This window comes from Celeribacter baekdonensis (genome assembly GCF_003047105.1).
In the GTDB taxonomy this organism is placed as follows: Bacteria; Pseudomonadota; Alphaproteobacteria; order Rhodobacterales; family Rhodobacteraceae; genus Celeribacter; species Celeribacter baekdonensis_B.
In genome coordinates this window covers 1-230,686 of sequence record NZ_CP028472.1, presented here as the reverse complement: position 1 = coordinate 230,686, position 230,686 = coordinate 1, and the positions used below count along the sequence as shown (strand labels likewise).

At 57.7% G+C, this 230,686-nt stretch carries 204 protein-coding genes, 17 pseudogenes and 1 riboswitch (1 of these 222 cut by a window edge); of the genes and pseudogenes, 101 read left to right on the top strand and 120 right to left on the bottom strand.

The features are described from left to right. The 4 genes and pseudogenes from DA792_RS01100 to DA792_RS01085 form a co-directional block, all read right to left on the bottom strand. A pseudogene (locus DA792_RS01100) lies at nt 1–1,376 on the bottom strand (hydantoinase B/oxoprolinase family protein) (it extends 894 nt beyond the left edge of the window). A 61-nt stretch (nt 1,377–1,437) separates the two neighbouring features. Further along, nucleotides 1,438–3,594: a hydantoinase/oxoprolinase family protein gene (locus DA792_RS01095; protein ID WP_107717626.1), complete on the bottom strand. Its 2,157-nt coding sequence runs from the start codon at nt 3,592–3,594 to the stop codon at nt 1,438–1,440. A gap of 115 nt (nt 3,595–3,709) precedes the next feature. Beyond that, nucleotides 3,710–4,108, bottom strand: coding sequence for an acetone carboxylase subunit gamma (locus DA792_RS01090; protein ID WP_199908047.1), 399 nt, complete (start codon nt 4,106–4,108; stop codon nt 3,710–3,712). 3 nt (nt 4,109–4,111) lie between these two features. Then, nucleotides 4,112–6,046, bottom strand: coding sequence for a hydantoinase/oxoprolinase family protein (locus DA792_RS01085; RefSeq protein WP_107717624.1), 1,935 nt, complete (start codon nt 6,044–6,046; stop codon nt 4,112–4,114). 463 nt (nt 6,047–6,509) lie between these two features. On the opposite strand from DA792_RS01085, the gene DA792_RS01080 reads away from it, so the two are divergent. Next, on the top strand, nt 6,510–7,358 hold the full coding sequence (locus tag DA792_RS01080; RefSeq protein ID WP_107717958.1) for a LysR substrate-binding domain-containing protein: 849 nt from the start codon (nt 6,510–6,512) through the stop codon (nt 7,356–7,358). A 19-nt stretch (nt 7,359–7,377) separates the two neighbouring features. On the opposite strand, the gene DA792_RS01075 is transcribed toward DA792_RS01080, so the two are convergent. Further along, nucleotides 7,378–8,340 carry a helix-turn-helix domain-containing protein gene (locus DA792_RS01075; RefSeq protein WP_107717622.1) on the bottom strand — a complete coding sequence of 321 codons (963 nt, stop codon included), beginning with the start codon at nt 8,338–8,340 and terminating at the stop codon, nt 7,378–7,380. A 269-nt stretch (nt 8,341–8,609) separates the two neighbouring features. On the opposite strand from DA792_RS01075, the pseudogene capB reads away from it, so the two are divergent. The 10 genes and pseudogenes from capB (at nt 8,610) to nadC (ending at nt 21,096) form a co-directional block, all read left to right on the top strand. Next, nucleotides 8,610–10,360, top strand: a pseudogene (gene capB, locus DA792_RS01070) (caprolactamase subunit beta). Between the two features lie 27 nt (nt 10,361–10,387). Further along, on the top strand, nt 10,388–12,508 hold the full coding sequence (gene capA, locus DA792_RS01065) for a caprolactamase subunit alpha (protein WP_107717620.1): 2,121 nt from the start codon (nt 10,388–10,390) through the stop codon (nt 12,506–12,508). 12 nt (nt 12,509–12,520) lie between these two features. Next, nucleotides 12,521–13,264, top strand: a complete 744-nt coding sequence (locus tag DA792_RS01060; protein WP_107717956.1) for an ABC transporter ATP-binding protein — start codon at nt 12,521–12,523, stop codon at nt 13,262–13,264. After that, nucleotides 13,264–14,004, top strand: coding sequence for an ABC transporter ATP-binding protein (locus tag DA792_RS01055; protein WP_107717618.1), 741 nt, complete (start codon nt 13,264–13,266; stop codon nt 14,002–14,004). The genes DA792_RS01060 and DA792_RS01055 overlap by 1 nt, the downstream gene beginning before the upstream one ends. Continuing rightward, nucleotides 14,001–14,915 carry a branched-chain amino acid ABC transporter permease gene (locus DA792_RS01050; RefSeq protein ID WP_107717616.1) on the top strand — a complete coding sequence of 305 codons (915 nt, stop codon included), beginning with the start codon at nt 14,001–14,003 and terminating at the stop codon, nt 14,913–14,915. The genes DA792_RS01055 and DA792_RS01050 overlap by 4 nt, the downstream gene beginning before the upstream one ends. 1 nt (nt 14,916) lies before the next feature. Next, a complete protein-coding gene (locus DA792_RS01045) occupies nt 14,917–15,996 on the top strand; it encodes a branched-chain amino acid ABC transporter permease (RefSeq protein WP_107717615.1) in 1,080 nt (359 codons plus the stop codon). Next, nucleotides 15,993–17,162 carry an ABC transporter substrate-binding protein gene (locus DA792_RS01040; RefSeq protein ID WP_254679185.1) on the top strand — a complete coding sequence of 390 codons (1,170 nt, stop codon included), beginning with the start codon at nt 15,993–15,995 and terminating at the stop codon, nt 17,160–17,162. The genes DA792_RS01045 and DA792_RS01040 overlap by 4 nt, the downstream gene beginning before the upstream one ends. A gap of 441 nt (nt 17,163–17,603) precedes the next feature. Then, nucleotides 17,604–18,638 (top strand): quinolinate synthase NadA, encoded by a 1,035-nt coding sequence (nadA, locus tag DA792_RS01035; RefSeq protein WP_107717952.1) that lies wholly within the window; start codon nt 17,604–17,606, stop codon nt 18,636–18,638. A 5-nt stretch (nt 18,639–18,643) separates the two neighbouring features. Beyond that, entirely contained in the window at nt 18,644–20,248 is a 1,605-nt protein-coding gene (locus DA792_RS01030; RefSeq protein ID WP_107717613.1) for an L-aspartate oxidase, read from the top strand. Further along, nucleotides 20,245–21,096, top strand: a complete 852-nt coding sequence (gene nadC, locus DA792_RS01025; RefSeq protein ID WP_107717611.1) for a carboxylating nicotinate-nucleotide diphosphorylase — start codon at nt 20,245–20,247, stop codon at nt 21,094–21,096. Before DA792_RS01030 ends, nadC begins: the two co-directional genes overlap by 4 nt. Nucleotides 21,097–21,139: 43 nt before the next feature. Here the strand turns inward: nadC and thiD are convergent, their stop codons facing one another. The 14 genes from thiD to DA792_RS00955 all read right to left on the bottom strand — a co-directional run bounded on the left by thiD (nt 21,140) and on the right by DA792_RS00955 (nt 34,380). After that, nucleotides 21,140–21,889 (bottom strand): bifunctional hydroxymethylpyrimidine kinase/phosphomethylpyrimidine kinase, encoded by a 750-nt coding sequence (gene thiD / locus DA792_RS01020; RefSeq protein WP_107717609.1) that lies wholly within the window; start codon nt 21,887–21,889, stop codon nt 21,140–21,142. Next, nucleotides 21,886–22,797 carry a HesA/MoeB/ThiF family protein gene (locus tag DA792_RS01015; RefSeq protein ID WP_107717607.1) on the bottom strand — a complete coding sequence of 304 codons (912 nt, stop codon included), beginning with the start codon at nt 22,795–22,797 and terminating at the stop codon, nt 21,886–21,888. The genes thiD and DA792_RS01015 overlap by 4 nt, the downstream gene beginning before the upstream one ends. Further along, nucleotides 22,794–23,399, bottom strand: a complete 606-nt coding sequence (locus DA792_RS01010; RefSeq protein ID WP_107717605.1) for a thiamine phosphate synthase — start codon at nt 23,397–23,399, stop codon at nt 22,794–22,796. The genes DA792_RS01015 and DA792_RS01010 overlap by 4 nt, the downstream gene beginning before the upstream one ends. Next, complete coding sequence (locus DA792_RS01005) at nt 23,396–24,157, bottom strand: thiazole synthase (RefSeq protein ID WP_107717602.1); 762 nt, start codon at nt 24,155–24,157, stop codon at nt 23,396–23,398. Before DA792_RS01005 ends, DA792_RS01010 begins: the two co-directional genes overlap by 4 nt. 1 nt (nt 24,158) lies before the next feature. Next, nucleotides 24,159–24,356 (bottom strand): sulfur carrier protein ThiS, encoded by a 198-nt coding sequence (thiS, locus tag DA792_RS01000; RefSeq protein WP_107717599.1) that lies wholly within the window; start codon nt 24,354–24,356, stop codon nt 24,159–24,161. Next, a complete protein-coding gene (locus DA792_RS00995; RefSeq protein ID WP_107717598.1) occupies nt 24,346–25,281 on the bottom strand; it encodes an FAD-dependent oxidoreductase in 936 nt (311 codons plus the stop codon). The genes thiS and DA792_RS00995 overlap by 11 nt, the downstream gene beginning before the upstream one ends. Continuing rightward, nucleotides 25,278–27,077 carry a phosphomethylpyrimidine synthase ThiC gene (thiC, locus tag DA792_RS00990; protein WP_107717596.1) on the bottom strand — a complete coding sequence of 600 codons (1,800 nt, stop codon included), beginning with the start codon at nt 27,075–27,077 and terminating at the stop codon, nt 25,278–25,280. The genes DA792_RS00995 and thiC overlap by 4 nt, the downstream gene beginning before the upstream one ends. A 123-nt stretch (nt 27,078–27,200) precedes the next feature. Beyond that, a riboswitch (TPP riboswitch) is annotated at nt 27,201–27,330 on the bottom strand. Nucleotides 27,331–27,645: 315 nt separating this feature from the next. Beyond that, the gene (locus DA792_RS00985) at nt 27,646–28,137 is read right to left on the bottom strand and encodes a RidA family protein (RefSeq protein WP_107717594.1); all 492 of its coding nucleotides are present in this window, start codon (nt 28,135–28,137) and stop codon (nt 27,646–27,648) included. A 59-nt stretch (nt 28,138–28,196) separates the two neighbouring features. After that, nucleotides 28,197–28,601: a c-type cytochrome gene (locus DA792_RS00980; protein WP_254679217.1), complete on the bottom strand. Its 405-nt coding sequence runs from the start codon at nt 28,599–28,601 to the stop codon at nt 28,197–28,199. A gap of 17 nt (nt 28,602–28,618) precedes the next feature. Then, nucleotides 28,619–30,205 (bottom strand): flavin monoamine oxidase family protein, encoded by a 1,587-nt coding sequence (locus tag DA792_RS00975; RefSeq protein ID WP_107717590.1) that lies wholly within the window; start codon nt 30,203–30,205, stop codon nt 28,619–28,621. Between the two features lie 438 nt (nt 30,206–30,643). Further along, nucleotides 30,644–31,450 carry an amino acid ABC transporter ATP-binding protein gene (locus tag DA792_RS00970; protein WP_107717588.1) on the bottom strand — a complete coding sequence of 269 codons (807 nt, stop codon included), beginning with the start codon at nt 31,448–31,450 and terminating at the stop codon, nt 30,644–30,646. After that, nucleotides 31,443–32,399 carry an amino acid ABC transporter permease gene (locus DA792_RS00965; protein WP_199908055.1) on the bottom strand — a complete coding sequence of 319 codons (957 nt, stop codon included), beginning with the start codon at nt 32,397–32,399 and terminating at the stop codon, nt 31,443–31,445. Before DA792_RS00965 ends, DA792_RS00970 begins: the two co-directional genes overlap by 8 nt. A 64-nt stretch (nt 32,400–32,463) precedes the next feature. After that, on the bottom strand, nt 32,464–33,315 hold the full coding sequence (locus DA792_RS00960) for a transporter substrate-binding domain-containing protein (protein ID WP_107717948.1): 852 nt from the start codon (nt 33,313–33,315) through the stop codon (nt 32,464–32,466). A 69-nt stretch (nt 33,316–33,384) separates the two neighbouring features. After that, nucleotides 33,385–34,380: an isopenicillin N synthase family dioxygenase gene (locus DA792_RS00955; protein WP_107717586.1), complete on the bottom strand. Its 996-nt coding sequence runs from the start codon at nt 34,378–34,380 to the stop codon at nt 33,385–33,387. Nucleotides 34,381–34,477: 97 nt separating this feature from the next. Between DA792_RS00955 and DA792_RS00950 the strand changes: the two are divergent. Further along, a pseudogene (locus tag DA792_RS00950) lies at nt 34,478–35,421 on the top strand (nucleoside hydrolase). Nucleotides 35,422–35,519: 98 nt separating this feature from the next. After that, complete coding sequence (locus DA792_RS00945) at nt 35,520–36,164, top strand: TetR/AcrR family transcriptional regulator (protein WP_107717584.1); 645 nt, start codon at nt 35,520–35,522, stop codon at nt 36,162–36,164. A 49-nt stretch (nt 36,165–36,213) separates the two neighbouring features. On the opposite strand, the gene DA792_RS00940 is transcribed toward DA792_RS00945, so the two are convergent. The 3 genes from DA792_RS00940 to DA792_RS00930 all read right to left on the bottom strand — a co-directional run bounded on the left by DA792_RS00940 (nt 36,214) and on the right by DA792_RS00930 (nt 40,345). After that, nucleotides 36,214–36,876 (bottom strand): TetR/AcrR family transcriptional regulator, encoded by a 663-nt coding sequence (locus DA792_RS00940; protein WP_107717582.1) that lies wholly within the window; start codon nt 36,874–36,876, stop codon nt 36,214–36,216. Nucleotides 36,877–36,883: 7 nt separating this feature from the next. Further along, nucleotides 36,884–39,292: a membrane-bound PQQ-dependent dehydrogenase, glucose/quinate/shikimate family gene (locus tag DA792_RS00935; protein ID WP_107717580.1), complete on the bottom strand. Its 2,409-nt coding sequence runs from the start codon at nt 39,290–39,292 to the stop codon at nt 36,884–36,886. A 351-nt stretch (nt 39,293–39,643) separates the two neighbouring features. Then, nucleotides 39,644–40,345 (bottom strand): TetR/AcrR family transcriptional regulator, encoded by a 702-nt coding sequence (locus DA792_RS00930; RefSeq protein ID WP_107717578.1) that lies wholly within the window; start codon nt 40,343–40,345, stop codon nt 39,644–39,646. A 280-nt stretch (nt 40,346–40,625) separates the two neighbouring features. Between DA792_RS00930 and DA792_RS00925 the strand changes: the two genes are divergently transcribed. Both DA792_RS00925 and DA792_RS00920 read left to right on the top strand, forming a co-directional pair. Further along, nucleotides 40,626–41,678: an HlyD family secretion protein gene (locus DA792_RS00925; RefSeq protein WP_107717576.1), complete on the top strand. Its 1,053-nt coding sequence runs from the start codon at nt 40,626–40,628 to the stop codon at nt 41,676–41,678. Nucleotides 41,679–41,682: 4 nt separating this feature from the next. Further along, nucleotides 41,683–43,233 (top strand): DHA2 family efflux MFS transporter permease subunit, encoded by a 1,551-nt coding sequence (locus DA792_RS00920; protein WP_107717574.1) that lies wholly within the window; start codon nt 41,683–41,685, stop codon nt 43,231–43,233. A 177-nt stretch (nt 43,234–43,410) separates the two neighbouring features. Here DA792_RS00920 and DA792_RS00915 read toward each other — a convergent pair whose 3' ends face one another. The 8 genes and pseudogenes from DA792_RS00915 to DA792_RS00880 form a co-directional block, all read right to left on the bottom strand. Further along, entirely contained in the window at nt 43,411–45,204 is a 1,794-nt protein-coding gene (locus tag DA792_RS00915; RefSeq protein WP_107717573.1) for a thiamine pyrophosphate-binding protein, read from the bottom strand. Between the two features lie 92 nt (nt 45,205–45,296). Next, nucleotides 45,297–47,020: pseudogene (locus DA792_RS00910) on the bottom strand (ABC transporter substrate-binding protein). Nucleotides 47,021–47,093: 73 nt separating this feature from the next. Continuing rightward, nucleotides 47,094–47,495, bottom strand: a complete 402-nt coding sequence (locus DA792_RS00905; protein WP_107717571.1) for a DUF2160 domain-containing protein — start codon at nt 47,493–47,495, stop codon at nt 47,094–47,096. Beyond that, the gene (locus tag DA792_RS00900; protein WP_107717567.1) at nt 47,495–48,274 is read right to left on the bottom strand and encodes a carbohydrate ABC transporter permease; all 780 of its coding nucleotides are present in this window, start codon (nt 48,272–48,274) and stop codon (nt 47,495–47,497) included. The genes DA792_RS00905 and DA792_RS00900 overlap by 1 nt, the downstream gene beginning before the upstream one ends. A gap of 86 nt (nt 48,275–48,360) precedes the next feature. Then, a complete protein-coding gene (locus DA792_RS00895) occupies nt 48,361–49,242 on the bottom strand; it encodes a carbohydrate ABC transporter permease (RefSeq protein ID WP_107717566.1) in 882 nt (293 codons plus the stop codon). After that, on the bottom strand, nt 49,242–50,336 hold the full coding sequence (locus DA792_RS00890) for an ABC transporter ATP-binding protein (RefSeq protein WP_107717564.1): 1,095 nt from the start codon (nt 50,334–50,336) through the stop codon (nt 49,242–49,244). The genes DA792_RS00895 and DA792_RS00890 overlap by 1 nt, the downstream gene beginning before the upstream one ends. A gap of 12 nt (nt 50,337–50,348) precedes the next feature. Further along, nucleotides 50,349–51,434 (bottom strand): ABC transporter ATP-binding protein, encoded by a 1,086-nt coding sequence (locus DA792_RS00885; protein WP_107717562.1) that lies wholly within the window; start codon nt 51,432–51,434, stop codon nt 50,349–50,351. Beyond that, nucleotides 51,427–52,965, bottom strand: a complete 1,539-nt coding sequence (locus tag DA792_RS00880) for an FGGY-family carbohydrate kinase (protein WP_107717560.1) — start codon at nt 52,963–52,965, stop codon at nt 51,427–51,429. The genes DA792_RS00885 and DA792_RS00880 overlap by 8 nt, the downstream gene beginning before the upstream one ends. Nucleotides 52,966–53,219: 254 nt before the next feature. Here DA792_RS00880 and DA792_RS00875 point away from each other — a divergent pair, with 254 nt between their 5' ends. The 4 genes and pseudogenes from DA792_RS00875 to DA792_RS00860 all read left to right on the top strand — a co-directional run. Next, nucleotides 53,220–54,923: a glycerol-3-phosphate dehydrogenase/oxidase gene (locus DA792_RS00875; RefSeq protein ID WP_107717558.1), complete on the top strand. Its 1,704-nt coding sequence runs from the start codon at nt 53,220–53,222 to the stop codon at nt 54,921–54,923. Between the two features lie 90 nt (nt 54,924–55,013). After that, nucleotides 55,014–55,727 (top strand): GntR family transcriptional regulator, encoded by a 714-nt coding sequence (locus DA792_RS00870; protein ID WP_254679216.1) that lies wholly within the window; start codon nt 55,014–55,016, stop codon nt 55,725–55,727. A gap of 211 nt (nt 55,728–55,938) precedes the next feature. Next, nucleotides 55,939–57,060 (top strand): annotated as a pseudogene (locus DA792_RS00865) (IS3 family transposase). 58 nt (nt 57,061–57,118) lie between these two features. Further along, nucleotides 57,119–57,286: pseudogene (locus DA792_RS00860) on the top strand (ATP-binding protein); the annotation flags it as partial. A gap of 71 nt (nt 57,287–57,357) precedes the next feature. Here the strand turns inward: DA792_RS00860 and DA792_RS00855 are convergent. The 11 genes and pseudogenes from DA792_RS00855 to iolG all read right to left on the bottom strand — a co-directional run bounded on the left by DA792_RS00855 (nt 57,358) and on the right by iolG (nt 69,290). After that, nucleotides 57,358–57,732: an aromatic-ring hydroxylase C-terminal domain-containing protein gene (locus DA792_RS00855; protein ID WP_107717553.1), complete on the bottom strand. Its 375-nt coding sequence runs from the start codon at nt 57,730–57,732 to the stop codon at nt 57,358–57,360. Next, nucleotides 57,692–58,471: a TIM barrel protein gene (locus DA792_RS00850; protein ID WP_107717551.1), complete on the bottom strand. Its 780-nt coding sequence runs from the start codon at nt 58,469–58,471 to the stop codon at nt 57,692–57,694. Before DA792_RS00850 ends, DA792_RS00855 begins: the two co-directional genes overlap by 41 nt. 31 nt (nt 58,472–58,502) lie before the next feature. Beyond that, a complete protein-coding gene (iolB, locus tag DA792_RS00845; protein ID WP_107717549.1) occupies nt 58,503–59,297 on the bottom strand; it encodes a 5-deoxy-glucuronate isomerase in 795 nt (264 codons plus the stop codon). After that, on the bottom strand, nt 59,290–60,204 hold the full coding sequence (gene iolE / locus DA792_RS00840) for a myo-inosose-2 dehydratase (protein WP_107717547.1): 915 nt from the start codon (nt 60,202–60,204) through the stop codon (nt 59,290–59,292). The genes iolB and iolE overlap by 8 nt, the downstream gene beginning before the upstream one ends. 37 nt (nt 60,205–60,241) lie before the next feature. Next, nucleotides 60,242–62,086, bottom strand: coding sequence for a 3D-(3,5/4)-trihydroxycyclohexane-1,2-dione acylhydrolase (decyclizing) (gene iolD / locus DA792_RS00835; RefSeq protein ID WP_107717545.1), 1,845 nt, complete (start codon nt 62,084–62,086; stop codon nt 60,242–60,244). 4 nt (nt 62,087–62,090) lie between these two features. Then, a complete protein-coding gene (locus DA792_RS00830) occupies nt 62,091–64,001 on the bottom strand; it encodes a bifunctional 5-dehydro-2-deoxygluconokinase/5-dehydro-2-deoxyphosphogluconate aldolase (protein WP_107717544.1) in 1,911 nt (636 codons plus the stop codon). Between the two features lie 12 nt (nt 64,002–64,013). Beyond that, nucleotides 64,014–65,122: pseudogene (locus tag DA792_RS00825) on the bottom strand (Gfo/Idh/MocA family protein). A gap of 115 nt (nt 65,123–65,237) precedes the next feature. Continuing rightward, nucleotides 65,238–66,059: an ATP-binding cassette domain-containing protein gene (locus DA792_RS00820; protein ID WP_107717541.1), complete on the bottom strand. Its 822-nt coding sequence runs from the start codon at nt 66,057–66,059 to the stop codon at nt 65,238–65,240. A 1-nt stretch (nt 66,060) separates the two neighbouring features. Continuing rightward, nucleotides 66,061–67,167: an ABC transporter permease gene (locus DA792_RS00815; RefSeq protein WP_107717540.1), complete on the bottom strand. Its 1,107-nt coding sequence runs from the start codon at nt 67,165–67,167 to the stop codon at nt 66,061–66,063. Between the two features lie 71 nt (nt 67,168–67,238). Continuing rightward, entirely contained in the window at nt 67,239–68,159 is a 921-nt protein-coding gene (locus tag DA792_RS00810; protein ID WP_107717538.1) for a sugar ABC transporter substrate-binding protein, read from the bottom strand. A gap of 120 nt (nt 68,160–68,279) precedes the next feature. After that, the gene (gene iolG / locus DA792_RS00805; RefSeq protein ID WP_107717536.1) at nt 68,280–69,290 is read right to left on the bottom strand and encodes an inositol 2-dehydrogenase; all 1,011 of its coding nucleotides are present in this window, start codon (nt 69,288–69,290) and stop codon (nt 68,280–68,282) included. 143 nt (nt 69,291–69,433) lie between these two features. On the opposite strand from iolG, the gene DA792_RS00800 reads away from it, so the two are divergent. Beyond that, a complete protein-coding gene (locus DA792_RS00800; RefSeq protein ID WP_107717534.1) occupies nt 69,434–70,456 on the top strand; it encodes a LacI family DNA-binding transcriptional regulator in 1,023 nt (340 codons plus the stop codon). Between the two features lie 322 nt (nt 70,457–70,778). Here the strand turns inward: DA792_RS00800 and DA792_RS00795 are convergent, their stop codons facing one another. From DA792_RS00795 to DA792_RS00735, 12 genes and pseudogenes are all read right to left on the bottom strand, one after another. Continuing rightward, a complete protein-coding gene (locus DA792_RS00795) occupies nt 70,779–72,326 on the bottom strand; it encodes a Fic family protein (protein ID WP_107717532.1) in 1,548 nt (515 codons plus the stop codon). Between the two features lie 133 nt (nt 72,327–72,459). Further along, nucleotides 72,460–72,749, bottom strand: a pseudogene (locus tag DA792_RS00790) (Tn3 family transposase); the annotation flags it as partial. A gap of 27 nt (nt 72,750–72,776) precedes the next feature. After that, nucleotides 72,777–72,875 (bottom strand): annotated as a pseudogene (locus tag DA792_RS22600) (ATP-binding cassette domain-containing protein); the annotation flags it as partial. A 194-nt stretch (nt 72,876–73,069) separates the two neighbouring features. Continuing rightward, nucleotides 73,070–73,870, bottom strand: a complete 801-nt coding sequence (locus DA792_RS00775; protein ID WP_107717529.1) for a crotonase/enoyl-CoA hydratase family protein — start codon at nt 73,868–73,870, stop codon at nt 73,070–73,072. A gap of 10 nt (nt 73,871–73,880) precedes the next feature. Continuing rightward, nucleotides 73,881–74,741 carry a hydroxymethylglutaryl-CoA lyase gene (locus tag DA792_RS00770; RefSeq protein ID WP_107717527.1) on the bottom strand — a complete coding sequence of 287 codons (861 nt, stop codon included), beginning with the start codon at nt 74,739–74,741 and terminating at the stop codon, nt 73,881–73,883. Continuing rightward, nucleotides 74,738–76,729 carry an acetyl/propionyl/methylcrotonyl-CoA carboxylase subunit alpha gene (locus DA792_RS00765; RefSeq protein ID WP_107717524.1) on the bottom strand — a complete coding sequence of 664 codons (1,992 nt, stop codon included), beginning with the start codon at nt 76,727–76,729 and terminating at the stop codon, nt 74,738–74,740. Before DA792_RS00765 ends, DA792_RS00770 begins: the two co-directional genes overlap by 4 nt. 2 nt (nt 76,730–76,731) lie before the next feature. Continuing rightward, nucleotides 76,732–78,339, bottom strand: coding sequence for a carboxyl transferase domain-containing protein (locus DA792_RS00760; protein WP_107717522.1), 1,608 nt, complete (start codon nt 78,337–78,339; stop codon nt 76,732–76,734). An 87-nt stretch (nt 78,340–78,426) separates the two neighbouring features. Then, complete coding sequence (locus DA792_RS00755; RefSeq protein ID WP_107717520.1) at nt 78,427–79,716, bottom strand: TRAP transporter large permease; 1,290 nt, start codon at nt 79,714–79,716, stop codon at nt 78,427–78,429. Nucleotides 79,717–79,802: 86 nt separating this feature from the next. After that, nucleotides 79,803–80,804, bottom strand: a complete 1,002-nt coding sequence (locus DA792_RS00750) for a TRAP transporter substrate-binding protein (RefSeq protein ID WP_107717517.1) — start codon at nt 80,802–80,804, stop codon at nt 79,803–79,805. Nucleotides 80,805–80,831: 27 nt separating this feature from the next. Continuing rightward, nucleotides 80,832–81,317: a TRAP transporter small permease gene (locus DA792_RS00745; RefSeq protein WP_254679224.1), complete on the bottom strand. Its 486-nt coding sequence runs from the start codon at nt 81,315–81,317 to the stop codon at nt 80,832–80,834. 40 nt (nt 81,318–81,357) lie between these two features. After that, the gene (locus DA792_RS00740; protein WP_107717513.1) at nt 81,358–82,494 is read right to left on the bottom strand and encodes an FAS1-like dehydratase domain-containing protein; all 1,137 of its coding nucleotides are present in this window, start codon (nt 82,492–82,494) and stop codon (nt 81,358–81,360) included. A 33-nt stretch (nt 82,495–82,527) separates the two neighbouring features. Next, complete coding sequence (locus DA792_RS00735; protein ID WP_107717511.1) at nt 82,528–84,087, bottom strand: acyl-CoA synthetase; 1,560 nt, start codon at nt 84,085–84,087, stop codon at nt 82,528–82,530. Between the two features lie 148 nt (nt 84,088–84,235). On the opposite strand from DA792_RS00735, the gene DA792_RS00730 reads away from it, so the two are divergent. From DA792_RS00730 to DA792_RS00710, 6 genes and pseudogenes are all read left to right on the top strand, one after another. Beyond that, nucleotides 84,236–85,021 (top strand): IclR family transcriptional regulator, encoded by a 786-nt coding sequence (locus DA792_RS00730; protein ID WP_107717509.1) that lies wholly within the window; start codon nt 84,236–84,238, stop codon nt 85,019–85,021. Nucleotides 85,022–85,034: 13 nt separating this feature from the next. Then, entirely contained in the window at nt 85,035–85,442 is a 408-nt protein-coding gene (locus DA792_RS00725) for a PaaI family thioesterase (RefSeq protein ID WP_254679215.1), read from the top strand. Further along, nucleotides 85,443–86,686, top strand: a pseudogene (locus DA792_RS00720) (CaiB/BaiF CoA transferase family protein). Between the two features lie 95 nt (nt 86,687–86,781). Next, nucleotides 86,782–86,883: pseudogene (locus tag DA792_RS23415) on the top strand (IS481 family transposase); the annotation flags it as partial. Nucleotides 86,884–87,259: 376 nt separating this feature from the next. Continuing rightward, a complete protein-coding gene (locus tag DA792_RS23005) occupies nt 87,260–87,388 on the top strand; it encodes a hypothetical protein (RefSeq protein ID WP_302665101.1) in 129 nt (42 codons plus the stop codon). A gap of 12 nt (nt 87,389–87,400) precedes the next feature. Next, nucleotides 87,401–88,468: an urea ABC transporter substrate-binding protein gene (locus DA792_RS00710; protein WP_254679212.1), complete on the top strand. Its 1,068-nt coding sequence runs from the start codon at nt 87,401–87,403 to the stop codon at nt 88,466–88,468. Between the two features lies 1 nt (nt 88,469). Here DA792_RS00710 and DA792_RS00705 read toward each other — a convergent pair whose 3' ends face one another. Continuing rightward, nucleotides 88,470–88,709: an EVE domain-containing protein gene (locus tag DA792_RS00705; protein ID WP_107717505.1), complete on the bottom strand. Its 240-nt coding sequence runs from the start codon at nt 88,707–88,709 to the stop codon at nt 88,470–88,472. 3 nt (nt 88,710–88,712) lie between these two features. Continuing rightward, complete coding sequence (locus DA792_RS00700) at nt 88,713–89,162, bottom strand: MarR family winged helix-turn-helix transcriptional regulator (protein ID WP_107717503.1); 450 nt, start codon at nt 89,160–89,162, stop codon at nt 88,713–88,715. A 54-nt stretch (nt 89,163–89,216) separates the two neighbouring features. Between DA792_RS00700 and DA792_RS00695 the strand changes: the two genes are divergently transcribed. Beyond that, nucleotides 89,217–89,585: a VOC family protein gene (locus DA792_RS00695; protein ID WP_107717501.1), complete on the top strand. Its 369-nt coding sequence runs from the start codon at nt 89,217–89,219 to the stop codon at nt 89,583–89,585. 200 nt (nt 89,586–89,785) lie between these two features. Here DA792_RS00695 and DA792_RS00690 read toward each other — a convergent pair whose 3' ends face one another. From DA792_RS00690 to DA792_RS00675, 3 genes are all read right to left on the bottom strand, one after another. Continuing rightward, a complete protein-coding gene (locus DA792_RS00690; protein WP_254679211.1) occupies nt 89,786–90,226 on the bottom strand; it encodes a Mu transposase C-terminal domain-containing protein in 441 nt (146 codons plus the stop codon). 51 nt (nt 90,227–90,277) lie between these two features. Further along, nucleotides 90,278–90,457, bottom strand: a complete 180-nt coding sequence (locus DA792_RS22590; RefSeq protein WP_107717499.1) for a hypothetical protein — start codon at nt 90,455–90,457, stop codon at nt 90,278–90,280. A gap of 695 nt (nt 90,458–91,152) precedes the next feature. Then, entirely contained in the window at nt 91,153–91,938 is a 786-nt protein-coding gene (locus tag DA792_RS00675; protein ID WP_159075125.1) for an IclR family transcriptional regulator, read from the bottom strand. Nucleotides 91,939–92,108: 170 nt separating this feature from the next. On the opposite strand from DA792_RS00675, the gene DA792_RS00670 reads away from it, so the two are divergent. From DA792_RS00670 to DA792_RS00615, 12 genes are all read left to right on the top strand, one after another. After that, on the top strand, nt 92,109–92,846 hold the full coding sequence (locus tag DA792_RS00670; protein ID WP_254679210.1) for an SDR family NAD(P)-dependent oxidoreductase: 738 nt from the start codon (nt 92,109–92,111) through the stop codon (nt 92,844–92,846). Nucleotides 92,847–93,216: 370 nt separating this feature from the next. Continuing rightward, the gene (locus DA792_RS00665; RefSeq protein ID WP_107717493.1) at nt 93,217–94,452 is read left to right on the top strand and encodes a branched-chain amino acid ABC transporter substrate-binding protein; all 1,236 of its coding nucleotides are present in this window, start codon (nt 93,217–93,219) and stop codon (nt 94,450–94,452) included. 93 nt (nt 94,453–94,545) lie between these two features. Further along, nucleotides 94,546–95,478, top strand: a complete 933-nt coding sequence (locus tag DA792_RS00660; RefSeq protein ID WP_107717491.1) for an SMP-30/gluconolactonase/LRE family protein — start codon at nt 94,546–94,548, stop codon at nt 95,476–95,478. A 3-nt stretch (nt 95,479–95,481) separates the two neighbouring features. Continuing rightward, nucleotides 95,482–96,441: a branched-chain amino acid ABC transporter permease gene (locus DA792_RS00655; protein WP_107717489.1), complete on the top strand. Its 960-nt coding sequence runs from the start codon at nt 95,482–95,484 to the stop codon at nt 96,439–96,441. A gap of 18 nt (nt 96,442–96,459) precedes the next feature. Then, nucleotides 96,460–97,749, top strand: a complete 1,290-nt coding sequence (locus DA792_RS00650; RefSeq protein ID WP_107717487.1) for a branched-chain amino acid ABC transporter permease — start codon at nt 96,460–96,462, stop codon at nt 97,747–97,749. Then, the gene (locus tag DA792_RS00645) at nt 97,746–98,504 is read left to right on the top strand and encodes an ABC transporter ATP-binding protein (protein WP_107717485.1); all 759 of its coding nucleotides are present in this window, start codon (nt 97,746–97,748) and stop codon (nt 98,502–98,504) included. Before DA792_RS00650 ends, DA792_RS00645 begins: the two co-directional genes overlap by 4 nt. Continuing rightward, nucleotides 98,501–99,229, top strand: a complete 729-nt coding sequence (locus DA792_RS00640; protein WP_107717483.1) for an ABC transporter ATP-binding protein — start codon at nt 98,501–98,503, stop codon at nt 99,227–99,229. The genes DA792_RS00645 and DA792_RS00640 overlap by 4 nt, the downstream gene beginning before the upstream one ends. 1 nt (nt 99,230) lies before the next feature. Next, on the top strand, nt 99,231–99,998 hold the full coding sequence (locus DA792_RS00635; protein WP_107717481.1) for a 3-ketoacyl-ACP reductase: 768 nt from the start codon (nt 99,231–99,233) through the stop codon (nt 99,996–99,998). A gap of 124 nt (nt 99,999–100,122) precedes the next feature. Further along, entirely contained in the window at nt 100,123–100,965 is an 843-nt protein-coding gene (locus DA792_RS00630; RefSeq protein ID WP_159075124.1) for an alpha/beta fold hydrolase, read from the top strand. A gap of 14 nt (nt 100,966–100,979) precedes the next feature. Continuing rightward, a complete protein-coding gene (locus tag DA792_RS00625) occupies nt 100,980–102,455 on the top strand; it encodes a flavin-containing monooxygenase (protein ID WP_107717476.1) in 1,476 nt (491 codons plus the stop codon). A 5-nt stretch (nt 102,456–102,460) separates the two neighbouring features. Then, a complete protein-coding gene (locus DA792_RS00620) occupies nt 102,461–103,240 on the top strand; it encodes a coniferyl-alcohol dehydrogenase (RefSeq protein WP_107717473.1) in 780 nt (259 codons plus the stop codon). 11 nt (nt 103,241–103,251) lie between these two features. Next, nucleotides 103,252–104,697 carry an aldehyde dehydrogenase gene (locus DA792_RS00615; protein WP_107717471.1) on the top strand — a complete coding sequence of 482 codons (1,446 nt, stop codon included), beginning with the start codon at nt 103,252–103,254 and terminating at the stop codon, nt 104,695–104,697. Between the two features lie 171 nt (nt 104,698–104,868). On the opposite strand, the gene DA792_RS00610 is transcribed toward DA792_RS00615, so the two are convergent. The 7 genes from DA792_RS00610 to DA792_RS00580 form a co-directional block, all read right to left on the bottom strand. Next, nucleotides 104,869–105,978, bottom strand: a complete 1,110-nt coding sequence (locus DA792_RS00610) for an NAD(P)-dependent alcohol dehydrogenase (RefSeq protein ID WP_107717469.1) — start codon at nt 105,976–105,978, stop codon at nt 104,869–104,871. After that, nucleotides 105,975–106,967, bottom strand: a complete 993-nt coding sequence (locus tag DA792_RS00605) for a branched-chain amino acid ABC transporter permease (protein ID WP_107717467.1) — start codon at nt 106,965–106,967, stop codon at nt 105,975–105,977. The genes DA792_RS00610 and DA792_RS00605 overlap by 4 nt, the downstream gene beginning before the upstream one ends. Nucleotides 106,968–106,976: 9 nt before the next feature. Next, nucleotides 106,977–107,840: a branched-chain amino acid ABC transporter permease gene (locus DA792_RS00600; protein ID WP_159075123.1), complete on the bottom strand. Its 864-nt coding sequence runs from the start codon at nt 107,838–107,840 to the stop codon at nt 106,977–106,979. Between the two features lies 1 nt (nt 107,841). Beyond that, nucleotides 107,842–108,543, bottom strand: coding sequence for an ABC transporter ATP-binding protein (locus tag DA792_RS00595; RefSeq protein ID WP_107717462.1), 702 nt, complete (start codon nt 108,541–108,543; stop codon nt 107,842–107,844). Further along, nucleotides 108,540–109,253, bottom strand: coding sequence for an ABC transporter ATP-binding protein (locus DA792_RS00590; RefSeq protein WP_107717460.1), 714 nt, complete (start codon nt 109,251–109,253; stop codon nt 108,540–108,542). Before DA792_RS00590 ends, DA792_RS00595 begins: the two co-directional genes overlap by 4 nt. A gap of 21 nt (nt 109,254–109,274) precedes the next feature. Continuing rightward, on the bottom strand, nt 109,275–110,558 hold the full coding sequence (locus tag DA792_RS00585; protein WP_107717458.1) for an ABC transporter substrate-binding protein: 1,284 nt from the start codon (nt 110,556–110,558) through the stop codon (nt 109,275–109,277). 163 nt (nt 110,559–110,721) lie between these two features. Further along, nucleotides 110,722–111,480, bottom strand: coding sequence for an IclR family transcriptional regulator (locus tag DA792_RS00580; protein ID WP_107717456.1), 759 nt, complete (start codon nt 111,478–111,480; stop codon nt 110,722–110,724). Between the two features lie 270 nt (nt 111,481–111,750). Here DA792_RS00580 and DA792_RS00575 point away from each other — a divergent pair, with 270 nt between their 5' ends. The 7 genes from DA792_RS00575 to DA792_RS00545 all read left to right on the top strand — a co-directional run bounded on the left by DA792_RS00575 (nt 111,751) and on the right by DA792_RS00545 (nt 119,473). Further along, on the top strand, nt 111,751–112,602 hold the full coding sequence (locus DA792_RS00575) for a VOC family protein (RefSeq protein ID WP_107717454.1): 852 nt from the start codon (nt 111,751–111,753) through the stop codon (nt 112,600–112,602). A 13-nt stretch (nt 112,603–112,615) separates the two neighbouring features. Next, complete coding sequence (locus tag DA792_RS00570) at nt 112,616–113,473, top strand: fumarylacetoacetate hydrolase family protein (protein ID WP_107717451.1); 858 nt, start codon at nt 112,616–112,618, stop codon at nt 113,471–113,473. A gap of 1 nt (nt 113,474) precedes the next feature. Then, nucleotides 113,475–115,124 carry a bifunctional 3-(3-hydroxy-phenyl)propionate/3-hydroxycinnamic acid hydroxylase gene (locus DA792_RS00565; RefSeq protein ID WP_107717449.1) on the top strand — a complete coding sequence of 550 codons (1,650 nt, stop codon included), beginning with the start codon at nt 113,475–113,477 and terminating at the stop codon, nt 115,122–115,124. A 21-nt stretch (nt 115,125–115,145) separates the two neighbouring features. Then, nucleotides 115,146–116,117 (top strand): TRAP transporter substrate-binding protein, encoded by a 972-nt coding sequence (locus tag DA792_RS00560; protein ID WP_107717448.1) that lies wholly within the window; start codon nt 115,146–115,148, stop codon nt 116,115–116,117. A gap of 56 nt (nt 116,118–116,173) precedes the next feature. Next, the gene (locus tag DA792_RS00555) at nt 116,174–116,680 is read left to right on the top strand and encodes a TRAP transporter small permease (RefSeq protein WP_107717447.1); all 507 of its coding nucleotides are present in this window, start codon (nt 116,174–116,176) and stop codon (nt 116,678–116,680) included. Further along, entirely contained in the window at nt 116,677–117,948 is a 1,272-nt protein-coding gene (locus tag DA792_RS00550) for a TRAP transporter large permease (RefSeq protein ID WP_107717445.1), read from the top strand. The genes DA792_RS00555 and DA792_RS00550 overlap by 4 nt, the downstream gene beginning before the upstream one ends. A 76-nt stretch (nt 117,949–118,024) precedes the next feature. Continuing rightward, nucleotides 118,025–119,473 carry an aldehyde dehydrogenase family protein gene (locus DA792_RS00545; RefSeq protein ID WP_107717944.1) on the top strand — a complete coding sequence of 483 codons (1,449 nt, stop codon included), beginning with the start codon at nt 118,025–118,027 and terminating at the stop codon, nt 119,471–119,473. Between the two features lie 450 nt (nt 119,474–119,923). Here the strand turns inward: DA792_RS00545 and DA792_RS00540 are convergent, their stop codons facing one another. The 4 genes from DA792_RS00540 to DA792_RS00525 are packed head-to-tail and all read right to left on the bottom strand — an operon-like array spanning nt 119,924 to nt 122,486. Then, nucleotides 119,924–120,463: an ANTAR domain-containing response regulator gene (locus DA792_RS00540; RefSeq protein ID WP_254679209.1), complete on the bottom strand. Its 540-nt coding sequence runs from the start codon at nt 120,461–120,463 to the stop codon at nt 119,924–119,926. Nucleotides 120,464–120,516: 53 nt separating this feature from the next. Further along, a complete protein-coding gene (locus tag DA792_RS00535) occupies nt 120,517–121,104 on the bottom strand; it encodes a transporter substrate-binding protein (RefSeq protein ID WP_107717441.1) in 588 nt (195 codons plus the stop codon). Next, nucleotides 121,085–121,654, bottom strand: coding sequence for a transporter substrate-binding protein (locus tag DA792_RS00530; RefSeq protein WP_107717439.1), 570 nt, complete (start codon nt 121,652–121,654; stop codon nt 121,085–121,087). Before DA792_RS00530 ends, DA792_RS00535 begins: the two co-directional genes overlap by 20 nt. A 1-nt stretch (nt 121,655) precedes the next feature. Further along, complete coding sequence (locus DA792_RS00525) at nt 121,656–122,486, bottom strand: amidase (RefSeq protein ID WP_254679208.1); 831 nt, start codon at nt 122,484–122,486, stop codon at nt 121,656–121,658. Here DA792_RS00525 and DA792_RS23120 point away from each other — a divergent pair. From DA792_RS23120 to DA792_RS00505, 5 genes are all read left to right on the top strand, one after another. Then, complete coding sequence (locus DA792_RS23120; protein ID WP_368074460.1) at nt 122,438–122,833, top strand: Mu transposase C-terminal domain-containing protein; 396 nt, start codon at nt 122,438–122,440, stop codon at nt 122,831–122,833. The genes DA792_RS00525 and DA792_RS23120 overlap by 49 nt on opposite strands. A 166-nt stretch (nt 122,834–122,999) precedes the next feature. Further along, nucleotides 123,000–123,278: a TniB family NTP-binding protein gene (locus tag DA792_RS22580; RefSeq protein ID WP_254679207.1), complete on the top strand. Its 279-nt coding sequence runs from the start codon at nt 123,000–123,002 to the stop codon at nt 123,276–123,278. A gap of 5 nt (nt 123,279–123,283) precedes the next feature. Next, nucleotides 123,284–123,751 carry a TniB family NTP-binding protein gene (locus DA792_RS22575; RefSeq protein ID WP_254679206.1) on the top strand — a complete coding sequence of 156 codons (468 nt, stop codon included), beginning with the start codon at nt 123,284–123,286 and terminating at the stop codon, nt 123,749–123,751. Next, nucleotides 123,748–124,032, top strand: coding sequence for a TniQ family protein (locus DA792_RS22570; protein WP_254679205.1), 285 nt, complete (start codon nt 123,748–123,750; stop codon nt 124,030–124,032). Before DA792_RS22575 ends, DA792_RS22570 begins: the two co-directional genes overlap by 4 nt. 392 nt (nt 124,033–124,424) lie before the next feature. Then, on the top strand, nt 124,425–124,868 hold the full coding sequence (locus DA792_RS00505) for a TonB family protein (protein ID WP_159075121.1): 444 nt from the start codon (nt 124,425–124,427) through the stop codon (nt 124,866–124,868). Nucleotides 124,869–124,870: 2 nt separating this feature from the next. Here the strand turns inward: DA792_RS00505 and DA792_RS00500 are convergent, their stop codons facing one another. The 7 genes from DA792_RS00500 to DA792_RS00470 form a co-directional block, all read right to left on the bottom strand. After that, nucleotides 124,871–126,247 carry an FGGY-family carbohydrate kinase gene (locus tag DA792_RS00500; protein ID WP_107717434.1) on the bottom strand — a complete coding sequence of 459 codons (1,377 nt, stop codon included), beginning with the start codon at nt 126,245–126,247 and terminating at the stop codon, nt 124,871–124,873. Further along, the gene (rhaM, locus tag DA792_RS00495) at nt 126,244–126,558 is read right to left on the bottom strand and encodes an L-rhamnose mutarotase (RefSeq protein ID WP_107717432.1); all 315 of its coding nucleotides are present in this window, start codon (nt 126,556–126,558) and stop codon (nt 126,244–126,246) included. The genes DA792_RS00500 and rhaM overlap by 4 nt, the downstream gene beginning before the upstream one ends. After that, complete coding sequence (locus DA792_RS00490; RefSeq protein WP_107717430.1) at nt 126,558–127,568, bottom strand: ABC transporter permease; 1,011 nt, start codon at nt 127,566–127,568, stop codon at nt 126,558–126,560. The genes rhaM and DA792_RS00490 overlap by 1 nt, the downstream gene beginning before the upstream one ends. Continuing rightward, the gene (locus DA792_RS00485; protein WP_107717428.1) at nt 127,565–128,542 is read right to left on the bottom strand and encodes an ABC transporter permease; all 978 of its coding nucleotides are present in this window, start codon (nt 128,540–128,542) and stop codon (nt 127,565–127,567) included. Before DA792_RS00485 ends, DA792_RS00490 begins: the two co-directional genes overlap by 4 nt. Beyond that, entirely contained in the window at nt 128,539–130,074 is a 1,536-nt protein-coding gene (locus DA792_RS00480) for a sugar ABC transporter ATP-binding protein (protein WP_107717426.1), read from the bottom strand. Before DA792_RS00480 ends, DA792_RS00485 begins: the two co-directional genes overlap by 4 nt. 78 nt (nt 130,075–130,152) lie before the next feature. Then, entirely contained in the window at nt 130,153–131,142 is a 990-nt protein-coding gene (gene rhaS, locus DA792_RS00475; RefSeq protein WP_107717424.1) for a rhamnose ABC transporter substrate-binding protein, read from the bottom strand. A 54-nt stretch (nt 131,143–131,196) separates the two neighbouring features. Beyond that, nucleotides 131,197–131,997, bottom strand: a complete 801-nt coding sequence (locus tag DA792_RS00470) for a DeoR/GlpR family DNA-binding transcription regulator (RefSeq protein WP_107717422.1) — start codon at nt 131,995–131,997, stop codon at nt 131,197–131,199. 187 nt (nt 131,998–132,184) lie between these two features. Here DA792_RS00470 and DA792_RS00465 point away from each other — a divergent pair, with 187 nt between their 5' ends. Both DA792_RS00465 and rhaI read left to right on the top strand, forming a co-directional pair. Further along, complete coding sequence (locus tag DA792_RS00465) at nt 132,185–134,281, top strand: bifunctional rhamnulose-1-phosphate aldolase/short-chain dehydrogenase (RefSeq protein WP_107717420.1); 2,097 nt, start codon at nt 132,185–132,187, stop codon at nt 134,279–134,281. A gap of 9 nt (nt 134,282–134,290) precedes the next feature. Continuing rightward, nucleotides 134,291–135,564: pseudogene (gene rhaI, locus DA792_RS00460) on the top strand (L-rhamnose catabolism isomerase). Nucleotides 135,565–135,680: 116 nt separating this feature from the next. Here rhaI and DA792_RS00455 read toward each other — a convergent pair. The 15 genes and pseudogenes from DA792_RS00455 to DA792_RS00385 form a co-directional block, all read right to left on the bottom strand. Next, nucleotides 135,681–136,097, bottom strand: a pseudogene (locus DA792_RS00455) (DDE-type integrase/transposase/recombinase); the annotation flags it as partial. Between the two features lie 9 nt (nt 136,098–136,106). Continuing rightward, nucleotides 136,107–136,472: pseudogene (locus tag DA792_RS00450) on the bottom strand (ABC transporter permease); the annotation flags it as partial. Between the two features lie 211 nt (nt 136,473–136,683). Then, nucleotides 136,684–136,791: a helix-turn-helix domain-containing protein gene (locus DA792_RS22565; RefSeq protein ID WP_302665082.1), complete on the bottom strand. Its 108-nt coding sequence runs from the start codon at nt 136,789–136,791 to the stop codon at nt 136,684–136,686. Between the two features lie 365 nt (nt 136,792–137,156). Beyond that, entirely contained in the window at nt 137,157–138,149 is a 993-nt protein-coding gene (locus DA792_RS00440) for an alpha/beta fold hydrolase (RefSeq protein WP_159075119.1), read from the bottom strand. 13 nt (nt 138,150–138,162) lie between these two features. After that, a complete protein-coding gene (locus DA792_RS23115) occupies nt 138,163–138,537 on the bottom strand; it encodes an alpha/beta hydrolase (RefSeq protein WP_107717416.1) in 375 nt (124 codons plus the stop codon). Between the two features lie 94 nt (nt 138,538–138,631). Beyond that, entirely contained in the window at nt 138,632–139,342 is a 711-nt protein-coding gene (locus tag DA792_RS00430; RefSeq protein WP_159075117.1) for a MipA/OmpV family protein, read from the bottom strand. Between the two features lie 133 nt (nt 139,343–139,475). Beyond that, nucleotides 139,476–140,096, bottom strand: coding sequence for an NAD(P)H-dependent oxidoreductase (locus DA792_RS00425; protein WP_107717412.1), 621 nt, complete (start codon nt 140,094–140,096; stop codon nt 139,476–139,478). Next, nucleotides 140,093–141,001 carry an alpha/beta hydrolase fold domain-containing protein gene (locus DA792_RS00420; RefSeq protein WP_107717410.1) on the bottom strand — a complete coding sequence of 303 codons (909 nt, stop codon included), beginning with the start codon at nt 140,999–141,001 and terminating at the stop codon, nt 140,093–140,095. The genes DA792_RS00425 and DA792_RS00420 overlap by 4 nt, the downstream gene beginning before the upstream one ends. A gap of 31 nt (nt 141,002–141,032) precedes the next feature. Further along, a pseudogene (locus DA792_RS00415) lies at nt 141,033–141,778 on the bottom strand (sulfite exporter TauE/SafE family protein). A 44-nt stretch (nt 141,779–141,822) separates the two neighbouring features. Next, entirely contained in the window at nt 141,823–142,047 is a 225-nt protein-coding gene (locus tag DA792_RS00410) for a hypothetical protein (protein WP_107717409.1), read from the bottom strand. Then, complete coding sequence (locus tag DA792_RS00405) at nt 142,010–142,573, bottom strand: amidohydrolase family protein (RefSeq protein WP_107717407.1); 564 nt, start codon at nt 142,571–142,573, stop codon at nt 142,010–142,012. The genes DA792_RS00410 and DA792_RS00405 overlap by 38 nt, the downstream gene beginning before the upstream one ends. Before the next feature lie 3 nt (nt 142,574–142,576). Further along, entirely contained in the window at nt 142,577–143,674 is a 1,098-nt protein-coding gene (locus DA792_RS00400; RefSeq protein ID WP_159075114.1) for an alpha/beta hydrolase, read from the bottom strand. Nucleotides 143,675–143,679: 5 nt separating this feature from the next. Next, nucleotides 143,680–144,090, bottom strand: coding sequence for a DUF4267 domain-containing protein (locus DA792_RS00395; protein ID WP_107717403.1), 411 nt, complete (start codon nt 144,088–144,090; stop codon nt 143,680–143,682). Between the two features lie 48 nt (nt 144,091–144,138). After that, on the bottom strand, nt 144,139–145,680 hold the full coding sequence (locus DA792_RS00390) for an FAD-dependent oxidoreductase (protein ID WP_107717942.1): 1,542 nt from the start codon (nt 145,678–145,680) through the stop codon (nt 144,139–144,141). A 101-nt stretch (nt 145,681–145,781) separates the two neighbouring features. Next, nucleotides 145,782–147,041 (bottom strand): ferredoxin reductase family protein, encoded by a 1,260-nt coding sequence (locus tag DA792_RS00385; RefSeq protein WP_107717401.1) that lies wholly within the window; start codon nt 147,039–147,041, stop codon nt 145,782–145,784. 147 nt (nt 147,042–147,188) lie between these two features. Here DA792_RS00385 and DA792_RS00380 point away from each other — a divergent pair, with 147 nt between their 5' ends. Next, nucleotides 147,189–147,680 carry a MarR family winged helix-turn-helix transcriptional regulator gene (locus DA792_RS00380; RefSeq protein WP_107717399.1) on the top strand — a complete coding sequence of 164 codons (492 nt, stop codon included), beginning with the start codon at nt 147,189–147,191 and terminating at the stop codon, nt 147,678–147,680. Between the two features lie 462 nt (nt 147,681–148,142). Here the strand turns inward: DA792_RS00380 and scpB are convergent, their stop codons facing one another. The 5 genes from scpB to DA792_RS00350 all read right to left on the bottom strand — a co-directional run bounded on the left by scpB (nt 148,143) and on the right by DA792_RS00350 (nt 153,363). Further along, on the bottom strand, nt 148,143–148,721 hold the full coding sequence (gene scpB, locus DA792_RS00370; RefSeq protein ID WP_107717395.1) for an SMC-Scp complex subunit ScpB: 579 nt from the start codon (nt 148,719–148,721) through the stop codon (nt 148,143–148,145). A gap of 1 nt (nt 148,722) precedes the next feature. Beyond that, on the bottom strand, nt 148,723–149,616 hold the full coding sequence (locus tag DA792_RS00365; protein WP_107717393.1) for a DUF1403 family protein: 894 nt from the start codon (nt 149,614–149,616) through the stop codon (nt 148,723–148,725). A gap of 213 nt (nt 149,617–149,829) precedes the next feature. After that, nucleotides 149,830–150,774, bottom strand: coding sequence for a TniQ family protein (locus DA792_RS00360; RefSeq protein ID WP_245708054.1), 945 nt, complete (start codon nt 150,772–150,774; stop codon nt 149,830–149,832). 71 nt (nt 150,775–150,845) lie between these two features. After that, nucleotides 150,846–151,724 carry a TniB family NTP-binding protein gene (locus DA792_RS00355; RefSeq protein WP_074646627.1) on the bottom strand — a complete coding sequence of 293 codons (879 nt, stop codon included), beginning with the start codon at nt 151,722–151,724 and terminating at the stop codon, nt 150,846–150,848. After that, nucleotides 151,717–153,363, bottom strand: coding sequence for a Mu transposase C-terminal domain-containing protein (locus DA792_RS00350; RefSeq protein WP_074646626.1), 1,647 nt, complete (start codon nt 153,361–153,363; stop codon nt 151,717–151,719). The genes DA792_RS00355 and DA792_RS00350 overlap by 8 nt, the downstream gene beginning before the upstream one ends. Nucleotides 153,364–153,481: 118 nt before the next feature. Between DA792_RS00350 and DA792_RS00345 the strand changes: the two genes are divergently transcribed. Next, the gene (locus tag DA792_RS00345; RefSeq protein WP_107717390.1) at nt 153,482–154,528 is read left to right on the top strand and encodes a tyrosine-type recombinase/integrase; all 1,047 of its coding nucleotides are present in this window, start codon (nt 153,482–153,484) and stop codon (nt 154,526–154,528) included. 127 nt (nt 154,529–154,655) lie between these two features. Here the strand turns inward: DA792_RS00345 and repC are convergent, their stop codons facing one another. The 3 genes from repC to repA form a co-directional block, all read right to left on the bottom strand. Then, complete coding sequence (gene repC, locus DA792_RS00340; RefSeq protein ID WP_107717389.1) at nt 154,656–155,750, bottom strand: plasmid replication protein RepC; 1,095 nt, start codon at nt 155,748–155,750, stop codon at nt 154,656–154,658. Nucleotides 155,751–155,975: 225 nt separating this feature from the next. After that, nucleotides 155,976–156,953: a plasmid partitioning protein RepB gene (repB, locus tag DA792_RS00335; RefSeq protein ID WP_107717387.1), complete on the bottom strand. Its 978-nt coding sequence runs from the start codon at nt 156,951–156,953 to the stop codon at nt 155,976–155,978. Next, entirely contained in the window at nt 156,953–158,143 is a 1,191-nt protein-coding gene (gene repA, locus DA792_RS00330; RefSeq protein ID WP_107717385.1) for a plasmid partitioning protein RepA, read from the bottom strand. The genes repB and repA overlap by 1 nt, the downstream gene beginning before the upstream one ends. Before the next feature lie 553 nt (nt 158,144–158,696). Here repA and DA792_RS00325 point away from each other — a divergent pair. From DA792_RS00325 to DA792_RS00305, 5 genes are read left to right on the top strand one after another with little or no spacing between them, the layout of a single operon-like run. Continuing rightward, nucleotides 158,697–159,605, top strand: a complete 909-nt coding sequence (locus DA792_RS00325; protein ID WP_159075113.1) for a siderophore ABC transporter substrate-binding protein — start codon at nt 158,697–158,699, stop codon at nt 159,603–159,605. A 32-nt stretch (nt 159,606–159,637) separates the two neighbouring features. Then, on the top strand, nt 159,638–160,588 hold the full coding sequence (locus DA792_RS00320; RefSeq protein ID WP_107717937.1) for an ABC transporter permease: 951 nt from the start codon (nt 159,638–159,640) through the stop codon (nt 160,586–160,588). A gap of 10 nt (nt 160,589–160,598) precedes the next feature. Continuing rightward, a complete protein-coding gene (locus DA792_RS00315; RefSeq protein ID WP_107717939.1) occupies nt 160,599–161,582 on the top strand; it encodes an iron chelate uptake ABC transporter family permease subunit in 984 nt (327 codons plus the stop codon). Continuing rightward, a complete protein-coding gene (locus DA792_RS00310; protein WP_107717381.1) occupies nt 161,579–162,367 on the top strand; it encodes an iron ABC transporter ATP-binding protein in 789 nt (262 codons plus the stop codon). Before DA792_RS00315 ends, DA792_RS00310 begins: the two co-directional genes overlap by 4 nt. Beyond that, the gene (locus DA792_RS00305) at nt 162,364–163,410 is read left to right on the top strand and encodes a siderophore-interacting protein (RefSeq protein ID WP_107717379.1); all 1,047 of its coding nucleotides are present in this window, start codon (nt 162,364–162,366) and stop codon (nt 163,408–163,410) included. Before DA792_RS00310 ends, DA792_RS00305 begins: the two co-directional genes overlap by 4 nt. A 249-nt stretch (nt 163,411–163,659) precedes the next feature. Here DA792_RS00305 and DA792_RS00300 read toward each other — a convergent pair whose 3' ends face one another. Further along, on the bottom strand, nt 163,660–163,959 hold the full coding sequence (locus DA792_RS00300) for a CcdB family protein (protein ID WP_107717376.1): 300 nt from the start codon (nt 163,957–163,959) through the stop codon (nt 163,660–163,662). Continuing rightward, nucleotides 163,959–164,195: a type II toxin-antitoxin system CcdA family antitoxin gene (locus DA792_RS00295; protein ID WP_107717375.1), complete on the bottom strand. Its 237-nt coding sequence runs from the start codon at nt 164,193–164,195 to the stop codon at nt 163,959–163,961. Before DA792_RS00295 ends, DA792_RS00300 begins: the two co-directional genes overlap by 1 nt. Here DA792_RS00295 and DA792_RS23410 point away from each other — a divergent pair. The 9 genes from DA792_RS23410 to DA792_RS00245 all read left to right on the top strand — a co-directional run bounded on the left by DA792_RS23410 (nt 164,184) and on the right by DA792_RS00245 (nt 174,677). Next, the gene (locus DA792_RS23410) at nt 164,184–164,597 is read left to right on the top strand and encodes a DDE-type integrase/transposase/recombinase (RefSeq protein WP_439099356.1); all 414 of its coding nucleotides are present in this window, start codon (nt 164,184–164,186) and stop codon (nt 164,595–164,597) included. The two genes, DA792_RS00295 and DA792_RS23410, sit on opposite strands and share 12 nt — an antisense overlap. A 355-nt stretch (nt 164,598–164,952) precedes the next feature. Further along, the gene (locus tag DA792_RS00285; RefSeq protein ID WP_159075109.1) at nt 164,953–166,527 is read left to right on the top strand and encodes a hypothetical protein; all 1,575 of its coding nucleotides are present in this window, start codon (nt 164,953–164,955) and stop codon (nt 166,525–166,527) included. Nucleotides 166,528–166,871: 344 nt separating this feature from the next. Further along, nucleotides 166,872–167,468 (top strand): hypothetical protein, encoded by a 597-nt coding sequence (locus tag DA792_RS00280; protein WP_159075107.1) that lies wholly within the window; start codon nt 166,872–166,874, stop codon nt 167,466–167,468. Continuing rightward, complete coding sequence (locus tag DA792_RS00275; protein WP_107717369.1) at nt 167,468–168,751, top strand: TolC family protein; 1,284 nt, start codon at nt 167,468–167,470, stop codon at nt 168,749–168,751. Before DA792_RS00280 ends, DA792_RS00275 begins: the two co-directional genes overlap by 1 nt. A gap of 25 nt (nt 168,752–168,776) precedes the next feature. Continuing rightward, a complete protein-coding gene (locus DA792_RS00270; RefSeq protein ID WP_107717367.1) occupies nt 168,777–170,912 on the top strand; it encodes a type I secretion system permease/ATPase in 2,136 nt (711 codons plus the stop codon). Continuing rightward, nucleotides 170,909–172,081: an HlyD family type I secretion periplasmic adaptor subunit gene (locus tag DA792_RS00265; RefSeq protein WP_107717365.1), complete on the top strand. Its 1,173-nt coding sequence runs from the start codon at nt 170,909–170,911 to the stop codon at nt 172,079–172,081. The genes DA792_RS00270 and DA792_RS00265 overlap by 4 nt, the downstream gene beginning before the upstream one ends. Before the next feature lie 252 nt (nt 172,082–172,333). After that, nucleotides 172,334–173,494 (top strand): BamA/TamA family outer membrane protein, encoded by a 1,161-nt coding sequence (locus tag DA792_RS00260; RefSeq protein WP_159075105.1) that lies wholly within the window; start codon nt 172,334–172,336, stop codon nt 173,492–173,494. 404 nt (nt 173,495–173,898) lie between these two features. Next, complete coding sequence (locus DA792_RS00250; RefSeq protein WP_159075103.1) at nt 173,899–174,243, top strand: hypothetical protein; 345 nt, start codon at nt 173,899–173,901, stop codon at nt 174,241–174,243. Nucleotides 174,244–174,248: 5 nt separating this feature from the next. Next, entirely contained in the window at nt 174,249–174,677 is a 429-nt protein-coding gene (locus tag DA792_RS00245) for a hypothetical protein (protein WP_107717357.1), read from the top strand. Nucleotides 174,678–174,701: 24 nt separating this feature from the next. On the opposite strand, the gene DA792_RS00240 is transcribed toward DA792_RS00245, so the two are convergent. Next, entirely contained in the window at nt 174,702–175,442 is a 741-nt protein-coding gene (locus DA792_RS00240; RefSeq protein WP_254679220.1) for a response regulator transcription factor, read from the bottom strand. A gap of 294 nt (nt 175,443–175,736) precedes the next feature. Beyond that, entirely contained in the window at nt 175,737–177,497 is a 1,761-nt protein-coding gene (locus tag DA792_RS00235; protein WP_159075101.1) for a hybrid sensor histidine kinase/response regulator, read from the bottom strand. Nucleotides 177,498–177,786: 289 nt separating this feature from the next. Here DA792_RS00235 and DA792_RS00230 point away from each other — a divergent pair, with 289 nt between their 5' ends. The 18 genes from DA792_RS00230 to DA792_RS22110 all read left to right on the top strand — a co-directional run bounded on the left by DA792_RS00230 (nt 177,787) and on the right by DA792_RS22110 (nt 199,928). Further along, on the top strand, nt 177,787–178,245 hold the full coding sequence (locus DA792_RS00230; protein ID WP_107717352.1) for a BapA/Bap/LapF family prefix-like domain-containing protein: 459 nt from the start codon (nt 177,787–177,789) through the stop codon (nt 178,243–178,245). Then, entirely contained in the window at nt 178,203–179,237 is a 1,035-nt protein-coding gene (locus tag DA792_RS22370) for a hypothetical protein (RefSeq protein WP_199908052.1), read from the top strand. The genes DA792_RS00230 and DA792_RS22370 overlap by 43 nt, the downstream gene beginning before the upstream one ends. 235 nt (nt 179,238–179,472) lie before the next feature. Beyond that, entirely contained in the window at nt 179,473–180,933 is a 1,461-nt protein-coding gene (locus DA792_RS00220) for a BapA/Bap/LapF family prefix-like domain-containing protein (RefSeq protein WP_107717350.1), read from the top strand. Nucleotides 180,934–181,193: 260 nt separating this feature from the next. Then, nucleotides 181,194–181,388 (top strand): hypothetical protein, encoded by a 195-nt coding sequence (locus DA792_RS00215; protein WP_107717348.1) that lies wholly within the window; start codon nt 181,194–181,196, stop codon nt 181,386–181,388. Between the two features lie 201 nt (nt 181,389–181,589). Then, nucleotides 181,590–183,230, top strand: a complete 1,641-nt coding sequence (locus DA792_RS22115) for a BapA/Bap/LapF family prefix-like domain-containing protein (RefSeq protein WP_199908051.1) — start codon at nt 181,590–181,592, stop codon at nt 183,228–183,230. Between the two features lie 223 nt (nt 183,231–183,453). Beyond that, the gene (locus DA792_RS00205; protein ID WP_254679203.1) at nt 183,454–188,358 is read left to right on the top strand and encodes a CapA family protein; all 4,905 of its coding nucleotides are present in this window, start codon (nt 183,454–183,456) and stop codon (nt 188,356–188,358) included. A gap of 429 nt (nt 188,359–188,787) precedes the next feature. Beyond that, nucleotides 188,788–189,006, top strand: coding sequence for a Flp family type IVb pilin (locus tag DA792_RS00200; RefSeq protein WP_107717346.1), 219 nt, complete (start codon nt 188,788–188,790; stop codon nt 189,004–189,006). A 1-nt stretch (nt 189,007) separates the two neighbouring features. Next, entirely contained in the window at nt 189,008–189,976 is a 969-nt protein-coding gene (gene cpaB, locus DA792_RS00195) for a Flp pilus assembly protein CpaB (protein ID WP_107717344.1), read from the top strand. Beyond that, the gene (locus DA792_RS00190; protein WP_107717342.1) at nt 189,976–191,343 is read left to right on the top strand and encodes a type II and III secretion system protein family protein; all 1,368 of its coding nucleotides are present in this window, start codon (nt 189,976–189,978) and stop codon (nt 191,341–191,343) included. The genes cpaB and DA792_RS00190 overlap by 1 nt, the downstream gene beginning before the upstream one ends. Continuing rightward, nucleotides 191,340–191,903, top strand: a complete 564-nt coding sequence (locus DA792_RS00185; protein ID WP_107717340.1) for a hypothetical protein — start codon at nt 191,340–191,342, stop codon at nt 191,901–191,903. Before DA792_RS00190 ends, DA792_RS00185 begins: the two co-directional genes overlap by 4 nt. Further along, a complete protein-coding gene (locus tag DA792_RS00180) occupies nt 191,900–193,108 on the top strand; it encodes an AAA family ATPase (protein WP_107717338.1) in 1,209 nt (402 codons plus the stop codon). The genes DA792_RS00185 and DA792_RS00180 overlap by 4 nt, the downstream gene beginning before the upstream one ends. 3 nt (nt 193,109–193,111) lie before the next feature. Further along, nucleotides 193,112–194,650, top strand: a complete 1,539-nt coding sequence (locus DA792_RS00175) for a CpaF family protein (protein ID WP_107717336.1) — start codon at nt 193,112–193,114, stop codon at nt 194,648–194,650. A gap of 1 nt (nt 194,651) precedes the next feature. Further along, nucleotides 194,652–195,620, top strand: a complete 969-nt coding sequence (locus DA792_RS00170) for a type II secretion system F family protein (RefSeq protein WP_107717334.1) — start codon at nt 194,652–194,654, stop codon at nt 195,618–195,620. Nucleotides 195,621–195,642: 22 nt separating this feature from the next. Beyond that, entirely contained in the window at nt 195,643–196,575 is a 933-nt protein-coding gene (locus DA792_RS00165) for a type II secretion system F family protein (protein WP_254679202.1), read from the top strand. 2 nt (nt 196,576–196,577) lie between these two features. Continuing rightward, on the top strand, nt 196,578–196,994 hold the full coding sequence (locus tag DA792_RS00160) for a TadE/TadG family type IV pilus assembly protein (RefSeq protein ID WP_254679201.1): 417 nt from the start codon (nt 196,578–196,580) through the stop codon (nt 196,992–196,994). Further along, entirely contained in the window at nt 196,984–198,780 is a 1,797-nt protein-coding gene (locus DA792_RS00155) for a pilus assembly protein TadG-related protein (RefSeq protein ID WP_159075099.1), read from the top strand. The genes DA792_RS00160 and DA792_RS00155 overlap by 11 nt, the downstream gene beginning before the upstream one ends. Nucleotides 198,781–198,836: 56 nt before the next feature. Beyond that, on the top strand, nt 198,837–199,637 hold the full coding sequence (locus DA792_RS00150; RefSeq protein ID WP_254679200.1) for a tetratricopeptide repeat protein: 801 nt from the start codon (nt 198,837–198,839) through the stop codon (nt 199,635–199,637). Between the two features lie 141 nt (nt 199,638–199,778). After that, the gene (locus tag DA792_RS22110; RefSeq protein WP_159075097.1) at nt 199,779–199,928 is read left to right on the top strand and encodes a hypothetical protein; all 150 of its coding nucleotides are present in this window, start codon (nt 199,779–199,781) and stop codon (nt 199,926–199,928) included. Nucleotides 199,929–200,012: 84 nt separating this feature from the next. Here DA792_RS22110 and DA792_RS00145 read toward each other — a convergent pair whose 3' ends face one another. From DA792_RS00145 to DA792_RS00125, 5 genes are all read right to left on the bottom strand, one after another. Beyond that, on the bottom strand, nt 200,013–200,834 hold the full coding sequence (locus tag DA792_RS00145) for a sugar phosphate isomerase/epimerase family protein (protein WP_107717325.1): 822 nt from the start codon (nt 200,832–200,834) through the stop codon (nt 200,013–200,015). Nucleotides 200,835–200,839: 5 nt separating this feature from the next. Next, nucleotides 200,840–201,451, bottom strand: coding sequence for an NIPSNAP family protein (locus tag DA792_RS00140; RefSeq protein ID WP_107717322.1), 612 nt, complete (start codon nt 201,449–201,451; stop codon nt 200,840–200,842). A 1-nt stretch (nt 201,452) separates the two neighbouring features. Next, nucleotides 201,453–203,201: an FAD-dependent oxidoreductase gene (locus DA792_RS00135; protein WP_107717320.1), complete on the bottom strand. Its 1,749-nt coding sequence runs from the start codon at nt 203,199–203,201 to the stop codon at nt 201,453–201,455. A gap of 67 nt (nt 203,202–203,268) precedes the next feature. After that, a complete protein-coding gene (locus DA792_RS00130; protein WP_107717318.1) occupies nt 203,269–204,096 on the bottom strand; it encodes an IclR family transcriptional regulator in 828 nt (275 codons plus the stop codon). Nucleotides 204,097–204,099: 3 nt separating this feature from the next. Beyond that, on the bottom strand, nt 204,100–205,182 hold the full coding sequence (locus DA792_RS00125; RefSeq protein WP_107717316.1) for a Gfo/Idh/MocA family protein: 1,083 nt from the start codon (nt 205,180–205,182) through the stop codon (nt 204,100–204,102). 188 nt (nt 205,183–205,370) lie between these two features. Between DA792_RS00125 and DA792_RS00120 the strand changes: the two genes are divergently transcribed. The 9 genes from DA792_RS00120 to DA792_RS00080 all read left to right on the top strand — a co-directional run bounded on the left by DA792_RS00120 (nt 205,371) and on the right by DA792_RS00080 (nt 214,837). After that, nucleotides 205,371–207,119: an FAD-dependent oxidoreductase gene (locus DA792_RS00120; RefSeq protein ID WP_107717314.1), complete on the top strand. Its 1,749-nt coding sequence runs from the start codon at nt 205,371–205,373 to the stop codon at nt 207,117–207,119. Beyond that, nucleotides 207,116–208,033 carry an NAD-dependent epimerase/dehydratase family protein gene (locus DA792_RS00115; RefSeq protein ID WP_107717312.1) on the top strand — a complete coding sequence of 306 codons (918 nt, stop codon included), beginning with the start codon at nt 207,116–207,118 and terminating at the stop codon, nt 208,031–208,033. Before DA792_RS00120 ends, DA792_RS00115 begins: the two co-directional genes overlap by 4 nt. A gap of 152 nt (nt 208,034–208,185) precedes the next feature. After that, a complete protein-coding gene (locus DA792_RS00110; RefSeq protein WP_107717310.1) occupies nt 208,186–209,001 on the top strand; it encodes a shikimate dehydrogenase family protein in 816 nt (271 codons plus the stop codon). A gap of 38 nt (nt 209,002–209,039) precedes the next feature. Next, nucleotides 209,040–210,167: an ABC transporter substrate-binding protein gene (locus tag DA792_RS00105; protein ID WP_199908050.1), complete on the top strand. Its 1,128-nt coding sequence runs from the start codon at nt 209,040–209,042 to the stop codon at nt 210,165–210,167. Nucleotides 210,168–210,291: 124 nt separating this feature from the next. Continuing rightward, a complete protein-coding gene (locus DA792_RS00100) occupies nt 210,292–211,422 on the top strand; it encodes an ABC transporter substrate-binding protein (RefSeq protein WP_254679199.1) in 1,131 nt (376 codons plus the stop codon). 86 nt (nt 211,423–211,508) lie between these two features. Then, entirely contained in the window at nt 211,509–212,387 is an 879-nt protein-coding gene (locus DA792_RS00095) for a branched-chain amino acid ABC transporter permease (RefSeq protein WP_107717308.1), read from the top strand. Then, nucleotides 212,384–213,355: a branched-chain amino acid ABC transporter permease gene (locus tag DA792_RS00090; protein WP_107717306.1), complete on the top strand. Its 972-nt coding sequence runs from the start codon at nt 212,384–212,386 to the stop codon at nt 213,353–213,355. The genes DA792_RS00095 and DA792_RS00090 overlap by 4 nt, the downstream gene beginning before the upstream one ends. Then, nucleotides 213,355–214,104: an ABC transporter ATP-binding protein gene (locus DA792_RS00085; protein ID WP_107717304.1), complete on the top strand. Its 750-nt coding sequence runs from the start codon at nt 213,355–213,357 to the stop codon at nt 214,102–214,104. The genes DA792_RS00090 and DA792_RS00085 overlap by 1 nt, the downstream gene beginning before the upstream one ends. A 10-nt stretch (nt 214,105–214,114) precedes the next feature. Further along, complete coding sequence (locus DA792_RS00080) at nt 214,115–214,837, top strand: ABC transporter ATP-binding protein (protein ID WP_107717927.1); 723 nt, start codon at nt 214,115–214,117, stop codon at nt 214,835–214,837. A gap of 22 nt (nt 214,838–214,859) precedes the next feature. Here DA792_RS00080 and DA792_RS00075 read toward each other — a convergent pair whose 3' ends face one another. Continuing rightward, complete coding sequence (locus DA792_RS00075; RefSeq protein WP_107717303.1) at nt 214,860–215,636, bottom strand: SDR family NAD(P)-dependent oxidoreductase; 777 nt, start codon at nt 215,634–215,636, stop codon at nt 214,860–214,862. Then, nucleotides 215,637–217,328 carry an FAD-dependent oxidoreductase gene (locus DA792_RS00070; protein ID WP_107717301.1) on the bottom strand — a complete coding sequence of 564 codons (1,692 nt, stop codon included), beginning with the start codon at nt 217,326–217,328 and terminating at the stop codon, nt 215,637–215,639. Between the two features lie 158 nt (nt 217,329–217,486). Here DA792_RS00070 and DA792_RS00065 point away from each other — a divergent pair, with 158 nt between their 5' ends. Further along, nucleotides 217,487–218,392 carry a helix-turn-helix domain-containing protein gene (locus DA792_RS00065; RefSeq protein WP_107717299.1) on the top strand — a complete coding sequence of 302 codons (906 nt, stop codon included), beginning with the start codon at nt 217,487–217,489 and terminating at the stop codon, nt 218,390–218,392. Nucleotides 218,393–218,473: 81 nt separating this feature from the next. After that, nucleotides 218,474–219,040, top strand: a complete 567-nt coding sequence (locus tag DA792_RS00060; RefSeq protein WP_159075095.1) for an NIPSNAP family protein — start codon at nt 218,474–218,476, stop codon at nt 219,038–219,040. On the opposite strand, the gene DA792_RS00055 is transcribed toward DA792_RS00060, so the two are convergent. Continuing rightward, nucleotides 219,037–219,792, bottom strand: coding sequence for an SDR family NAD(P)-dependent oxidoreductase (locus DA792_RS00055; protein WP_107717295.1), 756 nt, complete (start codon nt 219,790–219,792; stop codon nt 219,037–219,039). The two genes, DA792_RS00060 and DA792_RS00055, sit on opposite strands and share 4 nt — an antisense overlap. A 179-nt stretch (nt 219,793–219,971) precedes the next feature. On the opposite strand from DA792_RS00055, the gene DA792_RS00050 reads away from it, so the two are divergent. Further along, nucleotides 219,972–220,745: an SDR family NAD(P)-dependent oxidoreductase gene (locus DA792_RS00050; protein ID WP_107717293.1), complete on the top strand. Its 774-nt coding sequence runs from the start codon at nt 219,972–219,974 to the stop codon at nt 220,743–220,745. Between the two features lie 4 nt (nt 220,746–220,749). Here the strand turns inward: DA792_RS00050 and DA792_RS00045 are convergent, their stop codons facing one another. The 8 genes and pseudogenes from DA792_RS00045 to DA792_RS22545 form a co-directional block, all read right to left on the bottom strand. Continuing rightward, nucleotides 220,750–222,636, bottom strand: coding sequence for a bifunctional sugar phosphate isomerase/epimerase/4-hydroxyphenylpyruvate dioxygenase family protein (locus DA792_RS00045; protein WP_107717290.1), 1,887 nt, complete (start codon nt 222,634–222,636; stop codon nt 220,750–220,752). 20 nt (nt 222,637–222,656) lie between these two features. Then, the gene (locus tag DA792_RS00040) at nt 222,657–223,490 is read right to left on the bottom strand and encodes a shikimate dehydrogenase family protein (protein ID WP_107717288.1); all 834 of its coding nucleotides are present in this window, start codon (nt 223,488–223,490) and stop codon (nt 222,657–222,659) included. Continuing rightward, nucleotides 223,487–224,989: a tripartite tricarboxylate transporter permease gene (locus DA792_RS00035; protein ID WP_107717286.1), complete on the bottom strand. Its 1,503-nt coding sequence runs from the start codon at nt 224,987–224,989 to the stop codon at nt 223,487–223,489. The genes DA792_RS00040 and DA792_RS00035 overlap by 4 nt, the downstream gene beginning before the upstream one ends. Beyond that, nucleotides 224,989–225,636 (bottom strand): tripartite tricarboxylate transporter TctB family protein, encoded by a 648-nt coding sequence (locus DA792_RS00030; RefSeq protein WP_254679198.1) that lies wholly within the window; start codon nt 225,634–225,636, stop codon nt 224,989–224,991. Before DA792_RS00030 ends, DA792_RS00035 begins: the two co-directional genes overlap by 1 nt. Nucleotides 225,637–225,664: 28 nt before the next feature. After that, nucleotides 225,665–226,665, bottom strand: a pseudogene (locus tag DA792_RS00025) (Bug family tripartite tricarboxylate transporter substrate binding protein). A gap of 165 nt (nt 226,666–226,830) precedes the next feature. Then, nucleotides 226,831–227,094 (bottom strand): LysR substrate-binding domain-containing protein, encoded by a 264-nt coding sequence (locus tag DA792_RS22555; protein ID WP_254679197.1) that lies wholly within the window; start codon nt 227,092–227,094, stop codon nt 226,831–226,833. Between the two features lie 2 nt (nt 227,095–227,096). Beyond that, complete coding sequence (locus DA792_RS22550) at nt 227,097–227,408, bottom strand: LysR substrate-binding domain-containing protein (RefSeq protein WP_254679219.1); 312 nt, start codon at nt 227,406–227,408, stop codon at nt 227,097–227,099. Continuing rightward, nucleotides 227,363–227,680 carry a LysR family transcriptional regulator gene (locus tag DA792_RS22545; RefSeq protein ID WP_254679196.1) on the bottom strand — a complete coding sequence of 106 codons (318 nt, stop codon included), beginning with the start codon at nt 227,678–227,680 and terminating at the stop codon, nt 227,363–227,365. Before DA792_RS22545 ends, DA792_RS22550 begins: the two co-directional genes overlap by 46 nt. Before the next feature lie 188 nt (nt 227,681–227,868). Between DA792_RS22545 and DA792_RS00015 the strand changes: the two are divergent. Both DA792_RS00015 and DA792_RS22540 read left to right on the top strand, forming a co-directional pair. Next, nucleotides 227,869–229,557, top strand: a pseudogene (locus tag DA792_RS00015) (FAD-dependent oxidoreductase). Nucleotides 229,558–229,559: 2 nt separating this feature from the next. Further along, nucleotides 229,560–229,709: a hypothetical protein gene (locus DA792_RS22540; protein WP_254679195.1), complete on the top strand. Its 150-nt coding sequence runs from the start codon at nt 229,560–229,562 to the stop codon at nt 229,707–229,709. A gap of 666 nt (nt 229,710–230,375) precedes the next feature. On the opposite strand, the gene DA792_RS00005 is transcribed toward DA792_RS22540, so the two are convergent. Continuing rightward, nucleotides 230,376–230,666 carry a putative sulfate exporter family transporter gene (locus tag DA792_RS00005; protein WP_439099357.1) on the bottom strand — a complete coding sequence of 97 codons (291 nt, stop codon included), beginning with the start codon at nt 230,664–230,666 and terminating at the stop codon, nt 230,376–230,378. Nucleotides 230,667–230,686: the final 20 nt, after the last annotated feature.

Genomic DNA, 230,686 nt, shown 5'->3' with positions numbered 1-230,686 from the left:
CGTAGCCCCCGCACCCATGCCGTTGAGGTCGGCACAGAGGTTGCCCAATGTTTCGCCATGCTGGCTTACCCCACCCCAGATGAAGGTGTTGATCATGTTGAAAGTCGGCGCATGCACCCGAGTGAATTTTTCCGGGCAGGAATACAGGAACTTGGCCACCGCATGTTGCCCGGCGGTGAACCCGGTGAAGATCGACATCAAGGATTGCGAGTTGGGCGCATCATAGGAACAGTTCACGATCGAATGCGGATCGGTGATCACTTCGATGGGCGCAAAAGCCGCCTGCCCACGCGGCAGGTCGGGCCAGACGTAGCACAAGAAGACCTGCGCCAGCATCCCTTTCAGGCCCGCAACAATCGTGTTGGTGGCGCGGTTGGTGAATTCGGGCGACGAGCCACGGAAGTCGAAAATCAACCGATCGCCGGTCTTGGTCAGTTTGCAATTGATCTTGACCACGCAGTTTTCACGCAGGGTGGAGTCCTGAATGATGTAGCTGCGCACGGTCATGTCCGGCCATTCCGAAATCCGGCGTTTCACCTCGGCACGCACGTTTTCCATAGTCAGGCGCAGCGTCGCCATCAAAGCCTCAGGACCATCCGAATTCAGCGTCTCTTCGATCCGCTGTTTGATGCGCAGACAGGCGAACAGTTTCACCTTCATGTCTTCGTATTGCAGCTTTGGCTCGCGCACCGAGTTTTGCAGGAAGGTCAGGATGTCGCGTTTGATTTGATAGTTCTCAACCACTTTGAAAGGCGACATTTTCAGCCCTTCATCAGAGGGGCTTTCAGCCATCGAGGGCATACCGCCCGGCTCAATCGCGCCATTCTCGCCTTCGTGCACGGTCGAGGCGACCCAGCACACCAGTTGACCCTTGTGAAAGATCGGGATGATCATCGACTGGTCGGTGTTGTGCACGTTGCCGTAGCGCGAGTCATTGTGGATGAAACCATCGCCGTCCTTCACGCCCACGGTTGGGTCATTCATCCAGTTTTTGATGATGAATTTGATCGGGTGGTGCACCAGCGCCGAAAAGATCAGAACGCCCCAGCCGAGGCAATGGCAAGATCACCACTGGCAGAATAAACGCCCGTGATCACGTCACCCCATTTCGCACCGGGTGCGGCACCCATCTGTTCGACCATCTCATAGCCTTCGTCACAGCCCGATTGGATGCGATCCCGGATTTTGGCCACGGTGTGGGCATCGCTGACCTTGCCAATCGCGTCGTCTTCGATCTCGGTGCGCGGCATCAGGTCATGGTTTTGCATGATCTCCGGGTCGGGACCGAGAAACAGCGTGGTGTCGTCAAGAAATTTCTTGATCAGGTTCATTTCTTCGAGTGTGGGCGTTTTCGCCCGTGTTGACATCTCGTTCATGGGACTCTCCTCCAAAGGGGTACACCCCCGACGCCTCCTCCGCGCCGGGGGGCAGATTGACTTAATGGCGGGTGATCGGCGTTTCGTTGCGCAAGAACCACGACGCGTCTTGTTTTGCCGCGACATAGGTCCAGCCGGGGTTCACCAAGAAGGTCGTGACTTCGGAGGCAACAATCGCTGGCCCTTCAATCTCGACACCGGGCTCAATGTCCTTGCGTGCCCAAACCGGGGTCTCAAAGGCACCGTCAACGCCAACAAAATGACAGGTCCGATGGCTTTGTGGAGCGGGCGGGGCCTTGCGGTCCGCCTTGGCCAACGGTTTGATGTCTTCGAATTTCACCGTCTCGTGTTTGGCATAGGCAGCCACACGAATGGTGTTGATGCGGATGCCCGCTTCCGGTGCCTGAGAGCCTTCGCCAAAACGCTTGCCGTAATCGTTGGAGAATTGCGAAATCATCGCCAACACATCCGCCGGGCCATGCACCTCATGACGCGGGATCACAGCCGTGGTTTGCACCAACTGGTTGCCATAGCGCATGTCGAGTTCCAGATCGTGACTGATCTGGTCCAGCGGCACACCCTGACGCAACAGGTCTTGGGTGCCTTTTTCCTTCAACTCCGCCACGATGGCATTGAACCGATCGTAGTCGTCAAAGATGTGGCGGGTGTTGCTGTCATAAAGCACCATGTAGAGCGACTGCTCGTGAATATGGAGCTGGTGCATGTTGCCTGCCCCCACGGCCGAGAAGACGGAGGACAAGGGCGGGGCCAGAATCTTGTCGATGCTGAGGTTCTGCGCGATACCGCAGCAATGCAGCGGACCGTTGCCACCATAAGCCAACATGGTGAAGTCTTTCGGGTCATAGCCACGCGCGCGCAGCTCGGTGAACAGACCGTTTGCCATGTTGTCATCGACCTTTTCGCGAATGAGCTTGGCGGCTTCGATCACGTCGCAATCCAACTCGTCGCACAGCGCGTCTTCAATCGCGGTCTTGGCCCGGCGCGGATTGAGCGGGATCGACCCGCCCGCGTAGTTTTCCGCGTCCAGATAGCCCAAAACCAGATCGGCATCGGTGACGGAGGGGCGCATCCCGCCGCGGTCGTAACAGGCCGGTCCCGGATCAGACCCCGCGCTTTCCGGCCCGCATTTCACCGTCTTGTACATCCGGTCGTAGGAGGCAATGGACCCGCCGCCCGCACCCAACGTCACAAGGTGAACCATGGGAACAGAGACAAGCCAGCGGTCGATGACCGGGTTGAAATCATAGTGCTTGATCCCGCCCTCGACGACGATGCCGATGTCATAGCTGGTGCCACCCATGTCGGTGGCAACAACATTGCCCAATTCAGCCTGCAAAGACAGGTGCTCGGACGCGCCGATGCCGGACACCGGTCCTGAGTGGATGGTTTGCAGCGCATCAGTCGAGTTCAACTGTGCCATACCGCCCGAATTGTGGATCACCAACATCGGCTTTTCGTATTTATGCGCCCGCAGGTTCTGCTCAAGCGCCGAGAGCGCGTGATACATGGTCGAATGCAGATAGCCATCGACGATGGCCGAGGTTGCGCGGACATATTCGCCTTTGCGGCCCGCCACCTGATGCGACAGGATCACCGGGATCGCACCGAGCAAATGCGACGGATATTCCTCCAACACAATCTCTTCGATGCGCTGTTCGTGTGCCGGATTCACAACCGAATTCACCAAGGCGACCACGATGATCTGTGCGCCGCGATCCACAAGCCCGCGCAGCTGACGACGCACGTCTTCTTCGTCCAGCTTCATCACCAGATTGCCTTCGAAGTCCAGTCGTTCGCGCACACCATAAATCATGTGCGGCTCCACCAGAGGGTCAGGACGCTGGGCATTGGGCATGTCTTGCTGGCCGAGGTTATCCAGACCTTCGCCATAGCCACGCGCCCGGCTCAGTGGCACAGTCGCCTCATAGCCCGCTGTCACCAACATGCCGATTTTCGGACCTTTATGTTCAATCAGAGCATTGGTGCCCAGCGTTGTCGCATAGCGCACGCTGTCCACTTCGCCCAAAATCTCTTCCAACCCCAAACCCAACGTGGTGCAGGCTTTGCCCAGAGCTTCGTTAAAGCCCATCGCCAGGTTGTGATGCGTCGTCAGAGCTTTGGTTTCGATATATTGCTGGCCCCAAACGACGAAACAGTCGGTGAAGGTGCCGCCGATATCAACGGATACACGTTTCATACTCTCTCCCTTATGTGCTGCGGAGGCGGCAAGTCTCCTCGACCTTGCGAACACACCCCCGGTGTCACCCGCGCCATCACAGCGCGGGTCTTGGCGTTATTTTCCGTGCTTACGGTCAGTGGCTATGGCCGCGTTCAGGCATCACCACGGGACCCGCATCCGGCAGCGCCGCAGGACCACGCGCGGCCCATTGCGCTTTCAATGCCGCGACATCGACCTGCATGTCCCAAAGCGGGGGATGGCCCGGAATGGCGTATTCGGTTTCAACCTGCGTGCCGCAGCTTGGGCAGCAGAATTCCAGAATACGCACCCATTCCGGGTCTGGGCTAAAGGTGAAACGGTATTTGTCCGGGTCGATGATGGGCGGATGGATGTCGCGCGGATCGCGGTTGTGAACCAACAATCCTTCTTTGTAATTGCCATCGGCAGGCGCAATCACATGATCGCAAACGCGGCACTCCCATTTTTCGGTTTCCAGATCAATTCGTAGATATTCCGTCATCGGAATCTTCATGGCTCAGCCCTCCCGGTCCAAAATCACGTCGCCCGCTTCGCTGACGACAAAACCCCAACCCGCAGGCACGCGAGCGGTAAAATAGTCTTCTTCAAGGATGGCCGGGCCAGCCGCAAAATCGCCCTTTTTCAGGCTGCCCAAGGCGTAAACCGGCAGGTCGATCCGGCCTTTTTCAGGCACGAGCACTTTGCGGTGCTCCGCAGCTTTCGCGGCGGCTTTGCGCGACACTGCGATGTGCCCCGTGTCGCCTTGGCGGAGGCTTTTGATCGCGCTGAGTTCCAATTCCACCGACGCAGCTCCGGCCAAGTCAGATGGGAAATCGTCCCCTTCGGTCAGGGGTCGCACCACTTCGCCCGTATCGGTCTGAGCCACCAGTTGAGCCAAGATCGTATAGCTGCCCGGCTCAAACCCTTCCGCGAACATATCGCGCGCAGCTTTGACATTCAGGGTGTCCAAAGTCGCATTCAGGCACGCCGTGTCACAGGTCTCAAGACTGACCACATAGCGTTGCGACACGTCGCAAGACCCGATGCCATAGGCCGAAAAGACCGCGGCCATTGCAGGCACAGCCACACGGGAAATCCCGGCTTTTTCGGCCACACCACAGGCATTCAGTGGTCCAGCGCCGCCAAAGGCCATCATCACCGTATCAGAAGAAATCGTGGTGCAGCGGTACAGTTCCTCGGCAATTTTCGCCTCGAACGCATCCGACATCGCAAGCAACGCCGTTTCAAGGTTTACACCCAACGGATCGGCCACATTGGCCATCACCGCCGCTTCTGCGCGCGCAAGATCAAGCCCCATGTCTCCGCCAAAATACGACATCGGATCAAGGAGCCCCAACAGCAAACTGGCATCCGTGATGGTCGCCTCTTTGCCGCCACGCCCAAAACAGGCCGGACCCGGCAATGCGCCGACGCTCTCCGGACCGATGACAATTTGGCCCTCTTTCACCCGAAAGATGGAACTGCCCCCGGCACCTGCCGACATGATTTCACACAGTGGAAAGGAGACGCTGATGCCTTCGACATGACCGCGCCGCATTTCGGCAACGCGCCCTTCGGTGCATTGGCCAATGTCCGTGGTGGTTCCGCCCACGTCGATGGAAACCGTGTCCCGAAATCCGTACAGCGAGGCAAAGGTTTTCACCCCTTCCATGCCGCCACGCGGTCCCGACGAATAGGTTTTGATCGCCACGGTTTTGGCCACGCGCGAGGCATCGCCATCATTGCGGAAAATCAACAGCGGGTTTTTCGTGCGAAACGCACGCAGACGGTTTTCGGCGTTGTACAAAAACGCCTCCATCGACGGATGCAGGAAAGAATTGATCACCGCCGACCATGCCCGCCGATCAGGATTGGCATCGACCGTCAGATCCGACGCGTAGAGCACCGGCACCGCCCCCAACAAATGGCGCGGGTATTTGCGCAGCGCGATTTTCTTCACGCGCTCTTCTGCATCGCCGAAATCTGCGCCGCTGAAACAGACCACAAGACGGTTTGCGCCCATTGCGGTCAATTGATTGATCACCTTGACCACATCGACTTCGGCGGCATCGCTGTGCAATGTCGCTGTGTCGACAAAAGCCACCCGATCCCCGATCAACGCGTCATAGACTTCGGGATCATGGTCGCGCAGTGAGGCCACAAGATCCTTGGACTCCGTGTCGAGCACCAGACCCAGTTTCGGCCCCTTGCGCTCACAAATCGCGTTTGTGCCCTGGGTGGTGGAATAACGGATCAGGTCCACCTCTTCGAGCAGACGCTTGACGTCCGTGGCGCCATAGACCACCTCGGAGGCTTTGGTCAGACCCTCGAAAAAACATTTCGACAAATCGTAAGGCGTGGTCAGAACCTTGGTCTTTTGAACGCCGTCGTCCGACATGATACACACATCGGTCAGCGTTCCTCCGTTATCAATATTGATCTGAAATGCCATCGTGCATCTCTCCTCCCATCCTTGTTGCGCAGTGATCCTGCGGTAAAGAGCGTGTCTTACGCCGGGATCACGGTCGCTGAGGCCACGGGGGCTCCTCTCCCCTTGGCCGGACCGTCGATCCTACCCAATGGGATGCAGGTTCTTTTCCAACCCGCGAACAGACCGGTCAAAAATATTTAACCATTTGTTTTATAATGACTTAATATTTCCCCCTCACAACGGGAGGGGGAACAAAAACGTCTGTGCGTTCGATTTCGAGACGTGCCGCAACGCAGCATGGCCGAAGATCAGACAGGCACGATCTTGTGCCACTGGCGTTTGACATTGGCCTGCGCTGATGCGGGGATGAAACGGACGAGATCAGGTTTAAACGCCAAAAGGGCAGACGCAGGGTCGGTAAAGGCCGAAAGCGGGTGACGAGATATCTTGCTGTGATATGCTGCCCCGAAAATGGCACACCAACATGATCACTAATCTCGAAGCAGACCTGTTGCGCACCTTTGTCGCGATTGCGGAAGAGGGCGGATTCACTGCGGCGGCGCGGCGGGTCTATCGCACGCAATCCGCCGTCAGTCAGCAAATGAAGCGCCTTGAAGAAACACTGGGCATCCCCCTGTTTGAAAAGCTGGGTCGCAAACGGCGACTGACGCAGGCAGGTCAGAACCTTTTGAGCTATGCGCGTCAAATCATCAGTCTGAACGATCAGGCCGTGATGATGGTGCATGCCTCACAAGAGGTCGGCGAAGTCCGCATCGGTGCCCCGCACGATATTGCAGATTCCATTCTGCCGCTGTTTCTGTCGACTTATGCCCAGACCAATCCGCGTGTTCACGTCATGCTCAAAGTGGACCGCAGCCCGAACCTTATGCCTTTGCTTGAGGACGGGCGGCTCGATATGACCCTGACCACACGCCATTCCGAACGGTTCGAAGGCAAACTTTTGCGCAGCTCACCGACGGTTTGGATCGCCTCTTCCATGTTGCGACTGGAACGCAATCAACCCGTGCCTTTGGTGCTTGCGGATTCTCCGTCCATCTTTCGCCGGATCGCGCTTGATGCGCTTGAACAACGCGGGGTGGCCCATATCGAACGCTATACCTGTCCAAGCCTGTCGGGGATTCATGTTGCTTTGAACGCCGGATTGGGCGTGACCGCGCGCACACCGGAAATGGTGACCCAAGATTTGCGTATCCTTGGTGAGCGCGAAGGGTTGCCTCCCCTGCCCGACATCAATTTCTACATCTATCGCCGCAACGGCGCGCTGTCTCAGGCGGCCAATGCCCTTTTCGATCAGATTTGTGCTGAGAGATGAAGTCCATTGCCGGACCGGATCAGGCGAGCCGTTGCGTCGCGCTGCGTTGGAATTCTGAGGGCGTCATCCCGAACTTGGCCTTAAAGAGCCGCGAGAACTGCGCCTGATCTGCGAACCCGAAACGGTAGGCGACCTCGGAAATCGACAGATCGCGTGAGGCCTGCAACCGGTCCCGCGCGGCCACCAACCTCTGATCTCGGATTTGCTGGCTGACGGTGCCGTTCATATCTTTGAAAAGATCGTGCAAGTACCGTTTGGAGATACCGCAGGCTTCGGCAATGAGATCGGGCGAAAGATCGGGGTCTTTCAGATTGGCGCGGATGTATTTCTCGACCCTGGAAAGATGTGCGGCCCGCACCGAAGAATAGCCACTTTCGCAGGCGTTCGAGGCATCGTTGAGCGCAAGGCCGAGAAGTTCAAGCAGGTGGCGTCCGATGGTTTCACGAGCCGATGGCGTGAGATCGTCGATCTGGCTCTGAGCATGGCTGACCATCGTGGCAAAAAGCCCCGCCGTTCCGGTGGTGGCGTCGATCACACGCGCGCAAAACCGATCGGGCTGACGCACCCGCTCGGCCAACGCCCGGCGGCTGACTTTGAGCACGTACAAATCGTTAGGGCGTTCATAGAGGAACCGATAAGGCTCGTCACCGCGCTCGAGAATAAAACCGCCAGGATCGCAGCGCAGGTCGCGGCCCATCTGGCGGAACTCAACCGAGGTCGCGCGCGGCAGCGTGACGAGATATTCCTCTTCCTGAGTATTGCAAATATGCGAGCGCCGACGTTCGTAATTCACCGGGTCAGAGGTGAGCCGTGACATACCCACATGGCCCAGTTCAACGCGAGACAGTTCGCCATTGAAACGGATCGGGTCGCGAAATTGCAACTCCAGCGGAAAATACGCCTCCGACACCACCGCATTCCATTTGCTGGAACGATGCTGCGGTTCTGTTGCACCCGTCGAAAAGCGGAACGCAGCTGTCATCGAAAAGTCCTCCCTTCGTAAACATTACGTGACGCTGTGATCAAAACAAAAGAAAAACAGGCGGTCTGCGCTCTGCGTCAACTCATCTTGCGCTGGTTGACAAATTTTTCTGCGCCGTTTGCCAAAGCTTTGTGCACGGAGCGTCAAGACTGGAATCGATTTCCCGGAAACCCTGTTTGGCAGATCGACGTGCAGGACAAACGCGCCGGATCGGAAGGGCCTTCAGCCCCCGTCAGGCACTGTTCTGCCCCCAGCAGAGGACCGGAAATATGGCAAAACGACAAGTCGACCCAATCACACTTTCCGTCGTGAGAGGTGTTCTTGAGACCACGCAGCGCGAAATGACGATGGCACTGGAAAAGACCGCACGCAGTTCGGTGTTCAACCTCGCGCATGATTATTCCACGGCACTGTTCAACCACACGCCCGAGATGATCCTGCAAGGGCAAGACATCCCGATCCATCTGGGATCGCTCATTCCTGCGATGAAAGCGGTCGATAAGTTTTTCGAGGGCGATATCCATGAGGGCGATCTGATCCTGCACAACGATCCAGATTATGCCGGATCGCATATCATCGACACATGCATGTACTACCCGGTGTTTTATCAAGGCGAGTTGGCGTTTTGGACGGTCTGCAAGGGCCATTTGACCGACATCGGCGGCCCGGTTCCCGCGGGCTATAACCCCGAGGCCAAAGAAATCTACGCCGAAGGGCTGCGCATTCCGCCGGTCAAAATCTGGGACAAAGGGGTGCCGCGCAACGATGTGCTGAACCTCTTGTTAACCAACATGCGGGCACGGAGGGATCAGGAAGGCGATTTCAACGCCCTGATTGGCGCTTGCCAAGTCGGTGCCCGCAACCTTGTGGCGTTGATGGACAAATACGGCAAAGACGTTGTCCAGGACTGCATTGAAGACCTTTTGTCGATGGCCAATCGCCATATGTCGGGCTTGATCGCAAAGGTCCCGGATGGGACATATTCCGGCACCGCCATTCTGGAAGATGCGGGACACGGCTTTGGCGATTTCGACATCACCGCAACGGTGACGATCACAGGCGAGACCTGTCATATCGAAATCGAGAGCCCGCCGCAGATCCCGTATTTCATCAATTCCTACGAGGGCAATTCCTACTCCGGCGTCTATCTCGGCCTGATGATGTTCGCCCAGTTGCCTCCCCCTATAACGAAGGGCTTTACCGCAATGTGACGGTGGACATGGGGCCCAAGGGCACGTTGTGCAACGCCAAGCCGCCAGCGCCGCATATGAACTGCACCACCACGCCCATGGAAACGCTGACAGATGCGGTCCGGCTGGCCTTCGAACAGGCGGCACCGGACAAGGTTTCAGCGTCGTGGGGTCATGCCAATGGCTGCAACATTGCGGGTTGGGATACGCGACATGACGAAGAATACGTGACCATGGTTCTGGCGTCGATCATCTCAGGAGCCGGGGCCACAGCGAGCCAGGACGGGTGGCACGCCTGCGGACCGGAATGCTGTTTTGGGGCGTTGACCTCAGGCGATATCGAGATGCTGGAGCATTCCTATCCGATCATCATCCACGAATACGGATTGATGACGGACAGCGGCGGTGCGGGCAAATTCCGTGGCGGTTCAGGCACGCGGTGGGAAGTCGAACCGCTTGACCGGGACATGACGTTGATCACGTTCGGCGAAGGGCGCCGTATCCCGGCTATGGGCGCGGCTGGGGCGAAATCCGCCATGGTCGAAAAAAAGGTCGGACGCTTGGAAGTCACCCGCGCGGGCGAAACTCAGATCATTATCGATAACGTCATCGAAACCATTCGCCCCGGCGAACGCGCCGCCAATCTCAACCCAGGCGGCGGCGGATATGGCAACCCCTTCGAGCGCGAGGTGCAAAAGGTGGTGGCCGACATCCGAAACGGGCTCGTTTCGATCGCCGGTGCCCGGCTCGATTATGGCGTCGTCATTGCCGACCCTGAAACGTTGACCGTAGACGAAGCCGCCACAGCCAAAGCCCGCGCGGCGGCCTGAAGTCTCTGACATAAAAGGATTATTCTCATGCGTAGCAAATATCGTCTGGGCATCGACGCTGGCGGCACGTTCACAGATTTCATTCTGGCCCGTGCCAATGGTGACGTGCAAATTTTCAAAGTGCTCTCAACGCCAACCGAACCGACCAAGGCCATCCGCAACGGGCTTGCGCTGATCTCTGACGAAACCGGGCTTAGCGCGGCAGAGATCGTGTCCCAATCTGACCTCTGTATCAACGGCACCACCGTCGGCCTGAATGCGCTGATCACCCACACCGGCGCCAAGACCGGCTTGATCGCCACCCGCGGCCACGAAGATTCAATTGAAATTCGGTTGGGACACAAGGAAGACGGCTATCGGTATGACCCTGAATATCCCCCAGCGACAATGTTGGTGCCACGCCACCTGCGCAAAGGGGTCAACGAGCGCGTGATTTCCGACGGGTCAGTGCGCACCGCCTTGAGCGAAGAAGATGTGCGCGACGCTTGTCGGTATTTCATCGCTGAAGGGGTGGAGTCGGTCGCGATCAGCTTTGTCTGGTCGGTGCTACACCCCGAACATGAGATGCGTGCAGCCGAGATCGTGCGCGAGATGATGCCCGATGTGCGACTGACCATCGGCAGTCGGCTTTACCCGCAAGTGCGCGAATACACCCGGACCTCGACGGCCATCGTCAACGCCTATCTGGCCCCGATCCTGCAACGCTATGTCGAGGGGGTCGATGCCTACTTCCGCGAATTGGGTTCGAAACACCCGGTCCGCTATTTCCAGTCAAACGGCGGGCTCGCGCTGGGAAAGGTGGTGGCGGATCAATCGGTCTACGCGATCAACTCCGGCCCAGCCTCAGCGCCACAAGCGGCCCTCGACGTGGGCGCGCCTTGGGACGAGAAGAACATCATCACCTGCGACATGGGCGGAACCTCGTTCGACATTACGCTGACCAAGGACGGAAAAGCCAACGTCAACAAGAACATCGACTTTCTACGCTATCGCATCGGCATTCCGATGATCCAAGTGGAAACGCTGGGTGCCGGTGGCGGCTCGATCGGGTGGATTGATGAAATGGGCCTGATGCAAATGGGTCCGCAATCGGCGGGCTCGGAACCCGGTCCGGCCTGTTATGGTCAGGGCGGCGAACGACCGACCACAACCGATGCCAATCTTGTCCTGGGCTATCTCAACGCAGATGGGCTTGTGGGGGGGCGCCTGCCGCTCGACATCGAAAAATCCCGCTCTGCGATCAAAACCAATTTGGCCGACCCACTGGGCCTGAGCGTGGAAAAAGCCGCCTACGGCATGTTCACCATCGTGAACAACAACATGGTCAATGCGATCCGCCGGGTTTCGGTGGAACGCGGCTATGATCCGCGTGATTTCGTTCTGATGGGGGCAGGCGGCGCGACCGGAGCACATATCACAGCGCTTGCCCGCGAAATGGGCATTTCAAAAGTACTGATTTCCAAACTGGCCTCGGGGCTTTGTGCATATGGCCAGATTATTTCGGACGTGAAATACAACTACATGGCACCAGCGCCGTTGCGACTTCAGGGTGCTGAGGCGGCGCAGACACTCGACGGGCTGTTCAATGGGCTAGAAGCGCGCGGGCGCGCGGATCTGGAGGGAGACGGGTTCAGCGAAAGCGACATCTCGATCCACCGCACGCTGGATATGCGCTATGTCGGACAGGTGCATGAATGCACCGTGGAAATCGGCCCTTTCGAGGTGACCGAAGCCACGCTTGAGGACATCAAAGCCGCATTCCACACGCGCCACCGCGAACTTTACACCTATGATGAACCCCATAACGCGGTCGAGGTGGTGAACGTGGAAAGCGCGATCACCGGCCATGTGGACAAACCGCAACGGATGATGATCGCAGCGGGCAACGGTGCCGCGTCGGCACTGAAAACCCATCGCGAGATGGTGTTCCATGCCGATGGCCGCACGCAAAAAACGCCCGTCTATGACGGGGCGGCATTGGGGGCAGGCGATGTCCTACATGGGCCTGCGGTGATTGAGGAAGTGACCACCACGATTGTCGTCGAACCCGGCTGGACGGTGAACCTACACAAAACCGGCACATACGTTCTCACAGCGGACATTGCGGTCACGCGCACAGCGCCCGCCCACGAACTGGCCGAGGCGTGAACGGTGGTGGGCATGGGCAGCAATAACAAGTGCGCCCTGGCCGTATCCGGGGTGACGGTGGCGTTCGGCGGGTTCAAAGCTCTCACCGACGTGACGCTCACTGTGACCTCGGGCACGGTTTATGGGTTAATCGGCCCCAACGGTGCGGGAAAGACGACGCTGGTCAATGTGTTGACTGGATTCCAAACGCCAAGTCAGGGCCGCATCTTGCTCAACGGTCGCGATGTCGGGACACATCCCGCGCATCTGCTGCGCCGTGAAGGTGTGGCGCGGACCTTTCAGGCAGGCCGACTTTTTTCTGGCCTCGACGTGCTCGACAATCTGGCGGTGACCGGGGTGGGGCTGGGGTATTCCCGCCATGCCTCTGAAGTCGAAGCGATGCGGGTGCTCGACTGGATTGGTGTGGCCGATCTCGCCGAAAAACCCGCCGCCGGCCTGCCCTATACCGATGAACGTCGGGTCGGCATCGCGCGAGCGTTGATGTTCGACCCGGCCTTTCTACTTCTGGATGAACCTGCCGCAGGCATGTCTGAGGCGGAAGCGGAGGATTTGGCGCTGTTGATCGCCCGAGCGGCCAAGGAGTTGGAGACCGGCGTTTTGCTGATCGAGCACAATGTGGGCTTGGTGCTTTCGGTGAGTTCACATGTCTACGTCCTTGATGCTGGACAGGTGATTGAGGCGGGCGACCGGGACGCGATCATCGCCAGCCAGCGGGTGCGAGACGCCTATTTTGGGTCAGACCAGGAGGCTGTGTGATGACGAAGCTAGGGGTTTTCGATTTGGCGGTCCGCTATGGCAAAGTACCCGCAGTCAACACTCTGACACTGCATATCGCAGAGGGCGAACGGGTCTTTGTGTCGGGGCCAAACGGGGCAGGCAAGTCCTCCCTCCTCAAGGCGATCAGCGGCGCTGTGGCCACGAGCCATGGCCGGATCGAGATGGACGGGGATCTACTGACGGGTCTGGCACCCGAGATGATCGCCCGACTGGGGCTGTCGATGGTCCCCGAGGGACGTGATATTTTCGGGTCGCTGACGGTGGAGGAAAACCTCCGGGTGGGCACTGGTCTTCGCCGTGATGCGGAGGCCGTGAATGCGGACATCGACGATATCTACAACAGTTTTCCGATCCTTCGCGACCGACGAACTGCGACGGCAGGCGCGCTTTCGGGTGGACAGCAACAGATGTTGGCCATTGGCCGCGCCCTAATGACCAATCCAAAGCTGATCCTGGTCGACGAGCCGTCGCTGGGTCTGGCGCCCAAAATCGTAGATCAGGTCTATGACACGCTGTGCGCATTGCAGGAAGATCGCGGACTGACCTTGCTGATCGTTGAACAAAGCTCGCTGCGCGCTGCGCGGGTCGGCGGACGTATGGTGCTGATGCGTGGCGGGCGGATCACGAGCGAAGGCAATGCCGCCGATATGGTCGACCGTGAGGCTCTGACAGAGGCCTATTTCGGCACATCCAACACACATATGGAGGGGACGACATGACCAACTTGGCCCAACTCTTCTTCGACGCGGCCTCGCTCGGTGGGCTATACGCGATGGCCGCGTTAGGGATCGCGTTGATTTTTGGGGTGATGAAGCTGGTCAATTTCGCCCATGGCGAATACATCGCCTTTTGCGTCTTCGCCCTCATCGTGCCCTCGACAGATGCCGTCGCGGTGATGTTTTTGGGGCACGCGCCCGCGCCGATCTTGATCCCGCTGATGCTGACGATAGGCGCAACGATCGCTGTGGCCAGCGAATACGCCGTCTTCCGGCATTTGCGGCGGGCCGATCCGGTGGCGATGATGATCGCCTCTTTCGCACTCGGCTTTGTCATCCGCAACGCGCTGCTTGCCACCTATGGCGGGCGTCCCAAAGCGATCAGCCTGTGGCCGGGGCTGAACACCCCCATCGACGTGGCTGGGGCGAGCGTGCCGTTGCTACAGCTGATCGTGATTGTCACAACGCTGTTTGTCGTGACCGGGCTCGCGCTCCTACTGAAAAAAACCCGGATCGGTCTGGAAATGCGCGCGGCGGCAGAAAATTTCACCATGGCACGCCTACTCGGGGTACGGGCCAATCGGGTGATCACCGGTGCTTTTGCTCTGTCCGGCGCATTGGCCGCGGCAGTGGCGCTGATCATGGTCACTCAAACCGGCGTTGCCGATGTGAGGATGGGCGGACAGATCATGCTGGTGGCTTTCATCGCCACAGTTCTGGGTGGTTTGGGATCGCTGCCCGGTGCCGTCGCCGCCGGGTTTCTTGTGGGCATCGTTTCGGTCGTCTTGCAAGCATGGCTGCCGCTTGAGACGCGGCCTTTTCGCGATGCTTTTCTCTACACGCTGGTGATCGTCTGCCTGTTGGTCCGTCCGCAGGGGCTGTTCGTTCCCACATCTGCCAAACCGAGGGTCTGAAATGCAATCTCAACATGCAAGCAATCGTATGGCGGCCTATTCGACGCCGATGATCTTGGCCGCGCTGCTGATCGGCTTGGTCCTCTTGGTGACGCTGTTCGGGGACAAGGCGCTGGCGCGCACCGCCGCTGAAACTCTGGTTCGGGTGACGCTGGTTGTCTCTCTTTGGATGTTCGTCGGCAATTCCGGCGTGATCAGTTTTGGCCATGCTGGCTATATGGCCATCGGCGCCTATTGTTCGGCATGGCTGACGCTCAAGCCACAATCAAAAGCGCTGTTTCTGTCCGATCTGCCCGATTGGCTGATGCAGGCGCACTGGCATGTCTTGCCCGCGGCCATCGCAGGCGGGCTGTTGGCGGCCTTCATCGCACTTTTATCAGGCGCGGCGATCCTGCGGCTTTCAGGCATCGCTGCCTCAATCGCCACCTTTGCCTTTCTGGCCATTATCAACACCGTGTATTCCAACTGGGAAGGGGTCACAGGGGCGACAAGTTCGGTTGTGGGGCTCCCACGATATGTCGATCCATGGGTGGCACTGGGCTGGGCGGTGGCGGCGATTTTCGCGGCCAACCTCTATGCCAACTCTGCCTCCGGCTTGGCTCTGCGGGCAACCCGCGAAGATGAGGTGGCCGCCCGCGCCTCAGGCATCAACATGTATCGCCATCGGCTACTTTCATTGGTGATTTCGGGATTTTTCACCGGCGTCTCCGGGGCGCTCCTTGGGCATTCCATTGGCGTACTCAATCCCGACAGCTTTTATTTGGGGATCACTTTCATTTCGCTGGCGATGCTGGTCGTGGGCGGGATCGGCAGCCTTTCGGGGGCCGTGACCGGTGTGCTGTTGCTCTCTTCGCTCATCGAATTGTTGGTGCGGGCCGAACAGGGCGTGGCCATCGGCGGCGCACATGTCGCGCTGCCCTCGGGAAGTCAGGAGATCCTGATCGGCCTCACCATGATCGTGGTGCTGATTGTGCGACCGAACGGCCTGACGGCGGGCAAAGAATTCAGATTGAAGCCGCGATGGCTTCGCCAATCACGTCTTACAGATGCGACATCAACCAACAGAGGAGAAACACCGTGAAACGATTTGCTCTTGCTGCGGCAGTGGCGGCGCTAGCGCTGCCTGCCATGGCCGAAGACATCACCATCGGCTTCGCCATTGCGAAGTCCGGTTGGATGGAGGCCTACGATACGCCTGCCGCGACCGCCGCTAAAATTCGGATCGACGAGATCAATGCCAATGGCGGACTGCTTGGGCGCCAGATCAAATGGATTGAGGCCGATACCAAAACCGACCGCCAACAATCGGCCAAGGCCGGGCTTCAGGTGATCGACGACGGCGCGGACATGATGATCGTAAGCTGCGATTACGATTTTGGCGCACCAGCGGCGCTTTCCGCCGAAGCCGAAGGGATGGTGTCTTTCTTTCTCTGTGCCGAAGATGTGAAAGCTGGCATTCAGGGCGTGGGCCCGCATGCCTTCTCCGGTTCAGTGCTGGCCGCCGTACAGGGCGCGACGATGGCCGAATGGAGCCATGCCAAACGCGGGGCACAGACGGGCTATGTTCTGCTTGATACCACCATCGAATATAACAAGGGCATCTGTAGCGGCTTCGACTGGATGTTTCCACAGATCGACGGCACCGAGATCGTGGGCCGCGACACATTCAAGAACGATGACGCCTCGATCGCCAGCCAGATCACCCGGATCAAGGCGTTGCCGCAAGAGCCGGATGTGATCATGCTCTGCTCCTACATTCCGGGGGCGGCCTCGGCGGTGCGACAACTTCGCGCGGCAGGGATCACGTCGCTCATTCTCAATGGCTCGGCTGTCGATGGCTCCTACTGGCTGGATGCCACCCCCGATTTGTCCGGCTTCGTTGTCCCAGTGCAAGGTTCGATCTATGGCGACGACCCACGCCCCGCTGTCGAGGCATTCAATACAGCTTATGAAAAAGCCACAGGTACCCGCCCGGCCAGTTCCTACGCCTATCCTGGTTATGTGCTGATTGATCTCTGGGCCAAGGCGGTGGAACGCGCCGGTACGCTTGATGGTGCGGACGTCACAGCAGAATTAGAAAAGATGCAAGACGAACCGACGGCCTTTGGGCCGCGAAGCTTCACGGCGGAATTGCACCACCAGAACGTCGCCGAAATGCAGATCATCGAGATCACCCATGGCCAACCGGCCGCGACAGACAGTTGGACCATAAGCCGGCCGATCCCGCTCGACGTCTTGCTAAAGTGAAACCACATCAGCGATGATGCTCCGGGCCTGCGCCCGTGACGCATGTTCTTTACAGAGCGACAGGTCGCCTGACGGGACAACGGCATCTTGCCGATTGGCTGGTCAGGCGACATTCTCATTGCAATGTCCATTGGTCAAAATCGTGAACGCGCCGAGCCGTGGCCAACACATCTGTCACGTCGAACTGGCGCTGTGCACCTGCGAGGGGGTCTCAGCACCACAACGAGACTCGCTGATCCGCCACCCGGCCTCTCCCTCAGACCACTGCCCATACCGCGAAACCTGCATTAGAACAGCAAGGTTTGTCCTGCGCGCTTGCCGTTGGGTTAACCCTAGATTAAACAGCCTGCGTGCCGAAACATGAACCGGCTTCACACTCTGTCACCTCCCGTGCCCAACACGAACCGACAAAGGCTATACATTTTGCTCGATGAAACCGCCATGCGCACCGAACTTGCCAATCACTATGACCTGACCCCTTCGCTCGCCTGTGCCGAAGAGTTGGCGGACATCTATGCCAAAATGGACCGGGTGATTTCGCCCCCAGACTGGGCCATTTACGCGCCCTATGTCAAAGCGATCCTTGCCCTCAAAAAGCAACGCAACGCTGTGATCTTGGCGCATAACTATATGACGCCTGAGATCTATCACGGCATTGCCGATGTGGTCGGCGACAGTCTGCAACTGGCGATCAAAGCCACAGAGGTCGAAGCGGATGTGATCGTGCAATGCGGTGTGCATTTCATGGCCGAGACGTCGAAAATCCTGAACCCCTCCAAAACGGTGCTGATCCCGGATATGGACGCGGGCTGTTCGCTGGCCGAAAGCATCACCGCCGAAGGGATTGCCGAAATGCGGGCCAAATACCCCGGCGCGCCGGTGGTGACCTATGTGAACACCACAGCCGAGGTCAAAGCCGCCTCTGACATCTGTTGCACCTCCTCGAATGCGGCCCAGATTGTTGCCGCACAAGACAGCGACACCGTCATCATGACCCCCGATCAATACCTGGCCCAAAATGTCGCCAAAGAGGTGCCCAACAAACGCGTGGTCTGGTGGGCAGGGTCCTGCATCGTGCATGAACAATACACCGCCAAAGATTTGCGCGAGTATCGCGACTGGAATCCCGGCACCCGGATCATCGCCCACCCCGAATGCCCGCCAGATGTGATCGCCGAGGCGGATTTTTCCGGCTCAACCAGCGGCATCATCGACTATGTTCATCGCGAACGGCCCGAAAAGGCCATGCTGGTGACGGAATGTTCGATGGCCGCGAACATCTCGGATGAACTGCCGGATGTGGACTTTGTCGGCCCCTGCAACATGTGCCCCTATATGAAGAAAATCACGCTCGAAAAAGTGCTCTGGTCGCTCCATTCGATGCAGGGGGCCGTTGAGGTTGATCCCGAGATCGCGGCACAGGCACGGGTGGCGGTCGAGCGAATGATCGACCTGTCCCGTCGTCTCGCGGTTTAACCCAGATGGACGCGCTGAGCACAGGCCGGATCGTCATTGTTGGGGCTGGGCTTGGGGCGCTTTACGCGGCCTTGAAACTTGCACCACGCCCGGTGTTGATGATCTCACCCGAGGCTTTGGGTGAAGGTGCCAGTTCGGCTTGGGCGCAGGGCGGGGTCGCCGCGGCCATGCATGACGCCGACAGTGCCGCAGACCATGCCCGTGATACGGTTCGCGCCGGGGCGGGCACCGTGGATGCCAAAATCGCCACACAGGTCACCGCCGAAGCCCGCGCGCATATCCTTGATCTGACCAAACTGGGCACGCCTTTTGATCGCACGTCTGAAGGCGACTATGTGCTGTCGCGTGAGGCAGCGCATAGTTTTGCCCGCGTGGTCCGGGTGCGCGGAGATCAAGCTGGCGCAGAAATCATGCGCGCTTTGATCGCCGAAGTCCGTGCCACCCCGTCTATTCAGGTGTTAGAAGGCGTGATGGCCACCGGGCTTCAGGCCGAGAATGGCCGTGTCACCGGCCTCGAAATCGCGCGCTGTGATGCGCATTCCGACACCGGGCTCTCAGTCTCATGCCTTGTGCGCGGCGCGGCCTATATCATGGCGGGCGGCGGGTCGGGCGGGCTTTATGCCCTCACCACCAATCCACCGCGCATTCGCGGACAGGTGATCGGCATGGCCGCCCGTGCGGGGGCCGTGATCGCAGATGCGGAATTTGTGCAATTTCATCCCACAGCCATGGCCACCGGGGCCGACCCCGCGCCTTTGGCGACCGAAGCGCTGCGCGGCGAAGGTGCACTTTTGATCAACCGCCATGGCGAACGCTTCATGCTGGGGCTGCATCCCGATGCGGAACTCGCACCGCGCGACATCGTTGCCCGCGCCATTTATGCCCAGACCCAAGCGGGCCTGTGCCCGGCCCTTGACACGCGCGACGCCCTCGGCACCCGTATCCTGACCGACTTTCCGGCTGTGGCCAAGGCCTGTCGTGAGGCCGGAATTGATCCGGTCCGCGACCCGATCCCGGTGGCCGCTGCCGCGCATTACCACATGGGCGGGATCGCCACCGATGAGGCGGGGCGCAGCACGCTTGCGGGCCTGTGGGCCTGTGGCGAAGCGGCCTCGACCGGCTTGCACGGAGCGAACCGGCTGGCCTCAAACGGCTTGCTTGAGGCTCTGGTCTATGCCCGCCGCTGTGCGGTGGATATTGATGCCACACTCGGGCCTGTCGCGCCCGACGCAGTCCCGACCGTCACGTTGCCAAACTTGGCACCTGCGCAGCCGCCTGATCCCGCGTTGGTGGCCCGGCTGCGCCGCGCCATGACCGATGGGGCCGGTGTGATCCGTGATGCTGCTGGGCTGACCCGCACCATAAACGACATTGCAGAGATTGAAGCGGCACAGCCTGACTGTCCTGCTCTGCACAATATGACGGCCACAGCTCTCCTGATTGCGGCGGCTGCCCTGATGCGGGAAGAAAGCCGTGGAGCCCATTGTCGGTCGGACTTTCCCGAAACACATGGTGAGACGGGGACTCGTTCGTCTCTCATCCTTTCCGACGCCCTCACCCTATCTGACGCGCTGGCCCAGCCTTCCCATCCAGAACCGGAGTTCCCATGACCGCCCTGTCCCCCCTGCCCGACCTGATTTTGGAACCGCTGGTGCGCGCGGCCCTGATGGAAGATCTTGGCACCTATGGCGACATCACCACCCGGACGGTGATCCCGGCGGGCACAAAGTATCGCGCCCGGATACAGGCGCGCGAGGCGGGTGTGGTGTCTGGAATGCAAATCGCGGCCATTGCCTGTCGTTTGGTTGACCCGGACCTTTCCGTCACGCTTCACACGCCCGATGGAACCGCCATCGCAGCAGGCGATCTTTTGATGGAGATCGAAGGGGATGCGGCCTCCATCCTGTCCGCCGAACGGGTCGCTCTCAATTTTGCCGGGCGTCTGAGTGGCATTGCCACGCTGACCGCCGCGTTTGTCGCCGAGACCCACGGCACCGCGACCCGCATCACCTGCACCCGCAAAACCACCCCCGGCCTGCGGTTGGTCGAAAAACAAGCGGTCTTGCATGGCGGCGGGTTCAACCATCGCTTTTCGCTGTCAGATGCGATCCTGATCAAAGACAATCACATTGCCGCCGCGGGTGGCATTCGTCCGGTTTTGCAAGCGGTCAAGGCCAGTGCTTCGCACATGATCCGCACCGAGATCGAAGTGGACCGTCTGGACCAACTGGCCGAAGTGCTTGATGAGGGCGGCGCGGATGTGGTGCTGCTCGACAATATGGACACGCCAACTCTGCGCGACGCTGTCGAGATGACGGCGGGGCGGGTGATCCTTGAGGCCTCGGGCAACATGCGGTTGGAGCGCATCGCCGAAGTGGCCGCCACCGGGGTTGGATATATCTCCTCCGGGGCGCTGACACATTCGGCGCGCACGCTCGATCTTGGTCTGGATTTTTGATCCAATCCCGCACGCGTAAAACATCACGCTTGGGAGACTGGCATCAGGTGCCCGGCTGTGGTTTTGGCGCGCCAGACGCCAATACAAACGCGCCGTGGACATGCTGTTTTGCTAAAGCAACCGCGTCAACAAGACCGGCACCCTGTGCGATATGACCCGCGATGGCACTGGCCAGACGACACCCGGTGCCTCTGAGCGAGGCATCAATTCGGGGCGCGCCGAAGGCCACAACCGGGACGTCCCGGCGATACAGGTGATCGACGCTTGAAAGGCCTTCGGCATGTCCGCCCTTCACCAAAACTGCCCCGCATCCGCGGTGCAAAAGCCGCTCAACACAGGCGCGAGGGTCGTCCTCTGGGACACAGAGGCGGCGCGCCAAAGCCGCCAGTTCCGGCACGTTCGGTGTCAGAAGGTCGACCTTTGGCAACAACCGATCCAACAGGGCCGTGACCCCGAGATCATCCAGCAACATGTGACCCGAACTGGACATCAGCACCGGGTCCAAAACGCATGGGGCGCGAGGGAAAGCGGCGGCAACCGCCTCGACGATCCCTGCCGTGCCCAACATGCCAATTTTGACCGCGCTCACCGCACCGGCGATGTCGATTTGATCCGCCACGACCTTGGGTGGGATGGCGTGAACGGCCGTCACAGCGCGATCGCTTTGGGCGGTCACCGCTGTGACGGCAACGCGCGCGGTGCCCCCGAGGGCGTGCACCGTGGCACTGTCGCGCAACACGCCCGCCCCGCCGCTCGAATCCAGACCGCCGATGCAGAGCACGACCCCGCTCACTGCCCGTCTCCGACGATGGCGACCCGGTGGTGCCCAAGCGCAGCACATCGTTTGGCCGCCCGCCATGCCCGCAATCCTGAGGTACAAATGAAAACCACGCGCTGTCCCGGCGCAGGCTGTGGATCGACTGTGTCGCGACCCCGCAGGTCGATGACCAAATCCCCCACGTCGATCTGCGCAGGGGCCAAAATCTCCGGCATTGCAACCGGCTCTGGCGCGCCGTCAAATCGAAAGCCGCTTACATGCCACCGCGCTAGGTCAAGCGATAAGAGCTGTCCCAAGGGCGAGGGCTTGAGACCCAACAGAACCGACAACGCCATCTGCGCCTGAAGCGCACCGAGCATCGCCACCACCGGTCCCATCACGCCCGTGTCCGAACAGCTCCCAAGTCGCGAGGGCAGATCGGGAAACACCGCGCGCAGACTGGGCGCGCCGCCGCAAAACCCGCCAACATAGCCCTGGCGCGCCAACACCGAGGCGCTGATCAACGGGCGTTCAACCGCGAAGCAGAGATCGGAGAGCGCATAGCTGGTGGCGAAACTGTCGGCGGCATCGACGATCAGATCCGCCTGCGCTGTGAGGTTGGCGGCATTCTCTGGATCGAGCCGGGTGGCATGGGCGATAAACCGGCCCTCGGGGTTGAGCGCCGCAAGACTTTGTGCGGCAACTTCGGCTTTGGGTTGGGCCAGATCGGACATCCGAAACAGGGTCTGACGGTGCAGGTTGCTTTCCTCGACATGATCGGGATCGACAATGTCGATCCGCCCGACCCCCGCCCCGGCCAAAAGCGGCAAAACGGTGGAGCCAAGCCCACCTGCGCCCACCACCGAAACCCGTGCGGCGGCCAATCGCGCTTGGCCCGCCACACCGATTTCGGGTAGAATTTCTTGCCTGACATACCGGTTCATCGCCACGCCTCCGTGGCCTTGATCCAGTCGCAACAGCGCGCTTCGGGATCAGCCGCCTGCGCGATGTCTGTGACCACAGCGGCACTGTCCGCCCCGGCGGCGAACAGCCCCGGCAATCGCTCCGGCGTCAGCCCGCCGATCCCCACCAGCGGAACCTTACCCGCCGCGCGTTTCCACGCGGTCACGCGATCCAGCCCTTGCGGACCCCATGCCATCTTTTTGAGCAGCGTCGGATAGACCGGGCCAAGCGCCACATAGGCCGGATCACACGACAGGGCGCGCTCCAGTTCGGCCTCATCATGGGTGGACAGGCCAACGGCAACCCCCGCACGACGCAGTGCTGCAAAATCCGCGCTGTCCATGTCTTCTTGGCCCAGATGGACAAAGGAACAGTTGAGATCAAGCGCCACCTGCCAGTGATCGTTGACCACAAGCTGGGCGCGATGCACGGCGCAAAAGTCGCGGGCACGACGGATTTGACGGTGAATTTCCGCCTCCGGTTGATCTTTGATCCTCAGTTGGACGAGGCGAACCCCGTGCGGGACGAGCAATTCGATCTGACTGACATGGCCCACGATCAGGTAAAACGGATCAAGGCTCATGCCAACAACTCCGCCATGCCGAACACTGGCGTGGACGCTTGGGCCATGTCGCGCATAGGCATAAGACCCGCCTCCCGCGCCAAACGTCCCGCCGTGATTGCGTCAGAAAAAGCCCGTGCCATCGCCACAGGATCAAGTGCCTTGGCCACGGCGGTGTTCAAAAGCACCGCATCAAAGCCCATTTCCATCGCGTGCATGGCCTGAGACGGCGCGCCGATCCCGGCGTCGATCACCAAAGGCACCTGTGGAAAATGCGCCCGCATGGCACGCAGCCCACCAATATTACGCAGCCCCTGCCCGGAGCCAATCGGCGCCCCCCATGGCATCAATACGCGACATCCGGCCTCGATCAGTTTCTCACCGACGATCAGGTCTTCGGTCGTATAGGGAAAGACATCAAACCCATCCGCACATAGGATGCGGGCAGCCTCGACCAGCGCAAAGGGATCGGGCTGCAACGTGTCGGCATGGCCGATCACTTCGAGCTTAATCCAGGGGGTGCCAAACAGTTCGCGCGCCATATGAGCGGTGGTCACGGCCTCGCGGACCGTATGGCAGCCCGCGGTGTTGGGCAAAATCCGACACCCGCTGTCCCGAAGAATGTCACGAAATCCGCTGCCCCCCGGTCCTTCACGACGCAGCGAGACGGTGACAACCTCCGCGCCAGAGGCCGAAATGGCCGCGCGCAGCACTTCGGGCGACGGGTATTGTGCCGTGCCGAGCATCAAACGGGTGTTGAGGTCTATGCCATAAAACATTCTATCCTCCCTGCATTGGCGCAAGGAGTTCGACCTTTGCGCCTTGGGTGAGTGGGGTCGATGCACGTGCCGTGCAGGGCACGAACTGCCCGTTGAGCGCGGTGGCAACTGCGGCCGCCTCTGCACCGGTTTCCACAATCAAATCAGCAAGTGTCGGGGCAGCCGTCTCATAGGATACACCGTTCAAATCAATGCGCATGGGCAGGCTCCTTTGCCAAAACAGACACAAGATCAAGGGCGAGCGCCGGGGCCATTAAAAACCCGTGGCGGTACATGCCATTGACGTGGATCACATCGCCGACATGCCGGATGGCAGGCAGATTGTTTGGAAAGGACGGCCGCAACCCCGCCGCCGTTGTGATGACTTCACCTTCGGCAAAGCCGGGGTGAACGGTATAGGCGGCCGACAGCAATTCCATCACAGCGCGCGCCGTGATGCCGCCCGCGTCATCGCTTTCGACCATCGTCGCCCCGACCATGTACCGCCCCGCGGCGCGGGGCACGATGTAGACCGGAAAGCGCGGATGCAGCAGGCGGATAGACCGGGTGAGGGCCACATCGGGCGCGTGCAGTTCCAACATTTCACCACGCACCGCGCGTAGATCGGACAGAGCCGTGCGGGCCGCGATCCCTGTGCACTCTATCACGCGACCACGCGCAGGGGCGTCGCGAAACGCCACCCCCGCCGCCAAAAGCCGCATGCGTAAGGCGGTGAGCGCGGCACGGGGATCAAGATGCGCCTCTGTCGCAAAGAAAAGCCCGCGCGCAAATCGTCCTGAGACTGCGGGTTCAAGTGCCTCAGGCACAACCCAGTCGTGCCCGCGTGTTGCGCGCGCAAAACGATCCAATTCCCTCGCATCACGCGGGGCGGCAAGCACAAGCGTCCCGCGTCGCACCACGTCAGGAACATGCGCCGCCCACCAATCCACCGCCGACTGTCCGCGCGTGACGATCACCTCAGGCGCGCTTTCGCCCTCGCAAAAGGGCGCAAGCATCCCCCCCGCCAGCCACGAGGCGGGGGGTGTGCTATGTTCGGGCGCGATGACTTCGATCTCATGCCCCGCCTCATGTAGCGCGGTGGCAACGCACAATCCCACCACGCCCGATCCAAGAACTGAGATCATTGCGCCGGTTCCGTCGCGCTGTCGTCTGTCGGCAGGTAAAGTTCACCACCCTCGCGGAATTTTTCGGCCATGGCCGCCATGCCGTCCTGCTTTGCGGCCTCGGCGCGGATGTCATGGGAAATCCGCATCGAACAGAATTTCGGCCCACACATGGAACAGAAATGCGCCACTTTATGCGCCTCTTTCGGCATGGTTTCGTCATGCATGTCGCGCGCGGTGTCGGGATCAAGACCAAGGTTGAATTGATCCTCCCAACGGAATTCAAACCGCGCCCGTGACAGCGCATCATCACGCAGCTGTGCGCCGGGATGACCCTTAGCCAGATCGGCGGCATGGGCGGCGAGTTTATAGGTGATGACCCCGGTTTTGACATCGTCGCGATCCGGCAGGCCGAGGTGTTCCTTGGGCGTGACATAGCATAGCATCGCCGTGCCGAACCATCCGATCATCGCCGCACCGATGGCGGAGGTGATGTGATCATAGCCCGGCGCGATGTCTGTCGTCAGTGGCCCGAGCGTGTAAAACGGTGCCTCGTGGCAATGTTTCAACTGCTCGTCCATATTGGCTTTGATCTTGTGCATCGGCACATGGCCGGGGCCTTCGATCATGACCTGACAGTCCTTGGCCCAAGCGATTTTGGTCAGCTCACCCAGCGTGCGCAACTCGGCAAATTGTGCCTCGTCATTGGCATCGGCAATGGAGCCGGGGCGCAACCCGTCGCCCAGCGAAAAGCTGACATCATAGCGGCGACAAATGTCGCAAATCTCTTCGAAATGTTCGTAGAGGAAACTTTCGCGGTGATGATGCAGGCACCATTTTGCCATGATCGAGCCGCCACGCGACACAATCCCGGTCACCCGTTTGGCGGTCATCGGGATCATGTGCAGCCGGACACCTGCGTGGATGGTGAAATAATCCACCCCCTGCTCCGCCTGCTCGATGAGCGTGTCGCGGAACACCTCCCACGTCAGATCCTCGGCAATCCCATTGACCTTTTCAAGCGCCTGATAGAGCGGCACGGTGCCAATCGGAACCGGCGCGTTACGGATGATCCAATCACGGATGTTGTGGATGTTGCGACCGGTCGAGAGGTCCATGACCGTGTCAGCACCCCATCGGATCGCCCAAACCATTTTCTCCACCTCTTCTTCCATCGAGGAGGTGACGGCGGAATTGCCGATATTGGCGTTGATCTTCACCTTGAAATTGCGGCCGATGATCATCGGTTCCAATTCGCGGTGGTTGATGTTGGCGGGAATGATCGCGCGGCCTTCGGCAATCTCACGGCGCACAAATTCAGGGCTGACCAGATCGGGCAACTCCGCCCCCATTGGATCGCCATCACGGGTATAGGCCCCCATCCGGCCTTCGTTTTCACGAATGGCGACGAATTCCATTTCGGGTGTGATCACCCCGGCTTTGGCATAGGCGAGCTGGGTCACGGCCCGGGTGCCAACTGCGCGCAATGGATCGCGCTGTTTCGGGAAAGCGGGCGTCAAGCGTGTGCCGGTCACAAAGCCGTTGTCGGCCTCTGTCACCACCCGTCCCTCATATTGTTCGATGTCACCGCGCGCCTGAAGCCAGCCGCCGCGCACATCGGCCAGCCCTTCGGAAATCTCGATTTGCACCGCCGGGTCGGTATAGGGGCCAGAGCTATCATAGACCCGCAAGGGCGCCTCCCCCGTCACGGAAATCTCGCGCAGCGGCACGCGCAGCTCATGGGTCTGGCCATGAACATAGATTTTTTGCGAGGCAGGCAAAGCGCCGGTGGTGAGTGTTGGGATCGTGTCTTTCATTTCGGTCTCCTCATAACGATGAGACCCAAGTGAAACGGGTAGCAGACATGGACCACCGCCCATGCGCGCAAACGCAAATGGGCCATGCGGCCCGAAAGGACCGCCCTCGTGGTAGAGGTGTACGGAAATGCCCTTCGGTCTTCCTACGCCAGCATCAACTGGGTCAGGTTCTAAGGGTCGCGTCACCTCGGGCGGAGTTTCCGCCGTCAATCAGCCTCTCAGTCCCTTGGGCGGGACTCCCCTGACGTAGGGGCATTAACGAAATGCTGGGCCGTTCTGTCAACCGATAAGTTTGCGCCAAAGAGGAAAGCCACGGCTGTGCCGGGCGCAATTGGAGGAGAATTACGCGAGGTTGGAATAGGTCGTTGGGATCAAAAGCAGGACGAAAACATGGGCAAAGCCGATCCTCATAGCCGTGATCTGATACGGCTCAGAAACGCCGCGCGATGGCCGCGTTCGATGCGACAAAACCTGCCCAGCCCATCGGCATTCTCTTCGGACACTCACTGTTCCGAAGCCACAAAGCATGCTGTGGCTTCGGAAGGTGTTGTGGATTTGACGCGCCGGATTAAGGACGGACAGCCGTCACTTCGAGTTCGACCAGAAAGCCCGGATTTGCCAAAGCATCGACAACCAAAGCGGACCGAACAGGGAGGTTGGGTTGGTCTTCTGTGCCAAAAAACTGCGTATAGCCGTCCATAAAGCCGCTAAAATCCACCAGTTTGCCGTCTTCGGCCACGAGGAACGCCTGCATTTTGATGACATCGCCCATGCTCATATCAAGCGACTCCAATGTGGCCTGAATGCGGTTCAGCACGGAGACGGTTTGCTCCTCCATTGTGCCATAGGCCGCGATGGTGCCTTTTTCCGCATCTGCGTTCAGCACGCCGGGGACAGTGCCGGACAGGTAAACGGTGGTCGCAGTCGCGGGAACTTCCACCGCTTGCAGGATCGGGAAGCTCGAGTTCGGCAACGGGTGACGCACAGGCTCCTCGGCCAAAACAGGTGCGGCCAAGTTGGACAGGACCAAAGCGCAGAGCAGAGATTTAATGGATACCATGTTATATTCCTTTTGAATGTAGGGGGCACTGGCGCCGGGGGACGTCCGGCGCCAAAGGGTTAGCGGCTCGCCGCAACCATCTCGCTTGTGGCGGGATCTTCAGCGTAGCTATTGTCAAAGCTCGTTCGGATGTAGTTCACGACCTCGGCAATTTGTTCGTCATCAAGTTGGCCGCCCAAAGCGGGCATGGCACGCAACCCGTTGAGCACGACATGGATGGGATAATCCGCGAATTCGAGGTTGTGATCTCCCGCCAAAGCCGGGTACATCCCCGCCCCTTGCGCGCCTTTGCCGTCAGGCATGTGGCATGCCGCACAGACCGCGCGGTAGATCTCTTCGCCACCGCGTTGGTCCAATTTGGCCGGGTTTTCAAACCAGCCAGAAGTGTCTGGGCGAACGTCATCGGCCCAAAGCGGTACAGCAAAAACTGAAACCGCAAGGGCAGCCATAAATGTATGCTTCATAGGTGTCTCTCCAGCTCTCAGTTTTCGACGATCGTGGCGTGCAGACGTTTGATGGCATCAAGCGAGGACAAGATCGCCCCCTCCTGCCACGCCGGGAGGTAGGATATATGTTCGCCTGCCATCAATGTGCGGCCATCCATTTTTGTCGCATCCATGTAGTCGGCCTCACGGTCATTCCACAGGCCAAAACACCCGAGCGTCCACGGCACGCGGTGCCAGCCGACGCCAACGCCGGTCTTGAACTCCTCGGTATATTGCGGGTGAATCTGCGCCCCGTATTCCAAGGCTTTGGCGACCCGTTCAGAGGGCGGCAAGGCGTTGAACTGATAGGAATACGCGCCCCAGCTATAGGCCGCCAAAAGCACAGCGGGGCCATCGCTGAAATATCCCGTGGATGGGTAAGAGATTTGCGAGATCGGCAAGTTGGTGTAGCTGATCCCGCCGTAGATGTGTTCGTCTTGCTCCCAAAACCGCCGCTTGAACTCCAAACCAACCTTGGTCGAAGAGGCGTAGGGCATGGTCGAAATGATATGAGACATTCGCGTGGAAAAATCGTGATCAATCTGACCCAGAACGGAGAAGGGAATGGTGCAGATACAGTAATCCGCGCGTTCCACCGCCTCGGCCCCTGCCCCCTCTGATGGCACCCATGTGACATCGACGCCATCGTCGGTGTTGCGAATTTTCACAACTTTGGCGTTGTAGGTGATCAGGTCTTTGACCTGTTTTTCAAAGCCCTGCGCAATCATGTCCATGCCGCCTTTGGGTTGGAACATGGTCGTTTGCATGTGCAGATGCAGACCGCCTGTGAGGCTCTTCCACAGATCGGAATTGAGAATGGTGGACAGATCATGCGGATCGGACGGGATGGGTTCACCGTCAGCACCGCCACCTTCTGCTTTGGTCCAACCGCGATGGGACGACGAGTCCTCGCCTTTGACATAGGCCGCGTTTTCATCCAACGCGCCGTAGCGTTTCAAAGCCGAGACAAGGGTTTTCGCATCGTCGGCGCTGACCAGCCCGTCGAGTTTGCCTTGGTCCGCAACCTTGGCCAAAAGTTCGCTGACCCCGCCTCTGAAATCGGCGTCAATTTCTTTGAACCGCTGCGGTTTGCCCTCAAACGCTTCGGTGTTGTGGACATAGGCGTTGTAGTTGACCTGAATGAACGGTTCCAGTTCCACACCGAACCGTTTCGCATAGTCGAGCACCGCGAAGTGGTCGCTTGGGATGCGCCAAGGACCGGGATTGAGGTAGTTGCCGTCCTCAAACTCAACCTTTTGCTCAAATCCCCCAAGCTCCGTGTAGGTGTCGCCCCCACGCAGCGTCCAGCACCGACCGCCAGCCTTTTCACGGTATTCGAGAACCTTCACCTCATAGCCGGCATTCCGTAATTCGAACGCCGCTGTCATACCGGCAAGACCGGCCCCAAGGACCAAAATCCGCGTGCCTTTTGGCGCGCCGCTCAACTCCGGCCGCCCCGCCCAATTGGAGGATTGAGCCAACCCCATTTCAGTCATTGCGCTATACATGACCGCGCTGCCCGCAACAGTGCCAATCATGCTTAGCAATGACCGACGGGACATCCCTTGTGCATTAAAAGTCATTGAAAATCCTATGTTTTATTGCCTTTCACGCCGACCTAAATGATCAACATGCAGTACTGTATTTTAGCCATTTAAGAGCGTGGCGACGCAAGTCCGACACAATCAAAATGAGAAAAGCAAAAATGCAAGGGAGGGATGACGGACAGAAAGTAATCACAGGTGCTGCAAATCACATCGAAGTGCGAATTCAGTTCCGTTCGATGCAGGCGCAGTCTCACAGGTGCTTCGTGCGGCGGCACCATATTGCGGCGTTGCGCGTGATGAGTAGATGGAGCCGGAGTTTGTCTTTTTGCACATAAATCAGGGGCGCGCCCTGTCCTGCGAAGGACAATGCGCGTGGCACGGCGGCAGTTTTCGCCAAAAGATTTGTGACAAAGCCCTGTGATCCACCACAGCGGCGGGTCTCACTCTGAGGCGACCACCGGGACGACCCAGCCCTCAAAGCACACGCGACAGGAATTCCCGTGTCCGAGGTGATTGCGGGGCGCTGATCATCTCTCGCGGATTGCCACGTTCGACAATCTGACCTTGGTCCATGAACACAAGCTGATCGCCAATCTCACGGGCAAACGCGATTTCGTGGGTCACGACAACCATCGTCATCCCACTTTCGGCGAGATCTCGCATCGCGCCAAGAACCTCTCCGACGAGTTCAGGATCAAGCGCCGACGTCGGTTCATCAAACAACAGAACTTTCGGCTTCATCGCCAGCGCGCGGGCAATGGCGACACGTTGCTGTTGACCGCCAGACAGTTGGCGCGGATAGGCGGCCTCTTTGTCGGACAGGCCGACACGGGCCAACAAGGCGGCGGCCTCTTCTTTCGCCTGATCCACGTTTGTACCCCGCACCTGAACCGGGGCTTGGATCAGGTTTTCCATCACCGTCATATGTGAAAACAGATTGAACGATTGGAAAAGCATGCCAATTTCCGCACGACGACGGCACAGTTGGTTTTCCTTTAGTTCGTAGAGCTTATCCCCCACCAAATCGTAGCCGACGAAATCCCCATCAACGAGAATAAGGCCCCCCGTGAGCTTTTCGAGGTGGTTCATACAGCGCAGAAAGGTGCTTTTTCCCGACCCGGACGGGCCGATGATACAGGCGACCGAGCCCTTTGGCACATCAAGGTCGACACCCTTCAGAACCTCTAAAGCGCCAAACGTCTTGCGCACATTGCGCGCAAAAATCATCGACTCTTCGGGCACGCCAAACCGGTCTGCATTCATCTTGCGGGCCTCAGACATTGTTGCGTTCCTTTTTTCGCCCCAAAAAGAGACCGCGCGACAGAATGGACAAAAGAGCCTCCGGATCGCGGCCACTGTCGCTACGACCAAAATATCGCTCAATGTAAAACTGTCCGACGGACATGATGCTGACCACGGCAAGATACCAAACGGCGACGACGATCAGCAGCGGGATGGTTTCAAAGGTGCGCGCGTAGATGCTTTGGGCCGAATAGAACAGATCATCGACGGCGATAAAGGTCACAAGCGATGTCATTTTCAACAGGTTGATCGCCTCATTCCCGGTGGGAGGAACAACAAACCGCATCGCTTGCGGCAGGATGATTTGTCTTAGGATTTTGCGATACGGCATGCCGAGCGCTCGGGCGGCTTCCGCTTGACCAGAGGGCACGGATTTGATGCCCGCCCGGATGATCTCGGCCATGTAGCCCGCCTCACAGAGCGCGAGCGCCACCACAGCCGAGAGAAACGGCGTCATGACATCATTGGTACGCACCGAGAAGATTTCGCCAAAGAACGGCAAGCTCAGGGAAACTTCGCGCACCAAAAGAGACAGGTTGAACCAAAAGATCAATTGGATGAGCGACGGCACCCCGCGAAAGAACCAGACATAAACACCGGCGAAGGTTCGTAAAATGGGACTTGGCGACACACGCATGATCGCAACGGCAGTGCCAATGATCGTGGCCGCCGACATGATCAAAACGGTGAGCAGCAACGTGTTGCCAAGGCCGCGTAGGATCGACGGGTGGAACATATAGCCCCAGGCTGTACCCCAGGCGAAAGCCGGATTGCTGGCAAAGGCTTTGAGGATCAGCGCCGCAAGGATCAACACCACAACAGTGCCAATCCAGATCGCGTCATTGCGCCTCGGAACCACGGTCAGGGCATCTACCCCATGGATTTGGGTCTTCTGCCCCTGTGCGTCTGGCTGAGCCGGTCTGGTCACCACCTATGCCCTCATTTTGGTAGAGATGTGGACACCCGACCTGACGGGCCGGGTGTTATGGCGCTTATTGCTCGCGCAAATCGTCCATGCTGTCGACCCGGTAGGGCGCGTCAATGGCGTAGGCTCCCATACCATAGGACTCAAGGATGCCTTGATACGTGCCGTTTTCAAACAGGGTTTCAAGCGCGCTGACCATCATCTCGGCGGTTGCGCTGTCGCCTTTGCTCACCGCCAAGCCAAGCGGCGCGACGTTATAGAGCGTGGGCAAGACGACGAGTTGTCCTTTGCTGGTCACTTCGAAATAGCTCGATGCGGTTGCATCATCCATCCGGGCATCGACCCGGTCGGACATGACTGCCTGAACAATATCGGTTGAAGAATTGAACACAGATTTTTGGATCGGTTCCAGATCGTTGTCCGCACAGGCGACATTCAATTCGTCCACAAGGAAATCAGAGGCACTGCCTGCGGACACGCCGACGCGTTTGCCACACAAAGGATGATCGCCAGAGAACGTATCGACCAGACTCGGCAGAGTTGACGCGGCAACACCCGCCTTCAGGAACATCACAAACTCGACCTGTTTGAGCCGATCAGGTGTGGCCGAGAAGGTTTCCCAAGCAATGTCAAACCGACCCGCCGCGAGACCGGGGATCATGGACGGAAAGGGCGTGCGCTGCACATCAAGCTTTGCACCAACCAAATTCGCAACCTCGCCTGCAAGTTCAATGATGATCCCGGTCTGTTCACCGGTCTCATCAAGGTATTCGAACGGCGCGAAATCAAGCGTGTTTGCCACCGACAGCAATCCGCTTTCACGAACGGAATCACTGGGGGTCACTGTCTGAGCAAAGCTGGGCGTGGCCGCGACGGCGAGGGCCAAAAAGGCGGCCGCCGTGAAGGTCGTATCGTTCATCTCTTTCTCCATGTTGTGCGCGATGGAGACGGCCAATTGGACCGCTCCGGCGGGGTGTTGGCTGTTGGTTCAGCTCGCTTTTTTTCGATAATGGTAATTTTTGTCGATCCGTTCCATGAGGTAGTCGCCATAGCGCACGGGACCGGCTTTTGGCGTCTCTCCGACCGGAACGCAGGCTTCGATCGTCTCAATCATTGCGTCCATCGACGGATCAAAAAAGAAGGGTTGCGAATAGCGCTCCCGGCCTGAATAGTTCACCACTCTGTGCGGCGTCGACACAAACCGATTGTTCGACCAGCGCGCAAGAATATCACCGACGTTCATCACGAACGCATTCGGGATCGGCGGGGCCGCGATCCATTCATCATCCTTGTTCTTTACCTCAAGCCCGCCGACATCGTCCTGCGCCAGCAGCGTGATAAAACCGTAATCCGTGTGCGGGGCAGAGCCGAACAGACCCTCCTCTTTGGGCTGTGTCGGATAATGCAGCAACCGCAGAAAGGTTGTCGGGTCTTCGAAATGTGCATCGAGACTGTCGCCGGGCAACCCAAGCGACAGGGCAATGGCGCCCACCATCTTGCGGGCCAGCGTACTCATACCGTCGACATAGTGCTCAATGGTCGGACGAAAGTTTGGCAACAGGTTCTCTGCGGGCCATTGGTTTGGTCCTTGCAACGGATCGCCTGCCAGACAACGCGGGTCGGTTTCAGCGACTTCGTGCATGAAAAAGAGGGACTCGCTTTGATTGGGTTTGCTGACGGTTTCCACCGATGAGGTCACGATGGTTGACCCGGCAAAGGGCAAATACCCCCGGAAGTTCTTGTCAATTTTGACGTCAAGTTTCTGCTCTTCAGGCAAAGCAAAAAACGCCTTGCTCGCCTCGCGCACCGCTTCGACGCTGTGCGCCGCGACCTGATGCCCGACCACATAGAGAAAGCCGATAGTCTCAAGATAATCGCACAACTGTGCGGCGGTTGCGGCAATTTTTTCACGGTCCGTACCGTAAAGCGGCGCAACGTCCAGCACCGGAATTTCGGAAAAATCCCCTCGATCATTGGTATTCATTTTCGAACTCCCACTTGAACGTACAATACAGTACTGTATTTCTACATATCAAAGCGCAGTCGGCAATAGATAATCAGAAAAAAGGACTCATCGGATCATGGCAGCCAGAAAAATAATCATTGATACCGATCCCGGTCAGGACGACGCCTTCGCGATCCTCTTTGCTCTGGGCTCTCCCGAAGAGCTTGATGTCATCGGCATCACCACCGTTGGCGGGAATGTCCCTTTGGCGCGCACGACCACGAATGCTTTGAAAGTTCTGGAACTTGCACAAAGGCCTGACATTCCAGTCTATGCGGGCTGCCCTGGGCCGACCCTGCGCAAACTGATCACGGCGGAGAATATTCACGGCGAAACAGGATTGGATGGTGCCGATTTACCGGAGCCCACAACAGCCGCGCAATCCGAACATGCGGTCAACTATCTGGTCCGGACCATCATGGCGGCCCCGAAGGCGAATTGACGGTCTGCACACTTGGGCCGATGACCAATCTTGCGATGGCAATGACCATGGAGCCCCGCATCATCCCGCGCATTCGCGAAGTCGTGTCGATGGGGGGCGGGTTCTTTGAGGGCGGCAATGCAACGCCCGCCGCCGAGTTCAACATTTTTGTCGATCCTCACGCCGCACATAAGGTGTACGCCTCTGGTGTGCCGATCACGATGGCGGGCATCGACTGTACCTATACGGCTCAGATGACCCCGGGTTGGATCAACAGCTTGCGTGACACCGGTAGCCGTACCGCGGCCGAAGCCGCAAACCTGGCCGATTTCTTCCGCCTCTATGGCAGCCACAAATTCCCGACTGAGGCCAGACCGATCCATGACGCTTGCGTCACCGGCTATTTGTTAAACCCTGAGATTTTTGAGCAACGCCAATGCCATGTGACCGTCGATATTTCCTCTCCCGTCACCATTGGCATGACGGTGGTCGATTGGTGGCATGTCACAGGCCAAGAGCGCAATTGCAACGTGCTGCGCCGGATTGATCCTGAACCGTTCTTTGCCCTTATGGCAGAGCGCATTGGCCGCCTGCCATAATCCGTCACTCAGAGGCATGCGCGGCTCAGCTTGAGGGAGGGCACAACACCTTGTGCCCGGCTTGGCCATCCGTATACTCCAAGACAAAGGAGAGTGATGTGTCTGATCTCGATGATAGCCCCGCAGGGAACGCCGAAGATACGCCTCAGCGCCCGAAAGGGCGCAAGACACTCTCACGCGAGGCGTGGATTGCCGCCGCGCGGGGTGCGTTTGAAACCGGCGGTATCTCTTCGGTCAAGATTGATCGGCTCGCGCGCCTGCTTCGCGTGACCCGCGGCAGTTTCTATTTTCACTTTTCGAGTTTGCAGGATCTTCACGACGGCCTCATGGATCTGTGGCGGGCCTCAAATTGCGCCCCGTTCCTACAGTTACAGGACGCCAAAGACATCGACGGCGTCCAGTTCTTTAGCGACATTGTCCATGTTTGGGTCGACGAAAAGCCGTTTAGCCCGCGCCTTGACCTTGCTGTGCGGGAATGGTCTCGCAGAGATGCAGCCGTCGCGCGTGAAATCAAAGACATCGACACTCTGCGCATTGATCTTTTGGTCCGGGCCTTTTTGGCCATGGGCTATTCCGATGACGAAAGCACTGTGCGGGCGCGCATCACCTATTTCCACCAGATCGGGCAATATGCCCTGTCCTTTGAAGAAGATCAGGACATCCGTAAAAGGTATCAGCCTATTTTTGGCGATGTGCTGCTTGGACCTTTGGTCGAACAACCCGATCATCTTCGCGTGCTTTAAGCCGGGGCGACGTTGACAGCCGCCACCAAGCGGCGGTCAATAGCAAGGCTCACACCCCTTGCGCGCGCTCGGATCTCTGACTGGCGAGGCCCGCCACCACCCCATCAAGCAACTTGTCGATATAGCGACCGGGTGCCTTATCCGCGTCCTGAGTTTTGCCAAGGACGGCGGTGCGAATGATCATATCGGCGAACACCGCGTCAAACAGAATTTCGGGATAGTCGCTATAATCCAGATCGTCCGGCAGAACCCCCAATTGGATTTGCGCGTCGAAGACTTTGCCAAGCATGTCGTGCCACACCAGCGGGCCATGTTCATGCCACGCCTCGCCCACTTGTGGCAAGCGTTGGGACCCGGCAACAATCAGTCGGAAAAAATCGGGATGGCTGGGCTTTGAGAGCACATGTACCAGTTGCAAAAGGATCGCGCGCAATCCTTCGCGCAGGCCACAGTCCGGCTTTGGGCTGCGATCAATATCTTTGATGAAATCGGCGCAGAGGAATTGCACCACAGCGATCAAAAGCCCGTCTTTATCGCCGAAATGCCGATACAATGTGGATTTTGAAGCCCCGGCCTCAGAGGCGATCACATCCATACTTGTTCCATCCAAGCCGTCACGCAGAAAAATGCGCGCGGCCTCGACAAGCAGTTCCCGCCGTCGTGTTGCACCTCGGGATGTTTTGGAGGTGGTGGGACGGCGGGGGTCTGTCATAGGCGGGCTACTTCTTATCTGGCAAGGCGTAGGCGATCACATAATCACCACGAACGGGAGACTGGCGCGCACCCCCGGCAACGATGAGTATATACTGCTTGCCCGTCTTGGGCGAGACGTAACTCATTGGAGTGGCCTGAGCGCCCACAGGCAAACGGCCTTTCCAAAGCTCTTCGCCGGTTTCGATGTCCATGGCGCGCAGGTAGAAATCCTGCGTCCCGGCATAAAAAACCAGACCCGATGCGGTGACCACGCCGCCGCCCAAAGTGGGCATGCCCAAAGGGATCGAAAGGCCGACAGGGCGCGCGCCCATTTGCACATCTTTGACAGTGCCTGCCGGACGTTCCCAGACCAGAGATTTCGTCTTAAGATCGACAGCACCAAACACACCCCATGGCGGCGCGTTACAGGGCAAGCCAAGCGGCGAATTGAAGGCCGCATGATCAATGACAAAGGGTGTGCCAATCATCGGGTAGGTTGACCCCACGCCATGCCCAGACACCAACGCGTCAAAATCAACGCCTTCAGCCGGGCGCAAAGTCACGACCTGCGGCATACGGATGTCGTTGACGAACACATACCCGCTGCGCTTGTCCAATGCGGCACTGCCCCAATTGAAACCGCCATAATAGCCCGGATAGATCAGGGTGGGTTCACGTTGGGGGGCCGTGAATTCACCCTTATAATTGAGCTTTTTGAACGCGATCCGACAGGCCAGTTGGTCAAAAAACGTGGCACCCCACATGTCCTGTTCGGTTAAAGCATCGGTGCCAAACGTCGGCATTTCTGTGCTGTAGGGCTGGGTGGGCGAGACATAATCGCCATATGCGACCTCCTGCGGAACCGGGCGTTCTTCGACACCCGCAAGCGGATCACCCGTGCGCCGATCCAAAAGAAAGATTTGGCCGCGTTTGGTGGGCAGAGCCAATGCAGGCGTCCCGTCCGGCATGTCATAGAGCGAGGGTTGGGAGGCAAGATCATAGTCCCAAATGTCGTGATATACGCTCTGGAAGACCCATTTTTCGCGTCCCGTGGCAATATCCAGCGCCACCAAACCCGACGAATATGTGTCGGTCAGTTCCGGACGATCCCCACCCCAGAAGTCAGGCTGTTGATTGCCCAGAGGCAAGTAAACAAGGCCCAAATCCATATCAAAGGCCGGATGGGTCCACATGTTTGGTGTCGAACGCGTGTAGGTTTCGCCCTCGGGCGGCAGTTTGGTGATCTCGGGATTGCCAAGATCCCACGCCCAAACCAACGCCCCGGTGTCGGCAGAAAACGCACGAATGACGCCAGAAGGTTCATCCAAGGCGCGGCCATCAAAGACCCATCCGCCGACGACGATCAAATTGCCAATCACCGTCGGGGCCGAAGTGTAGGAATAGGAAAAACTGGCACCGAATGTCACATCACCAAGGCCGGTCATCATCGACACCTTGCCCTCGTCGCCAAAGCTCGTGCAACGCATGCCAGTGGCGGCATCAAGTGCTACGATATCGGCATCCATTGTCACCTGAATGATGCGACGGGCACAGGCCGCATCCGCAGCAGGTGCGATATGAGTTTCGCCCTCGATCGGAAACGGACGGGCCACCGAAGCGGGCTCGTAATAGCCTACGCCGCGGCAACGATTCCACACCGTTTTGGTGTTTTTCAACTCTTCTCGGTGACGCCATTTCTCAGCGCCACTATCGGCATCCAGAGCGATCACTTCGGATGTGGGCGTACAGGTGTAAATTGTGTCGCCAATTTGGCTTGGGGTGTTTTGCGATTCTGACGCGCCTTCGGCCAACTCCCCCGTCCGATAGGTCCACGCAACCTCAAGGTCATGCACGTTGTCCGTGTTGATTTGATCGAAGGCCGCGAACCTTGTGCCTGCGGGGTCGTTGCCGTAAAACTCCCAATTCGCACTGCCGTCGTTCTTAAGTTCAACCTCGTCAAGCTGTGGCACCGTTTGGGCCATGGTCACCCCATGCGGTTTGAACATGGCGGCGAAACCCCAGATCAAGGCAAGGGCAAAAAGGCCCGCAACAGTAAAACTTTGGCGACGGTAGCGCCCGCCGGTCAACGACGGATGGATCACTCCGGCGACAAGCCCCATCACGAGGAATGGGGCCAAGCGTGGCACAAGACCCCAGAAATTGACGCCCACTTCCCAAAGCGCCCAAACCAGGGTGCCCAAAGTCACTGCGGCCAAAACCAGTGCCGCCGCCGGTTTGCGTGTCACATAAAGGATGCCCGCAGCGACCAGACCCAGACCTGCGATCAAATAGTACCAGCTCCCACCAAGGGAGACGAGTTTGAGCCCTCCCAACGCAAGTCCTAAGCCTGCGAGCGCCAAAAGCCCGCCCAATAGCCACAAGACAATACGAAGTGGGCCGGGGCCAGAGGCCCCAGTGTGCGTTTTGTTGTCCATGTTATCTCCAAACTAAGAATTATCGCATCGGAGTCGACGTGCTGCGGTGCGCTGCGACACGATAAAGAAACGATACTGTACCGTTCTATTAGCGCGAGATTCTCGCAAATGGAAGACAATATGCGGCAGTATACAGTGAAGGGCCCCGCTGAACGCGATCGAAACTTTAGGCCACGTCTCCCCTGTCTGTGACACTCGCGGGCCTACGAGCGCAGGCAGCCGCCGTTCAAGAACGCGCCGACAATGGCCGGTGTGACAGACTCCGATATTCTGGTCTATCAAGGCGTCGATCCATGCGTTTGCGCCGTCAAAGTCCCCGCGCCAAACATCCCATAAACCCTTAAAATCAGATCAATCTTCTTGCTCGGGCCTTGCCCCATAAGCGCGCAAAAACATATCCACCGCCGCCTCTACGGTGACATTCATCTCCTCAGAGGTCGGAGCAGTGGTCCTTTTCCCGAACAGTCGCGCACGCCAAAGGCCCGCAGTGGCCAGTTCGACGAATTGGACGCCCGCCCTCTTGGCATCAGGAATGAGAATACGGCCCGCCGCGTGTTCGCGCTCAAACAAAGCCGCCAGCGCCATCTGTGTCCGCACTGCGCCCGAGTCGTAGAACCGCGCGCCAACCGCAGGCATCCGATCAACGATGCCCGCAACGATCCGTTGCGACCGGATCACCCGATCCGAACATAGGATTTCCACCATCTTCTGGCCAAACAACGTCAGCTTATTTTTAAGTGGAATATCCTCTTCCAGCAGGGCCTCAATGCCCACAAATATCTTGTCGCGCTCTTCGGCAATCAGGGCTTCGAACAAATCCACCTTATCGGCAAAATAGACGTAAATTGTGCCTTTGGAGACCCCAGCCGTGCGGCAAATCTCGTTCATACTGGTCGCGTCGAACCCATTTTCCATGAACTCCTTCATAGCGCCTTTGAGAATTTGGTCGCGCTTTACCGGATCTTCGCCTGCTGCATGGCGACGGCATTTCGCCATGGAACCGGCTGCGGGGTCGGGGTCGGGGTCAGTCTTTTGATCGTTGTCTGTGGTCATGCTCGCCTCCGTGTTTTGACCATAATCGAACCAGTCGGTTCGATAAAGCCTTGATCGCATCCCACACCCGCCCTATATCATCAATCGAACCGCATAGTTCGATTGCCGATCTGCCTTGATCCGACTGGACGACGCCATTGGCGCACACATGATGGCACACGAAGGATATTAAAATGACAAAGCCAGATCGTGGGACCCTCACTGAGGGACCTGACCCCATCTCCGTAGATCCGACGCCCCCCCGGCCGCCTCAGATGCGCCGCCTAAGAGCCGCCGCAAAATGGCGGTTCTTTCCGTTTTGGCCTTGGCCGTGATTGGGGGCGCAACCTACCAAGGCCATCATTTCTGGACCGTTGGACGCTTTATGGTCGAGACCGACGATGCCTATGTTCAGGCCGATATCGCCCTGATTTCTAGCCAAGTGTCAGGCTATGTTGTCGACCTTCCCGCCACTGAGAACGCCCATGTCAAAGCTGGCGATGTTTTGCTGCGTCTGGACGATGGCGATTACCGCATTGCACTGGACACGGCCAAGAGCCGGGTGGAAACGGCGGGGCGCACTCTGGCCCGGATTGATGCACAGACCGCCGCGGCACGTGCTGCCGTGACGAGTGCCGCCGCCGAACGGGCCGCCACAGAAGCGCAGTTGCGCGCCGCCGCCTCTACGCTTGAGCGGGTCAGTGGCTTGGCCGAACGCAAGGTGAGCACCCAAGCCCAACTTGACACCGCAACCGAGAATTTCGACACAGCAACCGCCAATTTGGCCAAAGCGCGCGCAGCAGAACTCAGTGCAAAAGCTGAAGTCGATGTGTTGATTGCCCAACGCGCAGAATCTGAGGGCGGCCGCCACGAATTGGAATTGGCCGTCGAGCAAGCCCAGAGAAATCTCGATTTGACTGTTCTGCATGCCCCCGCAGACGGCACATTGGCCAATCTCTCGCTGGAAATCGGTGACTTGGTCTCTGTGGGCACACGGTTGGCCGCGCTGGTTCCAAACAATGCGCTCTATATCGAGGCCAATTTCAAGGAAACCCAGATGTCAGGCGTCGTGCCCGGCGCAAAGGTAGAGCTGAGCTTAGATGCGCTGTCGGGGCAGACCTTTGAGGGAACCGTCGCGTCCGTCGCACCGGCCACAGGCTCCGTGTTTTCCTTGCTGCCTGCCGATAACGCCACGGGAAACTTCACCAAGGTTGTTCAACGCGTGCCCGTTCGTATTTCCCTCCCCGCTGACGCATTGGCAAATGGCCAGCTTCGGGCCGGACTTTCGGCAGTGGTGGCGGTGGATACCCGCACAGCACCGGAGACCGACACCGCCCTTGCAAGCGTCGAGTAAACCAATGTCAGCCCCTGTCGAACCGGAGTTAACACCGCGCCGCATCGCTGCCTTTTTGGTGATGGTGGTCGGTATGTTCATGGCGATCCTCGACATTCAAATTGTCTCTGCCTCATTGGCCGAAATTCAGGCCGGCTTGGCCGCCAGTCCCGATGAGATCAGCTGGGTTCAGACCAGTTATCTCATCGCTGAGGTGATCATGATCCCGCTCTCCGCCTTTCTTGCGCGGATGATGTCGACGAGAACCCTGTTCACCCTCTCGGCTGCGGGTTTTACGGCTTCAAGTTTTCTGTGCGCGACCTCCGGTAGCATCAATGAAATGATCATTTGGCGGGCCTTACAGGGGTTTCTGGGCGGTGGCATGATCCCCTCGGTCTTTGCCGCCGCCTTCACCATCTTCCCGGCCTCAAAGCGCAATATCGTGTCGCCCATGATCGGTTTGATCGCCACGCTGGCCCCCACCGTTGGGCCGACCGTGGGCGGCTATCTCAGCCACACCATGTCGTGGCATTGGTTGTTTTTGGTCAACGTCATTCCGGGCATTGGGGTGACGCTTGGGGCTTTGTTCCTCATCGACTTTGACCGCCCAAACTGGCGGCTGTTTCACCGCTTTGACTGGTGGGGTCTGGCCGCTTTGGCGGCGTTCCTTGGCGGGTTGGAATATGTCCTGGAAGAAGGCGCGTCCAACGATTGGTTCCAAGATCAGGCCGTGGCGGGTGTTGCGGTGATCATGGTGGTCGGCGGAGTTGTCAGCTTTTGGCGCGCTCTCACGCGGGACGAACCGATCGTCGATCTGTCTGCCTTCACCAACGTCAATTTTGCCATTGGATCGGCCTTTAGCTTTGTCATGGGGATCGGCCTTTACGGGCTGACCTATCTCTACCCGCTCTATCTCGCGTCCATTCGTGGCTACGACAGCTTGATGATTGGGGAGACAGTGTTTGTCTCTGGCCTCGCGATGTTCGCGACCGCTCCATTGGCCGGTTTTCTGGCCTCCAAAGTGGATCTGCGCCTGATGCTGCTTGTTGGATTTTTGGGCTTTGCGGCGTCAACAAAGATGTTGACCGGCATGACCGACGACTGGGACTTTCACGAACTGCTTTGGCCACAAATCCTCAGAGGCATGTCCCTGATGCTGTCCATGGTGCCGATCAACAATTTGGCACTAAGCACCTTATCCCCGGACAAAATGAAGGGGGGATCGGGGTTGTTTAACCTGATGCGAAACCTTGGCGGTGCGATGGGGCTTGCGGTGATCAACACGATCCTGACAAACCGGGGGGAATTGCATTACGCGCGGCTCAGCGAGGCGATCACGTGGTCCAGCAGCGAAGCGATGCGCCAACTCAACATGATGGCAGCCAATTTGACGGCACGCGGGTATGACGGTCAAGCGGGCGCGCTTGTGCAAATGGCGGGGCGGCTGAAGACGCAGGCGACCGTGATGTCCTTCATCGACATTTTTGTGTTGATCTCCGTGCTTTTTGCCGGCTTGGCTTTGGCGGCTCTGTTGATGCGCAAACCGGGCAAAGGGGTAAGCGGCGCAGCGCATTAAGGGATGCTTTCAACGCTGTGAACAGGCGCAAACTCTCACCTGCGTGCACCCACAACAGTGACCCTCTGATCGCTGGTTCTCTGCCAATATGTTACTGTGACAGAACAAACCAAGGGCGGGGAAATCCCCCGCCCTTAATGTCCATCGCGTCAAACGACATGATTTTCTGAACCGTCCTTACAAATCCGGAGAGATTTTCCATTCGCGCAGCTTATAGACCGTGCCGGGCCGCGGACGCGGCTTGTCTTCGGGTTCACGCATACGGCGCTTGAAGGAATGGATCGGTGTGGCACGATCATCAATACGCACCTCGACAACCGAGGGCCCGTCATGGGCAAAGGCCTCGTCCAGTGCCTTACCGATGTCATCGGGCTTTTCGACATAGATGCCTTTCAGCCCAAGCCCCGCCGCCGCAGCTGCATATCCGGGAACGTAATCCTGCTTTTCCAGGGCGCAGGATTGCGGGTTCTTGAAAAAGATTTCCTGCCACAGCTTAATCCAACCCAATGTGCCATTGTTGATGACGATGTTCACGATCGGCATGTTGTACTGCGCCTGCGTGGCCAGCTCGCCAATGGTGTAGGAAAAGGCACCGTCGCCAGCCAGTGTCACAACGTGCCCGCCCTCTTCGATGACCGACGCAACGCCGATGGCACCGGGAACGGAATAGCCAAGCCCGCCTTGGCCGCGGGCAAAGACGAATTTTCGCCCCGTTTTGCGCGCGGGCAGATAGCCGGAAATCCACCCGGCAGAAAAGGACGCGTCTGAGACCACAATGTCCTTTTCACCCAAGCGTTTGTCGAGTTCGGCCATGACGCGCGGCGGCAGGACCGGAATTTGATCCGATGCCATTTCAACGGCCTTGAGTTTGTCGCACTCCGCCTTGACCTCGGCAATGCGGGCCATCCACTCGGGGTTGGCATCGGCGCGGCTTTCGCCAAGGGCGGCATCCAGCGCCTGAACCATGCTGCGCACATCGCCCAAAAGCGGCACTGTCGGACGGAAGGTGCGGCCATGTTCAAGCGGATCAAAGTCGATGGTTATGGTGGCCTGTTCCGCTGTCGGCAAAGACCAGTTCATGCCGGTGTTCTGGCTGACCTTGGACCCGCACCAGATCACCAAATCCGCCTCAGGAACCAGATCAATTGCCGCCTTAGACCCAAGCGGATTGAGCACGCCCGCCACATAATCGCGAGTTTCGGGCACGGACCCTTTGCCGGACAGGCTGGTGACCACCAGCGCGCCCAAACGGTCGGCAAATGCAGTCACCTCGTCGCAGGCATCTGCGCCATGCACACCGCCGCCGCAGACCAGGACAGGGCGCTTGGCCTTTTTGATCAGGGCAATCGCCTTGTCGATTTCACTGGGCGGTGCAACCGAACGCAGGTAGGGCGTGCGCACGCTGCGATCATCGACATTGGTCAGCAGGGTATCCATGTCCCAATCCGCATCAAAGATGTCATGCGGGATGATGAGGGCCACAGGGCCGGGACGCGGAGCGGTGGCGATACGCAACGAGGTGCGGATCAGTTCCGGCAGGGCGGCGATGGACGGCACCAAAAACGCCTCTTTCGAACAGGTCTTGAAAAAGGAGAGCTGATCGTAACCTTGGCTGGCGATGCCTTTTTCCTTCAGCGGCAACCAGTCCAGGGGCAATTCCCCGATGATGCCCAGCATCGGGATCGAGGCGTTCAGCGCCTCAAGAAATCCGGCGGGCAATAGGTTGGAACCGGGGCCAACCGTCACGTCACACACGCCGGGCTTGCCGGTGATCCGGGCATAGCCGTCGGCGGCATAGGCGGCGTTGCGTTCGTCGCGCATCAGGATGTGTTTAATCCGGTCTTGGCGTCGGGAAATTCCGTCATGCAGGGCCGTGGTTTGCCCGCCCGGCATACCGAAAACATATTCGACGCCGGACTTTGCAAGCATTTCAGCCACGAGGTCGCCGATATGGGGCTTGGGATCAGTCATATGAGTTTCTCCAAAAGGTTCCGGTGCCATAGCGGCCGACCGGGTTTCAGGGTGGACCGACCCGGCGGCGCATAACCGCCGGGTCGCAGGGGTTATTTGCTCCAGGATTTGATCATCTCGTCATAAGCGACGGTCTTGGGTTCCTGGCGCTCGTTTGCGAGTTTGGGCTTGGGTGCGCCCGGCTGTTCCAGCCAATACTCGGCACCTTGTTCGGGGTTCATCTTGGGACCGATGTCGCCCTGAACGCCCGAGCGTTCGATACGGGCCATAACCGATTCCATATCGCCGCAAAGGCCGTCGAGGGCGTCTTGCGTGGATTTGGAGCCGGACATGGCGTCACCGATGTTCTGCCACCACAGCTGTGCCAGTTTGGGATAGTCAGGCACGTTGGTGCCCGTCGGCGACCACTGGGTGCGGGCTGGCGAGCGGTAGAATTCCACCAGGCCACCAAGTTTGGGGCGCGATCGGTGAAGCTCTGGTGCTGAATTGTGGACTCGCGGATAAAGGTCAGCCCTTCATGCGCTTTCTTTACGTCCACGGTTTTCGAGGTGACGAACTGTGCATAGAGCCACGCCGCCTTGGCGCGATCCACGGGAGTGGATTTCATCAGCGTCCAGGACCCCACGTCCTGATAGCCGACCTTCATGCCGTCTTCCCAATAGGCACCGTGCGGCGAGGGGGCCATGCGCCATTTCGGCGTACCATCCTCGTTCATCACAGGCAGGTCGGGCAGAACCGTCGCAGCCGTAAAGGCGGTGTACCAGAACATTTGCTGCGCCACATTGCCCTGCGCCGGGATCGGACCCGCCTCAGAGAATGTCATGCCTTGGGCGGAGGGCGGGGAGTAGTCCTTGAGCCACTTGATCGCCTTGTCCACAGCATAGACCGCCGCAGGGGAATTGGTCGCGCCACCACGCGTCATACAGGCACCGACGGGCTGGGACTTCTCATTCACACGAATGCCCCATTCATCGACGGGCAAACCATTGGGTTCACCCACATCGCCCATGCCTGCCATGGACATCCACGCATCGGTGTAGCGCCAGCCAAGCGAAGGATCTTTCTTCCCGTAGTCCATATTGCCAAAGACTTCGCCTTCGACACCCATATGGCTCAGATCGCGTCCGGTGAAGAATTCGGCTATGTCCTCATAGGCGGCCCAATTGACGGGAACACCCAAATCGTAGCCGTATTTCGCTTTGAAATCGGCCTTGTTCTTGTCGTCGTTGAACCAATCGTACCGGAACCAGTACAGGTTCGCGAATTGTTGGTCAGGCAATTGATAGAGTTCCCCATCAGGGCCAGTGGTAAACTGAGTCCCGATGAAATCGGCCAGATCAAGACCGGGATTGGTGACATCCTTGCCCTCATTCGCCATCCAGTCGGTCAGGCTGCGCGCCTGTTGATAGCGCCAATGCGTCCCGATCAGATCGGAGTCATTGATATAGGCGTCATAGATGTTTTCGCCGGACTGCATCTGGGTTTGCAGCTTTTCAACAACATCACCTTCGCCGATCAAGTCGTGGGTGATGTTGATGCCCGTGATTTTGGTAAACGCCTCGGCCAGAACCTTGGATTCAAAGATATGGGTGTCGATGGTTTCCGACACGACCTTGATGTCCATGCCAGCAAAGGGGGCGGCGGCGTCGACAAACCACTGCATTTCTTGTTCTTGTTCCGCCCGGCTGAGGCTGGACAGATCGCCAATCTCAGCGTCCAGGAATTCCTTTGCCGCCTCCATGTCGGCGAAGGACGGGCTTGCGAAACACGCCAACGCCGCGACCACCGCCGTGGTGGATTTAAAGTTAAGTTTCATTTTCTTCCTCCCTGAAGATTTCTAGTTTGGCGGCATTGCGCACACGCGGCGCGCAACACCCGGTCAGGCCGGATCAAAGCCAGCGGAACACCGCAAAGGCGTAGATCAGGCAGGGGACAAAAGCGCCCCACTGAGCAAGGTCGCTCAGTCCCAGCCAGGCCAGATTGATAAAGGCCGAGCCAAGCAAAGTGATGAAAAGCCGGTCGCCGCGCGTCGTTTCGATCCGCAGCGCGCCAAGGCGCGGCGTTTCGGGAAAGCGAACCGCCAAAACCGTGAACAGGATGAGCAGACCGGCGATGGTCCAAAAGAACAGGGCCACGGGGAACGACCAGGCCATCCAGCCGCCCGCGATCATTTGCCCGGTCCAATCCAGTGCGCCATCCTTGCGCGGCACCGACAGGATCAGCGCCCCAAGGGAGCCGCCCATGACAACGGTCAGAATGGTATAAATCGTGATCCAACGGGTCGTGCGCATCACACCCTCCCCAGGGCAAAGCCCTTTGCGATGTAGTTGCGGACAAACCAGATCACCAAAGCGCCCGGAATGATGGTGAGAACCCCGGCCGCGGCCAGCACACCGTAGTCAAGGCCGGTGGCCGAGGACGTGCGCGTCATGGCGACGCCGATGGTTTTGACCTCGACCGACGTCAGCGTGCGGCTGATCAGAAGATCGACCCATGAGAACATGAAACAGAAGAACGCGGCGACGCCGATCCCACTGGCAATCAAGGGCATGAAGATCTTGAGGAAAAAGCCGCCAAAGCTGTGACCGTCGATATAGGCGGTCTCGTCCACTTCTTTTGGGACACCGCGCATGAAACCTTCGAGGATCCAGACCGCGAGAGGGACGTTGAACAGGCAATGCGCCAGCGCCACCGCGATATGCGTGTCAAACAGGCCGACACTGGAATAGAGCTGGAAAAACGGCAGGGCAAACACCGCAGCGGGGGCCATCCGGTTGGTCAGCAGCCAAAAGAACAGGTGCTTGTCGCCCATGAAGCTGTAGCGACTGAATGCATAGGCCGCAGGCAGCGCCACCGTCACAGAGATCAGCGTGTTCAAAAGCACGTAGATCAGCGAATTGACGTAGCCCATGTACCACGTACTGTCAGAGAAGATGACAACGTAGTTGTGCCATGTGAAGTCTTGCGGCAGCAAGGACACGCCCGACAGGATCTCGGCATTGGTCTTGAAGCTCATGTTGACCAGCCAGTAGATCGGCACCAGCAGGAACAAGATGTAAAGGATCAGCATCCCGCGCGACGCGGTCTTGTGAAGTTTCGTAGTGTCGCGCCGCCGTCTCGAACGGGTCGCTATGGTTAAGGTCGGGTCGAGAACGGTCATTCCGGCACCTCTTCTTTTTCTTGGTCGAGATTTGTCATGACGGTGTAGAACACCCATGAAATCAAAAGGATCACGAGGAAATACATCAGGCTGAAGGCGGCTGCGGGACCGAGGTCGAACTGACCAATTGCCATCTTCACCAGATCGACCGACAGGAATGTCGTGGTCGAACCGGGGCCGCCGCCGGTGACGACGAAAGGTTCGGTGTAGATCATGAAACTGTCCATGAAGCGCAGCAGCACAGCGATCAGCAACACGCCCTGCATCTTGGGCAATTCGATGTACCGGAACACGGCCCAACGGCTGGCCTGATCAATGCGGCCCGCTTGGTAATAGGCTTCTGGAATGGATTGCAGACCAGCGTAACACAGCAGCGTGACAAGCGAGGTCCAGTGCCAGACATCCATCACGATCAGCGTCGCCCAAGCGTCTATTGCGTCGCGCCCAAGGTTGAAATCAACCCCCAACGCCACCAATGTCGAGCCGAGCAAGCCGATGTCGACACGGGTGAACAATTGCCAGATTGTGCCAACCACGTTCCATGGGATCAGCAAGGGCAGCGCCAGCAGCACCAAGGTCAGGCTGGCCCAAACGCCGCGTTTCGGCAACGTCAGGGCAATGGCAATACCCAGCGGAATCTCAATCGCCAGGATGATTGCCGAAAAGATAAGTTGGCGTTGCAGGGCATCGTGCATCCGCTCTGAACGGATCACCTCGCGGAACCATTCCAAACCCGCCCAGAAAAACGCATTGTTGCCAAAGGTGTCGTTGAAGGCATAGTTCACCACCGTCATCAGGGGCAGGATCGCCGAAAATCCGACAAGCAGCAGCACCGGAAGCACCAGAAACCATGCCTTGTTGTTTTGTGTCTTGAGCATTACGAGCCACTCCTGTCTTGGGGATGTTCCGGGGTCATGCGCCAATCGTCGGCAAAGACGCCTATCTTTTCCGGCTGGAAAATGAGGCGACAGGTGTCTGCGGGTAGCTCCGCGCCTTCGGGCAAAACGACGGCCACGGGCGCGCCGGCCACGTCAGCCCGCAAAATGCGGTGACGGCCCACGTCATCGACACGCAGGATGGTGGCGGGCAGTCCGTCGGTTTTGCTGAGGGTCACATGCTCAGGACGAATGCCGATCTGCGTGCGCCCGGTGAGATGGCCAAACGTGCCACCCAGCGGCGCTTCATGGTCGCCGATGCGCGCGACATTCCCGTCGATGGCGGCATCCAGAAGGTTCATCCCCGGAGATCCGATGAAATACCCTACAAATGTGTGCGCAGGCCGTTCGAACAGTTCCTCGGGGGTGCCCACCTGCACGATGCGCCCGTCATGCATGACCACCACTTTATCGGCAAAGGTCAGCGCCTCGGTCTGATCGTGGGTGACGTAGATCATCGTATGACCAAAGTCCTGATGCAGCTTTTTCAACTGCGTGCGCAGTTCCCATTTCAGGTGAGGGTCGATCACGGTCAGCGGTTCATCGAACAGGATCGCATTCACATCCTCGCGCACCATGCCACGCCCAAGGCTGATCTTTTGCTTGGCATCCGCCGTCAGGCCACGCGCCTTTCGCGAGAGCGTGTCCTCCATGCCGATCATCTGTGCCACCTGATCGACGCGCGACTGAATATAGTCCTTTTTCATGCCGCGATTGCGCAGCGGAAAAGCAAGGTTTTCGCGCACGGTCATGGTGTCGTAGACCACGGGAAACTGGAACACCTGCGCGATATTGCGTTCGGCCGTTGGCGCGTTTGTCACATCGTTTTCACCGAACAGAATGCGCCCCTGACTGGGCCGCCGCAGACCCGAAATGAGGTTGAGAAGTGTAGATTTCCCACACCCCGACGCCCCCAAAAGCGCATAGGCACCGCCGTCATCCCAAGTCAGGTCGATGGTTTTCAGCGCATAGTCTTGTTCGCCCCGAGGGTAGGGGAAATAGCTGTGCGCCAGATTGGAAAGGGTAATTTTTGCCATGATGTCAGAACCTCAGGCTGCTGCGGCATAGGCAGCCTGAACCGCCAATTGCCCTTGGGTGTCGAACAGATGGAAATGCGCAGTGCTGAGCCAGAGGCAGACGTCCGTCCCATCGGTTAAATGGTGAATGCCGTGGACCAGTGCGACCCACCGTGACGCGCCCTGCCGCAGATGCAAAAACGTCTCTGATCCAGTGATTTCGGATGCAACAAGTTGGCATGTCAGTTCCAGCGCCGGACCATTCGGCTTTTCGAACCGCAGGTGATTGGGGCGGAACCCGGCAACGTAGTCGCCGTCGCGGACCGTCGACAGATTGCCGCTTGCCGCAACCTTGGAGCCGACCTCGAATGTCAACGTGCCGCCCGCTTTGGTGCAGGCACTGAAATTCATCGGCGGGTCACTGAAAACGCGGGCCGTGGTGGTGTCGATCGGGTGGCGGTAGACCTCTGTCGCCGGGCCGAACTGGGTCACGCGGCCTTCCCAAAGACAGGCGGTGTTGCCGCCTAAAAGCAAAGCCTCTTCCGGTTCAGTCGTGGCATAGACAAAGATCGCGCCAGACTCGCGGAAGATCCGCGGAATCTCGTCACGCAATTCTTCGCGCAGCTTGTAATCGAGGTTGGCCAGTGGCTCGTCCAAAAGCACCAGCCCCGCATCTTTGACCAAGGCGCGGGCCAGCGCACAACGTTGTTGCTGACCTCCCGACAACTCCAGAGGCATTCGATCAAGCAACGGGGTCAATTGCAGCATCGCGGCTGTCTCGCGCACGCGCTTGTCAATCTCGCCCTGATCACAACCCGCCAACCGCAGGGGCGAGGCGATATTGTCGTACACGCTCATGGACGGGTAGTTGATGAACTGCTGATAGACCATCGCGATGCGCCGGTCTTGCACCCGTTGTCCGGTCACATCCTTGCCGTTCCAAAACACCTTGCCGGTGCTGGGGCGGTCCAGACCCGCCATCAGCCGCATCAGACTGGTTTTCCCCGCCGACGTTGGTCCGAGAAGGACATTCATCGTGCCTTTTTGAAAGATCAGATCGGTTGCGTTGATATGGGGTTTTCCAGCAACGATTTTGCTCACTCCCTGAAGCTCAAGCATAACAGGCCTCCGTTTCGGTGACTGACGGGACCGCCGGGATTGCGGCCATTGCGTGTGCCATCGCAACGAACCGAGGAAATTTTGCGATATGGGCGGCGTGACGCTCTGCGTTGCAATCGTGGCGGCGCGCGATGCCGGTCATCCCTGCGACTGCATCGGCCAAAGAGGGATAAGCGCCGATGGCCGATGCCGCGCAAATGGCAACACCAAGCGCGCCGAATTCCGACCCTGTGGGCACTTCGATCGGCAATCCCAGAATGTCCGCGAAAAGTTTCGACCAATACGGGCTTCGGGTTGCGCCGCCCGTCAGGCGGATCAGATCAACGGGGGCGGCATCGTCGCCGGACAACACCTTGTCGATATCCAGTTTATGGGCAAAAACGATGCCCTCGAATATCGCGATAGCCATGTCGTCAAAGTCAGATTGTGCCGTCATGCCCAGCAATCCTGCTGGGGCGCCGTCTGGACCGCCGAACAGAAAGGGAAAGAATAAAGCCGGTCCGGGCTTTCCCAAACGCCGCGCAAGAGCTTCGTTCAGACGCTCGTAGATGTCGGAAAACCCTTCGTTCGGAAGGGGTTGTCCTTGGGCAAGAACGGTTTTGACGACCCATTCCAGATTGCTGGCCGAAGTCGGAGATCCTTCGACCGCCATATATCCGCCGAGGGGATAGGGAAATTGCAACATCGGCACATAGCTGCGCCTTGGCGTCGTGTTGAGCGTTGATGCAATGCTGAACGTGCCCGCAACGACGCTCATTTGTCCGGGTTTAGAGATATGTGAGGCCAGTGCAGCCGCGCTCATATCTACTGTGCCACGCACAACCGGCGTGCCTTCTTGCAAGCCCGTCAGCGCCGCAGCCTTTGCCGTGACCCGGCCCACAACCTCATCCGAAGGACCAAGTTCCGGAAGTTTATCGCGCAGATGGACCAATCCCAAAAGCTCCAAAAGCGCATCGCAATAGGTGCCGGTGTCCGGGTCCAGCAAACCGGCTGACCCCGCGTCGGTCAGATCGGTCGACATATCCCCACACAGTTGGGCGCGCAGGAAATCCTTACAAAATGACACGCGATGCGTCCGGTCCAACACGCCGGGCTCATTGCGGGCCAACCATGCCAGCAAAACGAATGTCTGACCGGCCCAGAGGTGTTGGCCGATCAAGGCCTCAACCTGATCAGCGGTGCCATTGCTCTGCCATTCGGTGATGATGTCGATGGTGCGCGCGTCTGTCGACATGATCCCATGCCGCACCGGATGCGCGTCGCGGTCCAACAGGTATAGGCCGCCGCCATACCCGGCCACGGACACCGCTTCGATTTCTGACGGCGAGATGCCACTACGCTCCAACACTTCTCGTACAGCTACGGTCGCGGCCTGCCACATCCCGTCTGGATCTCGTTCGGTCCAGCCGGGATGGGGAGCCTGCATTACATTTCGGCTATGCGCACAGGCGATTTCGACGCCGGCCAGATCAAACAGCCCCGCCTTCGTCATTGTGCCACCGGCATCAATGCCGATTACATACTGTCCCATTGTCTCCTCCCTTGGCGGGCGTCACTCCTCAACAACGCACCGCCAACTTGTTATTACAGGATCAACAATAGGAGGTTAAAATGGCCTGTCAATTGCCCTTGTGGTCGGACATTTGGGGTACAAAGGTCGTAGATGACGGCCTTTGTACGTGGGATAAACCCAATTGACGTAGGGTTTTTCGAGTTGTATCTACTTGTTATTACAGGTTGTGCCTTATGAGGCCGACGACAAGACAATACGGGAGGGGCAGGCAAATGCGCAGACGGGAAGAGATAATAGACAGGCTACGCTCTGGAGAGCTGCCCGACATTCTAATTATCGGCGGGGGAATCAATGGCGTCGGGACATTCCGAGATCTGGCAGCCCAGAACGTCCCCGCCCTGCTGGTTGAGGCCGGGGATTTTTCATCCGGTACCAGCGCCGCGCCCTCGCGCCTGATCCATGGCGGCTTGCGTTACCTGGAAACAGGCGAAGCGGCACTGGTGCGCGAATCACTGACCGAACGCAATCTGTTGCTGAAAAACGCGTGCCATGTCGTGCAACCTTTGCCAGTCTGGGTGCCCCTGCGAAGCTGGTTTGGCGGCACGTTTGGAGCCATCGCCCGCTTTCTGAAACTGACGCGCACGCCGGGCCGCAAAGGCGCGATCCCCGTCAAACTTGGCCTGATGCTCTATGATGCCTTCGGACGCACACGGCAAACCATGCCCGACCACCGCTTGTTGACCAAACGACAGGCCCGCGCGGAGATGCCGGTGCTTGCGCCGGACATTCGCGCCGTGGCGGAATATTACGATGCGCGCATCACCCATCCCGAACGCCTCGTGATGGAGCTTGTGGCGGATGCCGAGACCGAGTGCCCCGACAGCCTTGCGATCCCCTACCTCAAGGCCATCAGTCAGGAAAACGGCCGCGTCACCCTGCGCGATATGGCGAGCGGTGAAACCTTTGATGTCGCGCCGCGCTTGGTCATCAACGCCTCTGGCGCATGGGTGGACGAGGTGCAATCTGGCCTCGGGTTCTCCGGTCGCTTGATGGGCGGCACCCGCGGATCGCATGTGGTGCTGAAACAGCCCGCACTGGCGCAGAAGATGAACGGCAAGATGCTCTATTTCGAAACCGACGATCACCGCGCCTGTCTGATCTACCCGATGGGCGACGATCGGGTGTTCCTTGGGACCACCGACATTCGCAGCGACGACCCCGGCGACAATTTCTGTACCGATGCCGAAATTGATTACCTGTTCAATGTGTTGCGCCCAATCATGCCGAATGAAGACTTACGACGCGAGGACATCATTTTCACCATCGCGGGCGTCCGTCCCCTGCCCTTGCAAGAGGCCGGCGTCACAGGCTCAATCAGCCGCGACCACCGGCTTGACACCTTTGCCGCAACGGCGGATCGCCCGTTCGAAACGCTGACCTTGGTCGGCGGAAAATGGACAACCTATCGCGCCTTTGCCGAGCAGGTCAGCGATGTCGTTTTGCAGCGACAAAACCGGCCGCGTCTGGCCAGCACCGCAGATCGCGCAATTGGCGGGGCCGCCGGGTATCCCTTTGCGACCACGGAGCGTCAGGCATGGGCCAATCGTCTGGCCAGAGATACCGGCCTGACGCGTGAGCGGTGCGCCATACTTGCGCAGCGCTATGGCGCGCGGGCAAGTGCGGTCGCAGAAGCAGAATGCGCAGACCCCCGCCAGTTCGCGTCGATCCGGGCGTACAGCCCGGCGGAAATTTCCCTGATCTGCACACAAGAGCGCGTCACGCGTCTTGATGATATCGTGCTGCGCCGAACGTTGATGGGGTTCGAGGGCGCCCTGAGCGAAAGCGGCATAAACGAACTGGCAGACGTCGCTGCCGCAGCCCTAGGCTGGACAGAGGATCGCCGCGCCACGGAGATCGCCCAAACCACTCAACTATTGCGGGATCACCACCGCGCCCTTATACGAGCTTCGCTATGACATAATCATGAATGGAGGCGATTGCCTTTGCCCGGTAGCAAAACTGAGACATTGCAAGATAGGATTGGCCGCATAGAACGCGGCACTGCCATGCCGCTTTGGTCTCAGGTCAGGGCCACGCTGACGACGCTGATCCGCGAAGACGGCCTAAAGGAACATGATCGCCTGCCTTCAGAAAGTGAGCTGTGCAAATCCTTTGGCGTGTCCCGCACTGTTATTCGCGAAGCGCTTTCACAGATGGTGAACGAGGGTTTGATTTATCGCCTTCAGGGCAAGGGTGCCTTTGTGCGGGGTCGCCGCGACGAACAGAAATTCGTTGGGACCACCATGGGGTTCAGCGGGGAAATGGCGGAAAAGAAACAGGACGTGACCCGCAAAATATTGCGTCAGGAAGTGACTTATCCGACGCCCCGGATCAGCCGGATGTTGCGCATCGACCCCACCCACCCGATTGTGGCGGTGGACCGCGTCATGTCGGTCGAAGGCGTGCCGCGTATGATCGTCAGGTGGGCCATGCTGCAAGAATCCGTTCCGGGGCTGGAACGGATTCAGCTCGAAAGCCGCTCTTTGTATGACACGATCAATCGGCAGTTCGGGGTCCGCCTTGTGCGCGCAGATCGCTGGATCGAAGCCGTGTCCCTATCGTCGGTAGATGCAGAATTGCTTGGGGTCGAGGCAGGCAAGGCGGCGCTCAAGGTCGAGTCGGTTTGCGTGAACGAAGCCGGGCACCCTATCGAATACTATGTGGCAACCTTCCTAACGGACCGATCCCGCCTACACTTGTCGGTGTCTTCGATCGGTTAGGGATTAGCGCGTCAAGTGAGAGGTGCCACTTGGTTTGATACATTGTTCTGTGGTGCTGAAACGCGGCATCCCGCACCGCAGGCTGGATCAAACAGGAGAAGACCTCATGCCGAACGGTGGATGGGGAATGATTGAGAAAGGGTAATCCGCCCTAAAATTAGTGGTGTTCAAAAGTAGAATTTTCTCGGCAAGATATCTGAGGACATTTACGATGAACAATGGACGATACAGCGACGCGCAGATCATTGCGATCCTGAAGCAGGCCGAGGGCGGCGTGCCGGTTTCTGAACTGTGCCGCGAGCATGGGATGAGCAGCGCGAATTTCTATAAATGGCGGGCGAAGTTCGGCGGCATGGACGCGTCCTTGATATCAGAGATGAAAGATATGGCGGAGGAGAACCGCCGTCTGAAGCGCATGTGTGCTGAGATGAGCATGCAGAACGACTTGCTGAAGGAGGCCGCTTGGAAAAAGCGCTGAGGCCGTCTCAGCGCAAGGAGATGGCCGAATGGGCGGTTCGGCACCGGTCCGCCAGTATTGCATTCGACCATTGTCCTCGGACCAATGGCGGAAATGGTCTCATCCTGCCGGGCATTCAGCATCAGTGAGACGTGCTATCGGCATCAGCCAAAGCTCAGCGATGAGAATGAACTGATCGCCGATTGGCTGGTTACGCTGACGACAGCCAAGAGGAGCTGGGGCTTTGGCCTCTGCTTCCTGCATCTGCGGAACGTCAAAGGCTTTGGCTGGAACCACAAACGCGTCTATCGCATCTACCGCGAGTTGGAGCTGAACATGCGGATTAAGCCTCGGAAACGGCTGCAGCGCGAGAAACCGGAACCGCTGGTCGTGCCTGAGGCCCCGAATGAGGTGTGGTCGATGGACTTTATGGCCGATCAACTGGCTGACGGGCGGGCGTTCCGGACATTGAACGTTCTGGATGACTTCAATCGTGAAGGACTGGCCATTGAAGTGGACTTCTCCCTGCCCGCCGAGCGCGTGGTTCGGGCGCTCGGCCAGATCATTGCCTGGCGAGGCAAGCCTTTGGCAATACGAGTGGACAACGGTCCCGAATATGTCAGTGGGCGCCTGCAGACCTGGGCTGAGAAGGCGGGGATCGGGCTGCTTTACATCCAGCCGGGCAAGCCCCAGCAAAACGCATATATCGAACGCTACAATCGGACGGTCCGCACCGAATGGCTCGGGCGATACCACTTCGAAAGCATCGAAGACGTGCAGGATCACGCAACACGTTGGCTCTGGACATACAACAACGAAAGGCCAAACATGGGCATCGGCGGGATGACCCCGATACAGAAACTGACAGCAGCTTAGATTCTACTGATACGCCCCTCTAAAAATGGGGGGATTACCCCTGGTTCTGCACCACGACGAAGACGCCGAGAACGTCGTGGTGATAGGCGGACCAGGCACGGGCAAAAGCCACATGGCAACCGCCATCGGCGTTCAGGCCATCGAGCATCACAGAGGCAAGGTACGCTTCTACTCGACCGTGGAACTCGGCTACTTGCCGTTCAGTTCATCCGGCGGCGCATTGGTGTTGGGAGAGGTTTCAGTCAGCATTTTATCATTTCCTTTGGCGAGAGGTTCTTAAGGTCAGATATTTTGTCATCAGGCCTGCGCGGTGACCCGTGCCGCAAAATTTTCAATCGTAGCAACGCGGTCATGAACAGCGAAGGTTGCGATGTAGCCATCAGGTCGGATCAGCAGCAGAACGGACTGATCGACACCGTATCCTTCACGGAACGATCCGGCGGCGTCGGCAAGGCACAGGTCAGAAAATGCGCCGGGTCCGGCGTCTATCGCCACCCGCTTGAGCGGTGCCCCCTGCCCCGCCCAAGCCACCGCTGCCAGATCAGCGGCGGCACCCGGTCCGTAAGCCAGCAAGGTAAAGTGCGGTCCACGCAGAGCCTCGAACAGCCGCGTGGGTCCCAACCGGAAATAATTATATTGTAAATGCGGCGCGGAAAGCGGCAAGCGCGGCATCTGGATCGTTGGCGGCAAAGGCCTCCATGCCAACAGGTCCACGATATCCCATCTCGTCGAGCGCCCGCGCAACACCCGCATAGTTGATCTCGCCCGTGCCCGGCTCGCAGCGGCCCGGATTGTCTGCGACTTGCACTTCCCCGATCCACGGCAAGCAAGCCGCGCACCACCGCACCAGATCGCCTTCGCCAATTTGGGTATGATACAGGTCCAGATTGATCCGCAGTTGGGGGCGGTTGACGGTTGAAACCAGCGCCAAAACATCAGCCGTAGACCCGAAAGGGCACCCTGGGTGATCCAGCGGATTCAGGTTTTCCAGTGTGAAGGTAACGCCTTCTTCCTCGGCCATGTCGCAAATGCGGTGCAGCGTCTCAATGGCACGCTGCACCATGCCGGGGGAAAACACACCATGACGCGGGATCGGAATGCCGCCATCGCCCAGACCGGTGCCATGCAGATTAAGCCGATCAACCCCAAGCCGTTTGCCAACGTGAGCGGATTCACGGGCCGACGCGAGAAGGGTTTGGGCACCTTCTGCGTCGCTCAAGCGGCCTTGGAGGTAGCCATTCATGATCGTAAAGTTCGCCCCCGTGGCTTCCAGCTTGGCGAGATCATGGTCGGGCCAATTCCATAGGCCAACTCCAAATCCCATCTCTTTGAGGCGCGATGCGCGCCATTCAATCGGCTTGTCCTGCCACAGCATTTCGGCGCATGCGGCCAGTGCAAAAGGTTGGGTCATATTCATATCTCCGGGACCACCCAAAGGCGGATTACATAAGGTGTTCAACTTCAGGGGCTGCGATAAACCGCCATTTGCGCAGCGGCCCAGCCATGACGTTCAGGTAATACATCTCGAACCCATGCGGTGCACCGCAAGGATGATGGCCACGCGGCACGCAAACAACGTCGCCATCATGAACCGCCATCGTCTCATTGAGCTGCAAATCGTCTGTATAGACCCGCTGAATCCCAAAACCATTCGCCGGGTTGATCCGGTGGTAATAGGTTTCCTCAAGATAGGTGATATTCGGGAAGTCGTCTTCGTCATGACGATGCGAGGGATATGACGACCAATTGCCGGCTGGGGTGAAAACCTCGGTCACCAAAAGGCTATCGCAATAATCCTCATTCTCCATTGCGATGTTGTTGATAAACCGGGAATTTGACCCTTCGCCCCGTTGGGTCAGAGTGATGCCATCGGGGCCGATCCGCCGCGCTTTGTACCCGGAGTGACCGGGCGCCCGACAGACCGCAATCGTGCAATCCGTCGTGGCCTCTGCCTCCCAGTCTTCTCCGTTCGGCACATACAGGCAATGCGGCGGGGTCTTTTCAAAGACATTCATGCGATGGCCAAGCTCACCCCAGTCCTGACCCGCCGCGGTGAAGCGGGCCTTCCCCTCAACCATCACAACGATCACCTCGGTCTCGCCCGTCGCGTCCGAAGCCTTTTCACCGGCACGCAGTTTGAACAGGTCAAACCCGACATAGCGCCAGCCCGCCGACGTGGGCGTGATCTGATGCACTTTTCCGTGCGTTCCAAACGGACGTTTCAAAAGATCAGGCATGTGCGCCTCCGTCGAATAAACCGGCGTCGCGTGCGAGCCGTTTGAGAGTGGCCAGACCAAGGGTCTGGTAGAGAAGCGGATTGCGCTGATCGGGGTCCTGTTCGGCCTCGATGACGATCCAGCCGTCATATTCATGCTCGGCGAGGATTTTCAGAAGCGGTGCAAAATCCACCCCTCCTTCCTGATCGCCTGGCACGGTAAAGACCCCGGCACGCACGCCATCCATGAACGACAGCGCGTCTCCCTCGACCTTGTCCCGGATCACGGGGCGGACGTTCTTGGCGTGAAAATGGCGGACACGGCCGATATGTCTGCGCAACACCACCTCAGGATCGCCGCCACCAAAAAAGCAGTGACCGGCATCAAACAGAAGCTTCGTCGCAGGCCCCGTGGCCGCCATGAAGGCGTCGATATCCTCAGGCGACTGCACGACAGTGCCCATATGGTGGTGATAGACGAGATCAATCCCCTGATCGGAGCAATATTGCGCAATCTCTTCCACCTTAGCCGCAAACTCGGCCATCCCGCTACGATCAAGCAGCGGGCGATCCGACAGCGGCAGATCCAGCCCCTGAACCGAATTCGACGTTTCGCATGCAATACAGACCTTGCAGCCGTTGTGCTTGAGCTTGTCCAAATGCGGCTGGATTGCAGCTTTCTCGTCCTCGATCGAATGCGAAAGCAGGTTGAGCGAGTGCCAGCCCGAGATAAAGACGAGCCCGTATTCGGCCAAAAGCACACGCAGAGCCTCTGGGTCATCCTGCGGCCAGCGGTGGCCATTCTCGATTCCGTCAAAGCCGATCTGCCGACCCGCCTCGTCCAGGATACGTGCGGTCGGAATATCGGCGCCAAGGGTTTGGTCGTCGTCGTTTGCCCATGCAATGGGATTGGTCCCGAACTGGATCATCGGTTGTCTCTCCTTTGGCGGAATGCCCGCCGGGGTGTCAGTTTATCAGCCGTTGGCGAGTCATGTTTTCAAGGTAGTCGGCATAGGCGGCACGCGATTTTTCCGTTTTGCTCACTGCCGGAACAGCGACATCCCACCAATGCCCCGCAGCGCCGAAACCCGGCCCCTCCTCGGCGGTGGTCTCGATCACGATGACGGTTGGAATGTCGCGACTGCGGGCATGTGCAATCTGGACTTGCAAATCGGCGATGCTCTCGGCCTTGACCGCATAGGCCCCCATCGAGGCCGCATGGGCAACATAATCAATCTCGGGCTGGGCCTCGACATTGCAATCGGCATACATGTTGTTGAACGGCGCGCCACCACAGCCGAGCGTTTGCAGGCGGTTGATACAGCCGTAGCCACGGTTGTCTGTCAAAATCACCGTGAAAGGCACTTTGCGCATCACCGCCGTAGCCAGTTCCGAATTCGCCATCATGTAGGATCCGTCACCGACAAAACAGATCACGTCGCGCTCGGGTCGGGCCAATTTGAGCCCCATGGCGCCCGCAACTTCGTAGCCCATGCAAGAATAGCCGTATTCCATGTGATAGCCGCCTTGGGATGGTTGCCACAGCAGCTTGAGCGCTCCCGGCATGGTGCCCGCGGCACACATCGCGATGGCGTCCTCCCCCGTCGCGCGCTGAACCGCGCCGATCACCTCGGCATCCAGAGGGCGACCGTCTTGTGTGGCCTCGCGCGGCAAACAATGGGCCGTGACGGCGGCCAACCACTCTGTCCGACATGCGGCATCGACCACGGGGGCTTTGTGATCGCCCAGGGCGGCGGAGATCTTTTCCAGCGCCACTTTGGCGTCCGAGACCATCGGAATTGCACCATGTTTGACCGCGTCATAGGCCGCCACGTTGATCGACACCAGCCTACGACCGGGCTTTTCAAACAACGTCCACGACCCGGTGGTGAAATCCTGAAACCGGGTCCCTACACCGATGACCAGATCCGCATCTTTCGAAACGGCGTTGGCGGCGGCAGAGCCGTCCACACCGCTCGCGCCAAAGTTCATCGGGTGAGCCTGCGCCAACGCAGACTTGCCGGCCTGCGTTTCAACGACAGGGATGTTGTGCGTGCTGGCGAACGCAGCGAGAGTGGCCTCAGCATCGGAATAGATCACGCCCCCGCCGCAGACGATAACCGGATTGGAGGCGGATTTGATCATCGAGACCACTTCGGCGAGTTCGAGATTGTCCGGCTCGGGGCGGCGCACGCGCCAGACTTTGGGTTCAAAGAATTCAACCGGATAGTCGTAGGCCTCGGCTTGCACATCCTGACAGAAGGCGAGGCAGACAGGCCCACAGTTGGCCGGGTCAGTCATCACCGTCAGGGCGCGCGGCAAGCACGTCAAAAGGTGTTCAGGTCGGGTGATCCGGTCGAAGTAGCGCACCACGGGTTTGAAGCAATCATTGGCCGAAACGGTGCCATCCTCAAAGCTTTCGATCTGTTGCAAAACCGGATCAGGGCGGCGGTTGGCAAAGACATCGCCGGGTATGAACAACACCGGCAGACGGTTGACATGCGCCAGTGCGGCTGCGGTCACCATGTTGGTGGCGCCCGGTCCAATGGAAGAGGTCACCGCCTGTGCGCGGCGGCGTTTCAGCCCCTTGGCATAGGCAATGGCTGCATGTGCCATGGTTTGCTCGTTCTGGCCACGCCATGTCGGGAAACTGTTGCCCGCGTCTTGCAAGGCCTCACCGAGCCCCGCCACATTACCATGACCGAAAATCCCCCAAATGCCGTCGATAAATCGGTCACCCTCTTCAGTGAGTTGCACGCTCAGCCATTTTACCATGGCCTGCGCGGCGGTCAGTCGGATTGTTCCGCTCATCAGATCACTCCATATTTAGACGAGCATCTGCCCGTGCCTTGTCCCACACCGAACACAGAGCCTCATAGCGTGTCGCCATCTGTGTCACGGCCTCTGCATCGCTCATCTCGCCCTTCATCCAAGCCCGTGCCGCGTCACCAAAGATCGTCCGGCCGACGGCAAAGCCTTTGACCAGCGGCTGTTTGGCAGCCAAAGCAAAGCTCTGCGCGAGTTCGGCCTCGGGCGCGTCCAGACCCAGCACAACGATCCCTCGCGTCCGCGGATCATTGCGTTCGATCGCGGCCACCGCGTTTTGCCATGCGGCGTCCGTCTTAAACGGCTCAAGTTTCCACCAGTCAGGGTAAACACCCGCATCGTAGAACTGCTGGATCAGGGTCGCGCTTGTGGTGTCATCCACGGGGGCGACCTTGGAGGGGATCACCTCCAGCAGAAATTCAAGAGTGTTGCGGCGCGCCGCCGTGAACAGGCGCTTGACGCGACCTTCCTGCAACGCGCGGGTTTCGGGTGTGTCGTCTGGGTGGCAAAAAACCAAAAGCTTTACCACATTCTCGCGGGCCCATTCTTTGAAACGGCCGAGATCAAGCCCAAGGTCCTCTTCAAACGCAATCGGGCGCGACCCCGGCAGCTCGGTCGGGCGACCGATCCACAGGCCAGAGCCGGACGCGGCGTGCAGGGCGGACCGTCCAATGCGATTGTCGCATAATATGCCATACCCGGGCTGACCATTCTGGACCTTGAGCGCCGCCGCGAGGCAAAGCTCTTTGAACAGGCTGCCTTTGTCTTTCGAGTAGCCGTCCATCTCTTCAAGTTGCAGGCGGTGGTCAAAGGCGAAGGTGCGTATGCTCGACCAGTCGCCATGCCGATTTGTGGCCCAATGCACCTGTTCCAATTCGACGTCGTTGCGTAGGTCTTTGCGCACGATACCGCGATCAAAGAAGAACTGTAGCTCATCCCAGCTTGGATAGGCCGGGGTACAGCCGTGCCGACTGACCGCAAAAGCCCCACAGGCATTGGCATATTTAAGAGTGGTCGACCAATCTTCACCATCAAGCCAGCCTTTGAGCAGCCCCGAAAAGAAACCGTCGCCCGCGCCCAGAACATTAAACACCTCAATCGGAAAGCCTGGCCCGGTCTGGCCATCGTCCAGACTGTCAGGAATATCACCGTCAAACGCCACCGCACCGTCCGCTCCGCGCTTACACACCAGCGTCGCCTTCGAGACCTCGCGCACGGCACGCAGCGCTTTGATCGTATCGGTCGAGCCACCCGCGATATGGAATTCTTCTTCCGTCCCAACAATCAGGTCGAAGTAATGCAGCGTCTCCATCAGCTTAGCCGTGACCTCAGCGCTTTCGACGAAGCGGCTTTCGCCATCGCCATGACCGGCCAGTCCCCAAAGGTTTGGGCGATAGTCAATATCCAGCGCCGTCTTCAATCCGTGCTGACGTGCCAGTTTCAACGCCTTGATGACGGCGGCCTTTGTGCGCGGGTGGCTCAGATGGGTGCCGGTCGCAAGGACCGATCGCGCTGACGCGATGAAAGCCTCGTCGATGTCCTCCTCACACAGCGCCATGTCCGCGCAGTTCTCACGGTAGAAAATCAGAGGGAATTGCGTCTCATCGCGGATGCCAAGGATCACCAACGCAGTCAGACGCTCGCTGTCGGTTTTGACACCTTGGGTCGAGACGCCATGACGCTCCAACTCTTCACGGATGAAGCGGCCCATATGCTCATCACCAACGCGCGTGATCAGGCCAGACTTCAGGCCCAAACGTGCAGTGCCGCAAGCGATGTTGGTTGGAGATCCCCCGATATACTTGTCAAATGACCCCATATCCTCGAGCCGTCCGCCAATCTGAGACCCATAGAGGTCTACGCCCGCGCGGCCAATCGTGATTACGTCAAGCTTGGTCATATGTCTCTCTCCTTAAGGCGCCACCGGGCGACCGTTCGAGGTCGCCATCGCGTGAATGATTTTTTCGATTTTCAGGCCCTCGGCAAAATCAGGACCGCAGGGCGCATCGCCCGCTATGGCCCGGATCAAGTCGCGGGCCTCGATCACTTTTTGCTCGTTGAAACCGAAATTATGGCCCGGGGCAGGACAGAAGGCCGCGTAATCGGGTTGCTCCGGCCCGCTCAGGTGGCGGGTAAAGCCCGCCTCATCTGTTTTGTGGACCCAAAGTTCGTTCATATTCTCTTGATCGAAGATGATCGTGCCATCGGATCCTTGCACTTCCCATTGCAAGCGGCACTTGCGCCCGCGTGCGACCCGAGAGGTCGCAAACACGCCCTGCGCGCCGGAGGTAAAGCGGATCAATGCCAGCGCACTGTCTTCATTTTCCACCGCCTTGGGGCCCTCGGGAGAGTGCCGCAAGGGAATGGCGATCTGGGTCTGGGCGGTCAGTTCGGACACATCCCCCATCAGCTGGATCATCACGCTGACCAAGTGGCACCCAAGATCACCCAGCGCCCCAAGACCGCCCGCTTTTTTCGTCATTCGCCATGACCAAGGCAGGTCCGGATCAGCGCTGTAGTCCTCGTCATAGACCCCGCGAAAGGCCAGCGGCGCGCCAATCCCCCCTCCGCCAGTATTTTGCGCGCCATCTGAAAGGCCGGTGAGCGCAGATAATTATATCCAAGGAGCGTCACCTGATCGGGATTTCGCGCGGCAAAGGCGGTCATTGCTTCGGCATCTTTCAGCGTCAGTGCCATCGGCTTTTCCAGCCAGACATGCTTGCCAGCCTTCAGCGCGGCCTCTGCCATCGGTCGGTGCAGACCATTGGGCGTTGTGATCGACACCACGTCGACCGCAGGATCGGCAATGGCGGCCTGCCAATCATCGGTGCTTCGCTGAAATCCAAACTGGCGAGCAAAACGCATGGCGGAGTCTTTTGTGACATCACTCAGAATTTCCAGTCGGGGCGGTTCGCCTCCGAACACCGCCGCAACCTGACGCCATGCCAGCGCATGGCACTTTCCCATAAAGCCTGTGCCAATCAGGGCCACACCAAGCGATTTATCCGGCATTTTGTACATTTTACACACAATTTCCTAGAGTGCGTTCGGAAGGTCGTTCCGCGCCTTACTGTCCAAGGGCTTGGCAAACTCTCCGGGAATGAGCTGCGCGCACGCAGCCCATCCCGGGAGGCGTTCAGATGGTGCCACCAAGCGACCCTTCGAGTGCGGCCATTTCTTGACCGCCCGCCATGAGGTCTTGAAGCTCTTCGGGAGTGATTTCTCCCCGCTTGGCTGTCCCCAAGGTTTTACCTCGATTGAGCACTGTGAACCGGTCGCCAACAGCCAGCGCATGACGCACATTGTGGCTGATAAAGACAACGCCGATGCCCTGCTTGCGCACCCTGTCGATGGTTGCCAGCACATTTGACGTCTGGCGTACACCCAACGCCGAGGTCGGCTCATCAAGGATCAGAACCTTGGCCCCGAAGTGGACAGCACGCGCGATGGCGACGGTCTGACGTTCACCCCCGGACAGCGTGCCGACGGCTTGATCGGGACCACGCAGGTTGATGCCCATCTCACGCATGGCTTTGACGGTCACCTCATTGGCTTTGGCCACGTCAAACCGCTTCATCAGCCCCCGTCCTGTCGTTGGCTCGCGTCCCATGAAAAAATTTCGTGTCACGCTCATCAATGGGATCATCGCCAGATCTTGGAACACGGTCGCAATCCCGGCCTCCATCGCGTCACGCGGGGTGGCGAAATTCAACGGTTTGCCTTCAAACAGGATTTCGCCCTTTGTCGGTCGGTGCACGCCCGACATTGTTTTGATGAAGGTCGACTTGCCCGCGCCGTTATCACCCAAAAGGCAGTGGCATTCGCCGGGCCGAACATCAAAGCTGACCCCGGCAAGAGCGATGATATTCCCGAAATGCTTTTCAATGTTTTTCATTTCGACAATCGGACTGTCGTTTTGTGTGGCGTCGCCATGATGGAACTTGGTGTCTTGTGTCATCTCAGCGCTCTCCCGTCACTCGTTTGCGGATGGCATTGTTGAACATCACGGCGATCAACAACATTCCACCGAGAAACACCTGAAACCAGTCCTGATCGAAGTTGGTATAGGTCAGCCCGATGACGACCATGCCGAAAATGATCGACCCAAAGAACGCGCCGATGGCCGATCCATAACCGCCAGTCAGCAAACACCCACCAACCACTGCTGCGATAATCGCCTCAAATTCCTTTTGAAATCCGCGCCGTGCGTCTGTGGAGCCCGCATCCATCACGGTGATGATGGCCACCAATGCCGCACAACATGCGGTCAGCATGAACAACGAAATCTTGACCTTGTTGACCGGAACACCGGAGTTCGAGGCCGCGGTCCGGTCCCCACCAGCGGCGAAGATCCAGTTTCCGACCGGCATGCGCAAAAGCACATAGGTGGCGATCAGAGCGATAGCGACAAACCAGAGGATTTCGACTGGGATGCCAGGCACTTTTGGCGTGCCATTATTGAAGGTTGCCACAAGGCCCATATCGGCAAGCTTCGCAAACAGCCCCGGAAAGGCGTCCCCGGAAAAGACCGGTGCCAGCCAATCGTTTTCGACCGCTTCACGTACACCGCGCAACTGTGTCGAGCCACCTGTGGCCCATTTCAGCCCAACAAGCGACAAGCCGCGCAGGATGAACAAAAAGCCCAGAGTGACAATAAACGACGGCAAACCCGAGCGAATAACAAGATTTCCGCTCAACGCGCCAACAGCGCCCGCAAAGATAAATGTCAGCGGAATGGCGACGATCAGCGGCAAGTGCCATGTGACCGCACAGACACCGAAAAACAAACCCGAAAAGGCCACCATAGAGCCAATAGACAGATCGAATTCCCCGCCGATCATCAACATCGCCGCACCAATGGCCAGAATGCCCAACTGGGATGCGGGGGTCATAAAGTTTATGATACCCGACAGGCTGAACATCGAGCTGTCAGCGGTGATGGAAAAGAAAATTACAACCAGTATGACGCCCGCGACGGCCCCAAGTTCCGGACGTTTGATCAATTGCGCAAATAACGGTTCGGCCTTGAGCCGTTCGTCCGCAGCGCTTTGGACGGTATCATTCATTCTGACCTCCCTTTTTCAAGTGGAGCGGCACTTTTGCGCCGCTCCGTTCTTGTGCTTGGTGCCATCCAAAGTTAGCGGATGCCTTTTGCCGACAGTTCGATAACCTGAGCAGCCTTGTCAGCCGTAATCAGGTTCGGACCCGAGGGAACATTGCCGCCGGGCATCAGGCCAAATTTGGCATGCAGCGCCATGAAGTTAACGGACAGATAGCCCTGCAAGAACTGCTGCTGGTCGATCGCAAAAGCGGCATCGCCATCAATGATGGATTGAAGGAAGCTGGCCGACATATCGAACGAAGCAACGTTTACGTCACGACCAGATGCTTTGGCTGCGGCCACTGCAGGCTCGCCCGCAGTCGAGGCACCGAGGGCCATCACAGTGTCAATAGCGGTATCCGAAGACAGAGCTGCGGCGACCTTGGCTTCGATCTCCGCTGGATCGTTGCTGGTTGGCAAGACGGTCACAGAGCCACCAAAACCTTCAGCGAAACCTTCGCAGCGCAGATCAAGCGAGACATTGCCGACTTCTTGGTTCACACAGATTGCTGTCTTGCCACCCATCTCAGCCAGCTTCGCACCCGCGGATTTCCCCGCATCGAACTCGTCCTGACCCACATGCAAAAGGGCACCAAGGCCCTTGGAGACATCCGAGCCGGAGTTGATCGAGATGACCGGAATACCAGCCGAAACAGCCCGTTGGATTGATGGCCCGAGCGCATCTGCGTCGGGAATTGACACGATCAGACCAGCGGGTTCCTGATTTACGGCAGCGTCGATGAGTTGTGACATGGCGACCATGTCAAACGTTTCCGGCGAGCGGTAGTCGACGTTAACGCCGGCGTCCTTGGCCGCTTGTTCGGCACCATTTTTTACAACTGACCAAAACGGATCGTTGGCCTGACCATGGGCGACAACAACGATGTCCTGTGCCAGAACTGGCGTTGCGAACGCCAATGCGCTCGCGGCCAGAGCAGCTTTTACAAATTTTTTCATGGATCTCCTCCCTTAGGTTCCACTGATTATTTGGGGCGAGGCCCCGCGTTCATCCGGCTGTACCGGATTTCGTATCCCCGGCCTTTGTCGGTCGGAGAAATCTGTTTCGAGCGCTCGCTGTTACGCCAAGACTGGCGCAACCTCCTCCAGCAAGACCGCCCGACCAAACTCTAACGACCGATTTGCAGCCTCAGCCATTGCCAAAGCCGTCACGCCATCCTCAAGGGTGACAGGGAACGCCGATTTTGTCTCAACAGCTTCGACAAATGCGGCCCATTCCGCCTCGTATGCTGGCATGTAGCGTTCGAGGAAGAAGTAGGTCGGCTTGGCTCCGGTCACGCCCGCCACTGTGGATTTCACCATGGTGTTTTCCAGCATGTTTTGCGCCTGAAGCAGCCCTTCCGAGCCCAGCAGTTCGAGACGTTGATCATAGCCATAAACGGCGCGCCGCGAATTTTTGATCACGGCAATTTTGCCGTCGGCATATGTCATCGTCACCACTGCGGTATCAACGTCACCCGCAATCCCGATCTCGGGGTCTACGATAGACGAGCCAACGGCAGAAATGCTGACAGGTGCCTCCCCCATAATGAAGGTTGCCATGTCGAAATCATGGATCATCATGTCACGAAACAACCCGCCAGACACTTTGATATAAGAAACTGGTGGCGGGGATGGATCAAACGACGTGATCGACAACAGTTCTGCTTTGCCGATCTCACCGCCAGCCAGCGCGGCTTTTACGGCCGAGAAGTTCGGATCAAAGCGGCGGTTAAAGCCGATCATGACTGGTCGGCCAGACTGAGCGACTGCCGCTTGACAGGCGCGGGCCCGCTCAAGGCTGAGATCAACAGGTTTTTCGCACAGCACCGCTTTGCCGGCAGCGGTTGCGCGCTCAATCAAATCCGAATGCGTATCGGTCGATGTCGCAATGAGCACCGCGTCAATCGTTGGATCGCCGATGATTTCGTCCGTGGTGCGCACCTCGCAACCAAAGTTCGCTGCGAGCTGTTTTGCGTTTTCGGCAATCATGTCCGAAACCGCCACCAGTGTGCTCTTGCGGTGTGCGGTGATGGCTTTTGCGTGCACTGTCGCAATCCGTCCCGCACCGAGAAGTCCAACCTTCAACATACATCCTCCCTTTCCCGAATCTTGGGTATGTATGGAGTCATAACGGCAAGCTGCACGCGCGTGCAAGAATAAATTGCACGCGCGTGCAAACACATTGTCTTTTTCGACCCCATCACGATACACTCAGATGAACGGAGGGCCGAATGAGCCAGATAGAAAACCAGAAGTCGGACGAGACAGTGACCGCAGACGATGTCGCAAAGCTGGCAGGCGTATCGCGCTGGACGGTCAATCGCGCCTTTAAAAAAGACGCCTCAATCTCAAGAAAAAGTCGGGAAAAAGTGATGGGGGCCGCGCAAACGTTAGGCTATGTGCCCGATCTTCTGGCCTCAAGCCTCGCCTCCGATCGCAGCAATCTTGTCTGTCTGTTGATCGACGATTTCGCCAATCCGCACAAACTTGTCATGTTGGAAAGATTAACCCGAGTTCTGCGCAAAAACGGCTTGGATACGCTTCTGGTGAACACCTTCGATGAAGAGGACACCTCTGCTGCATTGCTCAATGCCAGTCAAAGGCGTGTAGATGCCGCGGTTCTCATCGGCATACAATTCACGGATCGCAGCCTCGCGACCGCCTTGGGGGCGCGCCGCGTGCGTAAGTTGATCGTCTTCGCACGCAGTTCCGAGAACCCCGATACGATTTCGATCTGCTGTGACGACCGTGCGGCAATGAACGAAATCACGGATTACATCGTAGAGAAAGGCTATCGAAAGCCGCTCTTTCTTGCGGGTCCGCAGTCAACGTCGGCACATTTGGGGCGCAAGGAGACATTTCTCAAACGCTGGCAGGAGGCATTCGGCGCGACGCCGGATTTTATTTCAGTGACCCGCTACGATCCGCAGTTGGCGTATGATCAGGTTGTAGGTTATTTTGCGGATCACTCGGCGTTGAATAACGTTGATATCATCGTTTGTGAAAACGATGCGCTTGCCGTTGGGGCCGTTGATGCAATCCGCACGAAACTGGGGCTCCGCGTCCCCGAAGATATCGCCGTCATCGGGTTTGATGACATTCCTCAAGCCGATAGCGCGAATTACAAATTGACCACATATCGCCAACCCCTCTCGGCAATGGCAGAAGGATTGGTCGACGTTCTGAAAGGAACGGCCGAAAACGAGCAGCTCCGCCATTTTCTGGGCAAGCTTGTTATTCGTGAAAGTGCTTGATGCAGGTCTTGACGGCTTTGTCATGGTGTTCGGCTGACCTTGTTAGATCGACTGCAACCCGGACCCAATTTTGGCTTCTGTCTTCTGATTTGCGTAGGCGCGCACTTTCTTGGCGATAAATTCTGCGCCATAACACCTTCGGAATGACGCTGATTGAGGGGCTCTGGCCACCTGCGCAGCCTTCAAATTGCGCGAGCCGGGTGGTCATAGCCAAGTCTCAGCTCCCTACAGTGGTTTTACACAAATCACCCTATTTGGACCCATAGCTGCTGACGTGGGAATCCCCTGAGTTTCCTAAAGCCCGGGCCATTCCCGGAACGCTTTAATGCGGCACCATCATTGTTTCAGCATATGCGCGTTCAATCCGCGCCGTTTCATCGTCGGTCAATGCCTTGAACTCAATGGCTCTGGCACGATGCGACAGGGTACCGCCGTTCTGTTGGAGGAAGCGGAACAAAAGATCAATGGTGCGGGCAGGCATATCAACAATGGCTTCGATCTGGCCGCGGAACGCATCGTAATTTCGCAGGAACGCCGTCTCGGACGGCAGGTCTTCTTCGATTGTCTTTTGGACGCATGAATAGAGAAACTCTGCATGTGGGGTCGCGTCGAAGAAGCGGTAGAAATTGCCTGTGTCATTCAAGACCTGAACGTTGAATTTCTCCGTCGGCTCCCACTCGATCAACGGTAGCAGCCGTGCGGAATAGCTCTCAAGGACCGTTCTATACTCATCTATGCGCTCAAAGATCGCGGCGGACACCGGGAAGACAACCCCTGGCGGGTTGAAACCGCGTTCCGCCAGAACATGATGGATCAGGTAGCGGTGCAGTCGGCCATTGCCGTCCTCAAACGGGTGGATGTAGACAAAACCGAATGCAAGGATTGCAGCGGACACGATCGGGTCGGAGTGCCGAGACGCGCCCTGATCAAACGCGATCATCCCATCGGTCAGGGACGGAAGATCTTCATGTCGGGCACTTATGTGATCAGGCAACGGCATCCGTGTTTCGCGGTCATGCTCGCCAACAAAACCGCCCTCGTCGCGAAAACCCAGCTTGATGAACCGGGCATCACCGATGACGATCTGTTGCAATCGTAGCAACTCATCGCGGTCGAGCGGTTTGCGCCCGGCTTCGCCGATCGCACGACCCCATCGCTGAATGCGGTCTTGTGGCGGGCGCTCGCCTTCGATGGCGTAGCTGGACCGCGAGTCCTTGAGCAGAAGGAATGCAGCCGTGCGCGCAAGCAAGTCTCGGGGGACATCAGCGATGACCGCACGGGCGCGACTGGCCAGGTCCATCGCGATGAATTCTTCGAGTCTTGGCGTGCGAAAGACCAGTGGGCAGAAATCTCTCGTCCCCGGCAGGTTGTTTTTCAAGCGGTATCGGGGCGCGTTTTCACCTTCTGTCGCGAACTGCTGTTCGGGATCAACGACTGGCACGTAGCGACCGCCCTCTGCATCTGGCAGATTCAATCGGCTGCCTGTTAGCCATTCATACAGAAACCAGATGCGCCTTGCGTAGCTGCCGGTCGGCTTGTTGCGCACGATGTCAACAATGGCGTCAGGCCCGGTGGCCGCGAACAGCGTCGTGAGGACGGCCAGATCGAGCCCTTCGTACTTGAGCGCGAAGGTGAGGTGGCCATCTAAGTCTGCACTCGGGGCGTGGCGTGGCGTCAGGATGCGCCATATCTCATCCTCAACGACCCGGTGATGGTTCCCGATTGCCGAAAGTTTGCGTGGCAGGGGCACAGACAATCCGTAGGCGTCGATCAGTGCGCCGTAGCCTGCCAGGGTGGCGGTCTCTGGAAGGCGGCGTTCCTGAAAAACGGTCCTCGATCCCGAAAAATGTACTCCTTGGTCGGATGACATGAATTTCGTTCCTTAGCGTGACTTCCTGCTACGGAGCTTGATATCCATGAATTTTGTTCTCGTCACTCGAAAAATGTGTTTTTATTGCGCTTATGTGTGAAAAATGTTTCTTTGAGTACTGAGAGCGGAATGCCACCTTCTCCCTGATCTTGCCGCCAATCAGGCCCTGCAATTGCTTTGGGGCTGCAGCTGGGTCGAAAGATAGAGCCTTTTGGACAGCAGATCACGGATCCGGGGAATAAACCGATATGACAGCAGCGCAGTGATGGCGAAGACGTGATCCGTGAAGCCTCCGGCGTCGGCGTATTGTTCTTTGATTTTTCGCCCGACCTCGTTCATGAGCAGACCGTCCAGGATGCAGGGCGCTTCGTTCACGGTCGCCGGAATGTTCTGGGTGGCGAATGGGCCAAACTGATCGGAGACGTCGAGCGCAGATACCGCTTTGTCAGCAACGATCAAATTTGGCTCAAGGGTCAGCGCGCGTGCGATGCAGACCCGTTGTCTTTGCCCGCCGGAAAACTCATGAAGATACCCATGTGAAATATGCATGAGGTTCGCCCCGTTCAGCTTGCAGCGCCCGATTAGACTGCTCTTCGCGGGCGCAGGAGCCGCAAACTGGGGCGTCATCGCTTCATTGATCGCGACCCGCAAATTAAACGATGCCGCGCCCAAACCCGCCTGACGCAATCAACATGCCGTCGGTCAAAAGCCCGCCAAGGGCCTCGGAGGCGGTGCAGAAAATCTTACGCATCTGTGCTTCCGTTGCGCCATGCTGGTTCTTCCTTTGCAAAGAAGGCGGCGATGCCGTCACGGGTTTCGGTGGTTTCCCAACGGTCGGCCAATGCCGACGCAGAGAACGCCGCAGCAGCGATGGGATCGGCTCCACCAAGCGCAAGGCAGAGCGCCTTGGCCTCGGCCACCGCTCCCGGTGCGCATTGCAGAAACTGCACGACTTCGGCCTCGACTGCATCGTCGAGATGAGCCGCAGGGCAAGCTTTCGCCACGACACCTGCGCGGATCAGAAAGCCCACATCAAAAGGTTTCGAGTTGAAAAAGACCTGACGCGCGAAAGACGCACCAAGGCGGCTCACCACGAACGGACCGATGGTTGCGGGGATCAAGCCGAGGCGTGTTTCAGTGAGCGCGAACCGGGCCGCGTCTTCGGCGATGACGATGTCACAGACGCAGATCAGCCCCAGTCCGCCCCCATAGGCCGCGCCGTGGACGCGCCCGATTACGGGTTTGGGTAGAGCGTTCCAACAGCCCAACATGCGGGCCAAAGTCATCGCCTCCTCCATCTTGCCAGCGCGGTCCTTATTGGCCTGCGCTCGCATCCAGCCAAGGTCTCCTCCCGCACAGAAAGTCTTGCCCTCTGCCTCCAACACAACAACCCGCACGTTTTCATCGTTGGCGAGCCGTTCGGCGACGGCGGTCAACTCCGCGATCATTACTGCGTCCATCGCATTGTGTTTGGCGGAGCGGGCAAGAGTGACGGTCGCAACCTGACGCGCGTCTATGGTCAGGCGCACTGTTTCATAGCTCATGGTCGTGTCCTCATACTGTCAGTTTGGTCATGTCGCTTACAAGGCGTTCAGCAGCGCGCAGGACGTCTATGTCAATGCCCGTGTCGTAGCCGAGTGAGGCTAGGCGCTCCACCAAGGTAAGGGTCGAAAGGTTCCCCTTCGCGCCAGGGGCATAGGGGCAACCACCCAGGCCGCCGACCGCGCTGTCAAATGTGCGCAAGCCGAGATCAAGAGATGCCTCTACATTGCCGAGCGCGGTGTCGCCCGTGTCGTGAAAGTGTCCCGCGAGGCTCTGCGCAGGAATGCGTTCGAGCACTGTCTTGAGCATTCGAGACACGCTTTCGGGAGTGCCAGCTCCGATGGTGTCGCCGAGGGAGATCTCGTAACAGCCCATCTGTTTGAGAGCGTGAGCCACATCACGCACAGCTTCGGGTGCGACAGCGCCATCATAGGGACAGGCCACCACGCAGGAGACGTAGCCGCGCACAGGGATGCCCGCATCGCGGGCGGCGTCCATGAGGGGGGTGAACCGCTCAAGGCTCTCGGAAATGGAGCAGTTGATGTTGTGTTGACTGAACCCTTCGGAGGCGGACGCGAAGATCGCAACTTCGTCCGCACCCGCCGCGCGTGCCATTTCGAAGCCTTTGAGGTTCGGGGTCAAAACAGCATAGTCCACGGTCGGCACCCGAGAGATCCCATCCATGACATCGCGGGCATCGGCCAGTTGCGGCACCCATTTGGGGGAGACGAAACTTGTGGCTTCGATCTTCTCGAACCCCGCCGTTGACAAGATGTCGACAAGCCCGATCTTCGCCGCCGTCGGGATGAGGGCCTTTTCGTTTTGCAAGCCGTCGCGGGGGCCTACTTCGTAGACACGAATATGGTCGCTCATGTGGTCTCCTCGTCTTCAAGTGTGACAAGGATAGCGCCGCCTTCGACCTGACTGCCCGCCGCGCAGAGCACACTGGCGATACGGCCCGCGCGTGGCGCGGTCAGCGCGGTTTCCATCTTCATCGCCTCGATGACGCCGAGCTTTTCGCCCGCCGCCACCGTGTCTCCGACTGCGGCGTCGAGTGCCACAATCGTGCCTGTCATGGGCGCCACCACCGCGTGCCCCTGATCAAGATCGGCGGCGCGGCCCGCCCGTGGATCAAAGAGCAGGAAATCGCGGACAGTGCCGCCCGTACGGACAGAAGCCGAGAGCCCATCTGGAGTTGGTGTGAGGATGATCCAGGCTTCAACTTGCGCATTCGTTGGGCCAGTGCGGGCGCGGACATGCGCCCCCTCGAGGGTAAGATTACGCAGGGTTAGAGCCTCTTCGCCACCGGCCAAGGTGATTGCCCCATCCGCATGCAAGATCAAGCGGCGTTCGTGAAGTTCAGGGCCTTGGCGTAAGAGAACGTGATGCGATGCGTCCCCCCAAAGGCGCCAACCTAAACGGGGGTTTTGGGGATCAATGCCGAGGCCCGCAATGGCTGCAAAGGCCAGATGGATTTCGGAGGTCGGCGCGGGAGTTGTCAGCGCGTCGAGATCGCGCTCGATCAGTCCGGTATCGAACTGGCATGTCTGAAATCCTTCGTGCAGTGCCAGCGTGGTGAGGAACTCGGCGTTGGTCGTGGTTCCCGCAACATGGGTGCCGCGCAGCGCATGGACCAACCGCCCCAGCGCCTCGGAGCGGTCTTCGCCATGGGTGATGACCTTAGCAATCATCGGATCGTAGAACGGGCTGATGTTGTCGCCGGTGCGCACGCCTGTGTCATTGCGGGCGGCGTCTGAGAAGGAGAGGTGGTCGAGTGTCCCTGTCGCTGGCAAAAAGCCGTTCACGGGGTCTTCGGCGTAGAGGCGTGCCTCAAACGCGTGCCCGTTGATCGACAGGTCGGATTGCGCAACAGGCAGAGGCTCCCCTGCGGCCACGCGCAGTTGCCACTCCACGAGATCGACGCCGGTGATGGCTTCCGTCACGGGGTGTTCGACCTGAAGGCGCGTGTTCATTTCCATGAACCAAAAGCCGTCTGTGCGCAGCGGACCTGATCCGTCGACGATGAACTCGATGGTGCCCGCGCCCGCATAGTCGATGGCCTTTGCGGCCATTACGGCGGCGTCAGTCATGGCCGCGCGCACCTCTTCGGTCATGTCCGGGGCCGGGGCCTCCTCGATGACCTTTTGGTGACGGCGCTGCAGCGAACAGTCACGTTCAAACAGATGGACTGCGTTGCCGTAGTTGTCCCCGAAAACCTGCACTTCGATGTGCCGCGGAGACGTAATGAATTTCTCGATCAGAACATGTGGGTCTCCGAATGCGGATTGGCCCTCGCGAACTGCAGAGGCCAGACCGTCGCGAAAATCTTCTGGGCGATCCACTTTGCGCATGCCCTTACCACCCCCGCCTGCACGGGCCTTGATCAGAACGGGGTAACCGATCTGTGCGGCCTCGTTGGCGAGGAAGTCAGGGTCTTGGTTCGCACCTTGATAGCCGGGAACGACGGGTACGCCCGCCTCCTCCATCAGGTCTTTGGCCGCATCCTTGAGGCCCATGGCGCGGATCGCGCGTGCCGACGGGCCGATGAAGGCAAGTCCGGCCGCTTCGACGGCATCTACGAAGTCGGGGTTCTCGGAGAGGAAACCGTAGCCTGGATGGATGGCTTCGGCGCCTGTGTCTACGGCCGCTGCAATGATGCGGTCGCCCACAAGGTAGCTTTCGCCTACAGGGGAGGCACCGATGTGCACGGCTTCATCGGCCAACTCGACATGCAACGCATGGCGATCGGCGTCGGAGAACACAGCCACAGTTTGGACACCCATACGACGGGCGGTTTTGATGACGCGACATGCGATTTCGCCACGGTTGGCGATCAGTATTTTTGCAAATGGTGGGGTCATGATCACATCCTGAACAGGCCGAAGGAGGTCTCTTTAACGGGCGCGTTGAGCGTTGCCCGTAGTGAAAGCGCAATGACGTCTCGGGTTTTACGCGGATCAATGATTCCGTCGTCCCACAGCCGTGCTGAGGCGTAGAGCGGGCGCGATTGACGGTCGAACATCTCGATGGTCGGACGTTTGAATTCGTCCTCGTCTTCCTGTGACCACGTTCCGCCCTTGGCCTCGATCCCTGCGCGTTTGACGCCTGCGAGCACGCCGGATGCTTGCGCACCGCCCATCACGGAAATCCGCGCATTGGGCCACATCCACACAAAGTTCGGGCCGAAAGCACGCCCGCACATGCCGTAGTTGCCTGCGCCATAAGAGCCGCCAATGATGACGGTGATCTTGGGGACGTCCGCGGTGGATACTGCGTTGACAAGTTTCGCGCCGTCCTTTGCAATCCCGCCTGCCTCGTATTTTGATCCAACCATGAAGCCGGTGATGTTTTGTAGGAACAGGAGCGGAATTTTGCGCTGGCAACACAGCTCAATGAAGTGTGCGCCTTTGAGGGAGCTTTCCGAAAACAGCACGCCGTTGTTGGCGATGATGCCGACCGGCACGCCGTCGATATGGGCAAACCCCGTGACCAAAGTATTGCCATAGCGCGGTTTGAATTCGGAAAAGTCCGATCCGTCCACGATCCGTGCGATGATTTCACGCACATCATAGGGCGATTTGTCGTTGGCGGGCACGATGCCCATAATGTCGTCGGCAGGAAAAAGCGGGGCACGAGGCGTCTTGAGGTCGATATTGGGACGCGGTGCAGGACCGAGGTTTGCGATGATCTCGCGGGCGAGCGCCAGAGCATGGCGGTCATCGTCGGCCAGATAGTCGGCAACGCCTGACAAGCGCGTATGCGTATCGCCCCCGCCCAGAGTTTCGGCGTCGATTTCCTCACCTGTCGCCACCTTCACAAGTGGCGGACCCGCGAGGAAAATCGTGCCTTGCTCGCGCACGATAATGGTCTGATCACTCATCGCGGGGACATAGGCGCCGCCGGCGGTGCATGATCCCATAACAACCGCGATTTGCGCGATGCCTTTGGCGCTCATGCGGGCCTGGTTGTAAAAAATGCGACCAAAGTGGTCACGGTCAGGAAACACTTCGTCTTGGTTGTTGAGGTTCGCGCCGCCACTGTCGACGAGGTAGAGACAAGGCAGTTCGCACTCCTCGGCAATCTCTTGCGCGCGCAGGTGCTTCTTGACCGTCAGCGGGAAATAGGTGCCGCCCTTTACCGTCGCATCGTTGCACAAGATCATGCAATCCCGCCCCTCGACGCGTCCAATGCCCGCAATAGCCCCTGCTGCGGGAATCTCGTCATTGTAGTGCCCGCTGGCGGCAAAAAGACCCACTTCCAAAAAGGATGATCCGGGATCGAGTAGGCCAGCAATGCGGTCGCGCGGCAGGAGTTTGCCGCGGGCTTCGTGGCGGCTGCGTGAGGCTTGCGAACCACCTTGCATCACGCGCATGGCCTCGATTTCGATCTCAGCGTAATGGGCCTCCATTGCGGTTCGGTTCTCGGCGAACGCGGGCGATCCCGAGGCGATGCTACTGCGCAATATTGTCATTCGTCTCTCCTGTCGTGGGGGGCAAACCTCCCCCTTCTGCACGCATAGCGCGCAGGAGGGGGGCCGTCGGATTGGGTTAAGTGTCGTTTAGGACGACATCAGGCTCGGGAGCCACAAGGTCAGTTCGGGGAAGGAGAGCAGGATCAACAGGACCACAATCTCCATCGCTAGGAAGGGCAGGATGCCGCGGAAAATCTTGCCCAGTGGCACGCCCGTCTGGGCCGCCGCAACATAGGCGTTCAACCCAAGTGGTGGGGTCAAGAGTCCAATTTCCACGGTTTTGGTCACCACGATCCCGAACCACACGGCGTCGTAATCGAGTGCCATCGCGGTGGGAAACGCGAGCGGCATGGCCAGCGAAAGAATTGCGAGTTGGTCCATGAACATGCCCATGATCAACAGCGCCAGGATGATGATCGCCATGATCGATACGCGTGACATCTCGGTGTTTGCTACAAATTCCAACAATGTGTGAGTGATGCGGGTGAAGGCGAGATAGTTGGAGAAGATCGCAGAACAGGCGACAATGGCCACAATCATAACGGTCGCACGGATGGCGCGAGAGACCGAGTGATTGAACGCCGCAAAAGACAAGGTGCGTTGCAGCAAAACGATGACCAGAGATCCCATGACACCGAGCGCTGCGGCTTCTGAGGGTGACGCGATGCCGGCGTAGATCGCGCCGATCACGAGGATCATCAACGCAACCATCGGAAAGACATGGCGGCTGGATTTTACGGCAGTTTTGAGATGAAACGGATCGCCTTTTGGGGCTTGGTCAGTGGTGTGGGCGATGAGCTTGATCACCACGGCTAGCCCAAGCGCTGTTAGTATGCCGGGAATGATGCCTGCAATGAACAGTTTGCCAATTGAGGTCTCGGTAAGCACGCCGTAGACGACCAGGACGATCGAAGGCGGGACAACGACAGCCAGCGTGCCGCCCACAGACACGACGGCTGCGGCGAGACGTTGAGAATAGTTGTGATCGCGCATCTGCGGAAAGGCCGAAGAGGCCATCGCGGCGGTGGAGGCCGTCGAACTGCCGACGAGGGCGGCGAGAATGACAGAAGCTCCGACGGTGGCCATCGCAAGTCCGCCTTTAACGTGGCCGATCCATGCCTGACAGGCAATGATGGCGCGACGGGTGACATCACCGGCGGTCAAGAGTTCTGCCATCAGGATAAAAAGCGGGATGGCCACAAGAATGAAAGAGGCTGAGCTGTCGAAGAAAGTGCGCTCCAACACGGCAAACGCGGGGCGCGGGCCGAGTTGGATTGCGAGGCCGAGAAACCCAGTCAAGCCCATGGCGAATGCGATCGGCATTCGAAAGATCATGAACAAAGCCAGAAGGGCCAAAATAGCGGCAAATGTCAGCATTGGACGGTGCGAGCTCCCTGAGGACGTGGGGGGAGAGTGGTCGGCGCAACGGCCGGCCACTCGATGTGTCGTAACTGAGCCTTGCGTTACTGGGCAGTCAGGGTGCTATAGATTTCGAGCACCTCTTGCGCGTTCTCGCCGCCCATGCGGGTGACCCAATCGGTAGACACGGGCGACATGCTGGTGCGGAGTTCATCAAGCTCGGCCTCCGTAAAGCTGTAGGTGTCGATCCCTTCGGCCTTCCATTCATCAATCAGAGAGAGAACAATGTCGTCTTGCACTTGGGCCACATGGGTTGCGACCTCGGAACCGAGAGTGACCATTGTCTTTTGCACGTCCGCGTCGAGGGTGTCGAAGACCTCGGAGCGCACCACCATGATGAAGCTGTAGCCACCAAAAGAGCCGTTGGTCGAAATGTGACTTACGACTTCGTTCAGCTTGTATCCGGGCACCGACGCCAGCGGGAACAGAACCGCATCAAGGCGACCGCGTTCAACGGCAGTGTAGACCTCTGGGCCAGGGATCGAGATCCCGACAGCACCCAGATCGCGGGCCGTCATGGCCTGTGTCGCGCCGGAGGTGCGCACGTCAAGCGCATTCCAGTCGGACGTTGCGCCGAGGCGTTTTTTGGCGAGGACTTGGTACGGCGGTAGCGTAAAGCCGAAGATCGGCGTCACGCCAGCCGCCAGAACTTCGTCACGCAGGGGGCCTTCGGCGAGCATTTCCTGCAGTGCAATCGTGCCCGTTACAGCCGACCCGTAATAGCCGGGAAGGCCGATCACGGAATTCAACGGCATTGTCTCCGCGTGATAAGAGGCCCCCAACAGAGCGGCGTCAAGGATGCCGCTTTTGACGGCATCAAGCTGCGCTTTGGCCTTGGCCGCTTGTTGCGAGGGAAAGTGGTTGAAGGTGATTGCACCGTCGGTGGCTTCTTCAACTGCGGCCATCCATTTGCTTGTGCCCTCGACAGACACAATGTGGCTTGTGGATTGAAAATCCCCGAGGCTTAAGGTTTCTGCGTGGGCCGTCGTGGCGCACAGAGCCGCGACGCTTGCCAAAGTGGCGAATAGGTTTTTTGCGATAGTCATATCTGTCTCCTCCCTGAAACGATATTTTTAATCTGTTGGAACACGCACCTCTTTTGCGAAAGCGTCGTGAAAGAGGCGCAGCGCCAGAATTCCGAACCCCAGCGGGGCGACGGCATAGGCCCATCCGAGTGGCCAATCGACGACACCGAATTCCACGTCTGAGTTGACGAATGCGTGCAACGCAAAGCGTCCGGACATGTAAGTCACGGCACCGAAGAAGGCAGCCGGTAGGATCAGGCGTGTGAATCTAATCCAACGCCCGATCTGTCCGGGGAGCTCGGGGATGAAGTCGAGAGCCAAATGTCCACCATCGCGGAATACCCGCGACACGGACAGAGTGGCCAATGCGGGCATCAGATAAAGCTCTGTGAGCTCGAACTGGAACTGCACCGGATGGTTAAAAAACAACCGGAGCAGAATGTCCGCATTGATCAGCGCCACGACTGCAATAAGGCCGAGGCACCCTACAAGATGCAGGGAATCCTCGATTTTTTTTAGTATGCTTCCAAACACGTGCAACCCATCCTCCCTATGGTTGACGCGCCGGCTCCCATTAGCGTTTGGGAAGCTCGACGATGGCGGAGCCCTTGGCGGAGAGTTCCCCGTCCTGCTGCTCGGCGCGTTGCTGGATTTCGAGCAGATACTTACCATCTTCCTCGAACTTGCGGGTCACCGACCCGTTGATGAGAATCACGTCACCCTCGGGGTTGTGACGGCGAACCTCACATTTTGCCTGACGCAAGAAGCCATCATCGCCCATCCAGTTGGTAACCTGCTGGGTGAGCCACGATGTGCGTTCGGGACCGTAGTCATAGGCACCCGGAGCGCCAACTTCGAGCGCAAATTCTTCTTCCCAGTGAACGCGCTCAGGACAATCGGGGATGCCGAATTTGTTTTTGGGTCCGGCGCTGGGATGCTTTTGCTGCAACTGCCAAGCGAGCTTGTTGGCGCGGATGTAAAGACCACCCCAGCCTTGGGCGTAGGCGATGAAACCGGTTGCGGTCATCGGACCTTTGACCATCGTGGGCAGATCGTCGCCCTCGTTGATGTCATCCCAGTACCGCGTCTCGGACCCACGGACTTCCTCTTGCTCGTAGTACTTGTAGTACTCGTTGAGCTCGTCCTCGGTCCAAACCTTACGACCGTTCTCTTTGGCCGCTGTGTACTTGGTGCCGTTTTCGCGTGCTTGGTCGCGGTCGGTGCGGAAGCACCAGCTATCCGCGTCTGCGACCAGATCACCGGTCGCCGCGTCATAGAAGTCCACATGGTAGATTTGCTGGACGGCTTTGCCTGCGAAACGGGTGTCGTGCTCGATGAGGTCCTTGAGCACAGCTTCGGTACGGAACTCCATGTTGCGTGTGATTGTCTTGTGCCAGTTCCAGTTGGCCCCCGACCACATCGCGTGCACACCCGGCAGACCGCCGACATAGCCGGAGATGATGCGGTTTGTTGCGAACAAGAAGCTCGGCAGCGCAATAACGTCACCGTATTTGGTGGTCTTGGCGTATTCGGGGTCACACCACAGCGGGTTGTCATCACCAATGCCGTGGGCATAGTGGCGGATGTTGTCGCGGGTGGCTTCATAGCACCAGGGCTCGACGGTCTTTTCGATCTTTACGCCAATGCGCTTGCGAAGATCATCGAGACCCTCTTCGGTGATTTTCGGAAACTTCCGTGTCATCTCGTTCATGTTCGTTCTCCTTAAATGGTGGGAGCTTCGGCGTCACTGAGCCGAAGCGAGCTTTGCGGCCTGCTGGTCTCGCAGGATCTTGCGGTTCACCTTGCCTGCCGGTGTTTTGGGCAGTTCGGTGACGAATTCGATTTGGCGGGGGTATTCATGGCGCGCGAGTTTGGCGCGCACATGGTCCTGAATGCTCTGCGTGAGGCCTTCGGTCTCGGCCGCTTTGAGGATGATGTACGCTTTGACCACCAAGCCGCGTAGGCTGTCGGGGGCACCGATCACGCCACACTCGGAGACGGCGGGGTGGCTGAGGATCGCATCCTCGACCTCGACGGCACCGATCGTCCAACCTGCAGAGATTATGACGTCGTCTGCGCGGCCACCGTGGTAGAAATACCCGTCGACGTCGACGCGTCCGAGGTCTTTGGTCGGGAACCACTTGCCGCCCTTTTTGACCATCATCTCGCCCATCTCTTCTGGGTCACAGCGTGATCCGTCGTCGCGTTGAACTTCGACCTCGACGCCTGGAACGGCCTTGCCCATGGCGCCATCACGCACTTCGAGGTCATCGGCACCCGGATAGTTGGCGATGATCACACCGATCTCGGTGGTGCCATACATGGAACGCACTTTCGTGCCGAAGATGCGCTCCACATACGCGGCTGTTTCACTGTCGATCGGCTCGCCCGTAAAAGACAGCTTGTCGAAGCAGTATGTGTAGTCCTCTGCGACGCCAGAGTTTCGCATCATCCGATAGTGGGTGGCGGCGGCGGTAAGGTTGGTGATCTTGAACTCACTGAGCGCTCTCAACAGGCGCTCGGCGTCGAACTTGCCCGAGAACGTGCCGCTGGAGACGCCCATCGCCAACGGTGCAAGCGTCCCGTGCCAAAGGCCATGCCCCCATGCGGGCGAGGAGGGACAGAAAAAACGGTCACCGGGTCGAATGCCCGTGGCATAAAGTGCTGCCACCATCAGTGTCACGATCGAGCGGTGATTGTGGTGCACGGCGGCGGGCAGCGCGCGGGTTGTGCCGGAGGTGTATTGCAGCACGGCCAGATCGGTGCCTGCGGTCGCGCACTCGAACGTGTCGGGCAGATGACTCAGGCTGGCGAGAAAGTCCGCGTCGACGACGGTGACGTTCTTCGCGCCGCCTTCGATGGCTTCGGCCGCTTTTTCGGCATTGGTGAAAAACACTTCGGGCTGGCAATCGCCAACGCGCAGCTTGATGCCATCAGGACCGAACAAGGTGAACATCGGCACGGCGACGAAGCCTGCCTTGATCGCGCCAAAGATGGCGCAGTAGAAGCCGAGCGAGGGTTCGATCATCACGGCAACACGGTCACCTTTGTTCAAGCCGAGCGATGTGAGGTGATGAGCGATCCGTGAAGAATGCGCCGCGATTTCAGCAAAGGTAATGATCTCGTCACGTCCGTTCGAATGGGCCACCCGGATCGCCACTTTGTCTCCGTCGACGTGGCGGTCGATGCACTCATGCGCAATGTTGAACTGCTCACGGGTACCGTCAAAAAGGTCCCAAAGCGCCTCTTTGGCAAACTTCGACTGGGCGTCCGCATAGGACGTGTAATCGGTCAATCGACCCATAATCAAATTCCTCCCTTGGTGCATCGGCTCGCCCCTCCCAGGGATGCCGTGCTCGTTGACATCAAGGGTAAGGATGTGGATATGTTATTGTCAATACGCTATTATTATTGTATATAGGCAATGAAAATGGCGAACGATGAGGCTGACAATGTCTACAAATGAAGCAAAAGAAACGACCAAGCGGCAGGTGCCCGCAGTGACGCGAGCCGTTGCAATCTTAAGGTTCTTGGCGCGCGCCAGTGATCCGGTTGGGGTCAACCCGATGGCGCGGGAGTTGGGGTTGGTGCCAAGCACCTGCATGCACATCCTGCGCGTGTTGCAAGACGAGGGGCTTGTCGAATTTGATTCGCACACCAAGCGCTATTCGATTGGAATCGGCATTCTGCCGCTCGCGCGCGCCGCGCTGCAGAAGAATTCCTTTTCCGTTATGATCCAGCCGCGTTTGTCTGACTTGTCGTCTCGGTATGGGGTGACGACCATCGCAACGCAGCTTGCGGAACCGGGACAGATGGTCGTCATCGCGCTGTCGCAATCCTCGTTGCCATTCCGCCTTCAGGTGGACCTCGGCTCACGCTTTCCGCCGTTGATTTCCGCGACCGGCCGTTTGTTCGCGGCTTTCAACAACCTTGGCGAAGACCGGTTGAAGTCGGAGTTCGCGCGGTTGGTCTGGGATCACCCGCCGACATATGCGGACTGGATCGCCGAAATCGAGATGGCCAGAACGCGCGGATATGCTGTGGATGTGGGCACCTATATCTCCGGCGTCACCGTTGTCGCCGTTCCGATGTTCGACGCGCGCGGAGAAATGATCCGTTCCCTCGTCGCCATCGGCATCTCCGAGCGCGTGAGCAACGACGAAATTCCCAAGCTCGCACGCGCGTTGATCGAGACCCGTAACGACATCGAAGCAATGCAAATCACAAACGTAACATAAGAAAGGAACGATCATGAGGGAGGAGCGCAACTGGAAGCCGCTAAAGGCGGGGGCTTTCATGCAGACAATTGGGCCGATTAAGATGGCGCGTGATGCGGACGGTGGATCACTGTTTGCGCTTGAGACGACAGAGGCACACGCCAATCTTTTGGGGTTGGTTCACGGTGGGACGATCACTGCGTTGCTCGATCAGGTGATCGCAACAGTTGCGTGGAATGCCGCCGACCGCGCGCCTTGCGTTACGGTACAAATGGATACGCGTTTTGTCGGGGCATCCGAGCCCGGCACGCGTTTGGAAGCGCGGGCCGTGCTGCGTCAGAAGACCGGTTCCATGCTGTTTTTGGACGCCGAAGTGGTGGACGGCAAGCGCAGTATCGCCCTCGCCAGTGCCGTCATGAAAATCATTCGAAAGGCCATGTAAATGACCACGCAACCGACAGAGCAGTATCAAGGCCCGCTCGCGGGCGTCAAAGTACTCGATTTCTCCCGCATCTTGTCTGGTCCCTACGCGAGCATGGTGCTCGCGGATCTTGGGGCCGAAATCATCAAAGTCGAACCGATTGAGCACGGCGACGAGACCCGTAACTTCCCACCCTTTCAAGGCAGCATGAGCCACTACTACATCGCCCTGAACCGTTGCAAAAAGAGCATCGCACTTGACCTCAAATCCCCGAAGGCGTGCAAATCGCCAAAGAGCTTGCGGCTCAAAGCGACATCGTTTTGGAGAACTTTCGACCGGGCGTGATGGATCGCCTGGGCTTGGGCTATGAGCGGCTCAAGGCTGACCATGCGGCGCTGATTTATTGTTCCATTACGGGGTTCGGGAAAGAAAGCCCGCATGGCAACAAGCCCGCCTTCGACATTGTCGCTCAGGCGCTCTCAGGGGTTATGAGCGTGAACTGCGAACCCGGACAGGCACCGAACAAACTCGGCATTCCGATGGGAGATATGGCGGGGAGTATCTTTTCGCTCTTCGGCGTGTTGGCGGCTCTTCATGAGCGCAATGTCACAGGGCAAGGGCGGCATGTCGAGATCGCGATGCTCGACAGCCTCATTGCGCTTCAAGGTTACCTGTCGCAAATCTATTTCGTTACGGGTGAAAGTCCGCAGCCTGTAGGCACGCAACACCCCAGTATTGTCCCCTATGGCTCCTTCCCGACCTCGGACGGACACGTGATCGTAGCCTGTTTGGTGGAGCGCTTTTGGCATAACTTTGCGCGCTCACTCGGGCGAGAGGACCTTATCGAGGATGAGCGTTTTGCCAAATACGAGGCACGACTGGCCAACCGCGACACGTTGACGCCGATCATCCACGAACGCATGGGCCAAGACACCACGGACTATTGGTTGGCACGTTTGACCGAGTTTGATGTCCCCAATGCGCCGATTCTCTCCATTGGCGAGGCCTTGGAGCAAGACCATGTGGCGGCTCAAGGGTTGATCGAAACGGTCACGCATCCGCTGGACGGAGATATGAAAGTGGTGCGCGGTCCGATCCGGTTTGACGGCGCAGGGCCAAAGGCGGCCACGGCACCGTCGCGTCTGGGCGAGGACACGCAAGAGGTTCTGCGAGACCTATTGGGTTATTCCGAAGAGAAGATCGACGGGATGCGAGATCGCGCGGTGATTGGTGGCCGCACGTGTGAAACAGGTATAGTTGTCTAGCTGTTTAGTCCCAGATTCTGATGGTCTACTGATCTTGTGACCATCAGAAAGACGGATTATGGGACACATTCTTCACGGGAGCGCTAAGACCAAAGGAAGCGCATTCTCACCTTGAAACGCACGTCACCGACTTCATTGCAGCCGACAATGACGCACGCCGATTGAAGACGCTGCAAGGCCTCACCCCGTTCGAATACTGGTTGAGACGTGCACGAGCCTTGGCATTGGCGCGTCTGGTGAAATGTACCCCTCCGCCGGGGCAGAACTTGTCGACAGTGGATCAATCATTGCCGTATGGCGCATTGCGATGCCGGTTAGAACAGGAGCCATCCACTCTATCAGCTTTGATGCAAGCACTTAACTGCTGCTGGGGCAAAACCCGATACCGATGAGCCAAGATGCCACCAGCGCTGAGTTGACACCGAATATCCCAACCTGCTACAAAGAGTTGTGCAACGACGCACCTGACATGATCAAGCATCGCAGCTGAACATTTGTTCCGTTGCGTTTTTTTGTGTCGAATCAGCCCTCAGATGTTCAGCCTGTAAAAAAATAACAGGGAGACTATCTGAAATGAAAAAGCATCTTAAATCCAGCGTGATTGCTCTGGCGGCGGCACTGACCGCGTCCGCAGCAACAGCAGATATCAAGGTCGGCGCGATCTTCGATCTGACTGGTGGCCTGAACATCTACGGCATCTAGCAGGACAACGCCTTGGATCTTGCCGTCGAGAGCATCAACGCAAACGGAGGTCTGCTCGGTGAACAAATCGAGGTCGTCAGCTACGACTCGCAGTCTGAACTCAGCAAGTACACCCAATATGCAAATACATCAGTGTTGCGCGATGGCATTTCTGCCATGTTTGCAGGCTTGACCAGTTCGTCCCGCGAAGCGATCCGCCCGATTTTCCACAAGGCAAATATTCCTTACTTCTACTCTTCGCTCTATGAGGGCGGTGCCTGTGACCGACAGACATTCGTGACAGGATCGTCCGCGTCGCAACAGCTTGAGCCGTTGATTAAGTGGGCAATCGAACAGTATGGCCCGAATATCTACATCATGGCACCGGACTATAACTTTGGTACGATTTCTGCGCATTGGATTCACGAATATGCCGAGCAGAACGGCGGTCAGGTCGTCGGCGAAGACTTCTTGGCACTGACGGTCACAGACTACTCGCCAACAATTCAAAAAATTCAGCAGTCGCGTCCGGATTTTGTCGTGGCTCTGCCCGTTGGTGCGAACCAGACAGGGTTCTTGGAGCAGTTTGCCGCTGCCGGTCTGAAAGAGGACATCGGCGTCGTGTCGTCCAATTACGGCTCTGGCAACCAGCAGGTTGTCGTGTCACCGGCGGCCGGTGAAGGCCTGATCGCCAGCCAAGGGTATTTCATGCAAGTGGATAACCCTGCCAACGCCGAGTTCGTTGAAATGTGGATCGCGAAATATGGTGATGACACCCCCATCGTTTCCGGTGCCGTAGATGTATGGAACGCTGTCCACGTTTGGGCTGCGGCAGTTGAAAAAGCAGGCGACGCGACCCCGGAAGCGGTGATCACAGCGCTAGAAAGCGGCATTACATTTGATGCGCCAAACGGCACAGTGACGATGGAACCCGGTTCACACCACCTTCGTCAGAACATTTATATCGCGGAAGGTAATGCGGATCACGGTTTCAGCATTGTCGAAACGTTCGAGGATGCTGCGCCAAGCTATGAGAATGAGATGTGTGACCTGATCGCAAATCCTGATCTGGCCGAGCATTTCACACCGGAAACCAACTAAATCAAAATCCGCGCCCCTGCGCGGCGTGGTAGGGGGCATCCGACGTCACGCGACCGATGGTTGTGAACGCCTGAACCGTTGCGCCCTGCCCCATGCCTTCGCGCGGAGAATAGTAGACGATCCAGCCCCCCTTTTTCAGAGACTTTACGGCGATGAGCTTGTCGTGCCCAAGCTGTGCAAAACCGCCATCACGTCCGCTGCGGGCATGGTCCGCCGATGCAACACCCATCCAAAACGCCATAGCTCAACTCTCCTCAAGCGCATCTGCGCAGCGCTGCAACAAATCTCTCAACACGTCGGCCTCGTCATCCGTCAGTTTCGAGAGCATCCGCCGTTCGACCGCCTCGGCGGCAACCATGCCGGCCTGCGCCGCCGTTCGGCCTTTTTCGGTCAGTTCCGTCATGATGATCCGCCCATGCTCCGGGTGCGGCGTGCGCAGGATGAACCCGTCTCGCTCAAGGGTGACAAGCATACCCTGCATGGATTGGGGCGTCACGAAGGCTGTGCGGGCGAGGGCGGCATTCGAAATCCGAGGGTTGCCACGAATGGCAAGCAGCACCGCATTTTGCGATGCGGAGACGCCTGTCCCGCTCAATTCCGCCTCCAACCGTTGCCGAAGACGATGCTGGGTCATTTTCAGATCGTAGCCGATCCAACTCTCCCGATCCGTTGGGATCATTTTGCGCATTGACATATCAGGTTCCTGATATAAATGTAAGGAGCCTTACATTATGCCGGAGAATAAGAAATGACAATGCCAATCGGCCCATCCTTTGTCGCCCTGCAAGTTCGTGATCTCGCAGCCTCCACCGCGTTCTACAAAGACGTGTTCGGTTTTGCCGCAGGGGATCACAACCCGCCCGGTGCGGCCATCTTCGCGACCGAACCGATCGCTCTGGCCCTTCGCGAACCATTGCGGTCATTGCCTGAGACCGGCCCCTTGGGAACCGGCATGGTCTTGTGGGTCGCCTGCGACGATGCGGACGCGTTCCATGATCAGATCATCGCACGCGGCGGGAAAGTGTTAAGCCCGCTGAGTGACGGTCCGTTTGGCAGGTTCTTCGTGGCCAGCGATCCCGATGGATACGCCCTTACCTTCCACACGGCACAACGCTGAGTGCCGCCAAGCACGGCAACGCCTCCAAGACAAAAGGAAACCACCTCAAAATGGCAAACGACAACCAGCCTCGACTTTTCGTCACCGGCGCGACCAGCTGCAAAAAACCGCGTCTTTAGCCACCACTATGTCAAGGATTTGGCCGCGCAACGTTAGTAACATTGCGCAGCCAACTTTAACGGAGCGATTTGCCCTCCAACTTATGCGGATGGTGGGTCTCCAAGGGTGCGGCGGACGAACACCCGCGAGATGTCGCGGGGATCGTACTTGACGAGCAATTGCCGTTTGGTCCGCCCCAAATCGGCGCTCAACGCCGCCGACCAATAGCGCAGGCCGAACAAATGAATGCCGGTTAGCCGCAGGGTCCGCTCTTGTTCCAGCAGGAAGGTGAGCCAGAACCGCAGTCGATCCTCCGGTAGCCGGAGCGGGATGTCTCCTTCGTGTTCCCACCAGACCGCCAGTGGTGGACGACTGAGGGTGCCGTGAATCGATTGATGATAGGAACCGACGATGTCGAGCGCGATGTACCGCTCTAGCTCACGCAATGTCAGGGCCACGTGGCGCTTCGGGTCGTAGTCACCCAGATCCTGCTCATTGCTGAAGGTCGTTCCGGGCAGGAGATGCAGCCGCCCCATCTGCATGCCGATCAGTCGCTCGATATGCCCGCCGAGCCGCGGCGTGCCTGATGGCCGTCAGCCAATGGCGATTCCTGCGCCGTCACAGCCGCGTTTGAAAGCGCGGCTGCGGAAATCCGCGCCGTTGTCGACGTGAACTTTGTCAGGAAGACCGGCGACACGCCACGGCTCCACAATGTCGCGCTCTTTCAGCCAGGCGGACTTGTCGAACACAGAATGCAGCAGAAAAAATCTCAAGTTAAGGGCTCAGTCTCAAATTACGTGCCAGCGCAACATGCTGAAATCATTGAGCCCGCGGTCTCAGAATTAAGTGACAAGTTACATCAGGCCAAGACGGACCTTACCGCCGTTCGCGCTGGTGATAGGTGCAGGCGCGGTTGTCCCGATCACAGGATTTCACAGACCAACTCCACATATGGCCATCCTCATTGGTGTCGTAGAAACTGCCGGTGAACCAGATTACATGAGTTCGGTTCAGCCAGTTGTATTCGGAAAGGTTGGTGTCGAGCGCCCCTTCCCCTCCAGGCCCCCCGGTTCGATCGGCACATGGGCGAAGGTGCAGACCCAAAAGAGGGGCAGCCGTTCCTGAAGCGTTCAGCGCATCTGCCGCAAGAGATCAAGGCCATCGATTGGAAAGCACAAACCCGGCTTTGCAAGCGGTTCCGCCATCTGTCGAACACTGGCAAACCTCAGCCGCGCGAACTCGCAGGCTTCATCTGGAACATCGAACGAAAGACACCGCCTCCAGCGCCGTCACAGGCTACATCTTTGACCAACCCGTGTCAGCGGGATAGCTTATAGTGCTAGGAAACCTGAAAACGCTCATGAAAGTGTAGGATTCTGCCCCGCTGGCATCAGACCCCACATAATGCGGATGGAACGTGGCCTTTCCACTTTAATCTCTTCCGAACCAAACGTCGTAAATGCGTCCCTTATATCGCAGTGTTTATTTCAATCAGATTTGACACCCCCTGTGCTGTGGCATGCAGGTCCTTGAGTAAACTTTGCGCCCGCTCCTGAGTAAGCCGCTGGGGGATAGATGAAATTGTGACCGCCAAATAAGCCGCGCCACGTGGATTGGGCACCGGAACCGTCAGGCCTGCCACGCCAATAAAGGTCACATCGCGCGCCCAGCCGTAACCGCGCTCGCGCAGGTTTTCGACTTCTTCGCGGAAACTGTCCGGCGAGGCTTCCCCAAACAGGCTCCTGTCGCGACTGGCGCGGGTGATGATGTCTTCGGCCTCGTCTTCGGGCATGGCGGCCAATAGTGCGCGCCCAGAGTGACCAGAGACCAGATGCAGCGTTTGATTGGCAGAGACCACATGGGTGCGGATTGGATAAGCCCCTTCGCAGCGCAACAAGTAGTGAGAAAAATCCCCCGTCCGCATCGCCAAATAGACCGTATCACCACATCTATCTGCCAAACCTTGGATCAGAGGGCGCAGGCGTTCCGGATCACCCACCGGGCTGGGCGCATTGAGGCCCAGTTCATACATCACCGAGGACAGGCGGTAGCGCCGATCCTCGGTTCGCTGCACAAAATTTTCGGCGCAAAGCGTGGCCAAAATGCGATGCACGGTTGGGCGACTCAGGCGACTCCGCTGGGTCAAGTCAATCAACCGCGCCCCCCTTGGCCCGTGCCGGCCCAACTCGCGCAGAATCAAGCAGGTGCGTTCCACCACCTGACTTTTTCCCGACGTCTCTTTGATCTGCTCCATCCCTATTTTTCCCTTAACGAAGACCATTATGCGGACTTTTTTATGGATTATTTGTTAAATTTTCGCCCATTTTAGCGCTTCACTTGCAAATTCAATCTATATCCATAAGCGATAGCGCATGAACAAAGTCAACATAGTGGACAAAAATGTCCGGCAAAAAAGGAATGCGCATGTCAAAACGATTTGAAAATCAGGTCGCAGTGATCACGGGCGGAGCGCGTGGGATCGGGTTTGCGGTTGCGAAAAGGGTGCTGTCCGAAGGGGGGCAGGTGGCGATCTGGGACTTGAAGGGCGCGCAGGAGGCGGCAACCCAACTTGGCGTGGGAGCACAGGGGCTTAGTGTTGACGTCAGCAATGAAGACTCGGTCATGACAGCACAGGCAGGCACAGAAGCGGCCTTTGGCAAGGTCGATATTTTGGTCACTGCCGCGGGCATCACTGGCCCCACCCATCCAGTTCAAGGCCATGATTACAGCGCCTGGCGGCATGTCATAGACATCCATCTGGGAGGTGTTTTCCTCTGCGCCCGAGCCGTGATTGACGGCATGATCGCGCGCAATTATGGGAGGATCGTGACAGTGGCCTCAGTTGCGGGCAAGGAGGGCAATCCGAATTCGTCGAGCTACTCCGCTGCAAAGGCGGGGATCATTGGTTTTACCAAATCTCTAGGCAAGGAGCTTGCGCTGAGCGAGGTGCGGGCGAATTGTTTTGCCCCCGGCCTGATCAAAACCGCACTGATGGACCAGCTTCCACCTGAGCAGGTGCAATTCTCACTGTCGCGAATCCCGCAGGGTCGATTTGGTACGGTTGAAGAATGTGCGGCAATGATTTGCTTTATGATCAGCGCCGATTGTTCGTTCAATTCAGGCTCCGTCTTCGACATGTCTGGTGGGCGCGCGACTTATTGAGTCCAATATACGGTCTATATATATAAAATTCCCACCAAAAATTTAGAAAATATTGGTGGGAATTTTTCCATTAATAGATTGATATAAATCATATAAATTAAATTATATTTCGGGCTTTGAAAAATTTCAGCATTAAAAAAATTATAAAAAGTCCACATATCGAACTCATTGAGTTGACCAAAACCCGATAAAAACGCCACCATGTACACACGGAGGCACATCGACCCCAAACGCACAGATCAATGGGGCGGTGTGACGTGGCTTCGGCCATTGGAAACAAACGACAGTTCAGTTGGGCAAGCCGCCTCTTGCGCGGTATCCTGTTTTTATAAAAGCGGGACCAATCGACGACTGTCATCGGGAGGATACCATGAAGAAAACCAACGTCCTATTTGCATCCAGCCTTGCCTTGATGGCCGCGCAGGGCGCTTTTGCTGAGGATACATTCAAATTTGCGATGATCGATCCGTTTTCCGGTCCTGCCGCGGTGGTGAGCGAGCGGATCGAAAAGGTTCTGCGCTTTGCTGTCGATGACGTGAATGGCAAGGGGGGCCTTAATGGCCAACAGATCGAAATCCTGACATTTGACAACAAAATGTCGCCACAAGAAACCGCGATTCAGGCCGAGAAAGCCATCGACGCTGGCGCGCGTATTTTGCAAACCTCGGTTTCCTCGTCGAACACCTTTGCGCTGGTCGATTTCGTGCGCAAATACAACCGCCGCAACCCCGATAGCAAAGTCATCGTGTTTGACGGGGCCTCCCACGACCCGGCGATCACCGGCGAGAAATGCAGTTATTACAGCTTCTCTTGGGTGCTCAACGCCGAGATGAAAACCGCAGGTCTGGCCTCCTACCTGTCTGGGCGTGACGATATCACCAAAGTCTACCTGCTCAATGCCGAAGGCTCCTCAGGTCAAACCACCCGTCAGTCGATCCTCGACATGGTTGGCATGGCACGCCCAGACATTGAATGGGTCGGCGACGATACCCACCCGTTGCAGAAAATCACCGATTTCACTCCCTATATCGCCAAAATCAAGGCTTCCGGCGCGCAGGCGGTGATCACCTCCGATTGGGGCGCAGATTTGGCGCTGGAACTCAAAGCGGCAGGTGAATCCGGGCTTGAAGCCGAATGGTTCACCTATTTTTCCACCGGTCCGGGGGCTCCAACCGCGATGGCCCAATCGGGTCTGGATGGATTGGTCTACTCCGCCTTTGACGGGGATGCGGGTATCGTGAATGACGATCTGGCCGCCTATGAGGTTCAGTTCCGCGCCGCCACCAACACATCGGCCAGTGCCTTTCCCGGTGACACCTCTGCCATTCGCGCCCTCACCATGGCGGCAAAAGCGGCGGGAACCAATGAGGTGGATGATCTTGTGGCCGCACTCGAAGGGGTCGAATTCGAAACCGTCTATGGCGCGCCCGCATTTATGCGTCCCGAAGATCACCAGATCGTCACCCAAATGGCCGTGTCCAAATTTGCCCCTGTCGCTGAGGGTGGCCTTGACGAAGAAGGCACCGGCTGGGGCTGGACCAACGTGGCGTTGATCCCGGCTGACACCATCGCCTTGCCCTCCACCTGCGAGATGGACCGCCCGTAAACCTGCTACAGGCATCGTGCACCCCATGGCGACAAAGACACGCTGTCGGGGCACGATTGCCCTAAGCGGACACGGGGTTTTGGAGGAAAAAATATGCGCATAGACTATCCTTATCGCGACATCACATCTGGCCTGGGCTTTCCCGAAGGTCCTGTCGTCATGAAAGACGGCTCCGTCCTTGTCTGTGAAATCAAAAACAACTGCCTAACCAAAGTCTATCCAGACGGCACAAAAGAAGTTGTGATCACGCTCAAAGGCGCACCAAACGGGGCCGCCGTCGGCAAAGACGGCGCGCTTTATATTTGTAACAATGGCGATGGCTTTGCTTGGGGCAATCCCGGTGGCGTGACCCAGCCTGTTGGCGGCAATCCCGGTTATGACGGCGGTCGGATCGAACGGGTTGATCTTGAGACTGGAGAGGTCACTGAGCTCTACCGTGAGATCGACGGTCATGCGCTGTTGATGCCCAATGACATCGTGATTGATCGCGACGGTGGGCTTTGGTTCACCGATCACGGCACCCGCACCGAACGCTCATTTGTCCATGGCGGGCTTTATTATGGTGCGCCGGATGGCTCATTTGCCTGTGAAATTGCCTATCCAATCACAACTGCCAATGGCGTTGGCTTGTCGCCAGATCAGGCCACTGTGTATGTCGCCGACACCGAAACCGGCCGGCTCTACGCCTATGACATCATCGGGCCGGGCCAGATTGCGCCACAAAACCCGTTTGAACCGGGTGCGGCCGTTTTGGCGCAGGTGGAGGGCTTTAAGCGCTATGACAGTCTGGCCGTTGAAGAGAATGGCAACATTTGTTGTGCGGGCCTGACGCCGGGCTGCATCACGGTGATTTCGCCCGAGGGCAAAGAGGTTGAAACCGTGGCCATGCCCGATCCGTTTTCCACCAATATCGCCTTTGGCGGCCCGGAGATGAAAACTGCCTATATCACCCTGTCGGGCAGCGGGCGTTTGATCGCTATGGACTGGCCGCGCGCGGGCCTCAAACCTAATTTTTCGGGACTGTAACGGATGAGCATCGAAGTTATCACCTTTTCCCTGCTCAACGGCACGCTCTACGGCATGTTGTTGTTTTTGCTGGCCTCTGGCCTGACGTTGATCTTTTCGATGATGGGCGTTTTGAACTTTGCCCACGCCAGTTTCTTCATGGTCGGGGCCTATTTTGGCTTTGAGATTTCCAAACATGTCGGCTTTTTCCCGGCGCTGCTCTTGGCCCCAATTTGTGTGGGCCTTTTGGGCGCGCTGGTCGAACGCTACGGCCTGCGCCGGGTGCATAAATTCGGCCATTTGGGGGAGCTTCTGTTCACCTTCGGTTTGGCGTTTGTCATCGAAGAAGCAGTACAGATGATTTGGGGTCGCAGCCCGATGGATTTTCAGGTGCCGGACGCGTTGAATTTCACGGCTTTTGAGATTTTTGGCACAGGTTACCCGGCGTTTCGCCTGTTCATGTTGGTGATGTCGATCGTGATTTTTTCTGGTCTCGCGCTGTTGTTGACCCGCACCCGTGTTGGCCTGATTGTCAAAGCTTCGCTCACCCATCCCGAAATGGTATCGATGCTCGGTCATGACGTGCCTTTGGTGTTCATGTCGGTGTTTGGTGTTGGTTCCGCGTTGGCGGGGGTGGCCGGCGTGATCGGTGGCCCGATCCTGATCACCCAACCGTCCATGGCCGCAGCACTTGGGCCGATCTTGTTTGTGATCGTGGTCGTGGGTGGGCTTGGCTCTCTGACGGGGGCGTTCATCGCCTCACTTTTGGTCGGCTTTATCCAAACCTTCGCCGTCGCCATCGACCTCTCTATTGCGGATGTTTTCGCCCTAATCGGCGTCCATCAACCACCCGCCATGTTCGGCGCGTTGGTGTCTGACGTCTGGAACGTCTCCGTGTCGCAAGTCGGCCCCGTAATTCCCTATCTCCTGCTCGTCGCCATGCTGTTGTTCCGCCCAATGGGGCTGATCGGCAAGCGCTCCTGAGCGGAAAGGATCAAAACAATGACGATCAACACAGTTGAACCCACAGCGCCAGAGCGCAATTTGCGTGTCGCCGCAGCCTTCCCTTGGGCGGGGATTGCGCTGACCCTCGTGCTGTTACCCATGCTGTTCACCAGCAATTCCATGATGTCGACACTGAACTATCTTGGCACCATGGCGATTTTCGCACTCTCTTATAACGTGCTTTTGGGCCAAACCGGGCTGTTGTCTCTGGGCCATGGTACCTTCTTTGGTTTGGGCGGATTTGTCGCCACCCATGCGGTGTTGCGCTTGGCCGAGGCAGGGATGAATTTCCCGCTGCCCCTGATCCCTTTGATTGGCGGTTTAGGGGCCTTTGCCTTGGGTGTTTTCGGCGGCTGGTTGTCGTCGGGTCGCGGCGGAATGCCGTTCGCGATGATCACTCTGGGGCTGGCCGAATTGGTCTATGCCGCCGCTGCTCTGTTCCCGTCGATCTACGGTTCCGAAGAGGGCGTTTCGATGGACCGGATGGACCTTGGCGCGTCCTTTGGCATGGCTTATGGTGCCAACAGCGACATTTATGTCATCGTTGCCGTCTGGTTCCTGATCTGTGCCGCGCTGCTCTACTATTTCACTCGCACGCCACTTGGGCTGCTTACCAATGGCGTGAGAGACAATGCGGAACGCATTGAGTTTTTGGGATTTTCGGCGCGGCGCATTCGGATGTCGGCCTATGCCATCGCGGCTGGCATTGCCGGAGTCGCGGGCTCCTTGGCGGCGTTGAATTTCGAAATCATCACCGTCAATGAGCTTGGGGCTGGCACCTCCACCCTAGTGCTTTTGATGACTTATATCGGCGGCACGCGGCATTTCTTTGGCCCGGTCTTGGGCGCGATCGTGATCGGCATGATGAAGGTCTGGCTCTCGGATATCAGCCCGGCGTGGATGATGTATTTCGGCCTGTTGTTCATCTTTGTGGTGATGGTCGCCCCCGGCGGTTTGGCCGGCATTTTGGTCAATGGCATCACCTTGATGCGCTCGGGTACATTTGGCCGCCAAGCCCCACTTTTGACTGCCATCGGCGCGGTCGGAGCCGCCATGCTGTTTGGTCTGATCGTTCTGGTCGAATTGGGCTATCGTGCTGGGTTGGATGCGGCTTTGGGGCCGAAGATGTCGATCCTTGGCCTGCCAATGGACGCAAGCGCGATTTGGTCTTGGGGCCTTGGGGGCGGGGTGCTGAGCGGGGGCGCGCTTGTGTTGCGTATGCTGTTGGACCGCCTCGCGACGTTGCGCCATGCGCTTGGAACTGTTGCAAAAGGAGAGCTGGCATGAACTCCGCGTTAGAACTGCGCAAATTGCGTAAATCCTTTGGCCCGGTCGAGATCATTCGCGGCGTCAATCTGGACCTGCGCAAAGGTGAACGTCACGCCTTGATCGGGCCAAACGGGGCAGGAAAATCGACGTTGTTTCACTTGATTTCCGGGCGCATCGCGCCGACATCGGGCGAGATCTTGTTTGACGGTCATAACATCGCCGGAAAGCCGCCTGCGGAGATCGTACGGATGGGCTTGTCGCGATCGTTTCAAATCACCAATATTTTCCCGCAGATGACGGTTTTGGAAAACCTACGCTGTGCGGTGCTGTGGAAACTAGGTCATCGCTATTCGATCCTACGGCCGACCGCAGGACTACGCGATGTGGCGGAGGAATGTGATCGGCTTCTTGAGCAATTGAGCCTGACCCATCGCCGCGATGACAGCGCCGAAAGCCTGAGTTACCCGGAACAACGCGCACTGGAACTGGGTCTTGCGGTGGCCTCTGGCGCACATACGTTGTTACTTGATGAGCCGATGGCCGGGATGAGCCATTCGGAGACGGACGCGGCGCTTGAGTTGATCATGAAAGTGACCGAGGGCAAGACTTTGTTGATGGTTGAACATGACATGGGCGTGATCTTTGAGATGGCGGACCGCATTTCGGTCTTGGTCTACGGTGAGATCATCGCCACCGGTACGCCTGAGGACATCCGTGCCAACACGGCCGTGCAAGAGGCCTATTTGGGCGCAACCGAGGAGGACGCGGCATGAGCAAGCCAGAGTTGACCATCACCGCCGAAACGCTTTTGTCGGTGCACGGACTTGAGGCTTGGTATGGCAAAAGCCACATCCTGCATGGCGTCAATTTAGAGGTGAAGCGCGGCGAAATCGTTTCGCTTTTGGGCCGCAATGGTGCCGGGCGCTCGACGCTGTTGAAGGCGATCATGGGGGCAGTGACGACCAAGGGCGAGGTGGCATTTTCCGGTCTCGCTTTGGGCGGGCAAAAACCGCATAAAATCGCCCATGCCGGGATCGGCTATGTCCCCGAAAGCCGCGATGTTTTCCCGGATTTGACGGTGCGTGAGAATCTGATCCTAGGGCTTAAACCGAAAGGCGAAGGGCGGTGGTCTATGGAGGAGATTTTTGATCTTTTTCCGGTGCTGCGCACCCGTGCGGAAACCAATGCTGGATCGCTGTCGGGCGGTGAGCAACAGATGCTGACAATCTGCCGCACTCTGATTGGCGACCCGGATTTGATTATGGTCGATGAGCCGACCGAGGGCCTCGCGCCCAAAATGGTCGCCGCCGTCGGTGCGTTGTTGGAACAGATCGCCGCCAAGGGCGTGTCGATCCTGTTGGTTGAACAGAAATTGGTCATCGCTTTGGATATTTCCCACAGGCTTTACGTCATGGGCCATGGCGAAATCGTGTTTGAAGGCACGCCGCAGGGGTTGATGGACGCCCCGGACGTGCGCGCCGAATGGCTGGAGGTATGAAATGACCCGACCTGTTGCACTAGTCACCGGGGCTCGTCAGGGGCTTGGCCGTGGCATCGCTTTGGGCTTGGCCAAGGCCGGATTTGACGTGGCGGGGCTTGACCTTGTGGTCGATAAAAAGGCCGAAGCTGTGGTGAGAGAGCTTGAGGCTTTGGGCGCGAAAGCGTGGTTTGGTCCGATGGATTTGGCCGATCTTGGATGCCATGCAGGTGCGATTGACGCTGCCGAGGCCGCACTTGGCCCGGTGGATGCACTGGTGAACAATGCGGGTATCGCCTCGCGGCCTTTGACCGATCTGTTGGAGATCGGAGCGGCGGCTTTTGACATGAACCTTGGCGTGAACCTGCGCGGGACGTTCTTTTTCACCCAGGAACTGGCCAAACGCATGGTGAGCCGCAAAGTGGACAGCTACCGCTCGATCACCTTCATCACCTCGATTGCCGCAAGCCATGTCTCGACCGATCGCAGCCCGTATTGCGTTTCAAAAGCCGGGCTGTCGATGGTGGCAAAACTCTATGCCGACCGGTTGGGTACGCATGGCATTGCGGTGCATGAAATTCGCCCCGGCTTTATCCGCACCGAGATGACCGGGTCGGCGCCGGCCGACAAGATCGACGCCTATATCGACAGTGGGGCCGTGGCTCAAAGACGCTGGGGCGAGCCCCATGACATTGGCACGGTGACGGCCTCATTGGCCTCCGGCGCGCTCCCTTATGTGACAGGACAACCGATTTACGTAGACGGCGGGTTTCATATCCCGACCGCCTGACTTTAGCGGGGGTGTACCCCCAATCATTAACTTAAATCCCCCGTCTGGCGCGCCCGAGACGGTGCCAAAGCTCTGCATGTGTAGGGCTGTGGACGGGGAAGATTTGTTGAGAAGGAGAGAAGACATGCTCGACACCCAACCTTTCCGTGAAGGCGAGATCACCGTGAATGGTGTGACTGTGCGCTACCGCGTGGCCGGACCGGACAATGCCCGCGTACCGCTTGTGCTTATACATGGCACCGCCGGGTCGATTGATGGCCATTACGGCTATATTTTTCCGATGATGGCCTATCGCCAGCGGGTGATAGCGCTGGATTGGTCTGAGCCCAAGGGCGACACGCTTGAGCTGTCCGATCTGGTGGCGCAGGTGCGTGCGGTGATTGAAACTGAGGTGCCTGAGGGGACGGTGACCTTGATGGGCTATTCGCTTGGCGCGGTTGTCGCCGCGCAAGCCGCCTCTGAGATGGGCGCAAAAATCGCCAATTTAATCTTGGTCGCAGGCTGGTTGAAAACCGACGTCCACCAACAGATGCGCAACCATGTTTGGCGTGCGCTGCGCGATCAAAACAGCCCGTTGATCACGGAATATATGACCTTCTGCGCCTTTTCCCCCGCCTTCATGAACATGAAAACGCTGGACGACATGATCGCGGCGGCCGAGATGCTCAAAATGAGCCCCTTTGTTGATAAACAGATGGATCTCAACACAAGGATCGACATCACGGCCGCCTGCGAAACCATCACCGCCAAGACGCTGGTGATGGGCGGCACCTATGACATGATGGTGCCAAAACATCATTCAAAACAATTGTTTGGTGCTATTGAAGACGCGCGGTATGCCGAAATCCCCGCAGGCCATGCAGTTGTGCATGAACGCGCCGCAGAACTTTTCCACTACGTCGATCGTTTTTCCGCCAAGCCCGACGCCTATCCGGCTGGAACGATCATTCCGGCGCAAAAGCCCTAAGGAGGACCTAAAATATGACCACCAACACACCGATCCTGATCATCGGCGCGGGGTTTGCGGGCCTCGGCATGGCGATCCAATTAAAACGCACCGGCCGCGAGGATTTTGTCCTGATTGAGCGCGCCAATGATGTCGGCGGCACATGGCGCGACAACCATTATCCGGGTATCGCCTGCGACGTGCCAAGCCACCTTTATTCCTACAGCTACCTGCCCAACCCCGACTGGACGCGAGTGTTTTCGCCGGGTGGGGAGATCCAATCCTACATCCGTACCTGCGCCGAAGATGAGGGCATCCTCCCACATATCCATTTCGACACCGATATGTTGGAAAGCCGTTGGGACGCCGAGGCCAATGAATGGGTAGTTGAGACCTCCAACGGCACCTACCGGGCGAAAATCCTGATCACGGGAACGGGCCATTTGGCCGATGGGCATATGCCCAAAATTGACGGTCTCGACAGCTTCAAAGGTGAGGTCTTCCACTCCGCCGATTGGGATCATTCCGTTGATCTCAATGGCAAACGCATTGGGGTGATTGGCTCTGGCGCCTCCGCGATTCAGATCATTCCTGAGATGCAAAAATGCGCCTCTGAAATGGTCGTGTTTCAACGTTCCGCGCCCTATATGGTGCCACGGTGGGATCGCGAATACACGGCGGGCGAACGCCGGATGTGCCGCCGCGATCCCAGCGTGATCGAGGATATGCGCTCTGAAATTTTCTGGGCGGGCGAGTTCAACTTTGCCCAACGCCGCAACATACCGCGGTTTTTGGAAGAGGCCAAAACCTTGGCCGTGAGCCATCGCGAGACCCATATCAAAGACCCTGAGCTTTTGAAAAAGCTCACGCCGGATTACGAAATTGGCTGCAAACGTCTTTTGATTTCAAACACCTATTACCCGGCGATTGCCGCCGAGAACACCACACTTGAAGCTTCAGCCTTGGCGCGTGTGGACGGCACCAAAGCGATTGGCGCATCGGGTGAGGCCTATGAATTGGACGTGTTGATCTTTGCCACCGGCTTTGAAGCCGTGCGCCCGCCGTTTGCGGCGCGAATTTTTGGGGCCGAGGGCATCAGCTTGGATGCTCATTGGGACAAGGGGATGCAGGCCTATGATTCCATTGCAGTGCATGGCTATCCGAACCTGTTTATCATCAACGGTCCGAACACCGGGCTGGGGCACAATTCTGTGGTCTATATCATCGAAGCGCAGGTTGATTACATCCTCGGCGCGCTGGATCATATTGAGGCGCAAAACGTGTCAGTGATCGAGGTCAAACCCGAGGCCGAAGAGGCCTACATGGACAAAATCGACGTGATGTCTCAGGGCACGGTCTGGCTCGCGGGCGGCTGTAAATCTTGGTACGTTGATGAACGCTCGGGGCGTTTGACACTGATCTGGCCGGATTTTGCCCATAGTTTCCGGGATGAGAACGGCCGTTTCCACCCGGCAGGCTATACCACCCAATCCCTGACGGCAGCGGAGTGAGCGAGATGTTGACAGGGAAAACCATTATCATCACCGGCGTCTCTTCTGGCATCGGACAGGAAACCGCCAAGCAAGTCAAAGCCGCAGGCGCGCGCGTCATTGGTGTCGACCGCAATACGCCGACAGTTGCGCTTGATGCCTTTCATCAGGTCGATTTGACTGATGAGGCGGGGTTGGAGGCGCTGATCGAAACGCTGAAGACCGAACAGGCTGACGGGCTTGCCAATATCGCGGGCGTGCCGCCGACTGCCCCGAAAGAGGTGGTGGTGACGGTCAATCTCGTGGCGCTTAAAAAGCTGACGCTGGGGCTGGTGGACAGTCTGAAAGACGGGGCGTCTATCGTCAATCTGGCCTCTTTGGCGGGGCTTGGCTGGGAAGATGAGGTGGATAAAATCAAGGCCGCCGCCAGCCTCACCCATGCTGGCGTTCCCGGGTTTTGTGCGGCACATGACATCACCACGGACAACAGCTATTTTTTTACGAAACAAGCGCTTGTGGCTTGGACACATGAAATGCGTTGGATGTGGCGCGACCGTGGTATTCGGATGAACGCGGTCAGCCCCGGCCCGGTGGACACGCCAATTTTAGGTGACTTCCTTGAAACTCTGGGCGAACGTGCCGAAGAAGATATGCGGATCATGGACCGTCCGGGGGCGCCGACCGATATTGCTCCGGTTGTGGCGTTTTTGCTCTCCGAGGGCTCGGTTTGGTTGCGCGGTGTCAACATCGCCTGTGACGGCGGTATGCGCGCGCATATCGAGGCAACGAGCAATGGTTTGAGCTAAGGGAGAGAGAGATGACATTGAATTTTTTGATTGGGGGCGACTTTGTGGCCGCCGAGGCCGGCGCGACCTTTGATCGGCATGATCCGGTGACGGGAGAGATCGCGACCACAGCCGCAGCCGCCTCTATATCTGATGCGCTCAAAGCCGTGGCCAGCGCTCAAGCCGCCTTTGCCGAATGGTCCGCCACAGGGCCAGAAGCGCGGCGCAAGCTGTTGATGAAAGCCGCCGACATCATGGAGGCGCGCAACGCGGATTTTGTGGCCTCTATGGTTAAGGAAACCGGCGCAACCACGATCTGGGCCGGGTTCAACGCCCATTTGGCGGCGGGCATGTTGCGCGAGGCGGGTGCGATGACCACTCAAATCGGCGGCGAGGTGATCCCCGCCAACAAACCTGGCACTTTGGCGATGGCCGTGGCCAAGCCGAAAGGCGTGTGCCTTGGCATCGCACCATGGAATGCGCCGGTGATTTTAGGCACGCGGGCAGTGGCGATGGCTTTGGCTTGTGGCAATACAGTGGTGTTGAAGTCCTCCGAACTCTGCCCGCGCACCCATCGGTTGATCGGCGAATGTTTGAATGAGGCGGGCCTGCCAAAAGGGGCGATCAACGTGATCTCCAACGCGCCTGCGGACGCCGCCGCTGTGGTCAAAGCGCTGATCGAAGCCCCCGAAGTGCGTCATGTAAACTTCACTGGCTCCACCGGCGTGGGCCGGATCATCGGGCGTTTGGCGGGGGAAAACCTCAAACCGGCGTTGTTGGAACTCGGTGGCAAAGCGCCTTTGGTGATCTTGGAGGACGCCGATTTGGAGGGCGCGGTGAACGCCGCGATTTTTGGCTCTTTTATGAACCAAGGTCAGATTTGTATGTCGACCGAACGTATCATCGTGGTCGACGCCATGGCCGACGCCTTTGTCGAGGCTTTGGCCAAACGGGCGGCGGCGCTACCCCATGGCGATCCACGCGGCAAGGTGGTTTTGGGATCATTGGTGACAGAGGCCTCCGCCGAAAAAATGGACGCGTTGATTGCGGATGCGACGGCCAAGGGCGCAACCCTTGTTGCGGGCGGCACGCGCACAGGCGCGATCCATTCCGCGACGCTTTTGGATGGCGTCACCCCGGACATGCGCATCTATGCCGAGGAAAGCTTTGGCCCGGTGAAATCCATCATCCGCGTGCGCGACACCGACGAGGCGGTGCGCGTGGCCAATGACACCGAATATGGCCTGTCGGCGGCAGTGTTTTCCCAAGACATCACGCGCGCTTTTGAAGTTGCCAACCGAATTGAGAGCGGCATTTGCCACATCAACGGGCCGACGGTTTCGGATGAGCCACAAATGCCGTTTGGCGGGGTCAAGGCTTCGGGCTATGGCAGGTTTGGTGGCAAGGCTGGGATTGCCGAGTTCACCGATCTGCGTTGGATTACGGTGGAGAATCCAAAACAACATTATCCGTTTTAGACCTTGTTGCCTCTACGTTGGCTCCCCGCTGATATAGAGGCAGCTTGCACGCTGTGGGGTATGATCAATTGAGCACAAAGACCATATCCACGAGACTGCCACAGTGTTCTAAGGCGCTTTATCTCATCTCCTGCATGCTTTGAAAGCTCCCGCACAGCTTAAGAAGCGGACTTAGTTTTGTGCGTGAAAGCGAATGATCGGCTTGATCGTCGCCCCAGATTTACTGTCGACCAAAGCCTGTTCCAATTGATCCATTTCGTAAAACTGGCACATCTTATCAAAGGGAAATCGCCCCTCCATGTAAAGATCGACAAGTTTTGTGATAAACGTCTGTGCGTCATGACTTTCGCCTTCGATGATGCCTTTGACACTACGCCCGGCCAAGAGAAAGGTCGGATTGATTGGCACTTCAAGCGCCGGATCAACGCCCGCAAGCCAGCCGCAGGTTCCACGCGGAGCCGTGGCGGCCAGCGCCTGTTGCATGACAGTGGGAACGCCGCTTGTGTCCAGCGAGCGTAACACACCGCCCTCGGTCACACTTTGAATAAAGGCGACGGGATCTTCTGTGCGGCTATTGAATACATGGGTTGCGCCAAAATCGCGGGCCATCTCAAGCCGCTCCTCGGAAATGTCGACCGCAATGATCGTGGGCGCGCCCGCCACATGCGCCGCCATGACGGCACTCAACCCCACGGCTCCTGCCCCAAAGACGGCAAAATCCGTTTGTTTCGTCACCCCCAGCGCATTGAATACTGCCCCCGCCCCGGTTTGAATGCCGCAAGCGAGTGGGCCGAGCACATCCAGCGGCGCGTCTTTACGGACCTTGATCACATTGCGATCATAACACAGCGCATAGGTGGCCAGAGAGGATTGGCCAAAGAAACTACCATGGACCACGGCGTCTTGAGCGTCAAAAAGTGTGCTGCTGCCATCAGGTCGATCGCCGAGGAAACACCGCTCCACCGCGTGATGACAATAGGTGTGATCGTGATCCCGGCAGGCCCGGCAGTCGTCGCAATAATCATAGGTCATCACCACATGATCACCGGGTGCGACCTTGGTGACCGCCGAACCGACCGCCTCGACAATGCCTGCGCCCTCGTGGCCCGGCACCATCGGCAGCCGCGCGGGCAAAAGCTGGTTGATCGCGGACAGATCGGTGTGACAGATCCCGGTGGCGACGACGCGCACAAGGATTTCATTGGGGCGAGGGACGTCGAGTGTCAGGGTCTCGTAGCTGAGCTTGCCTGGATCGCGGGCGATGGCGGCTTGGATTTTCATGTCAAGTCTCCGGTTTTCGGATCATGGGTGAGCGGGATCAGATCGCGGCCCAATTTGCGCCGTGCCAACCCCCAGACGCCTTTCGGCGCGAAAAGCACAACGAGGATCGAGATCGTGCCGAGCGTGATGAGATAGAGTGTGCCGTAATCCTGAAGCAGTTCGCGCAGCAGGAAAAAGATCAGCGTTCCGATGATCGGCCCTTCGAGGCTCCCCAGCCCGCCAATCACGACGATGAACAACACATAGATGGTCCAATCGAGCATCGAAAACGAGGCAATGTGGGAAATCCGCCCCTTTTGTAACGTGATGAGCACACCAACGAGACCAACCATCGGAGCCGCGAGGATAAAGCTCGCCGCGCGCACAAGGCGGGTGTTCACTCCCGCAACGGCGGCACCCTCTTCGCTGTCACGCAACGCGGCAAGGCCAAGGCCGATCCGCGAGCGCATTAAGCCCCAAATCAAACCAAAAGCCAGAACCGCCATGACCAAGACGAGAATGTAGATCGTCGAAAGCCGTTCCGGCGCGCGCGCCCCCAAACTGCGCAACAGGCTCGTCGGGAGGCTTGCACCCGACCCGCCACCAAAGCCCGGAAGGCGGCTTGCAATCAGCATCAAAGTTTCGGCAACGACCCAGCTCCCGACCGCAAGATACGCGGTGCGCAGCCGATAAAGCATGGCGTAGACCGCAACACCAAACACCAAGGTCACCGCCATTGCGGCGGGCAAAGCCACGGCCATGTGCCATCCTGCCAGCATGGCAAAGCCATAAAAAGCATAAGCCCCGATCCCAACAAAAGCATGTTGGCCGATCACCATCACGTTGCCATATCCAGCAACAAGGTTCCACAGCATCGCCAAGGTCAGCATGGTCAGCGCCTGTGTCAAAAGTACAAGCATCGCCGGAGAAAAAAGGACGGGTGCGGCACAGAGGCCAATCAACCCGAGAGCCAATGCGATACGGCCGAAAAGAACGAGTCCGGTTGTCATGGTGTCACCTTACGTCTTCGGGAAAAGGCCCTGAGGGCGGGCGAGGAAAAGGATGAGAAAGACGATGTGACCGGCAAGCACCTGGTAGGCACTGTCGACCATACCGCCGAAAGTTTGCGCCAAGGCGATGATGATCCCGCCAACGAGTACGCCCCAGAAACTGCCGAGCCCGGCCAACACGACGACCTCGAAGGCGATCAAAAGGCGGCTTGACCCAGAGGAGGGATCAAAGTTGGTCCAGATCGACATCAAACCGCCAGAGACCGCTTCGGTGATCCCGACCAGCGCCATGGCCGTGGCCATCAGCCCCGCAACTTTGAGACCAACAAGACGCGCCGCTTCGGGCGCATCCGCGATAGCGCGGATTTTGACACCCAGCCCGGTGCGATACAAAAGCTGTTCAAGCCCCGCGATCAACACGCAGGCCGTGGCAAAAATGATCAGGGGGAGAATCCCGACATTGATATTGCCGAAGAGATGCAGTGAGGCGAGTTCAATGCCACCCGCCGTCACCTTGCGCGTGTCGGCGCCATAAATCCCCAAAAGCCCGTTTTGCAGGATAACCGACAGCCCAAAAGTGATCAGGATGATCTGTAGCTCGTTCTGACTGGCCGCGCGTTGAAACAGCCCATATTGCAAAAGCCACCCCATCCCCGCTCCGATCGGGATCAAAAGCGCAAAGGCAATCGGCGCAGGCAAGCCGAGACTCTCGGTCAGTGTCAGCATCAAAAACGACATAGCCACGATGAGGTCGCCATGGGCGACGTTGATGAATTTCAAAACACCAACAGAAATCGCTAGGCCGAGGGCGAAAATAGCGTAAAGACCGCCCAAGAGGCTGGCCTGAATGATCTGGTCGAGAAGGCCTGTCATATCAGTCTCCGAAATAGCTGGCGGCGATTTGTGCGCGGGTGACATCGGCCGGACGCCCAGCCAGAGAAATGCGGCCTTCGAGCATACAGACAAAATGATCTGCCATCGCGAGAGCGCGGGAGATGTCCTGTTCGACAAGGATCATGCTCAACCCGCGATCCCGAATGCGGGGCAAAACCTCGTAAATATCGCCGATGATCTTTGGCGATAATCCAAGGCTGATTTCATCGAACAACACCAAACGGGGATTCATCATCAGGGCGCGACCGATGGCAACCATCTGTTGCTGACCACCGGAAAGTTGCCGGGCGAACTGTTTGCGCCGCTCTAAGAGCACGGGGAAAATCGCGTAGACATCCTTGAGACCAATCGGCCCGGGACGCCCCGTATAGACCCCGATCATTAGGTTTTCTTCGACCGTCAAATTGGGAAACAGGCGACGTCCTTCTGGCACCAAGGCAATACCGGAGGCGATCCGGTCGGGGGTCGAACATTTTGACATATCCTCTCCGTCAAAACGCATCTCGCCGGTGATGCGCGGCACCTGTCCGATGATCGCGCGCAGGGTCGAACTTTTACCCGCCCCATTCGCCCCGATCAGCGACACGATTTCGCCCTCCTGACAGGTGATGTTGATGCCATGCACCGAATGAAACGCACCGTAAAATACGTTCAAATCACGCAATTCCAAAAGAGCGCTCATGCCTCCACTCCCAAATAGAGGTTGCGCACCTTTGTGTCGGCCATGACCTCTTCGGGCGTGCCGTTTGCGATCAACGTCCCTTCGGCCAAAACCACCAGACGGGTCGCCACGCGGATCAACGCATGAACGATATGTTCAATCCAGACGATGGTGACGCCCTCGGCTTTGATCGTGTCGAGAATATCCAAAAGCGCGCCGCACTCGCTGTCGGTCAACCCGCCTGCAATCTCATCGAGCAGCAAAAGATCGGGATTTGTCCCAAGCGCCTTGGCCAGTTCGAGCCTTTTGAGATCCAGAAGCGGCAGATCCCCCGCCGGGACGCGCGCCCGATGAGACAGGTGGCACAGATCGAGAATGCGATTGACCTCAGGGCGGGCCGCCGCAACGCTTTGCCGCCTGACCTGTGTCGCACTGACCAGCACATTTTCGAACACGGTCAGATGCCCGAAAGGATGCGGCACCTGAAAGGTCCGGCCAATGCCGTCCCGCACGCGAGTCCATGGGTTGGCCTTGGTGATGTCCACTCCTTTCAGCCGTATGATCCCATTCGTCGGAGGCAAATTGCCGGAAATGAGGTTGAACAGGGTGCTTTTTCCGGCCCCGTTGGGACCGAGAATACCTAACACTTCGCCACGCGCCACCGACAGGTCGACCCCGTCGATGACCTTGAGCGCGCCGAAATGTTTCTTGAGATGAGAAACTTCGAGCATGTCGAATATGGTCCTGTGCGATCAGTTGTAGGGGATCGGGAACGGCGCACGCGAAACGGGCACGGTGGGATGAAAACTGTTTTCAACCACGGCCATGTCATAGGGGAACTGATAGTCCTCCGGCGCGTTGACCCATTGCACTGATACAAGGCCAAGTTTGGCACTGTTGGGCACTGGTCCGTTTGAAAAGTCGATCAGGCCACAGATCGTGTCGAGTTTGGTCGCAGCCAAAGCGTCACGCACGCTGTCAGGGTCATCGAGGTCCGTTGCACGACGCAACGTATTGATAAGCACCTCGAACATCGCATGGCGCGACCCCACACCTGCGGTCCATTGCCGTCCAGTCTCCAGCTCATAGCGGCGTGCGGTGTCAAAGGCGCTGGTGCCATCAAGAGACGAGATATAGGGGAAATCCGGGGTCCACCAGATCGGCACGGACACCCCTACGGCCTTTTCACCCAAAGGCTGAACAGAGGCCGGATATTCCGAGGATTTGCCAGCAATCACCGCTTTTGGCTGAAACCCCTGCTGGGCGCATTGGGTCCAGAACAGTGTGAAATCCGGCGGCGGCATGATGCCTTGGACGATGTCGACACCGCTGTCACGGAATTTTGCAATCTGGGTCGAGAAACTTGAGGTCGGAAGATCGAATCGCCCCGGATCAACGATGGAATACCCTTTGGCCCCAAAGCCATCTGTGAAAGCTTGCGACAGCACAACGCCATCGGCATCGTTCGGCCAAAGCCCCCCTACCGTGCCCCCTGGCGCGATCTTGTCCATAAAGGCCAACATGGCCCCGGCATAGGTCGCCACATCGAAAAACGCGCAATAGGTATAGTCAAACCCGACCGCCGGATCGCCGTTGCGGCCAAAGAACCACGGCTCAATAGGCAGATCGGAGGCAAGGCACGGCACGCCGTTCAACTCGCATTGATCAGAAGCCGGGTTGGCATTTTCGGGTCCGCCATAGCACAGCACCACATCGACGCCTTCGGACAGGATCAAATCCTGTGTAACCTCGGCGGCGCGGTTGGGGTTTGACTGGGTGTCGCGTTCCACGATCTCAAGCGGGTATGTCACGCCGCCATTTTCGATCACACCACCCGTTGCCGCCAGAATGCGGGACATCACGAATTCGGTGGGTTCCGCAAAAGCGGCCATCGGGCCGGTCTTGGGTGAGACAACACCGATTTTAAGGGGTCGCCCGGCGGCAAAGGCCGGACGGGTGGAAAAGCCGGTAAGCGTTCCGGCGACAGCGCATGCGCCGCCAAGCAGCGCTGCGCGCCGCGTGGGTCTAAATGTCATGGTAATCCTCCCAAAACGACTCGTTTTAAGTTTTGTGCATTTCAGAGTCGCACTGTTAGGATTTGCAAAAAATAATTTATTAGTCAAACATAAAATACCAAATTTATCGAAATACGATAATATTGATAAATTATAGTTTTGATTTTTGGCGCATACGCCGAGACTAGGGGATGTGAGCGTCTGGCACAGAAAGCTCTGCCATAAAGCCTTCGATCATCCGTGCGGTAGAAGAAAGGGCAGCGTAAATGTGGGGACGAATTTCAGTGGTGAGGTTGTGTTGCTCAATGATGACGGACAGCGAGGCATTGATGCCCAAATCCGTGCTGCGCACCGGCGCCGCAATTCCAACCAACCCGGTATCAACCTGTCCATGGGTCTCGCTGATGCCGATTTTACGGATGCCGGTGAATTCTGCGTAAAGCGTATCGGCATCTTTGGGCGCGTCAGACGCCTCAGACACCAGCTTCATGATCTGACGTTTTGGCAAAGTCGAGAGCACGGCCATCGAAGTCGCGCCGCGCAGCAATGGCATGGGACGTCCGAGTTCATAACTGGTGGCAAAGGTCGCGGTGTTGGCGCGCTCTTCCGCGACGCACATCACAGTTTTGCCATACAGGCGGGCCAAAATTGTGGTGCAAGGACAGGGGATCTGCCCCAGTAGAGGCCGCAGAAATTTTGCACCCGACAGCACCAAAGGGTCAGTCAGCCGGAGCCGGCGATAATACTCAACGAAAAACGGGCCAAGCCGGTATTGCGATTCAACCGTACTCTCCAAAAAATCCGCCGCAACCATCTCCCGGATCAGCCGATAAAGCGTGCTGGCAGAGGTCTCCAGCGCCTCCGAAATTTCCGCGACGGTCCAAGCCGGATGCACCTCGTCGAACAAGGCAAGAATCCGTGTATAACGCGTAATTCCCATCATCTTTCTGACCGTCCTGTCTGCACTCTTCTGTAGCTTTGATTTTTTCTTTTATCGGGAGAATGAGGAAACAAATAGTCCGTAAATCCCGAATTTTAAGATTCGGTATCTTTTGTGCATGGCCAGAACTTGACTCTAGCTATGCACCGCACATTCTACGGAAAAACTTTCATAAATTACTTATTTTATCGTTATTTGATAAAATACAAAAAAGTAACTTGCCATTTTGCTTCAAATAAACAATAAATTATAAAATACAAACGGGAGGACATAATGTCGCACAATGCTGTTCAGGCGGGAGCTTATTTGCACCACGTCGCCTTCGAGAGTTCCGATCCGGAGCGTCTCGCCAATTTTTACGCCGCCAATATGGACATGGGTGTCGAAAAGATTTCTGACACCGAGTTCCGTTGCTCCGGCCCGATGCGCCGTTTTGTAGCGGTGAAAGGCGAAGACAAAAAACTTGCCTACGCAGGGCTGGCCTATCGCAACGCCGAGGTGCTTGCCGCACAGCGGACGCAGGCCGAAGCGAACGGGGTTGAAATCCTCGACAACGTATCTCCCTATTTCGAGGACGGTGCATTTGCCGTGCGTGACAATGACGGGCATATGATCTGTTTCGGGATCGCGACGCACCGCACCACCGCCTATCTGCCGGAACGCGAAGGCATCCATGCCCCGACCCAACACTTGACCTTTGCCACCCAGAACCTTGAAGGGTTCAAAGAGTTTTATGTCGATAAGCTCGGTTTTTTCCTCTCAGATCGGGTGCTGCATGAAAATGGCGATCTGGCCACTGTCTTCACCACAACGAACCACGAGCACCATACCATCGCCTGTTTCAAATCTGATCGCACGGGCGTGGATCACCATTCTTATGAGGCCGCCACTTTTGAGAATATCAAAAAGTTTTGCGACCGTTTCGCCGCCAATGATGTGCTTTTGACCTGGGGGCCGGGGCGTCACGGGCCGGGCAACAACCTGTTCGTGTTCTACACCGATCCGGATGGCAACTGGATCGAAATTTCCGGCGAATTGGAAACCATCTACGACCGCGAGGTGATCGACTGGCCACAAGACCCGCGCACACTTAACAAATGGGGCCGCGCCATTTTGCGCTCGTGATCGGAGAGATAGAATGAAATTCATTAGCTTTACCCGTCTGGGCGAAAGCGGCGTGGGTGCCGTGGTTCCGGGTGGCATCGTTGATCTCGCGGGCAAACTCAGCCCCGAGATCAAAAGTCTCAAGGCGCTGATCGCGGCCGATCTCATGGACGCGGCAGCCGCCTATGTGGAGGGGCGTGCGCCGGACTTTGTCCTTTCGGATGTTACGCTTTTGCCCGTGCTGCCCGATGCCGGAAAAATCCTCTGCGTCGGTCTCAACTACGAAACCCATCGGGCGGAAACCAAACGGCCTGACGCTAAATATCCGACCATGTTCACGCGCTATGCCGACAGTCAGATCGCTCATGGCGCGCCGATGATCATGCCGACCGTGTCCGACAAGCTCGATTACGAAGGCGAGATGGCGGTGATCATCGGCCGCGGCGGGCGCAATATCTCCGAGGAGAACGCGCTGTCCCATGTGGCAGGCTATGCCTGTTACAATGATGGCACCATCCGCGACTGGCAACGTCACACGCATCAGTTCGGTCCGGGTAAGACCTTCCCCGGCACCGGCGGTTTCGGCCCCTATATGGTGAGCGCGGATGAGGTCGGCGATTACACCAAGCTGCCGATCCAGACGCGTCTGAATGGCGAAGTGATGCAGCAGGCCACTCTGTCCGATCTGATTTTCCCGGTTGAGCGTCTCATCGCCTATATCTCCACCTACACGCCGCTGTCGGCGGGGGATGTCATCTTGACCGGTACGCCAGGCGGGGTCGGCGACCGCCGCGAGCCGCAGCTCTACATGAAGCCCGGCGACGTGGTTGAGATCGAGATCGGCATGCTCGGCACGCTCATCAACCCGATCGCGGCAGAAAGTGTGCTTTGAGATGACGAGCACATCGCTGGACACCGATATTCTCGTCATCGGGGCAGGCCCCACTGGGCTTTTGCTGACCAATCTTTTGGGCGAAATGGGGATGAGTACGATTCTCATCGAGCGCAACGAGACAACCGTAGAGGAGCCGCGCGCGGTGTCCATCGACGACGAGTCCATGCGGGCCTTGCAAGCCGCAGGTCTTGCCACCGAGGTCGCCGCCATCACGGCGAAGGGCTATGGCTCACTGTATCGCGGTCCTTCGGGTCGGCAATTTGCAGCAGTCAAACCTTTCATCAAAGAATACGGGTTCGACAAACGCAACGCCTTTGAACAACCTGAATTTGAAGCCACCCTGCGCAGGGCCTTAGACCGTCATCCGTCCGTCGATGCCCGGTTTGGTGTGGCCCTGACCGACTTTGAGCAGAGTGCGGATCACGTCGCGGCAACGGTAACGGAGGCTGGCGGAACACGGGTGATCCGCGCCCGCTATATGGTCGCCGCCGATGGCGGCCGCTCGCATGTCCGCAAGGCACTTGGCATTCAAATGGAAGGCTCCACCTTCGCGGAACCTTGGCTCATCGTCGATCTGGAAACCACAAAAAGCCGCTGTTTCCATACCGAAGTCTTCTGCGCGCCCCGGCGGTCGGCCATCACCCTGCCCGGCCCGCGTGGCATTCGCCGGTATGAGTTCAAACTCAATCCCGGTGAAACGGCGGAAGAGGCAGAACGCACGCCATTTGCCCGCAAACTTCTGTCAGAAACGGGACCAGACCGCGACGAACCGATCCGTCGTCAAAAGGTCTATACGTTCCATGCGCGTATCGCCGAACATTGGCGGGCCGGACGGGTTTTTTTGGCAGGGGACGCCGCTCATTTGACCCCGCCTTTCGCGGGTCAAGGCATGAACAGCGGCTTGCGCGATGCACATAATCTGGCATGGAAACTGGCTGAAGCGTTGAACATGAAAGACCCTGAGCCATTGCTCGACAGCTACCAGACGGAGCGCAAGCCACACGCTTGGTCGATGATCGAACTGGCGCTTAAGATGGGCAAAATCATGATGCCCGACTCTGTGCTGCGCGGTGTTGCGATCCGCACGGGATTTCGCCTTTTGGGCCTTTACGGTCCGGCGCGCGACTATGTTGCACAGATGAAATACAAACCCAAACCGAAGTTCTCGGACGGGTTGATCCGCCCGGTTGCAACCGGTGCTGGTGCCGGGGCTGTGGGCCGTATGATCCCGCAACCCTTGGTCAGTACGCTCAATCGTGAGGAGCAATTGCTGGACACCAGTCTGCCGGATCGGCCTGTTGTGTTGATCTTTGACGAAACGCCGGATTTGGCCATGGATGCAGCCCTCCTTGCGCGGCTGCGCAACGCTGGGGCCGAGGTCATCGGTCTCACACCGGAATGGATGAACCCGGTGGCGGCCTCATTCCCAATCCTGCGCGATCAAAGTCGCTTTTTCTCGCAACCTCCATTCCGTGATTGTCTCGGGCATGGGCTTTTGTTGCGTCGAGACCGCTATGTGGCGGCGATTGAGCCCATCGGACAGATCGCAAGCCTTTTGCCGATGATTGCACGTTTGACGACCCCGCTCGACACAGCGGATCACCAGTCTGTCGCGACAGAAGAGGAGCTGCGCGCAACGGCCATCTAAAACACCATAAGGGAGGAAAAAATGAAACGCACACACCGACTGATTGCGCCCGCACTGGCGCTGTGTCTTGCTCTTGGAGCAGGCGCGGCGACCGAAGCCAGAGAGCTGAAGCTCTCGACGCCCACCCCCGAACCGCACATCATGACCAAATCCGGCCGGCATATGGCAGAGGCCTTTGCCACCGTTGGGGCGGATGACACGATTGAGGTTTTCCCGGCCAACAAACTGGGCGATGTACCGACCGTGTTATCCTTGCTGCAAAGCGGCGCGATCGAATTTGCGATCATCCCGGTCGGCGATCTCGCCAATCGCGATCCCTCGTTTCTTGCGTGGTTCCTACCCTATCAATTTGCCACGCTCGAAGAGGCCGGACAGGCGGCCAAAAGCGCCCCGGCGCAAGAGATGCTCGCCCGTCTGGACGCTCAGGGGATCAAAGGGCTGGGCTATGTCTTTCCCGGCCAACGCCATCTTTTGTCTACCCGGCCCATCACCTCGGTCGCGGAAATGTCCGGGCTAAAAGTGCGCGCCTTTCCAAATGATATTTTCAACGCTTGGTGGCGTGAACTTGGTGCGGCCCCCACGGCTCTGCCCCTGCCCGAAATCATGCCCTCTCTGGTCACCGGCGTCATCGACGCGGTCGATGTGGATATCGACATCGTCATGGGGCTTCAGATGCAAAAACAAGCGCCCCACCTTGTGTTAACCAACCACATGGCGTTCCCGGCGGCCATCCTCGCCTCCGGGCGGTGGTGGAACAGCCTAAGCCCAGAGGAACAGGCGCAGGTATCCAAGATCGTGTCCCAAACCCAAGACTGGGCAATTGCGACCCAGACCACGGGAGAGGCCGCGATTTTGGCAAAACTGGCCGCAGATGGGACGGACATCACAACACTCGACGATCTGATTTTGGCCGAGGCTGGTGAAAAAGTCCGTGACGCCTTTCTTGACCGCGATCCTTTGATCCGTCGTTTTTATGAGGCCAATCAGAACTGAGTGCTAAGGCCCCGGACACAGCGTTCTGGGGCCCCGCTCTCGTTCAGGAGATTTCCATGACATTTCTCAAACTGTTGGATCGTTTTTTGGTGCGTCTTGAAGGGGCCGTCGCTGTGCTTGCCATGACAGGTGTGGCGGCGATCCTCATCGCACAGGTGATCTTTCGATACCTGCTTCAGTCGCCGCTTTTCTTTGCCGAAGAACTGGCCCTCGTTCTGATGATCGTCGCCACCTTTACAGGCTTTAGCCTTATGGTCGCGGAAGGTCGTTTGATCACCATTGATCTGTTCGGCGGTCGCGTTAGCCCGCGCACCCACGTCCGTATTGCATGGGCTATGCGCGGTGTTGTGCTTGTGCTGGCCGCCGCGCTTGCGGTGTTTGCGATCCGCTATCTCGCGGTGCCGTGGGTTTGGATCGAACGATCTGCCACGCTGGGTCTGCCGCGGGCGCTGCTCTATGCCATCGTGACAACGGAATTGTGGTTTCTGGTTTTTCACCAGCTTGTTCAGCTTTTGCAAACCTGGCCGGGGCGCACCCCCGAACCACAGGAGGGCACAGCATGATCACGCTCGCGGCCTTTTTTATCTTTTTGTGTCTTGGGCTCCCCATCGTCTTTCTATTGCTGATGGCGGCCATTGTCTTTGCCTGGTCCAACGATGCCTCGATCCTGTTCGACAGTTTCCTTGTGCAATCGGTGAAAGGCGTGGAAGCCAACGGGTTTTTGGCCATCCCGCTCTACATGCTTGTGGGCGAGATCATGAACCGGGGCGGTATCACCGAACGGCTGATCCGCTCTTCCATGCGCCTTGTCGGACGGATGCGGGGCGGCTTGGCCTTTGTGAATGTTCTGACCAACGCCTTCGCTGCCGCCATCCTCGGCTCGGCCACGGCACAGATCGCGATCATGTCGCGTTCTATCGTGCCGGAAATGGAACGTCAGGGGTACAAACGCCCCTTTGCCACCGGGCTGACCGTGGCCACGGGGCTTTTGGGTCCGATCATCCCGCCCTCGATGTTGATGATCATCTATGGCGTTTTGGCCTATCAATCGGTGGCCGCCCTGTTCATCGCTGGGCTGATCCCCGGGTTGCTTTTGATGTCCGCGTTTTTCGTCACCGTTTGGCTGTCGAAATCGCATTTGCCCGAGGTGGACGAAAGTCGTCTTCCCGGTGGCACTTGGCGCGAGATCATGGCGGATGCTTTGCCCGGCCTCATCCCGCTCACGATCATTTCGGGCGTGGTCTCCGGCGCGATGACCCCGACCGAAGCCGGGGCTTTGGCCGCCGTGGTGGCTTTCGTTTTGGCGGCTTTTGTCTATCGCCGCCTCGGGATCAAAGATTTCGTTCCGGTCATGAAAAGTGTCGTCCTGTCTTCGGCCTCAATCATCATGTTGATCGGGTTTGCCACGCTTTTGGGCTGGACCTTGGCCTATGAGGCCGTGCCCGACATGTTGGCTCAGGGCATCGCATCGGTTGCCATTGGCCCCGTGAGCTTTCTCGTGCTGGTGTGCGTGGCTGTGTTCGTTCTCGGCATGTTCCTCGATGGCATCGGCGTGTTGATCGTGACTGTGCCGGTGCTTTTGCCGATTGCGACGCAATTCGGCGTCGATCCTGTGCATTTCGGGGTGGTCTTGGCCATATCAACCTTGACCGGGCTCGTCTCTCCGCCCGTTGGACCGGGACTTTACATCGCGATGGAGGCGACAGGACTGAAAATGATGGAGGTCTTCCGCGGGGCTTTGCCCTTTCTCGGCGCCTTCGTCCTTGTGTTGATCGTCATCATTTTGCTCCCCGCCCTCTCCGTTTGGCTGCCTGCGGCGGTCGGTTTATAATCACATAACCCATCACATCCAAGGGAACGGGCATGATGGCTCCTGCGAAAGGGCAGAGAAAAACATGGAAACGCATATGACATTGCCAGCTTATGACGGTTTTACCGGGCAATACATCAATGGCCAGTGGGTCTCCGGCACGGCCGGGCGCGTGCTTGAGGACCGCAACCCCTATGACAATACGCTGTTGACCGAAATTGCCATGGCCGGGTGTGACGATCTTGATCGCGCCTATGAGGCGGCGCGAATTGCGCAGCGCGACTGGGCCATGACTCTGCCGAAAGAGCGGGCCGGGATTTTTCATCGGGCTCTGAGGCTTCTCGACCAGCGCCGCGAAGAAATCATTTCCTGGGTCATTCGCGAATCCGGCTCAACCCGGATGAAAGCCACCGCTGAATTCGAGGCGATCCATGCGGGCATGGCAGAGGCGGCAAGCCTGCCTTACCTGATGCACGGATTGATCATGCCGGTTGACCGCCCCGGCAAAGAGGCGCGGGTGTACCGCAAACCTGTCGGCGTGATCGGGGTGATCAGCCCGTGGAATTTCCCGCTGCATCTGTCGAACCGCTCGGTGGCCCCCGCCATCGCGCTTGGCAATGCCGTTGTGCTCAAACCCGCAAGTGACACGCCGGTGACAGGTGGGCTTTTGTTGGCGAAGATTTACGAAGAGGCTGGCCTGCCCGCGGGTGTGCTCAACGTGGTGATTGGCGCGGGCTCCGAGATCGGTGACGCATTCTGCGCCCATCCGGTGCCGCGCATTATAAGTTTCACCGGCTCCACCGAAGTCGGCCAACGGATCGCCCGTGTCGCCGCCGGGTCGACCCGGCTCAAAAAACTCGGGCTGGAATTGGGCGGCAACGCGCCTCTTGTGATCCTTGACGATGCCGATCTTGGCATGGCGGTCGAGGCCGCTTTGGTCGGGCGGTTCCTGCATTGTGGGCAAATCTGTATGAGCACCAACCGGATCATTGTCGATGCGGCGCTGCATGACGATTTCTTAGAGGCCTATTGCGCTGCCGTGTCCGGGATTAAATACGGCGATCCAAACGCCCCTGACACCATGGTCGGACCGCTTTGTAACACCGCACAGGTGCGATCAGTCACCAGCCTGATCGAGTCCGGTCGACAGCAGGGGTTCGACCTTCGTGTGTCCGGCGAGATCGACGGTCGGATTGTGCCGCCCCATGTTTTCGCCGGTGTGACCAATGACTCCCGTCTGGCCCAGACCGAAATTTTCGGCCCCGTCGCGCCAGTGATCTGCGCCGCCAATGAAGCGCAAGCCCTCACCTTCGCCAATGACACCGAATACGGGCTGTCCAGCGCGATCATCACCGGGGATGAAGCGCGCGGCCTGCGCTTTGCCCAAGGTATCGAAGCGGGGATGACGCATATCAACGACATCACGATCCACGACTACCCGCATGTGATGTTCGGTGGCGAAAAAAATTCGGGGCTTGGACGGTTCAACGGTCATTGGATTGTGGAAGAATTCACCACCGACCATCTGGTCACGGTCCAACGGTGATTTCGATCTTATACCCGCAAAAAACCGGTGTCTGCCGCCCCCCAAATCGGCAGAACCATCAAATTGGAACAGGTCCACATGCCAATGCACACGGCCTAGTCGATTGGAAATACAAGACCTTAGAAGGGTTTCTGCGTGGTGCGCAGCGCACCTGCGGCCATGCCAAATGGGTGCTCAATGCCGAAAGGTCCACCGCTGGGCAAGACCGCAACAGAAGGTGTGGAACGTCGCGCATCTCTGGCTCAATGCGGCGGATTTTCTGAATCCCATTTAGCGGCCGCGTCATGCACTATTGGCCCAAACGTCAAGCAATTCTGACCTTCACCACGGCCTGTGCCAAGGTCGTCAGAGCGGGACTTTCCTTGCTTTGATCTGAATGGCGGCTTTCGTAAATTATGATCAGCACTGGCCAAAAATTCGAGGGCAGTATGAAAACACAAATAGAACCATTTAGACGTCAGACGAGGCAATCACGGCATCCGCGATCTCGGCAATAGGCGAGCTGACTTTCATCGCTTTGTCGCGAAGACGTTTGTACGCTTGCTCTTCGGTGATCTGATGTCTCTCGGATAGGATGGCGACCGCCTTCTCTATCCGCCGCCTTGCTTTGAGGGTTTCATCAAGCGCCTTCACCCGTTGTTGAAGCCGCCCTTCGTGTTGGGCAAGACTGACGGCGGTTGTCAACGCGGCCAGCACACCAAATATTCTAATCGGCTTGGACAGAACCGCATGAACCTGAAGGCGTTCGAGCGCGGATAAAATTTCCGGCGTTTCGTAAGAGATTATGGCGATGCGTGTGATCGCATCAGCGGTTGCCATCCATTTTACTGCGTCGCCGGACTCGTTGCGGGACAACAAAAACAACACAACATCGGTATCCGCAGGTAGAACATCAGGCGCGCGAGACAGTTTCTCTGTCTGGCACCCGATGCGCCTGAGTTGCGCGAGCAAGGTCCGGCGATCTTCATCATCTGGATGGATGACCAACACTCGTTTTCTTCGAAGCCGACGAAGCAAACTCTGGTCGCTTGGGACGCTGCCAGTCATGCCGATGCCAGCTCGCCGATACTGCGATCATAGGCGACGAGGTACGGGTCCGGGCGGATACTTTGAGGGCTGCTCCAGACAATATCGTATTGTCCCTCGGCGGTTGAGCGGCCAACTTGTGGACGCAGGGTGAAGTGATTGGTGTCCAGATCAATGGAAAGGTCGCCGCCGGGGGCCTTGAAAACGGCTCCGGACAAAGCCGACAGCAGGCTTGCACTGTCGGTTTGACCGGCCACCCGCGCCGCATCAGCAAAAAAATGCACGAGCGAGTATGTGGTTTCAGAATACACACTCGGACTTGCGTCCTCGCCAAAACGGGCGCGGAAAATTTTCAGAAACTGTCGATTGGCATCCGTTTGCGTACTGCTGAAATACGGGGCCACGGTCAGGTGTCCGGCCCGCGCGTTTTCCGTGACTTTTGCCAATTCGGCCTCAGTGGTCGTCAATGACGCAATCGGTGCCTTGCGGTCTTTCTGATCCAAATCGGCATAGCACGTGCAGAGGGTGACACTGTCGCCGCCAACCACAGTCGAAAGGATAGCATCTGGACCCTTTGACGCTGTTTCACGCAGCTTTGCTGCCATTTCCTGCTGACCGGTCCCGAAGCAGATAGATTTCGCTGACGATCTCTGTGTCACTTTCCGCCGCGAACTCGCTGACGATCCGGTTGATTTCCCGCGCATAAAGAGTGTCTGTTCCGATCAGCGCGATTTTCCGGCCTTGTTCGGCGTAGATGTGTTGCATCAACGGCAGAACAAGCTGGTTCGGTACAGCGCCACCATAGATCACGTTCGGGGAATACTCGAAACCTTCATAGACCGAGGGATAAAAGAGGATACCGTTAAACCGTTCGACAACGGGCAGAACCCTTTTGCGACTTGCAGAAAGGCAGCACCCGAAAATGACATTGACGTTGTGCTTCAGTAGCAGCTCCGTCGCCAGTTCCGCATAGCGTTGATCATGACCAGCGGGGTCAAGGACAATGGGATCAATCTGCATACCCTCGATACCGCCCGCCGCATTGATCTCCTCGATTGCGAGGAGCGTCCCTCGCAGAAGGGCTTCTTCCGTGACAGCCATGGGGCCGGATTGGGAAAACAGCACTCCTACCTTGATTTTTGGTTCTGCCATCATCTTACCGCCCTTTGTCAAACCGCCGTGCAATGTCCAACAGGACTTCGCCTTTTCCAGGCTTGCCCATCAGCATCATACCGATTGGCAGACCATTTGTTGAGTCTCCAACTGGCAGAGTAACGCAGGGCAGCCCCGCAAGATTTCCGGGCCAACAGAACCATGTCATGCTGTCTTGCGTCGTGACATCGCGCCCGCCGAACTTCTGCCGATCATCACCGTGACGCGGCGCGGATACAGGCAACGTCGGGAGAGCCAACGCATCCCACTCATCTAGATCATTCAAAAGAAGGTTGATGAACCGGCTCCGCAGTTTCTGGGCATGCATTACCTCTTGCCCTGTGATAAGTTTTCCCGCTTCCAGATGCGCTCGGGTTACGCATGAAAAGGCGTTTGGGCTGCGAGAAAGAAGCGCCTCATGGTAGGATGTTGCTTCGACATGCAGAATGGCCTCCCACGCTGCGAAAAAGCTGCGCATGTCCGGCAAACTGGCATCGGTAACACTGGCGTCTGCCTGTCCCAACTTATAGCGCACCGCCGCATCAACTTCGTCAGAACGTTCCAGCCCCAGACCTGACAGATGCAGAACTTTCGGCTTTTCTGGTGCCGCAATTGAACGGAAGGATTTTGCTTGGGCTGTTGAGGCATCCTGTGGGTCCGCACCAAGGAAGTATGGCAGCAGAAGGGCAATGTCGTCTAACCCTGACGCTATCGGCCCCGGCGCGTCCAGTGACCAACTTAGTGGCAGAACGCCGTGGCGGGATGCCCGCCCGTAGGTCGGTTTAAATCCGTAGACCCCGCAAGCCGACGCGGGGATACGGACAGAGCCGCCCACCAATCGCAGTTTGGCGGGAACACGAAGGTGGAATCCCCCTTCGGTTACCGGAGGATCGACTTCAGTTCTGGATTAGCTTCCTGCCCGAACAGGAGCGAACCCTACGGCCAACCGGCATTCACCTCTTTGGCCTGCGCTACTGGTCCGCCGCGCTCAGCGGCGACGTAGGCCGGTCGCAACGACGGCTTCTGATCAAATACGATCCGCGAGACATGTCGCGCGTGTTCGTACGTCGTCCTTCGGGCAACTTTGTCGAAGCGCGCTATGCGGACCTGACCTTGGCACCCATCACCCTACACGAGGCTTTGACTGCCCGTCGCGCATGCGTGAGAAAGGACGGCGCTTGAACAGCGAAAGATGGTCGATGCGGCGGTCGTCAGGACCGCAGCGGCGCGACGTGCCAAAACGCAGCCGAAACCAACGACTAATGCCAGGGAAACGGGCACGCTTCGCGGTGTCGACTCCAGCAAACCGGTGCCGTTTGTTGAGGACACTGAATGACCTGGAGGCACCATGACCGATACAACTGCTCACCTGACCGCCAACACGATAGCCCTGCTATTTGAACCGAACGCAGGGCGCATCCGCACCATTAGATCACGACGCTGGATCCTGTATCCACGTGCCAAGCAAGCTCTTGATCGCCGGACTGGCGTTCTAAAGACGCCGGTTCTGGCCATGGAAATGGTCAGCCGCCCGGGGGAGCGGCGGTTCTATGGCGAGCTTCTCACCCTTCTGGGTGCCCCGCAACGGCCGCGCACCGACATTGCCCAGTGGAACAGGCGGCACTGAGGATCATGGCGGCCATCGGTGTACAGGTGCTGGTGATCGACGAGGGCCACAACATCCTCGCCGGGACCTACCGCGAGCAACGTATCGTCCTGAACACGCTGCGTTTCCTCAGAAATCGTCTTCAGATATCGTTGGTCTGCTTTGGTGTCAACGAAGCCCGGGAGGCCATCGGCGGTGACGTTCAGCTCGCGCGCCGGTTCGAGCAGTTTACCTTGAACCGTTGGGCCGCCAATGAAGACTTTGAGACGCGTGTCACATCGATCCTGCGCAATACCCCGCTTCGCAGACCCTCTGTGCTGACGCCCAAATCCCTTCGACGCATTCTGCAAATCACTGACGGCGTTACCGCCAACATTTTCCAGACGATCAACAGCCTTGCGATCAATGCCATCGAGAACGGGAGTGAGTGCATTACCGACAGTGCCGTTGAAACTTGGGTGCCCACGTTTGATACCGAGGCTGCCTTCGCATGAATCACTGCCTGCCCGTCACTCTGCCGCCCCTGCCCGGCGAACTTCTGTCATCATGGATCAGTCGACACGCAGAATTCTACTGCGTCACACCGCTGACCATGCTCCGCCATTGCTTGCCGGAATCGGCATCGCTTCGGGCAATCGATCTGATGTTAAGTATCGATCAGGCGAACACAAGTCGGTCCCCTACTCGCCAAAACACCCAATACTGCCGCTCCATCTCCGTCCCGCACTCCTCGCAGGCGTGGCAATCATCGAACGCGCAGGACCCGCAATGCTAAAGATGCTGCAAGCGCACATGCTTGGAGAAAACAAGAACCGGTTCATCAAAGCAACTGACCATCTGGTTTCCCCGGCTTTCGAATCGGGACCACCGCAACAATTGCAGCTGATTTAAGATCTGGAACCAGCCGAGTCTCACAATTAAATGCTAATCGCCGAAAAAACCGCCGCAATCTTACAATTAACTGCTAAGTGACAAATGGTTCCCTTTGAAATCAATCGTCACGGTTGGCCGGTCGCTTTCAAACTCAAAAACCCACACCTAGCACTTGCGAGCCGGTCCAACCAACCGCAAAAACTTTGCGACAGAACCTCTGGTCGACACTTGGGATGACGCCCTTGATCTTGAGAGCAGACCACAGTCCCCACACGCAAAGCCCCGATGTTTCGGATGAAACAGGGCCCGATATCGCCTCTGATATCGCTCCAGATCTCGTGGCGCATCACCGCCCGGATTGTACGCGGCACGGTGGGCACGGCCCAAAATACCACCACGACAGATGCCCAGATCCACACAGCGCTGAGCCGCTGGGGCGGCACATTACGTGCCGCGATCGAACATAAAAAACGCTACCCGTCGGCGGCAGCGGGGGCAAAAGGGTCGGTCATGCTACAGATTACAGTGACCAGAAACGGCCAGATTGCCCGGGTCACACGTCTGGGCACCTCTGGCAATGCCGCCTTGGACCGCGCGGCCATCAAGGCCGTGCTACAGGTGGGGAAAATCCAACCCACGCGCCCCTCTCTCGCCCGCGCGACATATACTTTTGAACAGAAAATCAGCGTCACCCAGCCCTCACAGGTCATAGCCTTACAGGCTGAGCGTGACCCCTGACGTCAGATCCCAACACAGTCTTGCCAGTGTCGGGCATACGCGATGAGATTCGGGGCGGGGGGCTGTGCGCGTGTCACCGTCGCGACCCCCGCGCCCTCTTTTGCAAACAACAACGCAGCCCCGACGCTTGTCCCTGTCGATGAGGTCGCGATTTCGACACCCTCACCGCGAAGCACATCCAACATCGCAAGATAATCCGCGTTGGCCCCGAACGGTCCTTCGACCACGCAAGGGCCAGCAGCCCCGATCAGATCAAGGCATGTGTGAGTCATCAAGGCGAGATACAGCGACAGCGCAAAGATGCGTTCCCCGTCGGTCTTTGGCGTTTGGGTCCAACTGTGTCTGCGCCCGGCGAATGGCCCGCTTTGTGGCACGACAGCGGGCAACAGCATCACACCATCGCGCAACACGCGCGCCCGATCGTCCGGTGTCGGCACAAGGTTTGAGCCATCGCGGATCATGTCAAACTCGCGCCCGCCCATGAAACGTGCCGAGGGCACAGGTTGGCCGTAAGCATTCGCATTGATCAGAGTATCGCGTGTCGGATCAAGCGTCACAGACGCGCCGTTCACCGACATGGCAATCACCCAAGTGCCGGTGGAAATGACAGAAAAGGCCCCTTCCCGCCCGATCAAATGCGGCAAAAGCGACGCATTGCTGTCATGGATGCCACAGACAACCGGGGTGCGCGGATCAAGCCCCGTGAGGGCGGCAATCTCGGGCGTGATCGCGCCCAGAATATCAAAAGAACGATGCGCGGGCGCGATTTTATCCGTCAGGCCCAGCCTCTCCACCAGTGTCGAGAACCGCCCCGCCTCAGGGTCCCACAGATCAGTGTGACAGCCCAGAGAACTGATGTCCGTGGCCATGTTCCCGGTCATCAGATAGCCCCAATATTGCGGATAGGTCAGGATATGCGCGGTGCGCGATTGCAACTCCGGGTCCTGATCGAACAGCCAATATAATTGAGCGCCGACATTGAGTCCCATGGGCAAGCGCGGGCTTCCGGTCTCGGCAAACGGCGGGCGGATCGCATCATAGCGCGTGGCGGTGTCATCAGGGCCGGTGTGTTCGTAATCAAGCATCGGCGTGGCCAAAGCACCCTGTGCATCCAGCAACACCACAGATGCGCCATGGGTGGTGACAGAGATCGCATCAATGCCGTGACTGGCATGAAACGCCCTCAGGTGTTCAAGGAAGAACGCCCAGTGCCCCTCCAGATCGAAATGCGGATAGGGCGCGTCCATCAACACCGTGTTGGGCCGGGTCACCACGGCAATTTCACGCAAGCTCTGCCCATCCACCAAAGCCAGTTTGGCGTTGGTCTTGCCGACATCCGTCACGGCAATATGGCGTGGTATCGTCTCGGGCGCGCTCATGACATGTGAAACACGGTTTGCAGCGGCGTTTCAACCGGGCTGTTGTCGGCGTTTGTCTCCATGATATCCGCCATATAGGCCCACCATTTCTTGACCACCGGATGGTCCGGGAGCGTATCCATTATGTGATCGTCACGCCGCCAGAGCACCGCAAAAAGATGGCATGTTTGCGGGTCATAATGGATCGAATAATCCGAGACCCCCGCCGCTTTGAGGCCGTCGCAAAGCTCTGGCCAGATCTCATCATGGCGTTTTTTGTACTCATCCAACTGGCCCTCATTTAGGACCATACGAAAGGCGTATTTCTCCATCACATGGCACCTCGCAATTTGCTCCAAAGCCGTGGCAAGGCAATGACCCCGATGAGCAAAAGGCCGATAAAGATCGACATCACGATCCCCGGCACATTCAAAAGCCCAAGGCCAAAGGTCACAAGCCCCATCACGAAGGCGGCGATCACCACGCCTGGAATGGTGCCGGAGCCGCCAAGGATATTGACGCCGCCCAAAACCACCATGGTCACCACCTCAAGCTCCATCCCGGAGGCAATCGAGGGACGTGTGGAGCCAAGGCGCGAGGTCAGACAGACGGCGGCCAGCCCGGACATGAGACCGGTGAGCAGGAACAGGATCATCTTGACCCGCGCGACACGGATGCCCGAAAACATCGCCGCCGTGGCATTGTTGCCGATGGCATAGACCATGCGGCCAAAATTGGTTTTGTGTAAAACCACACCGTAGATCACCGCCAAAAGGGCAAAGATCACCAATTCGACGGAGATCACCCAAAAGGCATAGCCTTGGCCAAACCATGCGAAATCCGCAGGGTAGCCGCGAAACGCGCCGTCGCCCAGTATGATATAGCTGATGCCGCGAAACAGGCTCATGGTACCGATGGTGACAACGATGGAGGGCAGGCCCAGCCGTGTGACCAGCACCCCGTTGAAGGCCCCGCACACCAGCCCCGCACCAAGCCCCGTGAGCACGATCACAGGTGTGCCCGCGCCCAGCTCCATCACAACCCCCATGACGGTGGAAGAGAGCGCGATGATCGAAGCGACGGAGAGATCAATCTCCCCCGACACGATCAAAAGCGCCATGGCAAAGGCGATCATCGCCTTTTCGGTAAAGTTGAACGTGGCGTCCGAGAGGTTCCACGCGTTGAGAAAATAGGGCGAGGCAAAGGTGTTCAGGATGAAAATCCCGATCGCCACCACCAAAAGCAGACTTTCCCAGCTTTTGAGTCGCGCCTCCAGCGGGGACCGCAAACGGTCGGGCAACTGGCGGCCTTTCGGGGTCTCGGATGTGTCTGTCAGGCTCATTTGGCATGCTCCGCAGATTTGAGAATGACACGGCCCTTGGACCGGCCGGACCGGGCATTGAACGCCACGGCAATAATGATCGCAGCCCCTGAAATGGCGAGTTGCCAAAACGGGGAAATATCGACCACCGGCAGGGCATTTTTGACCACGCCCAGGAACAGGGCGCCCAGAACGGTGCCAATCACCGTCCCGGCCCCGCCAGCGATGGAAATCCCACCGATGACACAGGCCGCCACGACATCAAGTTCGAACCCGCCCGCGATATCGACATAGGCGACCGCGTAGCGCGCGATCCACAGATACCCGGTGAGCCCCGCCAACATGCCGGAGATGACAAAGGCCAGAAACTGTGTCTTGCCCACATCAATCCCGGTGTAAACGGCGGCGTGGGGATTGCCGCCCACGGCATAGAACGACCGGCCCAGTGTAGTGCGCGCCATGACCACGAACATCACGACAGCGACGAGAATCCCGATCCAGCCCAACACCGGCAGGCCGAGAATGTCATGCCGCGCAAAGCCCGTAAAACGAGCGCTCATCTCATGGGAATTGATCCATTTGCCATTGGTCAAAAGGAAAATGATACCGCGAAAAATCGTCATGGTGCCGAGGGTGACAACGATGGGCGGAATATTGAGTTTCCACACCAAAATCCCGTTGATTGCCCCCAGAAAGGCGCCCAAAGCCATCGCCACGACCAAAATCACGCCAATCGGCAGCCCCGGCATGGCAACATTAAGCATGGCGCACACCATCCCCGTCAGGGCAAGGTTGGCGGCCACGGACAGATCAATGCAGCGCGTCAGAATGACCACCATCTGACCCAGGGCCAGAATCATCAAAGGCGTGGTGTCGTTGAACACGGATTGCAGGTTGCGCGGCGCGATAAAGCCCTGAAACCGGGTGGAGATCAGCGCCAAAAGCACTAGGATCGCGCCCAAAAGGATCGCTTCGCGTGATTTCAAAAGACTCATGCGGCCTCTCCTTTGACGCCGATGCCCGCGGCGTGGCGGACAAGTGTTTCGGGGGTCAGATCATCGCCCGCAAGCTCGGCGGCGATCCGGCCTTCGCGCATCACGATCACGCGGTCGGACATGCCGAGAATTTCGGGGATTTCAGACGAAACCATGATCACCGACAGGCCTTCGGCGGCAAGTTCGGACATGAAATCATGCACCGCCGCCTTGGACCCGATGTCGATGCCTTTGGTGGGTTCATCGAGGATAATCACCTGTGGTTTCGTGGCCAGCCATTTGGCGATCACCACCTTTTGCTGGTTGCCGCCAGAAAGGCTCCCGACCGTGGTGTCCAATGAGGCCGCGCGCAGATCAAGACGTTCGGTATATTCGCGCGCAAGGGCAAATTCTTCGGCCATGCGGATGAATCCGCCCTTTGAGGTGCGGTTGAGTGAGGGCAGCGTCACGTTTTGGAAAATCGGCATGTCCAAAATCGCGCCCTGTTTGCCGCGATCCTCGGGGACATAGACGATCCCGGCCTCGATCGCGCCCGCTAGCGAACGGATCACCCGCACCTTATCCTTCACCCGCACAGCGCCTTTGGACGGGCGCGTGACGCCGATGAGCGATTGCATGAACTCGGACCGTCCCGCGCCCACAAGCCCATAAAACCCTAGGATTTCACCCCGACGCAGGGTGAAATTGATGTCTTCAAACTCGGTCGGGTGGCTGTAGCCCACGACCTTGAGAACCTCGTTGCCAATCACCGCATGGCGTTTCGGGAAAATCTGATCCACGGCGCGGCCCACCATCATCTGGACAAGAGCGCCTTCGTCGATGTCGGAAATCTTTCCATCACCGACGAATTGACCGTCACGAAACACCGTATAGCGATCGGAAATGCGAAAAATCTCGTCGAATTTATGCGAGATGAACAGGATCGCCTTGCCTTGCGCCTTGAGGATATCGACCAGTTCATACAGCTCTTCGATCTCTTTCTGGCTGAGCGCGGCGGTGGGTTCATCCATAATCACCACCCGCGCCTCAACGGACAACGCGCGCGCAATGGCGACAAGGTGGCGCGAGGCGATGCTGAGGTCTTTGAGCTTCACCGCCGGATCAATCTCCGCGCCGATGCTTTCCAGAATCTCCTGAGCCTGGGTCATCTGCGCCTTGGTGTCGATCAACCCGAACCGGGTTTTCGGCGCATGACCGATAAAGATATTCTCCGCCACGGTGAGCTCTTCGAACAACACGGTTTCCTGGTGGATCGCGGTCACGCCCGCCGCAGAGGCGTCTTGCGCCGTGGCGAAATTCACCGACGCACCATCCAAAAGGATCTGACCGCCATCCGGCTGATAAATCCCGGTCAGAATTTTGACCACGGTGGATTTTCCCGCGCCGTTTTCGCCCACCAAAGAGGTCACTTGCCCCGGATAAAGCGCCAGCTGAACGCCATCGAGCGCTTTCACGCCCGGAAATGTTTTCGTGATCTGGTCAAGCGCGAGCAAAGGCCCTTGCACTCCGACCGATGTCTGGTCAGTGCCCATAATGCGGTCTCGTTGGCTGAGGAATTTAAATGCGGTGGTGGCCCCGAAAGAGCCACCACCAAGACCTGTCTCAGACGATCAAAAGATGTCTTTGAAATCGTCGATGTTGGAGCTGTCATAGACAAAGGGATCGGCCATGGCGGCGGAGTTCGTGTCATCGAGTGTGATCTCGCCCATGCGACCGATCTCGATCACCGCACCCGGCTCTGCGGTCGCGGCCTCCGTGGCCAGTTGATAGGCCAACATGGTCGCCGAATAGCCCAAATCAATCGGGTTCCAGATCGCAAAGGATTTGGACGCGCCGCTCTCGATCGCGCCGGCCATTTCAGACGGCAGACCCAGACCGGTGACATTCACCTTGCCGACCTTGCCCGCATCCACCACGGCCTGGGCCGCGGCCACGATCCCGACCGAGGTCGGCGCGATGATCGCATCAAGCTCCGGGTAGGACTGCATCAAACCGGTGGCCTCACGATAGGATTTATCCGCAAGGTCATCGCCGTACACGGTGGCCACAACTTCGATGCCTGGATAGTTGCCCATCACCTTGTTCATCTCTTCCATCCAGATGTTCTGGTTGGTCGAGGTGGTGGTGGCCGACAAAAGCGCCACTTTGCCGCCCTCCGGCAATTCATCCGCAGCAAGTTTGATGATCATATTGCCGATCAACTCATTGGACGATGGGTTGAGATGCGCCATGCGACCATCCTCGGCCACACCCGAATCCCAGGACACAACCGTAATCCCGCGCTGCATCGCCTTTTTGAGCGTCGGCACCAAAGCGTCGGTGTCGTTGGCGGAAACCGCGATCGCATCGACGTTTTGCGCGATGAGCGAATTGATCACCTCGATCTGGCCTTCTGCGGTGGTGTCGGTCGGGCCAGTGTAGATGATCTCGACATTGCCAAGCTCATCTGCGGCCTCCTGTGCGCCCTCAGCGGCGGCTTCGAAAAAGCCGATGCCAAGCGCCTTGACGACAAGCGCGATGCGCAGGTCTTCGGCATGAGCCGTTCCGGCAAAAAGCCCGGTTGCAACGGCCACGGACGTCAAAAGTCTGGTAAATTTCATAGTGGGGTCCTCCCTAAGTCACCCTTGTGTTTGGCGGCACTGGCCCTCCTCGGATCAGGACGCCACCTCTTCTTTCGCGCCCGCGATCGGGGCCACGATAAGTTCAATATCCGCCGCCTCGATCATGGCGGCGGAACGGTCACTGATGCCTTCATCGGTGATCAGGATGTCGATGGTGTCGAGCGAGCACAGCACAAGACTTGAGCGACTCTTAAACTTGGACGAGTCGACCAAAAGCACCAATTCATCCGCCTGCCCGATCAGCTTTTGTTCGGCTTGGATGATCAGCGGGTCCGCCTCCATCACACCTATCGGTGCCACGCCCTGCGCGCCCATGAACATGCGCCGCGCATAGAAATTCCTGGTCACATCATTGTCGAACGGCGACAGCACGATGTTTTGTTCGCGGTAGATGACGCCGCCGGAAATCAGCACCGAGTTTTTTGAATTTTTCAACAGGTGCTCGGCAATCGGAAAGGAGTTGGTAAACACCTGACAGCGCCGCGTCGCCAGAGGGTGCACCATCTGAAAGGTCGTCGTGCCGCCGTTGATGATGATCGGATCGCCATCCTCGCACAGCTCCACCGCCGCACGGGCAATCGCTTGTTTTTGCTTGATGTTGATCGTTTCATTGACGGAAAATGGTCGTCCGGCCAGACCGGGGAATTGATTGGGCGCAAGCGCCTCCGCCCCACCCCGCACACGGCGCAGTTTCTTGGCCACATGCAGCGCCGCGATGTCGCGGCGAATGGTGGCCTCCGAGGCCCCAGTCAGGCCGCACAGATCAACCACCGTCACGACCGGACGGTCCTGAACAGCAGATAGAATGATCCCGTGGCGCTCTTTTTCGTGCATGATAGTCCTCCCGTCGGCCTTGAGAGTGCCGCAAGAAATCAATCATTGTCAATCATTAAATGTCATTATAATCATTCTGCACCTGCATTATGATTGATTTTGACTATTTATGATTGACAATGCGCCGCAGCCTGCGCAGTGTTCGAGCCATATGGTCCCATGACCTGAGATCAGGAGGAGATTCACAATGACAACCGCATCAACGCGGCTCGCATCGCTTTGGGATGACGCCAAGGCCGAAAAAATGAGCGAACCGGAAAAGCTTCTGTACCGCTCCAACCTGCTTGGGTCTGATAAACGCGTGACCAATTACGGCGGCGGCAACACTTCTGCCAAGGTGATGGAAGACGACCCGTTGAGCGGTGAAAAGGCCGAAGTGCTCTGGGTCAAAGGCTCCGGTGGGGATGTCGGTTCGATCAAGATGGACGGGTTTTCCACGCTCTACATGGACAAGCTGCGCGCCCTCAAAGGCAAATATCGCGGCGTCGAATTCGAAGATGAAATGGTCGGCTACCTGCCGCATTGCACCTTTAACCTGAACCCGCGCGCCGCCTCGATTGACACGCCGCTGCACGCCTATGTGCCGAAAAAACACGTCGATCACATGCACCCGGATGCGATCATCGCCATCGCTGCGTCGAAAGACAGCAAGGCGATGACCCAAGAGATTTTCGGCGATGACATCGGTTGGTTGCCGTGGAAAAAGCCGGGTTATGAGCTGGGTCTGTGGCTCGAGGATTTCTGTCTCAAAAACCCGGAGGCCAAAGGGGTCGTGCTCGAATCCCACGGGCTGTTCACCTGGGATGACGATGCGAAAACCTGTTACGAGTTGACGCTTGAGATCATCAACAAAGCTATCGCCTATTTCGAAGAAAAAACCAAGGATGTCCCCGCCTTTGGCGGTCCGATCCACCAAAGCCTCGATGCCAATGCCCGCCGTGCGGTGGCCGCGAAACTCATGCCCGCGATCCGCGGTTTTGTCTCCGGTCAACAGCACATGGTTGGCAATTTCGTCGACAGCGACACGGTTCTGGACTTTGTGAACGCCAAAGACATGCGTGATCTGGCGGCGCTTGGCACCTCTTGTCCGGACCATTTCCTACGCACCAAAATCTGTCCGCTGGTGATCGATTTCGATCCGGCCAAAGGCAATATTGACGAGGTGCTCGCAGGCCTCGAAGCGCAGATTGCAGAATACCGCGAAGGCTACAAAGCCTATTACCAGCGCTGCAAACATGACAACAGCCCGGCGTTGCGTGATCCGAACGCAGTGGTCTATCTGATCCCCGGTGTCGGCATGATCACCTTTGCCAAGGACCGCGCCACCGCGCGGATCTCAGGCGAATTCTACGTCAACGCGATCAACGTCATGCGCGGGGCCTCTGCGGTGTCGGACTATTGCGGCTTGCCGGAACGGGAGGCCTTTGACATCGAATATTGGCTTCTCGAAGAGGCCAAATTGCAACGTATGCCCAAACCCAAATCCCTCGCGGGCCGGGTGGCTCTGATCACCGGCGCGGCGGGTGGCATTGGGGCGGCGACGGCGGCGCGCTATCTCAAAGAGGGCGCTTGCGTCATGCTGGCCGACATCAATGAAACCGCGCTCGAAGAGGTCCGGGCGGGCTTTGCCGCACAGTTCGGAGCGGACGTGGTGCGCAAGGTTCAGATGAACGTGACCGACGAGGACGCGGTGATTGCGGCCTATGCCGATACGGCGGTTGAATTTGGCGGTGTCGACATCCTTGTGTCCAACGCGGGTATCGCCTCTTCCGCGCCAGTCGAGGACACCACTTTGGCGTTGTGGAACAAGAACATGGACATCCTGTCCACCGGCTATTTCCTCGTCTCTCGCGAAGCATTCAAAATGCTGCGGGTTCAGGGCATCGGCGGATCGGTGGTGTTCGTGGCCTCCAAAAACGGCCTCGCGGCCAGCCCGAACGCCTCCGCCTATTGCACGGCGAAAGCCTCTGAGATCCATCTGGCGCGCTGTCTGGCGCTCGAAGGGGCCGAGGCGGGTATTCGTGTCAATGTCGTCAATCCGGATGCTGTGCTCAAAGGTTCTAAAATCTGGGAAGGCGAATGGTTGGAACAGCGCGCAGGCACCTATGGCACCGACAAGGACGGGCTTGAGGAAATGTATCGTCAACGCTCCATGCTCAAACGCTCGGTTCTGCCCGAGGACATTGCTGAAGCGGCGTATTTCTTTGCCTCCGAACAGTCGGCCAAATCCACGGGCAACATCATCAACGTGGACGCCGGCAACGTGCAAGCGTTCACACGCTAGGGGGGCGATATGATTAAATCAGACACGATTACGGCCCAGAACGCCAAAACCGAGGCGCATCTGCGCGCGGATTACGCGGCACTTGGGGACAAGCTCGCGCGCGCGGGCATCGACATCGACGCGATCAAAGAACGCGCGAAAACCTTTGGCGTGGCCGTGCCCTCCTGGGGACCGGCACCGGCGGCACACGGTTTGCGCGCTTTCCGGGCGACGGCGAGCCGCGTGGCATTTTCGACAAACTCGACGATTGCGGCGTGATCCACAAGCTGACGCAGGCCACTCCCACCGTCTCGCTCCATATCCCATGGGACAAGGCGGAGGTGAGTGACCTGCGCGCCAAGGCCGAGGAATACGGCCTCGGCTTCGATGCGATGAATTCGAACACCTTTCAGGACCAACCCGATCAGGCACAGTCCTACAAGTTCGGCTCGCTCAGCCATGTGGATGCGGCAACGCGTCAGCAGGCAATCGAGCACAACCTCGAATGCATCGAGATTGGTGCGAAACTCGGGTCAAAGGCGCTGACCGTCTGGATCGGGGATGGCTCGAACTTTCCGGGTCAGACTCACATGGGACAGCAATTCGAACGTTACCTAGCCTCAATGAAAGAGATTTACAAAGGCCTGCCCGAGGATTGGCGGATCTTTTCCGAGCACAAAATCTATGAACCCGCATTCTATTCCACCGTGGTTCAGGATTGGGGCACCTCTTTGATGACCGCGCAGGAATTGGGCGACAAGGCAATGTGCCTTGTGGATCTGGGCCACCACGCGCCGAATGTGAACATCGAAATGATCGTCTCGCGCCTGATCCATGCGGGCAAGCTGGGCGGGTTTCATTTCAACGATTCGAAATATGGTGACGACGATCTCGACAGTGGCACCATCGAACCCTACCGCCTGTTTCTGGTCTGGAACGAGCTTGTGGATGCGGAGGGCACGCCCGGTCTTGATCTGGCGCATATGATCGACCAATCCCACAATGTGACCGACCCGATCGAAAGCCTGATGATCTCCGCGATGGAAATTCAGCGTGCCTATGTACAGGCCTCTTTGGTGGATCGCGAGACGCTTGCCGGCTATCAGTCTGAAAACGACGCGCTCATGGCCTCTGCCACCCTGCGCGCCGCGTTCCGCACCGATGTCGAACCGATCCTCGCCAAAGCCCGATTGGAGGCAGGTGGCGCGATTGATCCGATCATGGCCTATCGTGCCTCGGGCTACCGCGCGGCGGTGGCGGACAAACGCCCGAAATCCACCGGCGGCGGTGGCGGCATCGTCTAAGTCAAAAGAACACGCGCCATCGCAGGGTCTCTCTCATACGTTCTGCGATGGCGTCTTTTATCCGGCTGTCACGGCCTCGACCGCCAAATTCGCCATTTGCACAATCTCCGCATGTGTCACTGTACCCTAATTAGGTGTTTAGTCCCAGATTGTGGTGGGTTGGATCGACGTGCGTCATTGTCGGCTGCAATGAAGTCGGCGACGTGCGTTTCAAGGTGAGAATGTGTTTCGTAGTGATACTGTTTGAGTGTCGCCGCCTTGATCGTCCGGTTCATCCGCTCGACCTGCTTGCGATTGGTGAACTGGATGCCGTTATCCGTCAGTACGGTGTGGATCTTGTAGGGTACCACCGCGATCAAGTTGCGCAGGAATTGGGCCACAACCATCTTTCCCGCCCGCTCATGCCGCTCCACACAGGAAAACTTGGAGGTGCGGTCGATGGCCACGAACAGGCGGATTTTGCCCTCGCCGGTACGCACTTCCGCGATGTCGATATGGAAATACCCGATGGGGTAGCGCTTGAACGTCTGCTTTGTCTGACGTCAGCGTTGTCGTTGCAACGCTGGATCAAGATGATCGCGCAGCCAGTCGCCTAAGACGCACATGGCACGCGAGATGAAAAAGATGGCCGCGCCCGGCAGGACCGAAATCCACCACGCAGTGGACAGGTAGTTGCGCCCATCTCCCATGATCTGACCAAGGCTGGTCATCGGAGGTTGAACCCCCAAGCCCAGAAAGCTGAGCGCACTTTTCAAAAGGATGATCTGTGGGAAATTGAGCGTCAGCTGCACGATCAGGATGCCCGCAACGTTAGGCAGGATGTGGCGTAGATACAGCCAGAAGGGGTTCACCCCAAGTGTGGTGACCGCTTCGGCCCAAGGCTGGCCCTTTGCCGACAGGACAACACCTAGCTGGCAGAAATTACAGGATTGACGGCAAAGCTGGTACTGCACGATGGGTGTCGGGTTCGAAGACGGCCCGAACGCAACCGTGAACAAATTCATCACCGACAACGATCTGATAGCTCCAGTGAAGTATTGGGTCGAACTGACCTGAGTGGCACGGTTGGGGTCTGCTCCGGCTGGGGTAGAATGACACCTTAAGGCGGCTCGGCTGTGGTTATCCCAATTCTTTGATCAACCTGTAAGCAGTTGATCTTGCAATACCGAGTTGTTTCGCGGCTTGCCTGGTGGTCATTCCGACTTGAACGAGATTTTGCAGTGCCAAGACGGTTTCAGCGTCGAGGGGCGGTCGCCCTTGTTTTCGGCCCTGTGCTCTGGCGGCACCACAGGAACGGCATCATATCGATCGTGCCACCGACCCGCGCTCCGCGTGATCATTCGGTGATCCGCCCGGTCCTATCGCAGAGGTTTTGGTTTCCCGGCACATGTGAATATGTCAGCGTCACCAGATGGTTGGCGAATGGTGCCAGTGCCTTCCAGACTTTCGCGGGCTTGGCAGCTAAATCATGTCAAGCGACCAGCCACTCAAATCCTACCGTGAACTTTGCGACAGAACCAAACTGGTAGTGTCGCAAAGTTTATGCCGAGCCGAAGGCAGCTTTGTCGCGCATCCGACGGCGCTTCGCGCGGTTATTTTGTCGGCCTGAGTGACCAATTTCGGTTGAGGAGAGGGTTGCGGCAGGCCTGTGTGGTCTGCCGCCCGCTTGCGGCTGCCCGGATCAGAACGTGTCGAAGACCTTGGCCAGCCAGTTTGCCGAGAGTGCGTTCATTTCCCAATAGGCCGGTCTCGTCGAGCACAACGACGGTGCTGTCGGTGGTGGCACCCGTGATCAAGGCCAGATCTTCAAGCGGCGCGACCGGGTCGTCGTTGGTGGTCACAACCAGAAGCGGCGTCGAAACCGGCGGTTCATTGACAAGATTTTGGGCACTGAACGCAAAGGCTTCGAGCGCGGTGCCAAGATCTTCCGCAGTCGAACCCGCGGCAAGGTTCAGATTGTCGACGTAGCCGTCAACGGTCAGCTGCGGCAGTTGCGGCAGTTGCGGCACCAGAGCAGCTGCGTTGGCATAGGCAAAGTCCAGCGGCGCGCAATGGGACACGATGGCTTTGAGGCCTGCGTCTTGATTGAACAAGGCGCGGGCTGCCCCTTGGCCGCCGATGCTGACACCCATCATGCCGATGCGATCGGGGTCAATGCCTGCATGGCTGTGCAGATAATCTGTCGCGGCAAGCGGAAGCTTTTCGATGTCAAAGGTCAGCGTATAGTCTCCGCTGTCGCCGACACCTGCAAGATCGACGAGAAGAACCGCAATACCATGCGCCAGCAGCGAACGGGGCAGGTCATACCCGAGTTGTTCTTTCACCACATCCGTCCCGTTGAGTGACACGACCGCAGGAAACGGGCCGTCGCCTTCGGGCGTGAATAGGTAGCCGCCAAAGGTATCGCCCTCGAACGGGATTTGAACGGCCTCAAAGTTTCCGGACAGAAGCTCGGCACCAGTGGCATAGGCCAAACGGGCCTGTTCCAGGGCGGCCTGCGCATCCGCATTGGATTTCAGGTGCGGCCAGGAGCCGCAGGCGTAAAACATCGAGGCGCGTTCGAAATCGTCGATTGCGTCGTCCATGTCGCCGGCAGCCTCAAAACCAGCCGCGCGCCGCCCCCTCCTGATCCCATTCATAGGTCCAGTTGCCCGGCCCAAAGGCCGCAATCGAATCGATATCGCCATTGTCCGAACGTTGCCCATCCGCGGCCGCAATGCGGGCGTAGACTGCCCTATAGACATCGGCGTTCGAATCGCCCGCGAATTCCGGCGGGTGATACCATTGCCCTTCGACTTCGCGAAAGGCGACGAAGGAGCCGGACCCATCGTCCGCCGATGCCTCGGGGAGGTGTCCTGCGCAAAGACGGGCAGTGCCAGACAGGCAACCACAACCGCAGTGAGTGGGAGTTGAACGAACTTGTTCATGGAGTCTCTCTCTTTCAGTAGTTTGGAATCTTCTATTGGTATGCATGTGCGCAAAGCTGAAACGGGCTCTGTTTGGCGCAGAGCGGCAGCGGCGGACGCTCGGGATGAAACGTCAGGCTGGCGCAGTGATCAGTGGCCCCTCAGAACGCATAGCGCATCCCAAGCATCGCCGAGGTTACGGTATCGCGCTGCACGATCGGTGAACCGGTGACGTTGTCAGGAAGGAACTCTATCTGCGCGCCGCCGACGAGCGACACATGGTCGGTCAGCGTGTAGCGCGCCTCAACCCCGATGGATGGAATGAGCGACGCGTTCACCTGATAGGCGGCGAGTGATCCGCCCGCTTCGGAGGCGCGTACCCCGTAGCTGTAGGTGGCCAGGTTCTTGTCCATCCATGTCACACCTGCCGTGACGCCGACCGCAAGGCGCTCGGTCACACCGAAACCCGTCGAAATTGCGGCGCTTACGACCATGCCATCATGAGTATCGGAGATGTCCTTGAGCGCCTCGAACCCGGCTGTGAATTGCCCGAATGTCAGGCCTGCGGCAAGGCCTGCCTCCAGCGCGACGTCGCGTTTGAGTTGTTCGAGTCCGGGAGTGTCTGACGGATCGGCGGATACCCAACGGGGTGCAAGCCGGGCCGAAAGCGTGAAATTCTCTGTCTCGGTCAGGCCGTAAGTCAGGCCGGAAAGGTCCAGCTTGAATTGCTCCCCCTCGATTGAAAAATAGGGAAGTATCGAAGTGTCGGAACTGCTGCTTTCAAAGGGTGACTGGCTCGCCCCTATCATGGTGCCAACGGTATACTTCAGACCGTCAGCGTGCGCGTCGCCCGTCGTCGCAAGACTTGCCACAGTGGCGAGAACAATCCCGAAGACGGGACGCAATGAAGTTGGAGACTGATATCAATTCCTAAAGTTACCGGGTGTCTCCCGGATTTGCAGTGGTGGGGGGGAGGCAAATGCGCCCGTTTGGGTTTGCAGCGTACTACATAGGCAGGCCCCGCATCCGACCCTCAATCTGGGTAAGCCAACTCTGCCGCTTGGCCTGCGTTTGACCTTTGACATTGTTGAGAGAAATCCAGGTCCGGTTCTTGACCCCGATTTTCCAGAAAGTGCCGCGCATCAGTGCCCGTTGGATCGCATTGCCAAAAATCAGCCAATACAGACACCAAGGCGTGTTCATCGTGGTGATGACAGTGACGCCCTTGAGACGCTTGAGCAGACTGACCATGCCGGTGCTGCCCTTTTCGGTGTAGTCATAGGCGATGCCCGGAAAGATGACCTTGTCCACAAAGCCTTTCATCCGCGCCGGCATCAGTTCCCACCAAATCGGAAAGACAAAGACGATGTGTTCCGCAGCTTGAAGCCGGTCCCGGTAGGCCTGCACCCGCGGGTCAAGCAGGGCAAAGGCGGCCTCCGGGTCATTGCGCGCCATGGCAAAGGCACGCAGATCCTTGCTCCGCATCACCGGATCAAAGTCATCCGCATCAAGGTGCATCAGGTCGATCTCGTGTCCGGCCGACAGCAGGCCTTTGGTCACTGCGGCCAGAATCGCTGCGCAAAAGCTTCCTTCATAGGGATGATTGTAGACAATCAGGACGTTCATTTTGTGACCTCAAAGTTGGATGTCGGCGTTAAGGAAAAGCGCGCCATTTTGGCCTGAGCCGCGCGGCTTTCAGGAAAGAACAGGATCGGCCAGTCGTGGATCAACCCCGGGGCCTCGACGTAAGTAACATCGGGCGCCTTGGCCTTGAGAGAGCGGGCATCGGTGACTAGGATGTCATCGCCGCCGCCAAACATCAGGAGCGGCGGCAGGTCAGCCCAATTGCCGCGCAGCGGGCTGGCGCGGGCATTGTCTGCCCCGTTATCACCGGCGTAAAGTTGACCCGCGGCACGCAGGCCCCTTCTGCTCAGGATGGCGTCGCGCGGCTCAATCGCGGCTTGGTCAGGGTGGTCCATATTCAGATCCAGCCAAGGGCACATCAGAACCACACCGTCGGGCAGGACAAGACCCGCATCGCGGACCCCCAGTAGGGTTGCCGCTGCCAGACCGCCTCCTGCTGAATCGCCAGCCAATATTCTGGGGCCGGTTCCCGGTTGGTTCACCCAATCGCCGTAAACGCGCAGCGCGAAACCGGCGACCTGATCCACCTGCGCCTGCGGGGCCAGGGGGTAAAGCGGAACGGTGATTTCCCAGCCGTGCCGCCGGACCATGCCAACCAGAAAATCCCAATGCGCGGCGGTCGGCGGGTAGAGAAAGGCACCCCCGTGCCAGAACAGGACCTGTACTTTTGCCGATCCGTCCAGCGGCGCAAGGGTCCAGACGCGTTGCCCCTCAATCTCGCGACTGCTTGCGCGGCAGCCTTTGCGGTTGCGGGTCGATGGCGCGCTGGCCTTGGCAAGCGTTTTGGCGTGAAAGGCCGGAAAGTTGGCCATGTCTGTCGGCAGGCGGCGAAATAGCCCTGTCTTGCGGATCGCGAATCCGACGGTCTGCGCGATGATGCTGGTCATGTTCGGTCTCCAAATTCAGGGACTTGCGGAGTCATACCCCAGCCACCCCGTCCCAGATCAGTTTCAAAGACAGTGCCAACAACGCCCATGTCACAATCTTGTAGAACAGCACTTCGGGGATCACTCGAACCAGCCGGAGGCCCGCAAAAACCGCAATCGAAGCCGGAACAGCAAGCAAAGCAGCGGTTTTCAGGCTCGTTGGGGTTAACTGGCCAAGGGCGTAATAAGGGATCAACTTGAGCCCATTTCCGATCGCAAAAGCGATGGTTGCGGTCCCGGCAAAAACTGTCTTGGGCAGCTTCAATGGCAGGGTATAGACCTGAAAGGGCGGGGCGCCGGAATGCACGACAAAGCTGGTAAAGCCGGTGACGGTCCCCCAGAACAGGCCGGGCGCGACTCGGCCTTGCGAGCCGGAAGGTCCCGTTTGCGCCGCAAAAGCGTGTTCAGGGAAAACACAAACCCAATCAGACCGACCAAGGTGACGACGACCCATTCCGGCACTTCGCTGGCCAAGGCCCAGGCCAACCCGATGCCCGCGATCATGCCTGGCACCACGATAATCAGGACCCGTTTGTCAAAGTCGCGACGATAGGCAACCAGTCCGAACATATCAGACACCACGTAGACCGGCAGCAACAAGCCCGCTGCAACCACCGGATCAATGACCAGCGACAGGATCGGAACCCCCATCATGCCGATCATCGGCAATCCGCCTTTGCCCATACCGACAAAAATACTCGCCGCGATCGCGGCTATCCAGAAAGCTGTGCCGTCCATATGAAAGACCCTCGTACCATAAATTATTTCATTGCCGCAGTGGATCAGGTCCAGCCGATCCAATCGCGGATCGCCCCGCCCATCACGGCGTCTTGTTCGGCCCCCTTGAGCCAATCAAGATCGCGCAGGAACATCTCAGCACAGTCGCGCCAGGACAGGTGCATGCGGGTATAATCGGTGCCCCAAAACATCCGCTCCGCGCCAAAGGCGTCATAGGTGCGGCGCAGCAGGTCATGCGTGCTGGCAAAGGGGAAATCGTCGGTCGCCATGCTGGGCACGGCCGTCCGCCGCTTGCGGCAGCTTGACCGACGGCGGTACGCCGAGGTGATCTATCAGCAGACGCATCCGGGGAAAGCGCGCGGCGATTTCGGCCACGATCGGAATTTGCTGCGGCATCACGAAAAGCCCCATCGGCAAGGCGCGCGCATCTGCGGCCGCCCAGAGCCAATCAAGTTTGCCTGCCTTCAGCCGCGCCGACATGTCAGGCATCGGAAGGATGAACCGCATTCCCTTCATGCCAGGCTGCGCCATCAGCGCCTCAACGGCATCCTCATTGGTGGTTTCATCCAGCGGGAACCAGCCCAGCGTGGCAAACCGGTCAGGATGGGTCCATGCCGCCTGAGCGGCATACTCCATGCCGTCCGTATCCCAGTTCGGCGGATGGTTGACGGCCCCCGCAATGCCAGCTGCATCCATCTCGCGCAACGCATCTTTGATACGGAAAGGCTTGCGCCAATGGTGCGGCGGGGCTTTGTCGTTGGCCCACAGATGGATCTGTGCGTCAGTGATCTGCATGGTCTAGTCCCGCCCCACCAGTCGCGCCCGCGTCCAATCCGCGATCAGGAAATCACGGTCGTCGCGGTGGCGATAAAGGCAATGGTCGCCGTCCGAAAATGTCACCATGCGGATGTCTTCGGTGGGCGTTCCGTCATACAGCATCTGAGCCACAGGGTTCGAGATCAGGTGATCCTCGGCACCGTGCAGGAACAAAAGCGGATAGTCGGCGTTGATCCCGGCTTCCTTCGGGGTCACCGATTTCAGCACTTCGGTCGCCTCGGCTGCGGTCTCGACACCGCAAAAGGCCATGATCTTGGCAAAATAGGGCGACTCGGTCGGGGCCATCCAAGGGGCAAAGGGTCCACCGTTGTTGCAACAGGCCCTGATCCGGGGATCGCCAGCGGCATAGGCCATGGCAAGACTACCGCCCATGCTGTTGCCGATGATGCCCAGTGGCAGGCCTTTGGCACGGTCTTCGAGGTAATCGACAGCACTCGAAAACGCCGAACGCCAGTCAGCAGACAGCGTGTGACCGTGAGTAAATCTGGTTTCACCCTGACCCGGCGCATCCAGCATCAGCGCATGAATGCCCCGCGTGGCCAGAGCATGACCCAAGCAATCGAAATCCATCGCCCAGCCCTCCGTGCCGCCGATAACGATGACCGCCGCAACCGGTTCGTTGACGGCCGGAAACATCCAGCCTGCCAGCGGCTTGTCGGTGGTATTGATCAGCACCCGTTCGCAATCGCCCGCCAACTCGGCGGCTTGGGCGTAGAGATCGGCGGCGCGGGCAAAAATCGTCCGGCGCTCGTCGGTATCCTCCATCATCATCGCCTGTGCCATCCGCACCAGCGCCGAGGCCCGACGCAGGTAGGCCACCTGCGTCACCGTACCAGCCGTGGCGGCCCGCGCCTGACAGATTTCGGCCATGGTTTCAGCAGCAGACTGCCAGCTTTCGCCTTGAAGAACCCGTGCCCGGAGTTCGACGGCATCGGAGTAATTCACCCCATACCCCATGGTCCGCTCAAGCGGATAGACCGCCAGCGCCGCCTGAGCATCGGGAGAGAGTGAGGCCACCCGATCAGGGGCTTCAGTCTGACGGGCAGTGAAGTCAAACATGACCTTCATGACTTCGACCCGCGGGAGAGGGCCGTCCAAGCCGTCATAAGCGCCAGAAGAACGGCAAAAATCGCAAAGCGGATCGCTGCCATTGGCCCAGCGGCCGTGGCAACCGTGGCAAACTCCAGAGCAGGGACGATGGTCAGGCCGAGGAACAACAGGGCCAAAGCGGACCGCAACCCTTTGAACGCGGCGACAAGCCCGATCAGGCTCAGCGCGATATTGCGAGCGCCGATGCCGCTGATAAAGGGCAGGCCTTCGGGGGCGGTCAGCGCGGTGCCGTAGGTGCCCACAAAGCTTCCCGGCACGATGATTTCCGCGACACCCAGGCCCAGGAAAGCGGCGGAAAGGAGCCCGGCAACGACCCGGACAGGCATTGACGGCGCATCGGTGTTGGGAGAGGTTTCAGTCAGCATTTTATCATTTCCTTTGGCGAGAGGTTCTTAAGGTCAGATATTTTGTCATCAGGCCTGCGCGGTGACCCGTGCCGCAAAATTTTCAATCGTAGCAACGCGGTCATGAACAGCGAAGGTTGCGATGTAGCCATCAGGTCGGATCAGCAGCAGAACGGACTGATCGACACCGTATCCTTCACGGAACGATCCGGCGGCGTCGGCAAGGCACAGGTCAGAAAATGCGCCGGGTCCGGCGTCTATCGCCACCCGCTTGAGCGGTGCCCCCTGCCCCGCCCAAGCCACCGCTGCCAGATCAGCGGCGGCACCCGGTCCGTAAGCCAGCAAGGTAAAGTGCGGTCCACGCAGAGCCTCGAACAGCCGCGTGGGTTTGCCGGTGGTATCCTGCAACCTGGCGTCCGGGGCACGGTCGCCGGGGCGCAACTTGTCCGAGCCCTCCTGTTCGAGCGCGCCCAGGGGGCCAGCACGATAGGTGATCGACAATTGTTGTTCATCCTTGCCGCGACTGATCGCCGAGGGGTCAAGTTTGCCCAAAGCCTCGTATTTCGCGGTCGAGACGCCCAGAACCCCGGCGGCAATGGGCTGCCGTTCGTCTTCGTAGCTGTTCAGCAGATCCGCCGGTGCGCCGGCCAGAACCTGCCCCAGTTTCCAACCCAGATTATAAGCGTCCTGAATACCGGTATTCATGCCCTGCGCGCCCATCGGCGTATGCACATGCGCCGCGTCACCCGCCAGAAAGACCCGGCCACGACCATAGCGCTCGGCCAACCGGATATTGGGGCGGAACACGGTGGTCCATTGAATGTCGTAGAGGCGGAAGCGGGACGATCCGGTTTGTTTGGCCCAGCGGGTATTGAGCGACGCGGCGTCCAGTTTTGGCTCCTCTCCGGGCTTCAACCGAATCATCACCTGAAACAAGTCGCTGTTGGGTAGCGGGCAGGCCCCGGCGAAGGCACCTTTCAACCAGGGCCAGACATGCCAGTGATTGCGGCCAAGACCTTCAACTTTGCAATCGACGATGATCATCCGGTCGGATTCGTCGGTCTTGCCGGGAAACGCGATATCCAACTGCTGACGCACCTTACTGGACCCGCCATCAGCGCCCACAACATATTGAAACCGTTCGGTCACAGCTCCGTCAGGGCCGTCGATGATAGCCGTCACCCCCGCGTCATCCTGCGTCAGTGAGACAAGTTGAGTGTTGTGCTCGACCTGAACGCCCCATGGCGCAAGCTGGCGTTGAATGATCGCGTCGGTGCTGAATTGCGGGATCAGCCAAGTGTTCGGATAGGGAACCGCGTCCGTGGCCGAGGCAATCTTCATCATCTTTTTCGGGACCCGGATCGGGCCGATATGAATACCAAGAGGCGGATAGATCGAGCCTGCGGACAGGATGTCCTCAATCGCACCCAGATCTTCCAGCACTTCCATTGACCGGGGTTGGATGCCCTTAGCGCGCGAGCCGGGAAAACTTTGCGGGTTGCGGTCGATGATCCGAACCTTGACGCCGCGCCGTGCCAGATCGACCCCAAGCGTCGAGCCGGTCGGGCCTGCGCCCACGATCAAGACATCCGCTGTTTGTTTGTTTGCCATGCTGGCCTCCATTACGTGTAATGTGCACATAAATTGAGTCCCGCAGATCAGTCAAGAAAAACCGTGCATAATACACGTAAATTCGATCTGACGTCACGTCATTAGCGAAATTCGAACGCTTCCACGTGGATGCGGCGCCCCGGGACGCCCGCAGCCCGAAACCCTTTGGACAAGTCGGATGTCAACGAAGCTGGGCCGCATTGATACAGGCTGTATCCCGCCAGAGGTTGGTCCACCTCGGCCCGTATCAGGTCCATGGTGCAAGAGTCGCCTGCGCGTGATTCGACCAGGATCAGCCGCATCCGAGGCATTTGCGCAAGCCGGTCGCGCAACTCCTCCAGATAAAGGGCATCAGCGACCTCGCGGACCGCGTAAAAGAACCAGATTTCGCGCGTGTCACCGGAGGCCAGGCTGCGGACGGCTGACAGAAACGGGGCCACTCCAATACCACCTGCGATCCAGATTTGCCGGTCGCCGCCGCGTGAAGTGTCAAAACGCCCGTAGGGGCCGCGCACATCCACTTTTGTACCGGGCGTCAGATCCTTGCGGATGCGCCGTGTCCAGTCGCCCAGCGACTTGACGGTAAATCGTAACATCGCATCGGCGGGAGCGCTGGTGATGGTAAAAGGATGCGGCTCGGACAACCCCGCGTGATGAAATTTGACGAAGGCGAATTGACCCGCCCGGAACGGCATCGCCCCGGCGCTCGGTGCCAGGACGATTTCGGCGCTTCGCTCCAACTTGTTGACGGCTTCAACCACATATTTCCGCGACGTCACCGTCGGCATCAAAAGAAGGGTATAAAGATAGCTCAACAGACCAATAATCCCGGCTGCAAACAGGATCATGCCCGAGGGACCGTATCTGTCGTAGAAAAAGACGGGTGCCATCAGGACATGCAGGAACACCAACGCAAAAACCAAGCCCATGGCTTTGTGCGGTATGCGCCAACGGTGATACGCGATCTTGCGGTTCAGCGTCAGCGCCAGCAGCAGGAACAAGAAAATCATCGCGTACATACCCAATGGAGCAGAAGGTACAAGCGCCTCGTGGATGGCGTCCACGCCCTCGGGCACGGCATCAGGGGATAGAGGAAAGTGCAGCAGAGCCAGCACACCCGCAGTTGTGCCTGCGTATTTGTGCACCTCATACATCCGGTCCAGACCGCCGAACGCACCCTCCAACCATCGCGGCCGCGCGGCAAGAAGGTTGGCCGTGGCCATGAGGATGAAGGCAATCCCACCCAGCAGCGTTGCACCCAGCACTTTAAGTGGGATCTGCGGATCGGAGAAACCAACATGTAGGATCGAAAACGCGATCAAGGTCGCGGCCAGAACGGCAACTCCGGGTTGTCTCAACATAAATTTGGTCTTTCTATGCGAAGCGCGGTGCGGCAATTTGGTCGATGCGATGAGGCTCGTTGCAAAACGCAAACAACGCGTGAGATTTCCTGTTGCCACTTCTTCAAGGCTCGTGTGTATTATGCACGTAAATAACGCGAGGCCTCCATGTCAACAAATAACATGCATAATACACATATTTCCACCCAGATCCGCCAAGTGCATGGGGCAGTGTCAGACATAGTTGCGGTGATGAACAGCCCGCAACGCGACGAAAGCATGGTGAAAGAGGCGGGCATTCCGTTGGACCGTGCCCTGTTTCCGCTGCTGGTCGGGATCGAACGAAACGGACCGATCGGGGTGACCGACCTCGCCGACATGGTCGGGCGCGACCACACCACTGTCAGCAGACAGGTCGCCAAGCTTGATGAACTGGGTCTGGTTGAACGTCAGGCGAGTGCCAAAGATGGCAGAGTCCGTCATGCCGTCGTGACACCCAAGGGCAAGGAGATGACCGACCTTGTCGACATCGCGCGTGACAAGATGGGGCGAGCCATCCTCGAAACATGGGATCCCGTAGAAATCAGCGAACTGGTGCGGCTGATCCGGAAACTTGCGGATGGCGTCAAAGGTTTGAATTCAGGAACGGCGCGGCGTTGACGCCACCACCCGCACCGCCTTTGCCTTTCATGCGGCGCGCCCCGTGTACGCCGCAAACTCATGCGTTTCTGCGATGGCACGGCATGGCACGGGCGTGGCATAACATGGCACGAGAAAACTAACCCTCTGAAAATAAAGAAAAACAAAGACGGGTGCACGGAAGCCGCAACAACAACCCAAAAAGCCTTTATTTATAAAGGCTTGAGGCTAACGGGCCGCTTGCTGCGTCAGGTGTGTAGACTTCCATCCGGCACGGATGGTCTCAGGAGGGTGAAACGAAGTGCCCTCCCGCTCGAAGACGTAAGCGTTAGCTTCCCTTTTCCCGGCTTCCATCGCTGGGAATCGCGTGCTCGGATTTGTAAAAATGCGACCGCGATCCTGCTGGTCATGACGCCCGCGCTCGCGTGCGCAAACGGGTGGACCGAACTGCGCCCATTGGCCCTCGAACATCCTTCGCTCCCCTCATTCTTGCTTCACGCCCGCATCCTCCATCTGCTCCCGATCGGGCAGGTCGTGTAGGCTCTCCAATCCGAAGGCAACGAGGAACTGTTCGGTGGTGACAAAGGTGTAGGGCGCGCCCCGTCTCGGGGATCGTGGCCCTGTCCCGATCAGCCCGCGCGCGTGCAGGCGCCCGATCAGGTCGCGGCTGATCTCCTTGCCGAAGATCTCCTTGAGCCCGTCGCGCGCAATCGGTTGATGATAGGCGATCGCCGCCAGAACCGCGACGTCGAACCGGTTGAGATCCATCAGTTGATCGCCAACGTCCGCTGCGGCGCGGATCGCGGGCGCGTAGGCGGTCCGCGTCCGGAACATCCAGCCTTCCGCCACTTTGGCAACCTCGAACGCCCGCCCGTCCAGATCGGCCGACACGTCCGCGATCAAAAGATCCACTGAGACCCCCTGCCCCACCACGCGGGTCAGGTCCTCGCGGGCGACCGGCGTGGCGGAGGCAAACAGCACCGCCTCGATCCGGCGCATCCATTCGCGCCAGCGCAATTCTGGCGGCAGGTCGGACAGGTCACGATCAAACTCTTCTGCCATCTTACACCCCGTAAAGCCGGAAGGTGTCGCGGCCGGTCAGTTCGCGCACGGCACCGAGGTCGACCAGCCGGTCGCACAGCCTGCGCGCGGACCGGCCCGGCAAAGGCAAGGCCGAGGCCGCGACCGCATCGCGGTTCAGGAATATTTCGACCGCATCGTCTGCCCCTTTGGCGCGCAATTTTGGCGCAACGGCTTTGAGGCGCGCGGCCGTCCGGGTCAGCTCTAAGGACAGCCGCACCGTCTCAGAGGCCGATGCGGTCACGGCACAATGACACGCCAGCCGCAACGCCTCGCCCTGCTTGCGCAGATCGGCGCGTTTCAGACCCAAAGCCAGCAGCGGCACCAGATGCTCCCAACCGAGCGCCTGCGCCAAAGCCGCATCGGCCAGGATCAGCGCCGCCCCCTCTGCCCTCGGGACATCCGTCATGATGGTTTCCAAAACGGCGGCGGCGCGCGCAACCGGGCCGCCCTGCCCCGCGCCGTGCCCATCGAGCCAGATCGCGATTGTGTCAGGGTCAAACTCTGGCAAGGCGCGGTGGAGCGACTTGAGTGTGGCGGGCCGTTCGACCGCGCAGCGCCAGCGGTGATAGGTCTCTCCCGCCGGTCCCGGCAGGTCGCCCGGGCGCAGGAAATGGAGTGCATCTCGCAACGCCCCGGCCCGTTCGGGCCGCCCTGCGAAGCCCATACAGGCTTCGGCCGCGCGCAGCGCGAGACGATCCCGCAACAAGGCTTGGGGCACTTCCTTGTGTCCCAATACCACATGCAGGTGGTTCAGCGCCGCACCCGACAAAAACGCAACATCTTCAAAGGTTTCAGGACGCGCCGAGGTGACCCAGGCGGGCATCAGGGGTAGAGTGTCCAGATCGTCGATAGGATCATGCCGGGCAAATGTCATGCTTTGAGCCTATATCAACGCGGCGCTTTTATCCAGAAATTTCACTCCAAACCGCCGCAGCTTGCGCGATCTATATATGTCCAATAAGTTTGCATTATCAGACATAGATGGAAATGGCCGGAAACGCATGCCGCAACGCCCAAAAAACACCCCGGATGTCGGATGGCCGGAATTCATGAGATTCAAGCACTTCCCTGAAAAGCGAGTCGGGGTTCATGAGATTCTGTACCGGTATTTATGAGACTGGATGGTGCGGTATTTGTGAGACTGGCGCTGTCTCGCGGCTTTTTCGGCAGACTGGCGTGCGCTCTCGTCGCGCTCAGCGCGCCAGAACCGGGCCGAGATGCGTCGCCTCAACGAGAGTGGCCATGATCGGAGCGCTTCCCGGACCCGTCCCTGCCCTTCCGCGTCGCTCATGAGCTTGATTGAGATCGCCCATTTGACCGGATCCTCGATGATCCGGTCGATGCCAACCGTCAGCGCGAAGGCCTGTAACAGCGAGCCCTGCGCCAGGGCGTGGAGACCGGGGCGCACCGGCTTGGTAAGGACTGGCGCCACCTGATCGTATTCGGGAACGACGACCGTCAGCGCCTGCCGGAGGATCGGCGTGGTGAGGAAATCATGGTAGTCCCGCCGGGTCTGGAGCGACATCCGCGGTTGCTCGTCGACATTCGGCGGCGAGGCCCGGCGATGCCGCGCCGTCAGAACCTGAAGCACTTCGGGCGCTTCCAGGTCTCCCTGCCCCGCGCTGCGCGCCCAGGCATCCAGATACGCGGCACCGGCCTCGGCATGCCCTTCAAGTTTCTTAAAGCAATCCGCACCGAACCGGTCGGACAGGGTCTCGCCGGTCGCGTCCCGAAACTCCACAGCATGCACCGGGCAACTGAATCGCCACGGCAGCGCGGCGGATTTGCGATGCAGCTCTTCGGGACAGAGCGGACACGTATGCCGGTTCTTCCGCGCGATCATCATGCGCGCCGCAGACCCCAACTCCCGGAAGGTCATGGCCTGCACGGTCTCAGGCGAAAGGCCGGTCCAAGCCGCGATCAGAGCCCCCTGCCCTTCCGAAAGACGCCATTCCAGGTCGAACACGTCGTGCCCCTTCAGGCCAAGCGCTGCAACGAATTCCGAAACCGTCATGGCGTAGAACGGGGCCATGCGCGCGGCCCAGGAAGACAGTCGTTCGTCGACCTCGGGGGCGTAAACAACCGGCAGGCGCCCGCACCCCGTCACACCGGCTCTCCCAGGACCGCCTGCAACCGGTCGCCACCCAGAATATCGCGCGAGAGGATGCGTTCCTCGCCGCTTTCGATGGCGGCGATCGCCAGCTGCGACAGGATCGAAAAGATGCCCGAGGTGATGCCGCCAGTCACCTTGATGATCCGCGCGAGCGCGTGTCCGTCGATCTGGCTTTGGCGCCGAAGCGGCAGCGTGCGCGTGAGCGTGCTCATCAGCCCGTTCAGATCCTCGCCCTCCCGCCAGGGCGGCAATGCGAAGGCCTCGAAGCGACGCACCAGCTGATCATCGGTGCGCAGCGCGTTGCGGGCCTGTGCGGTGCCGACGCAAACCAGCGGGATGCGCAGCTCGTTGCCCAGAAAGCGCAGCATGTTCAGGAATCGCGCCTGTTCGCGGATCGTGCCCGCCTGCAGGCTGTGGATCTCGTCAATCACCAGCATCCCCGGGCGCAATTCGGCGAGCAGTCGCAAGGCCAGACTCTCAAGTACAGATAGTGTCGCCCGCGGCGGCTCGGGGGCTCCAATCGCCGCCAGGATCCGGCGGTAGAAGCGCGACTCGTCGGGCCCCGAGACCATCTGCACCGCAACGACCGGCATATGCAGCCGTCCACTGGCTTCGTCGAAGCTCGACGCGTGATCGCGGGTGAACTTCTCGATGATCATCGTCTTGCCCATGCCGCTGTCACCGACAATGAGCAGGTTCGGCATGCGGGCGCGCTCGGGAAACGACATCAGCGTTTCCAGCTTCTCCAAGGCCGCCTCGGCCCTGGGATAGGAGACCCAGCGGTCGGCGCGAATCCGGTGAATGCGCTCGTCGGCGCTGAGCGCGGCGATCTTGCCGGCTCCCGGGTAGAGATGCGGGAACTCAGTCATCGTCGTACCATTCCTCGACCTTGAAGCCGGGATGGCTGAGGAACGGGCTCCCCTCCCCTTCCAGCGCGGGCAAGGCATCTCGCGCGGCGTCATCCGGTGTCACGTCGATCATGCGCCGGGGTGCCAGATGCGCCCGCCGCGCCTGATGACGCCGCGTGGCCTTGGTCTGCCGTACCGCGGTGTCGACGAGGTCGCGCTGCGCCTCGATCGTCCTGAAAATCAACTCCTCGTCCACAGAATGACGTCCAGCCTCGCGCAGGGCCCGCCGCGCCGCGCGGTGCTCCCAGAGCGTGATCGCAGGCCGTGTCAGATCAGCAGGTCGGGCTTCGATGATCCCACTCTCTGTCAGCACGAAGATGCGCGAGAGATCGCGCGGATCGTATTTGAGCGTGAACTTGCGGCTTTCCCGGCCCATCAGCCAACGCAACTCGTCCGCCCAGTAGCGGATGTGGAAGAGATGCAGGCCGTCGCGCTGCAAAACCCGCTGCTCAGACGGCAGAAAATCGACCAAGAACTGGCGCAGATCGGCGGGTATACGGAGTCTGACTTCGTCCACCCGTGTTGCCCAGGCCGCCGAGGGCGTGATTTCCAACGCGCTATGCACCCGCGCGTGGTAGGAGCCGGTGATTTCCAGCGCCAGCCAGGTTTCCAGCTCGCGCAAGGTCATCACCGCCTCGGCTTCGGCATCGAGATCGCCGCGCTCGAAGATGTTCGAGAAATGCGAGCCCGGCAGCAGGTGAATCGCGCCCATCATCGTGCCGATCAGCCGCTCGATATGCCCGCCATAGCGCGGCGTGCCGGGCGGACGGTACTGCAGGTCGATCTGGTATTCGGAACAGGCAAGCTGAAAAGCCCGGGCATGGAACTCCGCGCCATTGTCCACATAAATCGCGGTCGGGATGCCCCGCGCCAGCCACTCCGTGCTGATCCCGCACGCCGTCAGCCAGTGCATTTTCTCCATCACCGCATGGGTCAGGCAGAGGGCGACGGAGAGCAGCGAGGGCGGTTCCAGGGACAAGTGGAAGCCCAGAACCATGCGGGTATTCACGTCGATCGCGACCGTCAGCGTTGGCCGACCGAGCGGGCGTCGTGTCACCGGATCTACCACTGTCACGTCAGCCTTGGTGTGGTCGATCTGGACGATATCCAGCGGATCGTTGGCGACCAGCCCCCCAGGCGTGGCCAGATAGCGCCGGTCGGCCTTGTCCTTGCCCTCTCGCCGGGCCATCAGCTTAGCCTGGTCATGTTGCTCCAGCCAGCGCCCCAGACGACGGATCGAGGGCGGTGCCAGCCCTTGAGCCCGACAATCGGCGGCGACCTCCCGCCAGAACCGCGTTCTGGTAGGTTTGCGGCGGGTGGCATAAAGCCCCTTGAAGTGGCGGGACACGATTTCTTCCACCGCCGGGTCCAGCGGCTGCATGCCAGGTTTGGGGCCCCGGGTGTCCGGCAGAAGTGCACTGGTCCGCCCGTCCTCGCGGAACTGCTTCACCAGACGAAAAAGCGTGGATCGGCTGACATTTAGCTGACGTATGGCCCAGTCGACATTGCCCTGAGTCAGCTGGGCCGGCAGCTCCGCGAGCACCCGGGCGCGAAACTCCGCCTCTTCCCAATCCTTGTCAGCTGGAAAATTATCGGACATAACTTACTCAGTGCATGGATGCCGGATAGTCTCACCAATGGTGATTCAAATCGGCGTCCAGTCTCACATACCTTGAATCGGTTTCAGAAATGCGACACAGGCAAGCTATTGAAAACACATGGAACGCAGTCTCAAGAATTCCGGCAGACCGACACCGGAGATCACCCTCCCCGCCCATGTCGCAGGGTCTGGCACTTTGGACCGATTGGTGGATACAGCGCGCGATTATGCCCGCGGGGCAACCTCAGAAAACACCAACGCCGCCTATGCGGCAGATTGGGCGCATTTCACCCGCTGGTGTCGGCGGCGCGGTGCAGAGCCCCTGCCCCCCTCTGCCGAAGTGATCGGCTTCTACATTGCCAACTGTGCGTCCCCCGATGATCGGTCCCCTGCCCTGTCTGTGTCGACCATCGAACGCCGCCTCTCTGGGTTGGCGTGGCACTACCAGAACCGCGGCTTTACGCTCGATCGCAAAGACCGCCACATCTCCACGGTGCTGGCCGGGATCAAACGCAAACACGCCCGCCCGCCAGTGCAGAAGGAAGCGGTTCTTGCCGATGATATCCGCGCCATGGTCGCCACTTTGGGGTTCGATTTGCGTGGGCTGCGCGACCGGGCAATCTTGCTTTTGGGCTTTGCGGGCGGGTTGCGTCGGTCCGAGATTGTCAGCCTCGACAGGCGCAAGGATGACACGCTGGACGGCAAAGGTTGGATCGAGATTTTGGACGCCGGGGTTGTGCTGACCTTTCGCGGCAAAACCGGATGGCGCGAGGTCGAGATCGGGCGCGGGTCCTCGCAGCAAACCTGCCCTGTCCACGCGCTGGAACACTGGCTGCATTTCGCCAAGATCGACATTGGTCCAGTGTTTCGCCGCGCGTCGCAGGATGGCACCCGCGCGTTGGAGACGCGTCTCTCGGACAAGCATGTCGCACGACTGATCAAGCAAACCGTTTTGGCCGCGGGCATCCGATCCGATCTGCCGGAAAAGGACCGGCTTGCGCTGTTCTCCGGCCACAGCTTGCGCGCGGGGCTTGCCAGTTCCGCCGAAGTTGATGAGCGCTATGTGCAAAAGCATCTCGGCCATGCCAGTGCCGAAATGACCCGCCGCTACCAACGCCGCCGCGACAGGTTCCGCGTCAACCTGACCAAGGCCGCAGGGTTGTAGAATAGGGGCCGTACAAATTTGGCGCTTGGCACCATTTTTGAATTCGCGCTGCGCGGAATAGATTCACACTCATCCAAACCTGCGCAAGCTCACGGGATGTAAAATATTGTCCGCGGACAATATTAGATTAAGCGGCATAAGTTTTTGCGACTGCAAGACGTCTGACGAGTTTCTCTGGGCTAAAATCAGCACTTTTTGCCCCAGTGGTGATGGCCCTAAAATATGCACCGATGGCTTTGATTTTGTCGTGGAACTGCATAATTGCCCAAACTGTCGCCGCCGCTCTTAGGGCTCCAAGACGGCGATGCGCAGCTTCATAGCTTTGGCTACTGATGCCCAACATTGGTGCAAGTGTCCTTGCATGTGCCACGACATCGTGAACTGTTTCGATGTTTTTCAATGAAAACTGTGCGGCTTCAGGGCACGCTGACAGCAGTTCAGGAATAGTGATTGGCTGTTCTGGCTGGGATGAGGGCGTCTCTTTTTTTACACTGTCTGCTTCTTTATCAATATGTTCTTTATTTGACTTATGAAGGTGCCGGACAAAATGGCCGTCGCTGCCGGACAGTGTTGTTGTTGGATGAGCAGGAATATCGTCGGTTGTTTCTGCTTCAACCGTGGTGACAGTAAGCTCTGCTAACAGGGTTTCGCAGTCGTCGAGTGACAATTTGCGACGAAGGCTGCGCAAGGTTTGAAGGGCAACCTCATCATCTGGATTGATCCGCAGGCTGTCGTTGGCGGCAGCTCTAATTTTGGCGCGTAGGTATTCGATTTGCTCTTTCTCTCTGAGGACCTCAGCGGCGAGAGCGGCAAGCTCGTGCAACCTTGAAAAGAGAGGTGACAGATCAAAGCCAAACCGGAGGGCGGTGCCTTCGTGGCTGTTGTGTTTTGTGAACCGCTTTCTGTTGGGACTGTCGCGACGGATGAGGAGACCCAGATCTTGCAACACGGCTGCGTGGCGCCGGATGGTCCGGTCTGAGATACCGTTCAGACGGAAGGTGAGGGTTGTGTTCGATGCGAAGACGGTGTGGTGATTCCGTTTTGGTGCGAGGCATGAAAGCATCGCGTCCAAGGTCGCAATCACAGAGGCACTGAGGCCTAGGCGAGGGGCTGCATGTCTGAGAGTTGCGATCACGATGTGCCGCTCTGGAATCGAATTGTCCGCGGACAATAGCTCTGTGTTCCGCAACCCAATGGGTGCGGTTGCCTGTTTAAATGCCATGTTTTTTCACGACAACCTGGTCTGAAAGGCCCCGTCAGGTCCTAAATCAGAAAAAAGGCAACAAAAATTGGTCAACCGAATCGGTTGTTGTTGACTGACGTGGAGAAGCTGGTAAATCTGAAAGTGCAAAGAACAGATTGGGCTCTCCTAGGGAAACCTTGGGGGGCTCTTTCTTTTTGGGCTGTTGGTCGTGCTCCTTTTTATGTGGGTCTGCTCGTTGATTGGTCAGTCCGGCGTTTGGGCCGACTGCCACGCCTCATAGAGACGCGTAAGTTCAGCTTCGGCGCTGTCACGCACCCACTGAACAAATTCTGGGGCTTCGGACTTTGACAGTTTAACTGTCAAAGCGCGTGCCGTTTCCTTAACCTCAGCCGAGACTGTTCCATCACCCAGTTTGACCGTCAGGGTAGGGGAGGGGGCTGGTTTCGCAGTTGCTTTGGCCGTCACCGCCCGAGCAACCGCATCACTGATCAACCCAAACCGGTCGTCAGAGGTCTTGGCCGCATCGAGGTCAAGCGTTTGAGCGATCTGTTCAAGATCGACATCATGAGTGCGCATCTGGTCGGCCAGCTCTTCCCAGCGGCGCCGTCCGATGCCATGGGCGGACCCAATCTGTTCGATGACGGACTGGGGAATGGATCGCGCGACCTTGGTCATGCGCGACAGCATCGGCTTATCGACAGCTAAAGCGTCAAGAATGATCGCTTGCTCGTAGCCAGTTGTGGCCAACTCGGCCGCAAAGAGCGCTTTTTCAATAAAGCTGGGGTCCAAGCGCTGTGTGTTTTCCTGCCCTTGGGCGAGAATGGCCTCTTCGTCAGACAGTGATCGGACAAGAGCTTTTGCGGGTAGCCCAAGAGATCGTAAGGCGCGCAATCTGCGGCGACCGTACACAATCCGATAATGCCCGGGTCGATCCGCGAGAGGCCGAACCATTATGGGGACTTGTTGACCATGGGCCTTGATGCTCGCCGCAAGGGCTACAACATCGGCATCCGTAAAGGTGAGGCGGTCCTTGGGGCCATTCTCTTCAATGACATCGACCGAAATCTCTCGCACGGCATTGCTGGCGACATCCTTCAAGGTCGATTTGACACCACTCATAGCGCCGGTATTGGGAAAGCGTGATTTTTGCTCACCGCTGGTGGCCGTGGTGCTGCTTGTGCTGGGTGGGGCAGGGGGCTGAAACAGGTTTCTACGAGCCATCAGTCAGTCTCCCTTCCCCAAGCGTGCTGGATCGTCTTTTCGAACTCGTCAGCGACGCCGTTCACGCTTTCAAGGATGCGATCCAGCGTCTTTTTCACAACTTGCGAAGGCTCCAGCTCATAGATGGTTTGCTGTGTCATACCGGCGTCAGAGATTGCCGTGGATTTGAGCATCGGTGTGGTCAAAACTTGATCGAGCAAAATCGACCTCAGGAACCCCGCCATTTGCGATTGCGGGACGTCCGTTGGTTCATATCTGGCAATCAAGAATTTGAGGAAATTCCAGTCAATTGGCCCGGCCGCCTCTTCGAGAGTTTGGACAGTTTCTCCAGCCATTTCAAGGAATTGCGCCATTGAGGCGACGTCCAACATGCTTGGAACGACTGTGATCAACAGGCCCGTAGACGCCAACAATGCCGTCATGGTGGTGAAGCCGAGTTGAGGCGGACAATCAATGATGACGAGATCGTAGTTTGCCTCAACTTCATCAAGCGCAATCGCGAGGCGCTGTGTGAAGGGCGGGTCGACCCGGTGCTGAAGCGCATAGGCGGTTTCGGTCTCATACTCAGACAACAAAAGCCCCGCAGGCGCGAGGTCCAGATTGTGAAAATAGGTCTTGCGGATGACTTGGCTCAAGGGAACGGGGTCATCGTATTTGAGCGCGTCATACACGGTCCCGCTCTCAGCAAATTCGATTTCGGGACGATATCCGAACATCGTCGTCAAACTGGCCTGTGGGTCCATGTCGACGGCCAGCACTCTATAGCCTCGCAATGCGTAACGCTGTGCGAGGTGGATGGCGCTGGTCGTTTTGCTTGAGCCACCTTTAAAGTTCACGATGGAAATCACCTGAAGAGCATCGTTTTCGCGACGGCCAGGGAGGTAGGTGTCCCCATTCCGACCCGTCCGGGCCATCACATGGCGGATTTGGTCGATCTCTTCTGCGCTGTAGAGCCTGCGGCCACGGGAATCTGTCTCGACGTCAGGAAAGTCGCCTTCCTGATGGCGTGTTCTGAGATTTGACATACTGATGCCAGTGAGCTCAGATACTTCGGCAGGGTGGAATTTACGCAGCGCTTTTCGGCTGTCGGGCTGAAAGCTATTGCGCATATGGGTATTGAGCGCTTCCGACAAGCGCGCAGCATTTGACGCAATGGAGGCTGCGATGGAACTGGAATCTTCAGTTTTCATGTTTGAATTCACTCTGCCTTTTTGACCTCTTACCGGGTCTTTCTTGTTTCGTCGCTAAACGGCGCTATTTACGGCACATTGCGACAACTCAACTCATGACACGCAAGTTATCACGAGGCAATATTTTTTTATCTTTCAGCCCTCGGGGAAGAGGTGGCGTGTTAAGGCTGTACTCTAAGTTTTGGCGTTAACATTATGATAAGATAGAGTTTTTGTGTTATTTTTGTGATTTTTCAACATGTTGTAGAAGAAGAGCCTCGAACCCCAAGCTCTGGTCATGGAGGCAAATTTCGAATCGGCTCTTTCTTCTGGATATCTCGCATATGATTCAGGAGGGGGTGATCGTGAGCCGGTAAGCGATCCAGCCCCAGATGGTACACTGACAGATCGCTTGACCGTCCGAGCCAAGACTTTGTTCATCATCTACGGTCGTTTTTTAAAGTTTACTCTTTTTGTCGGTTAATTTATCGTCTAAATCGTTTTTATCTATTGATGCATGACTGCCCTCCCAGCCGCCGCCACGAGTCAGTCTTTCTTAAAAGAAAGCAAAGCGATGTTTGGACAACTCCTAAAGGGGGTCGCATGTGCGATTGCCTTTGCAGCCCCTGCGGCTGCGGCAGAAACACAATTGACCACACTGGCCGGCAAAGTCACTGTTCAGCCCGACCCGACTGAGGTGATCACATTCGACCTTGGCGTGTTGGACACCCTGACGGCGTTGGGTGTTGATGTGACGGGCGTTCCCTCACCAATATATGTTCCAGCATTGGAACATTTAGATGATGGCACGCGGCCCCGTATCGGCACCTTGTTCGAGCCGGATTATGAGCAGGTCTTTGCCCTCAAACCTGACCTTATCCTCGCGGGATCGCGCACGCGTGAAAAAATTGCGGCCTTGGAGAAAATCGCGCCAACTGTGGATATGTCACCATTCTCCGATGATATTGAAAAAGTGGTCAAAACCCAAACCACCGAGCTTGGTGCCCTGTTTGGAAAAGAGGCCAAAGCGACGGAGCTGGTCGATCACCTTCACACGTCGCTCGTAACCCTGCGGGCTCTGACGAAAGACGCAGGGAAAGGTTTGATTATCATGACCAATGGCCCGAAACTGTCCGCCTTTGGGCCGGGATCGCGCTTTGGATGGGTGCATGAGACCTTTGGCGTGGAGCCGCTTTTGGACAAGGTCGAAGCGGAAACCCACGGCGAAGCCATCAGTTTTGAGTTCCTGCATGAGGTCAACCCAGATTGGTTGATCGTCTTTGACCGGACCAAAGCCACGCATGGCGATGGCGCAACCGCAGATGTGACACTGGACAATGAACTGGTGGCGCAAACCACGGCAATGAAAAAAGGGCAGGTGATCTATGTCCACCCGGCAGATTTTTACATTGCCACGACCGGGGTGCGTTCGCTGCAAGACACAGTAGACCAATTTATCGCCGCCTTTGGCGCCGCTCAATAAGCGTTTTTGTTGTGAAATCTCTGCATCTTCATATGGGGCTCGCCTTGACCAGCATTTTGGTCATGGCGCTTCTGTCTTTGACCACCGGTGTCGCTGACATGTCTTTTGGTGCGGTGCTTCACGGTCAAGTCGATGATGCGCTCATTCTTCTGGCAAGTCGGGTGCCCCGCACCGTGGCGCTCATCCTGACCGGGGCGTCTATGGCGATTGCGGGTCTGATCTTTCAAATGCTGACGCGCAACAAATTCGTTGAACCCGCCACGGCGGGAACGGCCGAAAGTGCGGGGCTCGGTCTGCTTGTTGCGGTGTTCTTTTTCCCGGCCGCACCGATGTTGGCCAAGATGCTCCTTGCGTCCGGCTTTGCCATCGCGGGCACGGTGCTGTTTTTGCGGCTTCTTGATCGGCTGCCGCCGCATCAACCGTTGCTCGTGCCTTTGGTCGGGCTGATGTTGGGAGGGGTGATTGGGGCTGTGGCAACATTTTTCGCCTATCAGACCGATTTGCTGCAATATCTCGGCATTTGGACCACGGGCGAGTTTTCCGGCGTGTTGCGCGGACGCTACGAACTCCTTTGGATCACCGGCGGTTTGGCGGTGATTGGCTATCTCTATGCGGATCGGTTTTCGATCATCGGCATGGGTAGCGATGTTGCGATCACGCTGGGGCTAAACCATCGCGGGGTGATGTGGTTGGGGCTTTTGATCGTCTCTGTGATCACTGCCGTTGTCGTTGTCACCGTTGGGTCGATCCCGTTTCTCGGCCTCATCGTGCCAAATATTGTCAGTCGGATGGTCGGAGACAACCTGCGTGCAGCGGTGCCATGGGCGGCGAGCCTTGGCGCGGGGCTGTTGTTGTTCTGCGATATTTTAGGGCGGGTGTTGCGTGCACCCTATGAAGTCCCGATTGCGACGATTCTCGGAGTGCTTGGATCGGCGGTGTTTTTGATGATTCTTTTGGGACGACAAAGCCATGCCGTCCGATAGGTTTGCACAGATGTCCCTCCCTCCAACGGGTCAGGTTCCAATGGATCGCGCGCTCGCACGCTTGTTGATCCTCGGCGCGCTGTCTCTGGTGGCGCTCGGGCTTTTCCTCACTCTGGGTGTGCCGCATGGCGCTTGGGGATTTGCGCTTCCGTTTCGGGCCGGGAAACTCGTGGCCCTTGTGCTTGTGGCCTATGCCATCGCCACCTCCACCCAGCTCTTCCATGTCGCCACGCGTAATCAAATTCTCACCCCCGCCATTATGGGATTTGACGCGCTTTATCTGATGCTTCAGGCGGGGTTGGTCTTTTTCTTAGGGGCCATGGCGACACAAAATCTTGAACCAGTCTTCAAATTTTCCCTCGAAGTGATCTTGATGATGGTGTTTTCCACCGGGCTGTTCCTGTGGCTTTTTTCCGCACAGGCACGCGATTTGCATCTTCTGGTCTTGGTCGGGATCATTTTCGGCACGCTGTTTCGCAGCCTGTCCAGTTTCATCTCTCGGATGATCGACCCCAATGACTTCGTCGTCGTTCAAGGCGCAAGCTTTGCGCAGTTCAACACGGTCAATATTGATCTTGTGTGGATCACACTCGTGCTTTGTGCGTTCACATTGCCAGTTCTGTGGGCGCTACGGCACCAATTTGACGTGCTGGCACTGGGCCGGGACACCGCCATAAATCTTGGGCTAGCTTATCGGCGGGTCATGTTGATCACCTTCGCGATGATTGGCCTATTGGTCTCGGTCTCGACCGCGCTTGTCGGGCCAGTCACGTTCTTTGGCCTGCTGGTCACCCATCTCGCCTATCGTCTTTTGCCCGGTGCGCGGTTCGGACAGACATGGGTCGCCGCGACCCTTGTTGCAGTGATCACCCTTGTGGGCGGTCAGGCGGTTTTTGAACATGTGCTCGGTTTCAAAGGCACGCTCTCCGTGGTCATTGATTTGCTTGGCGGGCTCGTTTTTCTCACCCTCTTGTTCAAAGGCGCGCAACGATGATTCAAATCTCCGATGTCAGCCATCAGATTTCGGGCCTCCCGATCCTCACCGATGTGACATTCACCTTGCCAAAGGGTGGGATCACCGCCTTGATCGGGCCAAACGGCGCAGGCAAATCCACTCTTTTATCGCTCATGGCGCGGCTGAATAAATTGCAAACCGGCGCAATCTTTTTTGATGGCGTGGATGTGTCGACAACGCCGACGCAGGCACTGGCCAAACGCCTGTCTATCCTACGCCAAGACAATAGCGTTTCTGCGCGTCTGACCGTCGAAGACCTCGTGGGTTTTGGCCGCTATCCTCATCATAAAGGCCGCCCCACCGCTGAGGATCACCGCCTTATCTATGCCGCGCTTGAGGCGATGGCACTGATCCCGCTGCGGGCGCGATTCCTCGATGAACTCTCGGGCGGCCAACGTCAACGCGCCTATGTCGCCATGGTTTTGGCACAGGACACGGATTATGTTTTGCTCGATGAGCCATTGAACAATCTGGACATGAAACACGCCCGCCAGATGATGGAACGGCTGCGCGAGACGGCCCGCGATCAGGGCAAAAGTTTTGTGATCGTGATCCATGACATCAATTTCGCCGCCGCCTATGCCGATCGCATTGTCGCCTTGAAAAACGGCCGTTTGCACGCCATCGGCACGCCGAAAGACATCGTCACACGCCCGATGCTCAAACAGGTGTTTGACCTCGATATCATCGTTGAAAATATTCGAAACCTTCCCGTTGCGATTCACCAAGTCGCGCCTTTTCCACAGAGACAGGAGCACACATGACCGACACATTTGCAACCTGCAGTGGCCTTGCCGCTAGCACCTTTGCCGCGCCCCGTTTTGAGAAAATCGCCCTGCAATTGTCCGAGCACGGATATGAGGTAAAGCGCAATGAAGCGTGGATGAGTGGAGCAACGGATCGGGGGCAGTTCGAAATTGCAGGCGAGGAGGGTGCGATCAGAATCACCCTTGCAGCCAAAGATGCCAAAACATTGTTCATGCTGCGTGATCAAATTCTCCATATTGTCGATCACGCCGACCCTGAGCTTTTAACGCAATTCGAATGGTCGGGTATCTTGCCGGATCAAGGTCCGCCCGCCAATTTCCGTCTGGCTGAAGTGGTGGAGGTGACGCAGCCCTTCCCGCATTTTTATCGCGTGACGCTTAAGGCCGACAACATGGCGCATTTCTCCGATGGTGCGATGCATTTTCGTTTGTTGTTGCCGCCGCAGGGGCGCACCCCGGTTTGGCCGGCGCTCGACGCGACGGGCCGCACCCGATTTCCGACCGGCGAGGATCAGCTCCACAATCCGGTGTACACCTTTGTGTCGATTGATGTGGAAACAGGGCTTTTTGCCTTTGATGTGTTTATCCATGATGGCGGTCGGATCACCGAATGGGCACGTGGGGCACAGGTCGGTGATACGATCGGCATGACGGGGCCGGGGGGTGGGCAGATGCCAACAGCCCAGAGCCTGACCCTGGTCGGTGACGAAACCGCATTGCCCGCGATCCGGCGTATTTTGGCGCTGGCCGCACCGGAGGTGATCGGGCATGCGTATATCGAAGTCGGCGGAGCGGAAGATATTCAGGACCTCGTAAAGCCTAAAGGCATTACGGTGACATGGCTCATACGTGGCGCGGATCTTGGCCCTGTGGAGACGCTCTTTGCGCTCTATGGCGACGCCCCGATGGAGTCGATGCCGTTCCTGTGGTGCGGGGCGGAAAAATCCCAGGTTCAGCGCGCCCGCAAACATTTTCGGGATACGATTGGGATTGGGCCAGAGCAGAGCTATTTCTCGGGTTATTGGCGGAAAGAGGCCTAATGCGGTACAAAAACCGGGTCGGCGCATACGCGGGCCGACAAGCTTTCCTCGTTGTGACCGAGCCGTTCTTCCTCTCCGAGCGGAACCAGAAGATCTATTTCGTGATCACCTCGTATCTCAGCGGTTCAGTTTCCCAGAACCACCTCTAGCATCAGGTTTTGGAGGCGCAAGGCCCTGCGCCAGTCATAGCCTGCAGCGGGATGTTGTGGGAAGATGTAAGGGATTGGCCGCGAAAAAAGAATGCGGCGTTCAAACCCCAATGGTCAACAGATCGAGCGCCGCTGTGATCTCCATGTCGTGCTGCGCAAGGCTGGTAACCGGCATTTTCAGAATCACCACTGGCACCGCTGACAAGAACTGCGTCACCATCACATAGGGTTCAGTTTGGATATTAAACACTGGATTGAGGCGTTTGGCTGGCGATGGTGCTACACTGATCGGCATCAGCGGCACCATAATGCGCGTATTCAGGCTCTCCAGAAGATCGGCCTGCACATCGAGCAGATAGCCCGCACCGTCGGGACTCGCATGCACATCAAACCGCGCCATCAGAAGGGTCGGTATTTTTCTAGGGGCAAACCATGTTGCTCAACCCAAGCATTGGATGCTGCAAGCGCCTTGGCGTTCTCGCGCTGCCATGCGGCGGCTTTTGCATCCTTCACCGCCCGGCGCAAACCTGCTTCTGCCGCCTGCGAAAGGTTCACACCAAAGGAGCGGGCCTCAGACAAAAGGCCCTGATCCAAACTCAGGTTGGTTGGCTTTTTGGGGGTGGGTTGTGCTTGCATCGGCTTACCTCACGATCATGCGCATATCACAACAAGTCAATCAGCGGCATTCGATCCCAATACCTCAACAATAATGTTGAGCAGGACCATGGTTTCCTCAGGAAAACTACTCGGCCAATGCTCGGATTCAAGGCCATCTATTCAGCTGCCCCAACACGAGCAGGGATCGAAGCCGCACATGACTCGCAAGGGACAGTTCGGGCTGAATGGCGTGTCGCCTTTCACGCGGTTCGTGACCCTAGATGGGTAGTTGTGTTCAGTGGAAACTCTTATTCAACTTCCAGTAAAATTTGCGACAGAATTTTTGGTGTGCTTGATCGCCAAGTGTTTGAAGTGAAAAAAGGCCACTTTCCATCCGTCCGATTTGATCTATGTCATTTTCAGCATAATTTGGAGCGCTAACATTACACGTTCGGGGGTGCGGTGCTCTAAAAATATATGAGCATGCTTGAAAAATTTCTGCAAGAATGTCGTCAGTATGGGTTATATATACCAAATATTGCCTAATTTATATCTTAAGACTATAAGTAGGTAGATCGGGCTAAGCGTTGGGCGAATCTGCGCGCATATAGATGCGACAGAATTGCTTTACCGAGCGGAAGTAGATATCTTAACCTTGCGGTGAGGTGGATTTTGCTCGTGTTCGCGCTGAAGAGTTTTGTTGAATTGGAGTGCGGCGCAGGTGTCGGCGAAAAAAAGTCAAAATGAAACGGTAGAGCGTAAGGAATTGGCAAATGTTTTGCCTCTTTCCATGCACATGGCTGAACCGGATCGTCTAAGCTCCAAGTCTGGCCTGAGCGGCGTTGCCGCGAGTGCGATTGGCATGGGGCTGGCGCTGCAAGGCGGTGTGGCCAACAGATTGTGGGCCTCATCTGCAGAAGATGTGGCCGTCGAACCGACTGATGAGAGTTCTGAGCCGACCCAAGCGCCGGTGACGCATGATGATGTGAACGGGGAGGATGTGACTGCGGAGAATGCAGTCATAGATTCTCCTGCTACGCTCATAGAGGACGATGCGGTTGAGGACTTGGGTGTGGAACCAGAGTTTTCGCCTTCTGCTGCCGTGGCGGCGGCGGGCCGAACAGCAGGCATCGCAAATGCGGGCACCGCTGCTGACGCAGTGACACAAATGTTGTCCCAGGACGATGCCAAAGACGACGCTGCGCTTCTCGGAGGAGAGGAGGGGGGCTCGCAGACTATTGATTTCATTGGGTCTAACACAGAGGGTTTGGTCGGGTCTGTTCTCGATCCCGTGCTTGGGGAGGATGGCCTTATAGACGATCTTCTCGACGCGCTGTTTGGGGAAGGTGGGTTGCTGGACGGGCTTCTCGGGGATGAGGGGCTGATTGATGATCTTCTTGACGGGTTGATCGGCGAAGGCGGCGTTCTGGATCTCGAGGTTCTTGAGAGTCTTTTGGATGGCGTGGTCGAAATCGTTCTGGGAGAAGACGGCCTCCTGTCCGATTTGATTGGAGAGGATGGCCTTTTGGGAGACCTCCTTGATCCGCTGCTCGGGGATGGTGGTCTTTTGGATGGTTTGCTGGACCCAATCCTTGGAGTGGGTGTGGTTGACGACCTGCTTGGCGAGGATGGACTTGTTTCTGGCGTTGTGGATGACCTGCTTGGAGAAGGCGGTCTTGTCGAGGAGATTGTCGGCGACATCCCTGTGGTTGGCGATCTAGTCGGGTCTGATGGCCTCCTTGGAGATGTGTTGGGGGATGGCGGTCTTCTTGGTGGGCTGCTCGGCCTTGGTGGTGCGCATGTTGAGAATCTGAGCGCACCTACGGCAGTGCCTGTTGAGGAATATGCTGCGCCTGATGAAGGATACATCGAGTCTCTGATGGATTTCGATGTTCCGCTGGGTGAGGCGTCAGATACGGTGTCTGAGCTTATAGAAGGCCTGTCGTCTGGAAATGTAGACGACCTTATGTCAAATCTTCTCGGCGAGGCCGATGTGCTAGGCTTCGATGTCGCACAAGGCGACGTTGGAGGTTTCGATGATTTGTTTGCTGGCCTTGCGGCCGAAGATAGCCTGACCGGCTCTTTCGTGGATCAAGGTTTGCTCGGTGGTGTGGCTGATGCCGTTTCAGACGGTGATGTTGACTCTCTGTTGAGCGAAATTCTTGGTCCCCCGAGCAGTGATGTGCTGGCTGGCGGAGACGCATTTGACGTTCTACTTGAGGGTGAAGGTCAGGATTTGTTGAGTGGTGTTGCCGATGTCGGCGGGCTTCTTGGCGATTCGGATGGCGTTTTCGGGGGTATTTCGGATGTTGTGAACTCTGATACGCCTCTGCTTGATGATCTTTTCTTTGACCAAAATGACCAAGTTTAAGTGTGACCTAGTCACATAATTACATCCTTTGCCTTGATATTCATTTTGAATAAATGAATATTCTGTCATATGCCTTTTACTGGGCAATTTCTTTCATGTAGTTCTTATGGGTAGCTGTTGGCGGTTGCCTTGATCAAAAGGACATGATGAAGTCATTATGGTGGATTTTATAAGGGGGATGGGGTGTCTAAAGGTCTTTGTGGGAGAAGGTGGCTCCTTAAGATGTTTAAAGTGATTTTGGGGCCATGCTTTCGCAGTGTAGGGTCTGAGCATATTTTTGCCGCTCACAACTTGAGTTCACAAGAATGACTGTATCTGTCCTCTTTCAGGCCAGTGATGGCAGCGTGGCCCCGACGACGACGCCGAGTCTTGTGTTGACGATGCCGGGCCGATTGACATTGATGCAGGATCAGGCGGAGATCTCGGGTTTTGAAAAACTTGGCGCCAATTTGCATGTCGCCTTGGCCGATGGCTCCGAGCTATTGGTCGAAAACTTCTTTGTGATAGGACCTGATGGCGACTACAGCCTGTTTGTCGACGAAACAGGTGTTCCAGTTGTGACGGGTCTGATGGTGCCTGAAGCCGACATGGCATTCGACGACTCTCCTGTTGAAGTCGCGCACAATGTGCCAGCTGATGACGCAGGCGAAGCGGGCATGGGCCTTGTCCATGACAGCAGCGATGCGTTCGACCCCCTTGTCATCACGGGCTATGGCATAGGGGCCGCAGGCATGCTCTTTGCCATGATCCAAGAGGGAGAGGGCCCTCATGATGGGAGCGTTGATCTGGCAGTGCCTGATCAAGCTGTAGCTGTGGAAATGACTGAGAATGAAGGTATTTTTTCGACAGCCTCAGAGGATGTCACAACACACTCCTTCGATATGATCCTGTCAGACGGGCAAGGTTTACTTGCTGGTCTGGATGTTGGGGAGCTGCTGTAATGCCAAAGTATGTCAAAAAAATGGGCGCATTTCTTGCACGCTCTCTGAAAACCTTGCTATGGCTTTCACCTCTTATTTTTGGCCTGTCGGCACCCGCACATGCACAAATGTCGATTCAGGAAGCCGTTCTGATCGCAACGGCAAGTGATCCAAGTGTCGAAGCGTTGCGCCAGAAAGTTGCAGCCCGAACCGTTGATATTCAAGCGGCCAGAGATGCCTATTTCCCCTCGATCAGCCTGTCAGGAGACAGCAGCACAACAGACAGTGACGGGCCCGGTGTCACGTTGAGCGTAACGCAAGTTCTGTTTGATTGGGGCCGCACCCGCAGCCAGATTGCCGAGGCGTCTCAGGTTCGGGTGCAGGCCGTTTCGGATCTGAAAATGGCGGTTGAAGATCTGAGCTTTGAAATCGCGGGCTTCTTCCTTGATGTCGAGGTGATGGATCGCAAAATTTCCTATACGAAGGACTATATGACGTTTGCGCGCCGCCTGGCCGGTCAAACGCAGGACCGAGCTGCGGCAGGGGTGAGCGACAACAGCGAAGTGGCACGGGCGAGATTGGAAATTTCGCGGGCCGACGAGCAGATGTCCCAGCTTATGGCAAACCGCCAAATTGCGTTGGCGCAGCTTGAATTTTTGATTGGCCAAAAGGTTGATGCAGTGCAACTTCCGCCGTCGCTATTGTTTTCGGAGCATTATGGCTCAGCAGACAAGATCAGTGCCGCGATCCGGATCGCACCCGGTTACATCGCGTCGCGCGCAGCAGTTGCTGAGGCAGAAGCTGCGGTTCAGGTTGCGAAGGCACAACGTTTCCCCACGATCAATCTTCAGGCCCAGGGACGTATGGACCTCAATGGTGGGGATACACAGACGGCGATTGGGATATCTGCCGGCGTCGATCTAAATTCGCGCGGTTTCGGCCAGCGGAAAATACAATCCGCGCAATTGGCTGTAGAGGGCGCAAAAGCATCGCTAAAAGGGCAAGAGCGGCAACTCATGAACACAGCAAGCAGCGCGCTTGAACGTCTCAGCCTGTTGCGCCGGAGTGAACAATCCAGAGATGTTCAGCTCGTCGAGGCAAAAAAGGTTTTGCAGACCTATGAGAAGCAATTCATCGCGGGTCAGCGGGAAATTCTTGATCTTCTAACCACCGGGAGAGACCTCTACGACGCCCAGATTGATAAGATCGACACATATGATGAGCGTAAGCGCACTGAATACGAAGCGGCCAAGGATCTTGGTGTCTTGGGCACCATGCTTTTGGCTGGATCGACGGTACAATGATGCGTGATGAAAGAGGCCCACTGAAATGAAAGATACCGTGTCTCACGATCCTCTTGTTCTCGGACTTTTGGAACTGTGCCGTTTGCAAGGCGTTTCGACCTCTATCACGCAATTGACCACGGGGTTGCCGCGTGATGTCGGCGCGCAGTTGACGCCAGATCTGGCACCGCTTGCCTTGCGTCGTGCAAATATGAGTTGCCGGATTAGTCGCGAACCGCTGCGCGCATTGCCGGATCACAGCTTTCCGGTGCTGCTCTTTTTGAAAGATGGCCGTACACTTATTCTCGAAAGCCTAGCGGAGCAGCGGGCAACGGTCGTTCTCCCTGAATCGGGAGGCGGAAAGGCGATTTGGACCTTTGAGGAACTCGACCGTTTGCATGACGGTAAGGTCCTCATCTCCAAACCAATCGACATTGTTTCTGATCGTCTCGATGGGAAGAAGGCGGGGCGCGAGCATTGGTTGCTTGGCCCGCTTTGGGAAAACTGGTGGATCTATCGCGACGTGATGATCGCGTCCTTTGCGGCCAATATTCTTGCCGTTGCTACGGCGCTCTTTTCGATGCAGGTCTATGACCGCGTTGTGCCAAACAATGCCTTCGATACGCTTTGGATTCTGTCGAGTGGCGTCGGTATTGCGATTGTGCTCGAACTGGTGCTGCGGTTGATGCGCTCCTCGCTTGTGGATGTGTCAGGTCGAGATCTTGATTTGCGGTTGTCGGCCCAGCTTTTTGACAAAGTCGCGAACATGCGCTTGGCCAATCAACCCGCTTCGACTGGGGTTTTTGCCAATCAGGTTCGGGACTTTGGCGTGGTGCGAGAGTTTTTCACCTCAAGCACGGTCACTGCCATTTGCGATCTGCCTTTCGTGCTCATCTTCCTTGGCGTGATCTGGTTTATCGGTGGCAACGTGGCTTTGGTTGTCCTCGCCGGTGTCGTTTTGAGCGTGGTGCCGGGCCTGCTTATGCAGAAAAAGCTTGCGCGGGCTTCGAGGGAAAACACGCGTGAAGCCTCGGCCCTCAATGGCCTCCTCTTGGAAACCATTTCCAATCTCGAAACCGTTAAGGCCTGTCGTGCCGAAGGGCGGTTGCAACGTGCGCATGCACAATTGACGGCGGCGATGGCCACGACGGCCATCAAAACCCGCAATTTGACGACATTGATGAGCCAACTGGTCAGCTCTGTGCAAAGGCTTGCCTATGCGGGCGTTGTCATTGCTGGTGTCTATTTGATCAGTGCCGGGGAGTTGACGGTTGGGAGCCTGATTGCCTGTACGCTTTTGTCCACACGCGCGATGTCGCCGATGGGGCAGGTGGCCGGACTTTTGGCCAAGTGGCAACATGTCCGCGCGGCGATGGAAGGTCTGGACGAGATCATGAAGCTCTCGGTTGAACGCCCTTCGGATCGTCACTTTGTGCGTGCTGCCGAAATGGCGGGAGACTATCATCTGCAAGATGTGGTGTTCCGCCATGACCCGCAGGCACCGCCCGTCCTTGCGATCGCTGACTTGAAAATTGCGCAAGGCGAGCGGATTTCGCTGCTCGGTGGCAATGGCGCAGGAAAATCGACGATGTTGCGGCTTTTGGCTGGGTTGACCGATCCGCAAGCGGGCAGTGTTCTCGTTGATAATCTTGCTCTGAGTCAAATTGATCCAATCGACCGGCGCCGACAAATTGGATATTTACCTCAAAGCGTGGCGCTGTTTCAGGGAACGTTGCGGGAAAACCTGCTTTTGGATCACGGACTTCATTCGGATGATGAGTTGCTTCAGGCACTCGACGCGGTTGGACTTGGGAAATTTGTGCGCCAGCACGTCAAAGGTCTCGACCTTCGGATTCAAAGCAATGCAAACGTGTCTGGGGGGCAACGCCAGTCTATTGGTTTGGCGCGTGTCCTGCTGCAAGATCCAAAAGTCGTCTTGCTCGATGAGCCGACCTCCGCTTTCGATCATGTGACTGAGGCAAAAGTGATTGCGCATTTGAAGCAATGGCTCCAAGGGCGCACGACGATTATTTCGACGCATAAGCGCGAATTGCTTGGACTGACGGAACGCGCGATTGTTCTGAATGATGGGCGGGTGGCCCGCGATGGGGACTTGCTGCAAATCTTGAATGCCGCCCGTGCAAATTCTGTTCAGCAAAAACCTGTTCAGGCCGTAAAATGACCAGCCCGGATTTGGTCACCACAAGCCATATCGACGGGAGCTACCGGCGTCAGACGTTGAAACGGTCGCGTTTGGTCATTCAAACCGTCGTTCTGTCGCTCTTTATTGCCATCGGCTGGGCCGCAATTGCGCAGATCAATGAAATCACGCGCGGTGATGGGCGGGTCGTTCCGTTGCGACGTTTGCAATCTATTCAAAGCCTTGAAGGCGGGATTCTTGCGGAACTGCATGTGAGCGAAGGCGATATTGTTCAGGAAGGTCAATTGATTGCGCGTTTGGACCCGACGCGCTCAGAGACGGCATTTAATGCAACGCAAGCGGAGATTACTGCGCTGAAGGCGGAAACTATGCGGTTGGAAGCCGAGGTGATGGAGCAACCGCATCTTGAATTCGGACCGACACCAAACGAGGCGGAGGTCGGAGAGTTGCGTTTGTTTAAGGCGCGGCGCACCAAGCTGGAGGCCTCTTTGATGTCCCTCGAGGAGGAGCGCAGCACCATTGAACGCCAGATTGAAATCACAAGCCCTTTGGCCGCAGGCGGATCGGTGAGCCAGATTGATCTGTTGCAGCTGCGCCAACAAAAAGCGGAGCTGGACGGCAAGATCAATGAGGTCCGCAATATTTATGTGCAGGACGCTTACAAAGATCTGGCCGCACGGCGGGCGAAACTGACGACTCTCCAACAGGAGCTGATCCAAAAACAAGATGAGTTCCAACGGACAGAAATCCGCTCTCCTGTGGCAGGCCGGGTCAACAATATCAAAATCACCACGCTTGGCGGTGTTGTGCAACCGGGCGAACCGATTATGGAAATCACGCCGACGGACGATCAACTTTTGATCGAGACAAAGGTAAAACCGCAAGATGTTGCTTTTGTTGCGCCGGGAATGCCTGCGAGCGTGAAAATCACAGCATATGATTTTGCCACTTACGGGGATTTGCGGGGCACTGTGACCCAGATTTCCGAAGACACGGTCGAAGAAGATACGGCGCAGGGTCCACAGGACTTTTACCGTGTTATGATCCGTACCGATGTCAGCTACCTTGAGCGTTTTGGCGAGCATTTTGCTATTCGTCCGGGGATGGTGGCACAGGTTGATATCGAAAGCGGCAAGCGGTCCGTTTTGAGTTATCTGACACGGCCACTGATGCGCGCAAGGCTGCGCTAGGTCAGAGGGGATGTGGGGGCATCCTTAAAGACTATACTCAACGCAAAAATAAACGAGATTTTGAAGAGAAAGACGATCATGCTGCCGCAATATTTTTGGAGTGTCCCCCGATGTGCGGGGGGATTTTTGCGTCGGTGTATCGTACCGTGCGCGGTTTTTTCTCTGGTCACAGGGGCGTCGGCGCAGGGGGGACAAACCTTTGACACGGTTGAGGTCCAAGGCGCTGAATTTATTCCAGAACACGACATTCAGATGACATGCGGTGCGGTGGCTGGCGTGCCGTATCTCACGATTGAATTGCGCGCGATTGAGGACTGCCTCATGTCGACGGGTGTGTTCGAAACTGTGAAACTTATCCCCAATGGGGAAACGTTGGTGATCGCAGTGAAAGAGGTGAATACACGGCCAGGCCGTATCGAAGCTTCGCTGTCCTATGCCTCTCAGGATGGGCTGATCGGCGGATTGTTCTTTGAACGCTATAATCTTTTGCCGGACACATATGGGTCGGTCAGGTTGGAGTATAACCCAGAAGTGAAACGCGGAAGCGGGCGCTTGTATCGGACCGATGTCCTCGGCAGTGACATTGATCTAGGGGTAAAGCTGGGCTGGGAGGAATTGTCTTTTGACGACAGTTCTTATTCCAAAGAGACGAAGCAGATTGAAACCTATCTGGCATGGATGCCGAGCCAAAAAACCCGAGTGGAAATGGGTGTCGGCTACCGCGATTATCGCCTTTTTGATGTGGATGATGGGGCGAGCGCTCTCTTGGTGTCTGAACAAACTGCGGGTATTTCGGCGCCCTTTCTCCGTTTTGCCCTGAAACACAGCTCTCTTTCGGAGGGAGAAAATGGCTGGGGCACGTGGGATTACAGCGTCGGGATAGACCAGTATTTTTGGAACCTCGGCACCGATGATAGCCTTTCAGATTTCAGGTTCGAAAGCCGCTCCTATGTGCCGCTTGGTCAGATGTGGCGGATGCTTGTGTCTTTGGATGCCGGCAGGGTGTCCAGTCTTGATGGAAACAACGCAACGCGTGTCATAGACCGCTTTGCGCCGGGGGCCGGCAGTTTCCGTGGGTTTGCACCGCGTGGGGTCGGACCGCATGATAATGGCGACGCCCTTGGCGGAAATACATTTGCCGTCTCTTCAATCGAAATACAGGGCAATTTCGAGGGTCTTGTGAACGCACCTTTGGTTGGCGGCGTTTTTGTTGACACTGGCGCGTCTTGGGCGTTGGATGACACCCTCGGGCGCGCGATTGATGATGGGTTTCATCGGCGCAGTTCAGTCGGTCTTTCACTTGCATTCGAAGTTGGGCGCGCGCCTGTCTCACTGTTTGTTGCCAAGCCCTTTGACAAGCAAGACGGAGACAAAGAACAGGTGTTTGGACTTCGTCTTAGCACAGCGTTTTGAGGCAGGATATGTGTGTCGAAATACGAGGGCGGCATGAGAATGCCGTGAGATAATCCACAGGCCGAGAGGAAGGCGGTCTTTCTCGGTGTGGTGAATTTAAAACATGACAGTTTGAATATGGGCAGTTGAGGCGTCTAAAGGCCGGCACCTCAGTTGCACGTATTGTGCATTCCAAAAGTGCCACGATGTTACGAGGCCGGGCTTTGAGTATGTATTGTATTATACTTATTATAATACTTAGAATCTTTAGTATTGATCTGTTGGCATTTTCCATCCTAAGGTATGTATATTGGCATTGCTGGTGCCGTGACTCGACGCAGACATAGAACCTCTCGTGTTTGCCAAAATATCATATCTTTCAGGTGTCGAAGGTCGTCGCCGGTGAGAACAGGGAGCGCGATGAGATGGCAGGGATGAGCATTCTTAACGGTTCTAGTGACCATAATTCTCAGTCTAAGGCGGACCCTAAACGCGTCAGCCTCGAAACCAGGCTTTTCCATCGCCTTGATCATGAAATGGACCACGCTGAAGGTTCCTATTCAGAAGTCATAGATCTTTTGCGTGTGAATCGCCGTGTTTTTGAACCCGCATTCCTGAGCCGGAAGATGATCCGCGAGGTGTCCGACACGTCGCGCCAACACAATATGTTCAACATACTTCTTGGATTGCGGGCTCAACTTCATGCGATTCGCGATTTTGTCACACCAATTCGTTTGCTCGACGCGTCCGAACAAACGGCAAAGGGGTGATTTACATGCTGCAAAAGAGTTTTGAAACCTCAGGTGCTGTTGCGGTTCCACGCAGCGTAGAAACTGAAAAGCTGAGTGTTCTTGCATTGGTGGATTGGGATCATCTGCCTTGCGAATTCTGTCACCCGGATCAAAGGTTCCGCGTGTCGCTTATGGCGGGACAGGACTGTGATCGTGCGCTTGATATTCTGCGTCAACTCAAGCATGCGCCGGATATTCTCATCGTTGATGAGGATTTTTTTGGCTCACCAGAAGCTGCGGCGGACGCTTGTATCCAAATTCGCCGCTTTCAACCCCATCTTCATATTATCGCGATTGAAAGTGAAATGTGGGAAGGTGAATCCGTTTTGGCGTCTTTCGGGCTTTGCCAAGAAATTTTGCCCGCTAAATGTGGTCAGCGGGCAATTCTGGGTAAACTTACCACTTTGAATTAAGAGGCCTTTCGCCGGAGTTGTCGCTTACATGATATTCATGTCGCGGGCGACAATTACAGCTTGAGTTCGATTGTTGGCATCCAGTTTCGTGCAGATTGATTTGACATGCATTTTAACTGTGGCCTCAGCGAGAGAGAGCCCTTCTGCGATCTCGCGGTTCGGGAGGCCTTCGGCCAATAGCGCAAGCACTTCCATTTCTCGGCCAGAGAGAGGCGATTTGGTGGTGTCGCGTGTCTTTAGTCTCTGATGATCAATCAGCTCCACAGGGATATAACGCCCGCCTGCCGCCATAAATCGGATTTCATTGGCGAGATCTTTCAGGGAGGCGGTCTTGAGGATCACCCCTGCACTGCCATTTTCCAAAATTTCCGAAATGACCTGTGCGCTAGGGGCGCTGGTCAACAGAGCTGCGGGCCGACCGCCATTGTTTTCAAGGACTTTACTCAGGCCCGAGACACCGTCCATACCGGGCATGTTCAAGTCAACGAGAACCAGATCAAACGGGCCTGCCGTTTCCATGATCGAAAGTGCCACGTTAAGATCAGGCGCAGTTGTGATGTCGAATTCTGGCAGGTTTGATAAAAAATGTTCGAACATTTCTAGCACCATCGCATGATCGTCTGCGATCAAAACGCGAATTGCCGTAGCTTCGGGCGGATTTGTGGATTGAGCAACCATCGCGTGCTTCTCCCTTCTTGTTGCCTTCACCGGATTTGGTGCTTGCTTTATTCCCCATGACGCAAGGGCAATTAGCGTAACATGCACAAAAAACAAGTAAATTACATCTAAAATACTATATTGAATCTCTGAATATCTGCAAATTTAGAAGAAATCACGTATTTAAAAGGTGCGGGGGTCAGTTTAGGGCGTCGATGGCGTCCTTGGTTCGGCCCAGGGCCGCTTCGAGGCGTTGCTCACAGGGTGAAAGGGGCGCGCCGGCGTCAAATGCGAGTTCCATTGCGCGCAGGCAAGATTCCAAATCCCCAAGACCTGTCAGGCTACAGGCCCCTGTTGCGGCATGTAGCATCCGACCTGTATCAGGGCCAACGCCACCCTGTTTCAGACTGGAAAGGACGCTTGCCGCTTCATTATGGGCACGTTGCATAAAGGAGATCGCCCCGCCTCGACCCAGTTGCGAGAGTAGATCATCGACGATGCGAGCCTTGAGGGGCCACCTGCCGCTTCGGGGTCGTGGTGTGGGGCAGGTGCTTTTTGCTGTGGCGCATCGGGCTCTGAGTGAGTCGACAGAACACGCAGAAGCGCGTTGCGCAATTCTGCTGGCTGAATTGGTTTTTCAAGCACTTGGACAATGCCCACTTTGGAACAGGCGTTTAGAATCGAATCAGCGACATGTGCGGTCAGCGCGACGATGGGGCCGTTCCAATGGGTTTTGCCCTGTTGTTGGAGGCGCTGAGCAAATTCGATCCCCGACATATACGGGAGGGTCATGTCGGTCAGGATCAAATCCAGTGTTTGAGTGACTTCTGGCCGTTCAAGAAGAGAGAGCGCTTCAACTCCGTTGCCTGTCGCCCAGACCCGCGCGCCCGCACTTTCAAGAATGTGGCGAATCCAATCGCGGCTAGAGGGGCTATCCTCGACAAGGATCATAGAGATGCCCGTGAGTGGCGCGTCTGAAAGAGGCTGCACAGTTGTGGGGGCCTGCAACCGATTTGGTTGCTCGCTTTTTTGCAACGTGAAAGTCGCCCGCATCGTCGTGCCATTCACAGGGCGATGCTCGGTGTCTTCCTGCGTTGAGTCAGGCTCGGCATATCTATCAGAGACATGGATTTTGCCCCCGAGCTGGCGCAATGCATGGGCCAGAACATTCATGCCCGCGGAAGGGCGCGTGTTCACAGTGGCCTCCGTCAGTCCCGGTCGGCGCGACTCAGTTTGGCCGAGCGCTTCCAACAGGCGTGTTTTCTGTTCCGGCGGGAGGCCGCCGCCCAAATCAGAAACGATAAGCGTGATCAAAAGGCGGTCATTGTCGTCGGTTGGGCTTGGGAGGGGATGACAGGAGAGGCCAATTTCAACCGCGCTACCGCCATATTTCACTGAATTATCAATCATATTCTGGAAAAGTGCGCGGACAAATCGCACTGGACCATGGACCCAAATGTCCTCATGCGGGTCAAGCCACAGTTTGAGGTCAACGTTTTGTTTGCGGGCAATTGGGGCGATCATCGTGAGCAGAGTGCGCAGCTCTTCGGTGATGTTGAACGTTTCATCCGGTCGAAGGCCGGTGACACTTTGTTCGCCGCGAATGACACCTAAAATATTGCTGATGTGATCCAGTGCCAGTTCGGCCGAGTTGTGAAGCTCTTGACGGGCCATGGTTTTATCAGCGGACGTTTCGTGAGTGTCATCACTGAGCACGTTATCGGCGGTTGCGAGCAGCGATTGGATCGGGGTGCGTAGGTCATGCGCCACTCTCATAAGAGTGGCCGCCCGTGCCCGATTGCGCAGCCACGTCGCTTCGAGGTCATTTTCGGACAGGCGCAAAAGATAGCCGTCTCCCACGCACAGCGACACATGCACGACCTCTCCCTCCAATTCAGTGGACCCCAAAGAGAGAGAGGCTGCGGTGCTGCCCGCGCGGTGGGCCTGTAGACAGAGAGCGGGCCAGTCTAGCGCATCATGAATCCCGGGCCGATCGAGATGTAAGCGCTGTGCGGCAGCATTGGCCAAGAGAACCTTGCCGCTTTCACTGGCCAAGATGGAGGGCCGGCGATCCGTCGCAATCAATCGAGCGATGGTATTGATGACGGGACGCATTGCCGTGCCTACGGTCTCTGAAGGGGTGAAAGCAGCCTTAGAAACCATTCCGGACGTCTCTTTCATGTCAGGGGCGCGCCCCGTGTGTGAGTTCGGTCATCGCACGGGGTCGTCTGCAACGCGTTGGGGTAATTTGCCGATAATTTCAGCGAGTTTAAAGCAGATTCAGCACGAACTGTTGTGTTTTTGCAAGCTTGAGGTTCTGCGAATATCCTAAAGGATAATATTTTACCAAAGTGTTGATATCAATACATACGTTTGATAACCAAAAGCATGGGGGTGAGCCCTTGTTTTTATTCGCAGCCGTTGGGTGCTGCGCGGTAGAGGGAATGATAAGATGGCGATGAGTGGACTGGTTGCGGGCGATGCTGTTGATGTTCAGGTAAATGTGAACAGGGAGAGCATTAGCCGATATGTGAAATCTAACTCTGATCTGGTGGTTGAACTGGTCAATGGCGATAGCATCCGTGTGAGCAATTTCTACGACGCAGCCGGGAACGGCGATGCGCACCGCCTTATTTTGGCGGATGGTACGTTTAGCGGTGTTGAGGGCGCGTTTGGCGAAGACGCCGCCGTCGCGGGACTTGGGAGTGGGTTTACTCTTGATGAGGTCGGAGCCGGTCTTGCGGCCCTCGCAGGTCTCGGCGCTGCGGCGCTTTCGGGGGATCTTCCTCTGACGAGACCCCGGAGCCAGAGCCGACACCTGAGCCGGAACCAGAGCCAACGCCAGAACCTGCCGTTGAAAGCGGTGTGTTGGATTCCATTCTTGCCGATGATGGTCTGCTTGGCACTCTGACAGGCAACGAAGGTGGTCTGGGGGCTATCACCGGCTCTGATGGGTTGCTTGGAACTTTGGTGGGCAACGAAGGTCTGCTTGGTGCGATCACTGGAGAGGAAAGTCTTGTTGGCTCACTCCTTGGCGCAGGACTCATTGGCGATAAGGCGGGGTCCGGAGATCCGCTGGGCAGCCTCACAGAGGGCCTTCTGGGGGAAAACTCTTTGGTTGGAGGTTTGCTCGGCAGCACAGGGTTGACGGATGGGCTTCTCGGGTCCGACGGGATCGTTGGTGGACTTTTGGCAGCGGGTGGACTCGTTGGAGGGCTGTTAACCGAAGACGGCCTTGTGGGCGGACTTTTGGCGGAAGATGGCCTTGTCGGTGGTCTCCTCGGTGGCGACAGCCTTGTGGGCGGTCTGCTTGGTGAAAATGGTCTGGTCGGCGATTTTCTCGGTGAAGACGGTTTGGTTGGCGGCCTCCTTGGTGACGACGGCCTCGTGGGCGGACTTGTTGGTGCCGATGATGGCCTGCTGGGAGGGCTACTTGGCGGGGAAGGCGGTTTGCTCGGTGGCGACCTGCTTGGCGGTCTGACCGATGGCCTGTTGGGCGGTGACGGTGGTTTGCTTGACGGCGTGCTTGGTGGCGACCTGCTTGGCGGGCTGACCGATGGTCTGTTGGGTGGCGACGGTGGTCTTCTTGACGGCGTGCTCGGCGGTGATCTGCTTGGCGGCTTGGCGGATACGAATGGCCTGCTCGATCCGGTTGTGTCGGACGGTGGTCTGCTGGGCGATCTGACGGGCAACAGCGGTCTTTTGGGCGACGTGACCGGCAATGATGGCGTCTTGGGTGAGGTCATTGGCGATGCCGGTGTTGTGTCGGATTTGACGGGGCTGAGCCTGATCACGGATGGCAATGCGGATGCGTCTGGCGGTCTTTTGGGCGGCTTGACGGATGGGCTGCTGGATGGCGGGTTGCTGGATGGGCTTCTTGGCGGTGAAGACGCTCTGATATAATCGCCAGCTGACTGAAAAATCAAAAGGGCCTCGCCAACCGGTGGGGCCCTTTTGAATCGTGAAACGCTTGTCTCTTTGCTTGTGCAAGTGATGAAAATTACGCCTGTTCTTTTTCATAGATATATTGACATCCATCACAATGGATATAAACATACATACTTAAGTCTTTCGATTGCCTTTGATATATACTTTCAGTCAGGCTTGCGAGGGGTGAAATGGGAACAGGAGTGGAACCATGGCAAACAAAACGATCTTAGTCTCCGCCACGGAGACGCGCGTCAACTTAGGTATCGACCAAACTGGCTTGGAAACATACAGCCGATCGGGAGACAATCTAATTATCGATTTGGGCAACGGCGATACGATTACCGTTCAGCGCTATTACGTGCCAACGGCAGACGGGTCTTTGCACAGTATTGTTTACAGCAATGACATGACTGTTGATGGCGATCCCGCTGCGGCAGGGTTGGGGATGGGTTTCTCTGAAGAGGGAATCGCAGCCGCTGTTTTGGGCGGGGTTGGTCTTGCGGCTCTGGCAGCCGGTGGTGGTGATGACAGTGATGCTGACGCTGACGCGGATGCTGATGCTGACGCGGATGCTGATGCTGATGCTGATGCTGACGCGGATGCTGATGCTGACGCCGACGCGGATGCCGACGCGGATGCTGACGCGGATGCCGATGCGGATGCCGATCAAGGGTTCCTCGATCCCCTCGTTGGAACGGGAGGTTTGTTGGGCGGTTTGACCGGCGATGGTGGTTTGCTCGGGGATGTGACCGGATCTGGCGGGCTTCTGGGTGGTTTGCTTGGGGACTCGGGCGCTTTGGGCGATCTGGGAACGGCTTTGACGGGACAACCCTTGCTCGGCGACGGTGTTCAGGACGGTGGCGAGACGGGCCTTTTGGACGGTCTGATTTCGGACGACGGTTTGCTTGGGGATGTCACCGGCAACGGCGGTCTTTTGGGCGATGTGACCGGGTCTGATGGTCTTCTCGGCGACCTGCTTCTCAACGATGGTGTGCTTGGCGGGCTGACGGGTTCTGATGGGCTTGTTGGTGGTTTGATTGGCACCGGCTTGCTGGGCGAAGACGCGTCTGGCGCGGGTGACACGGGCGGCGACCTGCTTGGTGGTCTGACCGATGGTCTGTTGGGCGGTGACGGTGGTTTGCTTGACGGCGTGCTCGGTGGCGACCTGCTTGGCGGTCTGACCGATGGCCTGTTGGGTGGCGACGGTGGTCTTCTTGACGGCGTGCTTGGCGGTGATCTGCTTGGCGGTCTGACCGATGGCCTGTTGGGCGGTGACGGTGGTTTGCTTGACGGCGTGCTTGGTGGCGACCTGCTTGGCGGGCTGACCGATGGTCTGTTGGGTGGCGACGGTGGTCTTCTTGACGGCGTGCTCGGCGGTGATCTGCTTGGCGGCTTGGCGGATACGAATGGCCTGCTCGATCCGGTTGTGTCGGACGGTGGTCTGCTGGGCGATCTGACGGGCAACAGCGGTCTGTTGGGCGACGTGACCGGCAATGATGGCGTCTTGGGTGAGGTCATTGGCGATGCCGGTGTTGTGTCGGATTTGACGGGGCTGAGCCTGATCACGGATGGCAATGCGGATGCGTCTGGCGGTCTTTTGGGCGGCTTGACGGATGGGCTGCTGGATGGCGGGTTGCTGGATGGGCTGACCGACGATGTTGCCCTCTAAGGGACGATGATACTCTGGGATCGGGCGGCACACGTGGCCCGATCTCGACAAAGACAGGTGTCTCATGGCGCAAGACATCCTGAAATCGCGCTTCAGCTGACGGGAGCGCGTAGGAGCAGCTCGCCCAACAAGCTGCTCCGAAAAGGGGCGCCTCGGAAACGTGGCGTTCTACCACCTGAGAGGCGGGTTATGTGACCCCCCATCACCCACTCACCCAGCATGATCTGCCTCTCTCCTTATTCGAGAAAAGCGAATACAGAATGAATGATAATCAAGATTATTTAGAGATTTTTAGCCGCGAATCAAGAGATTTGGTGGCTGAGGCCCTTTACGCAAGCTTGATTGCACAATCTTCTGATTTTCGCGCAACAGCCTATGCGTTGAGACAGGTTGCGTTAGAGCAGAACAAGTTGCTCCAATGTAACGTGTCGGCCCCCAAACTTAAGGCCACTTAAATCTAGAATCTGCTGTCGCGGGGTGCCGGTGCGTTTCAGGCGTTCCGCGGAGCGGTGACTGCCCTTGCGGGCGGTAAAATAATAGTCCTAAAGTTTATAATAATGGGCTGGATAATATCCTTTAGTTTTTGATATACAGTAATAAGATGTAAATGTATTTGGTGGGCGTCTAGGCCTTTTGGAAACTGGGAGAGATTAACGATGGTAACCACCTCCGTTCAGGCGGGTCCTGAAATTAGTGTCAAAATCGACGTGATGCGGGACGACGTGCTGCGCTACTCTAAAAACGGAGACGATTTGATCATCGATCTTAAGAGCGGCGATCAGATTGTTGTGAACGACTTTTATACGCCCGCAGAAAACCAGTCGCTTCACAGCTTGGTTTTTGGTGATGGAACGGACAGCGGCGTGACTGGCGATCCTGCCGCAACGGCTGGGCTGGGCATGGGGTTCTCTGAAGAGGGCATAGCTGCTGCCGTTTTCGGTGGGATTGGTCTTGCGGCTCTGGCAGCCGGCGGTGGTAACGACAGTGATGCCGATGCGGACGCTGACGCTGACGCGGATGCCGACGCGGACGCTGACGCGGACGCTGACGCTGACGCGGATGCGGACGCGGATGCCGACGCCGATGCGGATGCTGACGCCGATGCGGACGCCGATGCTGATGCTGATGCGGACGCCGATGCTGATGCGGACGCTGACGCCGATGCTGATGCGGATGCCGATGCCGATGCGGACGCTGACGCGGATGCTGATGCTGACGCCGACGCGGATGCTGACGCGGATGCCGATGCGGACGCTGACGCGGATGCTGATGCTGACGCGGATGCCGATGCGGATGCCGATCAAGGGTTCCTCGATCCCCTCGTTGGAACGGGAGGTTTGTTGGGCGGTTTGACCGGCGATGGTGGTTTGCTCGGGGATGTGACCGGATCTGGCGGGCTTCTGGGTGGTTTGCTTGGGGACTCGGGCGCTTTGGGCGATCTGGGAACGGCTTTGACGGGACAACCCTTGCTCGGCGACGGTGTTCAGGACGGTGGCGAGACGGGCCTTTTGGACGGTCTGATTTCGGACGACGGTTTGCTTGGGGATGTCACCGGCAACGGCGGTCTTTTGGGCGATGTGACCGGGTCTGATGGTCTTCTCGGCGACCTGCTTCTCAACGATGGTGTGCTTGGCGGGCTGACGGGTTCTGATGGGCTTGTTGGTGGTTTGATTGGCACCGGCTTGCTGGGCGAAGACGCGTCTGGCGCGGGTGACACGGGCGGCGAGCTGCTTGGTGGTCTGACCGATGGCCTGTTGGGCGGTGACGGTGGTTTGCTTGACGACCTGCTTGGCGGTCTGACCGATGGCCTGTTGGGTGGCGACGGTGGTCTTCTTGACGGCGTGCTTGGCGGTGATCTGCTTGGCGGTCTGACCGATGGCCTGTTGGGCGGTGACGGTGGTTTGCTTGACGGCGTGCTTGGTGGCGACCTGCTTGGCGGGCTGACCGATGGTCTGTTGGGTGGCGACGGTGGTCTTCTTGACGGCGTGCTCGGCGGTGATCTGCTTGGCGGCTTGGCGGATACGAATGGCCTGCTCGATCCGGTTGTGTCGGACGGTGGTCTGCTGGGCGATCTGACGGGCAACAGCGGTCTGTTGGGCGACGTGACCGGCAATGATGGCGTCTTGGGTGAGGTCATTGGCGATGCCGGTGTTGTGTCGGATTTGACGGGGCTGAGCCTGATCACGGATGGCAATGCGGATGCGTCTGGCGGTCTTTTGGGCGGCTTGACGGATGGGCTGCTGGATGGCGGGTTGCTGGATGGGCTGACCGGCCTGACCGACGATGTTGCCCTCTAAGGGACGATGATACTCTGGGGTCGGGCGGCACACGTGGCCCGATCTCGACAAAGACAGGTGTCTCATGGCGCAAGACATCCTGAAATAACCCGTCCCGAACCGATGAAACGTTCGGGGCGGGTTATTGACTCAGGGCGGCGTGCTTTCCCAAACGACCGTGAGAGGACGCCCTCTGGTCCATGTGGTAGTTAGATTTTCACCGTTGTGCCGTTTAGATTTGTGCGTGACAGCCCATACGAAGGCCTATGCGATGGACAAGAAAAAGCGGTCTCGGCATCTGTCAAAAGCAGACACACGACGGGGACAGAGCGACAAATCCAATACGGTGATGGCGTCTCTTGCACACCGTCCCAAAGCGCCGTTGATCGAGCTTTTGGCACAGGCCAAAGCAGCTTTGACCTATGCGTTGCAGCCCTCCGACGTTGCACCGTCAGCTCCGCTGCGCCTCTTTTTCTCCCTCAGTGACGGCACCAAACGCGCAGATGTTGTGCATTTCGTTGGCCGGGATCTGGCGGACATCTGGGAAAAAGTAGAGACATGGCGGGAGGCTTTGGCCAATCCCAACCCGCCAATGCGCTGGCTGAGAGTGGATTGGGTCGATCAAACGTGGGACCTGACGTGGCACCACTGCCAATTGGCGCTTGAGAACAGCAAGCGGAGTTATTTTCGCTATGGGCTCGCGCTTGATCGTGGATTTGAGCAGGCGTTTTTAGAGCAGGAACTGAATGCCAACGCGATGTTGTATCTTGGCGGCACCGTCGAAAATGCTGGTGTGAACGAAAAGAATTTCAACATTTATGCGCGCCGACGGTTTGGCGCGGGGTTCCAATTGCCTCAAGACCCCGCACATCAGATCAGTCTGTTTTCAACCCAAGCCTTTCTTTTGCAACCGGGTCATGGTCCGATCCGGTTGCACGGCTTTAGCGGCGGTGCTGAAGGGCGGGACACTGGGCGCAGGATTGTGACGGATCTCGATGAAACCACTGTGGAAAACATGGTCGCGCAATCCAGTCGGTTTTTGGCGGCGCAAGTCGATGAAAAGGGCCAGTTTGTCTATGGGCTGCATCCGTGTTTTGACCGGGAGATTAAGGCCTATAACACCCTGCGCCACACCAGCACGATCTATTCCATGTTGGAGGCGTGGGAGGTCACGCGGGACCCGGAGGTCAAGGCCGCGATTGACCGCGCGCTTCGGTTCATGACCCAAAACCTCATTCGTCGGTTTACCTTACCGGATGGGAAGGAGGTCGCGTATCTGCAAGACCTGAACAATGAATTCAAGCTGGGCGGCAGTGCCGTCGCCCTTCTGGCGCTTGTCAAATACACCGAATTGACGGGCGATCAGAGCCACCTGCCGCTGTTGGACCACTTGGCGGAGGGCATCCGACGGGTCCAAGACCCAGAGACCGGGCAGTTGCACCATGTGCTCAATTCCACCGATCTGAGCGTCAAAGAAACCTTTCGGATCATATATTATGACGGGGAGGCCGCCTTTGGGTTGATGCGGCTCTATGGTTTGACCAAAGACGCGCGGTGGTTGCAGACGGTTGAAAAGGCGTTCGATTACTTTATCGCGCAACAGCATTGGAAAAGTCACGATCACTGGCTCAGCTATTGCGTCAACGAATTGACACTTTATCGGCCAGAGGAGCGCTATTTCCGGTTTGGCCTCCAAAACGTGGTCGGGCATCTGGATTTTGTGATTGACCGCATCACGACCTTTCCCACCCTGCTTGAATTGATGATGGCCGCGCACAAGATGATTGTGCGATTGCAAGGCAGTGAGGCGCACCACCCTCTTTTGAAACATCTTGATCTGGATAAGTTCTACCGGGCTCTCGAAACGCGTGCGCATTACCTGATGAACGGGTTTTTCTGGCCGGAAATCGCGATGTATTTCAAAAATCCCCAACGTATATTGGGTAGTTTTTTCATTCGCCATCACGGGTTCCGCGTCAGGATCGACGATGTTGAACATTATCTGTCGGGTTATACGGCCTATCTTTTGCACTATTTGCGAGATGGAGAACGCCCAGAAACGCGCCCATCAGAGGTGGCGGACCGGTCAAAACAGGCAGAGCATGTGCAAGACGTGGAGGGCACGCCGCCCCTGAGCGCCCCCGCCATTTTGGCTTGGGGGGGCGACGTCAATTTGGGGCGTCGTCAACATTACAGATCAAAGCAGCTGGGGTATGATCAGGTCCTCGACATTCCCGAGCTTAAGTCGGCGGATCTGTCGATCGTGAATCTGGAATGCGTTGTCAGCTCGCTCGGCACACAAGGTGTGATCAAGGGCGAGGGGGGGCCGTATTATTATCGCGCCCGCCCTGAAATGTTGAACATCTTGATGGCGGCAAACATCGACGCGGTGGCCGTGGCCAACAATCACAGCGGGGATTACGGCCCTCAGGCGTTGATGCAGCAACAGGACATCCTGCGCGCGCTTGGCATTGCCTACGCTGGCAGCGGGCGCACCCGAGCCGAGGCCTTTCGTCCCACGTTTTGTACCGCTGGCGCGGTGCGTGTGGCGTTGTTTAGTGTCGATACGACCCAGCCTCGGTTTGCCGCAACAGATGAGACGCCAGGCACCGCCTATGTGCCGTTGGATGATCCACACGTCTGGCGAGTGGCGTTTGAACCGCGCATCGCCGAGGCCAAAAAACAAGCCGATCTTGCCATAGTCGCCGTGCATTGGGGTGCGAACAATGCGCCCACGCCAGATGACGGTGAAATCGCTGTTGGACATGCGTTGATTGATGCCGGGGCGGATGCCGTGCTTGGTGCCTCGGCGCATCGGTTGCAAGGCATCGAAGTCTACAAATCCAAGCCGATCATCCATGACGCGGGTGATCTACTCTTCGACTCCATTCGCAGTCAGTTTTCTGACGGCGGGGTGTTCCGGCTGGGCTTGAGCGCAGAGGGTGTGAGCTGGGTTGAGTTTATTCCCATCGGTGTTGGCTTTGGCTTTAGCCAGCGTCTGCGCAGTGATGCCGCACATGGTGTGATACAGAGGTTTCAAAGCAAATGCCAAAGTATCGGTACGACACTAACGTGCCATGAAGATCGGGCCTATTTGCCACTTGTCCCACGGTCAGAGGCGAACAAACCTGTGGTTCAAACGGACGCGCCACCGCGGCGCTATCCGGTAGAGGTTTTGAAGGCCTATGAGGCCGATTCACTGTATGGGCAGGCTCCGTATGTGCCCGAAGAGGCACGCATCAAACCCGTGAAAATAAACGGTTTGACGCTATTAGGAGTGCGCCTGACCCCGCAACATATCACGCATCGGCGGATGCTTTGGGTTGAGGCCTGGTGGTCCAGTGACATCCCGGTTTCTGACGATCTTCGGTTGAGCTATACGGCGGTTCCCCGGGGGCAGGGGGCGTTGATGGAGTGGGGGCGCGGCATGGATCATGATCCGTGCGATTGGATGCTTCCCACCCGTCGCTGGGTTCCCGGACGGATTTATAGAGACCATTTTGGTCTGCGTCCGCCGCCGTTGAAACACCTGAGCAACGCGCCGCTACAATTGGAAATTCGCGTGCTGGGGCGAGCGCCGAATACGCAGTGTTATCTCCATCCAAAACTGGTTTCGGTGCAGCTGACACAAACGGACACTTCGCTGAGCTTGACCTACCAGACCCAGTTCCCTGATCTGGTGTCTGACAGCCCTTCGGGTCAAACATGGACGGCGGAACAGCTTCAGGCGATCACCGGGGGTCGGTGGCTGACCACGCCGCAAAAAAGCTGGTTTGTGCGTTCTGTGGTCAATGGTCAAAAACACATTGATATGCGAGATGCCCCGGTCCTGTTTGTCGCCCACACCAATCGCGAGCGCGCATTTCACGAAGGCACGACCCAGCCGATCAAAACGATCGGGGACCGCCATCCGGTGGTGGCGCAGAATATCCACCGTTTGGCGGGGGCGATCGTCAGTAGAGCCATTGCAGATGTGCCAAGTGATTTCCCACAACTGTTGGTCGATGATCCGATCAAGGCCCATATGGAACTGGGCTTTGCCGCCCGGCAGCGGTTTCAAGGTCCGGTGATCGCCGTGACCGGGACGGTTGGGAAGTCTTCAACCCTCGGGTTGCTCGAAACGCTGTTCGATCCCGGATGTGCTCTGAAAAGCGTGGACAACTATAACTCGCGTGTTGGCGTGCCGATACAACTGGCCAGTCTTGCACCCGACCATCAGGCCGCTTTGCTTGAAATTGCACAATCTGCGCTTTGGATGAACCGCGGTCCAATCACCCGATCGGTGCGCCCCACCATTGCCATGATCACAGAGATCGGCCTGTCGCAAACCAACAGGATGATCAAGACAACTGAGGATGTTGCGCGTTGGAAATCGAAGGTTTTCGATGGGCTGATGCCGGGTGGGATTGCCGTGATCGGCGAACATTTGGCGCATTTTGAGACCATCCACGCCAAGGCAATCCAACATGCAAGCCGGGTCTTGACCTTTGGGCCCAGCCCGAACGCCCATTTGCGGGTGCTGGACCAGGCCACTGAAGGCAGATCGACCCGGCTCACGGTGGTGCTGGCGGGTCAGACCCATGAGGTGACGCTGCCCTTTGTCAGTCAGGGCATGTTGAGCAACGCAGTCGCAACGCTCACTGTCGCCCATGCGCTTGGGCGCGATTTGGACGACAGCGCTCGGAGGTTGGAGGCATACACGCCGCACGAGGGCCGTTTGGTTCAGTATGCCTGTCATTTAGGCGGGCATAAGGTGCAGGTGTTGGACGACAGTTGGAACGCCGAAGTCCTTTCGATGTTAAATGCCTTCACTGAGCTTGAGCGACAGCAGGTGGCGGGCCGGAAAATCGCAGTGCTCGGTCGGATTGTTCATCTCGGCGATCAAGCGGCCAAGCTGCACGAGGCGCTTGCTGCGCCATTGATGGCGTCGGGGGTGGAGCTTGTTTTGACACATGGGGAAGAGATGCGGCATTTGCGAAAGAGGTTGCCAGATGCCGTTCTGGGGCCGCATTTTTCGAGTGCGCCCGCGCTTTTCACCACTCTCAAAGACGCCGTGAAAGAGGGGGATTTCATCCTCTTGAAGGGATCGCGCCGGGATTCAGACTTTGGTGACCTGTCCCTTTGGCTTAATACTTGTAAGGCTTTGTAAGCTGGCATTGATAAGCTCTTGGACAGGTTAGATCGAAAAACGACGACTTTGCGATCTAACTTTAGCTGCGGTTGGGAGCCATATGGTGCAGAATCAGGATAGGTATACCCGCCTTGTGTAGGGGGCCTTGCGCCGAATGGCGCTAGGTTTATTTGCAATGCGTCACGAAAAATCAATTCTTAGTGATGTATTGTTATAAACTAAAAGTCATATAGATACATTATAAAGAATATGTATTATTGCGCAGAGCTTCTAAAAATTGAAATTTCATTGCTTTATGACTTGCAAAAGAATGGTCTTAAATCTCTAAAGTTATTTCATATGGCGTGTCGTTAATCCTTTCGACATTTCCATGATCAAAAACATCAATGTGGTGAACATAAATCCATGAATCACCCAGCCGATAAGACTTTCGGAGAGACCGCACAAATGAAATTCTTTAAGCCTGCAAAAGCCTTAGCAAAACGTTTCACTCGTGAAGAAGACGGCGCAACTGCAATCGAATATGGCCTGTTTGCCGCTCTGATCGCCGCCGTCATTATCGTGGCTGTCAGCAATATTGGCAAAAACGTGAACTCGGGTTTTGAAAGTGTAAACAGCGAACTCTGTGACGCTGCTGGCACCGCGACTGGCACCAACGGTTGTTGATATGATGTCGCGCTTGGGACTGTCCGGGCGCGTGACCATGGTTTTGGCAACGTCCACTTTGGTGGCGGGCGCGGCGGTCTGGTTTGGGCTTTTGCAAAAAGACCAAACCGTCGCGCCGCAACTCCCCCAAATGGAAGCTCAAACCAAGACCGAACGTGTCTTGGTCGCGGCTCATACCGTTGTTGCCGGGACACAAGTCACGCCCGCAGGCTACACATTTACAGAGATGGCATCCGATCAAGTCCACGATGGGTTTCTTGTCGACAGCCCCGCCAATCAGGCGGCTCTTGCCGTGTTGACCGTGGCGCGGACTGTCCCAAGTGGCACGCCCTTTGTGGCCGAAGATTTGATAGCACCGGAAGCGGCAGTCTTTGTTGCAGCTCCACAAGTGCACACGAGCGCCTCGGCCCTTCGGCTGACTGAAGGCATGCGCGCGATCGCTCTGCCGGTGACGGCGGAAACCTCTGTTGCAGGGTTGATCCGGAATGGTGACCGGGTCGACATCTTGCTGTCTTACGCATTGGAAGACGATCTGATCGCAATCCGTACCGTTTTGCGCAATGTGCGGATTATTGCCACGGATCAACTCCCGGAGCAGGCCCCAGAGAGCGAGCCGGTCGAACCCAAAGCGCCGCCCAAAATCGTTACATTTGAACTCACGCCCGACGGAGCAAAGGTCTTGGTCCTTGCCCAGAAGATGGGCGATCTGATGCTGGTTTTGAGCAGCGGAGAAGAGGGGAATGCGCCGATCATCGCCGACGACACCCCCATCTTTTCCTCTCAGATTTCGGGTGAAACCACGAAACCTCTGCCGCCGATCAACAGTCGTAGTGTTTCGGTCGTGCGCGGAGCAGAGAGCCGGATGAATGTCCTCACCGTCTCGGACGCCATTGAGCCGGGCGAGATCGCTCGGTCCTTGCCCACTTCAGAGGCGACCATAGTCGCCGTTCCCTCCATGCAAGGTGATTAATGCATTTCTTTCAAGCGCCTAAAATTTTGAAACGCATGTGCTGGGGCCTTCGTCAGATGTGCCTGTCCGCACTCATAATTGGCTTTGCGACGCCCAGTGCCGCGCAAACGCTGGTAGAAACCCGCAACCGTGACGTTACTCTCTTTGCTGGGCAGGGCAAATTGATCAAACTTGAGAACCCGGCGGAAACGGTGTTTTTGGCCAACCCGGACGTCGCCGATATTGAGATCAAGTCCCCTAAACTTTTGTATATCTATGGCAAGGGGATTGGAGAAACGACGCTTTTTGTCATCGACGATCAGGAAGAGGTGACCCTGAGCAGTGTCGTGAAGGTTTCTTTCAACATGGATGCGATGAGCCGAGCTGCCCATGCCGCCCTCCCATCGGGGAATTTCGCAGTTTCCGATGTGGGTGGCGCGGTCGTTTTGAGCGGCAAGGTCAACACGATTTCGGATGCGGAACAGATTGAATCCGTGGTGCGACAACTGGCGGGGACCGAGACCGCTTTGATCAACAACCTCGCGCTTGAAACCCCGCCGCAAATCAACTTGCAAGTGCGCATTGCTGAGGTGTCGCGCAGTGTCACAGAAAATCTTGGTGTGACGTGGTCGACATTGTCGGGGCAGGGCATTTCCGGTGGCGAAACGGTCAGCGGCGGCTATTCGATTGCAGGAAATATTCGCAAAGGCGGGACCAACATCGGTGTGACGCTTGAGGCGTTGAAAGGTGAGGGATTGGTGACCATTTTGTCGGAGCCCAATCTAACGGCGCGCTCGGGTGACAAGGCGAGTTTTCTTGCCGGTGGGCGCTTTCCTTACCAGACGAGAACAGCAGAAGATGTCCCCACAGTTCAATTCGAACCCTATGGTGTCGAGCTTGAATTCCTCCCCGAAGTTTTGCGCAGCAATCAAATCAAACTCAATGTTCGGACGCAAATCCGCGAGTTGGATTTTTCCAACGGCAGTCAGACAAACGCACAAAACTTTCCACTGATCCTTGAGCGTAGCGCGAGCACAACGATCGAAGTTGGCAGCGGCCAGAGCTTTGCCATCGCCGGATTGTTCAGCGCGTCAACGCAACAGGATGTCAAAGATGTGCCGGGCCTTGGCGACATCCCTATTTTAGGCGCCTTGTTCCGGTCGACGAGCTACCAAAAAGGTGAATCTGAACTGGTCATCATTGTGACGCCCTACATCGTGGAACCCGCTTCGCCTGACAAATTCAAGACCCCATTGGATCACTTTGCGCCTGCGAACAGTCTTGATCGGAGTTTGTTGGGGGCCTTTTCGGCCGGAGAGCCAATTGAGGGGAATGCCCCTGTCTCCGTCAAAAACATTAACGGGAATGCGGGGTTCCTTTTGCAATGACTGTGACCAAAGCCAAAACCATCCTGGCGGGCCTGGCCGTTATATGCCTTGCCGCTTGTGACGCGCCATCGCCACAAATTGGTGTCACCCAACGTGTGTCCGCCCCCTATGTCGAAGCGCAGCATCAATTCCGTTTCGCCTCTGGAGCATCCTCATTGTCCGCACAAGAACGCGAACGGATCGCCCGATTTCTCAAGCAGCTTGCGTTGAAAAAGGGGGATTTTCTGATCGTGACGATCCCGTCGAGCGGCCAACCCAAAATTGATGCGGAACGTCAGGCTGTGATGCAATCGCTTTTGGCACGTTCGGCAGCGAAAAAGCAGTATCTTATGGACACATCTTTTGGATCACGTCCTTCACCTTACCGGCAAACTGGCATCATTCGAGCCACGCGAACACAAGGTCTCCGCGTGGATTGCAAGCCGAGTATCACCGATTTGGGCTGTGCAAGTGCCTCGAACCTTGCCGCGATGCTTCATGAGCCGGGCGATGTCCTTGAACCGGAGATGACCGCCTTCATGGCCCGTGGGGATGCGCCGGTGTCAGGAAATCTGCAATGAGTCAGATGTTTCAGCCCGCAAAGACCGAGCGCCGCGTCGAAGCGTTTGTCATGACAGAAGAGGGTCGCGATGCTGTGGTCCATTTGCTGCGACAGGCGGCACTGGAAAGCAATGCGACGGTCCACACGGGCACGCTTCAAACCATGGCGCGCCTTTCAGGTATGACCACATTTGGAGATGTGATGATTGCAGAGCTTGGTGAGACCTCGCTCGCGACCAATATCGAAGCGGTTCGTGATATCGTCGCGGACGGGACCGAAGTCATCCTGTTGGGCCGCGAGAATGACGTGGCAACATATCGGACGTTCTTGACCGCAGGGGCCAAGGACTACCTTGTGCTGCCTTTGGATGCGACGGGTCCCTTGTCGGATATTCTGACGTCCGAGATCACTCCCGCGGAGGCGAAACGCACACATGGAAGGGCCATTGCCGTTTGCGGTGTTTCCGGTGGCGTAGGTGCCAGCCTGCTGGCCGCCAATCTTTCGGTGGCATGCCGCGCTGATGAGGCTGGCGAGATGGCCCCGACCGTCGGGCTGCTGGATGCGGAACTGACCTTTGGTTCCTTGGCCGTTGATCTGGACATCGAGACCACGTCAGGTCTGTTTGAAGCCTTCTCAACACCAGAACGCGTGGATAGTACTTTTCTTCACGCAACCATGCATGAGGTACAGCCGGGGCTGTCGGTTTATTCCGCTGAGATCGAAAATATCTCTTTGCTTGCAAGCTACGAAATGGGCCTGTCCGGCCTTGTGACTTCTATGAAAGAGGCGTTTTCAACCACTGTGATAGATCTCCCGCGTCGGTTGATTGCCGAGAAAAACCCGGTCTTGGATGTCGTCGACGATCTCATTTTGGTTTTGGCTCCCGGCTTTAGCGCCGTCCGATCTGCGGGGCGTTTGGTGGATGTGATCAATCGGAATGCGGCGGGGGCAGCGCCGCGGGTTTGGTTGGCGCTGTCACAGACCCGCCGAGATGCTGGCCTGAGTGCCAAGGAGGTCGCCGCTGCTCTTGATCTACCGGTCTCTGTCGAGTTGCCACTGTCGGTGAACGATATTGCGCGCGCCTATGTGAAAGGCACGCCCGTGCAATCTCTTGCCCCAAACAGTGCCTATTCTCGCCGTGTGGTGCGCCTCGCGCAGGCTATCTGCAACGGTCATGACGCGGACAAAGTGCGGCACATGTCTTGGTGGAAGAAAAGGGCGTAAGCAATGAGTGAGGCCGTTTCACACCCGACTGACATCGAAATCGTGCGCGCCGTTATCGAGGCCCGGGTGCGATCTTTGCAGGCCGATGGTGTGGTCACGGGTCTGTATGCCGTGAGTGCGGCGATTGATTGGTATCAGGACACGACCGAACAGAGCCTATCGCGGGAGATGCAACGCGAGTTGATGAGACATCTGGTGCCCTTGTCTGAGGCGCCAGAGGACACCACTCCTCAGGCGGGGCAAGACGCCCGGCCGCGCGCCCATTATCAACCAGAGTTCACCAAACGCGTCATGCGTTTGGGGGCGAAAATTGCGCCTGAGATCATGGACCTTCTTGATTTGCGCGCGCTTGCCGGATTGCAATATGCGGCCCAACGGGGCGCGATCCGTGATGCGGTCATGTCTGTCAGTAAATCGCAACGGTTTGATCTAAATGGTGTCGAAAGTGCGGAACTCGTCGATTATGTCGTCGATGACATGCTCGGATTGGGGCCGCTCGAACGGCTTTTGGCAGATGACAGCATTTCCGAGATTATGGTCAACGGACCAGAGCAGGTCTATGTCGAACGCCAGGGTCAGTTGGAATTGGCGGATATTTCGTTTCGCGACGATGATCATGTTTTGACAATCGCGACGCGGATCGTGGGCGCTGTTGGACGCCGTGTCGATGAAACCACGCCTTTGGTGGATGCCCGCCTGATGGATGGGAGCCGGATCAATGTGACCATCCCGCCGTTGGCCATTGATGGGCCAACCATGACCATTCGAAAATTCCCCAAAGACGACTTAAAGCTCTCCGATTTGATTGGCCGGGGCAGTCTTTCTGGTCAGATGGCAGACTTTCTGCATATCGCCGCGCAATTGCGCCTCAATCTGCTTGTCTCGGGCGGGACAGGGTCAGGGAAGACCACGCTGTTGAATGCGATTTCACGTGAAATTCCGGCGAATGAGCGGATTGTCACGCTTGAAGATGCGGCCGAACTGCGATTGCAGCAGCCTCATGTCGTGCGTTTGGAAACCCGCCCGCCCAATATTGAGGGCACGGGTCAGGTGCCCATGCGCGCCCTGTTTCGTAATGCCCTGCGGATGCGGCCTGACCGGATCATCATCGGCGAGGTGCGCAGCGAGGAAGCGTTTGATTTGTTGCAGGCGATGAACACGGGCCACGATGGGTCTATGAGCACGCTGCACGCGAACACGCCCCGTGAAGCTCTGACTCGCATGGAAAATTTGATTGCCATGTCAGGGATTGTCTTGCCGACGGTTTTCGTGCGGCAACAACTTCGGGATGCCATCCATCTGATCGTCCAGATTTCGCGCATGCGGGACGGGGTGCGGCGGGTGACATCCATTTCGGAGATTGTTGGGGGCGAAGAGTCGGTGATCAGCCTTCAGGAGTTGTTCCGCTTTATGCCCGAACCCACACAAGGGCGCGAGGCGCTTCGGGGGCAATTTGTGTCCAGCGGGTTGACGCCGGGCTTTATTGATCGCGCCGTTGAGCACGGTCTCGATGGCAAGCTGCGCCAGAGTGTGAGCGTCTAAAATGGCCTCCGCAGCCCTTTTTCTTTTGATTTTCACCGGGTGCCTCACGGTCGGCACGATTGGGGTGATGCTCACCGACAGACGCCGCCGCACTCGGCGCGCGCGCCTTGTGAGGTATTCCGCAGATCATCCGGGAGCGACCTCAGAGCTGGTGCGTAAAAGAGTGTCGCAAACCACCAATACCGTTGCCCAAGCCGCGCTAAAGCAACGGCAGGCCGGGGTTCAGGGGCTCTTGCAACGGCGGGTGCGTGAGGCAGGTCTGAGCATGTCACCCCTATCCAGCCTTCTTGTCATGGGCCTCATCGCCGCACTGACATGTGTGGGTCTTACCATGACAACCCCGCTCTCTATGCCTTTGGTGGGGTTGATCTCAGTTGGGAGTGGATGGATCGTTTTAAATGCTGTTTTCGATGTTCTGAGCGCCCGCAGGATCAGGCGTTTCACCGAGGCATTGCCAGATTGTCTTGATGTTTTTGCGCGTGGATTGCGTGCGGGACAACCCCTGAGCGAGGCCTTGGGGCTCGTCGCAAATCACAGTTCCGGGATTGCGCAAGAAGAGTTCCTGCGGTGCCGCGACGAGCACCGTGTCGGTCGGCCGCTGGATGAGACACTTGCCAGTATGGCGGACCGTATCGCAACGGCCGAGGCCCGCTTTATCGCTGTCGCAACAAATTTGCAGGCGGAAACGGGCGGTAATCTTGTGGAGACGTTGGAGAACCTTGCCGTGCTATTGCGCGATCGGCGGAAGCTACGCAAGAAAGCCGCCGCCTTATCCGCCGAAACCCGTGTCAGCGCTGTGATTTTATCCAGCCTGCCCTTTGGGATTGGCTTGATTATCTTCGTGCTCAACCCTGGCTATCTTGCACCATTGATCCAAGACGCTCGCGGCATCTTGCTTGCGACGGTTGGGGGTCTGAGCCTCTGTTTGGGCATATTTAGCATGTACAAACTCTCTCGGATTGACGTCTGATATGGGATATTTGGGTCTCATATTGCTCCTCTTGCTCATTCTTGGGCTGAGCCTTGTGCAACTGATCGCCTTGGCTCTGATTGACCATCGTAAACGGCGTGGCCGATTGGAGCGCTGCATCAGTTCGACGGGCAAAAAAACCAAAGATGTCGTCTCTCAACCTATATCCTTGAAAGCTGGAGAGGTTCTGAGACGGATGGCGGCGGTGACTGCGGAACGCGTCTCCGTGGTCAAGGGGGATGAGGCGGAAACCTCAGCGGCTCTTTTGAAATCTGCGGGCATTCGCAGCCGTGATGCGCATCTGATTTACGCCTTTCTAAAGCTCGTCCTGCCTGTGGCTGCGGTGATCCTGTCTGTACTCTGGCTGGCTCTCAATTCTGAAGATGGGATCAAACCCCTCACTGCGATTGTTGTGGTATGCGCGACAGCTTTGGTCCTGTCTCGGGCACCGGATGTCATCCTGTCCCACATGCGGAAGCGGCGGCTTGAAAGAGTGCGGCGCAGCTTCCCGGACATGCTTGAATTGCTTGTGATCACAAGCGAAGCTGGGCTTGCGCCCGTCCCCGCACTCGGCCGTGTGGCGCGAGAGGTCTATGCGGCCTGTCCAGACCTTGCCATTGAACTACAACAATTGGTTGTTGAACTTGGGGTGTTGCCCGAACGCGAACAGGCCTGGCGAAATCTGGAGGAACGACTGCCTTTGCCAGAGGTGTCCGTGTTTGCCAATGCGATGGCACAAGCCGGTCGCTACGGCACGCCCTTTCGCGGCGCGTTGCGCTCTTTGATGTTGGATGCACGGGCTCAACGGCTTTTGAGATTAGAGGAACAGGCGGGGCGTCTCCCGGCTTTGATGACCGTGCCACTCATCCTGTTCATTATGCCTGCGCTTTTTATCGTGCTGATTGGTCCGGCGGCTCTGAGCATTCTGGACAACCTCATGAATGGAGGGTCGTGATCGTGACACGGTTGCAACGATATCGGTGCGAAGACGACGGCGCGACGGCGGTCGAATTCGCGCTTGTGCTACCACTGTTGCTGAGCATCCTGTTCGGGATCATCACCTTTGGCCAGTATTTCGCTATCGCCAATAGCCTTCAGCAATTCGCCGCCGAAGCGGCGCGGTATTCTGTCAGCGAACCGTTTCTTGCCGATAGGGAAGGGCGTGCGATAAGCTTTCTTACCTCGCCGGGCGGGCGGTTTTCCTTTTTGAATGGCAGCCATATTTCCGCCGATATCGACATGATTGAGGGCACCATGCCGGCCATTCAGATCACGTTGACCTATGATCTCAGTGGCACAGCAGTTGAGGTCGCGGACAGTTTTCTTGGCATCGGGATTACGGATATTACGCGGAGCAGCTACCTTGCGTATTAAAACCTGTTTCCGCAAATACAGCTCTCAAGAGGGCGGTGCCGTGGCAATCATCGTCGCGCTTTTTCTGACAGTTGCCGTGGGCTTTATGGCCATCGGGATCGACCTCGGCTCTCTGTATTTTCGGCAAAAATCTTTGCAAACACAGGCGGATATGACGGCAATCAGTGCCGTTTTGAACTTGAGTGGGACGCCGGATGATCATGCTCAGGCGACCGTCATCGGCAACAGACTCGACGCTTTGGCTCTGACGTCTTTGGAATACGGTCGCTACATTTATGACAGCGCCCTTCCGGCAGAGGATAGGTTTGAAACGCGCGATTTGTCCGATGTGGATGTCAATGCGGCAGAGGTCGTTTTGAAAGATGCGGCACCGTTGTTTTTCTCTCAGACGTTTTTGGACACGGACAGCACCCCTCTTTCGGCGTCTGCGACGGCGGCACGATTTGATTTTGCATCTTTTAGCCTTGGATCGCGATTGCTCGACTTGGATGGCGGCATTTTGAACGCGTTGCTCGGCGCGGCGCTTGGCTCCAACGTGTCGCTCTCTCTTTTGGATTACCAAGCGTTGTTGGATACACAGATTGATCTTCTGACCTTTACGGACGCGCTGGCGGTGCGGGCCGATCTTGTTGCGCTTGACTATGCGGACATACTCACCTCGGAGATCGACCTGCTCGATGTGGCGGGCGCGATATTGGACACCGGGCTTGTTTCAGGCTCAACAGATGTGCTGACGGCGATCCTGAATTGTACAGCGTGCGGGTCTTTTAATGCCTCCGAGTTGATCGGGATATCTGGAGATAACGTGGCGATTCAACTGGAAGATCGCCTTGGAACGGTGTCTGTGTCGGCGCTTGATGTGCTGAAAGCAACGCTCGACATCGTTAATGCAAACCGTCTGATCGAGGCCGATGTCAGCCTGCCCATTCCAAATGTTCTGGGCAATGTGGATTTGGCGGTTGTCGTGGGCGAGCGGGAGGCGCATTCGAGTTGGATCAACCTTGGCGAACGCGGAGCGACGCTTCACACCGCGCAGGTGAGGCTGAAATTGGACGTTGATCTGTCTCCATCTTTGCTTAGCGGGCTTGGGGTGGGGGTGTCCGCCTTGTCCTTACGCGTGCCGATTTATGCGGAAATCGCGAGTGCAACGGTGACATTGACGGATCTTTACTGTGATGCGGGCGGCCCGAATGATCGGATCGCCAGTTTTGACACCGGGCTTACCCCTTTCACCGGGACAAACGGCACGCATGTGGTTGAGTTGTTCATCGGTGAATTCGATGCCCCAACCTTTGAGGACACGACCACCCCGCTTGACGCGGCCAACCTTAACCCTGCGGACTTCTTAGATTTGGAGCTGAACCTCGCTTTGATCACGATTGATCTCTTCACCCTGCAATTGAAAGCCCATGCCGCGACAGGCAATGCGTTACAGCCGCAAATTGATTTTCTCGTGTCCGATATTTCGGGTAGCCCGAAAACTGTTGGCTCCGGCAGCCTGCTGACCTCAACGATTGAATCTTTGCTGGACCCCAACAATTTGGAGATCAGTATCAGCAGTCAAAGCCAATCCCTACTTGGCGGGCTGTTGTCGCTTTTGTTGGCACCGGTTGTCGCGCTTGTGGACACTGTGCTCGACGTTTTGCCGGGGAAATTGCTTGGCGCTTTGTTGACGCCGATTGATGCCTTGCTCGATGGCCTTTTAAACCTGCTTGGTGTCGGGATCGGTCAGGCCGACCTCACCCTTGATGGCGTCGCCTGCGGCAAGGTTGTCCTTGTCCGATGATGCATGATCCCGCCCGCCCACACACCCGCCCTCATCAGCTCGACCGGAGTAAACCATTGCCCTTTTTCTCTCACATCACCCGCGCCCTTGTCCCTGTTCTCCTCGTGTTCAGCTTGTCCGCTTGCACCATGGACCTGTCTCGCGACGGGGCTGCGAGGACCACGGCAGGTGCGGATACGTTGCGCCTTGCACAGGCGACCTCTGAGGCCGGCGACAATGAGACCGCCGCGCGATTGTTCGAGAAAGTTCTGGTCACCGACCCCGTTTCGGTTCCTGCGCTGTTGGGCGCAGGGAACAGCTATGCGCGGATGGGACAAAACAGCCGGGCCGAGGCGGTCCTGTTACGGGGACATGAGCTGGCACCGAGCAATGCCGAAGTTCTGACAACGTTGGCGCGCGTCTATCTGGCCCAACATCGTTCGCAGATGGCCGTGGAGGCTTATGACAAAGCGCTGCGGGTGGATCAACGGAACGTGTCTGCCCTTACCGGGAAAGGTGTCGCCTTGGACACGCTGTCACGGCACAAACAGGCGCAGGGTGTGTATGAGGACGGCCTGTCCTATTACCCGACAAATTTCATCCTGCGCAGCAATTATGCTCTGTCGCTTGCGCTGTCGGGGGACATCATCCGAGGGACGGCGATTTTACAGGAACTCGTCAAAGATCCGCTGGCCGCGCCATATGTTCGGGGCAATCTCGCCCTGGTCTATGGTCTGGATGGGCGTGACAACGATGCGCGGGCGACTTTGTTGTTGGACATGAAGCCCGATGAGGTCGAGGAAAACATCCGGGTTTATCAGGCGCTGCGCCGTCTGCGTTTGGAAGGCAAACCGATTGGGTCCCTCGTCTTTGTATAAGCGCGGTTTTTGCGGCCAATCGTAGAGGCGCATTTTTGGTGTCCATCAGGTATTTTCGAAGTTTGATTTGGTCATGAGCTGACAAGAACGGATGAGGCCATCACGACTGTTGCCGGTCATGGCAACGAAGAGTTGCGCGAAATGATCCTCGGCGCCGAGGTCCGCCCCAAAATGACAGACGTCCTCAAAGACTTCGTGTCAGACACTGACATCATTGCTCGCGTCAAGGACAAAGGACCGGGGGAGCAATCGAGCGGTTACGAATTTCGCCTCCGCATCGGCATGGTCTAAGTGTGGCGGCACATAGCCCATCCTTTTGGGCTGGGCTATGCTTGCCAAGGGCGGATCGTCCTTTGACGGACGGATTGCTCCCGTCTATGTCGCAGGGTGGGCTTTGGCGATCAGCGCCTTAGATCGTGCGAGTGCCTTTGCGGCGCGGCTCTGGGCATCCACGGTTTTGGCCTTTTCAATCTGAGCCACCTCGACACTCAGAACAATGTCACGCGGCAAGGCGCGCACCATTGCAATCAGATCAATTCCGCCGTCGCCGGGCAAAAGCCGTGCGCCTCGGGCAATCTCGATCATCCCGGCATCGGTCGGATCGTATGGTTTCGGTCCGTCACAAAGCTGAGCGTAGTGAATGAGCGCAGGGGGCAGGTTTTGAATCTGCTCGATCGTCCCGCCCGCCCGGTCCCAATGCAGCGCGTCGATCAGAACGCCGCCGTTGGAGCGCCCCGCTGTTTCAACGATGCGTTGCGCCTCAGGAAGGGTTTTAACCCCGGTCCATGGCATGAACTCCAGATCCCCGGTCAGGCCATATTCGGCGGCAAGATCGCAAAAGGCCGCGAAGGTTTCGGTGAGCCTATCGTGATTGGTATCATCGCCCGCAACAAGCACGTTGCGGGCACCAAGCCTTTGACCAAGAGCTAGAAAATCACGGAAATCTCCGACATCCGTGTTTGGTTTAAGCCGGGCGATTTCAATATCGGCAATGCCGATCCCAGTCTCATCAAGGGCCGCTTTCACCAAAGCTTCAACTGCCGGATCAGACAGGATCGGATAGGGGGCCTCGGTTGGGGCGGCGGGCAAAAACCGCAGCCCCACAAGGTCATACCCCGTGGCCGCCGCAATGCGCACGGCCTCATACGGCGGAACCTCATGTGTGGTCAAAAAGGCGAGAGAGAATTTATGGGGCATGGCACTCACTTCAGCGGTGAAAACGGCAAGGGAAGGGCGATGGCGCTGGTCATCACCGGGGTGAGCCAGTCAGGTCCGCCTTTGGCCGGCCATTTGCCGTCTGCGACCGATTGGCTGCGCGCTTTGGTGCGGGCCTCAAGCGAGCTGTAGGGCCAGATTTGCGTGATACGCGGCGCACCATCAAGGCCCCACATCGCCATGGTGAGCGGGGAATATTTCGAACGTGCCGGCATAGCGTCGCGCCATTTGTCTTGGGTGACGGACACGCCGTTCAACTTGGCCTTATAGGTGCGAAATTCGTAGATTGGACCATAGGTGCCGGGGGTGATTGGAGCCATGAAATCAAAGGGCTTGTAGCTGTCAAACCGCAGGTCAACCAAATGTTCCATACAGCCCATCGGATTGGCGGACATCACCGTGCGTTCGCGTTCGTCCATCATCTCATCCAGGGTGTCAAAGCCGCGCAAAACATAGACCTCGTTGAGGTTTCCAATGTCGGTGCCAAACGCCCCGAGCAGCGTGCCTTTACCTGCCGCGAGCCAGTTTTGCAGCCCGTCCGAGGCCTTTCCTGCGCCGAAGATCACGGTCTTGAGCGTTGCGATTTCGTAATAGGGCATGTCATGCATCCTTTGTGTGGTGTGAAAGAGGAGGGGTCAGGCCTTTGAGCGGTTGGCCTGAAAGTCTGCGTCCGACGATGTAGCCAAAGGTCATGCCCGGCCCGAGGGTGATGCCGCCAGACGGGTAGTGCCCGCCCATGATTGAGGCGGCGTCATTGCCGATGGCATAGAGCCCGGGTGTCGGCGCACCGTCTTGCCCAAGCACCTGCCCATCGGCGGCAGTTTTGATCCCGGCAAATGTGCCAAGGCTACCGGGCACGAGCTTGACCGCATAAAACGGCCCGCGCTCCAAAGGCCCAAGTGCCGGGTTCGGACCTTTGTGTTTGGCCCAGCCTTGAGCTCGGTTGTAAAGCGATGCGCCACGGTGAAACGTTAGGTCGTGACCTGCGCGCGCGCCGTCATTGAACCGTGTGATGGTCTGTGCGAGGGCCTCGGCAGGCAGATCGCACTGCACCGCCAAATCTTCGATCCGTCGCCCGCGTTTGAGATAGCCGGAGCGCAGATAGGGGGTGAGCGGGAAGGGAAAGGGCTTTGCCCAGCCGATGCCAAATTGCCTCTGAGCCCGATGATCGCAGATCAGCCAAGCCTCTGGCGCGCGCCCTTTGGGTGTCACGGCAAACAGGGCTTTCATGAACTCATGATAGCTGTCGGCCTCGTTGACGAACCTCTGCCCACTCATATCTACCGCGATAAATCCGGGTTTGGCGCGATCAATGAGATGAGGGAAATTTTTGAACCCGCCTTGACCATCCGGGACGCGGGACACGGGTGCCCAAGCCGCGGGTTCAGCAAGGCTCGTGTCAAGCGCGGCACCTATTCCTTCGGCCAAACGCACCCCGTCGCCAGTGTTTGATTTGGGGGCGGCGGAGGCATGCGCGATGGTGTCTGTATGGGCAAAGCTGAGTGTTTGCCGTAGGACATCATGCGGATAGCCGCCCGCCGCAAGCACCACGCCTTTGCGGGCGGTGATGCGCATTGGTGTCCCTTGTCTCGTCACGGACGCACCTACGATCCGACCCTCATCATGGTGCAGGCTGGTCACCGGACTGTCATGCCAAAGCTGAACCCCGCTGTCTGCCGCGCCTTTCAAAAGCTGCGCCACAAGGGCATTGCCGCCCACAAGGTGCATCGAACGTCGATAACGCGCCAGATCATAGAGATGTTTGGTCAAACGTTTGGTGACATGCCACAACGCGGCGGGGGAGCGGGTTGCATTGAAAAAATGCGCCATATCCACACCGCTGCCAATGCCCATGCCCCAGAGCGACACGACATCGAGCGGCGGTCGCAGCCGGGTGATCAAAGGCCCAAGCTCACGCCCGTCATAAGCCGCGGCGGTCACAGATCTCCCGCCTTCGGCGGCGCCATCATGGACGTAAAAATCAGGTACGCGATTGCCATCAACCCAAGTCATGACACCGACCTCTTCAAGGAAGCGGAGCATGTCGGGACCGTTTTGCAAGAACGTCTCGAGCCGCGGATCATTGGCGCGATTGCCCAGAAGTGCGCGCAGATAACGGCGGGGTTCGGTGTCAGCTTCGACGATCCCGGCGCGGATGGCCTGTGGGTTCTGTGGAATCCAAAGCCAGCCGCCGGACCATGCAGAGGTGCCGCCGAAAACCTCGGTTTTCTCGGCCACAATGACATCAAGCCCTGCCTGTGCTGCCGTGATCGCGGCACACAATCCCGCTGCGCCTGATCCAACGATCAGAACGTCGCAGGCGGTGCCGCCCGCCGTTTCGCTGTCCATTGTCCTGCTTTCGTTTCACAGCGCAGAAGACGTCTGCGCATTCGGGTCAGATGACAGGACCTTGCGGTCAGCCAGCCTGACGGGTTTCGGTCTCTGCGGGCACGGCCCGGTTGCGGTTGAAAAAGAAGGATGCCTCTGACGCCCCGCCAATTTCGTCGGCGGCTTCGCGCAAAAGCGGGTGGAATTGGTCCATCAATTCGGGCGTGACACGCACTCCCGGTCCGGCGATGGACAGGCAGCCGATCACCACATTGTCTTCGCTGCGAAAAATCGGAACAGCCATTGCGGCCATTCCGGCATGATAGCTGTCGGACATCGTGGCGTAGCCGCGTTTGCGGGTGTCAGCGAGCGCGGCCAGCACCTCTGGAATTGAGGCAGGCGCGCCCGGTCCCATGGCAAATTCCGCCCGCAACCCTTGAGTGCCGATTTTATCAAGCGCTTGCTCATCCGTCATTGTTGACAGCCAGGCATGTCCCCCCGCCGAGCCAGCCAAATGCACCTTGATCCCCTGTTCGCGACCGGGGTCGTATCGCAGGCCTGCAACCGCGCCCTGAGCCACGCCGACCCAGACAAGATCCTCGCCATCAATCACCGACAGGCGCACAAGTTCGCGCGAGTCCGCCGCCAAGCGATCAAGGATGGGCTGGGCAATATCGGGCACGCCGGTGCGGGCCAAAAACGCCAACCCGATGCCTGCGAGTTTGATGGTGAGGGCGTAATCGCCTTGGTTCCTGAGCTGTCGCACATAGCCGTATTGCGACAGTTCTTTGAGCAACCGATGCGCTGCAGAGGCGGGCATATCCAGTTCGCTCGCGATCGCGCTCACTTGGACACCTTCGGGATGCTTCCCAAGAAGTTCAAGGATCGAAAGGGTTCTCTCCATCACACCGGACATTGCTTACTCCATCATCGCTTTTGGCTTTGAGGACGTGTTTATCCGTTGTGAGCCAAGCGGAACAGGGCGTCTTTGTGTGATGGACTCACGGATCGCCTCAATCACCGCAATGTTGCGTGCACCATCGGACAGGGTGATACGTGGGGTTTCATCTCCTTTGATCACGGCGGCAAAATGGCGGATTTGTTCGACATAGCTGTCTGCTGTGACCAGATCGAGCGGATGGTTGGTCTGCGGTACGGTCCAATCGCGCGGACCCTCATGGGTCCAGAACGACAGATCAGGTAGGCTCATCCCGGCCTGTGTCCCGGCAAACATATGCGAGACGGCGGGCATCGCTGGAAACCGCGCTGGATTTTCGCCTGCGGTCGTGTCCCAACACCAAGGTCCCACGCCCGCATCGGTCAGCGAGATGGTGATCAACCCGCCGGCTTCAAGGCGCAGGATCACTGCGGCGGTGTCTTCGACGTCATAGCCGCGCTGGCTGTTTGCGGTGAGGGCCGTGACCTCTGTGATCTCGCCAAACAAATGCCGCACGAGGTCGATTTCATGGATCAAATTGATCAGGATCGGGCCCCCTGCGCCCGGTTCCCGTCGCCAAGCGACATCAAAATAGCGGGCGTCTTTGTAAAGTGTGGCGGAGATTGTGCCGCAGACCAATGTGCCGAATCGAGCCTCGGTGATGGCCGTTTTGGCGGCTTGAACGATGGGGTTGTGGCGGCGGTGATGGCCGACAAGTCCCGGCACCCCTGTGCGGTCTGACAGGGCCACCAAAGCCGCGCAGCCTTGGGCCGTGTCGCCCAAGGGTTTTTCGACCAGCACGGGAATCCCCGCGCGGATCAATGTCATCGCTTGCGGCACGTGAAGCGCGTTTGGCGTGGCAATAATCACCCCGTCTGGGCGCAACTCAATCAATGCTGCAAGCGTTTCCAGATGGAGGCACTCAAAATCTTTGGCGAGAGATTTTCCCGTCTCAAATGGATCGACAATGGAGATGAGATCGCTGCCGGGACAGGCACGGATCGCATCAGCATGGGTGCGCCCAATGATGCCGCCCCCAACAATGGCCAATCGTGTCTGTGTCATTGCATCCTCCTTTAGGCCTCCCTTTCGGGCTGCCTGTCCTTTGATCAATTATATCAATCAAAGTTAAAAATAAAACAAGATTTAAAAGTTGAAAGAGTTTCTATTTTAGGACATGCTGAGAGAAAGAGTAGAGCGTTTGGTATAAAAGTCTTGATAAATGAAAGACTTAAACGCTTAGGGAGGAAGAAATGTCAAAAGAATCGCGCTCTCGTGCAGAGCTCAAAAATGGCGCCAGCTACGATGTGGTCGTCCTTGGGGCCGGGGCGGCGGGTCTGTCTGCGGCCGTGTTTGCGGCTCTTGAGGGCGCGCGCGTTTTGCTTGTGGAGCGCACAGAATTCCTCGGGGGCACCTCGGCTTTGTCGGCAGCAACCACATGGGTGCCAAACACCCGGTTTCGTGATGAGCTGGGGGCGAAAGACAGTGAAGAGACTGTTCTAACCTTTCTAGATCGTGCCGTTGGGAACCGTGCGCCGCGTGCCTTGCGCGAAGCCTTTGTCAAACGCGGCCCATGTGCGATCCATCGCCTTGAAGATGAGACCAGCGTCCGGTTCCGGGGCCGTCCTTTCCATCCCGACTACTTGTTTGAGCTCGAAGGCTCGACCGCCTTTGGTCGCGCGCTTGAGCCTGTGCCCTTTGATGGCGCGTTGCTGGGCGATGACCTAAAGCTCGTGCGTCCACCGATCCCGGAATTCACCATTTTGGGCGGGATGCAGATTGACCGTGATGACATCGCGCATTTGCTCAAGATGAAGAAAAGCCCACGCTCGCTGGCCTATTCGATCCGGATCATCGCGCGCTATTATTTACGCAAATGGGCGCATGGCCGCGACACACGCCTGTTGATGGGCAATGCGTTGATCGGGCGGTTTCTTTATGAGGCACGCAAGCGCGGGGTTGAGATTGTCACACAGACCAAAACCACGGGATTGACGCCGCTCGAAGAGGGGGCGTATCGGCTGACTTTGGAGCAAAGCGGGCAGTCTTTCGACGTCACAGCAACCAAAGGCGTGGTGCTTGCCTCCGGCGGTTTTGCGCGCCACCCTGTCAAACGTCAAACCATGATGCCCGCACCGACGCCGCGTGTGTCGCCAGCGGCTCCCGGCCATACGGGCGAGTTGCACGACATTGTCCTAGGGCTTGGGGCGCATTATTCCGACAGTTCGGCGCAGCCATGTTACTGGGCACCGGTGTCGATCCGTAAACGCGCGGACGGGACAGAGGCCGCGTTTCCGCATTTCGTGTTGGACCGCTCCAAGCCGGGGATCATTTCGGTCGGGCGCGACGGCAAACGCTTCGTCAACGAAAGCCGCAGCTATCATGAATTTGTCTCCGCCATGTATGCGGCCGACAAGGACGGCTCGCATATTCCGACGTTCCTCATCGCCGACGCGCCAGCGGCGCGCAAATACGGCATGGGCATGATCCATCCGGGGACCAAGGATTTTGGACCGTACATCGCCGAAGGCTATCTGACCGAGGGGCGCGATCTGGGCGATCTTGCCGTGCAACTTGGCATAGATGGCACGAACCTGAGCGCCACCGTGGCGCGGTTTAATGAGATGGCAAAGCAGGGCGTGGATCAGGATTTTCACCGGGGTGAAACCGTCTATGAGCGCGCCAATGGTGATGCCACCCATGACGGGCCAAACCCCACCCTGCGCCCGCTTGGCAAGGGTCCCTATTATGCGGTCAAACTGTATCCGGGCGATATTGGCGCGGCTCAGGGTCTTGTTACCGATGAAAACGCCCGTTTGCTGACGGAAAATGGCACCGTAATCGAGGGGCTTTATGCGGCAGGCGCTGATATGAATTCGATCATGGGAGGGGTCTATCCCGGCCCCGGTATCACCATCGGTCCGGGCATTGTTTTCGGCTCGATCGCGGCGACCCATGCGGCACAGCGCAAGACCGCCCGCGCAGATCGGATAGCCTCATGAGCCGCTGGCAAGACAAGCCAGTTTTGGTGACCGGCGGGACCGGATTCCTTGGGGCTTTTGTCGCGCGCGAGCTTGTCGCGCAGGGGCTGCGTCCGCGGGTGTTTGATCGAAAGCTCAACGCCGAGACGCTTGATTTTGTGCGGGGCGGCCTGTCGCAGAGCTGTGAGGGCGTTGCGGGTGATGTGACGCAGCACGAGGATGTGGCAAGGGCGATGGACGGCTGCGGCGCGGTTGTCCATCTGGCCGGACTGATGACCGTCGATTGCAAGGTTGATCCGCTCCGCGCTGCGCAGGTGAATCTCATCGGCAGTCAAACGGTGATGGATTTGGCGATCAAGAATGGCGCGGAGCGGTTGGCCTACGCGTCCAGCTCGGCGGTCTACGGATCAGGGGAGGGCATCTTGCCAAATCCTGAGACCCTTTACGGCGTGCACAAACTGGCGATTGAGGGCATGGCGCGGTGTGCGTGGCTGGATCACGGCCTGCCAAGCGTCGGATTTCGCCCCTATATCGTCTATGGCCCCGGTGAAAGCAGGGGCATTGCAGCCGGGCCGTCGATTGCATTGCGCGCTGCCGCTCTTGGACAATCCGCCACAATTCAGTTTTCCGGTCCTGTGGGATTTGTCCATGTCTCAGACGTTGCTCGGGCCTTTGTGGCTGGGCTTTTTGACGCGTGGGAGGGGGCACAGGTCTATGATCTTCATGGGGTTTCGGCCACGGTTGATGGCTTTATCTCAGCACTCAGGCGGGCGGTGCCGGATGCTGCGGTTTCGGGCACGGGGCCACGGCTCAAAACGCCGGTTTTGCTCCAAGGTGGGGGGCATTCAGATTGGTTTGATGCGCTGCGGGTGACCTCTTTGGAGGAAGGGATTGCCGAGACTTTGAGCCATTGGCGCAAGACTTCTGAAATATAGGCTGCGTGTCAGTGAGAAGGCGATGGCCTCGGCGTTGGGGTCTAGCGAATTGTCCAAGTTATATGGAGCGCCGTCCATTCTTAAATCGGCGAAGGATTGCAATTTTGAGAGACAGGTGACGTAGCGTGATGCGCGTCAGGGAGGATGATGGGATGGACGTGACGCTTACGGGGGAGACCGTGTTGTTTCCGATCGCCGGGGATCCGATTGGTCAGGTGAAATCGCCGGGCCTGTTGACGGGCATCCTTGTGGCGTGCGGGATCAATGGGCTTGTTATCCCGACGCATGTGACGGCGGCGGCGTATCCGGCCTTTGTGGCGGCGATGAAAACGACACGAAATGTGCGCGGCTTGATCGCGACTGTGCCCCATAAACAAGCCACGCTCGCGCTGTGCGATTTTCCCACCGAGCGCGCTGAATTCGCGGGTTCCGTCAATGTGATGCACAAACGTGAGGACGGCACTTGGGAAGGCGATAACACCGATGGTCAGGGCTATCTGAACGGCGTTGCGGCCTGTGGCTATGAGGTTGCGGGCAAACGCGCGCTTTTGGTTGGTGTCGGCGGCGCGGGCGCTGCGATTGCTTATGAAATTCTCGCACGCGGTGCCGCTTATCTTGCGGTTCACGATGCGGACGAGGCGCGCCGAGACGCCGCGATTGCACGACTCGACGCGCGGTTCCCCGGACAGGTGGGGGCCGGATCGGCAGACCCGACAGGCTATGATTTCATCGGAAATGCCACGCCCGTGGGGATGCGGGATGGAGATCCGCTGCCGATTGAGGCCGCCAAATATCAAAGTCACCAATTCGTGGCCGACTGCATCACCAAACCAGAAATCACGCCGCAGCTTGCGATTGCGCAGGCCAAAGGCTGCGCCACCATGCCCGGGCTCGGGATGTTCAATGCGCAAGCGGATCTTTTGGTGAACGCCATGACAGGAATGAAAGCGGGAAAACAAAACACATAGCCCCGTTTCAACGACCAGCATCAATCAGGGAGGATACTATGCTGAAAACACTTCTGACAGGGACCGCGCTTGCCGCAGGTCTGGGATGGGCCGCGCAGGCGGACACATTGAAAATTGCCAATATTGCCGAACTATCAGGTGCCGGGGCCGCCGCCGGGTCGGTTTGGGCTGATGGTGTGCATCTGGCCATTGATGAGATCAACGAAAACGGCGGCATTCTTGGGATGCAGGTCGATATGTCGGAATACGACAGCCAAACCGACCCGTTGCAAAGCCGGGCTTTGGTGCAAAAGGCCATTGATGAGGGCGCTTTTGCGCTTTTGGGGACGGTGTATTCCTCGTCGACCGTGGTGAACATGTTGGTCGCGCAACAAAACGGCATCCCACAATTCACCGGCTCCGAGGCTCCCTCGATCACGCAGAAAGGCAACCCTTATATTTTCCGTACCACCTTTGGCGCGCAAAAGGGGATGCCGAAAATTGGTGCTTATCTCAAAGACGGCCTTGAGGTGAGCAAAGTGGCGATCGCTTGGGCCAATACGGAATACGGTAAGGGCGGCCATGATGCCTTTGTCGATGTGGCCAAAGAGATGGGGCTTGAGGTTGTGTCTGATGTGCCCTCCGAGCAAGGACAGGCCGATTTTTCTGCCGATATTCTGAAGATCAAAAATACCGGCGCCGAAGCCGTGTTTATTTATCTGACCGAAGAGGAAAGCGCGCGGTTTTTGATTGAGGCCAAGAAGCAAGGCCTCACCATTCCGATGATCGGCGACACGGTGTTGGCATCGCAAAAAGTCATTGATCTGTCCGGGGGAGCGGCTGAGGGTGCCTTGGGTCATGTTGCACTTTCGGCTGATGCCCCCGTGCCGCTGTTGCAGGCAATGAGCGCGAAGTTCACCGAGCGGTTTGGCTATCGCCCCGATCACAACGCGATCAAAGGCTACATCGGTGCCTATGCGATCAAATACGGCACGGAGATCGTTGGCGAGGCGGACAGCCAAAAATTGACGGATGCACTGCATGGCACGTGTTTGGATGCAGCCACCTATCCCGGCGTTTTGATGGACATTTGCTGGGATGAAACCGGCGAAGTGTCTCGCGAAAGTTTCATGGTTGAAGTCAAAAACGGCGCACAGGAAATCACAACCATTTTGCCGCCGAACTGAGACAGGCCACCAGCCCTGTACCCGTGACGCGCGGGTTCAGGGTGTCTGGCAAGGGTGCGCAATGACACCAGCCGGACGCACCGTTCTGATGGATCATCAGAGGACTAAAATGGGAGGAATGGATATGAAACGCAGGATTATTGCGGGTGTGAGCCTGAGCGTCATGATGATGGCGATGTCCGCGCATGCTGAGACGGTGAAAATCGCCAATATTGCGGAACTGTCGGGACCTGGGGCTGCCGCAGGGTCGGTGTGGTCCGATGGCGTGGATCTTGCGATTGACGAGATCAATGCAAATGGTGGAATCCTTAGTATGCAGGTCGATATGTCAAAATACGACACACAAACCGACCCACAGGTGAGCCGGGCTTTGGTGCAAAAGGCCATTGATGAGGGCGCTTTTGCGCTTTTGGGGACGGTGTATTCCTCGTCGACCGTGGTGAACATGTTGGTCGCGCAACAAAACGGCATCCCACAATTCACCGCCTCCGAGGCCCCGTCGATCACGCAAAAGGGCAACCCTTATATTTTTCGAACCAATTGGGGTGCGCAAAAGGGGATGCCCAAAATTGCGGCCTATCTCAAGGATCAGCTGGGGGTGAGCACAGTGGCCGTTGCTTGGGCCAATACGGAATTTGGCAAAGGTGGCCATGACAGTTTCGTTGAAAACGTTAAGGCGGTCGGTTTGGACGTTGTGGCGGATGTGCCCTCAGAACAAGGTCAAGCGGATTTTTCCGCCGATGTTTTGAAAATCAAAAACTCCGGCGCTGAGGCGGTTTTTATTTACCTCACGCAAGAGGAAGCGGCGCGGTTTTTGATGGAAGCGGTCAAACAGGGCCTCGACATCCCGCGCATTGGCGACAGTGTTTTGACCTCTGAGAAGGTCATTGATCTTGCGGGTCCGGCGGCCAACGGCGCCAAAAGCCACGCCGCACTCACCATCGCCGCCGATGATCCTTTGGTGCACGAATTTGCCACAAAGTTCTCTGAACGGTTTGGCTATAGCCCCGATTACAACGGGATGAAGGGTTACATCGGCGCGTATACAATCAAATACGGCACGGAAATGGTCGGCGAAGTGAACAGTCAAAAACTTGCCGATGTCATGCACGGGCTGTGTCTTGATGCCAAGACCTACCCCGGCATTTTGATCGACATGTGCTGGGATGATGCCGGTGAGGTGTCGCGCAAAAGCTACATGGTGGAAGTTCAGGATGGCCGCGAAACGGTCTCCGAAGTTCTCCCCGCAAACTGAGTTTCGCAACGCATGCGGGGCCGCTCCGCGACCTCTGTTCCATCGGAGCAGAGGGTCTTTTAACACTCAATTGGGAAGGAATGGCGATGGCCGAACTTCTGCAAATTCTCATATCGGGCCTGTCGTCTGGTGCGATCTATGCCTTGGCCGCCGTGGGGTTCACCCTGTTGTGGCAGGCCTCGCAAACCATCAACTTCGCGCAGGGCGAATTCGTCATGTTGCCTGCCTTCTTCGTGTTGGCGGGGATGACCTTGTTTGGATTGCCGCTTTGGGCGGCCATCCTGACTGCCTTTGTGATGTCAATTGTGATCCTTGGCGCGATGTTCAAAAAGCTGGTGGTTGAGCCGATGCTGCCGCATGGTTCAATGCCTTTGGTGATCGCCACCATCGCCTTGGGGCTTTTGATGAAAGAAAGCGTCAAGGAATTCTATTCCGCCCAAGGTCAGCCCTTTCCGCCGCTGTTTCCGCAGCATGTGATGAATGTCTTCGGTGCGTCGGTGTCGGTTCAGGATCTCTGTAACCTTGCCGTGGCCTTTGCGGCGATCATCTCCCTGCAATTGTTCTTGCAACGCACCCGCACGGGCCGCGCCATGCAAGCCACCGCGCAAGATCCGCGCGTGGCCGAAATCCTTGGCGTCGATGTCAAACGAATGGTGATGTACACGTTTTTGATCAACGGCGCCTTGGCGGCCATCGCGTCCATCCTGATTTCACCAGTCTATCTGGCCAAATTTTCCAACGGCGAAACGCTTGGCATGATTGCCTTTATCGCGGCCATCGTTGGCGGGTTTAACCAAATCAGGGGCGCGCTTGTCGGCGGGCTTTTGATCGGCGTGCTCGACAATCTCGCCGCCGTTTATATCTCCGCCGAATATCGCTCGGCGATCCCGCTTATCCTACTCATCGTCATCATCATGGTGCGCCCACAAGGCATCATGGGCACGTCCGAAGGGAGGACCGTATGACCGCTTTTCGCATTCTTTTCCTTATTGCTTTTGGTGTGGCTCTCCTGCTCGCACCGATGGGGCAGGGCAACTACATCATCTACATCCTGTGCTCTTGGTTGATCTTTTCGATCTCCGCTATGGGGCTGAACCTGACACTTGGCTACGCGGGCCAAATCAGTTTGGCGCAGGCCGCGTTCATGGGGATCGGGGCCTATGTCACCGCCCTTTTGACCATGGCAGGCGTGCATTGGCTCGTTGCGGTGTTTTGCTCGATCTCGGCCACGTTCTTGATCGGTCTGGTTTTGGGCTATCCGGCGCTTCGGGTACAACACCATTTTCTTGCCTTCGTGACACTTGCATTCAATGCGCTCGTCTTTCTTGTCTTGCGCAATGAGGATTGGCTTACGGGTGGCTCGCTTGGCCTCGTTGGCATCCCGCGTCCGGTGTTTGGTCCGTTCGATACGATGAAGCAACTGCCGTTCTATTACTTCACGGTTGTGTGTTTCTTGGTGACGGCGGGGGCGATGGCATGGATGTTGCATTCGCCTTGGGGCCGCGCGTTCAAAGCGCTGCGCGAAAATCCGATCCGGGCCAATTCCTTGGGTCTCAACACCACCCGTATGACGCTTTTGGCCTTTGCGATTGGCTCCTCTATGGCCGGTCTGGCTGGCGCGCTGCAAGCGCCCTTGGTGCAGTTCATCGAACCCGGCTCGTTCACGTTGATCCTGTCGCTCAAAATCTTGCTCATGGTGATTGTCGGCGGCTCTGGCTACTTCTTTGGTCCTATCCTCGGCGCGGCTCTTGTCGTGCTGCTGCCGGAAATGCTGCGCTTTACCGATGGCTATTACCTCATCATCTACGCGCTTTTGGTGCTCGTGGTCATGATCTTCTCACCGCAGGGGCTTTTGGGCCTTGGGCGTAAACTCCTGATCGCGATGAAACCTCGTAAAGAACGCGGCGATCTCAAACAGGGAGCACAGTTGTGATGCAAACGGAAACCGTTCTATCGGTCAAAGACATGACCAAACATTTCGGACCGATCAAAGCCGTCAATGGTGTCTCATTCGAGGTGCAAAAGGGCGAAATTCTGGGTCTTATTGGCCCGAATGGCTCCGGCAAATCGACGCTGTTCAATTGTATTCTCGGACAACTGGCGCCCAGTTCAGGTACGGTGCAGATCAATGGTAAATCTGTCGCAGGTGCACAGGCGCATGATCTCAACCGGCTTGGCGTTGGCCGCACGTTCCAACAGCTTTCGGTGTTTCCGCAAATGTCGGTGATCGAGAACATCATCATGGCGGGGCAGGAACACCACGGCACGATGCTGACGCGGCTGTTTGGCAAATCGGACGCGGGGCTGACGGGGGCTGCTGAGGATATGATCGCATTTTTTCGCCTCGGGCATTTGCGCGATGAGATGGCGGGGTCTTTGTCCTATGGCCAACAAAAGCTACTGGACGCGGCCATGGCGTTTATGGCGGGGCCGGGGCTGGTGTTGCTTGATGAGCCCGCGGGCGGGGTCAATCTGACCATGCTGCAATATCTCAAAGAGCGTTTGATCACATACAACCACGAACATGGCACCACCTTTGTGGTCATCGAGCACAACATGGAATTCGTGATGTCGCTGTGCACGCGGATCATCGTGTTGGCCGAAGGCGAAATCATTGCTGAAGGCGCGCCCGAAGACATTCGCTCAAACCAAAACGTCATCGACGCATATCTGGGAGGCTGACATGTCGGCAATGTTGGAACTGAAAAACCTCTACGGGGGCTATGGCAAAATCACCATTCTCAATGGCACCACGTTTTCTATCCCGCGTGGCACGATCACCACGGTGATTGGTCCGAACGGTGCGGGAAAGTCGACGGTGTTCAAAGCCATTTTCGGGATGCTGGATATTCAATCGGGCTCTATCATGTTTGATGGTGAGGATGTGACACGCTCGACTCCGAAACAGATGATCGGTCATGGGGTCACCTATGTTCCCCAAGGCCGCAATGTCATCCCGCAGCTTTCTGTGTGGCATAATCTGGAAATGGGCGGGATCACCTCCTCCGATCAACCGAGCGTGAAACGCCGGATGGAACTGGTCATGGATCAATTCCCGATGCTGCGCAAATTCAAAGACCGTAAGGCGATTGAATTGTCGGGCGGACAGCAAAAGCAGCTCGAAATCGCGCGCTCTCTGCTTCTAGACCCGAAACTTGTGTTGATTGATGAGCCGTCGATCGGTCTGTCGCCCAATCTGGTGCAGGAGGTGTTTGAAACCCTCAAAACCCTGCGCGACGAAGGCGTGACGATCCTGATGGTCGAACAAAACGCCAAAGCCGCACTTGCGATGTCGGATGATGGGATCGTGTTGGAACTGGGGCAAATGCGGATGCATGAGCGGGCCGATGTTTTGCTCAACGATCCCAGAGTGGGCCAGCTTTTCCTCGGTGGTCACATGGAGGAGGTGGCGTAATCGCCACCCCCAACTTTTGACGCTATTGCGTATATCCTGGGCGGGGGACACTCCCCATCAAGGTTTGGCTCAACCCCCCGTCCACCACAATCTCCTGGCCATTGATATAGGATGCCCGCGCCGATGCGAGGAAGACGGCCGCATTGGCCATGTCTTGTGCAGTGCCAATGCGGCCTGTCGGCACACGGCGCTCGCGTGCGGCTTTGACCTCAAGATTGGCATAGAACGGCTCGGACATCGGGGTCAGAACCAGACCGGGAGAGACCACGTTCGAGCGCACGCCTTTTGGGCCCCATTCATAGGCCAGCGCCCGCGACAGCATCGCTACACCGGCCTTACCGGGCGAATAGGCGCCCGAAAAGGGCTGGGGCTGACTGGCAGAAATCGAAGCGACATGAACCAAGGCGCCCACGCCCTTGGCGATCATCTGTTTGCCAAAACTCTGAGCCGTGATGAAACACCCGTCCAAGTTGACCTTGAGCATGGCTTGCCAATCCTCAATCGCCAGATCCTCAAGCGGGCCGGGCCGCAGGATACCGGCGTTGTTCACCAACACATCCGCACCACCGAGTTTGGCGATGTGATCTGCCGCTGCCTCAACAGAGCGCAGATCGGACACGTCACAGCCAAAGCCATATCCGCCAACCGCATGGGCTGCCGCTTCGGCATCCTCTGTGCGGTAATCGAGGGCCACCACCGTGGCCCCCAAGGCTTTGAACGCGTCCAACATGGCCCGGCCAATCCCGCCCGAGCCGCCAGTGACGACAACGATTTTTCCTGTAAAATCAATCCAGCTCATTCAGGCCACTCCCGCCAGATGACGGCCCGTGATGTAACCAAAGGTCAGCGCCGGGCCGAGCGTGATCCCCGCACCGGGGTAGTTACCGCCCATGATCGAGGCACGGTCATTGCCCACCGCATAAAGCCCGTCAATCGGTGTGCCTTGGGTGTCGAGCACTTGGCCTTCGACCGTGGTGGCCAGCCCGTCAAACGTGCCCAAATCGCCCATGACGAGTTTGAGCGCATAAAATGGCCCCTCGGTGATGGGCGCGACACAGGGGTTTGGGCGTACGTCGGGGTCGGCAAGATAGCGGTTGAAACTGGTCGCTCCGCGGCCAAATTCGGGGTCCTCGCCGCGCACAGCATCTTTGTTATAGGCGGCCACCGTTGCCACAAGCCCCTTGGCGTCTATCCCTGCGTTTCGAGCCAAGTCCTCAAGCGTCTTGCCCGAGACAAGATAGCCATTCTTCAGATAGGGCGTGAGTGGCACCGGGGCAGGTTTGGCAAAGCCAAGACCGTATTTGCGGATCGTCGGACGGTCTGCAATCAGCCAACACGCGGTCTCTGTTTCACCTTCGCAGGCTTTGATCATCGCGGCACCGACATCGTGATAGCTGGCACTTTCATTGGTAAAGCGTTTGCCGGATTTCAACACGCCGATGATGCCCGGTTTGTAACGATCAATCAGATGTGGAAAGGGTTTGAACCCAGTTTTTGTTGGCACTTTCGAGACCGGCATCCAGGCGGAGGTTTCCGGGAACCGCACCTCAAACTGGCCCCCGACAGTGCGGCCAAGATCAATGCCGTCGCCTGTGTTGTCTTCGGGTACGGGCGAGAGATGTTCGCCGCCGCGTTTGAGATGTGGATAGGCCACACGGATTTTCGCAATGTCATGGGCAAAGCCACCTGCGGCCAAGACCACGCCTTTGCGTGCTCGCACAATCACATCACCGATCTGGCCTTTGATCTTTGCGCCAACAACGGCACCTTTCTCGGTCAAAAGTTCCCGCGCGGGGCTGTCGGTGTAGATTGGAATGTTCAGATCAAAACAGCTTTTTGCCAGCCGCGCCGCCAAAGCATTGCCCGAGGTCACATGCGTGCCGCGACCATAGCGGACCACTTCGGCGGCATGGGCGGCAAGGCGTTTGGCGACATAGGCGAAAGAGGTGATGCTTTTGGTCGCGTTAAAGAAATGTTTGATGTCGGCATTCGAGGAATTGAACATCATGCCCATGAAGGTGATGGTCGACAGCGGCGGGCGCAGGCGTTTGAGGTTTTCCCCCAACGCGCTGGTGTCATAGGGCGTTGCCGTGATGGAGCGACCTACGTCGACCCCGCCGGGTGCTTCCGGGTGATAGTCGGGATAGAGCGAGGGGCTGAATTTGACCTCGGTTTCGCGTTCAAAAAATGCAAGCATTTCGGCACCGGTCTCGAGATAGGCATTCACCGCGCTCTCATCATAAAAATTTCCGGTCTCGTGTTTCATATACTCGCGCGCTCGGGCGATGTCGCCCGGCGGGCAATTGGGGTTGCCGGGTATCCACACAACGCCCCCGGAAAAGGCGGTTGTCCCACCAAAGACGGGGGCTTTTTCGATGATGATGACATCAAGTCCTTGTTTGGCGGCGGTGATTGCGGTGGCCATCCCACCCGCCCCCGACCCGATGACAAGGACATCGCATTCTGTGCCATCCCTGAGACGCGTTTGCATAGTATCTCCTCCTATTGTGCGGCGCGGATCAGCCGCCTCCCATGGTTGAGATATGGCAAATGCCCTGTGTCGCGCGAATGGACGGACGCCGATATTCATTGCACTATTCACAAGTGCTTCCGGAGGAGGAACTGGGAGCAAAGAGGAGGATACAACCCATGCTGATCTCAGCAGATCAACCGATTCCGCGCTACTATCTTTACGGGGATACCCTTGCGGAGGTGGAACTTGACTTCATTCACGTTGAACCGATCCGCGATCGGTCCGGGGCCAATGATTGGACAATTCGCGCCCATGCCCACCCGGATCACGTCCAACTTTTGTTCGTGGAGCGGGGAGGCGGGGAGATTCAAATCGAATCCCAAACCTATGCAATCCCGGTGCCCGCAATGGTGGTCGTCCCGGTGGCGATGGTGCATGAAATCCGGTTTTTGCCGGGCACGGATGGCTTTGTGATCACCGCCGCGTGCAGCTACGCCAAGGCAACGACCCAAGGCGATGCCCGCTTTGCCGATGCTTTGGAACATCCCGCAGCCTATGCTTTGGCGGAGGGTGACCCAAATTGTGGCACCTTGCGCGAGAGTTTCGACTGGATGCGCCGCGAATATACGTGGACTGCGCCGGGGCGGCGCTTGGCGATCAAGGCCCAGTTCGAGCGTATCCTCGTGGCGCTGATGCGGTTGCGGCTTGAGGTCGGGGCCGAGGAAACCCAGCGCGTGGACCGTGATTATGATCTCCTGTGCAGATATCGCGAAATCTTAGAGACCCATTTCAAATCCGAGAAAGGGCTTGAATTTTATGCCTCTCAACTGGGTGTTTCCATCCAACGGCTCAATCTGGCCTGCAAAGCGCGGGTGGGCAAAACCGCCTCACAGCTTTTGCATGAGCGGGTGGTGATCGAGGCCAAGCGGTGTTTGATCTACATGACGATGACCGTGGCTGAGGTGGGATATGATCTTGGCTTCGAAGATCCGGCCTATTTTTCGCGTTTCTTTTCGCAACGTGTTGGGGTGCCGCCCGGCGCTTATCGTGAGACCTATCAATCAGAGCGGAAAAAGGCATGAATCGTCCAAGGCAAACCGCGCTCTTTGCATTTTGCGCTGTCGTTTCCTGTGGAATTGTCCAGGCGCAATATGGAGGGTGATATGATTTACGAGCTGCGGGTCTATGACCTCAAACCCGGCACCGGGCCAGAGTATTTGGCGTTGCTGATGCGTAGCGGGGTGAAGGCGCTGACCTCACATTTGCCGATGGCGGGATATTGGCTGACCGACACTGGCGCGCTCAACCGGCTTTACCATTTGTGGATTTACGAGAGTCTTGAAGAACGCGCCGCAGCGCGGGTCGGGTTTGCGGCGAATCGTGACTGGACCGAGGGGTTCGTGCCATATGGCTTTCCGCTCATCGTCACGCAGCGCAATATGATGATGACGCGATTGCAAGGCAGCGCAGCCTTGGACGCGGCAGAGGCGGGACGCAAAACCCAGCACCCGAATGACGCGATCGGCCCGCTGTTTGCGCCGGGTCTTCAAAGTCTGACTTTTGGCAATGAGGTGCAAAGCGATCAGCCCTTGGTCGCCCGCTGGCGGGTCATTTCCGGTGAAACACCGGGCGATACCGTCACGCTGTGGGGTGGCGATCCGATGGCCACATCACAAGGCGCGACGCGTCACGAAATCCTGCGCCCGATTGCGGTTTCCCCCCTGCGCTAAAGATCATCTGCGGCGCCATAGGCCATCCAACCGGCATCGACCGAAAGCACGGTGCCGGTGATGGCAGAGGCGGCATCGGAGGCGAGAAAGGCAATCGCTTCGCCAATTTCAGACGGGTCGATCATCCGGCCCAAAGGGGTGCGCTTGAGGATTTTGTCTTCCGCCAAAAGCCCATCTCGGATCAATCCGCGCACGAGCTCGGTTGCGACATAGCCTGGGGCCACCGCGTTGACACGAATACTTTGACGACCCCATTCGGCGGCCATGGATTTTGTCATCGCCACAAGCCCCGCCTTGGCCGCGCCATAGGCATTGCGCCGGGGTAAGCCAGTGAGGGCTGCGATGGAGGCGAGGTTGACAATGGCCCCGCCGCACCCTTTGTCGATCATGCCCCGTGCCACTTCGCGGCTCATCAAAAAGCTGCCCGCAAGATGGATGTCGAGCAAGCGCCGGACATGGGCGAGGGTTTGGTCGACCGTGGCTGTGTTGACGTCGCCGAGACCTGCGTTGTTGACCAAAATGTCGATCTGGCCGATCTGACTCAAGGCCAAGATCACCGCCTGCTCGTTGGTTACATCGACCCCAAGGCCAATATGATCCGGTCCCAATTCTGCGGCGCGGTGCTGGGCCAGATCGCCGTTTAGATCAAGCAGTGCGACACGGGCACCCCGCGCGGCGAAAAGTGTGGCGCTGGCCCAACCGATACCGGCCGCGCCCCCGGTGATCACAACCGTCTTGCCTGTGAAATTCATCTGCGATGCCTCTCCTATATGACCGGGACATGTTGATGGGATTTGACGGGGGTCGCGATGCACGGGGCGTGAAAAATCTTGGATATTTACGAAGGGTTTAAGGCTCTTAGGGAAATGTCCATTGCGGTCCCGTCGGGGAATTGAAATCCTGCCGTAAACGCGCGACTGGGAGGACGATCATGCGGATTATGTTGACAGGTGGAAGCGAAGGTATTGGTGGCGCGACATTGCGCCAAATGGCACGGGAGGCGCAGGCTGCGGGCACGCCTGCAAAGATTGTGACAACGGCATCGGGGCGCAATCCCGCCCCCGCAGCACTGATTGCCGATCTTGAAAATGACGGGGCCGAGGTTTTGTTTTTGACCGGAGATTTGGGTGATGCCACTGTCGCGCGCGATATTGCGGCAAAGGCGCTTGGGTTTTTGGGCGGGCTGGATGTGTTCGTCTCAAACGCCGGGGCCGGAAAACCCGCGCCTTTGGCCGAGCAATCGCTTGAGGAATGGGACCGTATGTTCAACCTCAATGTGCGTTCAACCTTCGTTCTGGCACAGGCGTTTTATCCCGCGCTCAAGGCGTCCAAGGGCACGATTGTCGTCGTCGCGTCGATGTCGGGGATGCAAGCGCATTTGGGGCAGGCGGCCTATGCCCCCGCCAAGGCAGCGGTAATTTCACTGGTGGAAAATCTGGCGATGGAATGGGCGTCCGATGGCATTCGGGTCAATGCGGTGGCCCCGGGGATGATCCGCACGCCTCTGACGGCGGCAATCTATGCCAAGGAAGGGTTGGAGCAAGCCCGCGCGCAAAGAGTGCCTTTGGGCCGGGTTGGGCGGCCTGAAGACATCGCCGCCATCGTCGCCTTTTTGGCCGGGGACGGTGCCGCCTATGTCACAGGCCAGACCCTTTTGGCCGATGGCGGCGTGTCGGCGACAGGGCTGAACAACCTGCCGAGCTGATCGGTCAGCGCAACGGCATACCTTTGGGGCGCAGGCGCCGTTTTTGGGCGGCAATACGGAACGGCGCGTTCGGCGCGCCAAATCCCATGTAGCTTCCACGTTGAAGGATTTCAAAGAACAACCCACCGGCGAAACTGCCGGAATAGAGCTGAAAGAACTCGCCTGTCTCATCGCGATCATAGAGCACATGCGCGGCTTTCATTTTTTCAAGAAGGCCCGGCGGGAAATCGAACCGTGCGGCGAGATCGTCGTAATAGTTGGGGGAAATCGGCAGGGGCGCAAAGCCGCGCTCTGCCAATCTCGCGGCGGTGTCAAAAATATCAGCCGTTGCCAGCGCGATGTGTTGCACCGAAGCGCCAAAGGTATCGGCCAGAAACCGCCCCGCCAAAGTGCGATGCGTGTCCGCGCCGTTGAGGGTGATCCGAAATGCCCCATCGCGGGTTTCGATCACCTGTGATCGCACCAACCCGTCCGGGTCGATGACATCGACCATCGGACTTTTCTCGACATCAAAAATGGCGGTGTAGAACAGGGTCCAACTCAGCATATCCTCATAGCTCATCGTCTGGGCGATATGGTCGATATGCATCAGACCGACCCCGGTCAAATCGGGCGCCTCTTCGGCCCTAAATTCCACCTCCCAGACCCGATCCAGACCCGTCTCTTTGTCGATGAAATGCATCACGGAGCCGCCAAGGCCCCGGATCGCCGGAATGTCCAATTCGCCAATGTCGAGGTCTTGGGAAAAACTCTGTGCCCCCGTGGCTGTGGCGCGGGTGATCACGTCCTGTGCGGAGTTGACCAAGATGCCAAGATCGCAAACGGTCGTGCCCCGCGCGTTATAGGCATGGGCAGCATGGCCGTCGGTTTCCTCGTTGACGACAAGGCGGATGTCGCCCTGTTGCCACAGTGTGACGGCTTTGTTGCGATGGGTGGCGGCGTGGGCAAACCCGAGCGTTTTGAGCAGCTCGCCCAGGGTTTCGGCCTCTTTGCCACGGGAGGCGAATTCGATGAAGGACACGCCTTCGGGCTTCACGCGTTGGGGCAGGCTGGGCAGATCGAGTTTGAGACCGGGTTCGGCGCGATGCACATCATCCATCAGGGCGATGAGCGAGCGATACCCATCATTGGCAACTTGTTTGGTGTTGGAGCCACGGAAATGATCGTTGAAAATCTCCAGAGAAATCGGCCCCGTATACCCCGCTGCCATGACGGCGCGGGTGAAGCCCGTCACATCAAGATCACCCTCGCCGGGCATATTGCGGAAATGGCGCGACCAATAGAGCAGATCCATGTCGATCATCGGCGCATCGGCCATCTGAACGAAAAAGATTTTGTTGCCGGGGATCGACCGAATGCTGTCGGGCGAAATTTTGCGGGCCAGGGTGTGAAAACTGTCGAGGATGACACCGATGTTCGGATGATCAGCCCGGCGCACGATTTCCCATGCGTCGCGATGATCGTTCACATGTTTGCCCCAACACAGCGCCTCATAGCCGACACGCAAACCGCGTTTGGCAGCCCGTTCACCCAGCGCGTGAAAATCGGCTGCGGCGCGGTCAATCCCGCCCAAAGCCTGCGGATGGCACGATGAACAGACCAGCACCAAGTCGGTGCCAAGCTCCTGCATGAGGTCGAATTTGCGTTCGGCCCGGTCAAAGGCCTTGGCGCGTAGCGGTTCGGGTAGGCCCTCGAAATCGCGAAAGGGTTGGAACAGCGAAATCTCCAACCCGTGATCGCGGATCATATTTCCCACATCGCGTGGGCTGCCGTCAAAGGCGATGAAGTCTTGTTCGAAAATCTCGATCCCATCAAAGCCTGCCGCCGCAATGGCGTCGAGTTTTTCGCGCAAATCGCCGGAAACAGAAACGGTCGCAATCGAGGTTTTCATGGCAGGACTCCTTGGACGGCTTAGGACAAAAGATCTTGGCGCAGGCGGTCTTGGTCAAGCGGTAGGTCGGTGAACAGCCCCCAGGCATGAACGCCTTGGAAAAAGAACAATTCCCAGCCCGAGATGATGTCGAGGCCACGGGCCGCGGCATCGGTCAAAAATTCGGTCTCGACAGGTGTGTAAACCGCATCAAAGGCCCATTCGCCCCCCTCCATCGCCGTGGCGGGCAGGGGGGTTCCCTCTTTGCCGACCATACCAACGGGCGTGCAATTGATCAAACCGGCGGCCCCTTTGGCAGCCTCAACTGCGCTGTCAAAAACCGTGACCGTGGTGTCGGGCGCGGCGTTGCGCAGATCGGCGGCAAGGGCCTCGGCTTTGCTGCGGTCCATATCGACCAGACGGATTTCAGCCGCACCAAGGGCAATGAGGCCAAAGGCCACGGCGCGACCAACACCGCCGGTGCCGATCATCAGCGTGATCCCTGTTGGATTCTCGCCGCGCTGGCGTGTGTAGGCGGCAACAAAGCCGGAATAGTCGGTGTTAAAGCCTTTGGCATGGCCGCCCTCGAAAATCGCGGTATTGACCGCGCCGATGGCCCGCACCAGCGGATCGTCGATCTCGACTTTGGCCACAACCTTTTCCTTGTAGGGATAGGTCACATTGGTGCCGCGATAGCCCTTGGCCGCCAGCCCCGCGAAAATCACCTCCCAACTTGCACCGATGTCATGCGGAACAAGCCGGTCATAGCGGACATGTTTGCCGTTTTGTGCGCCGCAGAGCTCATGCAGACGCGGGGAGCGGGAGGCGGCGATATTGTCACCAATCAGGCCGAGGAGGATGTCGGGAGCACTCATTTTGAAGCGGTCTCTTTCTTGCGGAATTTGGTCCAAAGCGGGGTTTGCGATACAAAGATCAGGATCACGGCCACAAACAGCACGAGCGACAGTGGGCTGGTCAGGATGCCATGGAAAAACCGACCCAAATCTTCGCGTTCAGAGATGATGGCGCGCCGCCAGTTGTCATCCAAAAGGCGCGACAGGATCACACCGAGGATCACGGGACCAAGCGGATAGCCATAATGGCGCATGAAGTAGCCGAAGACACCAAAGCCAAGCATCCAATAGACATCGGTGATCGAATTGTTCACGGCATAGGCCCCGACGATGGACAAGAGCAGGATCAACGGGATCAACACCGCGCGCGGCATTTCGACGATCTTGGTGAACAGTTTGATGCCGGTGAGGCCAAACAGCAGCATAAAGAAGTTGGCCATGACCAAAGCGCCGACGATGAACCAGAACATATCGGGTTGTTCGACCATCAGCATCGGGCCGGGGTTCAACCCGTGAATGAACAGTGCGCCGATCATGATCGCGGTCACCGCATCGCCCGGAATGCCGAGCGTCATCATCGGGATAAAGGCGCCACCCACGGCGGCATTATTGGCGGTTTCAGGTGCCACAAGACCCTCAATCGCGCCTTCGCCAAAGGGACGCGACGGGTTTTTGGTGACGCGTTTGGCGTGGTCATAGGCCATCAGCGCCGCGATATCGCCGCCGGTTCCGGGGAGTGCGCCGATCAGAACCCCGATGGTCGAGGTCTGAAGTGACAGTGGCAAGTGTTTGCGGATCGTGCCAAAGGAGGGAACGATCCTGTTGATTTTTTGGCGGATCGCGGGGGTATCGACGTGATGCAACTGCATCAGCGCCTCAGAGACACCAAACATGCCGATCATCACGGCGATAAAATTGATGCCACCGCGCATCAACGGGATGTCAAAAGTGAAACGTTCGGTAAAGGTCAACGGGTCCATGCCGACCGCGCCAATGGCAATCCCAAGAGCGCCGGCAAAGATGCCTTTGACTAACGACCCAGAGGACAAAGAGCCGACCAGCAAAATTCCGAGAACGGCCAAGAGCATATAATCACGCGGTTGGAATTTAAGAGCGAAATCCGAGACAACCGGGGCCAGGACGGCCAGCACAACGATCCCGACCAAACCACCGAAAAATGACATGACAGTGGTGGTTCCGATGGCTTCACCGGCTTCGCCGCGCTGCGCCATGGGATAGCCGTCCATCGCGGTGGCGATGGCGGAGGGCGCGCCGGGGATATTCAATAGGATTGCCGTGCGCGAGCCGCCGTACACGCCGCCCATATAGATGCCGATCATCAGCGAAATCGCGGGTAAAACATCCCATGAGAAGGTGAAGGAAATGAGGATCGACACGGCCATGGTCACAGACAGGCCGGGGATCGCGCCGACGTAAACGCCAGCGAAGGTGCCCACGCCAACCAGCAACAACAGCTCAGGATGGGTGAAAATCGTCAGAAATGCCATGAACGCGTCCATCATGCACCTCCTTTAAAAAGATTGCGCAACAGCTGAAGCATTTCAGCCTCGGGAACGATGCCTGCGGGCATCAGCACGGTGAACACGATGCGGAACACCAAATAGATCGCGAGCAGGCTGCCCAGCGAGACGAGCAGGGTGAAGCCCCAGCTACGTTTGGAGAGAAGTTTGATCGACGCGATGAGGAAGAGCGCAGATGTTGGCAAAAATCCAAGCGGTTTCAAGAGGATGCCATAGGCGACGAGAAACAGGGCAAGGATGATAACGAGCGGGGGCGTGATGTCTTCCATCACGGTTTCGTCTTCTGTTTTCGACAGTTTTACAGTGCGCCAAAAGACAATCACCACACTGATCAGCATCACGGCCGCTGTGGCCATGGGGACAGAGCCCGCGCCGGACAGCGCCTCAAAGCCGGAGATTCCATAGGCGTTCCACAGCAGAACACCGCTGAAGATCACGAGACATGCGGTAAAGACAAGCTCGCCAGGACGACGTTTGTCGACGATGCCACCAGGGGTGGCGTCAGATGAACCGTCCCGTGTCGAGTCATGATGATGAACGTGATCTTGCATCTCTCCTCCAAGAGTTTGTCTGCTGTGAATTGAAACACCGCCCTTACCGGAAAGGGCGGTGCCAGTGTTCGGCAAAGCCGAACGTGTTTTGGACGTCTGGTGCTTATTCGCCCGGACGGGAGATGCCGAACTCTTCCGGTGAAGATTTGGTCATGCCAGCATCTTGCAGCAACCACGTGGTGCCTTGCTGCCATTTGGTCAGGAAGGCCTCGGCTTCGTCGCCCGAAATGCTCATCAAGGTAAAGCCACGGGTTTCCATCAGGTCGGTAAAGTCCGGGTTGGTCGCGGCCACGGCAAAAGCGCCTTCGAGTTTTTTGACAATCTCATCCGGTGTGCCTTTTTTGACGAAAACGCCAAAGAACGGCCCCAGGGCAGATAGGTCGCAAAGCCTTCATTGGTTTGCGTCACCGGAGCAACGCCCGGAAGGTATTCGTTTTCTTGCACATCGACCACGGCGAGGGCCTTGATTTTACCGGCGCGCACGCTTTCAATTGCAGCTCCCAAAACCGCAGGCATCACGTCGATGGCGCCCCCTTGCAGGCGGTCAATGCCGGGCCGTCACCATCGTAAGGCACAGAAATCACGTCCAGATCACCTTCGACGGTTTCGATCATCGCGGTGACAACAGAGGGCACACCGCCCGGACCTGTGGAGCCAAGGCGCACTTCACCCGGATGCTCTTTGATATATGCGATCATGCCGGCGTAATCGTCAAACGGCGCATCAGTTCCAGCCACAAGAATGGGCGTGCCGCGGGCCAGAATGTTGATCGGGTAAAGTCGGAGTAATCTTTGTCGCCAAAGCCCATGACTTTGTACAACAGCGGGTTTTCGGCACCCATCAAGATTTTGTAGCCATCGGCATCTTCGGTTGCGACATGGTTCAACGCGATTGCGCCAACACCACCTGTCATGTTCTGCAACACGATCGTGCCATCCAAGATGTCTTCCGCATGCGGCGTCACAGCGCGCATCACTGTGTCTGTAGAACCACCGGCTCCCCATTGGATGATCCCTTGGATTTCCTTAGCTGGTATTCTTGTGCCACGGCCGCAGCAGACATAAGGCTCAGTGCAGAGACTGCGCCGATCAAAAAACGTTTCATAGATGTCCTCCCATCAATGTTTTGCAGAGCCTCTGTCCTTGGCTCCCTATGCATAACAGATATGCAAATTGTGAATAACGTCAAATACCGAAACTTTGATATTATTAACATACTGTTATTTTATATTTGCCATCGCACAGTTTTGTGCGCAAAAGTGGTGTGATCTTAGGAGCTTAGCGGCTCAGTCGCTGCGAGCACCAGTTCTTTGCGAAACTGTGTTATCGCGTATTCGGCAAAGCTGGATAAAACGCGCCCCTGCTTTTTGACCACGTAGCTGCGTATGCAACTGGCCTCCTTCAGAGGGCGGCGCACGATTCCTGGCATGTACACTTCGGCAACAGAAAAGCGGTCGATCAACGCAACGCCAAGACCATGGCGCACGAGACTGACAACGGTTTGGGCGAAGCGCCCACGCATACTGTGCTGCATATCTATCCCGTGATCCAGAAACGGTTTGATGAGCAAAGCACCATAGGGGTCATCGGGATCGACCCAACAAGAGGTTCATGGACCAGATCGTGCACCGAGATTTCGTCTTTCTCCGCCAAAGGATGCCCCTCAGGCAGCACACAGACCAATGTGGTCGCGGCGATTTCTTCGGTTTCGATGCCCGGGTTGTCGACCTTGGAACTCATGATTACAAACTCTCCGCGTTCCAACAAAAGGTAGTCGACGGTCTCTTCGATCTTGAGAATGTTCAGATCGATATACAGATCGGGGAAGCGGGAACGCACGTGGCGCAGAGCACGGGCGGCGATGAACTGGGCGACGGAAGGGGCAGAGCAAAGGCGAGTTGAACGTTTTCGCCTTTTTGCAGGCTCTCAAGAGACAGTTGCAGGTTTTCAACGCCTTTATATACGGCGCGGATTTGGTCGAACACGGTCTGCGCCTCGACGGAGGGGACAAAAAGCCCGGAGCGGCGTTCAAACAGCCGCAGGTTCAGCGTTTCTTCGGTGTGTTTGATCAACCGGCTGACGCCCGGTGCCGACACGCCGAGGTACTCCGCCGCGCCCATAATCGTGCGCGCAACATGACGGCGCGAATGACTTCGATTTGTCTCAGGGTGATATCACGCATGGATGGGTCCTCATCGGGTGCTGACGCTAGGCTATGAATAACACAATGTTAATGTTGAAATATACATGATACTTGACGTTAATTCATGCAAGTATGAAAAGTCTTTCCAGTTTGGAGGAAAATATCATGACTGCTCACGCGATCCCTTCCCAAGAGACCTTCGATTTGATCGTGATCGGTCCGGTGCGGGCGGGCTGAGTGCCGCCGTGACCGCCGCGCACATGGGGCGCTCCGTTGTCGTGCTTGAGAAAGAGCCCGTGATGGGCGGGACCTCGGCCTGGTCTGGCGGATGGATTTTTGCACCCCGTAATCCGTGGCACAACGCGCGGGCATCGTCGAAGATATCGACGCGCCGCGTCAATATATTAAGGCCGTCACGGGCAACTATTACAAAGAGGAAAAGGTCGAGGCCTTTCTTGATGCAGCGCCGAAAATGGTCGCCTTTTTCGAAGACAACACCGCCCTGCAATTTGACGGCGGCTTGGTTATCCCCGACACCTATGGCCATCAGCCGGGTGCGGGCATGGGCGGGCGATCGGTGATTGCCAAACCCTTTGATGCGCGGGCTTTGGGCGCGAGCGTGAACATCCTGCGCAAGCCTCTTAAAGAGACCTCGTTCAAAGGGCATGACGATTCAATCCGGCCCTGATCTTAAGGCCTTTATGACCATGACGCGCTCCGTCAAATCCTTTGCCTATGTGACTGGCCGGGTGTTGCGACATTTTCGCGATCTCGCGCTTTACAAACGCGGCATGGATCTGCGCAATGGGCGGCTTTGATTGGACGCTTGATGAAATCGGCCAAGGATGCAGGGGTCGATCTTCGCGTGTCTCAATCCGTCTCTGATTTGGTTTTTGAAGGGGGGCGCATCACAGGCGTGCGCCTGAAGGATGGGCCAATACTGATCAGCAAATGTGGTGTCGTTCTGGCCTGTGGCGGTTACGGTCACGATCTGGCGCGTCGCGCGGAAACCTTTGAGCGCAATGACGAAAACCTGACCCTCGCCGTGCCCGCGGCAACGGGCGACGGGCTGCGGCTTGGCGAAGCTGTCGGCGCCGTGATGGATCTCAATCTGGCCAGCGCCACCGCCTATTGTCCGGTTTCGCATGTTGTGTGGCCGGACGGGTCCAAAGGCCCGTTTCCGCATATCATTGATCGCGGAAAGCCCGGTGTGATCGGGTGTTGGCCAATGGCAACCGGTTTTGCAACGAGGGCCTTGGCTATCATGATTATGTGACATCCATGATGGATGCGGTCGCGGCCGATGCCCCGGCGCGCTCTTGGCTGGTCTGTGATCATCGTTTCTTGCGTCGTTTCGGGCTAGGTGTCGTGCGGCCTGCGCCGGTGCCCTTTGGCTTGGGTCAAATCCGGCTACCTCAAAACGGGCAAGACGATTGCCAGCTTGGCCAAAGCCTGTGGCATTGATCCGTCCGGGTTGGAAACAACGGTGACGCAGTGGAATGAGGGCGCGCAGCGTGGCGAAGATCTGGCCTTTGGGCGCGGCAGCACCGCCTATATGCGCCTTCAGGGCGATCCCGAATACACCCCAAATCCGAATGTCGCCCCGATCAAGCAGGGTCCGTTTTATGCGGTGGAGGTTGTGCCGGGCAGCTTTGGCACTTTTGCTGGCCTGAGCACCGATGGATCAGCCCGCGTGTTGGACGCGCAGGGCAGGTCATCACGGGGCTTTACGCGGCAGGCACGGACAATGCGAATGTGTTTGGAGGGTTTTATCCGGCGGGTGGGATCAACCTTGGGCCTGCCATGACCTTTGGTTTTGTGGCCGGGCGTCATGCCGCCACACAGGAGATTTGATCATGCCCCGTCCCTTAAATGCCGCCCATCTTACCGCCATCGACCTTGACCCGCCGCATTTCATCGAAGCCGCCGCCAAAGCCGGGTTTGATGGCGTGGGGACTGCGGTTGTTGCGCGTGACGGACACCTCCCCCGGCTATCCGCTGTATGACGATCTCGCAATGCTGCGTGCCACCAAGGCTGCGATGGCGGCCACTGGGCTCACGGTCGGGGACATCGAGTTTCTTAAGGTGACGCCCGACACGCGGGTTGCGGACTATGAGTGGTTTGACGTGGGGGCGGACCTTGGGGCGCATCACCTGATCACTGCCCCTTATGACCCTGATCTGTCGCGATGTCCGACACGCTGTCTGCGCTGGCGGAGGCGGGTACATCGCGCGGCGTGGCGATCATTCATGAGTTTTTCCCTTGGACCAATGTGCCCGATCTCGCCACCGCGTTGCGGGTGGTGGAGGCGGCCGGACCTGAGGTCCATCTCCTGGTCGACAGTTTGCACTTTGACCGCTCAGGCTCCTCGCTTGCTCAGCTTGCGGCGATTTCGCCCGAGCGTCTTCCCTTTGCGCATCTGTGTGATGCGCTTGTGGCCGAGCACTATACAACCGATGAGTTGCTGTTCACTGCGCGTGAAGCACGGCTTGCGCCGGCGAGGGCCAGATTGATCTACGCGCTTTTGTGGAGGCTTTGCCTGACGATCTGCCACTGTCGCTTGAGGTGCCTATGGTCTCTGCGGACGGGCCGGAGGCGGTTTTGGGCCATGTGTGCGAAGTCACACGGAATTGGCTGGCTCAGGGAGCCTGATTTATCAGGGGCGGCCAGGTTAGAGGCACATCACCACGCCCAGCACGAAAAGTGCGAGGAAAACGGTTTCGGCCACGATCATCATGATGGCGGTGCCTCCCACGGCGATGATGCTACGCGGTGAGGTTTTTATCCCGACGGCCGCAATGGCAACCAAAAGCGCCCAGCCGGACAGTTGGGTCAAAAGCGAGCGCAGCACGTCTGGGATCACGCCAAGGGAGTTGAGCAAGGCCAGTACGGCAAATCCGATCAAAAACCCCGGCAGAACTTGTGGTCGATGTTTCTCGCCTGAGGCCAACGCCTGACGCACGCGCAGGGCCAGCAAAAGCA

Excerpts from the sequence above, each read along its gene's own strand:
- DA792_RS01095 (WP_107717626.1), bottom strand. The coding sequence starts at position 3,594 with ATGAAACGTGTATCCGTTGATATCGGCGGCACCTTCACCGACTGTTTC.
- DA792_RS01090 (WP_199908047.1), bottom strand. The coding sequence starts at position 4,108 with ATGAAGATTCCGATGACGGAATATCTACGAATTGATCTGGAAACCGAA.
- DA792_RS01085 (WP_107717624.1), bottom strand. The coding sequence starts at position 6,046 with ATGGCATTTCAGATCAATATTGATAACGGAGGAACGCTGACCGATGTG.
- DA792_RS01080 (WP_107717958.1), top strand. The coding sequence starts at position 6,510 with ATGATCACTAATCTCGAAGCAGACCTGTTGCGCACCTTTGTCGCGATT.
- DA792_RS01075 (WP_107717622.1), bottom strand. The coding sequence starts at position 8,340 with ATGACAGCTGCGTTCCGCTTTTCGACGGGTGCAACAGAACCGCAGCAT.
- capA (WP_107717620.1), top strand. The coding sequence starts at position 10,388 with ATGCGTAGCAAATATCGTCTGGGCATCGACGCTGGCGGCACGTTCACA.
- DA792_RS01060 (WP_107717956.1), top strand. The coding sequence starts at position 12,521 with ATGGGCAGCAATAACAAGTGCGCCCTGGCCGTATCCGGGGTGACGGTG.
- DA792_RS01055 (WP_107717618.1), top strand. The coding sequence starts at position 13,264 with ATGACGAAGCTAGGGGTTTTCGATTTGGCGGTCCGCTATGGCAAAGTA.
- DA792_RS01050 (WP_107717616.1), top strand. The coding sequence starts at position 14,001 with ATGACCAACTTGGCCCAACTCTTCTTCGACGCGGCCTCGCTCGGTGGG.
- DA792_RS01045 (WP_107717615.1), top strand. The coding sequence starts at position 14,917 with ATGCAATCTCAACATGCAAGCAATCGTATGGCGGCCTATTCGACGCCG.
- nadA (WP_107717952.1), top strand. The coding sequence starts at position 17,604 with ATGCGCACCGAACTTGCCAATCACTATGACCTGACCCCTTCGCTCGCC.
- DA792_RS01030 (WP_107717613.1), top strand. The coding sequence starts at position 18,644 with ATGGACGCGCTGAGCACAGGCCGGATCGTCATTGTTGGGGCTGGGCTT.
- nadC (WP_107717611.1), top strand. The coding sequence starts at position 20,245 with ATGACCGCCCTGTCCCCCCTGCCCGACCTGATTTTGGAACCGCTGGTG.
- DA792_RS01015 (WP_107717607.1), bottom strand. The coding sequence starts at position 22,797 with ATGAACCGGTATGTCAGGCAAGAAATTCTACCCGAAATCGGTGTGGCG.
- DA792_RS01010 (WP_107717605.1), bottom strand. The coding sequence starts at position 23,399 with ATGAGCCTTGATCCGTTTTACCTGATCGTGGGCCATGTCAGTCAGATC.
- DA792_RS01005 (WP_107717602.1), bottom strand. The coding sequence starts at position 24,157 with ATGTTTTATGGCATAGACCTCAACACCCGTTTGATGCTCGGCACGGCA.
- thiS (WP_107717599.1), bottom strand. The coding sequence starts at position 24,356 with ATGCGCATTGATTTGAACGGTGTATCCTATGAGACGGCTGCCCCGACA.
- DA792_RS00995 (WP_107717598.1), bottom strand. The coding sequence starts at position 25,281 with ATGATCTCAGTTCTTGGATCGGGCGTGGTGGGATTGTGCGTTGCCACC.
- thiC (WP_107717596.1), bottom strand. The coding sequence starts at position 27,077 with ATGAAAGACACGATCCCAACACTCACCACCGGCGCTTTGCCTGCCTCG.
- DA792_RS00985 (WP_107717594.1), bottom strand. The coding sequence starts at position 28,137 with ATGGTATCCATTAAATCTCTGCTCTGCGCTTTGGTCCTGTCCAACTTG.
- DA792_RS00980 (WP_254679217.1), bottom strand. The coding sequence starts at position 28,601 with ATGAAGCATACATTTATGGCTGCCCTTGCGGTTTCAGTTTTTGCTGTA.
- DA792_RS00975 (WP_107717590.1), bottom strand. The coding sequence starts at position 30,205 with ATGACTTTTAATGCACAAGGGATGTCCCGTCGGTCATTGCTAAGCATG.
- DA792_RS00970 (WP_107717588.1), bottom strand. The coding sequence starts at position 31,450 with ATGTCTGAGGCCCGCAAGATGAATGCAGACCGGTTTGGCGTGCCCGAA.
- DA792_RS00960 (WP_107717948.1), bottom strand. The coding sequence starts at position 33,315 with ATGAACGATACGACCTTCACGGCGGCCGCCTTTTTGGCCCTCGCCGTC.
- DA792_RS00955 (WP_107717586.1), bottom strand. The coding sequence starts at position 34,380 with ATGAATACCAATGATCGAGGGGATTTTTCCGAAATTCCGGTGCTGGAC.
- DA792_RS00940 (WP_107717582.1), bottom strand. The coding sequence starts at position 36,876 with ATGACAGACCCCCGCCGTCCCACCACCTCCAAAACATCCCGAGGTGCA.
- DA792_RS00935 (WP_107717580.1), bottom strand. The coding sequence starts at position 39,292 with ATGGACAACAAAACGCACACTGGGGCCTCTGGCCCCGGCCCACTTCGT.
- DA792_RS00930 (WP_107717578.1), bottom strand. The coding sequence starts at position 40,345 with ATGACCACAGACAACGATCAAAAGACTGACCCCGACCCCGACCCCGCA.
- DA792_RS00925 (WP_107717576.1), top strand. The coding sequence starts at position 40,626 with ATGGCGGTTCTTTCCGTTTTGGCCTTGGCCGTGATTGGGGGCGCAACC.
- DA792_RS00920 (WP_107717574.1), top strand. The coding sequence starts at position 41,683 with ATGTCAGCCCCTGTCGAACCGGAGTTAACACCGCGCCGCATCGCTGCC.
- DA792_RS00915 (WP_107717573.1), bottom strand. The coding sequence starts at position 45,204 with ATGACTGATCCCAAGCCCCATATCGGCGACCTCGTGGCTGAAATGCTT.
- DA792_RS00905 (WP_107717571.1), bottom strand. The coding sequence starts at position 47,495 with ATGCGCACGACCCGTTGGATCACGATTTATACCATTCTGACCGTTGTC.
- DA792_RS00900 (WP_107717567.1), bottom strand. The coding sequence starts at position 48,274 with ATGCTGATCCTTTACATCTTGTTCCTGCTGGTGCCGATCTACTGGCTG.
- DA792_RS00895 (WP_107717566.1), bottom strand. The coding sequence starts at position 49,242 with ATGCTCAAGACACAAAACAACAAGGCATGGTTTCTGGTGCTTCCGGTG.
- DA792_RS00890 (WP_107717564.1), bottom strand. The coding sequence starts at position 50,336 with ATGGCAAAAATTACCCTTTCCAATCTGGCGCACAGCTATTTCCCCTAC.
- DA792_RS00885 (WP_107717562.1), bottom strand. The coding sequence starts at position 51,434 with ATGCTTGAGCTTCAGGGAGTGAGCAAAATCGTTGCTGGAAAACCCCAT.
- DA792_RS00880 (WP_107717560.1), bottom strand. The coding sequence starts at position 52,965 with ATGGGACAGTATGTAATCGGCATTGATGCCGGTGGCACAATGACGAAG.
- DA792_RS00875 (WP_107717558.1), top strand. The coding sequence starts at position 53,220 with ATGCGCAGACGGGAAGAGATAATAGACAGGCTACGCTCTGGAGAGCTG.
- DA792_RS00870 (WP_254679216.1), top strand. The coding sequence starts at position 55,014 with ATGCCGCTTTGGTCTCAGGTCAGGGCCACGCTGACGACGCTGATCCGC.
- DA792_RS00855 (WP_107717553.1), bottom strand. The coding sequence starts at position 57,732 with ATGCCGCGCTTGCCGCTTTCCGCGCCGCATTTACAATATAATTATTTC.
- DA792_RS00850 (WP_107717551.1), bottom strand. The coding sequence starts at position 58,471 with ATGACCCAACCTTTTGCACTGGCCGCATGCGCCGAAATGCTGTGGCAG.
- iolB (WP_107717549.1), bottom strand. The coding sequence starts at position 59,297 with ATGCCTGATCTTTTGAAACGTCCGTTTGGAACGCACGGAAAAGTGCAT.
- iolE (WP_107717547.1), bottom strand. The coding sequence starts at position 60,204 with ATGATCCAGTTCGGGACCAATCCCATTGCATGGGCAAACGACGACGAC.
- iolD (WP_107717545.1), bottom strand. The coding sequence starts at position 62,086 with ATGAGCGGAACAATCCGACTGACCGCCGCGCAGGCCATGGTAAAATGG.
- DA792_RS00830 (WP_107717544.1), bottom strand. The coding sequence starts at position 64,001 with ATGACCAAGCTTGACGTAATCACGATTGGCCGCGCGGGCGTAGACCTC.
- DA792_RS00820 (WP_107717541.1), bottom strand. The coding sequence starts at position 66,059 with ATGACACAAGACACCAAGTTCCATCATGGCGACGCCACACAAAACGAC.
- DA792_RS00815 (WP_107717540.1), bottom strand. The coding sequence starts at position 67,167 with ATGAATGATACCGTCCAAAGCGCTGCGGACGAACGGCTCAAGGCCGAA.
- DA792_RS00810 (WP_107717538.1), bottom strand. The coding sequence starts at position 68,159 with ATGAAAAAATTTGTAAAAGCTGCTCTGGCCGCGAGCGCATTGGCGTTC.
- iolG (WP_107717536.1), bottom strand. The coding sequence starts at position 69,290 with ATGTTGAAGGTTGGACTTCTCGGTGCGGGACGGATTGCGACAGTGCAC.
- DA792_RS00800 (WP_107717534.1), top strand. The coding sequence starts at position 69,434 with ATGAGCCAGATAGAAAACCAGAAGTCGGACGAGACAGTGACCGCAGAC.
- DA792_RS00795 (WP_107717532.1), bottom strand. The coding sequence starts at position 72,326 with ATGTCATCCGACCAAGGAGTACATTTTTCGGGATCGAGGACCGTTTTT.
- DA792_RS00775 (WP_107717529.1), bottom strand. The coding sequence starts at position 73,870 with ATGAGCTATGAAACAGTGCGCCTGACCATAGACGCGCGTCAGGTTGCG.
- DA792_RS00770 (WP_107717527.1), bottom strand. The coding sequence starts at position 74,741 with ATGAGCGACCATATTCGTGTCTACGAAGTAGGCCCCCGCGACGGCTTG.
- DA792_RS00765 (WP_107717524.1), bottom strand. The coding sequence starts at position 76,729 with ATGACCCCACCATTTGCAAAAATACTGATCGCCAACCGTGGCGAAATC.
- DA792_RS00760 (WP_107717522.1), bottom strand. The coding sequence starts at position 78,339 with ATGACAATATTGCGCAGTAGCATCGCCTCGGGATCGCCCGCGTTCGCC.
- DA792_RS00755 (WP_107717520.1), bottom strand. The coding sequence starts at position 79,716 with ATGCTGACATTTGCCGCTATTTTGGCCCTTCTGGCTTTGTTCATGATC.
- DA792_RS00750 (WP_107717517.1), bottom strand. The coding sequence starts at position 80,804 with ATGACTATCGCAAAAAACCTATTCGCCACTTTGGCAAGCGTCGCGGCT.
- DA792_RS00740 (WP_107717513.1), bottom strand. The coding sequence starts at position 82,494 with ATGAACGAGATGACACGGAAGTTTCCGAAAATCACCGAAGAGGGTCTC.
- DA792_RS00735 (WP_107717511.1), bottom strand. The coding sequence starts at position 84,087 with ATGGGTCGATTGACCGATTACACGTCCTATGCGGACGCCCAGTCGAAG.
- DA792_RS00730 (WP_107717509.1), top strand. The coding sequence starts at position 84,236 with ATGTCTACAAATGAAGCAAAAGAAACGACCAAGCGGCAGGTGCCCGCA.
- DA792_RS00725 (WP_254679215.1), top strand. The coding sequence starts at position 85,035 with ATGAGGGAGGAGCGCAACTGGAAGCCGCTAAAGGCGGGGGCTTTCATG.
- DA792_RS23005 (WP_302665101.1), top strand. The coding sequence starts at position 87,260 with ATGAAAAAGCATCTTAAATCCAGCGTGATTGCTCTGGCGGCGGCACTG.
- DA792_RS00705 (WP_107717505.1), bottom strand. The coding sequence starts at position 88,709 with ATGGCGTTTTGGATGGGTGTTGCATCGGCGGACCATGCCCGCAGCGGA.
- DA792_RS00700 (WP_107717503.1), bottom strand. The coding sequence starts at position 89,162 with ATGTCAATGCGCAAAATGATCCCAACGGATCGGGAGAGTTGGATCGGC.
- DA792_RS00695 (WP_107717501.1), top strand. The coding sequence starts at position 89,217 with ATGACAATGCCAATCGGCCCATCCTTTGTCGCCCTGCAAGTTCGTGAT.
- DA792_RS00690 (WP_254679211.1), bottom strand. The coding sequence starts at position 90,226 with ATGCAGATGGGGCGGCTGCATCTCCTGCCCGGAACGACCTTCAGCAAT.
- DA792_RS00675 (WP_159075125.1), bottom strand. The coding sequence starts at position 91,938 with ATGGAGCAGATCAAAGAGACGTCGGGAAAAAGTCAGGTGGTGGAACGC.
- DA792_RS00670 (WP_254679210.1), top strand. The coding sequence starts at position 92,109 with ATGTCAAAACGATTTGAAAATCAGGTCGCAGTGATCACGGGCGGAGCG.
- DA792_RS00665 (WP_107717493.1), top strand. The coding sequence starts at position 93,217 with ATGAAGAAAACCAACGTCCTATTTGCATCCAGCCTTGCCTTGATGGCC.
- DA792_RS00660 (WP_107717491.1), top strand. The coding sequence starts at position 94,546 with ATGCGCATAGACTATCCTTATCGCGACATCACATCTGGCCTGGGCTTT.
- DA792_RS00655 (WP_107717489.1), top strand. The coding sequence starts at position 95,482 with ATGAGCATCGAAGTTATCACCTTTTCCCTGCTCAACGGCACGCTCTAC.
- DA792_RS00650 (WP_107717487.1), top strand. The coding sequence starts at position 96,460 with ATGACGATCAACACAGTTGAACCCACAGCGCCAGAGCGCAATTTGCGT.
- DA792_RS00645 (WP_107717485.1), top strand. The coding sequence starts at position 97,746 with ATGAACTCCGCGTTAGAACTGCGCAAATTGCGTAAATCCTTTGGCCCG.
- DA792_RS00640 (WP_107717483.1), top strand. The coding sequence starts at position 98,501 with ATGAGCAAGCCAGAGTTGACCATCACCGCCGAAACGCTTTTGTCGGTG.
- DA792_RS00635 (WP_107717481.1), top strand. The coding sequence starts at position 99,231 with ATGACCCGACCTGTTGCACTAGTCACCGGGGCTCGTCAGGGGCTTGGC.
- DA792_RS00630 (WP_159075124.1), top strand. The coding sequence starts at position 100,123 with ATGCTCGACACCCAACCTTTCCGTGAAGGCGAGATCACCGTGAATGGT.
- DA792_RS00625 (WP_107717476.1), top strand. The coding sequence starts at position 100,980 with ATGACCACCAACACACCGATCCTGATCATCGGCGCGGGGTTTGCGGGC.
- DA792_RS00620 (WP_107717473.1), top strand. The coding sequence starts at position 102,461 with ATGTTGACAGGGAAAACCATTATCATCACCGGCGTCTCTTCTGGCATC.
- DA792_RS00615 (WP_107717471.1), top strand. The coding sequence starts at position 103,252 with ATGACATTGAATTTTTTGATTGGGGGCGACTTTGTGGCCGCCGAGGCC.
- DA792_RS00610 (WP_107717469.1), bottom strand. The coding sequence starts at position 105,978 with ATGAAAATCCAAGCCGCCATCGCCCGCGATCCAGGCAAGCTCAGCTAC.
- DA792_RS00605 (WP_107717467.1), bottom strand. The coding sequence starts at position 106,967 with ATGACAACCGGACTCGTTCTTTTCGGCCGTATCGCATTGGCTCTCGGG.
- DA792_RS00600 (WP_159075123.1), bottom strand. The coding sequence starts at position 107,840 with ATGACAGGCCTTCTCGACCAGATCATTCAGGCCAGCCTCTTGGGCGGT.
- DA792_RS00595 (WP_107717462.1), bottom strand. The coding sequence starts at position 108,543 with ATGAGCGCTCTTTTGGAATTGCGTGATTTGAACGTATTTTACGGTGCG.
- DA792_RS00590 (WP_107717460.1), bottom strand. The coding sequence starts at position 109,253 with ATGCTCGAAGTTTCTCATCTCAAGAAACATTTCGGCGCGCTCAAGGTC.
- DA792_RS00585 (WP_107717458.1), bottom strand. The coding sequence starts at position 110,558 with ATGACATTTAGACCCACGCGGCGCGCAGCGCTGCTTGGCGGCGCATGC.
- DA792_RS00580 (WP_107717456.1), bottom strand. The coding sequence starts at position 111,480 with ATGATGGGAATTACGCGTTATACACGGATTCTTGCCTTGTTCGACGAG.
- DA792_RS00575 (WP_107717454.1), top strand. The coding sequence starts at position 111,751 with ATGTCGCACAATGCTGTTCAGGCGGGAGCTTATTTGCACCACGTCGCC.
- DA792_RS00570 (WP_107717451.1), top strand. The coding sequence starts at position 112,616 with ATGAAATTCATTAGCTTTACCCGTCTGGGCGAAAGCGGCGTGGGTGCC.
- DA792_RS00565 (WP_107717449.1), top strand. The coding sequence starts at position 113,475 with ATGACGAGCACATCGCTGGACACCGATATTCTCGTCATCGGGGCAGGC.
- DA792_RS00560 (WP_107717448.1), top strand. The coding sequence starts at position 115,146 with ATGAAACGCACACACCGACTGATTGCGCCCGCACTGGCGCTGTGTCTT.
- DA792_RS00555 (WP_107717447.1), top strand. The coding sequence starts at position 116,174 with ATGACATTTCTCAAACTGTTGGATCGTTTTTTGGTGCGTCTTGAAGGG.
- DA792_RS00550 (WP_107717445.1), top strand. The coding sequence starts at position 116,677 with ATGATCACGCTCGCGGCCTTTTTTATCTTTTTGTGTCTTGGGCTCCCC.
- DA792_RS00545 (WP_107717944.1), top strand. The coding sequence starts at position 118,025 with ATGACATTGCCAGCTTATGACGGTTTTACCGGGCAATACATCAATGGC.
- DA792_RS00535 (WP_107717441.1), bottom strand. The coding sequence starts at position 121,104 with ATGGCAGCAAAGCTGCGTGAAACAGCGTCAAAGGGTCCAGATGCTATC.
- DA792_RS00530 (WP_107717439.1), bottom strand. The coding sequence starts at position 121,654 with ATGATGGCAGAACCAAAAATCAAGGTAGGAGTGCTGTTTTCCCAATCC.
- DA792_RS22580 (WP_254679207.1), top strand. The coding sequence starts at position 123,000 with ATGACCGATACAACTGCTCACCTGACCGCCAACACGATAGCCCTGCTA.
- DA792_RS22575 (WP_254679206.1), top strand. The coding sequence starts at position 123,284 with ATGGCGGCCATCGGTGTACAGGTGCTGGTGATCGACGAGGGCCACAAC.
- DA792_RS22570 (WP_254679205.1), top strand. The coding sequence starts at position 123,748 with ATGAATCACTGCCTGCCCGTCACTCTGCCGCCCCTGCCCGGCGAACTT.
- DA792_RS00505 (WP_159075121.1), top strand. The coding sequence starts at position 124,425 with ATGAAACAGGGCCCGATATCGCCTCTGATATCGCTCCAGATCTCGTGG.
- DA792_RS00500 (WP_107717434.1), bottom strand. The coding sequence starts at position 126,247 with ATGAGCGCGCCCGAGACGATACCACGCCATATTGCCGTGACGGATGTC.
- rhaM (WP_107717432.1), bottom strand. The coding sequence starts at position 126,558 with ATGGAGAAATACGCCTTTCGTATGGTCCTAAATGAGGGCCAGTTGGAT.
- DA792_RS00490 (WP_107717430.1), bottom strand. The coding sequence starts at position 127,568 with ATGAGCCTGACAGACACATCCGAGACCCCGAAAGGCCGCCAGTTGCCC.
- DA792_RS00485 (WP_107717428.1), bottom strand. The coding sequence starts at position 128,542 with ATGAGTCTTTTGAAATCACGCGAAGCGATCCTTTTGGGCGCGATCCTA.
- DA792_RS00480 (WP_107717426.1), bottom strand. The coding sequence starts at position 130,074 with ATGGGCACTGACCAGACATCGGTCGGAGTGCAAGGGCCTTTGCTCGCG.
- rhaS (WP_107717424.1), bottom strand. The coding sequence starts at position 131,142 with ATGAAATTTACCAGACTTTTGACGTCCGTGGCCGTTGCAACCGGGCTT.
- DA792_RS00470 (WP_107717422.1), bottom strand. The coding sequence starts at position 131,997 with ATGCACGAAAAAGAGCGCCACGGGATCATTCTATCTGCTGTTCAGGAC.
- DA792_RS00465 (WP_107717420.1), top strand. The coding sequence starts at position 132,185 with ATGACAACCGCATCAACGCGGCTCGCATCGCTTTGGGATGACGCCAAG.
- DA792_RS00440 (WP_159075119.1), bottom strand. The coding sequence starts at position 138,149 with ATGGACGACGCAATCGACGATTTCGAACGCGCCTCGATGTTTTACGCC.
- DA792_RS23115 (WP_107717416.1), bottom strand. The coding sequence starts at position 138,537 with ATGCATACCAATAGAAGATTCCAAACTACTGAAAGAGAGAGACTCCAT.
- DA792_RS00425 (WP_107717412.1), bottom strand. The coding sequence starts at position 140,096 with ATGAACGTCCTGATTGTCTACAATCATCCCTATGAAGGAAGCTTTTGC.
- DA792_RS00420 (WP_107717410.1), bottom strand. The coding sequence starts at position 141,001 with ATGACCAGCATCATCGCGCAGACCGTCGGATTCGCGATCCGCAAGACA.
- DA792_RS00410 (WP_107717409.1), bottom strand. The coding sequence starts at position 142,047 with ATGGCGACCGACGATTTCCCCTTTGCCAGCACGCATGACCTGCTGCGC.
- DA792_RS00405 (WP_107717407.1), bottom strand. The coding sequence starts at position 142,573 with ATGCAGATCACTGACGCACAGATCCATCTGTGGGCCAACGACAAAGCC.
- DA792_RS00400 (WP_159075114.1), bottom strand. The coding sequence starts at position 143,674 with ATGTTTGACTTCACTGCCCGTCAGACTGAAGCCCCTGATCGGGTGGCC.
- DA792_RS00395 (WP_107717403.1), bottom strand. The coding sequence starts at position 144,090 with ATGCTGACTGAAACCTCTCCCAACACCGATGCGCCGTCAATGCCTGTC.
- DA792_RS00390 (WP_107717942.1), bottom strand. The coding sequence starts at position 145,680 with ATGGCAAACAAACAAACAGCGGATGTCTTGATCGTGGGCGCAGGCCCG.
- DA792_RS00385 (WP_107717401.1), bottom strand. The coding sequence starts at position 147,041 with ATGTTGAGACAACCCGGAGTTGCCGTTCTGGCCGCGACCTTGATCGCG.
- DA792_RS00380 (WP_107717399.1), top strand. The coding sequence starts at position 147,189 with ATGTCAACAAATAACATGCATAATACACATATTTCCACCCAGATCCGC.
- scpB (WP_107717395.1), bottom strand. The coding sequence starts at position 148,721 with ATGGCAGAAGAGTTTGATCGTGACCTGTCCGACCTGCCGCCAGAATTG.
- DA792_RS00365 (WP_107717393.1), bottom strand. The coding sequence starts at position 149,616 with ATGACATTTGCCCGGCATGATCCTATCGACGATCTGGACACTCTACCC.
- DA792_RS00360 (WP_245708054.1), bottom strand. The coding sequence starts at position 150,774 with ATGGCCCCGTTCTACGCCATGACGGTTTCGGAATTCGTTGCAGCGCTT.
- DA792_RS00355 (WP_074646627.1), bottom strand. The coding sequence starts at position 151,724 with ATGACTGAGTTCCCGCATCTCTACCCGGGAGCCGGCAAGATCGCCGCG.
- DA792_RS00350 (WP_074646626.1), bottom strand. The coding sequence starts at position 153,363 with ATGTCCGATAATTTTCCAGCTGACAAGGATTGGGAAGAGGCGGAGTTT.
- DA792_RS00345 (WP_107717390.1), top strand. The coding sequence starts at position 153,482 with ATGGAACGCAGTCTCAAGAATTCCGGCAGACCGACACCGGAGATCACC.
- repC (WP_107717389.1), bottom strand. The coding sequence starts at position 155,750 with ATGGCATTTAAACAGGCAACCGCACCCATTGGGTTGCGGAACACAGAG.
- repB (WP_107717387.1), bottom strand. The coding sequence starts at position 156,953 with ATGGCTCGTAGAAACCTGTTTCAGCCCCCTGCCCCACCCAGCACAAGC.
- repA (WP_107717385.1), bottom strand. The coding sequence starts at position 158,143 with ATGAAAACTGAAGATTCCAGTTCCATCGCAGCCTCCATTGCGTCAAAT.
- DA792_RS00325 (WP_159075113.1), top strand. The coding sequence starts at position 158,697 with ATGTTTGGACAACTCCTAAAGGGGGTCGCATGTGCGATTGCCTTTGCA.
- DA792_RS00320 (WP_107717937.1), top strand. The coding sequence starts at position 159,638 with ATGGGGCTCGCCTTGACCAGCATTTTGGTCATGGCGCTTCTGTCTTTG.
- DA792_RS00315 (WP_107717939.1), top strand. The coding sequence starts at position 160,599 with ATGTCCCTCCCTCCAACGGGTCAGGTTCCAATGGATCGCGCGCTCGCA.
- DA792_RS00310 (WP_107717381.1), top strand. The coding sequence starts at position 161,579 with ATGATTCAAATCTCCGATGTCAGCCATCAGATTTCGGGCCTCCCGATC.
- DA792_RS00305 (WP_107717379.1), top strand. The coding sequence starts at position 162,364 with ATGACCGACACATTTGCAACCTGCAGTGGCCTTGCCGCTAGCACCTTT.
- DA792_RS00300 (WP_107717376.1), bottom strand. The coding sequence starts at position 163,959 with ATGGCGCGGTTTGATGTGCATGCGAGTCCCGACGGTGCGGGCTATCTG.
- DA792_RS00295 (WP_107717375.1), bottom strand. The coding sequence starts at position 164,195 with ATGCAAGCACAACCCACCCCCAAAAAGCCAACCAACCTGAGTTTGGAT.
- DA792_RS00285 (WP_159075109.1), top strand. The coding sequence starts at position 164,953 with ATGGCTGAACCGGATCGTCTAAGCTCCAAGTCTGGCCTGAGCGGCGTT.
- DA792_RS00275 (WP_107717369.1), top strand. The coding sequence starts at position 167,468 with ATGCCAAAGTATGTCAAAAAAATGGGCGCATTTCTTGCACGCTCTCTG.
- DA792_RS00270 (WP_107717367.1), top strand. The coding sequence starts at position 168,777 with ATGAAAGATACCGTGTCTCACGATCCTCTTGTTCTCGGACTTTTGGAA.
- DA792_RS00265 (WP_107717365.1), top strand. The coding sequence starts at position 170,909 with ATGACCAGCCCGGATTTGGTCACCACAAGCCATATCGACGGGAGCTAC.
- DA792_RS00260 (WP_159075105.1), top strand. The coding sequence starts at position 172,334 with ATGACATGCGGTGCGGTGGCTGGCGTGCCGTATCTCACGATTGAATTG.
- DA792_RS00250 (WP_159075103.1), top strand. The coding sequence starts at position 173,899 with ATGGCAGGGATGAGCATTCTTAACGGTTCTAGTGACCATAATTCTCAG.
- DA792_RS00245 (WP_107717357.1), top strand. The coding sequence starts at position 174,249 with ATGCTGCAAAAGAGTTTTGAAACCTCAGGTGCTGTTGCGGTTCCACGC.
- DA792_RS00235 (WP_159075101.1), bottom strand. The coding sequence starts at position 177,497 with ATGGTTTCTAAGGCTGCTTTCACCCCTTCAGAGACCGTAGGCACGGCA.
- DA792_RS00230 (WP_107717352.1), top strand. The coding sequence starts at position 177,787 with ATGGCGATGAGTGGACTGGTTGCGGGCGATGCTGTTGATGTTCAGGTA.
- DA792_RS00220 (WP_107717350.1), top strand. The coding sequence starts at position 179,473 with ATGGCAAACAAAACGATCTTAGTCTCCGCCACGGAGACGCGCGTCAAC.
- DA792_RS00215 (WP_107717348.1), top strand. The coding sequence starts at position 181,194 with ATGAATGATAATCAAGATTATTTAGAGATTTTTAGCCGCGAATCAAGA.
- DA792_RS22115 (WP_199908051.1), top strand. The coding sequence starts at position 181,590 with ATGGTAACCACCTCCGTTCAGGCGGGTCCTGAAATTAGTGTCAAAATC.
- DA792_RS00200 (WP_107717346.1), top strand. The coding sequence starts at position 188,788 with ATGAAATTCTTTAAGCCTGCAAAAGCCTTAGCAAAACGTTTCACTCGT.
- cpaB (WP_107717344.1), top strand. The coding sequence starts at position 189,008 with ATGATGTCGCGCTTGGGACTGTCCGGGCGCGTGACCATGGTTTTGGCA.
- DA792_RS00190 (WP_107717342.1), top strand. The coding sequence starts at position 189,976 with ATGCATTTCTTTCAAGCGCCTAAAATTTTGAAACGCATGTGCTGGGGC.
- DA792_RS00185 (WP_107717340.1), top strand. The coding sequence starts at position 191,340 with ATGACTGTGACCAAAGCCAAAACCATCCTGGCGGGCCTGGCCGTTATA.
- DA792_RS00180 (WP_107717338.1), top strand. The coding sequence starts at position 191,900 with ATGAGTCAGATGTTTCAGCCCGCAAAGACCGAGCGCCGCGTCGAAGCG.
- DA792_RS00175 (WP_107717336.1), top strand. The coding sequence starts at position 193,112 with ATGAGTGAGGCCGTTTCACACCCGACTGACATCGAAATCGTGCGCGCC.
- DA792_RS00170 (WP_107717334.1), top strand. The coding sequence starts at position 194,652 with ATGGCCTCCGCAGCCCTTTTTCTTTTGATTTTCACCGGGTGCCTCACG.
- DA792_RS22110 (WP_159075097.1), top strand. The coding sequence starts at position 199,779 with ATGATCCTCGGCGCCGAGGTCCGCCCCAAAATGACAGACGTCCTCAAA.
- DA792_RS00145 (WP_107717325.1), bottom strand. The coding sequence starts at position 200,834 with ATGCCCCATAAATTCTCTCTCGCCTTTTTGACCACACATGAGGTTCCG.
- DA792_RS00140 (WP_107717322.1), bottom strand. The coding sequence starts at position 201,451 with ATGCCCTATTACGAAATCGCAACGCTCAAGACCGTGATCTTCGGCGCA.
- DA792_RS00135 (WP_107717320.1), bottom strand. The coding sequence starts at position 203,201 with ATGGACAGCGAAACGGCGGGCGGCACCGCCTGCGACGTTCTGATCGTT.
- DA792_RS00130 (WP_107717318.1), bottom strand. The coding sequence starts at position 204,096 with ATGTCCGGTGTGATGGAGAGAACCCTTTCGATCCTTGAACTTCTTGGG.
- DA792_RS00125 (WP_107717316.1), bottom strand. The coding sequence starts at position 205,182 with ATGACACAGACACGATTGGCCATTGTTGGGGGCGGCATCATTGGGCGC.
- DA792_RS00120 (WP_107717314.1), top strand. The coding sequence starts at position 205,371 with ATGTCAAAAGAATCGCGCTCTCGTGCAGAGCTCAAAAATGGCGCCAGC.
- DA792_RS00115 (WP_107717312.1), top strand. The coding sequence starts at position 207,116 with ATGAGCCGCTGGCAAGACAAGCCAGTTTTGGTGACCGGCGGGACCGGA.
- DA792_RS00110 (WP_107717310.1), top strand. The coding sequence starts at position 208,186 with ATGGACGTGACGCTTACGGGGGAGACCGTGTTGTTTCCGATCGCCGGG.
- DA792_RS00105 (WP_199908050.1), top strand. The coding sequence starts at position 209,040 with ATGCTGAAAACACTTCTGACAGGGACCGCGCTTGCCGCAGGTCTGGGA.
- DA792_RS00100 (WP_254679199.1), top strand. The coding sequence starts at position 210,292 with ATGAAACGCAGGATTATTGCGGGTGTGAGCCTGAGCGTCATGATGATG.
- DA792_RS00095 (WP_107717308.1), top strand. The coding sequence starts at position 211,509 with ATGGCCGAACTTCTGCAAATTCTCATATCGGGCCTGTCGTCTGGTGCG.
- DA792_RS00090 (WP_107717306.1), top strand. The coding sequence starts at position 212,384 with ATGACCGCTTTTCGCATTCTTTTCCTTATTGCTTTTGGTGTGGCTCTC.
- DA792_RS00085 (WP_107717304.1), top strand. The coding sequence starts at position 213,355 with ATGCAAACGGAAACCGTTCTATCGGTCAAAGACATGACCAAACATTTC.
- DA792_RS00080 (WP_107717927.1), top strand. The coding sequence starts at position 214,115 with ATGTTGGAACTGAAAAACCTCTACGGGGGCTATGGCAAAATCACCATT.
- DA792_RS00075 (WP_107717303.1), bottom strand. The coding sequence starts at position 215,636 with ATGAGCTGGATTGATTTTACAGGAAAAATCGTTGTCGTCACTGGCGGC.
- DA792_RS00070 (WP_107717301.1), bottom strand. The coding sequence starts at position 217,328 with ATGCAAACGCGTCTCAGGGATGGCACAGAATGCGATGTCCTTGTCATC.
- DA792_RS00065 (WP_107717299.1), top strand. The coding sequence starts at position 217,487 with ATGCTGATCTCAGCAGATCAACCGATTCCGCGCTACTATCTTTACGGG.
- DA792_RS00060 (WP_159075095.1), top strand. The coding sequence starts at position 218,474 with ATGATTTACGAGCTGCGGGTCTATGACCTCAAACCCGGCACCGGGCCA.
- DA792_RS00055 (WP_107717295.1), bottom strand. The coding sequence starts at position 219,792 with ATGAATTTCACAGGCAAGACGGTTGTGATCACCGGGGGCGCGGCCGGT.
- DA792_RS00050 (WP_107717293.1), top strand. The coding sequence starts at position 219,972 with ATGCGGATTATGTTGACAGGTGGAAGCGAAGGTATTGGTGGCGCGACA.
- DA792_RS00045 (WP_107717290.1), bottom strand. The coding sequence starts at position 222,636 with ATGAAAACCTCGATTGCGACCGTTTCTGTTTCCGGCGATTTGCGCGAA.
- DA792_RS00040 (WP_107717288.1), bottom strand. The coding sequence starts at position 223,490 with ATGAGTGCTCCCGACATCCTCCTCGGCCTGATTGGTGACAATATCGCC.
- DA792_RS00035 (WP_107717286.1), bottom strand. The coding sequence starts at position 224,989 with ATGGACGCGTTCATGGCATTTCTGACGATTTTCACCCATCCTGAGCTG.
- DA792_RS22555 (WP_254679197.1), bottom strand. The coding sequence starts at position 227,094 with ATGCAGCACAGTATGCGTGGGCGCTTCGCCCAAACCGTTGTCAGTCTC.
- DA792_RS22545 (WP_254679196.1), bottom strand. The coding sequence starts at position 227,680 with ATGGGCGCGGCGGAGTACCTCGGCGTGTCGGCACCGGGCGTCAGCCGG.
- DA792_RS22540 (WP_254679195.1), top strand. The coding sequence starts at position 229,560 with ATGCCCCGTCCCTTAAATGCCGCCCATCTTACCGCCATCGACCTTGAC.